General features: G+C 62.8%; 191 protein-coding genes, 1 tRNA gene, 5 pseudogenes and 2 riboswitches (2 of these 199 only partly in view). Of the genes and pseudogenes, 87 read left to right on the forward strand and 110 right to left on the reverse strand.

Annotated features, from left to right (window positions below; translation table 11 throughout):
- From fliD to HV670_RS02425, 5 genes are all read left to right on the forward strand, one after another.
- On the forward strand, positions 1 to 127 hold the end of the coding sequence (fliD, locus tag HV670_RS02405; protein ID WP_175103052.1) for a flagellar filament capping protein FliD. 2078 nt of this gene lie to the left of the window's left edge; only the last 127 of its 2205 coding nucleotides appear in the window; its start codon lies off the left edge, out of view; its stop codon occupies positions 125 to 127.
- Between the two features lie 95 nt (positions 128 to 222).
- A complete protein-coding gene (gene fliS / locus HV670_RS02410; RefSeq protein ID WP_175103053.1) occupies positions 223 to 651 on the forward strand; it encodes a flagellar export chaperone FliS in 429 nt (142 codons plus the stop codon).
- Complete coding sequence (locus tag HV670_RS02415; protein ID WP_175103054.1) at positions 648 to 989, forward strand: flagellar protein FliT; 342 nt, start codon at positions 648 to 650, stop codon at positions 987 to 989. The genes fliS and HV670_RS02415 overlap by 4 nt, the downstream gene beginning before the upstream one ends.
- Before the next feature lie 7 nt (positions 990 to 996).
- Complete coding sequence (fliK, locus tag HV670_RS02420) at positions 997 to 2487, forward strand: flagellar hook-length control protein FliK (RefSeq protein ID WP_175103055.1); 1491 nt, start codon at positions 997 to 999, stop codon at positions 2485 to 2487.
- Entirely contained in the window at positions 2484 to 2876 is a 393-nt protein-coding gene (locus HV670_RS02425) for an EscU/YscU/HrcU family type III secretion system export apparatus switch protein (protein ID WP_175103056.1), read from the forward strand. The genes fliK and HV670_RS02425 overlap by 4 nt, the downstream gene beginning before the upstream one ends.
- Before the next feature lie 68 nt (positions 2877 to 2944).
- Here the strand turns inward: HV670_RS02425 and fliE are convergent, their stop codons facing one another.
- A complete protein-coding gene (fliE, locus tag HV670_RS02430) occupies positions 2945 to 3283 on the reverse strand; it encodes a flagellar hook-basal body complex protein FliE (protein WP_175103057.1) in 339 nt (112 codons plus the stop codon).
- A 291-nt stretch (positions 3284 to 3574) separates the two neighbouring features.
- On the opposite strand from fliE, the gene fliF reads away from it, so the two are divergent.
- The 13 genes from fliF to fliR all read left to right on the forward strand — a co-directional run bounded on the left by fliF (position 3575) and on the right by fliR (position 15692).
- Positions 3575 to 5368, forward strand: a complete 1794-nt coding sequence (fliF, locus tag HV670_RS02435; RefSeq protein ID WP_246256927.1) for a flagellar basal-body MS-ring/collar protein FliF — start codon at positions 3575 to 3577, stop codon at positions 5366 to 5368.
- A complete protein-coding gene (gene fliG / locus HV670_RS02440; protein WP_175103058.1) occupies positions 5358 to 6353 on the forward strand; it encodes a flagellar motor switch protein FliG in 996 nt (331 codons plus the stop codon). Before fliF ends, fliG begins: the two co-directional genes overlap by 11 nt.
- Before the next feature lie 17 nt (positions 6354 to 6370).
- Positions 6371 to 7060: a flagellar assembly protein FliH gene (gene fliH, locus HV670_RS02445; protein ID WP_175103059.1), complete on the forward strand. Its 690-nt coding sequence runs from the start codon at positions 6371 to 6373 to the stop codon at positions 7058 to 7060.
- 193 nt (positions 7061 to 7253) lie between these two features.
- Positions 7254 to 8786, forward strand: coding sequence for a flagellar protein export ATPase FliI (gene fliI, locus HV670_RS02450; RefSeq protein ID WP_175103340.1), 1533 nt, complete (start codon positions 7254 to 7256; stop codon positions 8784 to 8786).
- Positions 8787 to 8894: 108 nt separating this feature from the next.
- Positions 8895 to 9353 carry a flagellar export protein FliJ gene (gene fliJ, locus HV670_RS02455; RefSeq protein ID WP_175103060.1) on the forward strand — a complete coding sequence of 153 codons (459 nt, stop codon included), beginning with the start codon at positions 8895 to 8897 and terminating at the stop codon, positions 9351 to 9353.
- A gap of 21 nt (positions 9354 to 9374) precedes the next feature.
- Entirely contained in the window at positions 9375 to 10892 is a 1518-nt protein-coding gene (locus tag HV670_RS02460) for a flagellar hook-length control protein FliK (RefSeq protein WP_175103061.1), read from the forward strand.
- 237 nt (positions 10893 to 11129) lie between these two features.
- The gene (gene fliL / locus HV670_RS02465) at positions 11130 to 11606 is read left to right on the forward strand and encodes a flagellar basal body-associated protein FliL (RefSeq protein ID WP_175103062.1); all 477 of its coding nucleotides are present in this window, start codon (positions 11130 to 11132) and stop codon (positions 11604 to 11606) included.
- Between the two features lie 13 nt (positions 11607 to 11619).
- Positions 11620 to 12624, forward strand: a complete 1005-nt coding sequence (gene fliM / locus HV670_RS02470; protein ID WP_175103063.1) for a flagellar motor switch protein FliM — start codon at positions 11620 to 11622, stop codon at positions 12622 to 12624.
- Positions 12617 to 13039 carry a flagellar motor switch protein FliN gene (fliN, locus tag HV670_RS02475; RefSeq protein WP_175103064.1) on the forward strand — a complete coding sequence of 141 codons (423 nt, stop codon included), beginning with the start codon at positions 12617 to 12619 and terminating at the stop codon, positions 13037 to 13039. The genes fliM and fliN overlap by 8 nt, the downstream gene beginning before the upstream one ends.
- Entirely contained in the window at positions 13036 to 13674 is a 639-nt protein-coding gene (gene fliO / locus HV670_RS02480; RefSeq protein ID WP_246256931.1) for a flagellar biosynthetic protein FliO, read from the forward strand. Before fliN ends, fliO begins: the two co-directional genes overlap by 4 nt.
- A 155-nt stretch (positions 13675 to 13829) precedes the next feature.
- A complete protein-coding gene (gene fliP, locus HV670_RS02485) occupies positions 13830 to 14543 on the forward strand; it encodes a flagellar type III secretion system pore protein FliP (protein ID WP_175103342.1) in 714 nt (237 codons plus the stop codon).
- A 47-nt stretch (positions 14544 to 14590) separates the two neighbouring features.
- Positions 14591 to 14860, forward strand: coding sequence for a flagellar biosynthesis protein FliQ (gene fliQ, locus HV670_RS02490; protein ID WP_175103065.1), 270 nt, complete (start codon positions 14591 to 14593; stop codon positions 14858 to 14860).
- Positions 14861 to 14909: 49 nt separating this feature from the next.
- Positions 14910 to 15692, forward strand: coding sequence for a flagellar biosynthetic protein FliR (fliR, locus tag HV670_RS02495; protein WP_175103066.1), 783 nt, complete (start codon positions 14910 to 14912; stop codon positions 15690 to 15692).
- Between the two features lie 194 nt (positions 15693 to 15886).
- Here fliR and flgL read toward each other — a convergent pair whose 3' ends face one another.
- From flgL to flgB, 11 genes are all read right to left on the reverse strand, one after another.
- The gene (gene flgL / locus HV670_RS02500) at positions 15887 to 17146 is read right to left on the reverse strand and encodes a flagellar hook-associated protein FlgL (RefSeq protein ID WP_175103067.1); all 1260 of its coding nucleotides are present in this window, start codon (positions 17144 to 17146) and stop codon (positions 15887 to 15889) included.
- Between the two features lie 49 nt (positions 17147 to 17195).
- Entirely contained in the window at positions 17196 to 19193 is a 1998-nt protein-coding gene (gene flgK / locus HV670_RS02505; RefSeq protein ID WP_175103068.1) for a flagellar hook-associated protein FlgK, read from the reverse strand.
- A gap of 234 nt (positions 19194 to 19427) precedes the next feature.
- Positions 19428 to 20414, reverse strand: a complete 987-nt coding sequence (flgJ, locus tag HV670_RS02510; protein ID WP_175103069.1) for a flagellar assembly peptidoglycan hydrolase FlgJ — start codon at positions 20412 to 20414, stop codon at positions 19428 to 19430.
- 18 nt (positions 20415 to 20432) lie between these two features.
- Complete coding sequence (locus HV670_RS02515; protein ID WP_246256962.1) at positions 20433 to 21527, reverse strand: flagellar basal body P-ring protein FlgI; 1095 nt, start codon at positions 21525 to 21527, stop codon at positions 20433 to 20435.
- A 68-nt stretch (positions 21528 to 21595) separates the two neighbouring features.
- Positions 21596 to 22294 (reverse strand): flagellar basal body L-ring protein FlgH, encoded by a 699-nt coding sequence (locus HV670_RS02520; protein WP_175103343.1) that lies wholly within the window; start codon positions 22292 to 22294, stop codon positions 21596 to 21598.
- A gap of 164 nt (positions 22295 to 22458) precedes the next feature.
- Positions 22459 to 23247 carry a flagellar basal-body rod protein FlgG gene (gene flgG / locus HV670_RS02525; RefSeq protein WP_175103071.1) on the reverse strand — a complete coding sequence of 263 codons (789 nt, stop codon included), beginning with the start codon at positions 23245 to 23247 and terminating at the stop codon, positions 22459 to 22461.
- A gap of 13 nt (positions 23248 to 23260) precedes the next feature.
- Positions 23261 to 24025 carry a flagellar basal body rod protein FlgF gene (locus HV670_RS02530; RefSeq protein ID WP_175103072.1) on the reverse strand — a complete coding sequence of 255 codons (765 nt, stop codon included), beginning with the start codon at positions 24023 to 24025 and terminating at the stop codon, positions 23261 to 23263.
- 91 nt (positions 24026 to 24116) lie between these two features.
- Positions 24117 to 25427: a flagellar hook protein FlgE gene (gene flgE, locus HV670_RS02535; protein WP_175103073.1), complete on the reverse strand. Its 1311-nt coding sequence runs from the start codon at positions 25425 to 25427 to the stop codon at positions 24117 to 24119.
- Positions 25428 to 25494: 67 nt separating this feature from the next.
- On the reverse strand, positions 25495 to 26205 hold the full coding sequence (locus HV670_RS02540; RefSeq protein ID WP_175103074.1) for a flagellar hook assembly protein FlgD: 711 nt from the start codon (positions 26203 to 26205) through the stop codon (positions 25495 to 25497).
- A gap of 11 nt (positions 26206 to 26216) precedes the next feature.
- Entirely contained in the window at positions 26217 to 26639 is a 423-nt protein-coding gene (gene flgC, locus HV670_RS02545) for a flagellar basal body rod protein FlgC (RefSeq protein ID WP_175103075.1), read from the reverse strand.
- Positions 26640 to 26721: 82 nt separating this feature from the next.
- Complete coding sequence (gene flgB, locus HV670_RS02550) at positions 26722 to 27159, reverse strand: flagellar basal body rod protein FlgB (protein WP_175103076.1); 438 nt, start codon at positions 27157 to 27159, stop codon at positions 26722 to 26724.
- Positions 27160 to 27449: 290 nt separating this feature from the next.
- Here flgB and flgA point away from each other — a divergent pair, with 290 nt between their 5' ends.
- From flgA to HV670_RS02565, 3 genes are all read left to right on the forward strand, one after another.
- Positions 27450 to 29114, forward strand: coding sequence for a flagellar basal body P-ring formation chaperone FlgA (flgA, locus tag HV670_RS02555; protein WP_175103077.1), 1665 nt, complete (start codon positions 27450 to 27452; stop codon positions 29112 to 29114).
- A 157-nt stretch (positions 29115 to 29271) separates the two neighbouring features.
- Positions 29272 to 29607: a flagellar biosynthesis anti-sigma factor FlgM gene (gene flgM, locus HV670_RS02560; protein ID WP_217478352.1), complete on the forward strand. Its 336-nt coding sequence runs from the start codon at positions 29272 to 29274 to the stop codon at positions 29605 to 29607.
- Positions 29608 to 29680: 73 nt separating this feature from the next.
- Entirely contained in the window at positions 29681 to 30127 is a 447-nt protein-coding gene (locus HV670_RS02565) for a flagella synthesis protein FlgN (RefSeq protein ID WP_175103079.1), read from the forward strand.
- 235 nt (positions 30128 to 30362) lie between these two features.
- Here the strand turns inward: HV670_RS02565 and HV670_RS02570 are convergent, their stop codons facing one another.
- From HV670_RS02570 to flhD, 18 genes and pseudogenes are all read right to left on the reverse strand, one after another.
- Complete coding sequence (locus HV670_RS02570) at positions 30363 to 31097, reverse strand: RNA polymerase sigma factor FliA (RefSeq protein ID WP_175103080.1); 735 nt, start codon at positions 31095 to 31097, stop codon at positions 30363 to 30365.
- Positions 31098 to 31112: 15 nt separating this feature from the next.
- The gene (locus tag HV670_RS02575; protein ID WP_175103081.1) at positions 31113 to 31958 is read right to left on the reverse strand and encodes a MinD/ParA family ATP-binding protein; all 846 of its coding nucleotides are present in this window, start codon (positions 31956 to 31958) and stop codon (positions 31113 to 31115) included.
- Positions 31951 to 34062 carry a flagellar biosynthesis GTPase FlhF gene (gene flhF / locus HV670_RS02580; RefSeq protein ID WP_175103082.1) on the reverse strand — a complete coding sequence of 704 codons (2112 nt, stop codon included), beginning with the start codon at positions 34060 to 34062 and terminating at the stop codon, positions 31951 to 31953. Before flhF ends, HV670_RS02575 begins: the two co-directional genes overlap by 8 nt.
- Complete coding sequence (gene flhA / locus HV670_RS02585) at positions 34059 to 36155, reverse strand: flagellar biosynthesis protein FlhA (protein ID WP_175103083.1); 2097 nt, start codon at positions 36153 to 36155, stop codon at positions 34059 to 34061. The genes flhF and flhA overlap by 4 nt, the downstream gene beginning before the upstream one ends.
- Positions 36152 to 37303 (reverse strand): flagellar biosynthesis protein FlhB, encoded by a 1152-nt coding sequence (gene flhB, locus HV670_RS02590; protein ID WP_246256933.1) that lies wholly within the window; start codon positions 37301 to 37303, stop codon positions 36152 to 36154. Before flhB ends, flhA begins: the two co-directional genes overlap by 4 nt.
- A 169-nt stretch (positions 37304 to 37472) precedes the next feature.
- Entirely contained in the window at positions 37473 to 38162 is a 690-nt protein-coding gene (cheZ, locus tag HV670_RS02595; protein WP_175103085.1) for a protein phosphatase CheZ, read from the reverse strand.
- Positions 38163 to 38169: 7 nt separating this feature from the next.
- Positions 38170 to 38568: a chemotaxis response regulator CheY gene (gene cheY, locus HV670_RS02600; protein WP_175103086.1), complete on the reverse strand. Its 399-nt coding sequence runs from the start codon at positions 38566 to 38568 to the stop codon at positions 38170 to 38172.
- A 36-nt stretch (positions 38569 to 38604) separates the two neighbouring features.
- Positions 38605 to 39693, reverse strand: a complete 1089-nt coding sequence (locus HV670_RS02605; RefSeq protein ID WP_175103087.1) for a protein-glutamate methylesterase/protein-glutamine glutaminase — start codon at positions 39691 to 39693, stop codon at positions 38605 to 38607.
- The gene (cheD, locus tag HV670_RS02610; protein WP_175103088.1) at positions 39690 to 40469 is read right to left on the reverse strand and encodes a chemoreceptor glutamine deamidase CheD; all 780 of its coding nucleotides are present in this window, start codon (positions 40467 to 40469) and stop codon (positions 39690 to 39692) included. The genes HV670_RS02605 and cheD overlap by 4 nt, the downstream gene beginning before the upstream one ends.
- On the reverse strand, positions 40466 to 41440 hold the full coding sequence (locus HV670_RS02615; protein WP_175103089.1) for a CheR family methyltransferase: 975 nt from the start codon (positions 41438 to 41440) through the stop codon (positions 40466 to 40468). Before HV670_RS02615 ends, cheD begins: the two co-directional genes overlap by 4 nt.
- Positions 41441 to 41504: 64 nt before the next feature.
- Positions 41505 to 42842 (reverse strand): annotated as a pseudogene (locus HV670_RS02620) (methyl-accepting chemotaxis protein); the annotation flags it as partial.
- A gap of 210 nt (positions 42843 to 43052) precedes the next feature.
- Positions 43053 to 43562 (reverse strand): chemotaxis protein CheW, encoded by a 510-nt coding sequence (locus tag HV670_RS02625; RefSeq protein WP_175103091.1) that lies wholly within the window; start codon positions 43560 to 43562, stop codon positions 43053 to 43055.
- A 23-nt stretch (positions 43563 to 43585) separates the two neighbouring features.
- The gene (gene cheA, locus HV670_RS02630; protein WP_175103092.1) at positions 43586 to 45799 is read right to left on the reverse strand and encodes a chemotaxis protein CheA; all 2214 of its coding nucleotides are present in this window, start codon (positions 45797 to 45799) and stop codon (positions 43586 to 43588) included.
- Positions 45800 to 45986: 187 nt separating this feature from the next.
- The gene (locus HV670_RS02635) at positions 45987 to 46364 is read right to left on the reverse strand and encodes a response regulator (RefSeq protein ID WP_175103093.1); all 378 of its coding nucleotides are present in this window, start codon (positions 46362 to 46364) and stop codon (positions 45987 to 45989) included.
- Positions 46365 to 46400: 36 nt separating this feature from the next.
- Positions 46401 to 47369, reverse strand: a complete 969-nt coding sequence (motB, locus tag HV670_RS02640) for a flagellar motor protein MotB (RefSeq protein ID WP_175103094.1) — start codon at positions 47367 to 47369, stop codon at positions 46401 to 46403.
- 11 nt (positions 47370 to 47380) lie between these two features.
- Positions 47381 to 48241 (reverse strand): flagellar motor stator protein MotA, encoded by an 861-nt coding sequence (gene motA, locus HV670_RS02645; protein ID WP_175103095.1) that lies wholly within the window; start codon positions 48239 to 48241, stop codon positions 47381 to 47383.
- Positions 48242 to 48527: 286 nt separating this feature from the next.
- Positions 48528 to 49094, reverse strand: coding sequence for a flagellar transcriptional regulator FlhC (flhC, locus tag HV670_RS02650; protein WP_175103096.1), 567 nt, complete (start codon positions 49092 to 49094; stop codon positions 48528 to 48530).
- A gap of 91 nt (positions 49095 to 49185) precedes the next feature.
- Positions 49186 to 49506 (reverse strand): flagellar transcriptional regulator FlhD, encoded by a 321-nt coding sequence (flhD, locus tag HV670_RS02655; protein ID WP_175103097.1) that lies wholly within the window; start codon positions 49504 to 49506, stop codon positions 49186 to 49188.
- 733 nt (positions 49507 to 50239) lie between these two features.
- On the opposite strand from flhD, the gene HV670_RS02660 reads away from it, so the two are divergent.
- The gene (locus HV670_RS02660) at positions 50240 to 51310 is read left to right on the forward strand and encodes a glycosyltransferase family 4 protein (protein ID WP_175103098.1); all 1071 of its coding nucleotides are present in this window, start codon (positions 50240 to 50242) and stop codon (positions 51308 to 51310) included.
- A gap of 133 nt (positions 51311 to 51443) precedes the next feature.
- Here the strand turns inward: HV670_RS02660 and HV670_RS02665 are convergent, their stop codons facing one another.
- Positions 51444 to 52259, reverse strand: a complete 816-nt coding sequence (locus HV670_RS02665) for a Cof-type HAD-IIB family hydrolase (RefSeq protein ID WP_175103099.1) — start codon at positions 52257 to 52259, stop codon at positions 51444 to 51446.
- A 29-nt stretch (positions 52260 to 52288) separates the two neighbouring features.
- A complete protein-coding gene (locus HV670_RS02670) occupies positions 52289 to 53227 on the reverse strand; it encodes a glucosamine kinase nucleotide-binding domain-containing protein (protein ID WP_175103100.1) in 939 nt (312 codons plus the stop codon).
- 249 nt (positions 53228 to 53476) lie between these two features.
- On the opposite strand from HV670_RS02670, the gene HV670_RS02675 reads away from it, so the two are divergent.
- Both HV670_RS02675 and HV670_RS02680 read left to right on the forward strand, forming a co-directional pair.
- A complete protein-coding gene (locus HV670_RS02675; protein WP_175103101.1) occupies positions 53477 to 53902 on the forward strand; it encodes a hypothetical protein in 426 nt (141 codons plus the stop codon).
- 537 nt (positions 53903 to 54439) lie between these two features.
- On the forward strand, positions 54440 to 54748 hold the full coding sequence (locus HV670_RS02680; protein WP_175103102.1) for a hypothetical protein: 309 nt from the start codon (positions 54440 to 54442) through the stop codon (positions 54746 to 54748).
- Here the strand turns inward: HV670_RS02680 and HV670_RS02685 are convergent.
- The 4 genes from HV670_RS02685 to HV670_RS02700 form a co-directional block, all read right to left on the reverse strand.
- Positions 54735 to 54989 carry a hypothetical protein gene (locus HV670_RS02685; RefSeq protein WP_175103103.1) on the reverse strand — a complete coding sequence of 85 codons (255 nt, stop codon included), beginning with the start codon at positions 54987 to 54989 and terminating at the stop codon, positions 54735 to 54737. The two genes, HV670_RS02680 and HV670_RS02685, sit on opposite strands and share 14 nt — an antisense overlap.
- A 344-nt stretch (positions 54990 to 55333) precedes the next feature.
- Positions 55334 to 56749, reverse strand: a complete 1416-nt coding sequence (locus HV670_RS02690; protein ID WP_175103344.1) for an autotransporter outer membrane beta-barrel domain-containing protein — start codon at positions 56747 to 56749, stop codon at positions 55334 to 55336.
- The gene (locus HV670_RS02695; RefSeq protein WP_175103104.1) at positions 56647 to 58431 is read right to left on the reverse strand and encodes an autotransporter-associated beta strand repeat-containing protein; all 1785 of its coding nucleotides are present in this window, start codon (positions 58429 to 58431) and stop codon (positions 56647 to 56649) included. The genes HV670_RS02690 and HV670_RS02695 overlap by 103 nt, the downstream gene beginning before the upstream one ends.
- A gap of 146 nt (positions 58432 to 58577) precedes the next feature.
- A complete protein-coding gene (locus HV670_RS02700) occupies positions 58578 to 60893 on the reverse strand; it encodes an Orn/Lys/Arg family decarboxylase (protein WP_175103105.1) in 2316 nt (771 codons plus the stop codon).
- A 480-nt stretch (positions 60894 to 61373) separates the two neighbouring features.
- Between HV670_RS02700 and HV670_RS02705 the strand changes: the two genes are divergently transcribed.
- The 3 genes from HV670_RS02705 to HV670_RS02715 all read left to right on the forward strand — a co-directional run bounded on the left by HV670_RS02705 (position 61374) and on the right by HV670_RS02715 (position 68587).
- Positions 61374 to 62546: a glycoside hydrolase family 191 protein gene (locus HV670_RS02705; protein WP_246256935.1), complete on the forward strand. Its 1173-nt coding sequence runs from the start codon at positions 61374 to 61376 to the stop codon at positions 62544 to 62546.
- A 447-nt stretch (positions 62547 to 62993) separates the two neighbouring features.
- On the forward strand, positions 62994 to 66320 hold the full coding sequence (locus HV670_RS02710; RefSeq protein ID WP_175103106.1) for a beta strand repeat-containing protein: 3327 nt from the start codon (positions 62994 to 62996) through the stop codon (positions 66318 to 66320).
- Between the two features lie 317 nt (positions 66321 to 66637).
- The gene (locus HV670_RS02715; protein ID WP_175103107.1) at positions 66638 to 68587 is read left to right on the forward strand and encodes an O-linked N-acetylglucosamine transferase, SPINDLY family protein; all 1950 of its coding nucleotides are present in this window, start codon (positions 66638 to 66640) and stop codon (positions 68585 to 68587) included.
- A 240-nt stretch (positions 68588 to 68827) separates the two neighbouring features.
- Here the strand turns inward: HV670_RS02715 and HV670_RS02720 are convergent, their stop codons facing one another.
- The 9 genes from HV670_RS02720 to HV670_RS02760 all read right to left on the reverse strand — a co-directional run bounded on the left by HV670_RS02720 (position 68828) and on the right by HV670_RS02760 (position 77042).
- A complete protein-coding gene (locus HV670_RS02720; protein ID WP_175103108.1) occupies positions 68828 to 69595 on the reverse strand; it encodes a c-type cytochrome in 768 nt (255 codons plus the stop codon).
- A gap of 157 nt (positions 69596 to 69752) precedes the next feature.
- Positions 69753 to 70487: an ABC transporter ATP-binding protein gene (locus tag HV670_RS02725; protein ID WP_175103109.1), complete on the reverse strand. Its 735-nt coding sequence runs from the start codon at positions 70485 to 70487 to the stop codon at positions 69753 to 69755.
- A complete protein-coding gene (locus HV670_RS02730; RefSeq protein ID WP_175103346.1) occupies positions 70480 to 71262 on the reverse strand; it encodes an ABC transporter ATP-binding protein in 783 nt (260 codons plus the stop codon). Before HV670_RS02730 ends, HV670_RS02725 begins: the two co-directional genes overlap by 8 nt.
- Positions 71262 to 72512: an ABC transporter substrate-binding protein gene (locus tag HV670_RS02735; RefSeq protein WP_175103110.1), complete on the reverse strand. Its 1251-nt coding sequence runs from the start codon at positions 72510 to 72512 to the stop codon at positions 71262 to 71264. The genes HV670_RS02730 and HV670_RS02735 overlap by 1 nt, the downstream gene beginning before the upstream one ends.
- A complete protein-coding gene (locus HV670_RS02740) occupies positions 72490 to 73548 on the reverse strand; it encodes a branched-chain amino acid ABC transporter permease (RefSeq protein ID WP_175103111.1) in 1059 nt (352 codons plus the stop codon). Before HV670_RS02740 ends, HV670_RS02735 begins: the two co-directional genes overlap by 23 nt.
- A gap of 88 nt (positions 73549 to 73636) precedes the next feature.
- Positions 73637 to 74500 (reverse strand): branched-chain amino acid ABC transporter permease, encoded by an 864-nt coding sequence (locus HV670_RS02745; RefSeq protein ID WP_175103012.1) that lies wholly within the window; start codon positions 74498 to 74500, stop codon positions 73637 to 73639.
- Positions 74497 to 74943 carry an SRPBCC family protein gene (locus HV670_RS02750; RefSeq protein ID WP_175103112.1) on the reverse strand — a complete coding sequence of 149 codons (447 nt, stop codon included), beginning with the start codon at positions 74941 to 74943 and terminating at the stop codon, positions 74497 to 74499. The genes HV670_RS02745 and HV670_RS02750 overlap by 4 nt, the downstream gene beginning before the upstream one ends.
- A 44-nt stretch (positions 74944 to 74987) precedes the next feature.
- Positions 74988 to 75818 carry a phosphoenolpyruvate hydrolase family protein gene (locus HV670_RS02755; protein WP_175103113.1) on the reverse strand — a complete coding sequence of 277 codons (831 nt, stop codon included), beginning with the start codon at positions 75816 to 75818 and terminating at the stop codon, positions 74988 to 74990.
- A 15-nt stretch (positions 75819 to 75833) separates the two neighbouring features.
- On the reverse strand, positions 75834 to 77042 hold the full coding sequence (locus tag HV670_RS02760; protein WP_175103114.1) for a Tm-1-like ATP-binding domain-containing protein: 1209 nt from the start codon (positions 77040 to 77042) through the stop codon (positions 75834 to 75836).
- A 214-nt stretch (positions 77043 to 77256) separates the two neighbouring features.
- Here HV670_RS02760 and HV670_RS02765 point away from each other — a divergent pair, with 214 nt between their 5' ends.
- Positions 77257 to 77826, forward strand: a complete 570-nt coding sequence (locus tag HV670_RS02765) for a TetR/AcrR family transcriptional regulator (RefSeq protein ID WP_175103347.1) — start codon at positions 77257 to 77259, stop codon at positions 77824 to 77826.
- A gap of 147 nt (positions 77827 to 77973) precedes the next feature.
- Here the strand turns inward: HV670_RS02765 and HV670_RS02770 are convergent, their stop codons facing one another.
- Complete coding sequence (locus HV670_RS02770; RefSeq protein WP_175103115.1) at positions 77974 to 78867, reverse strand: MBL fold metallo-hydrolase; 894 nt, start codon at positions 78865 to 78867, stop codon at positions 77974 to 77976.
- A 111-nt stretch (positions 78868 to 78978) separates the two neighbouring features.
- Here HV670_RS02770 and HV670_RS02775 point away from each other — a divergent pair, with 111 nt between their 5' ends.
- Positions 78979 to 79869 (forward strand): LysR family transcriptional regulator, encoded by an 891-nt coding sequence (locus HV670_RS02775; RefSeq protein WP_175103116.1) that lies wholly within the window; start codon positions 78979 to 78981, stop codon positions 79867 to 79869.
- 60 nt (positions 79870 to 79929) lie between these two features.
- Here HV670_RS02775 and HV670_RS02780 read toward each other — a convergent pair whose 3' ends face one another.
- Genes HV670_RS02780 through HV670_RS02790 form a run of 3 tightly spaced genes read right to left on the reverse strand, consistent with a single transcriptional unit; the run spans position 79930 to position 83358 of the window.
- Complete coding sequence (locus tag HV670_RS02780; RefSeq protein WP_175103117.1) at positions 79930 to 80736, reverse strand: sulfite exporter TauE/SafE family protein; 807 nt, start codon at positions 80734 to 80736, stop codon at positions 79930 to 79932.
- A gap of 33 nt (positions 80737 to 80769) precedes the next feature.
- Positions 80770 to 82431 (reverse strand): bifunctional protein tyrosine phosphatase family protein/NAD(P)/FAD-dependent oxidoreductase, encoded by a 1662-nt coding sequence (locus HV670_RS02785; RefSeq protein ID WP_175103118.1) that lies wholly within the window; start codon positions 82429 to 82431, stop codon positions 80770 to 80772.
- A 39-nt stretch (positions 82432 to 82470) separates the two neighbouring features.
- Positions 82471 to 83358, reverse strand: coding sequence for an MBL fold metallo-hydrolase (locus HV670_RS02790; protein WP_246256937.1), 888 nt, complete (start codon positions 83356 to 83358; stop codon positions 82471 to 82473).
- 383 nt (positions 83359 to 83741) lie between these two features.
- Here HV670_RS02790 and HV670_RS02795 point away from each other — a divergent pair, with 383 nt between their 5' ends.
- Positions 83742 to 85028, forward strand: a complete 1287-nt coding sequence (locus HV670_RS02795) for a sigma-54 interaction domain-containing protein (RefSeq protein WP_246256964.1) — start codon at positions 83742 to 83744, stop codon at positions 85026 to 85028.
- Between the two features lie 420 nt (positions 85029 to 85448).
- On the opposite strand, the gene HV670_RS02800 is transcribed toward HV670_RS02795, so the two are convergent.
- From HV670_RS02800 to HV670_RS02810, 3 genes are all read right to left on the reverse strand, one after another.
- A complete protein-coding gene (locus HV670_RS02800; RefSeq protein WP_175103119.1) occupies positions 85449 to 86054 on the reverse strand; it encodes a class I SAM-dependent methyltransferase in 606 nt (201 codons plus the stop codon).
- 34 nt (positions 86055 to 86088) lie between these two features.
- Positions 86089 to 86919, reverse strand: coding sequence for a CgeB family protein (locus tag HV670_RS02805; protein ID WP_175103120.1), 831 nt, complete (start codon positions 86917 to 86919; stop codon positions 86089 to 86091).
- 699 nt (positions 86920 to 87618) lie between these two features.
- Positions 87619 to 87694 (reverse strand) — tRNA-Arg (locus HV670_RS02810).
- Between the two features lie 234 nt (positions 87695 to 87928).
- Here HV670_RS02810 and HV670_RS02815 point away from each other — a divergent pair.
- Together HV670_RS02815 and HV670_RS02820 are read left to right on the forward strand one after the other, a co-directional pair.
- Positions 87929 to 88819, forward strand: a complete 891-nt coding sequence (locus tag HV670_RS02815) for a c-type cytochrome (protein ID WP_175103121.1) — start codon at positions 87929 to 87931, stop codon at positions 88817 to 88819.
- Positions 88820 to 89026: 207 nt separating this feature from the next.
- Entirely contained in the window at positions 89027 to 89215 is a 189-nt protein-coding gene (locus HV670_RS02820; protein ID WP_175103122.1) for a hypothetical protein, read from the forward strand.
- Between the two features lie 195 nt (positions 89216 to 89410).
- Here HV670_RS02820 and egtD read toward each other — a convergent pair whose 3' ends face one another.
- Together egtD and HV670_RS02830 are read right to left on the reverse strand one after the other, a co-directional pair.
- On the reverse strand, positions 89411 to 90382 hold the full coding sequence (egtD, locus tag HV670_RS02825; protein WP_175103123.1) for an L-histidine N(alpha)-methyltransferase: 972 nt from the start codon (positions 90380 to 90382) through the stop codon (positions 89411 to 89413).
- Between the two features lie 16 nt (positions 90383 to 90398).
- Positions 90399 to 91694, reverse strand: a complete 1296-nt coding sequence (locus HV670_RS02830; RefSeq protein ID WP_175103124.1) for an SUMF1/EgtB/PvdO family nonheme iron enzyme — start codon at positions 91692 to 91694, stop codon at positions 90399 to 90401.
- Between the two features lie 649 nt (positions 91695 to 92343).
- On the opposite strand from HV670_RS02830, the gene HV670_RS02835 reads away from it, so the two are divergent.
- From HV670_RS02835 to HV670_RS02875, 9 genes are all read left to right on the forward strand, one after another.
- Positions 92344 to 94569, forward strand: a complete 2226-nt coding sequence (locus tag HV670_RS02835) for a TonB-dependent receptor (RefSeq protein ID WP_175103125.1) — start codon at positions 92344 to 92346, stop codon at positions 94567 to 94569.
- Positions 94570 to 94573: 4 nt separating this feature from the next.
- The gene (locus HV670_RS02840; protein ID WP_175103126.1) at positions 94574 to 95260 is read left to right on the forward strand and encodes a Fe2+-dependent dioxygenase; all 687 of its coding nucleotides are present in this window, start codon (positions 94574 to 94576) and stop codon (positions 95258 to 95260) included.
- A complete protein-coding gene (locus tag HV670_RS02845) occupies positions 95245 to 95964 on the forward strand; it encodes a PepSY-associated TM helix domain-containing protein (RefSeq protein ID WP_175103127.1) in 720 nt (239 codons plus the stop codon). Before HV670_RS02840 ends, HV670_RS02845 begins: the two co-directional genes overlap by 16 nt.
- Before the next feature lie 129 nt (positions 95965 to 96093).
- The gene (locus HV670_RS02850; RefSeq protein ID WP_175103128.1) at positions 96094 to 96846 is read left to right on the forward strand and encodes an SDR family NAD(P)-dependent oxidoreductase; all 753 of its coding nucleotides are present in this window, start codon (positions 96094 to 96096) and stop codon (positions 96844 to 96846) included.
- 2 nt (positions 96847 to 96848) lie between these two features.
- The gene (gene rhmD, locus HV670_RS02855; RefSeq protein ID WP_175103129.1) at positions 96849 to 98027 is read left to right on the forward strand and encodes an L-rhamnonate dehydratase; all 1179 of its coding nucleotides are present in this window, start codon (positions 96849 to 96851) and stop codon (positions 98025 to 98027) included.
- Between the two features lie 49 nt (positions 98028 to 98076).
- Positions 98077 to 98859, forward strand: a complete 783-nt coding sequence (gene lra1 / locus HV670_RS02860; protein WP_175103130.1) for an L-rhamnose 1-dehydrogenase Lra1 — start codon at positions 98077 to 98079, stop codon at positions 98857 to 98859.
- Positions 98860 to 98909: 50 nt separating this feature from the next.
- Positions 98910 to 99653, forward strand: a complete 744-nt coding sequence (locus HV670_RS02865) for a (Fe-S)-binding protein (RefSeq protein WP_175103131.1) — start codon at positions 98910 to 98912, stop codon at positions 99651 to 99653.
- Positions 99650 to 101071 (forward strand): lactate utilization protein B, encoded by a 1422-nt coding sequence (locus HV670_RS02870; protein ID WP_175103132.1) that lies wholly within the window; start codon positions 99650 to 99652, stop codon positions 101069 to 101071. Before HV670_RS02865 ends, HV670_RS02870 begins: the two co-directional genes overlap by 4 nt.
- Positions 101072 to 101092: 21 nt before the next feature.
- On the forward strand, positions 101093 to 101686 hold the full coding sequence (locus HV670_RS02875; protein ID WP_175103133.1) for a LutC/YkgG family protein: 594 nt from the start codon (positions 101093 to 101095) through the stop codon (positions 101684 to 101686).
- Between the two features lie 72 nt (positions 101687 to 101758).
- On the opposite strand, the gene HV670_RS02880 is transcribed toward HV670_RS02875, so the two are convergent.
- Positions 101759 to 102730: a LysR family transcriptional regulator gene (locus HV670_RS02880; protein ID WP_175103134.1), complete on the reverse strand. Its 972-nt coding sequence runs from the start codon at positions 102728 to 102730 to the stop codon at positions 101759 to 101761.
- A gap of 292 nt (positions 102731 to 103022) precedes the next feature.
- Here HV670_RS02880 and rhaM point away from each other — a divergent pair.
- The 7 genes and pseudogenes from rhaM to HV670_RS02915 all read left to right on the forward strand — a co-directional run.
- Positions 103023 to 103334 (forward strand): annotated as a pseudogene (gene rhaM / locus HV670_RS02885) (L-rhamnose mutarotase); the annotation flags it as partial.
- Positions 103335 to 103547: 213 nt separating this feature from the next.
- On the forward strand, positions 103548 to 104450 hold the full coding sequence (locus HV670_RS02890; RefSeq protein WP_175103136.1) for an amidohydrolase family protein: 903 nt from the start codon (positions 103548 to 103550) through the stop codon (positions 104448 to 104450).
- 58 nt (positions 104451 to 104508) lie between these two features.
- Positions 104509 to 106029 (forward strand): sugar ABC transporter ATP-binding protein, encoded by a 1521-nt coding sequence (locus tag HV670_RS02895; RefSeq protein ID WP_175103137.1) that lies wholly within the window; start codon positions 104509 to 104511, stop codon positions 106027 to 106029.
- A 47-nt stretch (positions 106030 to 106076) separates the two neighbouring features.
- The gene (locus HV670_RS02900; RefSeq protein WP_175103350.1) at positions 106077 to 107180 is read left to right on the forward strand and encodes an ABC transporter permease; all 1104 of its coding nucleotides are present in this window, start codon (positions 106077 to 106079) and stop codon (positions 107178 to 107180) included.
- A 103-nt stretch (positions 107181 to 107283) separates the two neighbouring features.
- Positions 107284 to 108291: an ABC transporter permease gene (locus tag HV670_RS02905; protein ID WP_175103351.1), complete on the forward strand. Its 1008-nt coding sequence runs from the start codon at positions 107284 to 107286 to the stop codon at positions 108289 to 108291.
- Positions 108292 to 108459: 168 nt separating this feature from the next.
- Positions 108460 to 109467 carry a rhamnose ABC transporter substrate-binding protein gene (gene rhaS, locus HV670_RS02910; protein WP_175103138.1) on the forward strand — a complete coding sequence of 336 codons (1008 nt, stop codon included), beginning with the start codon at positions 108460 to 108462 and terminating at the stop codon, positions 109465 to 109467.
- Positions 109468 to 109923: 456 nt separating this feature from the next.
- The gene (locus HV670_RS02915; RefSeq protein WP_175103139.1) at positions 109924 to 111984 is read left to right on the forward strand and encodes a YadA-like family protein; all 2061 of its coding nucleotides are present in this window, start codon (positions 109924 to 109926) and stop codon (positions 111982 to 111984) included.
- A gap of 127 nt (positions 111985 to 112111) precedes the next feature.
- On the opposite strand, the gene mgrA is transcribed toward HV670_RS02915, so the two are convergent.
- A complete protein-coding gene (gene mgrA, locus HV670_RS02920; protein WP_175103140.1) occupies positions 112112 to 113164 on the reverse strand; it encodes an L-glyceraldehyde 3-phosphate reductase in 1053 nt (350 codons plus the stop codon).
- Between the two features lie 298 nt (positions 113165 to 113462).
- Between mgrA and HV670_RS02925 the strand changes: the two genes are divergently transcribed.
- Positions 113463 to 113666 carry a DUF3185 family protein gene (locus tag HV670_RS02925; protein WP_175103141.1) on the forward strand — a complete coding sequence of 68 codons (204 nt, stop codon included), beginning with the start codon at positions 113463 to 113465 and terminating at the stop codon, positions 113664 to 113666.
- Positions 113667 to 113684: 18 nt separating this feature from the next.
- Here the strand turns inward: HV670_RS02925 and HV670_RS02930 are convergent, their stop codons facing one another.
- From HV670_RS02930 to HV670_RS02940, 3 genes are all read right to left on the reverse strand, one after another.
- The gene (locus HV670_RS02930) at positions 113685 to 114452 is read right to left on the reverse strand and encodes a phytanoyl-CoA dioxygenase family protein (RefSeq protein WP_175103142.1); all 768 of its coding nucleotides are present in this window, start codon (positions 114450 to 114452) and stop codon (positions 113685 to 113687) included.
- Positions 114453 to 114573: 121 nt separating this feature from the next.
- Complete coding sequence (locus HV670_RS02935) at positions 114574 to 116112, reverse strand: AfsR/SARP family transcriptional regulator (protein WP_175103143.1); 1539 nt, start codon at positions 116110 to 116112, stop codon at positions 114574 to 114576.
- Positions 116113 to 116424: 312 nt separating this feature from the next.
- Positions 116425 to 118551, reverse strand: coding sequence for a UvrD-helicase domain-containing protein (locus HV670_RS02940; protein WP_175103144.1), 2127 nt, complete (start codon positions 118549 to 118551; stop codon positions 116425 to 116427).
- A gap of 210 nt (positions 118552 to 118761) precedes the next feature.
- Between HV670_RS02940 and HV670_RS02945 the strand changes: the two genes are divergently transcribed.
- From HV670_RS02945 to HV670_RS02995, 10 genes and pseudogenes are all read left to right on the forward strand, one after another.
- Positions 118762 to 119805, forward strand: coding sequence for an oxidoreductase (locus tag HV670_RS02945; RefSeq protein ID WP_425511375.1), 1044 nt, complete (start codon positions 118762 to 118764; stop codon positions 119803 to 119805).
- A gap of 116 nt (positions 119806 to 119921) precedes the next feature.
- A pseudogene (locus HV670_RS30810) lies at positions 119922 to 121700 on the forward strand (glycerol-3-phosphate dehydrogenase/oxidase); the annotation flags it as partial.
- Positions 121701 to 121923: 223 nt separating this feature from the next.
- Positions 121924 to 122018, forward strand: a riboswitch (glycine riboswitch).
- A 78-nt stretch (positions 122019 to 122096) separates the two neighbouring features.
- Positions 122097 to 122279: riboswitch (glycine riboswitch) on the forward strand.
- Between the two features lie 95 nt (positions 122280 to 122374).
- Positions 122375 to 123490: a glycine cleavage system aminomethyltransferase GcvT gene (gcvT, locus tag HV670_RS02960; protein WP_175103146.1), complete on the forward strand. Its 1116-nt coding sequence runs from the start codon at positions 122375 to 122377 to the stop codon at positions 123488 to 123490.
- A gap of 37 nt (positions 123491 to 123527) precedes the next feature.
- Positions 123528 to 123908: a glycine cleavage system protein GcvH gene (gene gcvH, locus HV670_RS02965; protein ID WP_175103147.1), complete on the forward strand. Its 381-nt coding sequence runs from the start codon at positions 123528 to 123530 to the stop codon at positions 123906 to 123908.
- A gap of 153 nt (positions 123909 to 124061) precedes the next feature.
- Positions 124062 to 127019: an aminomethyl-transferring glycine dehydrogenase gene (gene gcvP, locus HV670_RS02970; protein WP_175103148.1), complete on the forward strand. Its 2958-nt coding sequence runs from the start codon at positions 124062 to 124064 to the stop codon at positions 127017 to 127019.
- A 91-nt stretch (positions 127020 to 127110) separates the two neighbouring features.
- Positions 127111 to 128226 (forward strand): alginate lyase family protein, encoded by a 1116-nt coding sequence (locus tag HV670_RS02975; protein WP_425511378.1) that lies wholly within the window; start codon positions 127111 to 127113, stop codon positions 128224 to 128226.
- A gap of 18 nt (positions 128227 to 128244) precedes the next feature.
- Positions 128245 to 129633, forward strand: a complete 1389-nt coding sequence (locus tag HV670_RS02980; protein ID WP_175103150.1) for an L-serine ammonia-lyase — start codon at positions 128245 to 128247, stop codon at positions 129631 to 129633.
- Between the two features lie 134 nt (positions 129634 to 129767).
- Positions 129768 to 131186 carry an FAD/NAD(P)-binding protein gene (locus HV670_RS02985; protein ID WP_175103151.1) on the forward strand — a complete coding sequence of 473 codons (1419 nt, stop codon included), beginning with the start codon at positions 129768 to 129770 and terminating at the stop codon, positions 131184 to 131186.
- A gap of 227 nt (positions 131187 to 131413) precedes the next feature.
- Positions 131414 to 132046: pseudogene (gene cysC / locus HV670_RS02990) on the forward strand (adenylyl-sulfate kinase); the annotation flags it as partial.
- Between the two features lie 312 nt (positions 132047 to 132358).
- Positions 132359 to 134269 carry a sulfotransferase gene (locus HV670_RS02995; RefSeq protein WP_175103153.1) on the forward strand — a complete coding sequence of 637 codons (1911 nt, stop codon included), beginning with the start codon at positions 132359 to 132361 and terminating at the stop codon, positions 134267 to 134269.
- A 190-nt stretch (positions 134270 to 134459) separates the two neighbouring features.
- On the opposite strand, the gene HV670_RS03000 is transcribed toward HV670_RS02995, so the two are convergent.
- Complete coding sequence (locus HV670_RS03000; protein ID WP_175103154.1) at positions 134460 to 135245, reverse strand: SDR family oxidoreductase; 786 nt, start codon at positions 135243 to 135245, stop codon at positions 134460 to 134462.
- Positions 135246 to 135516: 271 nt separating this feature from the next.
- On the opposite strand from HV670_RS03000, the gene HV670_RS03005 reads away from it, so the two are divergent.
- The 3 genes from HV670_RS03005 to HV670_RS03015 all read left to right on the forward strand — a co-directional run bounded on the left by HV670_RS03005 (position 135517) and on the right by HV670_RS03015 (position 138616).
- On the forward strand, positions 135517 to 136557 hold the full coding sequence (locus tag HV670_RS03005) for a glycosyltransferase family 4 protein (protein WP_175103155.1): 1041 nt from the start codon (positions 135517 to 135519) through the stop codon (positions 136555 to 136557).
- A gap of 228 nt (positions 136558 to 136785) precedes the next feature.
- On the forward strand, positions 136786 to 137916 hold the full coding sequence (locus HV670_RS03010) for a DegT/DnrJ/EryC1/StrS family aminotransferase (protein ID WP_175103156.1): 1131 nt from the start codon (positions 136786 to 136788) through the stop codon (positions 137914 to 137916).
- Entirely contained in the window at positions 137906 to 138616 is a 711-nt protein-coding gene (locus tag HV670_RS03015) for a WbqC family protein (RefSeq protein WP_175103157.1), read from the forward strand. Before HV670_RS03010 ends, HV670_RS03015 begins: the two co-directional genes overlap by 11 nt.
- Positions 138617 to 138768: 152 nt before the next feature.
- On the opposite strand, the gene HV670_RS03020 is transcribed toward HV670_RS03015, so the two are convergent.
- The 5 genes from HV670_RS03020 to putA all read right to left on the reverse strand — a co-directional run bounded on the left by HV670_RS03020 (position 138769) and on the right by putA (position 148381).
- Complete coding sequence (locus HV670_RS03020; RefSeq protein WP_175103158.1) at positions 138769 to 139332, reverse strand: GNAT family N-acetyltransferase; 564 nt, start codon at positions 139330 to 139332, stop codon at positions 138769 to 138771.
- 147 nt (positions 139333 to 139479) lie between these two features.
- Positions 139480 to 141180: a methyltransferase domain-containing protein gene (locus HV670_RS03025; protein ID WP_175103159.1), complete on the reverse strand. Its 1701-nt coding sequence runs from the start codon at positions 141178 to 141180 to the stop codon at positions 139480 to 139482.
- A gap of 78 nt (positions 141181 to 141258) precedes the next feature.
- Positions 141259 to 142932, reverse strand: a complete 1674-nt coding sequence (locus HV670_RS03030; RefSeq protein ID WP_175103160.1) for a hypothetical protein — start codon at positions 142930 to 142932, stop codon at positions 141259 to 141261.
- A 223-nt stretch (positions 142933 to 143155) separates the two neighbouring features.
- Positions 143156 to 144301 (reverse strand): branched-chain amino acid ABC transporter substrate-binding protein, encoded by a 1146-nt coding sequence (locus HV670_RS03035; RefSeq protein ID WP_175103161.1) that lies wholly within the window; start codon positions 144299 to 144301, stop codon positions 143156 to 143158.
- Between the two features lie 90 nt (positions 144302 to 144391).
- The gene (gene putA / locus HV670_RS03040; RefSeq protein ID WP_175103162.1) at positions 144392 to 148381 is read right to left on the reverse strand and encodes a trifunctional transcriptional regulator/proline dehydrogenase/L-glutamate gamma-semialdehyde dehydrogenase; all 3990 of its coding nucleotides are present in this window, start codon (positions 148379 to 148381) and stop codon (positions 144392 to 144394) included.
- A gap of 263 nt (positions 148382 to 148644) precedes the next feature.
- Here putA and HV670_RS03045 point away from each other — a divergent pair, with 263 nt between their 5' ends.
- Positions 148645 to 148848 (forward strand): hypothetical protein, encoded by a 204-nt coding sequence (locus HV670_RS03045; protein WP_175103163.1) that lies wholly within the window; start codon positions 148645 to 148647, stop codon positions 148846 to 148848.
- 88 nt (positions 148849 to 148936) lie between these two features.
- Here HV670_RS03045 and HV670_RS03050 read toward each other — a convergent pair whose 3' ends face one another.
- Both HV670_RS03050 and hemE read right to left on the reverse strand, forming a co-directional pair.
- On the reverse strand, positions 148937 to 151183 hold the full coding sequence (locus HV670_RS03050) for a primosomal protein N' (protein WP_175103164.1): 2247 nt from the start codon (positions 151181 to 151183) through the stop codon (positions 148937 to 148939).
- 441 nt (positions 151184 to 151624) lie between these two features.
- Entirely contained in the window at positions 151625 to 152707 is a 1083-nt protein-coding gene (hemE, locus tag HV670_RS03055; protein WP_175103352.1) for a uroporphyrinogen decarboxylase, read from the reverse strand.
- A 297-nt stretch (positions 152708 to 153004) separates the two neighbouring features.
- Here hemE and HV670_RS03060 point away from each other — a divergent pair, with 297 nt between their 5' ends.
- Entirely contained in the window at positions 153005 to 153958 is a 954-nt protein-coding gene (locus HV670_RS03060) for a transporter substrate-binding domain-containing protein (RefSeq protein ID WP_246256943.1), read from the forward strand.
- A 78-nt stretch (positions 153959 to 154036) separates the two neighbouring features.
- Here the strand turns inward: HV670_RS03060 and HV670_RS03065 are convergent, their stop codons facing one another.
- Together HV670_RS03065 and HV670_RS03070 are read right to left on the reverse strand one after the other, a co-directional pair.
- On the reverse strand, positions 154037 to 154999 hold the full coding sequence (locus HV670_RS03065) for an alpha/beta hydrolase (protein ID WP_175103165.1): 963 nt from the start codon (positions 154997 to 154999) through the stop codon (positions 154037 to 154039).
- Between the two features lie 794 nt (positions 155000 to 155793).
- Complete coding sequence (locus HV670_RS03070) at positions 155794 to 157668, reverse strand: AMP-binding protein (protein WP_175103166.1); 1875 nt, start codon at positions 157666 to 157668, stop codon at positions 155794 to 155796.
- 326 nt (positions 157669 to 157994) lie between these two features.
- Here HV670_RS03070 and HV670_RS03075 point away from each other — a divergent pair, with 326 nt between their 5' ends.
- Positions 157995 to 160712: a DUF6600 domain-containing protein gene (locus HV670_RS03075; RefSeq protein ID WP_175103167.1), complete on the forward strand. Its 2718-nt coding sequence runs from the start codon at positions 157995 to 157997 to the stop codon at positions 160710 to 160712.
- A 345-nt stretch (positions 160713 to 161057) separates the two neighbouring features.
- Here HV670_RS03075 and HV670_RS03080 read toward each other — a convergent pair whose 3' ends face one another.
- From HV670_RS03080 to HV670_RS03185, 22 genes are all read right to left on the reverse strand, one after another.
- Complete coding sequence (locus HV670_RS03080) at positions 161058 to 161483, reverse strand: F0F1 ATP synthase subunit epsilon (protein ID WP_175103168.1); 426 nt, start codon at positions 161481 to 161483, stop codon at positions 161058 to 161060.
- A 75-nt stretch (positions 161484 to 161558) separates the two neighbouring features.
- Complete coding sequence (gene atpD, locus HV670_RS03085; protein WP_175103169.1) at positions 161559 to 162956, reverse strand: F0F1 ATP synthase subunit beta; 1398 nt, start codon at positions 162954 to 162956, stop codon at positions 161559 to 161561.
- Positions 162957 to 163016: 60 nt separating this feature from the next.
- Positions 163017 to 163925 carry a F0F1 ATP synthase subunit gamma gene (gene atpG, locus HV670_RS03090; protein WP_175103170.1) on the reverse strand — a complete coding sequence of 303 codons (909 nt, stop codon included), beginning with the start codon at positions 163923 to 163925 and terminating at the stop codon, positions 163017 to 163019.
- Positions 163926 to 163998: 73 nt separating this feature from the next.
- Entirely contained in the window at positions 163999 to 165540 is a 1542-nt protein-coding gene (gene atpA, locus HV670_RS03095; RefSeq protein WP_175103171.1) for a F0F1 ATP synthase subunit alpha, read from the reverse strand.
- A gap of 124 nt (positions 165541 to 165664) precedes the next feature.
- The gene (locus HV670_RS03100) at positions 165665 to 166207 is read right to left on the reverse strand and encodes a F0F1 ATP synthase subunit delta (protein WP_175103172.1); all 543 of its coding nucleotides are present in this window, start codon (positions 166205 to 166207) and stop codon (positions 165665 to 165667) included.
- 2 nt (positions 166208 to 166209) lie between these two features.
- On the reverse strand, positions 166210 to 166680 hold the full coding sequence (locus HV670_RS03105) for a F0F1 ATP synthase subunit B (RefSeq protein ID WP_175103173.1): 471 nt from the start codon (positions 166678 to 166680) through the stop codon (positions 166210 to 166212).
- A gap of 155 nt (positions 166681 to 166835) precedes the next feature.
- A complete protein-coding gene (gene atpE / locus HV670_RS03110; RefSeq protein WP_007180033.1) occupies positions 166836 to 167105 on the reverse strand; it encodes a F0F1 ATP synthase subunit C in 270 nt (89 codons plus the stop codon).
- A gap of 69 nt (positions 167106 to 167174) precedes the next feature.
- Positions 167175 to 168023, reverse strand: coding sequence for a F0F1 ATP synthase subunit A (gene atpB / locus HV670_RS03115; RefSeq protein WP_175103174.1), 849 nt, complete (start codon positions 168021 to 168023; stop codon positions 167175 to 167177).
- A 61-nt stretch (positions 168024 to 168084) separates the two neighbouring features.
- Entirely contained in the window at positions 168085 to 168660 is a 576-nt protein-coding gene (locus tag HV670_RS03120; protein ID WP_175103175.1) for an ATP synthase subunit I, read from the reverse strand.
- A gap of 257 nt (positions 168661 to 168917) precedes the next feature.
- Positions 168918 to 170081: an SLC13 family permease gene (locus HV670_RS03125; protein WP_175103176.1), complete on the reverse strand. Its 1164-nt coding sequence runs from the start codon at positions 170079 to 170081 to the stop codon at positions 168918 to 168920.
- Positions 170082 to 170091: 10 nt separating this feature from the next.
- The gene (locus HV670_RS03130; RefSeq protein WP_175103177.1) at positions 170092 to 170985 is read right to left on the reverse strand and encodes a ParB/RepB/Spo0J family partition protein; all 894 of its coding nucleotides are present in this window, start codon (positions 170983 to 170985) and stop codon (positions 170092 to 170094) included.
- A 60-nt stretch (positions 170986 to 171045) separates the two neighbouring features.
- Positions 171046 to 171813, reverse strand: a complete 768-nt coding sequence (locus HV670_RS03135) for a ParA family protein (protein WP_175103178.1) — start codon at positions 171811 to 171813, stop codon at positions 171046 to 171048.
- Between the two features lie 17 nt (positions 171814 to 171830).
- Positions 171831 to 172529 (reverse strand): 16S rRNA (guanine(527)-N(7))-methyltransferase RsmG, encoded by a 699-nt coding sequence (gene rsmG / locus HV670_RS03140; RefSeq protein WP_246256944.1) that lies wholly within the window; start codon positions 172527 to 172529, stop codon positions 171831 to 171833.
- Complete coding sequence (gene mnmG, locus HV670_RS03145; protein WP_175103179.1) at positions 172526 to 174520, reverse strand: tRNA uridine-5-carboxymethylaminomethyl(34) synthesis enzyme MnmG; 1995 nt, start codon at positions 174518 to 174520, stop codon at positions 172526 to 172528. The genes rsmG and mnmG overlap by 4 nt, the downstream gene beginning before the upstream one ends.
- A 1315-nt stretch (positions 174521 to 175835) precedes the next feature.
- Positions 175836 to 176999, reverse strand: a complete 1164-nt coding sequence (locus tag HV670_RS03150; protein WP_175103355.1) for an ABC transporter substrate-binding protein — start codon at positions 176997 to 176999, stop codon at positions 175836 to 175838.
- A gap of 658 nt (positions 177000 to 177657) precedes the next feature.
- Entirely contained in the window at positions 177658 to 178659 is a 1002-nt protein-coding gene (locus tag HV670_RS03155) for a branched-chain amino acid ABC transporter permease (protein WP_175103180.1), read from the reverse strand.
- Positions 178660 to 178666: 7 nt separating this feature from the next.
- Positions 178667 to 179551: a branched-chain amino acid ABC transporter permease gene (locus HV670_RS03160; RefSeq protein ID WP_175103181.1), complete on the reverse strand. Its 885-nt coding sequence runs from the start codon at positions 179549 to 179551 to the stop codon at positions 178667 to 178669.
- Between the two features lie 11 nt (positions 179552 to 179562).
- Positions 179563 to 180774, reverse strand: coding sequence for an ABC transporter substrate-binding protein (locus tag HV670_RS03165; RefSeq protein ID WP_175103182.1), 1212 nt, complete (start codon positions 180772 to 180774; stop codon positions 179563 to 179565).
- A gap of 115 nt (positions 180775 to 180889) precedes the next feature.
- Complete coding sequence (locus HV670_RS03170) at positions 180890 to 181720, reverse strand: ABC transporter ATP-binding protein (RefSeq protein WP_175103183.1); 831 nt, start codon at positions 181718 to 181720, stop codon at positions 180890 to 180892.
- Positions 181717 to 182496 carry an ABC transporter ATP-binding protein gene (locus tag HV670_RS03175; protein WP_175103184.1) on the reverse strand — a complete coding sequence of 260 codons (780 nt, stop codon included), beginning with the start codon at positions 182494 to 182496 and terminating at the stop codon, positions 181717 to 181719. Before HV670_RS03175 ends, HV670_RS03170 begins: the two co-directional genes overlap by 4 nt.
- 92 nt (positions 182497 to 182588) lie before the next feature.
- On the reverse strand, positions 182589 to 184463 hold the full coding sequence (locus HV670_RS03180; protein ID WP_175103185.1) for a GMC family oxidoreductase: 1875 nt from the start codon (positions 184461 to 184463) through the stop codon (positions 182589 to 182591).
- A 79-nt stretch (positions 184464 to 184542) separates the two neighbouring features.
- Positions 184543 to 185559, reverse strand: coding sequence for a hypothetical protein (locus HV670_RS03185; RefSeq protein ID WP_175103186.1), 1017 nt, complete (start codon positions 185557 to 185559; stop codon positions 184543 to 184545).
- Positions 185560 to 185738: 179 nt separating this feature from the next.
- On the opposite strand from HV670_RS03185, the gene HV670_RS03190 reads away from it, so the two are divergent.
- Complete coding sequence (locus HV670_RS03190; protein ID WP_175103187.1) at positions 185739 to 186320, forward strand: class IV adenylate cyclase; 582 nt, start codon at positions 185739 to 185741, stop codon at positions 186318 to 186320.
- A 73-nt stretch (positions 186321 to 186393) separates the two neighbouring features.
- On the opposite strand, the gene HV670_RS03195 is transcribed toward HV670_RS03190, so the two are convergent.
- Positions 186394 to 186906, reverse strand: coding sequence for an Lrp/AsnC family transcriptional regulator (locus tag HV670_RS03195; RefSeq protein ID WP_175103188.1), 513 nt, complete (start codon positions 186904 to 186906; stop codon positions 186394 to 186396).
- Positions 186907 to 187120: 214 nt separating this feature from the next.
- Between HV670_RS03195 and phhA the strand changes: the two genes are divergently transcribed.
- The 4 genes from phhA (at position 187121) to HV670_RS03215 (ending at position 190775) form a co-directional block, all read left to right on the forward strand.
- Positions 187121 to 188011 (forward strand): phenylalanine 4-monooxygenase, encoded by an 891-nt coding sequence (phhA, locus tag HV670_RS03200; protein ID WP_175103189.1) that lies wholly within the window; start codon positions 187121 to 187123, stop codon positions 188009 to 188011.
- 43 nt (positions 188012 to 188054) lie between these two features.
- Positions 188055 to 188399: a 4a-hydroxytetrahydrobiopterin dehydratase gene (locus HV670_RS03205; protein ID WP_281362351.1), complete on the forward strand. Its 345-nt coding sequence runs from the start codon at positions 188055 to 188057 to the stop codon at positions 188397 to 188399.
- A gap of 228 nt (positions 188400 to 188627) precedes the next feature.
- Positions 188628 to 189314, forward strand: coding sequence for a response regulator (locus HV670_RS03210; protein ID WP_175103191.1), 687 nt, complete (start codon positions 188628 to 188630; stop codon positions 189312 to 189314).
- A gap of 12 nt (positions 189315 to 189326) precedes the next feature.
- Positions 189327 to 190775: a sensor histidine kinase gene (locus HV670_RS03215; RefSeq protein WP_175103192.1), complete on the forward strand. Its 1449-nt coding sequence runs from the start codon at positions 189327 to 189329 to the stop codon at positions 190773 to 190775.
- A 39-nt stretch (positions 190776 to 190814) separates the two neighbouring features.
- On the opposite strand, the gene HV670_RS03220 is transcribed toward HV670_RS03215, so the two are convergent.
- The 5 genes from HV670_RS03220 to mnmC1 all read right to left on the reverse strand — a co-directional run bounded on the left by HV670_RS03220 (position 190815) and on the right by mnmC1 (position 197954).
- A complete protein-coding gene (locus HV670_RS03220) occupies positions 190815 to 191270 on the reverse strand; it encodes an SET domain-containing protein (protein WP_175103193.1) in 456 nt (151 codons plus the stop codon).
- Between the two features lie 613 nt (positions 191271 to 191883).
- Positions 191884 to 192630, reverse strand: coding sequence for a MarR family winged helix-turn-helix transcriptional regulator (locus tag HV670_RS03230; protein ID WP_175103356.1), 747 nt, complete (start codon positions 192628 to 192630; stop codon positions 191884 to 191886).
- Between the two features lie 370 nt (positions 192631 to 193000).
- Complete coding sequence (locus HV670_RS03235; protein ID WP_175103195.1) at positions 193001 to 194116, reverse strand: YbdK family carboxylate-amine ligase; 1116 nt, start codon at positions 194114 to 194116, stop codon at positions 193001 to 193003.
- A 3-nt stretch (positions 194117 to 194119) separates the two neighbouring features.
- Positions 194120 to 195322 carry a cation:proton antiporter gene (locus tag HV670_RS03240; RefSeq protein WP_175103196.1) on the reverse strand — a complete coding sequence of 401 codons (1203 nt, stop codon included), beginning with the start codon at positions 195320 to 195322 and terminating at the stop codon, positions 194120 to 194122.
- Between the two features lie 655 nt (positions 195323 to 195977).
- Positions 195978 to 197954, reverse strand: coding sequence for an FAD-dependent 5-carboxymethylaminomethyl-2-thiouridine(34) oxidoreductase MnmC1 (gene mnmC1, locus HV670_RS03245; RefSeq protein ID WP_175103197.1), 1977 nt, complete (start codon positions 197952 to 197954; stop codon positions 195978 to 195980).
- A 322-nt stretch (positions 197955 to 198276) separates the two neighbouring features.
- Here mnmC1 and HV670_RS03250 point away from each other — a divergent pair, with 322 nt between their 5' ends.
- Positions 198277 to 198558 carry an HU family DNA-binding protein gene (locus HV670_RS03250; RefSeq protein ID WP_175103198.1) on the forward strand — a complete coding sequence of 94 codons (282 nt, stop codon included), beginning with the start codon at positions 198277 to 198279 and terminating at the stop codon, positions 198556 to 198558.
- Between the two features lie 220 nt (positions 198559 to 198778).
- Here the strand turns inward: HV670_RS03250 and HV670_RS03255 are convergent, their stop codons facing one another.
- Complete coding sequence (locus tag HV670_RS03255; RefSeq protein ID WP_175103199.1) at positions 198779 to 200008, reverse strand: CobW family GTP-binding protein; 1230 nt, start codon at positions 200006 to 200008, stop codon at positions 198779 to 198781.
- Between the two features lie 184 nt (positions 200009 to 200192).
- Complete coding sequence (locus HV670_RS03260; protein ID WP_175103200.1) at positions 200193 to 200633, reverse strand: lytic transglycosylase domain-containing protein; 441 nt, start codon at positions 200631 to 200633, stop codon at positions 200193 to 200195.
- A 349-nt stretch (positions 200634 to 200982) separates the two neighbouring features.
- On the opposite strand from HV670_RS03260, the gene gspD reads away from it, so the two are divergent.
- From gspD to gspF, 3 genes are read left to right on the forward strand one after another with little or no spacing between them, the layout of a single operon-like run.
- On the forward strand, positions 200983 to 203370 hold the full coding sequence (gspD, locus tag HV670_RS03265; protein ID WP_175103201.1) for a type II secretion system secretin GspD: 2388 nt from the start codon (positions 200983 to 200985) through the stop codon (positions 203368 to 203370).
- A 21-nt stretch (positions 203371 to 203391) separates the two neighbouring features.
- Positions 203392 to 204927 carry a type II secretion system ATPase GspE gene (gene gspE / locus HV670_RS03270; protein WP_175103202.1) on the forward strand — a complete coding sequence of 512 codons (1536 nt, stop codon included), beginning with the start codon at positions 203392 to 203394 and terminating at the stop codon, positions 204925 to 204927.
- The gene (gene gspF / locus HV670_RS03275) at positions 204927 to 206144 is read left to right on the forward strand and encodes a type II secretion system inner membrane protein GspF (RefSeq protein ID WP_175103203.1); all 1218 of its coding nucleotides are present in this window, start codon (positions 204927 to 204929) and stop codon (positions 206142 to 206144) included. Before gspE ends, gspF begins: the two co-directional genes overlap by 1 nt.
- A gap of 114 nt (positions 206145 to 206258) precedes the next feature.
- Here gspF and HV670_RS03280 read toward each other — a convergent pair whose 3' ends face one another.
- The gene (locus HV670_RS03280; protein ID WP_175103204.1) at positions 206259 to 206669 is read right to left on the reverse strand and encodes a type II secretion system protein N; all 411 of its coding nucleotides are present in this window, start codon (positions 206667 to 206669) and stop codon (positions 206259 to 206261) included.
- A 227-nt stretch (positions 206670 to 206896) separates the two neighbouring features.
- On the opposite strand from HV670_RS03280, the gene gspG reads away from it, so the two are divergent.
- From gspG to HV670_RS03320, 8 genes are read left to right on the forward strand one after another with little or no spacing between them, the layout of a single operon-like run.
- The gene (gspG, locus tag HV670_RS03285; protein ID WP_175103357.1) at positions 206897 to 207340 is read left to right on the forward strand and encodes a type II secretion system major pseudopilin GspG; all 444 of its coding nucleotides are present in this window, start codon (positions 206897 to 206899) and stop codon (positions 207338 to 207340) included.
- A 27-nt stretch (positions 207341 to 207367) separates the two neighbouring features.
- Positions 207368 to 207877: a GspH/FimT family pseudopilin gene (locus HV670_RS03290; RefSeq protein ID WP_175103358.1), complete on the forward strand. Its 510-nt coding sequence runs from the start codon at positions 207368 to 207370 to the stop codon at positions 207875 to 207877.
- 16 nt (positions 207878 to 207893) lie between these two features.
- The gene (gene gspI / locus HV670_RS03295; protein ID WP_175103205.1) at positions 207894 to 208286 is read left to right on the forward strand and encodes a type II secretion system minor pseudopilin GspI; all 393 of its coding nucleotides are present in this window, start codon (positions 207894 to 207896) and stop codon (positions 208284 to 208286) included.
- Entirely contained in the window at positions 208264 to 208962 is a 699-nt protein-coding gene (locus HV670_RS03300) for a PulJ/GspJ family protein (RefSeq protein ID WP_175103206.1), read from the forward strand. The genes gspI and HV670_RS03300 overlap by 23 nt, the downstream gene beginning before the upstream one ends.
- Positions 208962 to 210179, forward strand: coding sequence for a type II secretion system minor pseudopilin GspK (gene gspK, locus HV670_RS03305; protein WP_246256947.1), 1218 nt, complete (start codon positions 208962 to 208964; stop codon positions 210177 to 210179). The genes HV670_RS03300 and gspK overlap by 1 nt, the downstream gene beginning before the upstream one ends.
- 27 nt (positions 210180 to 210206) lie before the next feature.
- Positions 210207 to 211712: a type II secretion system protein GspL gene (gene gspL, locus HV670_RS03310; protein WP_175103207.1), complete on the forward strand. Its 1506-nt coding sequence runs from the start codon at positions 210207 to 210209 to the stop codon at positions 211710 to 211712.
- Positions 211709 to 212236: a type II secretion system protein GspM gene (gene gspM, locus HV670_RS03315; protein WP_175103208.1), complete on the forward strand. Its 528-nt coding sequence runs from the start codon at positions 211709 to 211711 to the stop codon at positions 212234 to 212236. Before gspL ends, gspM begins: the two co-directional genes overlap by 4 nt.
- Before the next feature lie 13 nt (positions 212237 to 212249).
- On the forward strand, positions 212250 to 213029 hold the full coding sequence (locus HV670_RS03320; RefSeq protein WP_175103209.1) for a type II secretion system protein N: 780 nt from the start codon (positions 212250 to 212252) through the stop codon (positions 213027 to 213029).
- A gap of 10 nt (positions 213030 to 213039) precedes the next feature.
- On the opposite strand, the gene HV670_RS03325 is transcribed toward HV670_RS03320, so the two are convergent.
- Positions 213040 to 213531, reverse strand: coding sequence for a MarR family winged helix-turn-helix transcriptional regulator (locus HV670_RS03325; RefSeq protein ID WP_175103210.1), 492 nt, complete (start codon positions 213529 to 213531; stop codon positions 213040 to 213042).
- Positions 213532 to 213768: 237 nt separating this feature from the next.
- On the opposite strand from HV670_RS03325, the gene HV670_RS03330 reads away from it, so the two are divergent.
- Both HV670_RS03330 and HV670_RS03335 read left to right on the forward strand, forming a co-directional pair.
- A complete protein-coding gene (locus HV670_RS03330; protein ID WP_175103211.1) occupies positions 213769 to 214059 on the forward strand; it encodes a hypothetical protein in 291 nt (96 codons plus the stop codon).
- 150 nt (positions 214060 to 214209) lie between these two features.
- On the forward strand, positions 214210 to 215784 hold the full coding sequence (locus HV670_RS03335) for an efflux transporter outer membrane subunit (RefSeq protein WP_175103212.1): 1575 nt from the start codon (positions 214210 to 214212) through the stop codon (positions 215782 to 215784).
- A gap of 133 nt (positions 215785 to 215917) precedes the next feature.
- Here HV670_RS03335 and gshA read toward each other — a convergent pair whose 3' ends face one another.
- The 4 genes from gshA to HV670_RS03355 form a co-directional block, all read right to left on the reverse strand.
- Positions 215918 to 217543, reverse strand: coding sequence for a glutamate--cysteine ligase (gshA, locus tag HV670_RS03340; protein WP_175103360.1), 1626 nt, complete (start codon positions 217541 to 217543; stop codon positions 215918 to 215920).
- Between the two features lie 253 nt (positions 217544 to 217796).
- Positions 217797 to 219233: a trypsin-like serine protease gene (locus HV670_RS31815; protein WP_175103213.1), complete on the reverse strand. Its 1437-nt coding sequence runs from the start codon at positions 219231 to 219233 to the stop codon at positions 217797 to 217799.
- 856 nt (positions 219234 to 220089) lie between these two features.
- Complete coding sequence (locus HV670_RS03350) at positions 220090 to 220644, reverse strand: YaeQ family protein (RefSeq protein ID WP_175103214.1); 555 nt, start codon at positions 220642 to 220644, stop codon at positions 220090 to 220092.
- Positions 220645 to 220754: 110 nt separating this feature from the next.
- Complete coding sequence (locus HV670_RS03355) at positions 220755 to 222110, reverse strand: MATE family efflux transporter (RefSeq protein ID WP_175103215.1); 1356 nt, start codon at positions 222108 to 222110, stop codon at positions 220755 to 220757.
- Positions 222111 to 222407: 297 nt separating this feature from the next.
- On the opposite strand from HV670_RS03355, the gene HV670_RS03360 reads away from it, so the two are divergent.
- Positions 222408 to 222620 carry a hypothetical protein gene (locus HV670_RS03360; RefSeq protein WP_175103361.1) on the forward strand — a complete coding sequence of 71 codons (213 nt, stop codon included), beginning with the start codon at positions 222408 to 222410 and terminating at the stop codon, positions 222618 to 222620.
- Positions 222621 to 222669: 49 nt separating this feature from the next.
- Positions 222670 to 223683, forward strand: a complete 1014-nt coding sequence (locus tag HV670_RS03365; RefSeq protein ID WP_175103216.1) for a serine/threonine protein kinase — start codon at positions 222670 to 222672, stop codon at positions 223681 to 223683.
- A 28-nt stretch (positions 223684 to 223711) separates the two neighbouring features.
- Here HV670_RS03365 and HV670_RS03370 read toward each other — a convergent pair whose 3' ends face one another.
- The 4 genes from HV670_RS03370 to HV670_RS03385 all read right to left on the reverse strand — a co-directional run bounded on the left by HV670_RS03370 (position 223712) and on the right by HV670_RS03385 (position 228942).
- A complete protein-coding gene (locus HV670_RS03370; RefSeq protein ID WP_175103217.1) occupies positions 223712 to 223930 on the reverse strand; it encodes an FmdB family zinc ribbon protein in 219 nt (72 codons plus the stop codon).
- A 187-nt stretch (positions 223931 to 224117) separates the two neighbouring features.
- Complete coding sequence (locus tag HV670_RS03375) at positions 224118 to 224912, reverse strand: HD domain-containing protein (protein WP_175103218.1); 795 nt, start codon at positions 224910 to 224912, stop codon at positions 224118 to 224120.
- Positions 224913 to 225616: 704 nt separating this feature from the next.
- On the reverse strand, positions 225617 to 227053 hold the full coding sequence (locus tag HV670_RS03380) for an aldehyde dehydrogenase family protein (RefSeq protein ID WP_175103219.1): 1437 nt from the start codon (positions 227051 to 227053) through the stop codon (positions 225617 to 225619).
- 131 nt (positions 227054 to 227184) lie between these two features.
- On the reverse strand, positions 227185 to 228942 hold the full coding sequence (locus tag HV670_RS03385; RefSeq protein ID WP_175103220.1) for an IlvD/Edd family dehydratase: 1758 nt from the start codon (positions 228940 to 228942) through the stop codon (positions 227185 to 227187).
- Between the two features lie 249 nt (positions 228943 to 229191).
- Here HV670_RS03385 and HV670_RS03390 point away from each other — a divergent pair, with 249 nt between their 5' ends.
- Positions 229192 to 230145, forward strand: coding sequence for a LysR family transcriptional regulator (locus HV670_RS03390; protein WP_175103221.1), 954 nt, complete (start codon positions 229192 to 229194; stop codon positions 230143 to 230145).
- A 73-nt stretch (positions 230146 to 230218) separates the two neighbouring features.
- Here the strand turns inward: HV670_RS03390 and yjfF are convergent.
- Positions 230219 to 230686 (reverse strand): annotated as a pseudogene (gene yjfF, locus HV670_RS30830) (galactofuranose ABC transporter, permease protein YjfF) (its annotated part continues 540 nt past the right edge of the window); the annotation flags it as partial.

Genomic DNA, 230686 nt, shown 5'->3' on the forward strand with positions numbered 1-230686 from the left:
AAGCTATATCGATTCGGTCAGCGCGAATTACCAGACCCAGTTCACGCAGCTGGAAACGACGCTGGCCTCGATGCAGAGCATCCAGAGCTACCTGCAGCAGATCTTCAACCCGGCCACCAGCAGCTAAGCCGCCGGCCGGTAGCAACGGCCCGTGAATGAATGTTTTACCCGGGTGCGCTCCGACAGGAGCCGCCCGACATCAGGCAATACAGGAGATTCGCCATGTACTCGTCCGGACAGTCTGGCGCCAGCGCATATTCGCGTGTCGGTATGCAAACCAGCGTGGTCGATGCAAGCCCGCACCGCTTGATCGTGCTGTTGTATGAAGGGGCTCGCAAGGCGCTTGCCGTTGCGCGCATGGCCGCGCAGAGCGGGGACATCGCGACGAAGGGCCGGTCCATTGCGCACGCGATCGGCATCATCGGCGGCGGTCTCCAGCAAGCGCTCGACCTGAACGCGGGCGGCGAAATCGCCCAGCGGCTCAACCAGCTTTACGACTACATGACCCGCCGACTCACAGAAGCTTCGTTGAAGCTCGACGACACGCTGATCGTCGAGGTCGATGCGCTGCTCGCGACACTTGAAGACGCATGGCGCACCATCGGGCCTGAAGTTTCGGCGCCGCAGATGAGCGCGGAATTCCAAGCATGAACTCCCCGCTTGAATTGTTTTCCTATTACGAAGCCATTGCGGCGGTCACCGCGCGCATGCTCAATGCGGCACGCAGCGACGACTGGAACCAGTTGTTCAAGTTGCAGACCGAGTACGAGCGCCTGATCGACGAGATCCGCCCGATCGACGCGCGAGTCGTCCTCGACGAACCCGGGCGACAAACGAAGCACGATCTGATTCGCCGTATCCTCGACAATGACGCGGGCATCCGCGAGCTGGCGAGTCCCCGTATCGCACGTCTGTCCGCTCTGATTGCAAGCGACCGGCAAACGCGTGCGCTGCACGATATGTACGGCATGAAGCCGATACGCAACTGAGGCTCTTATGAGTGGGATCGACCCGGCTGTCGCGTCCGCGCTTAACAGCCGGATCGACATGCTGCTCAATGCGATATCCGGCACATCGGACGTCACTGCTGCTCGCCCAGCCGATGCGGCATCCAGCACCCAATGGGCCAATGCGCAGCCCGTCAGGGTCGCGCCGCCCAGCCCGCCACCCGCCTCGGCCCAGGCCGATCTGTCGGAAACGGCGCTCGCGCTCAATATGATTTCGCGCACCGGCGGCGACGAAGCCCCCCCTGTCGTCGGACGCCAGCCGCTCTGGTCGACCGCGCCCAACGCGGGTGCCGCGGGCGCCGCGAATCAGGCGTCGGGCGCGGCCCTTGTGACAGAGTCGGTGCCCGACGGTCTTGCCTCGTCGCTCGCCATGGCGCTCGAGCAGGCACTCGATACGAGCGGTCTCTTCTACGAATCACACCTCGTCCAGTGGCTCTCGGGCCAGCGCAGCAGCGCCTTGCTCAGTCAGGAACCGCAGTCCCGTCTGCCGCCCTCCGAGGGCGAGGCGGGCTGGCCTTTCGATCCCGAGCAGGCGGGGCAGGACGCGTCGAACACGCCGCCTCCATTCATGGGGCGGCCCGCGCCGGGCGCGTCCAATCCAGCGGCCACCATGACCGGCAGCGAGATGGTCGACGTCGAGATCGTCGAGGTCGAGATCGTCGAGGCGGACGGCCTCCCCACTCAGGTCGCGGGCGGCAAGGCCAAGGCCGCTCCCGTCAGTGACGACGGCCCTGACGGCGGCGTGTCGGCGGAATCGGCCGACATGGATATGCCCGGTACCTCACTGCTCGCCACCGCCTCGCGAAACGCGCTGCCAAACACGGCGACGCCGGGAGCCGCGTCTGCAAGTCCCAATGCTCAAGCGGGTGCTTCGGGTGCCTCGAGCAGCTCGGGCGGATCGGCTGCGCCCCAGCAAAGCGGCACGACGTTCTCGACCTCGGCAAACGCCGCCTATGCCGCGCAAGCCGCCACTTCGGCGCTCGACAGCACGGCGAGTCCCGCGACGACGGCGAATCATGCAGCGATGGCTCAGGTCAATCAGCAGCCGGCCAACGGCGCGCCATCCTTGTTGCCGATTCACCCCGATGCACTCTCGATCGTGCGCCAGCAACTCGAACTGCTGCAGAGCGTCGAGCCGCAGTTTCGCTGGTCGGGCGAGGCCTGGCCGAACACAAAGATGTACTGGGAGCTCGATTGGGATCCGGACGACATACACGCCGCCGACCAGCGCATCTGGCGCACGCGTATCTCGCTCGAATTGCCGACGCTCGGTTTCGTCGACGCCGAACTGACCCTGACGGGCCACCAGCTCAGTGCGCGCATCACGGCAGACGGACAGACGGTCGGCACACTCAAGGACGGCACTTCTCATTTCATGAGAGCGCTCGCTTCGGCAGGCCTCGATCTCCAGCAGTTGGCGATCCGCGATGCGCGCGGCAGCGTGCCGTCACAGCCGCAAGCGCTCGGAGCAGCGATATGAGCAGCACCGGACGCCGCCAGGCCGTCGCCCTGGCCTACGAACACGGCGACGACGCCGCGCCGCGCGTCGTCGCGAAGGGGTATGGGCAAATTGCGGACATGATCGTGCAACGCGCGCGCGAGACCGGACTCTATGTGCACGAGTCCTCGCAGATGGTGTCGCTGCTGATGAACGTGGACCTGGACAGCCACGTGCCGCCGCTGCTCTATCAGGCGGTCGCCGAATTGCTCGCGTGGCTCTACCGGCTCGAGCAGGGCGACCCCATGGCGGCGATGCCGGGCATGGCCGGCGAACCAACCGGTGAACGGGCCAAAAATCGGTCCACCGAGCAAGCCAAGGATCGAGCCGCTGACTGGCCTGACGAACGCGGCAGGGACGAGGCCGCATAAGCCGGCACGGATGCGGGCACAAACTCCGTGCGAACGGACAACCGCGGCGCCGTGCGCCGCGGTCCGCCTCAGACGGTCATCTGCATGATCGTCGAATACGCGGTAGCGAGCTTATTGCGGACTTCGACCGCTTCCTGGAAGGCGATATTGGCTTTCTGAAGGTCAACCATGACGTCGTTGAGCGCGACATTGGGTGCGCCGAGTTCGAACGCACGCGCCTCGGCGTTCCCATTGAACTGTCGCGCACTGACTTTCTTGAGCGAGTTTTGCAGAAGCGAGGCAAATTCGCCGGACGAGGCACCCGACTCGGCGATGGTGTTCATATCGGGCGTATCGTCGCCGGCGGCCTGGGTGGCCATCTGCTGGATCTGCTGCATGGCAGACGCTATCGGACTAATACCGCTCATTGGCTTCTCCCGTGCGCGCGCGGCGCAAGTCATCCTTCCATCGATGGCTTGCAGGTTAGCACCGGCCACGAGTGCCAAGCCCATCAATTGACGGGGAATCCCTGCTCTATTCACAGGATCAACCCTCGCAGGCGAAGCCAATAATCGGGAACGTGCAGAATTTGTCGTCGTCTGCCCGCCCTCGGGTTCCGTGAGGCGCCAGACGTCGCCGCACCATCGAATACTGGAGAGTTTCGCCGTGATGATGGTTTCATCCAGCCTGAACACGACTCGCATGCCGCGAGGCGCCGCATGAACGCCGCGACGACCCCGACGCCGTCGGCGATGACTGCGCCGGGCGCCGGCAATGCCGTCGCCGCGCCCGCACCGGCTCCGGCCCCCGTCGCATCGCCCGTGCCCTCGACGAATCCGACGATCGCCGCGCTCGAACAGCGCATGCCGTTCATCGGCCAGCTCCGCACCAATCCGCGCCTGCCTGTCATGCTGGTCGGCGCATTGTTGATCGCGGTGCTGGCGGCCCTCTATCTCTGGAGTCGCGCACCCGACTACAAGGTGCTTTACAGCAATCTCTCGGATCGCGACGGCGGCGCGATCATCACCGCGCTGCAGACGATGAACGTGCCCTACAAGTTCACCGATGCGGGCGGTGCGATCCTCGTACCTGCCGACCAGGTCCACGAGACGCGTCTGCGGCTTGCCCAACAAGGTCTGCCCAAGGGTGGGTCGGTCGGCTTCGAACTGATGGACAATGAGAAATTCGGTATCAGTCAGTTCGCCGAGCAGGTCAACTACCAGCGCGCGCTCGAAGGCGAACTCGAGCGCACGATCAATGCGCTGTCGGCCGTCAGCGATTCGCGCGTGCATCTCGCGATTCCGAAGCCGACCGTGTTCGTCAGCGAAAAGCAGAACCCGACCGCCTCGGTGATGATCAATCTGTGGCCGGGCCGCGTGCTCGACGAGGGCCAGGTCGCCGCGATCACGCATATGGTCTCGTCGGCCGTGCCCGACATGCCCGCGAAGAACGTCACGATCGTCGACCAGAACGGCAATCTGCTGACGGCACCCACCGTGGGCAACGGCCTCGATGCGACCCAGCTGAAATACGTCGCGCAGATCCAGGAGGACACACAGCGCCGTATCGATGCGATCCTCGCGCCGCTGTTCGGTGAAGGCAATGTGCACTCGCAAGTCGCCGCCGACATCGATTTCTCGAAGATCGAGCAGAGCAGCGAGCAGTACACGCCGAACGAAACGCCGAAGGACAGCGCGATCCGCAGCCAGCAGACCAGCGAGTCGAAGGAAATCGGCCAGACGCCGTCGGGCGGCGTACCCGGTGCGCTGTCCAACACGCCGCCGCAACCGGCCAGCGCGCCGCTCGTGAACCCCACCCCGGCGAGCGGTGCAACCGCGGCGGGCACCAACCTCGGACCGTCGAGCGAGCACAAGGACACGACGACCAACTATGAACTCGACAAGACCGTGCGTCACGTCGAGCAGCCGCAAGGCCAGGTCCGCCGCCTGACCGCCGCCGTGCTCGTCAACTACAAGCCGACCGTCGACGCGAAGGGCCATGTGACGATGCAGCCGCTCAGCGCGGCCCAGCTCGCCCAGGTCAAGCAGCTCGCGAGCGATGCGATGGGTTTTAACTCGCAGCGCGGCGATTCGCTGAATGTGGTCAACGGTGAATTCTCGACCGGCGTCAAGAGTCCGGACCTGCCGTTCTGGAAGCAGCCCGAAACCCTCAATCTCGCCACGACCGGCGGCAAGTACGTGCTGATGGCGATGGTCTTCCTGGTGCTGTTCTTCGGCGTGCTGCGCCCCTGGATGAAGGGCCGCCTCAACCCGGTGAACCCGGCGGACTCCGAAGCCGCCGCGGTCGCGGCCCTCGAAGGTCCGACCACGTCCGAAGGCAAGCTGGTCGACGCCGACGGCAATCTCGTCGCGGCAATCGGAGAAAACGCGGCACTCGGCGCGCCGGTCATGACTTCGTTCGAACGCAACCTGACGTATGCGCGCCAAGTCGCGAAGTCCGATCCGAAGGCGGTCGCAACCGTGATCAAGAACTGGGTGAACGATGAACGCTGAAGGCCTGAACAGAGCCGCGATCCTGCTGATGTCGATCGGCGAGGATGAAGCAGCTGAAGTCTTCAAGTACCTCGCGCCACGCGAAGTCCAGAAGATCGGCGCGACCATGGCGACCCTCAAGCACGTGACGCGCGACCAGATCGACGCGGTGCTCGAGGCATTCCGCCACGAGGCGGAACAGCTTTCGGCGCTCTCGCTCGACTCGGGCGAATACATCCGCGCGGTGCTCACCAAGGCGCTCGGCAACGACAAGGCATCGGGCCTCATCGAACGAATCCTGCAGGGCGGCGATACGAGCGGTATCGAAGGCCTCAAGTGGATGGACTCGGGCGCGGTCGCCGAACTGATCAAGAACGAACACCCGCAGATCGTCGCGACGATCCTCGTGCACCTCGACCGCGACCAGGCGTCCGAAGTGCTCGAGTTCTTCGCCGAACGGCTGCGCAACGACGTGGTGCTGCGCATCGCGACGCTCGACGGCATCCAGCCGACGGCATTGCGCGAACTCAACGACGTGCTGACCAAGCTGCTCTCTGGCTCCGACAACCTCAAGCGCAGCCCGATGGGCGGCGTGCGCGCGGCGGCCGAAATCCTCAACTTCATGGGCAGCGTGAACGAGGAGTCGGTCATCTCCACCGTACGCGGCTATGACGAGGAGCTCGCCCAGGCAATCGTCGATCAGATGTTCGTCTTCGACAACCTGCTCGATATCGAAGACCGCGGCATCCAGGTGATCCTCAAGGAAGTCGAGTCGGAATCGCTGATCATCGCGCTGAAGGGCGCACGGCCCGAGTTGCGCGAGAAGATTCTCAAGAACATGTCGTCACGCGCGGCCGAACTGCTGCGCGAAGACCTCGAGTCGCGGGGACCTGTACGGGTTTCCGAAGTCGAGACCGAGCAGAAGAACATTCTGCAGGTCGTGCGCCGTCTTGCCGACGAAGGCGAGATCGCACTCGGCAGCAAACCTGAAGACGCGTACATCTGACGCGAAGGAAGCAGTCCATGAGCCGCGGCCAAATCATCTCGAAGGAACGTCTCACCGCCTATCAGCGCTGGGAGATGGCGTCCTTCGATCCGCCGCCTCCGCCTCCTCCGGAGCCGGTCGTCGAGCCGGAGGAATTGCCCGATCCATCGATCGCGGAGCGCGCGCGGCTCGCCGAGGAAACCCGTGCGGCCGCCTACGCCGAGGGGCTCGCGGCCGGACAAGCGCAAGGGTACGAAGCCGGCTTTTCGGCCGGCCACCTCGATGGACTGAACCAGGGCCTCGCGGAAGCCCAACTCGTCGCGGCCCAGCTCAAGGCGCTCGCCGATTCGTTCATGACCGCGCTCAAGGCGGCCGATGCGGAAGTCGCCGACGGCATCGTCGCGCTCGCCTACGACGTGGCGCGGGAAGTCGTGCGCCAAAGCATCACGCTCGACCCGACCGTGCTGCTCGGCGCCGTGCGCGAAGTGCTCGCGGCCGATCCCGCGCTCGCCGGAACACCGCAGATCCTCGTGAACCCGGCCGACATGCCGGTGCTCGAGGCTTACCTAAAGGAAGAACTCGAGACGAGCGGCTGGGTGATGCGAGCCGACCCCAACGTCGAGCGGGGCGGCTGCCGCGCACGCGCGGCCACGGGCGAAGTCGACGCGACCCTCGCGACACGCTGGAAGCGCGTGCTGCTCGCGCTCGGCGAACACAGCGAATGGTAGAGCGCCCATGAACGCCCCGCTGCTGCCCCCGGATCTCGACGAACTCGACCGCGAACTCGCGGAGATGACGGCGTTGACGCAGGCGCCCGCAGTGACGTCCACCCTGACGTCCCCTCCGACGTCCACCCCGACGCCCCCCCCGCATCCAACCCATGCGCCGGCGCCGGTCTCCGAGCCCCACGATCTCGACGAGATGGACTGGACGCCGAGCAAGGTCCGCACGGTCGCCGAACTCGAAGCGGAACTCGACGCCGAACAGGAAGCCGCGGAGCAGCGCCAGCAACCGTTCCTGCAGCCCGATGCCGCGGCTCGCGCAGCGATCGTCGCGCCGCACGATCCCGCGCTCGCCTCGAACCCTCATCTTGCGGCATGGCGCCAGCGCATGGCGGAGGTCGGCCATGCCAGCGCGCTTGCGAGACCGCTGCTGCGTTGCGGCCGGCTCACGCGCGCGGCCGGCCTGGTGCTCGAGGCGATCGGCATTCGCATGCCGGTTGGCGCGGGTGCGCTGATCGAACTCCAGCCGGGCAATTCCAGCAAGATGGCCGAGGCCGAAGTCGTCGGCTTTTCGGGCGAGCGGCTCTTCCTGATGCCCACCACCGAAGTCGCCGGCCTGCTGCCGGGAGCACGCGTGTTCCCGCTCGAGCTCGCACCGGTCGAGGACCCGCATGCGGGCCAGAAACGTCTGCCCGTCGGCTTCGGCATGCTCGGCCGCGTGGTCGATTCGGCCGGCCGGCCGCTCGACAGTCTGGGCCCGCTCAAGACCGAAGCCGATGCCTCGCTGCACGGCACCCTGATCAACCCGCTGCTGCGCGACCCGATCCACGAGGTGCTCGACGTGGGCGTGCGCGCGATCAACGCGCTGCTCACGGTCGGACGCGGCCAGCGCATGGGCCTGTTCGCGGGCTCCGGGGTCGGCAAGTCGGTGCTGCTCGGGATGATGGCGCGCTATACGAGCGCCGAGGTGATCGTCGTCGGCCTGATCGGCGAACGCGGCCGCGAAGTCAAGGAATTCATCGAGCAGATCCTCGGCGCCGAAGGCCTCGCGCGCTCCGTCGTGGTCGCCGCGCCGGCCGACGTGACACCGCTGATGCGGCTACAGGGCGCGACCTATGCGACCACGCTCGCGGAGTATTTTCGCGACTGCGGCAAGAACGTGCTGCTGATCATGGACTCGCTGACCCGCTATGCAATGGCGCAGCGCGAGATCGCGCTGGCCATCGGCGAACCGCCGGCGACCAAGGGCTATCCGCCGTCTGTGTTCGCCAAGCTGCCTGCGCTGGTCGAGCGAACGGGCAACGGTCCGAAAGGCGGCGGTTCGATCACCGCGTTCTACACGGTACTGACCGAAGGCGACGACCAGCAGGATCCGATCGCCGATTCGGCGCGCGCGATTCTCGACGGCCACGTGGTGCTGTCGCGCTCGTTGGCCGAAAGCGGCCACTATCCGGCGATCGACATCGAGGCATCGATCAGCCGCGCGATGGCGGCGCTCGTGACTGAGCAGCAGTTCGACGATGTGCGCCGGTTCAAACAGTCCTTGTCGCGCTATCAGCGCAATCGCGACCTGATCGCCGTGGGCGCCTATGCAAGTGGTCGCGACCCGCTGATCGACCGCGCGATTGCGATGTACCCGCGACTCGAGGCCTTTCTCCAGCAGAAGATGCAGGAACGTGCCGACCATGGGACGAGCCTCGCCCAGCTCGGTGCGCTGTTCAGCACGGGTTGAGGCCGCACGGATGCCTGCAGTGCCTGTCATGTTGGTCGTGTCCGTGATGCGTGTACCTGTTCGTAGTGCTTGTACCTGGTGACGCGGATTTAGAGAAGGAGCCTTGTGATGAAGTCGAACGAGTTGCCGCTCACCACGCTGATCGAACTGGCGACCGACGAACTGGACGATGCGCAGCGCGCGCTGGGCCAGGCCCAGCAGGCGTGCAGCGAAGCCGAATCACAGACGGAATCGCTGATCCAGTACCGCGACGAATATCGTTCGCGGCTGACTTTGTCGGCCCAGGCAGGGCTGTCGGGAGCGAACTGGCGCAATTTCCAGACCTTCATCGACACGCTCGATGCAGCCATCGAACAACAGCGCCGCGTGCTCGCCGTGGCGCAACAAAAACTCGACGCCGCACGCGCAGCGTGGGCCGAGAAACGCCGTAAGGTGACCTCGTACGAAGCGCTCGCGGAACGCGCGCGCCAGCGCGAGCAGGTCGTCTTCGCGCGCCGCGAGCAGCGCGAATCCGACGAACACGCTGCGAAAGTCATGCGCCTGCGCAATGACCCTTCGCACGACTAGTCTCTTCATATTGAGAAAGAAATGTTGCCACTCTTGATCGCCGCAGCCAGCAGCGCGGTACAGGCCTTGACCGGCGCTTCCGATGCCGCGTCCCAAACGAACGCACCGGATGGTGCCTCCAGTTTCGGCAATGCGCTCCAGAATGCGCAAGACACCCTGCAGCCGCCGGCTCAGCAGGGCGGAAACAGCTCGGGCAACTCCGGCGGCCCGGCCCAGGGACAGAGCAGGCAGGCGTCCAACGACGGCACCGGCAATACCAGCGCGACGCATCCGAGCACATCGAACAACAAGGTCCCGACCACGCAGCACGCGGCACACGGCACGACCCACCAGGGGCACGACCGGGCTCAGCCGAACCAGGCGGCCCTCGCCGCCGCCGCGACGGCAGCGGCGGCCGCGGCCATGGCGGCGGCACAGACAGCCCAGCCCGGCACGGGCGCGGCGGGGCAGGCCGCAAACACCGCCGACGCACAAGCCAACGGCGTCACGAGCGAGGGGATAAGCGCTGCGCAAGACGCCGCCGCGGCAGCAGCGGCCACACTGGCAGCCCAGGCCAACGGGCAGTCCGCCGCGGGAGCGGCCGGCATGCAGAACGCCAATACCAACGCAGCACCCGCCATCGGCACGGCAAGCGGGGCATCCGCGCTGCAAGCCGCGCTCAGCATGCTCAGCCAGAATGGCGTCGCCCTGCCGAAGCTCGGTGCCGGTGCTGTAGCGACAGCCGCGGCCGCGACTCCCGTGAGCGCCTCGACTCTCAACGGCGCCGCGAAGACGGCTGCCGCGAATGGCGCCAACGTCAGCGCGGCCAACACCCAGGCGAGCGCCGGCGCGAATTCGAACGCCGCCACGGACACTGCCACGGCCTCCGCGACCAGTGCTGCAGCCAATACGAACGCTCAGGCGGCCGCCCTCGACAAGGCCGCACTGGCCGCAAACGCCGGCGACAAGAACAACAATGCCGCGGTCGGTGGCAATGCAGCGGACATCGCCGCATTGACCGCGCAGGCCGCGGCCAGCCCGGAGACGTCAGCGGTGGGCGCGCAGGCCGTGGCTCAGGCCGCCCCCCTTGTCGTTTCACCGCCCGTCGGCAACACGTCCGCCTGGGCCGACGCCTTTTCGCAGAAGGTTGTATTTCTGACCAGCGCACACGAGCAAACCGCGCAACTGAGCCTGAACCCGCCCGACCTCGGTCCGTTGCAGGTCGTGCTCAATGTGGCCGACAAGAACGCCACCGCGATGTTCACCTCGGAGCATCAGCAGGTGCGGGACGCTGTCGAGGCCGCCTTGCCGCAGCTGCGCGAGGCGCTCCAGCAAACCGGCATCGGCCTGGGTAGCACGACCGTCTCCGACGGCTCGGCCCAGCAACAGTTCGCCGCGTTCTCGCAGCAGAACGGCAGCGGTTCGGGCCGGGGCAATGGCAACGGCAATGGCAACCGCTCCGGCTCCTCGTCGCGCGACAACGACAGCGACGCGGATGCGCCGATCGCCCAGGTTGCCAACGTACGCGTCTCGAACCGCGCAGTGGACACGTTCGCCTGATCGCTCGTCCCGACCCGGGGACGTTCGCGCCCCGGGACTCTTCTTTCCGAAAGCTAAAGCCTGCGCGGTCATCCGCCGATATAAGAGATTGCGCGAAGGATTGCGCGGATCCCGCATGGCGCGCGCAGACACAAGCGCCGCAAATGTATGAGTTGGCCGGTTTTCGGGCTTCTGTTCCGCCGATCGGCGCAAGCCCGTTCCACGACAATTCATCCTGCAAGCACAAGGAATTTTCCCATGGCAACTACGACGACACCTGAACCGGCCCGCGCAAGCGGCAAGAACACGCTGATCATCATTCTCGCGGCCGTGCTGGTATTGGTCATCGGAGGGGGGGGCGTCGCGTTCTGGCTGCTGTCCAAACAGAAACAGGGTGCGCCGGCGGCACGGGTCATCCCCTCGCCGATATTCTTCACGCTCGAGCCGTTCACGGTGAACCTGTTGTCCGACGACGGCCAGCGCTATGTGCACGTGGGCCTTACCTTGCGTCTCTCGGATTCCGGCAGCGAGGGCCGCCTGACCGAACACATGCCCGAACTGCGCAGCCGCATCCTGCTGATGCTCTCGAACAAGCATCCGGAAGACTTGATCACGCTCGACGGCAAGCAGAAGCTCGCCGCGGAGATCAAGTCGTCCTGCGACCAGCCCTTCAGCCCCGGCGCACCGACGAACCATGTCGCCGAAGTGCTGTTCACCGAATTCGTGGTCCAGTGAGTGAACCAGAACCATGTCGCATGAAGAGTTCCTGTCACAAGAGGAGGTTGATGCCCTCCTGAAGGGCGTCAATGGCGACCAGGACGGGGCCGACGCCCGCTCGGGCTCCGAAGGGAGCTCGGTACGGCCCTACAACCTGGCCACGCAGGAACGGATCGTCCGCGGGCGGATGCCGACGCTCGAAATCATCAACGAGCGTTTTGCCCGGCTGATGCGCGCGTCGCTCTTCAACTTCATTCGCCGCAGCGCCGAAATCTCGATCGGCCCCGTGCGCGTGCAGAAGTACAGCGAGTTCATCCGCAACCTGCCCGTGCCGACCAACCTGAACCTGGTCCATATCAAGCCACTGCGCGGCACGGCGCTGTTCGTGTTCGATCCGAACCTCGTGTTCCTGATCGTCGACAACCTGTTCGGTGGCGACGGGCGTTTCCATACCCGCGTCGAAGGGCGGGACTTCACGCCGACTGAACAGCGGATCATCCTGCGCCTGCTGAACATCGTGTTCGAGAACTACGGCACGTCGTGGAAGCCGGTTTTCCCGGTCGAGTTCGAATACATCCGCGCCGAGGTTCAGACACAGTTCGCGAACGTCGCGACCCCCAACGAGGTGGTGGTCTCGACCGCGTTCACGGTGGAGCTCGGTTCGAGTGGCGGCCAGATGCACATCTGCATGCCGTATTCGATGATCGAGCCGGTGCGCGATACGCTCTCGAGCCCGCTTCAGGGCGAGGCGCTCGAGGTCGATCGGCGCTGGGTCAGGCTGCTCTCGCAACAGGTGCAGACCGCATTCGTCGACCTCAAGGTCGAACTCGGGGAAATCACGACGGATTTCCACCAGATCCTGAACATGCAGGTCGGGGACGTGCTGCCGCTCGCGATGCCCGAAGAGGTCACCGCGAAGGTCGACGGCGTGCCCGTGATGGATTGCAACTATGGGATCTTCAACGGTCAGTACGCGCTGCGCGTGAACAGGATGATCAGCTCGATGGATACCAACAAGGAAAGCGGATATGAGTGATACGACGACCCCGATGCCGGACGAAGAATCGAGTGTCGACGACTGGGCGAGCGCGTTGGCCGAGCAGCAGACCGCGGTCACCACACCCGCCGTCAGTTCGGCCGGCGCAAGCGTGTTCCAGCCGCTCGCGGGCGCGCCGCAGACGAATACGCGCAACGACATCGACATGATCCTCGATATCCCGGTCCAGCTGACCGTGGAACTCGGGCGTACAAAGATTGCGATCAAGAGCCTGCTGCAACTCGCGCAGGGCTCGGTCGTCGAGCTCGACGGCATGGCTGGCGAACCGATGGACGTACTCGTGAACGGCTGCCTGATCGCGCAGGGCGAAGTGGTCGTGGTCAACGACAAGTTCGGTATTCGCCTGACCGACATCATCACGCCGTCCGAGCGGATCCGGAAGCTGAATCGATGAAAGCAAGGGCATGGCGCCTGCAAGGGTGTCGCGGCGCCATCCGGGCAATGCGTGCAGCGGCGATGCTGCCAGCCGTGGGCGTGGTGGGGGCAGGCAGCTGGATCGGTACCGCGTATGCGGCCGGTGAACAGCAGTTGGGAAGCGGCTCGATCGTCGCCTCGGGTGTCGTCGGGGGAGGACTGAACACGGCCGCCTCCAGGGCCGCCGAGGTCGCGAGCCAGGCCGTCGTGAGCGGTTCGGCCGTCCCGTCGCTCGGCTTCGCCGCCATGTTCCAGGCAGTCTTCGGCCTGCTGCTGGTGGTCGGCCTGATACTCGGCTGCGCATGGATCGCGCGCCGTTTTGGCGTGAACCGGCCGGCACCCCGCCCCGGACTCGTGAAATTCGTGAGCAGCACAGCCCTCTCGCAGAAAGAGCGCGTGGTGGTGGTCGAGATCGAGGACACCTGGCTTGTGCTCGGCGTTGCCCCGGGCAGCGTCAGTCATCTGCATACCCTGCCCGCACGTGAATCCACGCATGCGTCTTCCTCACCCGCGGTGGCCCCGCACGTTTCGCAGTTCGCGATGGATTTCCGCCAACGCCTGAGCGAGAAGCTCGGCAAGTCGCCGCGTCGCGATGGCTCGGGGTCCGGCTCATGAAATCCCTCATGACGGTCCTCGTGAAGCCCGTCCCCGCCAACACGGCATCCGCCGCGTCCCCGGCATCGCCTGCCGCCCGTCTTGCGCGCCGCACCGGCGAGCAATGGCGCCGGCTCGCACGCCGCGTCGTGCTCGGCGCGACGCTCGCGCTGCCGATGCTCGCCTTCGCGCAAAGCGCGGGCACCGCGCCGGGCGGCCTGCCCGCATTCATCGCGATCCCGGGTGCGAACGGCGGCACGAGCTACTCGCTGCCGGTCCAGACGCTGCTGTTCCTCACGTCGCTGACCTTCCTGCCCGCCGTGCTGCTGCTGATGACCAGCTTCACGCGGATCATCATCGTGCTGTCGCTGCTGCGCCAGGCAATGGGCTTGTCGACCACGCCGCCGAACCAGGTGCTGACGGGACTCGCCTTGTTCCTCACGCTGTTCGTGATGTCGCCGGTGCTCGAGCGGGCCTACAATGACGCCTACAAGCCGTTTTCCGCGGGCACGATCCCTTTCGAGGAGGCCGTCACGCGCGGTGCCCAGCCGTTCAAGCAGTTCATGCTGCGCCAGACACGCGAGGCCGATCTCGCACTGTTCGCCAGGATTTCGCATGCGGCGCCCATGAATACGCCGGCTGACGTGCCGCTGTCGCTGCTCGTACCGGCGTTCGCGACCAGCGAACTCAAGACCGCATTCCAGATCGGATTCACGATCTTCATTCCGTTCCTGATTATCGATCTGGTCGTGGCCAGCGTCTTGATGTCGATGGGGATGATGATGGTGTCGCCGGCGACCATCTCGCTGCCGTTCAAGCTGATGTTGTTCGTGCTGGTCGACGGCTGGCAGTTGATCATCGGCTCGCTCGCCCAGAGCTTCTTCCAATGACCGTGCCGCGCATCCGCTGCGCGGCCTGATCCGCCAAGGAGGTCGGCATGACACCTGAATCCGTCATGGGCATCGCCCACCAGGCCATGGTGGTCGCCCTGTCGCTCGCGGGACCGCTGCTGCTTGTCTCGCTTGTGGTCGGGCTCGCCGTGAGCCTGTTCCAGGCCGCGACGCAGATCAACGAATCGACGCTGAGCTTCATCCCGAAACTGCTTGCCGTTTTCTGCGCGCTGGTGGTCGGCGGCCCGTGGATGCTGCACATGATGCTCGACTACATGCGGCAGGTGTTCACGAACATCCCCTCGCTGGTCAGCTGACGCTCGCCACCGGCGGCGGTGCGCGCCTCCTCATCAGTCTCTCCTCCCGATGATCACCTTCACCTACGCCCAGCTCCTCGCCTGGCTCGCTGCCTTCATCTGGCCGGCCACGCGCCTGCTCGCGCTGCTCGCGACCGCGCCGTTCTTCAACAATACGTCCATCTCGACCACGGTCAAGATCGGCATCGCCCTGCTGATTACCCTGATCATCGCTCCCGGCCTGCCCGCCTTGCCGGCGGTGAGCATCGCCTCCCCCACCGGCCTGTTCATCCTGGCCCAGCAGATCGTGATCGGCGCGGCGATCGGGTTAACGATGCAGATCGTGTTCGCGGCCATCGAGGCTGGCGCCGACATGGCCGGCATGCAGATGGGCCTGAGCTTCGCCCAGCTCCTGACAGGCAGCACCGATGGCTCGACCGACGTGCTTTCGCGCCTCATGAACATGGTCGCGTTGCTCGCCTTCCTGTCGATCGACGGCCACCTGCAAATCCTCGGCGTACTGATCGACAGCTTCTACCGGATCCCGATCAGCGATACGCCGATGGCGGCGGCCGGCCTGCGCACGCTCGTCGTCTGGGGCGAAACGATCTTTTCGGCCGGGCTGCTGCTCGCGCTGCCGATCATCATCGCGCTGCTGATCGTGAATCTCTCGCTCGGCGTACTGAACCGGGCTGCGCCGCAGATCGGTGTGTTCCAGGTCGGTTTCCCGCTCACGCTCTCGACCGGCTTCCTCATGCTTCAGTGGATGACACCCAATCTCATGCCCTTCTTCGCGCGGCTGTTCGGTGCGGGAATGGATGCGGTCGCGAGAGTGATCAGCGCACTGGGCTGAGCGCATACGAAAAAAAGCGGCCGCGAAATTCGCGGCCGCCGCACTCACGTCCCCCCGGCAGCTCTTCCTTCCGTGAAGACGCCCCCGTAGCGATTAATTTTTTTTACCGTCTTGCGCGGCTTTACCTGCTACGTACCCTTTCCCACCAAGCCCCTCCATCCGCAACGGCAACGTTCGCGCCGTCACGCCCGGCCTTACACAGTGATCGTCGAGAACAGCGACAAGCCCTGCACCGCCGTGTACGCCTTCTGGGTGGCGCTCAACTGCGTCTGAAGCGTCGACATCTGCGAATACACGCCCGCGAGCTGGTCGGTCGTCAGCCCGACGAGATTGCTGAGCTGGGTCGAGTACGAAAGATTGGTACTCGTACCCTGTGTAGTGAGCGTGTTGACTTGTGTTTCCCGCGCGCCGACCGAAGCGTTCACGGTCAGTACAGTCGTGGCGGTATTCGCTACCTGCGTGCTGTACGTCGCGAGCTGATTGGTAATGTTGGTCTGGCCACTCGCGCTTTGCTGAGGCGTTTGCAGCGTCGCGATCAGATTGTCGAGCGTCGTGAAGATGTTGCTTTGCGCGGCGGTCGGAGGCGCGACGTTGAACGAGTCGCCATCCGCGGGTGCGCCGTTGATCGTGATCGTCTGACCGCTGCCGAGGGCGATCGCGGAACCCGCTGTGTACGTCTGCGGACTGGTGGGTGGCTGCAAGGTCGGCGGCGTACCCGAAGGCGTCGTATCCTGGACGGTGTAGGTCGTGTTGCCGTTCGTGACCTGAAATGACACGGTGTACGAATCGGCATTGCCGGGCGCACCCGCCTGCGTCGTCGAGACCACGCCGATCGTGCCCGAACCCGTATTGTTGTTCGCCGCCGAGGGAATCGGCAGCGATGCACCCGGCGTCGCCGTCATGAAGATGTTGCTGCCCGGATCGTTTGTCGCAAGCTGAAGCTGTGCGCTGACCTGCGAATTGATCTGGCCCTGGTCGCCGACGTAAGTCGCGCCAATGCCGTTCGCATTGTTCACGAACGGCGGATTCGTGGTCTGGAAACCGCCGAAAATGTAATTGCCGGTTGCATCGGTCGTGTTCGCGAGCGCAAGCAACTGCGAACGGTCGCTCTGGAGTTCCGCCGCATACGAGGCGCGGTCCTGGTCCGTGAGCGAGCCGTTGCTGGCATTGGTGATAACGGTCTGGATGTTTCGCATGGTGCTCGAGATGCTGCCGAGCGTGGTGTCCTCGAGACCGAGCGACGTGGTCGCGGAACTCAGATTCGACGCATACTGCGTGCTCATCTGTACTGCAGTCTGAACACCGACCGACTGCGCGGCGGCGACACCGTTGTCCCCCGGGACGTTCACCGTACGGTTGCTCGAGATCTCCGTCAACAGCGTGACCAGTTGGTTTTGCTGGGTGTTCATCCCGTTGACGCCGATCGCGTCGATCGTGCTGGTTGCGATGCGCATGATTATCTGCCTTTCGAATTGAATTTGACGCTCCGGTGCCCGGTCGTCTTCAGGTCGTGATTCCGATAATCGAGTCGAAGATCGTGCCGGCCGCCTGGATCACCTTGCTGTTGGCCTGATACATCTGCTCATAGGTCAGCAAATTGGTCGCCTCCTCGTCGAGGTTCACCCCCGATACAGACTGCTGCGCGGCCGTGACCTGCGCAATCAGCGTGGTCTGCGCGGCGCTCGCGGTCGACGATGTCTGCGCCGCGTTGCCGATGGCGCCGACAAAGGACGAGTAGGCGCCCGAGAACGTCGTATTGCCCATCGTGTTCGCATTCATCAGCGCGGCCATCGCAAGCACGTTCGTGTTGTCTCCACTGCCGTTGTTCGCGACCAGCGAGAACGTATCGCCGTTGACCGGCGTGCCCGACAGGGTCATCGACACACCGCCGACCGTCATCGTCATCCCCGCGGTATAGGGAACGGGCGTGCCGGGCGGATACGTCGTCGTTACACCGGCCGTGGTGACCGTCACGCTCGGCGTGGGGTCACCCGCGGTGCCTTGAACAAACGTCAACGTCGGCGGCGGCGTGGCGTCACTGTAGGTGGCGGTCACGTTGCCAGTCAGCAGGGCACCCTGATAGTCGGTACCCGGCGGCGGATTGACCGTGATCGCACCGGTGCCGGTATTGGCCGAGCCTGCGGTCGCGCTGGCCGACGGCGATCCGGCGGCGATCGCCGACGGATCGGTCGTGGCCATCGTCATCGTCGTGCCGGCCTGCCGTGTATCGGCATTGATCTGAAACGAATCGCCGGCCTGCACACCGGCCAGCGAGGACATCGAGAGCGTCATGCCGTCGATGTTGGCCTGGCCGTTCGCATCGAAGGTCACCGGGACCGGTGCCCCACCGGTCGTGTTGTCCTGCAGCGAGAAGTTCGTGCCGTCATAGGACAGCGTATAGTCATCGCCGGTGAGCTGGCTCAGGGTCGGACCGCCGAACGTGGCGCTCAGCGAGCCCGTGCCGGTGTTGGTCGTCGCGGGCGTGATCACCGGCTGCGAGACGTTGAACAGCGGGCCGCCGGCTGCACCGGTCAGGGTGACGCCCGCTTCGTTCTGGGCGTTCATCGTCGTGCCGATCGTCGTCGCGATATTGCCGAGCGCGCGCTGCTGCGGGTCGAGGATCTGGCTGCGAAACTGGAGCAGGCCGCCGAGCGTGCCGCCCGAAAGATTGCTTTCCGCGATCGGAATATTCGTCGTCGTGCCGCCCGCGCCGGTCACCGCGTAGGCGATCGTGAGCTCGGAGGGATCCGTCGCTGAAGGCACCGTGGCAAGCTGGTACGACACGTTGCCGTTTACCAGAGACTGGCCATTGCCGATCGACACATTGATCGATCCGTTGGTGTTGGTCGTCGTGGTCGCACCGATAAGCTGGCTCAGGCTCGCGACCGCGGCATCGCGCTGGTCGAGCAACTGGTTCGGCGCATCGCCCGTCGTATTCTGCTGGGTGAGGATCTGGCCGTTGAGCGAGGCGATTTGCGAGGCGAGCTGGTTGACACTCGTCACCGCCCCCTGCAGTTGGGTATTCACGCCGGCGCTCACGCTATTGAACTGACTGGTCAGCGTGTTGAACTGCGACACGAGCGATTGCATATTACCGAGCGCCGCCGCCCGCGACGCCGGATCCGACGCATCGCTGCTGACGGTTTGCAGGCCCGTATAAAGCGTCGTGAGCTGCGTCGTCAGCCCTGCGGTCGGATCGCCGACGATCGTGCTCAACGACTCGGCCTGAGCGTTGTAACTGGTCAGGGTTCCACCTTGCGCGGTGGCCTGGTTCAGTTGCTGGGTAAGGTATTGGCTGTATTGTCGCGCAACCGTGGTGACACTGACGCCCCGACCCAGGAAGCCGGAGCCCGTGTCCTGGCCATTGACTTCGGCATACTCCGTGACCTCGCGCGTATAACCTGGCGTGGACGCATTGCTGATGTTGTTGCTGGTCGTCGACAGCCCGTATTGCGCGGCGTTCAGGCCGCTCAAGCCGATGTCTATTAGCGATTGTCCCATGCGTGATCCTCTAGTGCCGCGATGTGCCGGCGTACCCGGTACGGTGCGGCGGTCATTGGCTCATGCCAGTCAGTGACTGCATAACGGCCGTCGGTCAGAAAACTTAAGAGAGCCCACCCAACCGAGCCTGCGGTGTGTCGCGGCGCCTCGGCGCGGGGTGTTGTACGACCTCACACCGAGCTGGTTCCCGTCGTCGGCACTCCGCCACGCCCGGTGCATGCCCGCCCGGCCGCCTCAAACCATTTGCTGCATGATCTTCACGAGCTTCTTCGCATAGGCCGGATCGGTCGCGTAGCCCGCGCGCTGCAGCCCTGCGGCGAACCCGGCCGCATCGTGCGACGACGCCATCGTGCCGGCATAGCGCGGGTTGTTCTTGAGCAGGTTCGTATAGTCGACCATCGCGTCCTCATACGAGCCATAGGCGCGGAATTTCGCCTTGACGTGCTGCGCCACGCCGTCGACGTACTCGGTGGTCGTCGCGGTGACTGTCGGACCCGTCCAGTTCTTGCCGGCCTTGATGCCGAACACATTGTGCGAGGTCGTGCCGTCGGCGCCGCGGATTTCGTGACGTCCCCAGCCCGATTCGAGTGCGGCATGCGACAGGATGAATCGTGCGGGAATGCCCGATGCGGCGCTCGCCGTCTTCGCGGCATTGCCGAGCTTGTCGACGAAGGCACGTTGGCGGTCGTCACCATCGTAGTCGGCATCGCTGTCGTCGGGGTTGAAACTCTGCGAATTCTGCGCGAGCGGCGCGCCGGCGCCATGCTGCGAGGCATAGGCCTGTGTCGCGAGCATATTGAGCATCGCATTGGTGTTGATCGAACCCGGTGCGCTCGCCGTGCCGTTTGCATCGTGGTTGATCACCTGCCCGTCGGGACCGACCTTGATGCCCTGGTTGCGCAGCAGTTGACCGAGCATCTGGTCAGCCACGCCGATACCCTTGTTCGAGAGCTGCTGCGCGAGCTGCTGGTCGAGCATCGACATATACGTCTTGCTGGTTTCGCTATCGAGTATGCCGTTGGATGGCGTCGCGTCCTGCATGCTCTTGAGCATCATCTGCATGAAGACCGCGTCGAACTGACGCGCGGCCATCTTCGCGCCGGCGAGCGGCGAGTTCTTGACCGCCATGCGCATCGCATCGAATCCGCCCGTATCGAGCGCAAAGCGCTTCGAGACGTCGCTCGCGTCGGTCTGGTTCTGCAGTTTGCTATCGAGACTCATGCCCATGGTGCATCCGCCTTAGATGATTTCGAGGTCCGCGCGCAACGCGCCCGCGGCCTTGATCGACTGGAGGATCGAGATCAGGTCGGCCGGGGTCGCGCCGAGTGCGTTGAGGCCCTTGACGACGTCGGCGAGCGAGGCGCCGGCCGAGATCATCCTGAGTGAGCCGTTCTCCTGGCGAACCTGGATCTGCGACTGCTGGGTGACGGCCGTCTGGCCGTTCGAGAAGGGTCCGGGCTGGCTGACCTGCGGCGTGGTGTTGACGATCACGGACAGATTGCCGTGCGCCACCGCGCAGGCCTGGAGCTGGACCATCTGGTTCATCACGATCGAGCCGGTGCGCGCGTTCACGATGACCTTCGCGGCGTCCTTGGACGGCGTCACGTCGATGTTTTCGATCTGCGCGAGGAAGGCGACCTGCTGGCTCGGATCGGAGGGCGCACGGATCGCGATCGTGCGGCCGTCGACCGGAACGGCCGTGCCACTGCCGAAGGTCGCGTTGATCGCCGTGCTGACGCGTTGCGCGTTGTCGAAATCGGTCTGGTTCAGCGTGATCTGCAGCGTGCCGGCCTGGCCAAGCACGGTCGGCACCGCGCGTTCGACGAGCGCGCCGTTCGTGATGCGGCCCACGTCGAGCTGGTTGACCTGGACCCGGCTGCCATTGGCCGACGCGCCCGCACCGGCAACCAACACATTGCCCTGGGCGATCGCGTAGACCACGCCGTCGGCGCCCTTCATCGGCGCCATCAGCAAGGTGCCGCCCTTGAGGCTATTCGCATTGCCGAGCGACGAAACGGTCACGTCGATGGCTTCGCCAGGCCGCGCGAACGCGGGTAGCGACGCCGTGACCATGACGGCCGCGACGTTCTTGAGCTGCATATTCGTCGCCGCGGGAAGCGTGATGCCGAGCCGCGCGAGCATATTGGTCAGGCTCTGGATCGTGAACGGCGTCTGCGTGGTCTGGTCGCCCGTGCCGTCGAGACCGACCACGAGACCATAGCCGATCAGCGGGTTGTCGCGCACGCCCTGGACCGCCGCGAGGTCCTTCAGACGTTCGGCATGGGCCATGCGCGGGCTCGCGCCGAGCACTGTCACCAGCACCACCGCGAGCATCGACAGGGTGGCGAGCGCGGCCGATGCGCAGCGTCGGACCCCGCGATAAGTGAGGAGGCTTGGCATGATCAGAATGGCGCGATGTTGAGGAAGAAGCGCTGCAACCAGCCCATGGTCTCGGCCTCGTTGATATAGCCCTTCGCACTGTATTCAATCTTGGCGTCGGCGACTTGGGTCGACCGGACGGTCATGTCGCCCGCGACCGTGGTCGGATTGACGACCCCCGAGAAGCGCACGTATTCGTTGCCCTGGTTGATCAGCATCTGCTTTTCGCCGCTGACCTGGAGGTTGCCGTTCGCGAGCACATTGGTCACGGTGACGGTCAACGTACCCGTGAAACTGTTCTGCGCAGCGGCGCCGCCCGTCGCCTGGAACGCGTTATTGCCAGTGAGCGAGGTCGTCGAATGGCTCAAGAGGCCGCCGAGCAGGCCGGGGACTGAAGTCGGCGTGAAGGTCTCCGAGCCCGTGCGATTGGTCTGGGTGCCCGAGCTCTTGGTTGCGTTGATGTTTTCGGCGATCACGATGGTCAGGACGTCGCCGACGTTGCGCGGCCGACTGTCCTCGAACAGCGGATGGTCCGAATAGCCCGTGTAGATCGCGCCCGTCGCCTGCGCGATGATGGGCGCGGGCGGCGGCACGGCCGTCATCGGTTGCTGCACGAGCGGCTGCGGCGGAATCTGTGCGCAGGCGGCGAGCAGCGCGGCCGCGCACGCCGCCAGCGTGCGGCGTGTCGCGACCGCCGCTTGCGGCCGCCGAAGCCCGGTCATCATAGAGTCGAGAGATACCATCACTGCCACCATCGTGTTTGAAGCTCACGGCCGAATGCGCGCTGCCAGTCCGCGTCGTTGCTGCGTGCTCGTCTGTTCCTGCAGCATCGGGGCGGAGGTCCCGACCGTCTTGCCGTTGATCTCGCGAGCACGCTGCGTCTGGATCAGGTCGACATACCCGTCAGTTTCTGCAGCATCTGGTCAGAGGTTTCGACCGCCTTGCTGTTGATCTCGTACGCACGTTGTGTCTGGATCATGTTGACGAGTTCCTGGACCACGTTGACGTTCGAGGTCTCGACATAACCCTGGTTCAGCGTGCCGAGGCCGTTCAGGCCCGGATTGCCGACCTGCGGCGCACCGGATGTCGTGGTTTCCGCGAACAGGTTCTCGCCGAGCGCCTGCATACCGGCCGGGTTGATGAAGTTCGCGAGCTGCATCGTGCCGATCTGCGTCGTGTTGACATTGCCTGGCGTCGTGATCGTGACGGTCCCGTCTGTGCCGACCGTGAACGAGGTCGCGTTCGGCGGAATCGTGATCTGCGGCTGGACCGGATAACCCTCGGCCGTGACCATCACGCCGTTCTGGTCGGTCTGGAACGAACCGTCGCGCGTGTAAGCGGTCGTGCCATCGGGCATCAGCACCTGGAAAAAGCCGTTGCCCTGAATCGCGAGATCCTTCGAATTGCTCGTCTGCGTGAGCGCACCTTGCGAGAACAGGCGTTCGGTCGCGACGGGCTGCACGCCCGTGCCGAGCTGCAGGCCCGAAGGCAGCTGCGTCGTGCCGGTCGATGCGGCGCCCGGCTGACGTTCGGTCTGGTACAGCAAATCCTGGAACACCGCGCGCGAACCCTTGAAGCCGTTGGTGCTCACGTTGGCGAGGTTGTTCGAGATGACGTCCATTTCCATCTGCTGCGCGTTCATGCCGGTCGCGGCGATGTACAGGGAGCGATTCATGATGTTTTCCTAGCTAGCTGCTGAAGTTCAGGAGCGCATTCGCGCTTTGTTCGTTACTGTCCGCGGTCTGCAGCAGCTTCATCTGCATCTCGAACTGCCGCCCATTGGCGATCATCGACACCATCGCCTCGACCGGATTCACATTGCTGGTTTCCACCGCGCCGCCCACGACCTGCACGGTCGGATCCACGTCCGGTGTGCTGCCGTCGGTGGTCCGGAACAGACCGTCGTCGCTGCGCCCCATGAGCGAGTTGGCCGGATTGACGAGCTTGAGCCGGTCGACCACGGCGATCGTGTTCGGCGGATCGCCGGCGCCGAGCACCGAGACCGTGCCGTCGCTACCGATGTGGAGCGTGCCGCCCGGCGGTATCGAGATCGGTCCCTGGTTGCCCTCGACGACGAGATTCTGCGATGTCACCAGTTGGCCGTTCTCGTCGACGTGAAACGTGCCGTTGCGCGTATACCCTTCGCTGCCGTCGGCCGCCTGTACCGCGAACCAGCCCGAACCCTGGATCGCGACGTCGGTCGGGTTGCCGGTCTGGGTGATGATCCCCGACGAATAGTCGGCGACCGGCGTCGAGGTGAGCACGAAGGTGCGCGTCACGTCGTTGTTGTTGGTCGCGATCTGATCTTGCGTCTTCAGCGGCACCGCCCGATACGCGGAGAGCTGCGCCTTGAAGCCGGTCGTCGACGTATTCGCCAGATTGTTCGCGATGGTCGCCTGCTCCTCGAGCGCCTGTGAAGCGCCGGTCATCGCGGTGTAGATCAAACGGTCCATGGCGGTATGCGTTTAAGCCTGTGGAAGAAGGGGGCCCGGAGGGCCGGCGCCCTACGCGGGCAAACCCGCGCAGGGCATGGCGTCTTCAGCCTTACATCTGCAGCAGCGTCTGGTCGACCGTCTGCTGGGTCTTGATCGACTGCGCGTTCGCCTGATAGAAGCGTTGCGCGGTGATCAGGTCCACCAGCGAGTTGGTCAGGTCGACGTTCGAGTTTTCGAGCTGTCCCGAGGTCAGCGCGCCCAGCGTGCCCGATTCGGGCGCACCGACCGACGGCTGGCCCGACGCGGCCGTTTGAACCCACGCGTTGTTGCCCACCGGCGCCAGCCCGTTGTCGTTATTGAACGAGGCGAGCACGATCTGGCCGAGCGTCAGCGTCTGGCCGTTCGAATACGTACCTTGCACCGTGCCGTCCGCGGCAATGGCAACGCCGACGAAATTGCCGGCGGCATAGCCGTTAGGCTGGAGATTGGCCGAATCGCCCGTGCCGCCAAAGGCGGTAGCGCCCGTCAGATCGAAGGTGATGTTGGTCGGCGTGTTCGAGCCGGTCGCCGAGGTCAGCGACATCGTCACGGCCGCCGGATTGGCACCCGCCACGCCATACGGATCGGTAAAGCTCGTGAGCGTCCCGGTCGAGCTGAACGTCAGCGTGCCCACCGTCCCGGCGGCGGCGGCCGGCGTGGCCGCTGGCGGTGCCGGCGGCGTGATCATCGTGCCGTCTTCCTGCGCATAAACCGTGTAGGAGACGGTCGCAGGCGTCACCGGCGGAGTCGGCTGCGGATTGCGCACAAAGTAGGTATTGACGGTGTGCGCATCGCCGAGCGAGTCGTACGTCGTCATCTGTGTGGAGTAGTTGTAGCTCTGGCTGTTGGTCGGGTCGAACGGCGTGACCGTCGGCGTGGCCTCCGACGAATCCAGGTTCAACGACGTCGCGGTGATCGTCGTGCTCGCCTGCGGCGGGATGTTTCCGTCCGGCACCTGCAAGGGCTGCGGGTTGGTCGTCGCGATCACCCCGTTGGCGCCCGCCGGATAGCCGGTCAGGTTCGCGCCTTCGGCATTGATGATGAAGCCGTTTGAATCCGTGTGGAACTGACCGTTGCGCGAATACTCGACGGTGCCGTTCTGTTCGAGGCGGAAAAAACCATTGCCGTTGATCGCGACGTCATATTCGCCGCCCGTGGTCGTGAACGTGCCCTGTCCGAACTCCTGCGCGACACCTACGGTGCGCACACCCGTGCCCACCGGCGCCGTGACCGCCGTCGCCACGGTGTTGGCGTACATGTCGGCGAACTCGGCGGAGCCTTCCTTGAAACCGTAGGTCGACGAGTTCGCGATATTGTTGCCGACCACGTCCAGCTCGGTGGACGCAGCGCTCAGACCGCTCAAGGCTTGTGAGTAACCCATCAGAGACCTCCTGAATTTAATTGAGAGAGGGGGACGCACCGTTGGGCGCCGCACCCGGATTCATTGATCAGATAATTTCCGCAACGGCGGTCAGATCGGTCGTCTGGCCATTCGACAGACTCAGGTTCGTCGTGCCGTCCGCATTCGCGCCCACGGCGATAATGGTCGAATAGGCGAGCGGGTTGGCTGTCGCACTGGCCGTGCCGCTGACCGCCGTGACCTTGAACGTGTAGTTGCCATTCGCGACTGGCATGCCGGCCGAATTGTTGCCGTCCCATGCGACCGGTACCACGCCCGCGGACTGTGCGCCGAGGTCGAGCGTGCGCACGACATTGCCGTTCGCGTCGCTGATCGTGATGGTCGCGTCCGAGACCGCGCTCGGAAACTGCACCCCGATCGGCGTGGCGTACTGCGTCGCGGTGCCTGACGAACTCGTGCCGGCCTGCACCGACAGCGTATTGCCCGCGGTCAGAACACCCTGGCCGATCAGGTTGCCCGCCTGGAGTTGCTGCGACGCGTTGAGCTGGGCCGACAGCGAAGTCAGCGAGGTATTGAGCGTGCTGATGCCCGACACCGTACTGATCTGGGCGAGCTGCGAGGTCATCTGCGAGCTGTCCATCGGATTGGTCGGATCCTGGTTCTGCAATTGCGTCACCAGCAGCTTCAAGAACGTGGTCTGCAGATCCGACGCGCTCTCGGCGCCGGACAGGCTGCTGTTGGTGCTCGAGGGTGCGGGCGCGCCGACGTTCGAAGTCGAGTTGTTGATCGGGGAAGTCATGGTCAGGTCTCTCAGGTGCCGATCGTCAGGGTCTTCAACATCAGGGTCTTGGCCGTGTTCAGCGTCTCGACGTTGGCCTGATACGAGCGCGACGCCGAAATCATGTTGACCATCTCGTTAACCGGATTCACGTTCGGCTTGGTCACATAACCGTCGGCGTTGGCCGAAGGGTCGGTCGGGTCGTAGATCATCTTCATCGGGCTCGGATCGTCGATCACGTTGCGCACCGACACGCCGCCGACCTGCTGGCCGGAACTCGTGCGCCCGCCGATCGGCTTGACCTGGAAGACCACTTGCTTGGCCCGGTATGGCTGCCCGTCGGGGCCGGTCGTACTGTTGGCGTTCGCGAGGTTCGAGGCGGTGACGTTGAGGCGCTGCGATTCCGCGCTCAGCGCCGAACCGGCCACGTCGAAAATGCTCATCATCGAAGGCATGGATGCGCCCCTTGGTTAAATGTCCTGGATTGCGATGAACGGTGCCACGCGGCTGGCGGCGCCGGCTGCGGGTGCTGCTGGATCAGGTGCCCGGCGTGATCGCCGCGATCATGGTCTTGATCTGACCCGACAGCACCGTCATGCCTGTCTCGTAGTGCAGTGCGTTGTCCGCGAAATTCACGCGCTCCGTGTCGAGGTCGACCGTATTGCCGTCGAGGCTCGGCTGCAGCGGATTGCGATAGGCGAGCCTGCCGTACGCATCGGCGCCGCTGGTACCGGGTGCCTGCCCTGCGATATGGCCGGCATCGGTCGTCACGAGCTCGAGGCCGCTCTTGCCCGATTCATCGTGGCCGCCCTTCTTGAGCGCCGTCGTGAGCGTGGACGCGAAATCCAAATCGCGCGCCTCGTACCCGGGGGTATCCGCGTTCGCGATATTCGAGGACAGCACCTGCTGGCGGTAGCCGCGCAGGTTCAGTGCTTCCTGTCCGAATTTGAAAGCCGCATCGAGTTGGTCGATCATCCTGGTCTCCATCGCCTCGGCCCTCGCGGGCAATTGGCAACTGTGGGCAACTGTGTCGCGCGGTCTGCCCTCCCGAAAGGGGGCTTTCCGCATGACAGGCATCTTAGGTGCCGTGCGCAATGGTCAATCGGATGAACAGGCGGGAAAGCGGCCTTCAATTCCACGTATTCAGCGGCAGACGCGGTTCTAGAATCTGCCTCGTGGTCAAGTCAGCGGACCGGTGCGGGTTCCTCCAACCCGGAGCGGGCCCCGCCCAGTGGAGAACGGATATGTCCAGACGGAGCGAGTCGATGAGCAGCACCGCGGCGCGGTACGCCGGGGTGCTCGCGCGCGCCTTGCTGCTGCCGCTCTCGATGCTGCTGCCGCTGGCCGCCTCCGCACAGGCCGCGGCGGGACAAGATTCACCCGACGGGATGATCATGATTCCCGGCAATGGAGAGCCGGCCGCCGGCGCGCCTCACGGTGCCGCGCCGGGAAAGCTCCCGGGAACATCGCAAGGCATGTCATCGGCGGGATCACCACACGGCATGGCGGCGCCCGCGCGGGCGGTCGATGCCGATGCGGTCTTCGAGAACGCGGCACGCAATGCGCAGATCGTGATCCCCGGCAATGGCGAAGCTGGCGCGCAGGCGTCGGCCCTCAGTCAAGCACCCCGCCCGATTCAGAACAGTCGCGGCGACGTGAACGTCGCTACGATCAATCCGGCAGCGGATCGGCTTTCGAGCCAGTTCGCCAATTCCGCGCCGACTTCGGCTGTCGCTCCGGCAGCGAATGCCGCGACACGCGACACACGGCCGACAGCCCCCACCGAAGCGACCAGAACAGAGGGCGAGCCTCGCCTTCACCCGGCCGTCTCCGCACAGCTCGCAGAGCACAGTACCGAAGCTGCGGCGCCGCGCTCGGCACTTCTCCAGCTTCAGAAGCAGGCCGCGACGGAACTTGGGCAGGATGCCGCGGCGCCAGGCGCAGCGGCCGGGGCCGCGCCAAACCGCACCCTCTCACTCGCCGGTGCGCCGACCGCACGCTCGATGCCCGCTTTGCAGACCATTCCGGCCGGTCCGATCCTCGGCGCCGTGAAGCCGGCGGGTTCGCGCCTGGAATCAGTTGTCGTCAACACGCCGGCAACCGATCCCGCAGCGGGCGCACGCGATACGGTCCAGCCGGTGACAATCGCGAGCAACGTCGCACAAGCCCAGAGCAGGAGCGCGAGGAACATAGCGGTCAATGTCGCGACCACCGTGCCGGCCAATGCGCCACCGATCGCGCACTCCGTCACCGTCGCCGCGCCGCCTGCCGTGGTCGCGCTCGCCGCCGCGGCGTCGACCCAGCCGGGCAAGCAGGATCCAACGGTGATCATGAAGACCGCCGAAGATTTCCTGCGCCAGCAGGCCGCCGGCCTGCCGGGCCGCGTCACGCTCACGATCGCGCCGATCGCGCCACGCGGCCTCGCCGCCTGCGACAACCTCCAGGCTTTCATGGCGCCGGGTGCGCCGATGTGGGGCCGCACGACAGTAGGCGTGCGCTGCACGGGCGAGAAGCCGTGGACGATCTATGCGCTCGCACGCGTTTCGGTGCAGGCGACCTACTACGTCGCGGGCCGCTCGATCAGCCCCGGCGACGTGATCCAGATGGTTGATCTCGTGCCGCGCGAAGGCGACCTGTCGGTCATGCCACGTGCGATCGTGACCGACCCGTCGCAGGTTGTCGGCGCAGTCGCCGAAAACCGGATTTCGGCCGGCTTTCCGTTGCGCAGCGACCTGATCCGCTCGCCTCAGGCGATCCAGCTTGGCCAGACCGTCAAGGTCATCGCCCAAGGCGACGGCTTTTCGATCAGCGCGGATGGCAATGCGATGAACAATGCGAGCCCCGGGCAACAGGTGCGCGTCAAGATGAGCGGCGGACAAATGGTGGTCGGAACCGCCTCGGGTAAGGGCGTCGTTCAAATCCCGATGTGAGGCTACATCTGGTAACAAATTCACGGGTTCACAGGATAAGTCTTTGTCCAACAAGGACTTTCCTAAAAAGGGAGGCGCCTTCCCAAGCGGATTGAACCTCGGTGCAACCGGGTCGGACTCAAGTTCAAGACGGCACTGCCGTTAAAAAGAACAAGTCATGGAAACCTGGAAAAACATCGTGAAAATCGATTCCTCTGCCAGCAAGAATACAGCGGGTATCGGCAACGCCAAGGACAGCGCCGAACGTGCGCCAACCGCCACGGCACCGGCCCCGCAGGCTTCGGCGCCCGGCACCTCGTCGGGAGGCGACGAAGTGAACCTGTCGCCCCTGTCGTCGACGCTGCGCAGCGGCGGTACCGGTGTGGGCGACATCGATACGAATACGGTCAATCAGATCAAGGACGCGATCAGCAAGAACCAGTTGCCGATCGATACCGGCAAGATCGCCGACGGCCTGATCGATTCGGTCCGCAGTTTTTTGAAAACGTCGTAACCCGGCGGGTCATGTGATCCGCCGCGTGCGAGGTGCCCCTGAGGCCCTTTGCACCCATCACGGAGCACATTAAATGACCACTGCACTGCTGGACGCCCTGCAAGACGAGCTCGTTGCCGTCGAAGACTTCACCCAAGTTCTCGAGCAAGAAGAGGCTGCGTTGATCGACGGCAATCTGATGGCGATTCTGCCGGCCATCGTCGAACGCAAGACCGAACTGACCGAGAAACTGACCTCCTACGGCAAGCAGCGCGAAGCCGCGCTGGCCGACCTGGGTTTTCCGGCGAGCCGGGACGGCATGGTTGCCGCGATCGGTGCCGACAGTTCCCTCGCTGATGCGTGGAAGCGCCTGTTGACGCAAGCCGAACGTGCGCGTGCGCGCAACGTGACCAACGGCCTGCTGATCAAGACCCGGATGGACTATAACCATCAGGCGCTGATCGCCCTGCGCCTGGCGGCCGGCGCGCCGGCCATCTACGGCCCCGATGGCCGTCTGCCGATGTCGATGCAGTCGCGCTGAGCGGCCGCTGAACATTTCGCGACACCGCCTGTAGCGGGCTCTGCGCAAGCGAGCCCGCGAATGTATCTTTCCGTTCGCACCGCACCGGTAATCGACAACAAAAAGGCGTCACTGCTTTCGCAGCGACGCCTTTTGTCGGCTTGCCGAACTTGCAGCGGGCACCGGCCCACCCCCATTTGGAAGGCTTAGTACGAGCCCGCCCCGCTGCTGGGTCAGGCGGCCGGCTTATATCCGATCAGTTCGAAGGCGCGGTGGTCCAGGACTGCTCGCGCAACCGTGCGCGCAGCCGGGTGACCGCCTGCGAATGCAACTGGCACACGCGGGATTCGCTGACCTCCATGACCGCGCCGATCTCGCGCAGGTTCAGGCCCCGCTCGTAGTAGAGACTCATCAGCAGCTTCTCGCGATCCGGAAGCCGGTCGATCGCTTCGATCAGCGCGCTGCGCAGATTGTCGTCGAGCAGCGCCGACAACGGATCCGTGTGATCGACGCAATGGCGATCGAGAAACGGTTCGTCGTCACCGCCTCGATCGAAATCCTCGTAGTAGATCAACTGGCTGCCATGCAGATCCTGGAGCATGCCCTGGTAGTCGCCAAGTGGCATCGCCATATGCGCGGCGATCTCCGTTTCACTCGGTGCACGGCCGACCCGTTGCTCGACCTCATGCACGGCCTGCTCGACCTCGCGCGACGTCTTGCGCAGACTGCGCGGCAGCCAGTCGTTGCTGCGCAGCTCGTCGAGCATCGCACCGCGGATACGCTGACTCGCATACGTCTCGAACTGCGCGCCCTGGTCTTCCTTGTAGCGCCCCGCCGCATCGAGCAGGCCGATCATGCCGGCCTGGATCAGGTCGTCGAGATCGACGCTGGCGGGCAGCTTGGCGACCAGTTGCAACGCGAGCCGACGCACCAGCGGTGCGTACTGCGTGAGCACCTCGGATTGCGTGACCTTCCCTTGAGCGGTGTACATCTGTACCCCTCCGATTCAAACGGCTGACGCCACTGGCGCGGGGGCCGGACGGGTCGTCGTTCTGCGCGTCGCGGCCGGATCGGCCGGCCGCGACGGCCAATGCAGCAAGTCGACCGCGATACGCCGGAAATCCAGCGTGGCGGGTGCGGCCGGGAACGCTTCCACCACACTGCGTCCGAGCAGCGCCGCGCGTGCAAGACGCACGTCGAGCGACACCGCACCGGCAGGCGAGAACGACACCGCGAGATAGCGACTGCCGACGGCCGTCAGGTTCTGATACACGCCGTATGCATCGCTCGCACTCGTCACACCGTTGATCAGCACGCGGAACTGGTGGATCGCATGCGCGAAATGCAAGCGCTTCACGCACGCATACGCGCCCGTGATGGACTGCGCATTCGCGCGCATCACGACGACCACGTCGTGCGCCTGCATCGCAAGCGGCGAGAGCGCGCCATCGGCGTTCAGCCGTGCGTCGATGAGCACCACGTCGACCCCGTCGTTGAGCGCCTCGAGCAGATCGTCCGGACGCACCCCGACCATGGCGCTCGGCGGCGCGGCCAGCACCCGCACGCGCTCGTAGTAGCGCGCCGCCACCTCGTCGAGCGGCATACCCGCCGCGACATCCGCGATCGTGCGCGGCGTCTCGATGCCGACCGCTCGCGCAAGCGACTTCGCATCACAATGCTCGTCGATCACCAACACGTCCTTGCCCTGCCGCGCAAGCGCGGCCGCAAGGTTGATCACGGCACTGCTGGTGCCCGCCTGTTCGTCGCCCCCCACCAGCGCCACCAGTCGCGGTGCTTCGCGAGCCAGAAGACGACGCAGACCTTCTGCCTGATCCAGGACATGCTTATCCAAAGCGAACCTCACTCAATTCAGCAGTCGAACGTGCTTGAGTACCACTCATCACAACCGGGAAATCGTCGTCCATCGGCGTGAAAGGCGAGCTCTCACGGGGGATGCAAAACGCACTCTTCATCAGAAACGGCTTGCGCGCGACATACAGGTTCTCGGGGACCTTCTGCCCCGTCGACACGTAGTGCACCGGCAGCCGGTACCGGATCACGGTGTCGAGCACCGCGCCGATGTTGGTCGCCTCATCGAGCTTGGTCAGGATGCAGCCCGTCAGGTCCGGAAGACCGCCCGCCGAGTGACTACCGCCGCTGCTGCGATAGGCGTGGACCACCTCGTTCAGCGTATCTCCGTGACTCGTCGCATTGAGCAGCAGCAGCCGTTGCACCGGCCGCCCCGTGCCACAGAGCATCGCGACCTGTTCGGTCAGCGCGCGATCGCGCTGACTCATGCCGATCGTGTCGATCAGCACGATGTGTTTGTTGCGCAGCTCGTCGAGCGTGAGCTTGAGATCGGCTGCGTCCTTGACCGCATGAACCGAGACGCCGAGGATCTTGCCGTAGATGCGCAGCTGCTCATGCGCACCGATCCGGTAGCTGTCCGTCGTGAGCAGCGCGACACGCTCCGCACCGAAGCGCATCACACAGCGCGCCGCGAGCTTTGCCGTCGTCGTCGTCTTGCCCACGCCCGTCGGCCCCATGAGCGCGTAGACACCGCCGCGCTCCATCATCGCGTCCTCGTCGTCGAGCACCGGCAGATTGCGTTCGATCGCGGCCTTCGCCCAGTCGAGCGCCTGCGTATGCTCCTGCAGCGTGTTGGGGATGCGGTCGATCAGCAGATTGGTGAACTGCGCCGAGAACCCTGTGGACAGCAGCGTCTTCGCCATCTGGTTGCGCACCGGGTGGCGGCGCTGGCGGTCCGACCACTGGAGACTCGCGAGCTGTTCCTCGAGCGCACCCCGCATCGCATGAAGCTCGCCGAGCACCGACGTCGTCACACGCTCCAGCATCGCCTCCTGCAACTGCGAAGCCTGACCATCGGCTTCCGGCGTGTCCTTTCGGGTGTTGTCGCTCGCTTGCGCAGTCGCATCGTCAGCTGAATGAGCACGATGAATGAAAGGCGGATCTTCAGCCTGAACCGGTTCGAACGCGAACGAGGATGGCGCGCGCTCTACGGCTTCCTCTCGCGCAGCCACCGCACGGCCCAGCCCCTTGCTCGCCGCTTCGGAGGCCGTCAGCGGTACCACATGCTGATTCATGCTTGCGAGCGCCTTACGCGCGGCAAGTGCACGAGCAAGCGGATCCGCATGCTCGTCGTCTTCAGCCGTCGACGCATCCTCTTCGTACGCGGGACCCACCGTGCCCGCCGGTGCCGCCGACGACTCGGCCGGCTGACCGAAGGTCGCAGCAAAGGGATCGGGCAGTCCGCTCGGGTAACCGACCCCGTCATACGAAGTCGCCTGCTGCTGCGGCACCACTTGCGAAAGACGTTCGTCGAAGCTGCCAGGCAGCGGCGCTCCGCGACCGAGTGCCGCGCCGCCGAACACATCGCTCTGCTGCGGGTCCGTTCCCGGCGCAGTGTAGGCCGTGGCCGAAAGCGTGTCGTAGTTCTCACCCGCGAACAAAGCGCCACTGAGCTGCGCATTTTGCGCGGCAAGACCTTGCGGACTGTGCGCGCTCAGGTAGGCCGCCGGAGCCGCGGCCTGTTGCGCGGAGGCAGTCTGTTGCTGATGTGCGGGGCCAGCCGGCAGCACGCTCGGCGGCATGCCCGCGGCAATTCCCGGCGCGCCACCCTGAGCACCTGCGCCGCGCTGCTTCATGCCACCCGATGCCCCTGGGACGCCACCGGATGCAGCCGAGGCCGAGCCGGCAGGCATCGATCTCGGACCTGCGCCCAATCCCTGTTCGCGGCGTGCCGCACGCTGTGCACGGCGCTCACTGTCGTCCGTGGGCGAGGCGAGCGAGGCGAGTTCACCTTCGGCGAGTGCCACGAGTTCCACGCCCCCTTCGATCGCACGATTCGACAGGACGACGGCATCGTCGCCGAGTGCTTCGCGTACGAGACGGAGGGCTTCGCGGGACGAGCCGGCGATGAATTTGCGGATCTTCAAGCTTGACCTCCGATCAACGTCGTCACCTTGATGGTCCGCGTATCAGGAACCTCGGCGTACGACAGAACTTTCAGATGCGGCAAACTACGCCGCAGGAAGCGCGCGAGCATCGCGCGCAGCGCGTGTTGCACCAGCAGCACCGGAGGATTGCCCAGCGTCTGTTGGCGGTTGATGGCCGCTTCAGTCTGTTTCATCAACGTGCCCGCCAGACCCGGTTCGAGACCCGGGTTCGGGCTCGCCGCGAGCGCCTGCGACAGCAGGCGCTCGAGCGAACCCTCGAGGCCGATCACGTGCATTTCCCCGGTACCCGGGAACCATTGCTGAGTGATGGCGCGTCCCAGCGCCAGACGCACCATCGCCATCAGGTCGTTGGCATCCGACACGCGAGGCGCGTTGTCCGCAATCGCATCGAGAATCGTGCGCATGTCGCGGATCGGCACCCCTTCCTCGAGCAGACCCTGCAGCACCTTCTGCAGCGTCGTGAGGGGCAGCGTCTTCGGCACCAGGTCTTCGACGAGCTTCGGCGATTCCTTGCCGATGCGTTCGAGCAGTGCCGTCACTTCCTGACGTCCGAGCAGCTCGCCCGCATGCGTGACCACCAGATGGTTCAGGTGAGTCGCGACCACCGTGCTCGCGTCGACCACCGTGTAACCGTAGACCTGCGCCTGATCCCGCATATGCTGGTCGATCCAGACAGCCGGCAGGCCGAAGGCCGGATCGCGCGTCTGCGCACCCGGCAGCTGCGCCGAAACCTGCCCCGGATTGATCGCGAGCCACTGACCAGGATACGCATCGCCCGCGCCCATTTCGACACCATTGAGCGCGATCCGATAGCTGTTGGGACGCAACTCCAGGTTGTCGCGAATATGGACCACCGGCGGCAGAAAGCCGATTTCCTGCGCAAACTTCTTGCGAATGCCCTTGATACGCTTGAGCAACTCACCGTCCTGCGTGCGGTCGACCAGAGGAATCAGCCGATAGCCCACCTCCAGACCGAGCGAGTCCACCAGCGTCACATCGTCCCAGCTCGCTTCAGGCGCTTCAGCGCCTACGGGCGGCGCGATCGGCACCACGGCCGACGACTTCTTCAGCTGAGCCGCCGCACGCTGGCGAAGCGCGCGGGCACCGTAGATCAACCCTCCGCCGAGCGTCAGGAACACCAGATTCGGCATACCCGGAATCAGGCCCATGATCACCAGAATGCCGCCCGTGATCCCCAGCACCCGCGGATTTGTAAACAGCTGGTCGACCATCTGCGTGCCGACGTCTTCATCTGTCGCGACACGCGAAACAATCACACCCGCCGCCGTCGAAATGACCAGCGACGGAATCTGCGCGACGAGGCCGTCACCGATCGTCAGCAGCGTGTAGTTCTTTGCCGCGAGCGCAAGCGGCATGCCGTGCTGAAGCACACCGACGATCAGCCCGCCGATGATATTGATGACCATGATCAACAGACCGGCGATCGCATCGCCGCGCACGAACTTGCTCGCGCCGTCCATCGAACCGTAGAACTCCGCTTCCTGCGACACATCCGAACGCCGCTTGCGCGCCTGATCCTCATTGATCATGCCCGCGTTCAAGTCAGCGTCGATCGCCATCTGCTTGCCCGGCATCGCATCAAGCGTGAAGCGCGCCGAGACTTCCGCGATACGCCCCGCACCCTTCGTGATCACCATGAAGTTGATGACCATCAGAATCACGAACACCACAATCCCGACCGCGAAATTGCCACCGACGAGAAAGTGCCCGAACGATTCGATGACCCGGCCCGCCGCATCCGGACCCGTGTGCCCTTCGAGCAGCACGACCCGCGTGGAGGCCACGTTGAGCGAGAGCCGCAGCAGCGTCGAGAACAGCAGCACACTCGGAAACGAGGCAAAGTCGAGCGGCTGCCTCGTGTACATGCTGACCAACAGCACCATGATCGACAGCGCGATATTGAACGTGAACAGCAGGTCGAGCATGAACGCCGGCAGCGGCAAGATCATCATGCCGAGAATCATGACGATCAGCACCGGACCCGCGAGGGCCTTCGTGTTGGCGCCGATCATGGCTGACGGCAGCTTGATCGCGTTGCCCCGTGGCGTCATGCAACACTCCCATGCTTGTCGAGTTCAGCGGGCACGTCGAGGTCGACGGGCGCCGCGGGTGCGGGAGCGCCAATCGCTCCCTCTGCTGACCAGCGGCGCAACTGAAAGACCCAGGCGAGCACTTCCGCGACCGCGCCGTAGAGCGCGCCCGGAATCTCCCGATTCAGGTCGACGTGATAGAACAACGCCCGCGCGAGCGGCGGCGCCTCGAGCGTCGGAATATGGTGTTCCGCGCCGATTTCGCGAATACGGGCGGCGACCAGATCCATGCCCTTGGCGACGACTTTCGGCGCGCGCATCTCTCCATCCGAGTACTTGAGTGCGACCGCGAAGTGAGTCGGGTTCGTCACGATCACATCCGCCTGCGGCACATTGGCCATCATGCGGCGCCGGGCGATCGCGCGCTGCTGCGCGCGGATCTTGCCCTTGATGTGCGGGTCCCCTTCGCTTTCCTTGAACTCGCGCTTGACCTCTTCCTTGGTCATGCGGAGCTTCTTGGCGTGGCTGGAGAGTTGCCACGGCACGTCGGCGCAGACCAGCAGCAACATCGCGCCCACCACGAAGCCGATCGTCCCGATCACCAGCTTCGCGCCCTCGGTCATGGCAACGTGAAGCGGCTCCGAAAACAACTGCAGCACCGCCCCCTGGCTGCGCAGGATCGCCCAGAAGGCCACCCCGCCGACCAGCACGCACTTGGCCATCGACATCAGCAGCTGCACGAGACTGTTCATGGAAAACATCTTGCCGAGACCCGCGATCGGGTCCAGGCGCGCGAAATTGGGCGCGAGCGTCGTGGTCGTGAGCAGCCAACCGCCAAGCGCCATCGGCGAAAGAATCGCAGCGAGGTAGAGCGCGACGATCACCGGCGCGATCGCGATCGCGCCATTCGCCATCGCCACTCCCGCCTTGGGCAGCATGCGCGAGCTTTCGAACACAAAACTGCGATCGAAAGTCAGCGCATCGCGCAGGACAATCTGGAGATGATCGATAATCGAGCCGACATTCGCGTAGGTGACCCCGAAGCCCACCGCCAACAGGGCGAACGTCGAGAGTTCGCGCGAGCGCGCGATCTGGCCTTCTTCGCGGGCCTTTTCGAGGCGCCGCGAGGTAGCGGGTTCAGTTTTCTCGAGATCGCTTTCTTCAGCCACTTCCTTCTCCACGCCTTACGTTCAGAGGAACGTCAGTGGGAAGGATTATTACGAATAGGGTCAAGCCATGATCTGGCGAGCAAGAGGGGGAAACCGGCGTATTTCGTGCGATCGGGGCGAGTCTCGGGCTTAGAAAACAAGCCCCGAAGCAACAGACAAGAGCGCAGCCTCAGAAGCCCAGGCTCGTCAACAGATCATCCACCTGCCCCTGATCGGTCACCACGTCGCTGCGGCCCTCGGTGTTCACTTGCGGGCCGTTCATCAGGCTGTCCTGCCCCCCGATGCCCACGCCGGATACGACGGCGATCAGTTCGGCGCGGCGCTCGGGCGAGATGTTCTCGAGCAGGACGGCGAGGAGCTGCTGCTCGATGTTGTAGACCACGTCCATGATCTTCTTGATCACCTGGCCCGTCAGATCCTGGAAGTCCTGCGCGAGCATGATCTCCATGAGCTGGCTGCTGGTCGCCTCGGCATCGCCCGGCACTCGGGTGATAAAGGCCCGGGTGTCGACGACGAGCGCGCGCGCGTCGTCCAGCGACAGCGGGGCTTGGTACCAGTTCTCCCAACGGCCGTCGAGCCCAAGAGCCTCGGCGCGCATGCGTTCCTGCATCGGCTTGGCGACCTCGATCGCGTTCAACGCACGCTCCGCCGCCTGCTCCGTCATGTTAGCCACGTACTTGAGACGGTCTCGCGCGTCAGGAATCGCCTCGGCCGCCCGCTCCACCTGCTTGTCCAGACCGAGCTCCCGCATGCTGTCGCGCAGCATGCGGGTGAGCTGGCCAATGCGGCTTACGAGTTTGTCGTGCGAGTCCTCGGGCTCCGCAGCGACGATGGCTTCGATTTGGGAAGTCTTGTCCATATCCGCCTCACGTCCCTTCCTTGGCCATCTTGTCGAGAATCTTCTGCAGCTTCTCGTCGAGCGTGGCAGCCGTAAACGGCTTCACCACATAGCCATTGGCACCTGCCTGCGCAGCGGCAATGATGTTTTCCTTCTTCGCCTCGGCCGTCACCATCAGCACCGGCAGGCCCGCGAGTGCCGCGTCCGCGCGGATTTCCTTGAGCATCGTCAGGCCATCCATGTTCGGCATGTTCCAGTCGGACACGACGAACTCGAAACCGCCAGCCTTGAGCTTGGCCAGGCCCGCCGCGCCGTCCTCGGCCTCGTCGACATTCGAAAAGCCCAACTCTTTCAGGAGATTGCGCACAATCCGACGCATCGTCGGAAAGTCGTCAACCACCAGAATCCTCATGTTCTTGTCTACCATCTCTACTCCCATTTTTCCGTTGACGGAGCTTCTCGCCTAGACGCGATGCGCTCGCTCGCCCATTCCCGCGAGGCGTGTCATTACGCGCCCGCACATTTCGTTCAGCGGCACGACTTCGTCCGCCCCTCCTGCTGCTATTGCTTCCCGCGGCATGCCGAAGACGATGCAGCTCGCCTCGTCCTGGGCGAAAGTGTGGGCGCCCGCCCGACGCATTTCCACCAATCCCGCCGCACCGTCCTTGCCCATGCCCGTCAGGATCACCCCGATCGCATTCTTGCCCGCGTGCATCGCCGCAGACCGGAACAGCACGTCGACCGACGGACGATGCCGGTTCACCGGCGGCCCGTCGTCGAGCAGCGCCACATAGTTGGCACCACTGCGGCCAAGCGACAGGTGACGATCGCCAGGTGCGATATACGCGTGACCGGGCAACACGCGCTCGCCATGGTCGGCTTCCTTGACGGTGATCCGGCACAGGCCGTTGAGGCGCTGTGCGAACGACCGCGTAAACCCCGCCGGCATGTGCTGTGTGATCAGCACCCCCGGCGCGTCGGGCGGCAACGGCACCAGGACTTCGCGAATCGCCTCGGTCCCTCCCGTCGAGGCTCCGATGATGATGAGCTTCTCGGTCGAGATCAGCGGGTTGCGCACCATCGCGACCGGGCCCTGGGCCGCCGGCGCGGCACCGTGCGAATGCGCGGCAGCCTGCCGGACCCGCGCTCGCGAGGCGGCGCGGATCTTATCGGCGATCATCTCGGTGTACTCGAGCATGCCGTCACGGATGCCGACCCTCGGCTTGGTCACGAAGTCGACCGCGCCGAGTTCGAGCGCGCGCAGAGTGATTTCGGAACCGCGCTCGGTCAGCGAGGACACCATGAGCACGGGCATCGGACGCAAGCGCATGAGCTTCTCGAGGAAATCGAGACCGTCCATGCGCGGCATTTCAACGTCGAGTGTCAGGACGTCGGGATTGTGTTGTTTGATCAGGTCGCGCGCGACGAGCGGGTCCGGCGCGGTTGCGCAGACCATCATGTCGGGCTGGCTTTTGATGATTTCACTCATCAGGCTGCGGACCAGTGCGGAATCATCCACGCACAGAACCTTGATTTTGCTTTGGGCGCTCACGCCTCCTCCATCGTCTTGCCTTGCGTGGGCGTACCCTGCGCTTCTCCGCGGCCCATGCCGGCCGCGGTCCCAGTGCTCGCCGGCCGACCGAACAGTTCGACCTTCGGGCGGCCTGCGTCGGTCCGCACGGCTCCGGGTTCGGTCGAACCCGGACGGGCCGGTTTGGCGAACAGCTCGACGCGCTCGCGGCTGCGTTCGGCACGGCGTTCGCGCATCTCGCGCGCCAGCCGGTGTTCGAGTTCGCTCACTTGCGTCTCGTGTGCGGCGCGCAGTTTCTTGACCATCACCTGCCCGGTCGCGGGCATGAAACAGACTTTGCGCGGATGCTGGCCCTGCAAGTCTTCGGCGGTGATGCGCACTCTTTCGAGTGCGAGATAGCGGCGTACGAACTCGGAATTGCGGTCGCCGATATTGAGCGTGGTCATCGCCGCAAGCACGGCGGCGCCACCGAATACCTTCGCTTCGAGCCGTTCTCGCCGCGCACCGCCCTTGATCAGTTCGTTGAGCAAAACCTCCATCGCGTAGGCGCCATAGCGCATCGAGTCGGACGTCGCTCGCGAGGAGTCGGCGCCGTCGTCGGGCAGCATGAAGTGGTTCATGCCGCCGATGCCGGCGACCGGGTCCTGGATGCAGGCCGCCACGCATGAGCCGAGCACGGTTGCCAGCACCATGTCTTCGCGCGTGACGAAGAACTCATTGGGCAGCAGCTTGACGCCAGGACGCTGGAAGTTGTTGTCGAAGTAGCGGTTGTTCGCTATTGGAAGTCCGCCGCTCATGATGCCTCCTCACGTACCGGGCCGGCCGTTGTGTGGGAAGCGGCTTCGACCCCGGCTTCGCCCTTGCCCCGTGTCCCACGTGCGCCGGCGCGCGCCTCGCCGCCGCGGCTCGCCAGTTCGTACACGGTCTGTCCGCGCAGGCGGAACGATTGCGACACGTAGGTGAAATTCTCGGAGTGCCCGGCAAACAGTAGCGCGTCGGGCTTCATCAGCGAGACGAAACGCTCGAGGATCCGGCCCTGGGTAGGCTTGTCGAAATAGATCATGACATTGCGGCAGAAGATCACGTCGAACGGACCCTGCACCGGCCAGTTGTCGTCATGCAGATTGAGCCGCGCGAACTTCAGCATCTGCTTGAGCTCGGGCCGCACTTTCATGTGACCGGCGTGCGCGCCGGTGCCCTTGAGAAAAAAGCGGCGCAAGCGTTCCGGCGACAGGTTCTTGCCCTGCTCGAGCGAGTAGACGCCGGCATCGGCCTTCGCGAGCACCTGGGTATCGATGTCGGTCGCGAGGATCGTGGCGTTCCGCGCGCCGGCGCCAAGGGCTTCCTGCAAGGTCATCGCGATCGAATACGGCTCCTCGCCGGTCGAGGCGGCACAGCACCAGACCGACAGGGGCGATTTGCGCTGCGCGGCGAACTCGGCGAGGATCGGAAAATGATGGGCCTCGCGAAAGAACGAGGTCAGGTTGGTGGTCAGCGCATTGGTGAACGCTTCCCACTCGGCTTCGTCGCGGCTGCGTTCGAGATAGTCGAGGTATTCGCTGAACACGGTCATCGAGCGCGCGCGCAGACGCCGCGCGAGCCGGCTGTAGACCATGTCGCGCTTGTGGTCGGACAGGGAAATGCCGGCGACCTGGTGGATCAGGGCACGAATTCGCGAAAAGTCCTGATTCGTGAAGACGAAGTCGCGCTCGTGCTCGGGCAGGCCCGATTCCACTGGTTCATTGCGTTGCAACTGGCGCGCTTCCATATTGCTCTCCTGACTCGCGGTGCTTACCTGCGGACTTCATTGTGCGAGCCGACTTCGTCCTGCTTCAGAATGTTTCCCAGTCGCTATCGTTGCCGCTCGACACCGGGGCGGGCGCCGACCGGCGTGCGCGCGGCGCGTTCCCGGGGCTGGCTTCGGACAGCTGAGGCTCGTGTTTGGCTTCGCCCGCCGAGGACTGGGCGTGGCGTGCATCGGCTCCCGTCGGCAGTTGCAGTGCCGGCACGGGACGTTCCTTCCTGCCCGCGAGCTTCGGCTTGCCGAGCACCGGCGGACGGGCGGCGGCCGGTCGATCGGCCAGGCGGCGCGGCGCAGCCTGCGCGGGAAGCGTGGGCTTCACCGGCGCACGAGTCTGGGTGCCGATCGAAGTCGTTGCGCTCAGCGGGGCGAGCGCCGTTACGCGCGAGCTGCTCTCACCGCCTTCGATCCTCCAGGTCGCGAGCACATCCTTCAGTGCACGCGTATGGTCTTCGAGCGAACCTGCTGCCGCGGCGGACTGCTCGACGAGCGCGGCGTTCTGCTGAGTCACGTTGTCCATCTGCGTGACCGCGCGGTTGACCTGCTCGATGCCACCGCTCTGCTCTTCGGAGGCGGCGCTGATCTCACCCATGATGTCAGTCACGCGTTGCACGGCCTGCACGATGTCGGACATCGTGCGTCCGGCACGACCGACGAGTTCGGAACCGCTCGCGACCTTGTCGGCCGAATCGCCGATCAGGTCCTTGATTTCCTTCGCCGCCGCCGCGCTGCGCTGGGCGAGCGTACGGACTTCACCGGCGACCACGGCGAAGCCGCGGCCCTGTTCACCCGCGCGCGCCGCTTCGACGGCGGCGTTCAGCGCGAGGATATTGGTCTGGAAGGCAATGCCCTCGATCACGCCGATGATGTCGGCGACCTTGCGCGAGCTCGTGGAAATCGCTTCCATCGTGCTCACGACCTGACCGACGACTTCGCCACCCTGCGAGGCGATGCCCGATGCGCTCACGGCGAGCTGGCTCGCCTGGCGCGCATTGTCCGCGTTCTGACGCACGGTCGTGGTCAGCTGCTCCATGCTCGAGGCGGTTTCCTGCAGCGAAGCGGCCTGCTGTTCGGTGCGCGCTGACAAGTCGGTGTTGCCGCTCGCGATCTCGCGAGCGCCCAGATCGATCGAGTCGGCACCGGCACGCGCCGAGCGCATCGTGAGGGTCAGGCCGTCACGCAGCTTGCGGATCGCCCCGAGCAGGCGGCCGATCTCGTCCGTGCTGTTCGCTTCGACACGCAGGGTCAGGTCGCCCGACGCGATGCGTTCACAGAAGGCCGCACACGCTTCGAGCGGCTGCACGACCTTGCTTCTGAGGATCGCGTAGATCACGACCAGCACGATCAACGTGGCAACGGTCACGCCCGAGCTGAAATAGTTCTTGCCCACGCCATTGCCGCTGAGGGTCAGTGCGAGGTCCGCCCAGCCCCCCGCCACGGACAGCACGGCGATCACCGCCAGTGCGAGCGTGAGGCTCATTCGAATCGTCAGGTTTTTAAACATAGTACTTTCTCATGACCGCAAAGGTCGGTTCGAGCAGGGGTTGGGCTACGTCGCGGAGCTCGACCACGTGCGGGGTCAGGCAACGACGTTTTCCATCAACGCCATTTCTTCGCTGGTCATCAGTTTCTCGATGTCCATCAGGATCAGCATGCGGCCTTCGACCGTGCCGAGTCCCGTCAGGAATTCGGTGTTCAGCGTCGAACCGAATTCGGGCGCCGGCTTGATCTCGTCGTTGGTCAGCGTCAGCACGTCCGACACGCCGTCGACCACCATGCCGACCACGCGGCTGGCAACGTTCAGGATGATCACGACGGTCTGGTGGTCGTATTCGACCCGGCCCAGGTTGAACTTGATGCGCATGTCGACGATCGGCACGATGATGCCGCGCAGGTTGATCACGCCCTTGACGAACTCGGGCGCATTCGCGATCCGGGTCACGGTGTCGTAGCCGCGGATCTCCTGCACCTTGAGGATGTCGATCCCGTATTCTTCCGAGCCAAGCGCGAACACCAGGAATTCCTGTCCGGCTGCTTCGGCTTCCTGTGCACGCCCGCGGGCGGTGCTCATTGACTTGATGTCTGCCATGTCTGTCTCACTGTTTCAAAAGATCATGCCGCCGCATGCTGGGCGGAATTCGAATGTCCACGATGGAGATCGCGCGCGAGACGCGACAGCGCGGCGACATCGACGATCAACGCGACGCTGCCGTCACCGAGAATCGTCGCGGCCGAAATGCCGTGGATCTTTCGGTAGTTCGTCTCGAGGTTCTTCACCACGACCTGCTGCTGGCCGACGAGTTCGTCGACGAGCAATGCGAAGCGGCGGCCCTCGGCCTGCATGATGACCACGATGCCCTGGGTCGGATCAGTGCGGGCGTCGGCGACGGTGAAGGTCGCATGCAGCTCGACGAGCGGCAGGTATTCGCCGCGCACGCGCACGAGTCGCTCGTTGCCCGCCACGGTGTAGATGTCGCCGGCTTCGGGCTGCAGCGACTCCATCACGAAATTCAGCGGCAGGATGAAGATCTCGCTGCCGGTCTTGACCGACATGCCGTCGAGAATCGCCAGCGTGAGCGGCAACACGATCCGCGTGGTGGTGCCCTGGCCCGCGCGCGAGGTGATCTCGACGTGGCCGCCCATGTCCTGGATGTTGCGCTTGACGACGTCCATGCCGACGCCGCGGCCTGAGACGTCCGTGACCTGTTCGGCCGTCGAGAAGCCCGGTGCGAAGATCAGGTTCCAGACGTCTTCGTCAGGCATGTTTTCGGTCACGCCCGGCATGCCCTGCTTGAGCGCCTTGGCGAGAATCTTGTCGCGGCGCAGACCGGCGCCGTCGTCCGACACTTCAATCACGATGTTGCCGCCGGCGTGTTCGGCCGACAGGATCAGCTGACCCACCGGATCCTTGCCCGCCGCGACGCGCACCTCGGGTGTCTCGATGCCGTGATCGAGGCTGTTGCGCACGAGATGGGTCAACGGATCGGTGATGCGCTCGATCAGACTCTTGTCGAGCTCGGTCGCCTGACCGAACGTGATGAGTTCGATCTGCTTGCCGAGCTTGCTCGCGAGATCGCGAACCAGCCGCGGAAAGCGGCTGAACACATAGTCCATCGGCATCATGCGGATTGACATCACCGCTTCCTGCAGATCGCGCGCATTGCGTTCGAACTGCGCCATGCCGTTGAACAGGCGATCGTGGATCACGGGGTCGAACACGCTCGCGGTCTGCGCCAGCATCGCCTGGGTGATCACGAGTTCGCCGACGAGGTTGATCAACTGGTCGACCTTCTCGACACCGACGCGAATCGAGCTGCCCTCGCCGCCGCTCGGAGCGGCGGCCCGCGCCTTCTGACCCGGTGCGCCGGCCGCGGGTGCGGCCGGTGCCTGCTCGTCGAGCGCGGGACTCGCGACCGGTGCGGGCGATGTGCTTTGCGTGGGCGCGGCCGATGCAGTGTTTGCTACTGCGACCGCGGGGCTCGCGACCTCGACCACCGGCGCCGCCTCCACGACCGCGGCCGCGGCCACGGGCAGGGCGGTCTCTTCGACCTGCTCTGCGGGCGGCGTGCCCTTCGTGATCTCAATCTGGTCCATGTCGATCACGAAACAGCAGACGGCGATGATGTCGTCTTCGGAACAGTCGGTTTCGAGCCACAGCGTGAGCCTGTCTCCCGACTTGACCTGCGAGGCGACCTTGCCGAGATTGCCGAGTTCGTCGGTCAGCAGGTCCTGGTCCTTCTCGCCGACGCCCTTGAGCACGATCTTCAGGTGCGGGGTGCCAGGGGCTTCAGGTGCCGTGTCTTCGGCGGCCTTCTCGCCTGCGAGCTGCGTGAGCGTGTCGGTCACGTGCTCAGGTACGCCCGATGTATTCGGCGCGACTGCCTTTGCCGGCGCGGTCGCCGGCGCTGCCGCGGGGGCCTCGTCCTTGCCGGCCGCCTGCTCGGCGGCGAGCCGGTGGAGCTTCGCGCAGATCTCCGCGGCCTGGGCGGCATCGGGCTCGCTCGAGGCGCGGTAGGCATTGAGCTGGTCGGAGAGCACATCCTTGGTCTCGAGGAACAGGTCGACCATATCCGTGCGCAGGGTCATCTCGCCGGTGCGAGCACGGTCAAGCAGCGACTCGAGAATGTGCGTCGTCTCGGTGAGCGCGACGAAGCCGAACGTCGCGGCGCCACCCTTGATCGAATGGGCGCTCCGGAAGATCGCATTCATCTGCTCGGCGTCGGGATTCCCGACGTCGGTTTCGAGCAGCAGGCGCTCCATCTCGGCGAGCAACTCATCGGCTTCGTCGAAGAAGGTCTGATAGAACTGGGTAATGTCGAGTGTCATTCTCTTCTACCGCTTTCGGCTCGCCTCAATCAGGCGCGACCGGATATGCATCGTTATACAAGGAGCCCCGCGCATCGCATGCGCCAGGACAGGTTCACCGCGCATTCATTTTCGTACCGTGCTTCGTATTGCCTTGTCTGCTGTGTCTTGTCGTATTGCCCTGCCTCTGCCTGGACTTCCATCCACGTCATGCGCCTTCGTGCAGGACCAGTTCGGATACCACTTCGGTCAGCGTCTGCGGATCGAGCGGCTTGAGCAGCCAGCCGCTCGCTCCCGCTTCGCGCGCCGCGGTCTTGAACGATTCGCCGAACTCTGTGGTGAGCACGAGGATCGGCACCGCGTCGTACGCTTCCATCTGGCGCAACGACTGGATCAGCGTCAGGCCGTCCATGACCGGCATATGCTGGTCGGTCAGCACGAGGTCGAAGGTCTGTGAGAGCGCATGTCGGAGTGCATCCTGCCCGTCGCACGCTATCGTCACCAGATAGCCGGCCTCGCTCAAGGTCGCCAACAGGATTTCCCGCATCGCCGCCGAATCGTCGGCTGCCAGAATTCGTCTGCTCATCGCTTTTTGTCCCCTTGGGGTCGTCGCGCCCGTCATCTAGTGCGGCGGCGCCAGCTGAACCAGCCCCGTCGCTACTCCGTTCGCCCCACCCGTCTTGTTTTGGATCGACTCCGTCTTCATCTGCTCGTCTCGCCTGATGGCGGCTTCCGCGAGGCGGTTCAATACGATGATGCTGATGCGCCGGTTGACCGGATCCAGGGGATTGTCGCGATCGAGGTCCTGCGTCGAAGCCACCCCGACCACCCGCAGCACCTTGCCTTCATCCATGCCGCCCGCGATCAGTTCGCGACGCGAGGCGTTCGCGCGATCAGCCGACAGCTCCCAGTTGCTGTAGCCCTTATCGCCGCCCGAGTACTGCTGGGCATCGGTGTGTCCCGACAGCATCACGTGGTTCGGCAGGTCATTGAGCGACTTGCCGATCTCGCGCAGGATCTGTTGCATGTACGGTTCGACTATCGCGCTTGCTGTCGCGAACATCGGGCGGTTCTGTGTATCGACGATCTGGATCCGCAGCCCGTCTGGGGTGATCTCGATACGGATGTTCTGCTGGTATGGCGACAGTTGCGGGTTCGACGCGACCGCCGCCTCGAGCTTCGCCTTGAGTTCACGCAGCCGCTCCTGGTCGTCGGCATCCTTGGTCGGGTTGATCGACGTCTCGCTCGGCGTGCGCCGCCCCGCCGCGGTCGTGGCATCGCCATTCTGGCGCGACAGGTCAGTGCCGCCGCCGTTGATGATGCTCGAACCCTCGGACACCTTCTTGCCGCCGAGCAGCGCTTCTCTCAACGGCATCTTGAAGTAGTCGGCAATACCCGCGAGCTCGGCCGTATTCACCGAACTCAACAGCCAGAGCAGCAGGAAGAACGCCATCAAGGCGGTCATGAAGTCGGCATAGGCGAGTTTCCATGCCCCGCCGTGATGGGCGTGCTTCGGCGCGCCGCCGCGCTTGATCACGATGGGCCTTGCCGGTGCCGCGTCTTCCTTTGCTGCCTTGCCTTTCGCCGCCATGGTCGACCCCGTTATTTCGCCTTGACCTGGCGCACGTGTTCTTCGAGCTCGATGAACGACGGACGCTCAGTCGAGAACAGCACCTTCCGGCCGAACTCGACGGCAAGCGCCGGTGCATACCCATTCAGGTTGGCGAGGATCGTGACCTTGATGCACTGGAGCATCTTGGTCGACTCGTCGACGCGCTGTTCGAGCAGCGTGGCGAGCGGTCCGATGAACGCATAAGAAAGAAGAATGCCGAGGAAGGTGCCGACGAGCGCCTGCGCGATCAGCGCGCCGAGCTCCTGCGGCGGCAGGCCGGCATTGGCCATGGTGTGGACCACGCCCATCACGGCGGCGACGATCCCGAACGCGGGCATCGCGTCGCCGAGCTTGTGCAGGCAGCCAGCCGGCACATTGCCTTCGTGATGGTGCGTTTCGATCTCCTCATCCATGAGACTTTCGATTTCGAAAGCATTCATGTTGCCGCTGATCATGAGCCGCAGGTAGTCGGTCAGGAACTCGACGATGTGGTGGTCGTTGAGGATCTTGGGGTACTGGGAGAACAGCGGGCTGTCGGCCGGCGCGTCGATATCGGTCTCGAGCGCGAGCATGCCGTCCTTGCGAGCCTTGGCGAGCAGCATGTAGAGCAACGCCATGAGCTGCATATAGAGCGACTTGTTGTACCGCGATCCGCGCAACAGGCCCGGCAACGCCTTCAGCGTCGCCTTGATCGCCTTGGCGTTGTTGCCGACGATGAACGCGCCCACACCCGCCCCGCCGATCATCAGCAGTTCGATCGGTTGGACTAGTGCGCCCAGGTGGCCACCCTCCAGCGCGTAACCGCCGAAGACCGAGAGAAGCGTAACGATGTAACCAATGAAGACCAGCACTGCCTATATCCTCTTGAGATGGCGTCGAGGGCGCGGCTCAACTCGGGCCGCTGTTGTGCTTGATAACGGCAGAGCCGAAAGTAAACTTAAGCTGAGAGGGAAAGAATCGGCGGACGGGCGGGGCTTTCGGGATCAACGACCCACTGCGCCGCCCAAGTGCCGGATGGCCTGCGCGCCCGCATCGACTCGCGAGGGGGAGGCGACGGGGACGAATTTCCGGAAATGACCGAGTCCGATACGGGCAAAGTGCACGCGGCGTGATTCGCGAACAACCGGGCCGGCGGCGTCAGTCGACGAGTTCGGCGCCTTCGGAGATTGCCACTTCGCTCACCTCAGCGGTCTTGCGCGTCTTGCCGGCACGCGATGGCGGCTGGCACAGACCGCACACCACACCGTTCTTCGGATCGTGCGCATGCGCGACGAAGTGTCCACCGCAGCGGCTGCACGGCGTCATTTGCAACATGCCGCTGTCGAAGAAGCGCACGAGCGTCCAGGCGCGCGTCAGCCCGAGTACCGCTTCGCCGCCCTGGAGTTCGACATGTTCGAGATAGAGCCGGTAACTCTTGACCACTGCCTGGATCGTGTTGCAGTTGCCGTGGTCGACCATGAAACGGTAGGTGTTGTAAAACAGTGAAGAGTGGATGTTCGGCAGCCAGGTCATGAACCAGTCCGTCGAAAAGGGCAGCATGCCCTTGGGTGGCGAAACACCCCTGAGTTCCTTGTAAAGCTTGATCAGTCGGTCGCGGCTCAGATTAGTCTCGGCCTCGAGCAGTTGCAGTCGCGCACCGAGTTCAATCAACTCGATGGCGAGCGTGATTTCTTTCGCTTCAAGGACTACGCTTTTCGATGCCATGTTGCTTCTCCTCGCGACTCGCCTTGAGGCGTCCCGCTCCCGATATCCTGCTTCCGGGAGGCGGGCAGAATCGGGTGTCTGAATCGAAAACTCAACCGATGTGTTCGACGGGCTGACCCGCCAGCAGGATGGCCGCATGTGACGACGCGACGCTGGCGTTCTTGCCCGTATGCGTCAACGACGACAGCACCACGTGATCGTCGAAGCGGAACCGGCACAGCAGCTGGTTGGTTGCCGCCAGCTTGACGGTCTGGGACAGGGTCAGGTTCGCGAGCACGTCGGCGACGTGATCGGAGATCCCCATCCGATACATGCCCGTGGATTTGTCTTCTCGCAGCAAGCGCTGCGCGAGAAGCAAATAGGACAAGTTAACTTCCTTGATTTCATTGAGCATTTCGCTGTTGTAGCTCATGATGCCCCCGTTCTGGTTGACTGCCGCAGGTAAAAATTTGCCTGACCTGTTGATGGAGCGAATTCTGCGGGAGGCGCCCAGGAGTCGAAATCGGAAGAAGCGAAGTCAGCGAATAAAGTTTTTCTAAAAAACATGTAGGAAGAATTCCTACATTTGAGCCCGGACATCGGCCCGACAAGGGTTTTCAGCCTGTCAGGCGAAGTCCGGCAGATCCGAAGGTCTTACCTCACCTTCCGGTACTTCGGTTTTTTCGGCGTATTTCTTACCGCGAACACTTGGGAAGGGGCCAATCGGCCGATCGGTAACTTTTGTTGCGGCGAGTGACCCCGAACCGAGGCCAGGTGCAAACTAGCGAAGTTTTGCTGTTGCCGTCCCTCCTTCTGCGTTTACGGCACGACACAAGAATACTTTAGCGAAAGTGAGTACCAATTAACTCGCGTCTGAACTCGTGTCTGAATGCAAGCACGCGCTTACACGGGGGTATACCCCAAACGCTTGAATCGTGTGAGCAACACGACGTTTTCGATCGTGGGCAGTCGAGCCGGCAGGCTGGAAAGCGATAAGTGCGCGTCTATTTGCGGATCGATGCTTCTGGCATGATCATTTCCCGATGTAACAACGGCAAGTCTTTGAAAGGAAAGCTGAAAACGCAGGGGCGCACCAAGATAATGGGCTCACCAATCGCGACGGCTCCAACGGGCCGCTTCGAGATCCATCGATCCAGGAGAAGCCAATGCGTATCGCCCAAATCGCCCCGTTGCACGAGGCCGTCCCTCCCAAGTTCTACGGCGGCACCGAACGTGTCGTGTCGTATCTGACCGAAGCGCTGGTGGAACAGGGACACGACGTGACCCTGTTCGCCAGCGGCGATTCGGTTACCCGCGCGCAACACGAAGCCGCCTGGCCGCAGGCACTCCGGCTCGACCCGTCGATCCGCGATTGGGTTGCGCCGCACATGCTGTTGCTCGAACAGGTACGCCAGCGCGCTCATGAATTCGACGTGCTGCATTTCCACCTCGACTACCTGCCCTTCTCGCTCTTCTCGGGTCTCGACACGCCGTTCGTCACGACACTGCACGGCCGCCTCGACCTGCCTGAGTTGCAGCCGATATTTTCGGCTTTTCCCCAAGCACCGGTGGTTTCGATATCCGATTCGCAGCGCCAGCCGTTGCCCCAGGCGGGGTGGCTCAATACGATCTACCACGGCCTGCCGGCCGATCTGCTGTCGCCGCGCAAAGAGGTGAAGCCGGGCTATCTGGCGTTCCTCGGGCGAATCTGCCCCGAAAAGCGCGTTGATACCGCCATCGAAATCGCGGCGCGAGTCGGCTTGCCCCTCAAGATTGCGGCGAAGGTCGACAAGGTCGATCGCGAATACTTCGAACGCGATATCAAGCCCTTGCTGAGCAAGGCGGATGTCGAATTTGTAGGCGAGATCAACGAAGCGCAGAAACCCGCCTTCCTGTCGGGTGCCCAGGCATTGCTGTTCCCGATCGACTGGTGCGAGCCGTTCGGCCTCGTGATGATCGAAGCCATGGCGTGCGGAACGCCGGTCATCGCGTTTCGCCGCGGTTCCGTGCCGGAGGTCGTCGACCATGGCGTGACCGGCTACGTTGTAGACGATGTGGATGGCGCGGTCGAAGCAATCGGCCGGCTCGACGAACTTTCGCGCGATGAAATCCGGGCGCAATTTGAACGCCGCTTTACGTCGGACATCATGGCGGGGAATTATGTCGCCGCCTACGAGTCGCTGATCCACACGCGTCGTCCGACCCGTCGCGAGCTGCGCAGTGTGGCTGTGGGTTGACGGCCGTGGGTTGACGTGACGGCCGGGGTTGACGGTCACAGATTGACGGCTCGTAGGTTGATAACCGTCGATTGATGACGACAGGAGCGCGGGAGCGGTGGCATGCGCTCGCCGCGCTCCGCTCGCCCAGCGTTCAAGCGACCGACTGACTACCTTGCAGGTCGAACAAGCGGGCAAGTTCGAGCGCGACACCCGCATCGAAGTTGTTGCCGATCCGGGGAACCGCTGGCAGGCGCTGCATCAACAAGGGATTGGCATTGCCCATCATGAACGGCTGACCGGCTGTTTCGAGCATGTCGATATCGTTCATGTTGTCGCCGAACGCCACGGTATGCGTGGGCTCGATCCCAAGCCGGTCGAGCACGACGCGCAGCGCTCGCCCTTTCGAGACCGTCGGCGACATCACTTCGAGACAGTCCGCAAGCGAGTAGGTGACGTAGATCGAGTCGCCAAATTCGCGGATCAGATTGGCCTCGACCCGCGCGAGCGTATCCACGCCGCCGATGAACAGCACCTTCGCGATGTCGTCCCCCGTATGGGCGGTCAGATCCGTGACCTGATATGAGAAGCCCGAATCCTGGTGATACCGGAGCAGTTCCGGTGCATCGCGGTTGATCAGCCAGTCCTGATCGCCGAAGAGATTGACGGTCGCATCGTCGGCGATCTCACGCGTGACCAGGCGCCTCACGAATTCCGGCGGCACGTTCTCGGAGAACACTTCGCGGTCGTCGGGGTCATGCACGCGCGCGCCGTTCGAGGTGATCAGGTGTGCCCTGACACCCAGCGTATCGCGAATGCCCGAGACATCGGTGTAGTGGCGTCCGGTTGCGATCACGATCTCGATGCCTTGCTGTTCGAGCTGGCGCAGGATGTCGATCGTGAAAGGATCGACCTGGTGGTGGGCATTGAGTAGCGTGCCGTCAAGGTCAGTTGCGATGAGTCTGTACATGGCGGATTCGGAAGGGCAGCCCCGGTATTCTACGCGTGTGGCTTGTATCCCGACTCGCGCCGGTTCTCCGGGCTTGCCCCATCTGGAACATTTCCCATCTCGGCGAGCGCAAGGGCGAGCGCACCGCTGACCGAATCCTGGGACGGTGGCCGGAGCCTCGAAGCAAAGCGATGCGGCACGAAAGGCGCGAGCACTTGAGCCAGCCCGCCGCAGAGCGCGATCGGAACGGTCTCAATCGGATCGAGCGCATCGATCATGCGGCCGATTTCGTCCCCGGCCTGTTCGAGCAGGGCACGCGCAAATGGGTGCGCCGCACGTGCGTCGGTCGCGTAGGCAATGACGATCGGCGCAAGGCCCGCGCAGGCGGTCTGGTCCGCCGCGCACGACCATTCGACGAGTTCGTCGCGCGTCGCGGCACCGGTATGCGCACGCAGACTGGCCGAGAACGCATCGGCCGCACGCCGGCCGTCCATCACCTGCTGGAGATAAACCAAGGCGCGCAGACCCAGCCACGCACCGCTTGCCTCGTCGCCCGACGGAAACCCATAACCACCGACCATGTGCAATTCCTGCTTCGAGTCAAGCGTGGCCGCGATACTGCCGGTGCCAAGCGCCACGATGATGCCGGATTGACCCCGATGCGCGCCCCACAGCGTGGTGAACGCATCAGAATGCAGGAGCAACGCCACGCCGGCGGGCGCCGCCTGAACGAATGTTCGTCGCCATTCGGCATTGTTGACGCCGGACAAGCCGCAGCAAAGCGTGCATTCGCGCCAGTCCAATACGCGCGTCGCCGAAACGAAGGCCGCGCGCACTGCCTTCTGGATTTCCTGCCATGCCCGCCCCACGCCGAGACCGAGCGCCGACGGCCCGCCGTCTGCCCGCGCAAGCACCGTACCCCGTGCGTCCGCGAGCAGGACACGGGTTCCGGTGCCGCCGCCGTCCACGCCGATTGCAAAACGACTCATCCTCATCCTCCCTGCGCCAGGGCCGCTCGGACCCGGCCGCGTTCCAACAGTCGCCAACTCGCCGCCATTTTGCCGCATGTGGCCCGAAAGCAACATGGACACCCTTCACAACAAGATTTGATTGCGCATTGTGAACAAACCGCCAAAATTGCCACATCTAAGAAGCGCTGGCTCATATTTACCGCGCTTCCGTATGACATTGGGTGTGAAGACGATTGCGCACATCGTTAGCGCGACGGAGACCCTAGAATGAAAACCGTACACTTCCTCAGCCACCAACAGATTTTCGATACGGCGGCCGCGCACCTGTTCACGCAGGGTCGTGCCGCACTGCTGCCACGCGGGGGCGGCGCGTACCGGGGTTACTGCGGAGGATGTCCCGTCGGTAATTTCATCAAGCCGCGCGACTACATGACGGCGCTCGAAGGCATTCCTGTCCGCTATCTGAATAAGCCCGCAAACGAGGTTCCGCCCTACATGGACGCGGGTGTCGTCCAGCTTCGCAAGGCCTTGCTGCGTTCAAAAATCAACGTCTACGATCCGCTGACTGTCGAGCTGCTCAGTTGCCTGCAGAACGTACACGACGTGTTCGGTGTCTGGGAATGGCGTGACCGCCTCCTATCGATCGCTCGCCAGTTCAGCCTGAACAGCGGAATTACGAAATCCGCTGCCTAGACGGCCTGGGTTCTTCAGGCAAACAGAACTCACCTGGGGTTCCTCGCCGTCCAATCCGCTCTTTGCGCTACGCGGGGGCGAATGTCAGGTTATTTGTCTGCCAATTGACTAGCCTTCCGCCGCGTTGATCGAGTAGCGCAATCTGCCGAAGCTGCGAATGGCGAAAGAGGACAGAACTTGTGTACCGTTTTCGCGCGTATATTGCCTGGCGCATTAATCATTTCCGGCCTTAGGTCAGTAATATTTAAGCGCATAGGTCGTAAATCGTTTGCGCCATACTCTTCCGCCTGACTCCAAGATCATTTCTCGGCAGTAATAATACTTTCGCACAGGCGACCAAGCCCCCCGTGCGTCGTAGCATTTCCCATGAATCGGGCTGCATCTGATTCCTTTCATTTGCGCAAACACATTTATATCAAAATCGTCACAATCATTTCACCCCAAAAATCACCGAAATCGGTTAATGTTGGATATAAGGCAGCGCTGAAAATCATGAATATCCATTCTATCCGCTACTGTTAGGCCTATGAATAAAACATGAAAATCGCGAGACAGCCGAACCTCAAACCGGACAGGGCACTTGAAAAAGAGATCGCCCGGATTCGCGACGCATTGCCCGACATTGTTGCCCGCGAAGCGTCGGAAATCGCGAGCAAGCAGCATGACAACCGCGTAGCAGCGCTCGATGACATCCAGCGCCGCATTACGCAGGGCGAGCGAACGCCGTTTGCCCAGGCGTTTTTTGAATGCCTGCTCGAATGGCTCGCGCAGCGCGAACACTACGACACCGCACAGGCGGTGCGAACCTTCATCGACGAGCGCTTCGCGCCGACTAGAACGGGATGATTCCCTGCCGTTGCTCGTCCGCCTGCCGGTCGCGCTCCCGTTCCAGTACGAGCAAGGCACGATTGAGCTCGGAAATCAGCGCATGTACCTGGTCCGAGCTCAGCGCGTAGTGCTGGCAGTCGTCATCCGCGCGATACGCAAGCGCATCGCGCGAATATAGCGGAAAGGCAATACCCAGTTTCCCCTCTTGTGGCAGCGCCCGGATTTCCCAGGCGCCTTCCGTCCCTTCCCTTTCGTTCATTTTCTTTACCTGCAAAGACCTGCTTACCCCGAGGTCGGAATCATCGCTAGCTCAAGGTCCGATACTCCTTTTCCGGCCGGACACCTGCATTCAAGCGTGAGCGCACACATGAACGAACAACTACGCGAACCACCACCACGATCCGCCTTGCGCGATGCTCCCGCGCCGCCGGGCGCATTGAGTGCTGCGTCAGCGTGCACAGATTATTACCGAAGTAATACACGTCATAGACGACGAACTGAGGCCTCTTCCCCCGTGTACTCTGCCGCTCGCACGCACGCCGACCGATCGACATTCCTGCAGTCCACATGCGCGGTGGGCGAATTGCCGTCGCCCGCCGCCATTCAGAATACATACCGAAACGTACCGAGGATTTCATTACCCGTCGCGCTCGGCGCGCCGCGCCCCGACACATGCTCGAAGCTCACATACCCGCTCATGCGCTGCTGAAGTCGAACCGAAATCCCACAGCCATATTTGAGCGCATTGCCGCCGGTATCGTCGTAGAACACGACGCCGCCGACCGTCTCGTGATTGTGGCCGACCAGCGAGCGCACGTAGTCGACTGTCACGAACGGCGAGATCTCGCCGGCTCCGCGCGACGATTGAAACGCGAATGCATGACTGAGCCGCGTGCCGATCCTGGCCGCCAGACTCGACGCATTGCCGAGGTCGGTCTGCACGCCGTCGACGTCGGTGAACGGGCGAAAATGATCGGTCTGGTAAGCGAGCGCCGCGCGCGGCTCGATCGTCGCCCAGCGGCCGAGCACGAACGGCAGGCCGGCTTCGAGCGACGTGACGAAGCCGCTGCCCGAGGTGCTGCCGACCGAACCGCGCTCATCGGTCGAAAAGCCGACATTGGTAAAGAAAAGGCCCTGTGCGACAAGGTCCGCATAGGCGCCGCCGGCGCTCCGGTAGGTCGCGGTCAATCCGAATCCCGTCGCATCGAAGCGCGAGACCGAATGGTTGACGGCGACCGTGCTGCGCGAGCCACCCTGGCTCATCACGATATTGCCGTCGACGCGGTCGCCTTCGGCGAACACGCCCGGCCACGTCACCCCACCGCCAGCCTGGAGCATCCAGATTCGCTGGTGAAAATCAGGCTGCAAGCTGCCCGTGACTGTACCGGTCCAGCCCTTCACGCGGACGAATGCGTTCGGGGCGTAAGGGAAGCCGTTGGCAGCATCAAGCGCATTGAGCGTATCGAGCGGCGGCGGCGTCAGATCTCCGACGCGCTTATGCAGATCGTCGAGCAGCACACTTGCATAGTGCAGCGCGCCGGTCGGCAATGCGAGATAGGCCGGCACCTGGGGAACCACGAGTTCCTGCCCCGGGAGTTCGCCTTCGGGACCGATGCCGACCGGTTGACCGGGCAAGTTCCCATCGGGCGGCGTACCGGGCTGCAATACCTGTTCGGTTTGCAGCCGGAAGTCGTTGAACTGCGTGACACCGTGCGCTGCAAGCGCCGGATCGAGTTCGCCCGGCGCCGCCTGTGCCGGAGCGAAATGGACGAGGCGCATCTGATACGGACCCGCCGCCACGTAACCGCCGGACAAGGTGAAATTCTGCGGCGACGCCTCGCCGCCGACCTGCACGATGGATATGCCGCTGGTCGGCGTCACGCCGGTCAGCGCCGGTTGCGATCGACCGACGGAACTCACATGAATCGTCGTCGCACCGCTCGCCGCGCCCACGACCAGCAGACGATCGGTGAACTGGTTGCCGGGGCCGCCGTCATTGAGTTGGCTATCGAGCGCCAGTACACGCCCGTGCTCGCGTAGTCGCCACCGATTGTCATCGCGCCGATCGCCGTACCGATGCTGTTCGAGACATTGCCAAGCGCACCGTTCGCGGAGACAACCGGCACACTGAAAGCATGAGCGACGTTGCCGGGTGCGAGTTGCCCGGCATTCACAACGTTGCCGTTGATCGCGACGATGCCCGAGAGCGTCGTGCCCGAGCCGACATTCACAGACGAATCGAGTGAACCGTTCACCATGAGTTCGCCGGCCGCCACCGAAGTGCCGCCCTGGTAGGTATTGGCACCCGTCAGCACGAGGAGCGACGGACCGGTCTTGACGAGGCCACCCGTTCCCGCGATCGCACCGCTGAACAGCGAAGCCTGTCCATTGGCACCGACGCTCAGCGTCGCCGCGTCGAGCAGCACCGCACCGCTGCCGTCCGCACTGCCCGTGAGCGCGCCGATCGTCTGGTCGCCGTGCACCGCTAGTGTCGCGGCGGGTGCGAGCACGATCGTGCTGTGGGCCGACAGAGCGTTCACGACACGTGCACTCAACGTTCCGCCATCGACGAGGGTCGGGCCGCCATACGTGTTCGGGCCGCTGAGTTCGAGCTCGCCCGCCCCCTGCTTCTCGAGCGCACCGTTGCCCGAGAGCACGCCGGCATAGCTGAAGACCGCGCTGGTGGGTGCCGTACGCACCAGACCTTCCGACACGATCTGCCGCGGCAGGAACTCGCTCGGCGAATCCAGCAGGGCACCTGCGCCGACATGTGCGCTCGCGGCCGCCGCATCGGCTTCGAGCTGCAATTGGCCCGAGCGGACGTCGATCGTCCCCGGTGCACCGCTTGAAGGAGCGAAGCCCCATGCGCCCGCATCGATCTTGACCAGATGGCTCAGGCCGCTGACGGCATTCGTGAAGGTATCCTGCCCATTGCCCGCCAGCGTCAAGGTGTTCTCACCGCTACCGAGCGCAAGAGGACCCGCGATCCGCGAACCCGGATAAACCGTCACAAGATTGATTCCGCCGTCGAACTCGACCGCGCCATTGATCACACCGTAGTTGACCAGCGTCAACGAACTCGTGCCGAAGAACACTGAGCCGCCTTGTAGTGAAGTGATCACGCCGCTCGCACGATTCACGACAGTCGAGCTTGAGTTGAGCAACAGTCCCGCGTCGAGCCGACTCTCGATCAGGCCGCTGTTGTCGATCATGACGTGGCCTTCGCTCGCTTCGATACTCGACGAACTGAGTTGCGGGCCCGTGCCGATCAGGCGTGCACCCGCCGCGATCGTGATGCGTCCGCCCGACCTCAGGACAATGGTCTCGGCGCCTCCTCCGGCGAGGCCGCCTCCCGTCACCGCGGTGTTCTGCACAAGCGTATTCGGGCCGAGGGTGATCGTGGAGTCCGAGCCGAGCGCGATCGCATTGACGTCGCCGACCACGATCTGGGCGCCCTCGGTCAGGGTGACGGTCCAGTTGTTGCTCAAGGCGTAGCGTCCGATCGTGCTCGTCCAGGGATTCGGCGGCGACGCGTCGCAGTTGGCCGTGCGGCCCGCGATCACGCAATTCCCGTAGGCAGCCTCGATATCGAGGCCCTCGAGACCGAACAGCCAGATGCAGAGGGCAACAGGGAGCCAGGTCGTGCGCGGCGCGCCGCGCGCGCACCTGGATTTCGGGAAGGCCGCGTCGGGCTCGGGCATCGTCCTCCTCGTCGGAAGAAACGTGCCGTTCGTCGATCATCCGGCACGCGCGGCGCGAGGGCCGCACTTGCTCACGAGTGTAGAAAAGCGCAGGGAGGATTCAAGCCATTGCGCTTATGTTTCGCGCCCTCTTCGTTCGCTGTGTTTCAGCGCTTCGTGATGCATGCCACCCGGTAGACCCCATCCTCGACTTCGACACCATGCGTATCGTGTGTGAAACCCGGAAACCGCAGGTCGAACTGTTCAAGTGCCTTCAGATAGCCGAGCAGCGGGCCATCCGCCGGACCGGCGTTCTCCCCGGGCATCAACAGCGGAATACCGGGTGGATAGGGCACGACACCCGTCGCCACCGTGCGCCCCTCCATTTCCGAGAGTTCAAGCAACTCGATCTCGTTGTGGACGAGCAGTTCGTAGGCTTCCGTCGGACTGAAGTCGGGATACGGCAAGTTCGAGAAGCCGCGCGACATCATCTCCGTCGTCTTCAGGTCGCTCATCGCACGGAACATCAGGTCGCAGAACTCACGCAGGCCGACGCCGCGATAGCGCCCTGGATAGCTTGCGACGAGATCGGGCAAGACCTGATCGAGCTTCACATTCACGTCGTAGTCGCGCTTGAAATCGAGCAGGGTGTTGACGAGCGTCCCCCATTTGCCTTTGGTCACACCCACCGAAAACAGCACGAGGATCGTGAAGTCGGTGGTCTTTTCGACGACGATCCCCTGCCGGGCGAGATAGGCCGTGACGATGCAGGCAGGGATGCCGACCGGCATCAGGCCACCCGCCGGGGCGATACCCGGCGTGACGATCGATACCTTGATCGGGTCGAGCATGCAGTAGTCGTCTTCGATATCGCCGAAGCCGTGCCAGGCCTCATTGGGATGGAGAACCCAGCACGCGGGATCGGTCACGAGGAGTTCTTCGCCAGCTTCATGAAACGGTGTGCGGCGCCCGGTCTTGCGATCGGTCACGACGTCGGGCTGCCAACCCGTGAAGAACCAGTCGCTCTTGTCCTCGAACTCGGCATGCAGGCGGGAGAGCATCTGCCGAAACGCGACAGCCTCGCGGATCGCATCGGTCGTCAGGGCCTGGCCGCCCGGGCCGTCCATCATCGCCGCACTCACGTCGTTCGATGCGATGATCGCGTAATTCGGCGACGTCGACGCATGCATCATGAAGGCTTCGTTGAAACGGGGATGATCGATCGAGTTGCGGCCGTCGCGCACATGAATGAAGGAGGCCTGCGACAAGGCCGCGAGCAGCTTGTGGGTCGATTGCGTCGCGAAGACCGTCGGCTTTGACGCATCATGGGCGGCCGGGTCGCCGTGCATCGCATGACGGTCCTTGTAGATCGGGTTGAAGCGCGCATAGCCGTACCAGGCTTCGTCGAAATGCAGGCGATCGACGCTTTGTCCGAGCAGATCCTCGAGGCGCGTGACGTTGTAGCATAGACCGTCATAGGTCGAGTTCGTCACGAGTGCGTGGATGGGCGTCGTATCGATGCCCTCATGTTTCTTCACGAGGGGATTCTGTTCGATCGACAGCCGGATCGCCGCGGCCGTGAGTCGCTCAGGCCTGATCGGTCCGATGATGCCGTAGTGATTGCGCGAGGGTACGAGATACGTGGGAATCGCACCCGACATCGTCATCGAGTGCTCGGCCGATTTGTGACAGTTGCGGTCACACAAGGCGATCTGGTTGCGCGTGACGCTCGCCATCAGGATGACGCGATTCGAGGTCGAAGAACCGTTCGTCACATGATACGTCCGGTGCGAGCCGAATACGCGTGCCGCATACCGCTCGCTCTCGCCGATCGGGCCGCTGTGGTCGAGCAGCGAACCCAATTCGCCGACCGAGATCGACAGGTCGGAACGGAACAGCGCCTCGCCGAAGAATTCGAAGAATGCGCGCCCGACCGTCGATTTGAGAAACGCTGTGCCCCCCGTATGGCCGGGCGTGTGCCACGAGTATTCATAGACTTGCGAAAACCGGGCGAGCGCACCGAACATCGGCGGCAGCACGGTTTCGCGATACCGCTCGATCGACGCGACGATGCGCCCGCCGATGAACGCCGTCGTGTCCTCGAGCATCCAGATGAAGTCGTCGGCCTTCTGCATCGCGTCGACGGGGACCGTCGACACGCTCGTGCGAGTGGCGAGCAGGAAGATCGGCACCGTCGCGCTGCGCAGGCGTTGTGCGTCGAGCACGGTGCTCGCCTGCGCGTGCGTGGGGTCGTTGCCGAGTTCCCAGCTCAGCAGCAGGCACTGGATGGCGGGATCCGAATTGACCACCGCCTGCGCGTCCTCGAGCGATGAGGCGATCACAACCTCGACGAGACGTTGCTCGAGCTCGGTGACGAGCTTCTGTGCCGCGCGGCCGCTCGCCGTGCTTGCATCGATCTCGTGATGAACCAGCAATGCCTTCATGCCGAGGCGGCGGGACGCCTGTTGCGTCAGTGAAGCCATGGGTTGCTCCCTGGTGTGTCGCCACGAGGCCCGACCGGACTGCGGCGCGTGCGATGGATTCCTGCTTTCGCGACGACCGGCCGGGAGCCGGAGCTTCGCGAACTACTCGTCAATCCGTTAGAGCAAGACCACGCCGTCCACGGTAATCGGCCATCCGAAGATGGCAACTCCTCTCATGGCGTCACGATTTGCCGGTAGCATGGCATCCCTGCGCGCATTATTTTCTCGGCACCATCAAGGTTGCCGGAATCAGGCCGATCTTAGGAGCTCAAGAGACGCCGGAGAGCGGAGCGCAATGGTCCAGCGGCATTTCGATTAGACGGTAAAACCAATACTAGTAAGCGTTCGGACTTTGGCAAGAATATCAGCTTTCATTTCATAAAATTCCATCTCAAGCACGTTGAATTTCTCGCACGCTAATGCTTAGTGGGTGCGGAATAAATCGTTGCCGCGCTAATAACAAACCGTGGAAATGCACACATGCAGAAGCAACCATTCGGTCGCGGAGCGCGGCGTGACGAACCGCACGTTGGCGTGAAGAAGAGGGGTGGATTGAGCGGCTCGGATCTCGTCTGGCTACGGCCCATGGCGGAAACAATTGGGCACGCGACGAAGCGGCGCATGCAGATTCTGACGAAGGCGCTGCTTGGCGGTGTGCTTGCGTGCACGTTCGCGGCATGTGGCGGCGGGGGCGGAGGCAGCGATGCCTCAACGAACGGCCTGGACTCGAACAAGTCGACGACGGTGACACCGTTGCCGGCACCGGCGCCGGCAGCCGCTTCGACACCGGTGCTCGATGCCGCGCGCGACTTCGCTGGTGCGCCGTGGATGTCGTACTACAACGCCGAGTCAGGCATGGGCAGCGTGACACAAGCAGCCAGCACGTTTCGCGTGATGGATCTCGACCTCGACCCGGGCATTGGCAATTTCACGCCCGCCGACGTCGCCGCGCTCAAGGCGAACGGTCAGAACGTGGTGCTCAGCTATCTGAATGTCGGCTCATGCGAAAACTTCCGGACTTACTGGAGCAAAGTGCCGGCCGGCTTTGTGTCCTGTATGGCCAACACGGCAGCGCAGGCGGGTACTTATCAGGGATATCGAAACGAGACGTGGATGAATCTCTCGAATCCCGATTATCAGCATCTGATCGTCGACTATGTCGCGCCGCGACTGGTGGCGCAGGGTACCGATGGTTTTTATCTCGACAATATGGAAATCGTCGAGCACGGTACGGCGACGACGAATGGGCCCTGCGACGCGGCGTGCGCGCAGGGCGGCCTCGATCTCGTGCGCTTGCTGCGTGCGAAATATCCGTCGCTCGTGATCGTCATGCAAAACGCGACGAGCGATGTGACCCGACTCGGCCGGACGGGCGGCGTCGCATTCGCGAGCCTGCTCGACGGGATTGCGCATGAAGAAGTGTATGCGCCATCCTACGATGCGTCTGCGGAACGCGAGCTGCTCGCCTGGCAGTCAATGAAGCTCGCGCCGAATGGCCATGCGCTCTGGATCGCAACACTCGACTATGTCGGTGACTGCACTCAGACGGCGAAAGCGCAGGCGGTCTACAGGCGCAGCCGGGCGCACGGCTTCGTGCCGTATGCATCGGATGCGAGTGCGGGACAGAATGTGATTTGTTATTGGGGATTCTGAGTGGCAGCAGCCTTCGCGTGAACGCCTGGAAACTGTCGCCACGGCCTCCCCATTCACGCATGAGAATCGTTCAGACTCATTCCGACCACCACTCCTGACACTCTCTGGCGTTTAGTTCCTTCTTCATGAACGATCCAGGTCTGGATAAGCTCACCACTTACTAAACATTTACGGCGCCAATCCTTCGATAACTGCAAGGTTTTATAAACAGGGGTAATTCCTGCCATTCAAGAGCCGAAAACCCACTAAACATGAGCAACTCCATGTCGGCCGGCAGAACCGCCTAAACAAGCTTATTCCACAAGAACCGAAAAACTTTTTAAAGTTCGTCGGAGGCGTGCCGATAACGTGAGAGAACACGGCGTCGATTCAGAGACGATTTTGAGTCGCGGTAGATGAATGTTGTGGGGCGCCGCTTGAAAACTACTAATCTAAAAGAGTGAAGTCATGACATCCATCGTTTCCTCGTTGACTCCAGCTCAAATTGGCGCGCTGAGCACGACACAAATCAAGTCCCTGACGACGGCGGAAATTTCCAGCCTGACCACACTTCAGGTTGGCGCGCTGACGACGACACAGATCGGTGTGATGCCGTCATCGGACATCGTGAGCCTGAGCACCGCCGCGATTGCGATCCTGTCGAGCGCGCAACTCGGCGCGCTGACCACGAGCGATATCGCCGCGCTCAAGACATCACAGATCGCAGCGCTGGGAAGCGCTCAGCTGCAGAACCTGACGACCAGCCAGATCGCCGCCCTTACGTATGCGCAAATCGGCGCATTGACGAGCACGCAGGTCCTGAACGGGCTGACGACGACTCAGGTTGCCCAGTTGTCGACCGGTCAGATCGGCGCGTTGACGGCTACGGATGTGTCGGCGCTCAGCTCAGCTCAGATCACCGCGCTGACGACTGCCGATATCGCCGCGCTCAAGACCACCCAGATCGCTGCGTTGTCGTCCGCCCAGATAAGCGCGCTGACGACTGTCCAGATTGGCGCGCTGAAGACGGCCCAGATTGCCTCGCTGTCGACCACACAGATCGGTGCATTGTCCACCGCACAAATCGGGGCGTTGTCGACCACCGACATCGCCGCGCTCAAGACCACCCAGATCGCCGCTTTGTCGAGCGCCGATGTCGCCGCACTCAAGACCACCCAGGTCGCCGCGCTGACGGCAAGCCAGGTCGGCTCATTGAGCGCCACTCAGATCGGTGCATTGTCCACCGGACAAGTCGGCTCGCTGTCGATCGCCGATATCGCTGCACTGAAGCCCACCCAGATCGCCGCGCTGTCGACGGCCCAGATCGGTGCCCTGACGACCGCTCAGGTCGGCGCGCTGACGACCACTCAGGTCGGCTCGCTGAGCTCCGCCCAGATCGGCGCGCTGTCGACCGGTGACATCGCCGCACTCAAGACCACTCAGATCGCCGCGCTGAAGACCACACAGATCAGCGCATTGTCGACCGCTCAAATCGGCGCATTGACGACCGCTCAGGTCGGCTCGCTGAGCGCCACGCAGATCGGTGCCTTGTCCACCGGACAAGTCGGGGCGCTGTCGACCGCCGACATCACCGCGCTCAAGACCACCCAGGTCGCCGCGCTGACGTCCGCCGAAGTCGCTGCGCTGTCGACCGCTCAGGTCGGCGCGCTGACGACTACACAGATTGGCACATTGACGACCACGCAGGTCGCCGCCCTGAGCACCGCCCAGATCGGCGCGCTGTCGACCGGTGACATCGCCGCACTCAAGGCCACTCAGGTCGCCGCGCTGACCACCACCCAGGTCGCTGCGTTGTCGACCAGCCAGATCGGCGCGCTGACAACCACTCAAGTCGCCGCGTTGACGACTGCACAGGTGGGCGCATTGTCGACCGGACAAGTCGGCGCACTGTCGACCCACGACATCGCCGCGCTCAAGACCACCCAGGTCGCCGCCTTGACTACCAGTGAAGTCGGTGCGCTTACGACCGGTCAGATTGCCGCGCTTTCATACACGCAAATAGCGGCTCTGACGAGCAACCAGGTCCAGAACGGCCTGACGACCGCTCAGGTCGGTGCATTGACGACTGGCCAGGTTGCCGCGCTGTCGACTACCGATGTGGCAGCGCTTAGCACGAGCCAGGTTGGCGCGCTGACGACGGCCGATATCGCCGCGCTCAAGACCACCCAGATCGCCGCTTTGTCGAGCGCCGATGTCGCCGCACTCAAGACCACCCAGGTCGCCGCGCTGACGGTAAGCCAGGTCGGCTGGCTGAGTTCTGCTCAGATCGGTGCATTGTCCACCGGACAAGTCGGCTCGCTGTCGACCGCCGATATCGCTGCACTGAAGCCCACCCAGATCGCCGCGCTGTCGACGGCTCAGATCGGTGCCCTGACAACCGCTCAGGTCGGCGCGCTGACGACCACTCAGGTCGGCTCGCTGAGCTCCGCCCAGATCGGCGCGCTGTCGACCGGTGACATCGCCGCACTCAAGCCCACTCAGATCGCCGCGCTGAAGACCACACAGATCAGCGCATTGTCGACCGCTCAGATCGGCGCATTGACGACCGCTCAGGTCGGCTCGCTGAGCGCCACGCAGATCGGTGCCTTGTCCACCGGACAAGTCGGGGCGCTGTCGACCGCCGACATTACCGCGCTCAAGACCACCCAGGTCGCCGCGCTGACGTCCGCCGAAGTCGCTGCGCTGTCGACCGCTCAGGTCGGCGCGCTGACGACCACGCAGGTTGGCACATTGACGACCACGCAGGTCGCCGCCCTGAGCACCGCCCAGATCGGTACACTGTCGAGCACTGACATTGCCGCGCTCAAGGCCACTCAGGTCGCCGCGCTGACCACCACCCAGGTCGCTGCGTTGTCGACCAGCCAGATCGGCGCGCTGACAACCACTCAAGTCGCCGCGTTGACGACTGCACAGGTGGGCGCATTGTCCACCGCGCAAGTCGGCGCGTTGTCCACCACCGATGTCGCCGCGCTCAAGACCACCCAGGTCGCCGCCTTGACGACCGGTCAGGTCGCCGCACTGACGGGCTCCCAGGTCGGTTCGCTGTCAGCGACAGATGTGGCCGCGCTCAGCACGAGCCAGATCGGCGCAATCTCGACAACCAGCATCGCCTCGCTCAAGACAACCCAGATCGCAGCGTTGAAGACCGCTCAGATCGGCGCGTTGTCCACCAGCCAGGTCGGCGCACTGACGAGCACCCAGGTCGCCGCGCTGACGACCACGCAGATTGCTTCGTTGAGCAGCGCTCAGGTCGGCGTGCTGTCGACCATCGACGTCGCCGCGCTCAAGACCACCCAGGTCGCCGCGTTGACGACTTCGCAGGTGGGCGCATTGTCCACGGCACAAGTCGGCGCGTTGTCCACCAGCGATGTCGCCGCGCTCAAGACCACCCAGGTCGCCGCGCTGACGAGCAGCCAGGTGGGTGCGCTCACGACCGGCCAAGTAGCCGCTCTTGCGTACGCGCAGATTGCCGCCTTGACGACCACTCAAGTTCAGGGCCTGACAACCACCCAGATCGGTGGGTTGTCAACCGGCCAGGTCGGCGCGCTGACGAATGCGGATCTGGCGTCGCTCAGCACAGTCCAGCTCGGAGCACTGAAGACGACCGAGATCGCTGCGCTCAAGACCACCCAGATCGCAGCGCTGACGACCACCGAAATCGGTGCACTGACGACGACTCAGATCAGCGCACTGACGACAACGCAGGTCAACGCACTGTCGAGCACCCAGGTCGCTGCATTGACGACGACGCAGGTGCCCTACCTGAACCTGTAAGGTCTGCCATTGCAAAGGGCTTCTGGTCCGATCCGCCCGTACGAGGACACCTCGCCCGGGCGGATCGGGGTGGGACAACGCCGTCTTGCGGAGGCAGGAAAACGTCACAGGTGCTGGCGTTCATGCCGATGTATCTGTATGGTCTTGCCGGTACGCCACGCAGCAAGGTTGCGATAGCGTGCACTTGAAACTCCCGACTGCATGCCGCAGCCTGGGCTATCGAGGAACGAGCGCGACAAGCGGTAGCATGAGCGGGTCCGTTCATACCCGGATGTCGATGCGCACTTTTTACGACCAGTGGTAGGCTGGGATTGAACATGGTCACTGAAACGAACCTGACTGACGTATTGCTCGACCAGATCAATCACGGACAGTCGGCAAGTGCGCTGGAAAAAATCAACAAGCTTCTCGAACAGGAGCCGAATCAACCAGGGCTGTTGACGCTGAGAGCGGAAGCTTTGCGGCTTTCGGGACGCGCCGGCGAAGCAATCGAGGCGTTTCGTAGAGCCGGCGCGGTGGGGGGCGGACCGCGCAACTGGCTGGTCGCGGGCCTGATGCTCAGTGAGGCACGTCGTATCGATGAGGCGCTTTCATGCCTGATGAACGCCATCGCGGAAGATCCCAACAGCGAGGAAATACTGAACGTCCTCGTAACTACGCTGTTCAATGCGAATCGTCACAAGGAAGGCATCTTCTTTGCAAGGCGTCTGATTGCTTCGAGTCGCAATGAGAAGTATCTGTCGCACGCGGCGCTGCTTTTGCAAAGCAACGAACTCTATGACGAGGCCGTGGATGTATTCAAGAGAATTGCCGGGTCGACCGAAGACGATCCGGCTCTGCTGGGCGCGGCCCTGGTGCCGGCCCGGTTCACCTGCGAATGGGAATGGATCGAATCGATTCAGGAACGCATAAAAGCCCATTACGCAAGCGGCCAATACGGTGCCACTCAAGAGTATCCGCTCACGCATCTGACATGGTGTACCAATGAGTCGTACAACCTTGAAGTAACAAAGGCCTATGCGGGGCGAATGCTACCGGTCGTGTCGCCGCTCGTGAAAGCGACGCGTAAGGTCGATTCGCATGCGCGCATAAGAATTGGCTACCTGTCGTCCGACTTCTGCAATCACGCGACCATGCATTTGATGGTGGGTTTGTTTGAGCGCCACGACCGGGAGCGATTTGAAGTATTCGCCTATGACTACAGTCGTCCGGACGGTTCCGAATACAGGGAGCGGTTTCTTCGCGCGGTCGAGCACCATGTCGACATCACCGCGCTCACCGATGCCGATGCCGCCGCTCGCATTGCGAACGACGAGTTGGACCTGTTGTTCGATCTGAAGGGACACACCGGTTGGGGACGCCTCGGCATCATGGCGTACCGGCCCGCGCCGGTTCAGGTCGCTTACCTCGGTTTTCCCGGTTCCACGGCTACGTCGTTCATCGACTACCTGGTCTCGGATCGGTTCGTGACGCCTGAAAGCAGCGCAGCTTTCTTCACTGAAAAGCTGTGCCGCCTGCCGCATTCCTATCAATGCAATGACCGCAATCGCCCCGTCGCCGGAAACCCGGGCTCGCGCGCGATGTATGGCCTGCCCGAAGACGCGGTGGTCTTCTGTGCGTTCAATCAGTCGTACAAGATCGATCGAAACAGCTTCAACGTGTGGATGCGGGTGCTCAACGAAGTTCCGAACGGCGTGCTGTGGCTGCTGAATCAGGGGGAAGGCGCGGAGAAGAACCTGAGACACCACGCTGAACGTGCTGGCGTGCAACCGGGCAGACTGATCTTTGCCGGGTTTGCCGCCCCCGACCAGCACATCGCCCGGTTGCAGCTGGCCGACGTCGCGCTCGACGCACTTGTGTGTAACGGACACACGACCACTTCGGATACGTTGTGGGCCGGCATTCCGGTCATCACGGCCCAGGGCCGTCACTTTGCGTCCCGAGTCAGCGAAAGCCTGCTCAACGCAATGAACTTGCCCGAACTCGTCGCGCGCAACGCCGACGAAATGGTGCAGATTGCCGTGCGTGTCGGAAACGACGCCGATTTTCGCAAGGCCTTACGCGCGAAAGTAGCGGCAAATATCGTTGACGCTCCCCTGTTTGATACAGAGCGTTTTACCCGAAACTTCGAGACAGCGATCCGCATGATGGTCGATGCCAGCCGCGTGGCTGAGCCCTTCGTCCATCTCGACGTACCGGATTGCCTTGTAGAGAAACCGCAGCCAGCGCCTCGGCGGTCACGGCGGCGTCAGCGCGTTTCGAAATAGAGCTAAGTCGCTTGCGGCCTTCGTGACCGCGTGTCCGTCATGCGCTGATTCAGCTGAGCTGCGACACAGACAGGAGCGAGGAGAGGCACGGCCCGGCGACGACAGGCGCCGCAACTACACGCGAAGCTCGGATGGCCTGAGGTGCGGGCGGCTGCTTTGCGTCGTCTCCTGCGACCGGGATCAGCCACTGCCGCGGTCGCACGTCGCAAACGAAAACTCCCTGCCGTCGCTGCTACCCGATTAGCGCGGAAGCGTCGACAGATACGCGGCAGCGCCTTCAATCTGCGCATCCGTCATTTGTGCCGCAATCGCCGTCATCGATCCCGGCTTGGCGGCGCCGTTCTTTGCTCGGGCCTGGAACTCGTGCAAGCGCTCGACAGTGAAACTGGCCGGCTGCCCCGCGATGCTCGGGAATCGCGCGCCATTACCTTTTCCACCGGCCGCATGACAGCCGAAGCACGCCGCCAGATTGCTCCCGTCGCCGAGCTCCGCAAGTTTGCGCCCCGCTTCGATCTCTCCGGCCTGCGGCGCTTGTGCAGCCTGCGCGAGCGGCGGGTGCTGTGCAGCGAAGTACTCGGCGATTTCGCGCATGTCGCTGTCGGACAGGTTATGCGCGACCGACTGCATCACCGGACTGGCGCGCGTGCCGTCCTTGAACATCGATAAGGCATGGGCCAGATAGTCGGCGTTCTGCCCGGCGAGCCGAGGTATCGCGCCAGACGACGCACCTTCTCCGGCCGCGCCGTGGCATGCCGCGCAGGAGGACACGAGACCGCTGTGCGGATCCAGCGTGGAAGGCGAGGCGAAAGCGGACGGCGCGGACAGAAGAGAGGTCGTCAGCACCAACGCCAAGGCGGCGAACACCTTGCCGGCCCCGGTGGAGGCTCGGCTTGCCGGCGTCGTTTGCTGCTGGATGGCTCGTGAGAGGCTTTCGACTATCTGACGGGACGCGTCGCCCTGTCTGTCACGCCGAGGTGCGGACGACTCCGCTGTGGCGATGTAAAGCATGGGATCTGTTGCATTGTCGGTGGACGGGGTACTGATGATACAAGCGACCGCCGGCGGCTGCAGCGACGAATGTATTGAGCACCTATTGAGCAGTTCTATAGCGCTCCTAGTCTTGCGTTACGCCAGGCGAAGCATCGACGAAAAGACGGGGCGATGCCTACTGCGTAGCGGCTCCTACCCCCAAATATTGCTGCTGCAAGCCCTTGTCGGCTTTCAGCGCCGCTGCCGGCAACGTCAGCACGATGCGCCCGGCCATCATGATGGCAACCGCATCGGCCACCGCCAGAGCCATGCCGAGATTCTGCTCAACCAGCAGGATGCTGATGCCCTCGCCGTTGACTTTCCGCAGCAGCTCGACGAGATGAGCAACGATGGCGGGAGCAAGTCCCTCCGAGGGCTCATCGAGCACCAGTAGCCGCGGATTGCGCAGAAGTGCGCGGGCGATGGCCAACATCTGCCGCTCCCCGCCCGACAGTTCATTACCGCGGTTGCGGCGACGCTCGGCGAGACGCGGAAATGCATCGTAGGCCCTCTCGATGGTCCAGCCGCCCCCCTTTCCGCTTCGGGGTGCGAAGAGTCGCATGTGTTCATCCACGGTCAGCGAGCGGAATATCCTGCGCCCCTGCGGTACGAATCCGATGCCCTTGCCGCTGATATGGTGCGGACGGCGCCCGCGAAGCTCTTCGCCACACCATTGGATCGAGCCATCCGATGTGCCCTGCAAGCCGATGATGGCGTTGCACAAGGTGCTCTTGCCCATGCCGTTGCGTCCGACCAGGGCCAGCGGCGCACGCGTAACATCGAGATCCACCCCCTGCAGCACGTGACTCTTCCCGATGTGAACCTGCAGCCCTCGCACCTTCAGGCCGGGCGACACCGTCTCTTCATTCATGGCCTGCCCCCACTCCTTCACCGAAGTAAATACGCTGCACTTGTGCGTTCTCGCGGATGCTCGCCGGGTCGCCCTGAACCACGAGCCGTCCGTCCTTCATCACGGTGACCTGATGCGCCAGCCGTAAGGCTACGTCCATGTCGTGCTCGATCAGCACGATGGTCAGCGACGCCGGCAGACCTTCAATCAGTTCGATGAGCGACTGGCGCTCGGCCGGCGACAAGCCCGCCGCCGGCTCATCCAGAAGCAACAGACGCGGGTCGCCCGCCAACGCCATACCAATCTCCAGCTGGCGCTGCTGTCCGTGGGAGAGCGCGGCCACGTCGTCCGTGAACCGCTCGCCGAGGCCGACACGTGCTGCCAGTGTCTGTGCGCGCTGCCAATGCAATGAATCGGCGCGTTCACGTCGCAGGGAGAATCGGCCGCCAGCGCAACCCCGTAGTGCGACATACAGGTTCTCCTGCACCGTGAGTCCGCCGAACAACAGGGAACTCTGGTACGTGCGCGCCACACCGCGCCGCGCCCGTTGCCACGACGACAGGCCGGTGACGTTCTCGCCGAACAGACGAATCCTTCCCGAGGTGGCGTGCAGGTCGCCGGAAATCACGTTGAACAGCGTGGTTTTGCCCGCCCCATTGGTTCCCAGCAGCACATGACGCTCGCCCGTGCGCACCATCAACGACACATTGTCGATGGCGCGCACGGCGCCGAAGCGCACGCCGAGTTCGTGCACCTCCAGCGCCGCTACCGGTTTATATTGCGACTCGCTGGCCATCACGGGCAAGACGGATTGTCCCGCCCGGCTTCGCCCTTGGCGAGGTAGGCCTCGCGGGGTTGGCCCAGGGTCTGATTGACGTCCTTCGTCATTTTCACAAGCTTGTTGTAAAGCTGTCCCTGGGCGTTCTGCTCAACCTCGGTCAGGTAGATATCCACGATCCCCTGGCGATTCTCGTCCAGTTTGACTTCGCCGCTGGGCGACTTCACCGTGAGGTTCGAGAGCGCCTTGCGGAAGGCCGATTGATGGTCCGACATATCGCCCTTTACCTGATCGAGCGCGAGCGTCATCGCTTTGGTGGCGGTGTAGTAGTTGTTGGCGAACAGCGATGGCGATTGCAGGCCGTCCGGAAACTTCTTGCGGTAGGCCGCAACGAAGGCCTTCCATTCGGGCGCATCGTTATTGTCCGCGGTCGGACCGGCACTCAGCATGCCGACAATCTGTTTGCGGAACGGGCCACGTGCCGACAAGACACTCTGGTCGACGGTGATCGAGCCGCCCAGCATATGCGCCTGGCCGCCGGCCTGGTTGTACTGCGACATGAACGTCACGGCATCGGACCCGCCGAGCACGACGAACACGGCGTCTACGTTGGTCGGCAACTGAGCGATCACGCTGCTGTAGTCCTTGGTGCCCAATGGAACCCAAAGCTTGGCCGGTACCTTGCCGCCCTTCGCGCAGAATTCCTGCATGAAGCCATTGACCTGCGCATAGGGGAAGGAATAATCCTCGGAGACGATGGCCACGCGGTGGTACTTCTTGACGTCATACGCATAGGTGCCAAGACCGGCCATCCACTGCGTGCCATCGCCCATGAAGCGGAAGAAGTTCGGGGATGGATCGCGCAAGGTGGTGTTTTCGGCCGCTGACGATCCATTGATGAAGGTCACGCCTGGCACAGACTTCGAATAGTTCTTGATGGCAATGCCTTCGCTGCCGGAGAGCGGGCCAATGATCACGTCGACCTTGTCCTGCTCAACCAGTTTGCGGGCCTTGGCCACGACCACGTCGGGTTCCGCGTTCGTCCCTTCGACAATCGTCGTGATGGTTTTGCCGCCCGCACTTGATTTGACATCATCGAGCGCCAGCTGGACGCCTCGGACACTGTCCTGTCCAGGCGAGGCAAAAGGGCCTTCGAGCGTGGCCAGCACGCCGACCTTGAGTTGTGCCCACGCAGGGGTGGCGAGCAGCACACCCGACAGCGCGGCGACTGCCAATGCGCTGCGGCTATAAGCGGTTTTGTGGAACATTTTCATTTGTCTCCTGATTCTTGGTCTTGTTGAATGAAGGAATGCTTGATGATTGTTCCCCGGCCTTACGCGTTTGGATCGCGCGGCGCAGGCGGGGAACGAGGTCTGTCAGCCCCAATACTCCGGTCGGCAGAAAGAGCACGACCAACAGAAAGACAGCGCCGATGAGCGTGTTGTAGCGATCACGGTAAAACAGGTCCGTCGCGAAGGTTTGCAGCAAGACGAAGACGAGCGCACCCGCGAAGGCGCCTGCCGGGCGACGTAGTCCGCCCAGCACGGCAATCACCAGAATGTTGGTCGCCGCGGCCAAGCCCACGGAGCCGGGCGCGATCTGCCCCTGGTACCAGAGCATCAGGACACCGCCCACGGAAGCGATGAAACCTGCCAGCGCGAAGGCCGCGACTTTATGCAGCGTCACTTGGTAACCGAGCGCGGCGAGGCGCCGGTCGCTGTCACGCAGTCCCTGCAACGCGAGGCCGAAGGGTGTGCGCACGACATAGTTCACCAGGGCCAAAAGCAAGCACGCCAGCCCGACGCTCAGTCCATAAAGCGGAATAGGCGCGTTCAGTTTGAGGTGGCCAAGCGTGGGTGCCGCGACCCCATTGATGCCGTCGAAGGCATTGAACAACTCGTTGTTCTGCTGTGCGAACGCAAACACTCCCATACCGATCGCCAGCGTCAGCATAAGCAGGTACACACCGCGCGTGCGCGCCGCAATCCAGCCTGTCAGCGCACCAAACACGGTTCCGACGGTGAGTGCGGCGAGGAGTGCCAGGGGCCAGGGCAGCGGCACACCCAGGCCGCTGCCATTGATCGACGTGTACGCCATGGCGTAGGCGGCCAGTCCCGCCACGGCCATCTGGGCCATCGATACCATGCCGCCATAGGTGTTCAGGAAGCTCAGCGACAACGCGACGATGCCGAACACCGCAGCCTTTGCGAGAATGTTCTGCAGCCAGAACACCGGCAACACCAGCGGCGCGAGGGCCAGCGCCGCAAGCATGACCCAGCGAAGGGAGGGTGATGTCTTCTTCATCGATACTCCGCGGGCGCAGCGCGCCATTGTTCTGAGCGACAATTGCCCGGCCTCCGGCAGGCGGCGCCGTAGCCGGGCGGAAACGAACTCATGCCCGGCCGAGAAGCCCCCGCGGCCGTACGGCAAGGACGGCGATCATGATGACGAACGTGAGCAGAATCGCGTAATGCGGAAACAACACGAGACCGATCTGCTCGGCAAAGGCGACCAGGAGCGCCCCCAGCGCTGCGCCCCCCAGACTGCCCATGCCGCCGACAATGACCACGACCAGCGACGACATCAGATACCGTGCGTCCTCCCCGGGCGCGACCGACAGCGCCGAGCCGCCGATCACCCCTGCCAGTCCGGCCATCGCCGCGCCGAGCGCGAACACGAGGATGAACAGTCGGGGCACGTTGAAGCCCATCGCCGACAGCATCGCGCGATCATCCACGCCGGCCCGGATCGCCATGCCGAGCCGGGTCCGGTACATCAGAAGCCACAACGCGAGTCCGATCGCCAGTGCGACACCGATCAGGAACAGCCGGAAAGTCGGATAGCCGCCGAGGCCGGCCGGCAGCGGCACGCTGCCGTAGAGGGCATCGGGTGGCTCGAACTGGTAAGTGAGCCCGCCATAGCGGGCGAGCAGCAGATCGCCCAGAACGATCGAGAGCCCGATCGTCACCAGCGCCTGGCGAAGGTCCTGGCCTTGCATGCGGTCGAGCAGCCACTTCTGCATCGCGGCGCCAAGCAGGCCGACCGCGACGGCCGCGGCCAGCACGCCCCACCACCAGCCATGCGCCGCGGCAACGTCGTAACCGATATAAGCGCCCAGCAGGTAGAGCGCCCCATGCGCCATGTTGACCGTGCGCAGTAGCCCGAAAACAATTGAAAAGCCGCTCGCCACGATGAAATAAAGCGCGGCAAGGGTCAGCCCGTTGAGCGCCACGTTGACGAGCAGCCGGGCGGTCACGTTGCGCTCAGCTTGTTTGCGACGGCGGCAAAACCGGCGCCGAAAACGTTGTTGCCGATTTGACCGATCCAGTGCGCGCGGTCGGCGCTGCCGGCCATTTCGAAATCCGCCCACCATTCGGCGAAGGTGCGCGATCCAGCCGTTACGCGTGACAGACGCACACCAGCCACATAGTCACGCACCGGCAACGTGCCTTCTATGATCTTGTAGGTGAATGCATAAGCGTGGTCGTCGAGCATCAGCAACTGCTCGCGCACGAATGCATCGGGCCCGAGTGCGAGCCGCCGCACGCCGCCGATCGTATCGCCCTGTGCACCCGCCTCCATGTCACTGCTGATGATGCCGGGGTGATAGGCGGGCATCCCGTTGAAGTCGCGCATGATCGACCATACGGCTTCGATGGGCGCATTGATGACGTCGCTGATATAAACGGTGTTGGCCATGGATAACCTCAAAATGGTAAGTGGGCCGGACAAATGCCGGCGCTTCAGAAGCTCAACTGCTTGAACGCCTGCGTCTGCGCCGTCAATGCCTGTTCGGCGGGCAGGCGTTCCATGGAACTGGCGCCGTAGAAGCCATGGCAGACCTTGCAGGCCTGCAGTACGTACTGGGCGTCCTGCGGCGTCGCGATCGGGCCTCCGTGGCACAGCACGATGATGTCGTCGCGAACCTGGCGCGCGGCTTCGGCGATGCGGTCGATCGCGCTCACGCAATCATCCAGCGTCATGGCGGTCTCGGCACCGACCGTGCCCCCTGTCGTCAGTCCCATGTGGGCGACGAGGATGTCGGCGCCGGCCTTCGTCATCGCGACGGCCTGGTCCGGGTCGAATACATAGGGTGTCGTCAACAGTCCCTTGGCGTGCGCGAGCCGGATCATCTCCACCTCCAGCGCGTAGCCCATGCCGGTCTCTTCGAGGTTGGCGCGAAAGAGGCCGTCGATCAGGCCCACCGTCGGGAAGTTCTGCACACCGGAAAAACCCGTGCGCCGCACATCGTCAAGGAAGGCGTCAAAGTTGCAGAACGGATCCGTGCCGTTCACGCCGGCCAGCACGGGTGTGCTGCGGACCACCGGCAGCACTTCGCGCGCCATGTCCATCACGATCTCGTTCGCGTTGCCATAGGCCATCATGCCGGCCAGCGAGCCGCGGCCCGCCATGCGATAACGGCCCGAGTTATAGATCACGATCAGGTCGATGCCGCCGGCTTCCTCGCATTTGGCGGACAAGCCGGTACCGGCGCCTCCGCCGACGATAGGCTGGCGTGCGGACACCATCGACTGAAATTTCTGCAGCAGTTCGTTACGTTCAAAACGTGGCAAAGCTCGGTCCTCGGGTTAAGCCAGTTCGCGAAAGAGCTGGACAGCCAGCTCGGCGAACTTCGGGTCGTTGATGTGATAAGGCACGCGCAGCAGCTGGCGCCGCGCGGTCTGCTGTACGGTGCGCTCGAGGGCGTCAAACAGTGCGGCATCCGCCTCGGGATCGTGGAAGGGCTGACCGAGCGCGTCGAGTGCCGATACGCCCCCCTCTGGCAAAAGGAAGCGCACGTCGCCTTCGCAGCGGTTCAGCCGTTCGCCGATCCAGGCGCCGATGCGGGAATTCTCGTCGGCGCTCGTGCGCATCAGCGTGACCTGCGGGTTATGCGCATAAAGTGTGCGGCCGCGATAGTGCGGCGGGAGCGTCTCGGGCGCGCCGAAGTTCACCATGTCGAGCGCCCCGCAGGATCCGATATAGGGCGCCCGCGTGCGTGCGACGGCGCCGAAGCGGTCGTCCGTACAAGCCAACACGCCGCCTAGCAGGTGATCGCAGACCTCGGTCGTCGTGAGATCAAGCAGACCGGTCAGCAGCCCGGTATCGAGGAGCTTTTCCATCGACGCACCGCCGGTGCCGGTGGCGTGAAACACCAGGCAGTCATGGTCCTGCTCGAGCTCCGTACACACGTGGCGGATACAGGTCGTCGTGACGCCGAACATGGTAAGGCCCACCGCCGAACGCGCCTCGGATGGCTCTTCGTAGCCCTGCGCGAGGAGGAATGCGCCGGCGATCGCGCCGGCCGCGTTCGTGAGCACGCGCCGGGAGATACGGTTCAGGCCTGCGATGTCCGTGACGGAATGCATCATCGCGATATCGGTCGGGCCGACATAGGCCGACACATCGCCGGATGCCATGGTCGAGACCATGAGCTTGGGCAGGCCAATGGGCAGTGAACGCATCGCCGGTGTAATGAGCGCGGTACCGCCGGAGCCGCCAAGGCCGATCACGGCGCCCACGTCGTCGCGGCTCGAGAGGAAGCGCTCGAAGGCTTCAACCATCGCCGCCACGGCGCTGCCCCGGTCGCCCGTGAACACCGCGGCGGAACCCCCGGTGTGGGCCTCGGCGACAACCCGCGCGGGGATATCCGCACCTTCGCCGGTCGGCGTCGTCGAGACATCCACGGTGACGACTGGCGCGCCGGCAAGGCGTATCTGATCGCGCAGATAAATCGCCTCAGCCGCCTTTGTGTCGAACGTGCCGATCAAATAGATCCGTTTTTCGCGTGTTGTCATGTCATTTGCCCTGCCGGTAGACTCGTTGCCGAGCGCAGTTCCCAATTCAATACAGATGATTCGGAATGAGGCGATAGAATTATAATGAGACTCGCGTCTCTTTTATAGGGGTTTGGGGTAAACAATGAGCCGGGTCCGACACACCACCGTCCAGCCGACACGCCAGGTAGCGGACGAAAACGCCGACACGGCCCAACGAGGGCCGCGGGCCCGCATGCGGCGCACGTTGCTTGCAAAAGCGATGGAGATGATGGCTGGCGGCATGACGCCATCGGTGGCCGAACTCGCCGAGGCGGCCGAAGTCTCACGCGCCACCGCCTACCGTTATTTCCCGACTCAGAGCGCGCTCGTCGCGGCGGTCGTGGATGAGAGCCTCGGGCCGATCCTCCAATGGAAGTCCGAAACGAGCGACGCGGTCAGCCGCGTCGACGAACTGTTGCTTCACGCCTTTCCGCGTATGGAGGAATACGAAGTACAGCTGCGTGCGGCGATACTGGTCTCGCTACAGCAGGGTGCACAGGCTCGTGCGGGCAAAGTCAGCAATGAGGAACCGCTGGTGCGCGGGCATCGTATCGAGCTGCTCAGATCCGCTGCGGGCCCGCTGCGCGACCAGATCGGCGAGGAGCGATTCCGGCGTGTACTGCAGGCCCTGTCACTCGTCTACGGCACTGAAGTCTTTCTCGTGCTGAAGGACATCTGGCACCTCGAAATCGAGGAGATCCTGCAGACCGTGCGCTGGACTGCGAGGGCGATCCTGCGACAGGCAATTGCCGACGGTAAATAAGGCGATTTGATCCACGGACGGTGAAATACGGCCTCGCCGGGCGCGATGCCACCGCGTTGACCGGCGAGCTTCAGCCTTGGCTTGGCTTGGCTTGGCTTGACTTGACTTGACTTGGTTTGGCTAGGCTAGGCTTGGTTTGGCTTACGCCTACTGTGCCGGCCATTTCATTTCGCCCTTGATGACCTTGGCGCTCAGCTCGAGCGACGACACGCCTTCAAGCTTCGGGTATGCCGCCTTCATCGCGCCCACCAACGCGGCTGAGTCGCTCGCTTTTGCAGCCTCGATTTCGAAGGTCTTCAGGTAGTCGGCGGTAAAGCGCACCGCGTCCAATCCCTTCGGCATAGGGCCCACAAAGTGGCCCGGCACAACCGTCACGGGCTTGAGCGCTTCGATGTTGTCCAGCGTGGCAAGCCAGTTGACCCGTGACTCGCGCGTCTGGGTATCCGCGACCCACACGTGGACGCCGCTGTTCACCACGACGCCGCCCGCGACCGCTTTCAAAGACGGAATCCACAAGTATGTGCGAGCCGGATCCGAACCCTCGAGGCCCTTGATTTCGATCACATGCCCCTCGAGTGTCAGGTGCTCGCCTTGCAGCGGCGTGGGCAGCACCAGATGCTGCGGCGCGTTCTCCTTCAGGATCGGCCCCCAGTACGCGAACTTGTCGTCCATCGATGCCTTGATCGCGGCGACCGTCGCGGGCGTGGCGACGATCTTCGCACTCGGGAACGCCGCCTGGATGACGTCCAGTCCGAAGTAATAGTCCGGGTCGCTTTGACTGATGTAGACCGTGGTCAGCGTTTTGCCGCTGGCCTTGATTTTCTGCACCAGCGCTTGGGCGTCGGCACGCTGGAATTGTGCGTCGACGAGTATCGCTTCGTGACGACCGGAGATGATTTCGGACGACACCGGGAAGATGCCTTTGTCCCCTGGGTTGTATACCTCGAGGCTCAGCTCGGCGGCACTCGCCACCTGGCTGATCAGCCCGACCGCGACGGTACTGGTAGCAAGCAGAGTGCGAATCAAACGAAAACTCGACATGGCGTCCCTCTATCAACTGAAATTGACAATTCCGCCATGCTACGTTGCCTGGACTTGCGCAAATAGCCGCTATCATGGGCATCTTTGTTGCAGGATTCGGTCAGATCGAATATGGATCGCCTTGTTGCCGCGAAAGTGTTTATCGCCATTGTCGAAGGGGGCAGTCTCACCGCGGCTGCCGACGCGCTCGACATGTCGCGCGCGATGGTGACGCGCAATCTGGCGCAGATGGAAGAATGGGCGGCGGCCCGCCTTCTGCACCGGAGCACTCGCCGCCTGAGTCTCACGCCAGCCGGCGAGATCACGCTTGCCCGCTGTCACCAGCTGCTCGAAATCGCGGGGCAAATGACGGTTCTCGACGGGTCCGAAGCCGACACGCCGCGCGGGCTGATACGCGTAGCCTGTGCGCAGATCCTCGCGCAGCAGGTCCTGGGTGCGGCGCTCACCCAATATCTGCGGCAGTATCCGCAGACCGCCGTGGACCTTGTCGTGAACGGGCGCGCCGTGAACCTCGTGGAAGAGCGCATCGACCTCGCTGTGCGCATCACCAACGAGCTGGACCCGAACCTGATTTCACGTCCCCTCGGCGTCTGCGAATCAGTCGTATGCGCATCGCCGGCCTATCTGGCCGCACATGGCACCCCTCAGCGCGTGGAAGATCTGGCTCATCACAACTGCCTGACGTATTCGTATTTCGGCAAAAGCTTGTGGAAATTCACCGATGCGAAAACCGGCGAGCTGGCCAGCGTCCCGGTGAGCGGCAACCTGAGCGCGAACGAATCGATGGCGTTGCTCGCCGCAGCGCGCGAAGGTGCGGGCATCGCCTTGCAGCCGCTCTTCGCCGCCGCGCCCTTGATCAAGAGCGGCGAGCTAGTGCGCCTGTTGCCCCGCTACCTGCCGCAAACACTCGGCATTCATGGCATCTACAGTTCCCGCCGCCAGATGCCGCTCGCTTTGCGAGCCATGCTCGATTTCCTGGTCGACTGGTTCGCGACACGCTGAACCTCAAGCGACTTCGGATCAGGCTTTTTTCACGGCAAGCGCACGCTGACGGCTGCGCCCTCACCCACCCAGCGCGGCCTTCGCCATCATCCCGAGCGCCACGCAGATCAACACCCCGGCGAATCCCACCTGCACATGCCGCGCGGAGAGGCGATGCGAAATCAGGCGCCCGGTCACCATGCCGGCAGCCGTCGCCAGGCTGAACCATAGCGTCAGGTCGAGTGGCAGCGGCGCGCCACGCAGGACCGTGACGATCACACCGCCGCCGCCGACCAGCGCGATCACCATCAGCGAGGTGGCGACGATGCCATGCATCGACACGTCAGTCAGCTTGCGCAGCAGGGGGACGATGATGAAGCCGCCCCCCACACCGAGCAGCCCCGTCATCAGCCCGGTCAATGCCCCGATTGCTGCCAGGACCGCGCCTGTGGTCCACGACCAGATGAGCCGCCCGGTGTCGGGGTTGAGGCGGCCGACACAGAACCGTGAGTCCGTGCTGTCCGCCCGCCCGCGCCGCAAGGCCTGCGATAACAGCCGTGCGGCCACCACCAGCATGACGGTGGCGAACAATGCCAATAGTGCACGTTGCGGCAACGCGTGCGCAAGGCGCTCGCCCAATGAGGTCACCGGCACGCCTGATGCGGCCATGAAAAGCGCGGCGCGGTAACGGACAAGCCGCTTTCGGAATGCATCAAGCGCGCCGACCGCGGCGCTGCCCGCCACGGCAACCAGCGCGACCGGTGTCGCCTGCTGCATCGGCCAGCCCATGCCGGCCACCAGGGCCGGAACTGCCAGGATGCCGCCGCCCGCGCCGGTCAGGCCGAGCACCGCGCCAACGATGGCGCCGAGGATGAGTGAAGTTAGCATGAGAAATCCAACAGGTTGCGAGACACCGCTGCGTTAGCCCACGAGTTCAGGCCGCGACAGCCACTCGCGCCCCTTGAGCATCCCGTGCCAGTAAAGCGGCGGAAGGATGCGCTCTTTCAACAGCCACGCGAGGCGCGACGGACGCCTGCCGTCGATCAGCGGCAGAGTTGACACGACCTTTCCGCCATAGAGGAATTCCGCGAGCACGATCTTGCCGCGTTCGACGGTCAACGGGCAGGATCCGTAGCCGTCGTATGCCGCCTCGCCCTTGAGCTTCCCGAGGCTCGCGAGCACGTTATGGGCGACGACCGGTGCCTGCTTGCGCGCGGCGGCGGCGGTTTTCGCATTGGTCGTGTTCGCGGCGTCGCCGAGTGCAAAAACGTTTGAGTAGGTCTTGTGGCGCAGCGTCGCCGGGTCGACATCGACCCAGCCCGCCTTGTCGACCAGCGGGCTGACGCGGATGAAGTCCGGGGCCTTCTGTGGCGGCACCACGTGGATCATGTCGAACTCGCGGGTCACCGACTCCACGGTACCGTTCTCAAGCGTGCGCTTGAAAATCGCGCGCTTGCCGGGGCCGTCTATCGCACTCAGGTTGAAGCCGAAGTTCAGCGCGATGTCGTAACGCTTGACGTACTCCATCAAGGCCGGCACATAGTCGGCCACACCGAACAGCACCGCCCCGGCATTGAAGAACTCGACATCGATGTGATCGAGAAAGCCTGAACGCCGCCAGTGATCCGAGGACAGATACATCGCCTTTTGCGGCGCCCCGGCGCACTTGATCGGCATCGGCGGCTGGGTGAACAGCGCGCGACCGCCTCTGAGCTGGCGTACGAGCTGCCAGGTATAGGGAGCAAGATCGTAGCGATAGTTGGACGTCACGCCATTCTGGCCGAGGGTTTCCGGCAACCCCTCGATGGCATGCCAGTCCAGTTTCAGCCCCGGACAAACGATGAGCTGCTTGTAACTCACCACGCGGCATCCTTCGAGAACAACTGAGTTCTTCTCCGGCTCGAACGCAGCTACTGCGGCCTTGATCCAGTGCACCTCGCGAGGAAGCACGGCGGCCATCTCGCGGACGGTGGCACCGGGTTCGAACACACCGGCTCCGACCATGGTCCACCCTGGCTGGTAGTAGTGGACGTCAGCAGGGTCGATGATGGCGATGTCGAGGTTGCGGTCGCGCGCGAGCAGGCTCGAGGCTGCCGCTATGCCGGCGGCGCCCGCGCCGATGATCACGATGTCGTGACTGGCCACGGCTCGTTCGACAGGCACCTTGCCACCGTTGGCAATACGCCGCGCTAACGCGGACAGGTCATAGCCGGCTTCCTTGCCGGCGGCGATGATGTCCGGCAGCGACCGGCGGGGCGCTTCGGATAGCGCCCACAGCGTCGCGGATCGCGTCCCGGTGCGGCAGTAGGCGAGTACCGGCTTGGGTAGTGCATGCATCAGTTCGCCAAACTGAATACCCTCGGCATCGCCGACCTTGCCGGACTCGGTGGGCAGGTAATAGGCCTCGATGTCGTGTTTGCCGGCCGCCGCTTCAATCTCGCTAAAGTTGGGCTGGTCGGGACCCTCGCCGTCGGGGCGATTGCAGACGATGGCGCGAAAGCCAGCGGCCTTGATCGCAGGCAGGTCGGATGCGGCAATCTGCCGCGATACAGCCAGTTCGTCCGTCAGTTTCTTGATGTCCATCAACTTCTCCTGTTACTTCTATTCACTACGTGCAGGGGCTCAGATCGCGTTGAGGGGAATCTTGAGATAGAGCACTCCGTTATCTTCCGGATCGGGCATATGTCCGGCGCGCATGTTGACCTGCACCGACGGCAGCATCAGCACGGGCATGTTGAGTGTCGCGTCGCGCGCGGTGCGCATCGCCACGAAAGCTTCTTCGCCGATACCGTTGCGGATATGGACGTTGTGTTCGCGTTCCTCGGCTACCGTGCTGACGAACTGCAGGGGCCGCCCGCCTGGCTGGTAGTCGTGGCACATGTACAGCTTCGTGTCCGCCGGCAGGCTCAACACCTTGTTGATCGACCGGTAGAGCGTGCGGGCGTCGCCACCGGGAAAGTCGCAGCGCGCCGTACCGTAGTCGGGCATGAACAGGGTGTCCCCAACAAAAGCCACGGTCTGCGCGCCGTCGCTGACCACATAGGTCATGCAGGCCGGGGTATGGCCCGGGGTATGAATGGCACGCGCCTGCAACGCTCCCACAGCGAATGTTTCGCCGTCTGAGAGCAGCTGATCGAACTGGCTGCCATCGTGCGCGAATTTCGAGCCGGCGTTGAACAGCTTGCCGAACTCGTCTTGCACGCGCGTCACTTGCGCGCCAATCGCAATCTTTCCGCCGAGTCTCTCCTTGAGGTAGGGTGCGGCGGAAAGATGGTCGGCGTGCACGTGGGTTTCGAGAAGCCACTGGACCTTCACGCCAAGTTCCTCGACACGAGCCACGAGCTTGTCGGCGGTCGTCGTGCAGGTACGGCCTGACTTCGGGTCGTAGTCGAGGACGCTGTCAATCAGTGCACAGTCGCCCGTGCGCACATCCATCAACAGATAGCTGATCGTCGAGGTACCGGGGTCGAAGAAGTCTTCGATCAGCATGGGGCTCGTGGTATTCAACATCCTCTCCTCAAACGAATGAATCTTGCGAAGCTGCAAGGCCGGCCAATCAATACAAGAACCGTGCCATCGCGCTTTCATTTGATTTTCGTTTCGTAGAACTTTGATCTTTATAAATATTTCCATCCTGTCGGGTTGGGTCACCCACCCTGGAGCGGCCGCCCCGGCTTCAGGGCTGCCATTTGAGACTGACAGCTGGCAGTCAGATGGCAGAGAAGGCAGTCGTGGCGATGTCGACGTATAGTGGATGGCCTGCTGGAGTCGCCGCCGTGAAATCCCCGAAGCCGTCCATACCCATCACACCTCTCGTCACGACCTCGGCCGAGCGTCCTCAGGCGCCGGATGTCGGCGCTCTCGTGTCGTATCTGGAGCACGACGCACAACCCATGATCGTGCTCGATCCCGAGTACCGCATCCTTGCCGCCAACACGGCTTATCAACGTCAGTTCGGCGTAGCCAGCCAGCCTCACGTGGGCCGCAAGTGCTACCAGGTCTCGCACCACTACGACGTGCCGTGCGACCAGGCGGGCGAGCACTGTCCGATGAAGCGGGCGTTTGAGCTGCGCGGGCCCGATCGTGTGCTCCACATCCATCACACGCCTCGCGGACCTGAGCATGTCGATGTCGAGTTGAGGCCGGTATTCAATGCGCAGCGGGAGGTGGTGGCTTACGTCGAGCGGCTCTCCACGGTGCGCGGCGCGTCCGCCAAGCCGAGCGCGGAAGGTCTGGTCGGGCGTTCGGCAGCGTTCAACGCGGCGATCTCGGCGTTGCATCGCGTCGCGCCTTCGATGCTGCCGGTGCTGCTGCTTGGAGAATCCGGAACCGGCAAGGAACTGTTCGCGCGCGCCGTTCATGAGGCGAGCGAACGCGCGCAACGCCCTTTTGTCGTTGTCGATTGCTCCGGCATCACGGACGCCTTGTTCGAGAGCGAAATCTTTGGCTACGAGAAGGGAGCCTTCACCGGCGCAGCCGCGCGCAAGCCCGGTCTGGTCGAGACCGCGCAGGGCGGCACGCTGTTTCTCGACGAAATCGGCGATGTACCGCTTTCGATGCAGGTCAAGCTGCTACGCCTCATCGAATCCAGCACGTTCCGCCGCGTCGGCGGCATCGAGACCCTGCGCGCGGATTTCCGACTGGTTGCGGCGACGCACAAGCCCCTGCGGGAAATGATCGAGGACGGCCGATTCCGCCAGGATCTCTACTACCGCATCAGCGCATTTCCGATTCACTTGCCGACGGTGCGCGAGCGGCTTGACGACATCGCGCTCCTCGTCGACTCGATACTGCAGCGTATCGGTAGCGCACAGCGGGCGGGAGGCAGCAAGTTCAGCGTCGCGCCGGATGCGCTCGCAATGCTTCATGCCTATTCCTGGCCGGGAAATATCCGGGAACTGCGCAACGTGCTCGACCGGGCCTGCCTGCTGGCCGACGATGGGGTGATCCGGATTGAACATCTGCCGGGCGACATTGTTGCGGGAGAGTCGGCGGATTTGGGGAGCCATGCGAGCTCGCCCTCCCTTTCAACGCGCGGAGAACTCACTGATCGCGAGTTTGCTCAGCGTGTAGCGACGTTTTCGGGGACACGCAGTGCCCTTGCTGAGTCCCTCGGGATGAGCGAGCGCACGCTGTATCGTCGACTGAAGACGTTGGGGCACGTGGATTATCGACGGTAGCCATGGGCTTGGGTCCTGTTCGCCGTCCATTCGCCGCGAGCTGCGACGTTCGGCGGATGGCGTTCGATGAAACGTAAACGTTCTCGCGGTCCCTTCTACCGCCGAAAATAACGGCGCTCCTGTGCGGGCCCGATCATGACCTTAAAATTCGGAAAACTCGTCGTAGGTCACACCTTGAGTCGAGTGAACTGGCTTCTTGATAATAGGCGTTTGAAGTCGGCGTCAAAGCTGACGACGTGCTCACCTTGGTGAATGGCGGACTAAAACTGGGGTACGTTAACCTCGGCGAAGATGTTTCCGTCTAGCCCTGTCGGGATGGTGCGAAGAAAGGTTAGGGGTTCTTAAGCGTAGTCGCGCTAGTCGCGGCTACGCTTGCAATGATAGCTTCGCTTCAGGCTTCATCCGCCGAAGCAGCGACAATCAAGCGCCTCGGTTGAATGCTTGGTACTGCAGCTTCTCCTCGGCAGTAGTGACGCGTTTTCTCAGCTTGACGTGCAGGGCGTCCACCGCGCGCGGAAAACGGGCGACCTTGGTGATGTCGTTGTACTGCTGCATCAACTCGGTGCCGTATTCGTTAATGGTATAGCTTTGCTCAATCAGGTCGAACCGATGATCGGTCCAGCCGACGTACCAGCACCAATCCGTATAATAAAGCCAGCTTCGCTCATTGAACGCGCGAACATGGGTGGGATCTTGCCACGCGCCGTACGATAAATCATAAGGAACCATTGCTTCGAGTATCCCCCCCACCTCGAGGAGTTCGATGCAATTGGTCATTGCAGTGATCAGATCCGGAATGTGCTCAAGCACGTTGTCCGACAGGATATAGTCAAAGTGATTACGCTGAATTGACACCTCCCCAAACCTGCTGGTAAGAAGCGGCGTATCGAATGGGAAGGGATCGTTAAAATCGAAAAGCAGGTCCGGTCCGCGCTCGGGCAGGACGTCGACATTGAACATGTCCTCCTTCCAGCTCTTTCCAGATCCGAAATTCAGCTTCTTGGGTAGTGACAGCATGGTTTCCATGCATTCCTCTTCATCATTTAAACCGCGATCTATCTCACGACAAAGCCGCACGAAGATACTCAGCCACGGGGCGCGACCGCATAAGTTCAAAGCCGCAACGGGAAAGGCGCGCAAGCTCATCTGGCGATTCGATCAGTTCTTGGGCACGCCGCGGAAGTTCGTCGTAATCGGAAAAGGCGATCGCTTGGGCAAGTGCATCGTCTTCGGCTGCGTCGGAGCTGCGCTCGCTTAGTACCGTACAGTGATTCGCCAATAAGTAGGAGATGCGCACCATCTCCAATACCTTCGCCTCATAATAGTGAATATTGATGAGAAGCCTTGCGCGACTCACAAGAGCGTCACGCTGTTGTCCGTAGACGCCAAAGACCACTTCCACTTTAAGCCCGCGGGATCGCATCAGGTCGATGACGTGCTGCCGCCTGGGGCACATCGAGCCAATGAACAGCACGTCGATGTCCGGCTCGTTCGGCCGTTCGATTCGAGTAAGCTCGCTGGCGTAACCAATAGGCAAAATCCTGGAGACACGGACACCTAGGCTGGCTAGCGCAGCTGCATTCGTGCAACTATAGTCCCACAGCGTATGGCGCCGATAAATTTCAATCAGCGCAGGAGATATCCAGGACGAACCGCACTGAATCTGTTCGAGGTTGTAGAGAATGGCGTCGGGCGCAAGCGGTAGCGCGTAATTCGGCAGAAGATTCGCTCCCAGCACGATGTGCTGCCTGCCAGGTAACTGTCCCTCGCTCGTTAAGACGCTATCGTGACCAAGCATCGATAAGCCGTAGTGGAGGCTTTCAGCAATTTCGAAGAACGCCGCGGAATGGATGTATCCAGGCGGCGAAATCACAGTCACGGCGAATTTCATTCAGAATCTCAATGTCGGCCTAAAGAGGTTATTCAAGCGAACCGCGAAGCGTGGTGCAACCGCTGATCTGGCCGGAAGTCCTGACAATGCGTTACGTCTGGATGAGGAGGGTCCGAGCGTCCTGCTGGCATCCACCATCATGCGAACAGCCGTCTCGAAGTTCCGCGTGAAGCGCTCGATGTAAAAGCGCGGCGCAACGCCGAGACCGACCGAAACCTTCTCTCGCAGCACGTTGCGATATTCGACATCCCTCCCCATGCGCGCTGTCGGTCAAGCCCCGTCGACACGGCGCGAAGAGGGGCGCGGGTGCTCATGATCGGTGCGGTAGGCGTGCTTGCCGGCAGAAACGCCGACACAATGGGATTATCTGAGCAAATCGCCATCCCAAAGCATCAAGATAAGGCGCAAAGAGGTCCCAATTCCGTCGATCGGGAGGTGTCCTCGAATGAGGCGGCGTTACCCATAGGAGCAATTAACGGGCGAGTCGGTCGAAGTCGGGAAAGAGACGACGCGATACCGGAAGACCGCCGCCGGAATGCAAGGTATGCAAGGTATGCAAAGACGCAGACCCAGACCCAGACCGCCAACTCGTCTATTTCTGGAGGAAGGCTGCAGAAGACAACCAATTCGTGTCGTAAACGTCAATAATTGACGAACTCCACAGAGCAGCGACAACTTGCCTGATTTCGGGGAGAAATCTGGTGCGCCCGGCTGGGATCGAACCAGCGACCCTTGGCTTCGGAGGCCAATACTCTATCCACTGAGCTACGGGCGCACATCAAAATAAGGCGCTGGGTCCGAACGGACGCAGCGCCATTGCGAGAGCGCAAGCTTACCTGCTTCGGCCCGGGAAGTCCACCTTGCGGTGCGCACAAAAGTGCCTTCCCGGCATGCCGTGGCGGGATTGTGCTGATCGCGTGCGTAAAACCTTTAAGCCTATAATCACTTACAGATGGATCTTTGGTATAGCAAATCGCCCTGAACACAACCCTACGAGAGATAGACAGGCATGAGCGATGAACACCAGTCCCCAATCAAGACACCCGGACAGCTCATCGCCGTCGCGGTGGCAAGCTTCCTTCTGCCGATTGCCGCGATCGTGCTGGTTGTGCAATACGTGGAAAACACGAATCGGGTAGGCGCTGGCACCGACGCGTTCTCCCCGGAGCAGGTCAACCGACGCATCGCGCCATTCGCACAATTGACGGTCCGCGATGCCAGCGCCCCCCGCGTCTTCAAGAGCGGCGAAGAAGTCTTCAAGGCAGTCTGCACGACCTGCCATACGCCCGGCGCCGCCGGTGCACCGAAGTTCGGCGACTCCTCGGAGTGGGCGCCACGTATCGCACAAGGCTACGACACGATGCTGAAGATCGCGCTCGAGGGCAAGGGCGCGATGCCCCCGCGCGGCGGCGCCAGCCCCGACGACTACAGCGACTATGAAATCGGCCGGGCGATCGTCTATATGGCGAACCACTCGGGTGGCCAGCTTGCCGAACCGCAAGCTCCGGCAACCGGCGCGCCGGCTGCCCACGCCGCCTCGGATGCGGGCGCTTCCGACGCTCAAGCTGACGCAGCCTCCGCGGCCGCTGCCGCAATCGCCGCCCTGCCGGCCTCATCGGCCGCGCCCGCTGCGGTTGCCAACAGCGCGGATGCCGCACAGGCCGGTAAGGCACTCTACACCTCGGTTTGCGCGACCTGCCATGGCGTCGGCCTCCTCGGCGCGCCGAAGCTCGGCGATGCTGCGGCCTGGGCACCGCGGCTCAAGGAACCGATGGACACGGTCTACAACTACGCATTGCACGGCAAAGGTCAAATGCCGGCAAAGGGCGGCTCGAACGCATCGGACGAGGACGTCAAGGCCGCGGTCGACTATATGGTCAACGCGTCGAAAGGCAGTTGAGCCACCAGGCGCGACCGGCTAACGGCTCTGCGCCATCGCTTTAAAAGGCCCGCGACTTTCAAATGTCGCGGGCCATTCTTTTTCCCATCGTGCGCAAGCTTTCTATTGCTGCATCGCATGATCGATAGAGGTTCAACGAAGCTTCCCAACGGGGCCGGATTGCCTATACTCAATTCAGAGATTAACTAAAACGATGCGAGGTACGGTATGAACTTCGACCTCTTTACGATCAACGACTTCATCCTGTTGATCCCGATGGCGCTCGCGGGTGCCCTGTTTCTTGGCGCGGTGCCAATGCGAACGAAAATGCGGACCAACACCCTGCGCCTTGTCGGCGCGGTGATCGGCGCGATCTGCGGCATGGTGCTGGTGGAAGCACTACCGGCGATGCTCTGAAACCAGGCTGACCAGATTTTCGACAGGCTTCGACGAATTATTCTGATAGTTCGAGCCTCAGGGAGAGCAACAAAAAGGCGGACGATTGGGCATTGCCCGGTCGTCCGTCTTTTTCTTGTCCGGTTTGCTTCTGAGCGCGCACCGCATCACACACTGAGCTCGATAATCCTGCCCATCCCCACTCGCCTGTTGACCCTAACGTGCCGCAAACAGCGTGTCCGCAAAGGGCCACTCCGCATCCGTCCACTGAGCTGTCCACGAGAAGCCGGCAACATCTCCCATGTACGCGACATCCTCGAGCGTGTATTTGTGGCTCGCCTCGGTCCAGATCGTCTCGCCCTCGGCGAAATTGATCGTGCACCCGGCCGCTTCGATCCGCACGGCCTGATCGCGCTTGGAACGCAGATGCATTTCGATCGCACCCGCTACCGGGTCGAACCGCGCCTCGTGCGCAAACTGCCGCAGATCGAAGTTCGCACCGAGCTCGCGATTGAGCCGTCCCAACAGATTCAGGTTGAACGCTGCCGTCACACCCGCGGCATCGTCATACGCACCGACAAGCACGGGCTCGGGCTTGAGCAGATCCGCGCCAAGAATCAGCGCGTCACCGGGCCGCATCAGATGGCGGATGTCGCGCAGAAAGTGTGCGGCGGCAAGACGCCTGAAATTGCCGATGGTCGAACCGAGGAACATCACGAGCAGGCGCTCGCCGTCGCGCCGCCGTTCTTCGACGACCCGCTTGAGCCCGTCCAGATACTCGTACTGATACCCCGCGACGTCGACGCGCGCGAGATCGCCGAGCGCCTGCTCGCAATGAGCCAGTGCCGCAGGCGAGATTTCGATCGGGCAATACGTAATGCGCCGGCGTGCACTCAGCGCTTCGAGAATCCGACGTGTCTTGCGGCCGCTGCCACTGCCGAGTTCAGCGACCAGGGTGGTCTCGGGCACGAGGCGTGCAAGCTCGTTCGCATGCGTAGTGAGCACCCGCTCCTCAGCACGCGTAACGCCGTATTCGGGCAATACGGTGATCGCGTCGAACAGTGCTGAACCCAGGTCGTCATAGAGATACTTCGAGGGCAATTCCTTTTGCGGCGTACGGGTCAGGCCAAGCCTGACGTCTTCGGCAAAGGCCGACCGCTTGCGGTCGGCTAGTTTGGGGTAAGCCATGTCTTCTCCTCGTCGTTCAGGCGCGTACGCATCGGAAGCCTGCATAAACGTATTGATAGTGAGGCTGGAACCAGTTGCGGAAGGATGGGCGAATCATGCAGCTCGCGGTACGCGCGGAGCCACCTTTGAGCACGTAGTGCTGGCCATCGAAGAAATTGGCCGAATAGCCCGGATAGCATTCATAGGCACTGAAGCCCGGCAAAGGCGCGAATACTGAATCGGTCCACTCCCAGCCATTGCCCCACATGCCGACAGCGCCGGATTCACTGCGTTCATGAAGATCCGAATCGACCGAGACGGGATCGAAATACGCGAAATCGAAGTTGCCATGACGCGGCCGCCGCGTCCCCGCGGCGCGCTGCCATTGCGCCTCGCTCGGGAGCGCCTTGCCGGCCCAGCGCGCAAACGCGGACGCCTCCGCGTGACTGACATAGACGGGCCAGTCCGGCGGCAGCGCGATTTCGTCGAACATCGTGCGCTGGCGCCAGCCATCCGCGGCGCGGCGCCAGAACACGGGATGGTCGATACCGCCGGCTTCGCGCCAGGCCCAGCCGGCTGCGCTCCAATGGGCCGGGTCACGGTAGCCCCCCGCTTCGACGAAGGCGAGAAACTCGCCGTTGCTGACCATGTACTTGTCGATCTGGAACGCCGGAACCTCGACATCGAGTCCCGCATATTCATTGCACCAGCCGAACGATCCATTCGCGCTGTCGGGCATGCCCAGCCGCGCCGGGCCGCCCGTAACGGCGACGCACATGTTGGCCGCGCGCGTGCGTTCGACCGGGTGCGATGGCTGGCCCGCGACCTTGCGCTCGAGTGGCAACTGATGGAGCAGATAGGTAAGCGTCTCCGCATGCATGAGCCGATGTTCGATCGCGACGTTGAGCAAAAGGGCGCTCGACTGCCCTGAAGGCAACACGTCAACCCCATTGCGCTCGACCTGACGGAGTTCATGGTCGATCACGTCGCGAATCGACCAGCCATAGCGTTCGACCTCGGAACGCTGCGGCCAGTCGGAGACTTCGTCGGACGGCAGTTCGCCGTCCACCGGGTCGATGCCGAACGCAAACAGATGATCGAATTCGGGATTAAAAGAGGCGTGATCGAACAGCCTGCCATTCAGCAGATTCCAGTCGAATGCGTCGAGATGGCCGCGGTAGAAGCCGATCCGGTGACGCTCGCCGATCGAACGATCGTAGAACGCCTCGTCGATCAATAGCCCAAACAGGCTGTCGGTCGCCGCACGGGCGTGGTCGAGGCGCGCGAGCAATAGAGGCCAGGCGTCGCGCGCACTCGCTGCGGTAGTGGTCATCGTGCGTTCGCTCCTTTGAAGTGCCGGCGCATCGAATGCACCGATCAAAAACAGCTAAACGGGCTGCAAGTGTTACACGATCGCGGAAACCGGCGTATCCCCTACGACGCGGACTGGCTTGCCCCGGTCGCTCGCGATCCCGTGCTATTCGCCTCCTGCGTGTCGGCTCTGCATCGGCGGACGACACCCGCATCCTCCTGCTCGTCGCAGCGGGAGCCCCGCGCCAGCAACCCGTTTGTCGTGAGGATCGAGGCAGCACGTTTCGTACCGTGGTGCATGTCCATAAGGAGTCGATGCGACGACGGATACCTTACGCATGAACCAGAAATTTCTGAAAAACCATTAGGATAAAACGGGTATTTCGGTATGAAATATTTCTTTCGGTAATAATAATCGTTCTCAATTGAAATGATTGGGAAAGGGATTTGTAGTTTACCTCTGCTTGCGAGCCGATTCAGCCGACCACGCAGACTGGAACCTAAAACCCAAAACTCCAGCCAGCCCAGCGCCATCGCACCCCCGACTTCCGTCTCATCGAGCCGGAAGACGCGGCGGCCCGGTCGCCCAGCCAGCCATCCGATCCAGTACGCGCGTTTCCGACGCGCGCTACCGCGCGGGTGCGCGGTCATCCGACCCACCAGGTTAATTCATGACGCTTCGCAGGACGCCGCTCGCCGCGGCCCTTTTCTCGATCGGTACCGTCTCGCTCGCCGTATCCCTGCCCGCCTGGGCGCAGACCGCCGCGCCAAGCGGGACCGAAACAGCCCCGCAAAAGGCGCCGTCTGCAGCTCCGGCAACAGCATCGCAAGCCACGCCGCACGACACGGGTGCCCTGCCGACCGTACAGGTCAACGACGCCGTCGACAAAAATACCTTCCAGGTCGAAACTTCGACGGTCGGCGCCAAGGCGCCGACCGCCCTGCGCGATATTCCGCAGGCCGTGACGGTAATCGACCGGGCGCTCATCGATTCGCAGGGCGTAACCTCCTTCCAGGATGCGCTGCGCAATGCGCCCGGCGTGACGATCGGCGGCGCCGAGGGGGGCTCGATCGGCAACAACGTCAATCTGCGCGGCTTCTCGGCCCGCACCGACATCTATCTCGACGGCTTTCGCGACCGCGGCCAGTACTACCGCGACACCTTCGACCTCGAGGCGATTGAAGTCCTGTACGGCCCGTCGTCGATGCTGTTCGGCCGCGGATCGACGGGCGGCGTGATCAACCAGGTCAGCAAGCAGGCTCAACTTGCCCCGGTCTCCGAAGTCTCGGCGCAGGTGGGCACCAACGATCGCTACCGCACGACGGTCGATATCGACCGCGCGCTATCCGACACGGCGGCATTCCGGATCAACGCGTTCGGCCAGAGCGTCGGGTCCACGCGCGACGAAATGCGCAACAAGGACTATGGGGTCGCCCCGACGGTCAAATTCGGCATCGGCACGCCGACCACGGTCACGCTGTCCGCGCTGATCCAGCACAACCGCGACATGCCCGACTACGGGGTCCCGCCCGTCAACGGCCATCCGGCGCCGGTCGACAAGGGCACGTTCTACGGCCTGACCGACGACCGCACGATCCAGGATGTGCAGATCGTCTCCGCGCGGATCGACCACCGCTTCTCCGACAGTCTGCAGTTGCGCAATCAGACGCAATACTCGCACTACGTGACCGACGCGCGCGAAACCGGCCCGAGCGCGGTACTGACCGGCCCGCTCCCGACCAGCACGGCACTGACCCACGGCAACTTCACGACGCTGCCGCTCTCGTCGCTGTTCGTCCGGATCGGCTCACACGACCGTGTCATCAGTGATCAGTCGCTCTACAACAATACCGACCTGATCTCGAAGTTCGTGACCGGCCCGCTGCACCACGAGTTGATCACCGGCGTCGAACTCGGACATGATTCCTATTCGAACCAGGCGACATCGCGCTCCAATCTGCCGATCACGCCGCTGCTCGACCCGATCTACACGTCGACGCCGGCCAATTCGACCACGACCATCGGCAACTACGCGAACGCGGGTGCCAACAGCCTCGCTGCCTATGCAAACGACACGATCTCGATCGGCGAGCACTGGAAAGTCGTCGCCGGCCTGCGCTGGGACCGATACCAGGCCCATATCCTCAATACGATTTCATTACCGGGCTACGCCTCGCAGACCAACAACTACACGAGCGTGCGCACCGGTGTCATCTGGCAGCCGACCGAGGAGCAGTCTTACTACGCGTCGTACGGCACGTCGTTCAACCCTTCGCTTGAAACCCTGACGGTCACGAACGGCCAGCAGAATCTGCCACCCGAATCGAACCGCTCGTATGAAATCGGCGGCAAATGGGACGTGCTCGACGGCAACCTCTCGATCAACTCATCGCTGTTCCAGATCAACAAGACCAACGCGCGCACCGCGGTATCGACAGGTGTCTATGAGCTCGACGGAAACATCCGCGTGAACGGGTTTCAGACCGGCGCCAGCGGCCGGATCACGAAGAACTGGCTGGTCTTCGCGGGCTATACCTATCTCGACGCCGAGATCGTCGAGGCCGCCGACGGCACGCAGGGCAATACGCCGGCCAACGTGCCGCGCAATACCGTCACGCTCTGGACGACCTACCAGCCGCTCCAACACTGGGAAATCGGTGGCGGGGTGAACTACATGTCCTCGCGCTACGTGGCCAACAACAATCTCGTATCGGTCGGCGGTTTCGCACGTTGGGACGCAACCGTCGCCTATCTCCAGAAAAAATATGATCTGCGTCTCAATTTGCTCAATCTGACCAACAAGTACTATTACGACTCGCTCATCCCCTCGGACGGCGGACGTGCCGTCCCCGCGATCGGCCGTACAGTGCTGCTGACCGGGACATATCGCTTCTGACCCGATGATTCTGTCGATCCCGAACCTGCTCGACCGCGACACCGTCGCGGCCCTGCGCGCACGACTCGATGCGGCCGACGCCCCCTGGGTCGACGGCCGCGCGACGGCTGGCTATTCTGGGGCGCCGGTCAAGCACAACCAGCAGATCGACGAGCTGTCGCCGCTTGCGGCCGAGCTGGGCGACCGCGTGCTCGCCGCGCTCGAACGCAATGCGCTCTTCATCAGCTTCGCGTTGCCGAACCAGGTCTATCCGCCGCTGTTCAACCGGTACAGCGAAGGCATGGCCTTCGGCAACCACGTGGACGGCGCGGTGCGGATCTCCCCGAGCACCGGCCGCAAGATCCGCACGGATCTGTCGATCACACTGTTTCTCGCCGACCCCGCCGAGTATGACGGCGGCGAATTGCTGATCGAGGACACCTACGGCGTCCACGAGATCAAGCTACCCGCCGGCGACGCGATCGTCTACCCCGCCACGAGCCTGCACCGCGTCGCACCGATCACACGCGGCATGCGCGTGGCGAGTTTCTTCTGGGCTGAAAGCCTGGTCCGCGACGATGCACGCCGCACGATCCTGTTCGATATGGACAACTCGATCCAGCGCCTGCACGTAACCGATGCCGATGCGGGCGCACGCCGCACCCTGATCGGCTGTTACCACAACCTGCTACGCCAATGGAGCGAGACTTGAGCGATTCCTTTACGGCGCGATCCGCGTCTTCTCAGCCGGTTCAATGGCCCTTACCCAAGGGCGTATCGACTCCAGCACCTCGCACGCCGTCGCGGCGCGTAACGATGGTGCAATGGTTGCGTCGGGTACACGGCTGGCTCGGACTCTGGGGCGCGGTGCTCGGCTTGCTGTTCGGCACGACCGGCTTCCTGTTGAATCACCGCGGGGGACCGCTCAAGATCTCGACCGGCGCGCCCAGTGTCACGTCCGCGGAGCTGCCGCTGCCTTCGCCGGCGCCCGCCTCGCCCACCGACCTGCTGCGCGCGCTCCAGCAAAACCATGCGCTCGAGGGCAAGCCCGGCCGAATCCAGCGCGAACCCGCGCGTACCGTCGCCTGGGGCGACGGGCGGCTCCAGCAGCCCGAGCACTGGAGCGCAACGCTGGTCACGCCTCGCTCGAACACGCAGGTCGAATACTGGGTCGGCAATCGCTTTGTCTCGATCAAGCGCACGGACAACGGCCTGCTCGCGACCCTGTTGAATTTCCATAGGGGCACCGGCCTCGGCATCGGCTGGGTACTGCTCGTCGATACGCTCGCGGGCAGCATCATCCTGTTGTCGATCACCGGCGTGCTGCTCTGGATCGGGACGCACCGGCGCCGCGCGCTCGCGAGCCTGCTGGTCGGCGGATCAATCGTGGCGGGCATGATCGCCTTGCTGTCATAGCGGAACAACCGAATCTGAAGGCTCGCAAGGGATTCCGTTTCGCTATCGGCCGATCATCGAATGCGATTGGTCGGCTATCGGGTTTGCCGATATAGTCACCGCAATGACAACGAAAAAGTCGGAGACGCGGTGAATCAGATCGATTTGAAGGAGCGTGTGCTTGTCGTCACCGGCGGCGCACGCGGCCTCGGCTATGCGGTAGCCCAGCGCGCGCTGGAATCGGGCGCCTCGGTCGCGCTCTGGGATGTCGACGCGGCACGCCTCGAACAAAGCCGGGCCGAGCTTTCGAGGCTCGGCAAGGTCAGCGCGCATACCGTCGAGCTGACCGAGGAAGCCTCGGTCAATGCAGCCACTCAGGCAACAATCGATGCCCACGGCGCGATTCACGCTCTCATCAACAATGCGGGCATCACGGGCGGCAACGGCGTGCTTTGGGAACTCGAACCCGACGTCTGGCGCCGCGTGATCGACGTCAACCTGATCGGCCCCTACCTCACCTGCCGCGCGATCGTCCCGCAGATGCTCAAGCAGGGCTACGGCCGGATCGTCAATATCGCTTCGATCGCGGCCAAGGAAGGTAACCCGAACGCCTCGCACTACAGCGCTTCGAAAGCCGGCCTGATCGGGCTGACCAAATCGCTCGGCAAGGAACTCGCGACGAAGAACATTCTTGTCAATGCCGTGACGCCCGCCGCCGCGAAGACCGAGATCTTCGACTCGATGAAGCAGGAACACATCGACTACATGCTCCAGAAGATCCCGATGGGGCGCTTTCTGCAGCCGGCCGAAGCCGCGTCGATGATCGTCTGGCTCGCCTCCGAGGACTGCGCGTTCAGCACGGGCGCAGTGTTTGACCTGTCAGGCGGTCGAGCGACCTACTGACCATGTCCATGCCGACCATCCGGCACGTGCGCGCCTTCACCGTGCGCGGCGGCGGTGCCGATTATCACGATCAGGCCGAAGGCCACTGGATCGACGATCACGTATCGACGCCGCTCGCGCGCTATCCCGAGTACAGGCAAAGCCGGCGCTCGTTCGGCCTCGACGTGCTCGGCACGCTGGTCGTCGAGATCGAGGCGAGCGACGGCACGGTCGGCTTCGCGGTGACGACCGGCGGCGAGATCGGTGCATTCATCGTCGAAAAGCATCTGGTTCGCTTCCTCGAAGGCCAATGGGTCACCGACATCGAGAAGATGTGGGACTTGATGTACTTCGGCACGCAGTTCTACGGCCGCAAAGGCATCGTGCTCAATACGATCTCGTGCGTCGACCTCGCGCTCTGGGACCTGCTCGGCAAAGTCCGCAAGGAGCCGGTGTTCCAGTTGCTCGGCGGCCCGGTGCGCGATGAACTCCAGTTCTATGCGACGGGTGCGCGGCCTGATCTCGCCCAGAAAATGGGCTTCATCGGCGGCAAGATGCCGCTCCAGCACGGCCCGGCCGAAGGCGAGGAAGGCTTGCGCAAGAATCTCGACCGGCTCGCGGACATGCGTAACCGCGTCGGTGACGATTTCTGGCTGATGTATGACTGCTGGATGAGCCTCGATCTGCGCTATGCGACCCGTTTTGCTCATCTCGCGCAGGAAAGCGGCCTCAAATGGATCGAGGAAGCGCTGTCTCCCGACGACTACTGGGGCTACGCAGAGCTGCGCCGCAAGATGCCGCCCGCGATGTGGGTGACCACGGGCGAGCATGAGGCGACACGCTGGGGTTTCCGGATGCTGCTCGAAATGGGCTGTTGCGACATGATCCAGCCCGATGTCGGCTGGTGCGGCGGCATCACCGAACTCATCAAGATCTCGGCGCTCGCGGACGCGCATGATGCGCTCGTGGTACCGCACGGCTCATCGGTCTACAGCTATCACTTCGTCGTGACGCGTCACAACTCGCCGTTTGCAGAGTTCCTGATGATGGCGCCGAAGGCCGACGAAATCGTGCCGATGTTCACGCCCCTTCTGCTCGACGAACCGCTGCCGGTCAACGGCCGCATGAAAGTGCCCGACACGCCGGGCTTCGGGGTGCGCCTCAATCCTGCTTGCACCCTGCATCGTCCCTACGAACATTGAGTGAAGTGGGCGCAAGACGCGCGCGCGGAACCTTCCGGAGAGGCCGTTTATGTTGCTGCACAACAAAGTCGTGATCGTCACCGGCGGCTCGCGCGGTATTGGCCGCGCGATTGCCGTGGCCTGCGCGCGCGAAGGCGCCGATGTCGCGCTCAACTACTGGGGCGAGAATGACGCCTCGTACGAAAAGCGCTCGGCGGTCGACGAGGTACTCGACGAAATCAAGGCGCTCGGGCGCCGTGCCATCGCCGTCGAAGGCAATGTCGCGGAACCCGCGACCGGACCGGAACTCGTCGCCCGAACAGTCGAAGCCTTCGGGCGCGTCGACGTGCTCGCGAGCAATGCGGGCATCTGCCCGTTCCACGCCTTCCTCGACATGCCTTCCGCGATCTTCGAAACCACGCTTGCGGTCAACCTCGGGGGTGCCTTCTACGTGACGCAGGCCGCCGCGAACCAGATGAAACAGCAAGGCGACGGCGGCGCGATCGTCGCAACCAGCTCGATCAGTGCACTCGTCGGCGGTGGCATGCAAACCCACTACACGCCGACCAAGGCCGGTGTGCATTCCTTGATGCAATCCTGTGCAATCGCGCTCGGCCCCTATAAAATTCGGTGTAACTCGGTGATGCCGGGGACAATCGCGACGGACCTCAATGCCGACGATCTGTCCTCAGCCGAGAAGAAAGCCTATTTCGAACGACGGATTCCGCTTGGCCGCCTCGGCCGCCCCGACGACGTCGCCGATGTCGTGGTGTTCCTGGCCTCCGACATGGCGCGCTATGTGACAGGCGCCGCGTTGCTCGTCGACGGAGGCCTGTTCGTCAACCTTCAATAGCCGTCGCAGCAGCGCCGCAGAGCGCGCGACGGCCGATCCACGAGGCAAGCTTGAAAGTCGCGCTGTTCGTCCCCTGCTTCATCGATGCGTTCTACCCTGAAGTCGGCATCGCCTCGCTCGAGTTGCTCGAGCGCCTCGGTCTCGACGTCAGCTACCCTTCCACGCAGACCTGCTGCGGCCAGCCGATGGCCAACAACGGCAGCGAGGCGGATGCGGCCGGCTGTGAGGCCCTGTTCGCCAACAGCTTCGCGGGCTATGACTACATCGTCGGCCCCTCGGCGAGCTGTGTGCACCACGTACGCGCACACATGACGGCGATCGAGCAGACCGAATCGGTCCAGCAGGTGCGCTCGCGAACCTACGAACTCGTCGAATTCCTCCACGACGTGCTCGGTGTGCGTGAGTTCCCGTGGGCCGAGTTTCCGCACCGAGTCGGCCTGCATAACAGTTGCAGCGCATTGCGGCACTTGCACGAAGCCTCGATCAGCGAAGTCGACGGGCCGGTCTTCTCGAAGCCGCTCGCCTTGCTCTCGAACGTCCGGGGCATCGAATTCGTCAAGCCGCTGCGGCCCGACGAATGCTGCGGCTTCGGCGGCACGTTTTCGGTCGGCGAGGAAGCCGTGTCCGTCCGCATGGGCCAGGACAAGGTTCGCGACCACGGCAATGCCGGCGCCCAGTACATCGTCTCGGGCGACATGTCCTGCCTGATGCACCAGAAAGGCTGCGCCGACCGCGCCGGGCTCGGCATGCGTTTCATCCATATCGCGCAAATCCTCAATGGAGCTCGCGAATGAAAACCATCCACGGCGGCAAACCGGGCCGCATCGACCACGCGAAGGCGGCCGAGAAGTTCATCGCACGTTCTGAGCACATCGCCTTCCACGACAAGCGTCTCTGGGATATCCGCCAGAAACGCGACACGCTGATGCACGGCATTCCCGAATGGGAAGACTTGCGCGCGCTCGCCTCGGCGCTCAAGGAACACACGCTCTCGCACCTGTCCGAATACCTCACCCAGTTCGCCGACCAGGCGAGCGCGAATGGCGTGCAGGTCCATTGGGCGGCCGACGCGAACGAGCACAATGAGATCGTTCATCGCCTGCTGTCGGAGCGCAAGGTCACGACCCTGGTCAAGAGCAAGTCGATGCTGACCGAGGAATGCGGGATGCGTCCCTACCTCGAGCAGCGCGGCATCGAGATCATGGAGACCGACCTCGGCGAACGGATCCAGCAGCTCGATCACGAGGACCCGAGCCATATCGTGATGCCCGCCGTCCACAAGCTGCGGCAGGACGTCGCAGCCGTGTTCGCGAAGACGATCGGCAGCGATCCGGACAACAGCGATATTCCGTATCTTGCCGAGAGCCAGCGTCAGCACACACGACCGTATTTCCTCAGAGCCGGCGCGGGCATGACCGGCTGCAACTTCGCGGTCGCCGAAACCGGCACGGTCGTCGTCTGCACGAACGAGGGCAATGCCGACCTCAGCGCGAACGTGCCGCCGCTGCATCTCGTTTCGCTCGGCATCGAGAAACTGATTCCGCGTATGAGCGACCTCGGCGTGTTCATCCGCCTGCTCTCGCGCAGCGCGCTCGGTTCGCCGATCACGCAGTACACCTCGCATTTTCGCGCGCCGCGCGCCGGTGCCGAGATGCACTTCATCATCGTCGACAACGGCCGCAGCGAGCGGCTCGCGATGGCCGACTTCTGGGAGTCGCTCAAGTGCATCCGCTGCGGCGCCTGCATGAACACCTGCCCGGTCTACCGGCGCAGCGGCGGCCTCTCGTACGGCAGCACCTATGCGGGACCGATCGGCGCGATCATCAATCCCACCTTCGATCTCAAGAAGTTCAGCGCGCTGCCCTATGCATCGACGCTCAACGGCAGCTGTTCGAACGTCTGCCCGGTCAAGATCAATATCCACGACCAGCTCTACAAATGGCGGCAGGTCGTTGCAAGCCATCACGAGCTGCCTTTCGTCAAACAGAAGGCACTCCAGGTCGCTGGCAAGCTGCTTGCCAGCCCGAAACTCTATCGGACCACGGTCAAGTCGATGGCGACCGCGCTCGAACGGCTGCCGAACTTCATGCTCTACAACCCCCTGAACATCTGGGGCCGCCATCGCGATCTGCCCGATGCGCCAAAGCAGACCTTCCACGAATGGTATGCCGCGAACCGCGCCAAGAAAGCGGAGCCTGAAGATGTCGAATAACCGTTTGCAAGGAGCATCAACATGAGCTCACGTGACGAGTTTCTCGCGCGCGTGCGCGCGGCACAGCCGGCCGCAGTCGCGCTGCCCGATGTACCCCTGTTCGAGACGCCTGCCGGCGATCGCGCCGAACGTTTTATCGCGGGGCTCGCCCTCTATGGAGGTCTGTGCATACGCGTCGGCTCGGTCGAGCAAGCGAGGGCCGCGATCTACGAAAAATTCGGCGCGGATGTCGCGCTCTGCTCGGTCGTCGATGCCATTCCCGGCACACGTGCATTGCCCGCGGATACACCACCGGCTTCGCTGCACGACGTCGATGTCGCGGTCGTCGCCGCGCGTTTCGGTGTGGCCGAGACCGGCTCGGTCTGGTTCAGCGAAGCCGAATACCGCGTCAACGCGATCGGCTATCTCGCCCAGCATCTCGTCGTGCTGCTCGACGAAGCGCAAATCGTCGACGGTTTGCAGGATGCCTACCGGCGCAACGATTTCAGCGGCGCACATTATGCGGCGCTGGTGACCGGGCCGTCGGCGACGGCCGATATCGAAGGCGTGCTCGTGCGCGGCGCGCAAGGCGTGCGTTCGCTGACGGTCATGCTGATCGGCACCGGTGCGGCCTGACGTAAAACTCCACAATCGAGTCGCGGCGCTCAAGTCTCGGAAGTCCGATCACCGCGCTCGACTCCCGGCCCTTCATCTCTCGGCGGCAACCGGCTCCGCTTCGCGCGGTGCGACCGCCGAGTACTTGCGCAACAACATGGTGAAGCGCGCGGCGGGTTCGCTCAGCGGTTCGTGCTTGCGCACCAGGATGCCGAAACCCGGCAGGTTCTTGCCGATCTCGATGGGCAGCGCCACCAGAAGGCGGGCCTTCAGATAATCGCGTGCAACCGATTCGGACAGCATCGCGACCGCGTCGCTGCTTTGCAGCAGCTGAAGCGTCGCGAAAATCGATGCGCATTCGACGAGGTTCGCAGGTGAAGCGAGCCCCGCTGCCGCAAGCTCCTCTTCGAATAGTTGCCTTGCCGGGCTCGTGATCGGCTGCACCACCCAAGGCCACGCCACGAGATCGGCAAGTTGCGGATGCGCGTGTCCCGCAAGCGGGTGACGTGCGCGTGCAACGAGCTTCATCGTCTCGTTCGCGATCGGCTCGAAATCGAAGTGATTGTGCTGAAGCGGATTGGTGAACCGTCCGAGCGCGAGATCGATTTCCCGGCGCTCGAGCAGTTCGACGACCTGGTCGCTCGTTTCGCCGAGAATTCGCACATTGAGCAGCGGGCGCTCCGCCTTCAGATCGGCGACCGCGACCGCGACAAGATCGGGCGCCGCTCCCATGATCGCGCCGACCGTCAATTGTCCATGACCGCCCTTGCGCTTGACTTCGAGCGCCTCGGCAAAACGCGTCAGGTGCGCAAGCGACTGGCGCGCATACCCGAGAGCCTCGATACCGAGCGGCGTCGGCTCCATGCCGCGCGCGCGCCGCTCGAACAAGGCAAAGCCGAACGCTTCCTCGATATCGGCGAGCATGCGGCTCGCGCTCGGTTGCGCAACGTTGATGTCGGCAGCGGCATGATGCAGGTTCCGTGTATCGTCCAGCGCCACGAGCAATGACAGATGCCGGAACCGCAAACGGTTCACGAGCGTGACAAACGAGGCAGTGGAGTTCATTGCACCGATCCGCTTTTATGATCGCCCGATCGTAACATCGGATTGAATGGTTATCGCCGGGGCGCTTATAGTCGCTACACAAAAATAGAACGTTGAACGGAGACGCGCGGCCGGGCCAAACGAAACACCCTGAGGGTAAATGCCCAAGGGCATTCCCGAGGGGCATGCCTGAAGGGTTTGCCTGTGACCTGGGAAGCGAAGTACCAGCGCTCCCCGGGACTTTCCCGAGAGAACCCCCGAAAGGCATTCACGGGAGCATCCAAGGCGGGCCGCGCACAAGGAAGAAGCACCCATGGACACGATCGCTTTCCGGATGACGCTCAAGCCGGGCATGCGGGACGAATATCGACGGCGCCACGACGCGCTGTGGCCCGAGCTCGCGGATGCGCTGCGGGATGCCGGCATCCACGACTACTCGATCTTCCTCGACGAGACCTCCAATCATTTGTTCGCGGTGCTCAAGCGCCCGGCCGACCATCGCATGGATGCGCTGCCGCACCTGCCCGTGATGCGGCGCTGGTGGGACTACATGGCCGAGCTCATGGAAACCGAAGCCGATCACGCACCTGTCGTCACGCCGCTGACGCCGGTGTTTCATCTCGAAACCGGTCGGCGTGATGCGCCGCAAGGACGTCCTGGATCGACACGCGAGCCACGGCCGGCTCGCTGCCGATGTGCGGTAAGGAGAACGCAGTACAGCCGTCGCGGCGCGCGAAGTGCGGGCCGACGCGTTCGAACCTGTCGATCGACACTTTGAGCAATTCACCGAGCATTCACCGAGCGATTCAATGAGCGACTCACCAAGCGAAGCCTGCCAATGAAGATCGTCGATCCGCATTTCCATCTGTGGAACCTCGATACGCACCACTATCCGTGGCTGGCGAATCCGGGTATCTCGTTCGTCGGCGACGCGCGGGCGCTCAAGCACAACTATCTGATCGGCGACTACTTCGCGGATACGGACGACGCAGTCGACCTCGAAGTGATCAAAGCGGTGCATGTCGATGCGAATCACGATCCCGCGGACCCGGTCGCTGAAACACGCTGGCTCCAGGCGATCGCTGATTCGCCTGACGGCCGTGGCATGCCCAATGGGATCGTTGCCGGCGCTGACCTGTCCGCCGACAACGTCGAGGCCATACTTGCCGCGCACGCCGCGTTTCCGAACACACGCGGCATCCGTCAGATTCTCAATGTGCATCCGGATCCGCTCTACGACTACGTAGGCCGCCACTTCATGCGCGAAGCGGCCTGGCGCCGCAACTTCGGCTTGCTGCGCAAGTACCGGCTGTCGTTCGATCTGCAACTCTATCCATCGCAGATGCGCGAAGCCGCCGAGCTGGCGCGCGAAAACCCGCATACACCGTTCATCGTCAATCATGCGGGCATGTTCGTCGACCGCACTTCGGTTGTCGGCTGGCGGGCCTGGCGCGATGGTCTGCGCATGCTCGCCGCATGCGGCAATGTCGCCGTCAAGGTCAGCGGGCTCGTGATGTTCGATCACCAATGGACGGTCGAGAGTCTGCGCCCCTATGTGCTCGAAACCATCGATGCATTCGGCGTCGAGCGCGCGATGTTCGCATCGAATTTTCCGGTCGACCGGCTGTTTGGCGGCTACCGCGAACTCTGGTCCGCCTATGCGGCGATCGTCGCGGATGCCAGCGAATCTGAAAAAGAGGCTTTGTTCCGCGGCAACGCGGAGCGGATCTACCGGATCTGACCATGCGCGGCATCCTCAGACGCGCTGATGCAGGGATTTACGAGCAAGGAGTTTGCCCATGACCGACCAACCCGCTGCAAGGCCACGCCTCGTCCTGACCCGCGCGAGCAAGAGCTTCGGCCGCGTGCGCGCGCTCGAGGACGGCACGCTCACGCTCTGGCCGGGTGAAGTCCACGCGCTGCTCGGCGAGAATGGTGCCGGCAAGTCGACGCTCGTCAAGCTGCTCGCAGGCGTACACCAGCCCGACGGCGGCGAGATGCGGATCGACGGCGAACCGCGCACCTTCCCCTCGCCGGCCGACGCGCGCAATGCGGGCATCGCCGTGATCTACCAGGAACCGACGCTGTTCTTCGACCTGTCGATCGGCGAGAACATCTTCATGGGACGCCAGCCCTGCGACCGTGCGGGACGCATTCGCTACGACGCGATGAATGCCGAGGTCGATACGCTGCTCGCCTCGCTCGGCGTCAATCTGCGCGCCCAGCAATCGATCCGCGGCCTGTCGATCGCCGACCAGCAAGTCGTCGAAATCGCGAAGGCGCTCTCGCTCAATGCGAACATCCTGATCATGGATGAGCCGACTGCCGCCTTGTCGCTGCTCGAGGTCGACCGGCTGTTTGCGATCGCCGAGAGACTGCGCGCACGCGGCGTCGCGATCCTGTTCATCACGCATCGCCTCGATGAGGTCTTCAAGCTCTCGCAACGGATCACGATCATGCGCGACGGCCGCACGGTCCACTTCGCGATGACACATGAGATGACCACGGGCTCGATCGTCGCCAAGATGGTCGGCCGCGATCTCGACACCTTCTACCCGAAGGCGGAGGCGGCACCCGGTGAGGTCGCCCTGTCGGTACGCGGGCTTTCTCGCACCGGCGTTTTCCACGATATTTCGTTCGACGTCCGGCGCGGCGAGATCGTCGCGCTCGCGGGGCTCGTCGGCGCGGGGCGCAGCGAAGTCGCACGCGCGATCTTCGGCATCGACCCGGTCGAGAGCGGCGCGGTGCATGTACTCGGCAAACCGCTGCGGCTCGGCCGGCCATTCGATGCGGTTCGCGCGGGCCTCGCGCTGGTCCCCGAGGACCGGCGCGGCCAGGGCCTCGCGCTCGATCTGAGCATCGCGCGCAATGCGTCCCTGACGGTACTCGGCCGGCTCACACGCGGCGGCCTGATCTCCGCCCGCAGCGAAGAACAGCTCGCGCAGACCTGGGGCCAGCGCCTGCGGCTCAAGGCCGCAAACCTGCAGGCACCGGTCGGCACGCTCTCGGGCGGCAACCAGCAGAAGATCGTGATCGGCAAGTGGCTCGCGACCGATCCGAAGGTGCTGATCATCGACGAGCCGACACGCGGTATCGATGTCGGCGCGAAAGCCGAGGTCTATCGGACCCTGGCCGATCTCGTCAGCCAGGGCATGGCAGTCCTGATGATCTCGAGCGAGCTGCCCGAAGTGCTCGGCATGGCCGACCGCGTGCTCGTGATGCACGAAGGCCGCCTGAGCGCCGATCTCGCGCGCGCCGACGCCAGTGAGGAGCGCATCATGAGCGCCGCGCTCGGCCAGCACTGGGAGCGCGCCGCATGAGACACGCCACGCCGAATCCTTCTGATCCGCGCCGCGAATCGTCCACGATGCCCCTGTCCAGCGCTTCCTCGTCGCCGAGGCCTCCGCAACCGCCCGCTTCGCCCACGCCACCGGGTCGCCCGCCTGCGGGCCGGCCGGCGGACAACGGATCCGCCAGCACGGCCTCGCGCTTTGCGGATGGCCTCGCACGCAATCGCGAAAGCACGCTGCTCATCGTGCTCGTGCTCGTCGTGCTCGGCACCGCGCTGGCGCGGCCGGGCTTCCTCAACACGCAAAACCTGCGTGACGTGCTGCTCAATGTCGCGATCATCAGCCTGCTGAGCGCGGGCATGACGGTCGTGATGCTGATGCGGCATATCGACTTGTCGATCGGTTCCGTCGTCGGGCTCACGGCCTATCTTGTCGGCACGCTCTACGTCCAGCATCCGGGCATGCCGGTGGTGGTCGCCCTGTTCGCGGGCATTGCGATGGGACTCGTCGCGGGCCTCGTCAACGGCGTGCTCGTGACCTTCGGCCGCGTGCCCTCGCTGGTCGCGACGCTCTCGACGCTCTACATCATCCGGGGCGCCGACTACTGGTTCGTGCATGGCGGCCAGGTCAACGCCACAAGCCTGCCCGATGCGTACTCGCGGCTCGCGACAGGGGCGCTGCTCGGCGTACCGAACCTCGTGCTGATCGCCGCGCTCGTGCTCGCCGCGCTCGGCTTCTATCTCAAGTTCTATCGCGGCGGCCGCGAGTTCTACGCGATCGGCTCGAATCTCGAAGCGGCGCGGCTCGCGGGGATCGCTGTCGACCGGCGCGTGCTCGGAGGCTTTCTGCTCACAGGTGCCATCGCCGGGCTGGCGGGCGCACTCTGGCTCGCACGATTCGGCACGGTCGACGCGAGCACGGCCAAGGGTATCGAACTCCAGGTCGTCGCCGCGGCGGTGGTCGGCAGCGTGGCGATCACCGGCGGGGTCGGCACCATCTGGGGTGCGACGCTCGGTGCGCTGTTGCTCGGCGTGATCAATATCTCGCTGGTCGTACTGCGCGTCTCGCCGTTCTGGCAGCAGGCCATCCAGGGGGCGCTGATCGTCGCGGCGATCACGCTCGACACCTTGCTCGCGCGCTCGGTCGCGAAGCGGATGATGAGGAAACGCGAACATGTCTGAACCGAATTCGAAGTCCGAGGCAAAGCCGGAGCCGGCTGTCGGTGCTCACATCGCGACTGGGGCCGGCTCGAGCGGTAGCGGCGCCAACCCAAGCGCCTCCACCATGATGAACACCAGCAAGCGCGCATTCCACTGGCCCTGGGAAGCCTCGCTCACGATCCTGCTCATTGCCGCGCTCGTGCTCGGTCGCTCCTTGTCGTCCGACTTTCTCGGCGCGGCGAACCTCTCGAACATGCTCGCCGATTTCACCGAGATCGCTCTGATGGCACTGCCGATGACGCTGATCATCGTGGCCGCCGAGATCGACCTGTCGGTCGCCTCGGTGCTCGGCGCCTCGAGCGCGCTGATGGGCGTGCTCTGGCATATGGGTTTGCCGATGCCGCTCGTGATCGTCATCGTGCTCGTCGCAGGCACGCTTGCGGGTCTGCTCAACGGGCTCGTGATCGTGAGGCTGAGCCTGCCCTCGCTCGCCGTCACGATCGGCTCGCTCGCCTTTTTCCGGGGGCTCGCTTACGTGCTGCTCGGTGACCAGGCGATCGCCGATTTCCCCGCGGCCTATACCGCCTTCGGCATCAATACCGTCGGCAACAGCTTCCTGCCACAGCCCTTCGTGCTCGTGCTGATCGGGGCGATCGTGTTCTGCGTGCTGCTTCAGGCGACCGCGTTCGGCCGCAGCCTCTATGCGATCGGCGCGAATCCGACCGCCGCGGCGTTCTCGGGCCTCGACGTCGATCGCACCAAACTCAAGCTCTTCGTGCTGTCGGGCGCGATGAGCGCGCTGGCGGGCGTCGTCTACACGCTGCGCTTCACGAGTGCGCGCGGCGACAACGGCGAGGGTTTCGAACTGTCGGTAATCGCCGCCGTGCTGTTCGGCGGCGTGAGCATTTTCGGCGGCCGCGGTTCGATGATCGGCGTCTTGCTCTCGCTCGTGATCATCGGCGTGCTGCGCAATGCGCTGACCCTGATCGACGTTTCGAGCGAAGTGCTGACGATCATTACCGGCGCGCTGCTGCTGTCCTCGGTGCTGATCCCCAATCTGTTCAACCGCTGGCGCTCGATGCGCGAGCGGCGTGTGCTCGCGGCCCGCGCGGCGGCGATGGCAGCGCAATGATCCGATGCATTGCCGCCTGGATGAACGATGTGCGCGAACGGACCGTGGCATCCGTGGATCGAGATAGAAAGGCGATTGAAACAAAACAGCGTCTTAAAAAATGTCGTACCCACCCACGCACCGTCATCCGGCTCGCCGGCAGAAGAGTGCAACTCTAGGAGGCTTCACATGTTGCGAAACGTACGAGCGATCGCCATGCCGGCACTGTGTGCGGCACTGCTTGCGATCAGTAGCGCAGGCCATGCCGCCGGGCTCAAGGACGGGCTGAAGATCGCCTTCCTGCCCAAGCAGATCAACAACCCGTATGAAGTCATCGCCGACAACGGCGGGCTCGAAGCGATCAAGGAATTCAAGGGCGACGGCAAGGTGGTCGGGCCCTCGGATGCCGGCGCATCCTCGCAGGTCCAGTACATCAACACGCTGATCACGCAGCACGTCGATGCGATCGTGATCGCGGCCAACGATGCGAACGCGGTCGTCCCGTATTTGCAGAAGGCTCATGCGGCCGGCATCAAGGTCGTCACGTTCGATTCGGATACGGCACCCGCAGGGCGCCAGATCTTCGTGAACCAGGCAGTCAGCGAAGATATCGGGCGCGGGCAGATCCAGCTGACCTCCAAGCTGATCGGCGGCGAAGGTGAAATCGCGGTGCTCTCGGCCACGCCGAACGCGACGAATCAGAACACCTGGATCAAGTACATGCAGGACGAACTGAAGAAGCCTGAGTACGCGAAGATCAAGCTCGTCAAGGTGGCCTACGGCAACGACGACGACCAGAAGTCGTTTGTCGAGACGCAGGGCCTGCTGCAAGCCTATCCGAACCTGAAGGCCATCATTGCGCCGACCACGGTCGGCATCGCCGCTGCGGCGCGTTATCTGTCGACCTCGCCGAAGAAAGGCCAGCTCGTCGTCACGGGCCTCGGCACGCCGAACCAGATGCGCGCGTTCGTCAAGAACGGCACGGTCAAGGCGTTCCAGCTTTGGGATCCGAGCGCGCTCGGCTACCTCGCTGCCTATGCCGCGGCCAATCTGGCGTCGGGCACGATCACCGGCAAGGAAGGCGATTCGTTCGACGCCGGCAAGCTCGGCAAGCGCACGGTCGGCAAGGACGGCGAGGTCGTCCTCGGACCGCCGACGACGTTTGACTCGAGCAATATCGACAATTTCAATTTCTAGCCCTTCTCACGCCGCTCCGTGAATGACGGAGTGGTGAAAATGCCTGTTCAAGGCCCGGCGCATGTGCGCCGGGCTTTTTTATTTATATTCTGAACAAACAATCCATTTCATTCCCAATGGAGATTAATTCATATCGCAATGGCCTGTGTTTTGAATGAATACACCTTACACAATACGAGATAAAACACAGTAATTGCGAAACACCTCTTCAAGGCCGGACGCATGGTTCACCGAGCTTTTTTCATTCTCTCGTTAAGCAGGCAACCCGCTCATCTCCTTTGGAGATGCCTGAAAATATTAATACCCATTTCTTTGAATTTAATACCTCTATTTCCAACATAAGATGAATCCTACTAGTCAATAGGATTCAATCCGTTGTTGGAAATATCCGGCGAATTTCTAATTCAACTCGACGCGCATAGGGCTGCGTTATGACGACGATATGAAGGATTTTCGATGGCAAGATTCAACCACAGCCGTTTTCAGGCTCCCACTCAATCTCACAAACTCCAAGGCAAATGGCGCCGCCAGAAAACACTCGCGCACTTTGCAACCGCCGCTGTTCTCATCTACGCGGCGGACACCTCGGCGGAAACCCTTCGCCTGGGAGACGACACCTCTGCAAGTAAGGACACCGTCACGATCGGCGATAAATCGAGCACGAAAGGAGGCAACTCGGTCGCGCTGGGGATAGGCGCCAAGTCTGGCACTGACAAGACGATCGAGACGACCGCCATCGGTTCATTTTCAAGCGCCTTCGGGGAAGGATCGACGGCGCTCGGCGGACAATCGAATGCCAACGGTGACTTCACGGCTGCGGTCGGTGGTCACGCCAAGGCATTCGGAACCGGTTCGATTGCAGCCGGATACAGAGCCACCGCCGGTACCGATGAGAACGCCAACGCGACGGCAGTCGGCTCGCGTGCGGAAGCCACCGGTGCACGATCGACGGCTCTCGGTACAAGTGCCCAAGCTCGGGAAAGCAGTTCGGTGGCCATCGGCGACACTGCAGATGCGACTCGACAGGACTCGTTGGCGATCGGCACACGGGCCAAGGCGAGCGGCAGCAGCACCGTGGCGCTCGGCAAGTCCGCCTTGGCGGACGGAGACCAGGCCATCGCCGTAGGGGTGAATGCCAAGGCTGGCGACAGCGGCGTGAGCGATACGATCGCCGTTGGCGCAAGTGCGCAAGCCACGGGCAATCGGGCAACGGCCATCGGCTCGCAGGCGAAGGCAACAGGCTCAGGGTCATGGGCGGCCGGCTATCTTTCCATCGCTTCCGGTCAAAGCAGCGCGGCGATTGGCGCATCCTCCGAAGCAAGCGGCAAGCAATCGATTGCGATCGGGACGTCCTCGAAGGCCACGGCTGAAAACTCCGTGGCGCTGGGGTCCGGTTCCAAGGCGACGCGGGCGAACACAGTCGATATCGGCACGCGGACCCTCACCAGCATCCACGCAGGCACCGAGGATGGCGACGCGATCAACGTCAAGCAACTCGAAGGCGTGACGGCCGCTCTCGGCGGCAGTTCCACCGTCGACGCCAACGGCGCGATCGTCGCACCGTCCTACCTGGTCGGTGGCGTCACCCATTCGACGGTTGGCGGCGCATTGACGAACCTCGATACACGCGTCAGCGACAATACGAGTGACATTGAAAAGATCAACGAATCGCTCACGAGCAGCTCGGGTAGCGTGCTCGGGGTCTCCTACGACAGCGCCGAAAAAGACGTCGTGACATTCGGCGGCGCATCGGGCACGCGGCTCACGAACATCGCCGCCGGTCAACTCGCGCCAGGGAGCACCGATGCGATCAATGGCGCCCAGATCTTTGACCTGACTAGCCGCTTCAACGCGAAGATCGACGGCCTCGATGTACGCGTGACAAGCCTGGAATCGAACGAAGGCACGGGCGGCGGAACAAATACGGGCGGTCGCGGTGACGGTGGCGGTGGCGGTGGCGGAAGCGAAAGCGGAAGCGGAAGCGAAAGCGAAAGCGAAAGCGGCGGTAGCAGCGGCATCGGCCACACCAGCCACAGCAGTGTCGTCGACGGCCCGAACGGCGCAACCTCGATCGGCGTCGGTTCCGAACTGCCGACCGACCACGCACTGTCTGTCGGCGCGACCGGGTCCGAGCGGCGCATCGTCCACGTCGGTGCCGGCCAGGTCGGCACCGACGCGGTCAATCTCGATCAGTTGAACGCCGCGCGCAATTCCGCGGTCGGCGAGTCGCAGAGCTACACCGACCTGCGCTTCGGCCAGACCCGGTCGCGTATCGACGAAGTCGGCCGAACCGCCTACTCAGGCGTCGCGATGGCGATGGCGATGCCGAACATCGCACCCACCAAGGCGGGCAGCACGGTCGTGGCGGCCGGCAGTGCGGGCTTCCAGGGCTATGCGGCGCTCGGGCTCGGCGTGACTTACCGTTCGCCGAACGGCCAGATGCTGCTCAACGGTGCGTTCGCCTATTCGGACTCGGGCGGCGCGGCCGCACGCGTTCAAGTCGGCTACGAGTTCTGAACCCGCCATAAAAAAACGGTGAGCGTAAAGCGCTCACCGTCAGTCAATTAACATCCTCCTCGCCCTAGAAGGCACTGAAGGAGGATTGCCGCGCACTTGTTCAACTACGCGGCCGGCACTTCAATCCCTAGCGACCCAGCCTCTGATCAGTCGACGGCTTGACCCACAGGTTCACGCCGCCATCGCGTGCATACTGGTCGATCTCATCGAGTTCCTGCTGGCTGAACGACAGGTTCTTCAACGCTTCGACGTTCTCGACCAGTTGCTCGGGCCGGCTCGCCCCGATCAACGCCGAGGTCACGCGTGCGTCGCGCAGCGTCCACGCGAGGGCCATCTGCGCAAGACTCTGGCCACGACGCTGTGCGATCGCATTGAGCTTGCGCACATGATCGAGATTCTGCTCGCTCAGATGATCCTTCGACAACGACGCGCCACCAGGCTTGTTGACCCGCGCATCGGCCGGAATGCCGTTCAGGTACTTGTTGGTCAGCACGCCTTGCGCGAGCGGGGTAAACGCAATGCAACCGGTGCCCGTCTCACCAAGCGCATCGAGCAGCTCTTCCTCGATCCAGCGGTTCAGCATGTTGTAGGACGGTTGATGAATCAGCAACGGCACCTTGAGATCGTTGAGCAGCGCAACCATTTCGCGCGTCTTCGTGGCTGAGTACGACGAGATCCCGACGTAGAGCGCCTTGCCTTGCTGAACCGCGGTCGCGAGCGCGCCGGCCGTTTCCTCGAGCGGGGTATCCGGATCAAAACGATGCGAATAAAAGATGTCGACGTAGTCGAGACCCATGCGCTGCAGACTCTGGTCGAGGCTGGCGAGCACATACTTGCGCGATCCGCCGCCCTGGCCATACGGACCCGGCCACATATCGTAGCCGGCCTTCGACGAGATCAGCAACTCATCGCGATACGGACGGAAATCGTCCTTGAACAGACGGCCGAAGTTCGTCTCGGCGCTGCCGTACGGAGGACCGTAGTTGTTCGCGAGATCGAAATGGTTGATGCCGAGGTCGAACGCGGTACGCAGCAGCGCACGCTGCTGTTCGATCGGCGTCGTATCGCCGAAGTTGTGCCACAAGCCCAGTGAGAGCGCGGGCAGTTGCAGGCCGCTCTTGCCGCTGCGGCGATAGGGAACACGGCCGGAATACCGGTCCGCGGATGCAAGGTACGTCATTGTTTGTCCTCGAATGGATGGGTTGCACCCAGTGTCGTGCCGACCGGCACGAGCCGAAGCGCGTGCCGGGGTACGCCGGGGTGCCCACAACGCGGCGAATCTTGAAATACGCGGAGACCGACTATAGCAAAGCCTTCGGGGTGATGCCGGTGGCAAGTTCCACAAACCGCATTGCAATTTTTTGTGACCGTCATTGCCCGCTCTCGTGCAATCCGCGACGATAGCGGCATACTTCACCTATCCGGGATCGGGCCGTACCGCGGCCCGCCGGGTGGGTCACCCTTCCGGAGTGCATTTGATGACGCGAGCCGTTTCCCTCGCCCTGGTAATCGGGGGCGTGCTGTTATTGTATTTCGGCGGGCAGTCGCTCCACTCGTTCGGCAACGAGGTATCGAATCTGTTCACCGGTTCGCCGACCGACAAGACCATCTGGCTGCTCGTCGGCGGCGCGGTCGCCACGGTGGCCGGCCTGATCGGCCTTGCGGCATCGGGCCGTCAGTGACGTTGCGGCGTTCCCCGTTCAGCGAAGTTCGATCTCGGGCTTCGAGGTCGATCGCGTGCCTGCCTTCGGCGCATTGCTGCGGCCATGGTAGGTGTAGACCAATGAGAATTTCACCGCGTCGCTGAGATTTTTCCCAGCCGAGTGCAAGGTATTGCAGTGGAAGAACACCGCGTCGCCGGGCGCGAGCCGCGGCGATTCGGCCATGCGGATGATCTCCGAATTGTCAGCGCGATCGGCGCGGAAGAACTTCGCTTCATCGAAGCGATCGGCATCGAAGGCCATCCGGTGCGAACCCGGCACGAACCACAACGCGCCGTTATCGACCTCTTCTTCGCCAAGCGCGAACCACACCGAGACGAGATTCTCCTGCTCGAACGACCAGTAGCGGATATCGCGATGCCATCCAGTCAGGCTGCCATATAGCGGGTGCTTGGTCATCAGGCAGTTGTGATGCGCGCGCGACATCAGCGCCGGTTCGCCAAAGTAGGTTTCCATCCAGTCGCGCACGAGCGGCGAGGTGCCCCACTGCGCGAACACCGGATCGCGCGCATGGGCGTCGAGCAGGCGGCGCACCGTCTCGCCGCCGGCCGCGGCCCGCGAAGACGGTGCTCCCGGGTACTGGAGATCGGCTTCGAACTCCAGCGGCTCGGCGCGTGCGGCCAACTGCGCGCGTGCAACCTCGTTGAGTTTCGCGAGTGCATCAGCCGCCATGAACTGCGACACCACGACATATCCTTTTTCGCGCAGATGTGCGATCTGCTCGTTCACCGTCAACTGCCCTGCCATGACCTTTCAACCCCTTCTGTCCTGATGCCATGAAGGTATCACGTTCATCGTCCGCACAGAGGACCTGGCCTGTCCTCGCGAAAGAATCGAAGCGTGCACGAGCTTGCGCGCACGGCATCGCTCACGATGCAGGGCCTTGCAGCAGCGAGAGCAACAGGGTCTCGACAGTCCCCATCTGGACAGCGAGTGCGCGTGCCGCGGTCCGGGCGTCGTCGATGGCTTCGAGGTCGCCGAGCGCAGCCATCGCCCATCCTGAAAGCGCCGTCGCCGCGAGCTTCCAGGCAGGCATCGCGTTGTGCTCGGCAATGTCGAGTATCTCGGCGGTGTAATCGAGGGTCTGTTCGGAGGCGGCGCGCAACTGGCAGAGCACGCCCGCGCCGAGCAGCGCCTGCGCGAGCGTATGCGGATCGCCGACCCGGCGCGCGCGTTCGACGGCGAGTTCACCGGCCTCGAGCGCGGCCGTCTGATGGCCCGCCCGCCAGTGCGTGATCGACAACAGCGACCAGGCCATGGACCGCACATCGGCACCGAAGCTCAAGTCGACGATCTCGTCGGGCTGGGTCCGCAACGCGCCTTCGAAGGCACGCGTCGCGTGGCACAGGCGATCCTGGAGGAGATGCGCGACGCCCATCGCAAACCGCGCATAGGCACGCGGCACGGAAGCGTCCGTGTGCGCACGAGACTTGCGCACGGGCTGGGGCCTCCTGCCCGCTGGGCGCGTCGTATCGCCGGAGGACAGGGAAGACGGACGGGGCGCGACGGCCGAACGGCCGACCGGACTGGACACCTTCGAAGTCGCCGGAAGTCCCGAAGCGCTTTCCGTACGAGGTGTGGCCAAACCGGCTGCGTCAGCCGATCGGGCCGACTCGTTCGACAGGTCGAACAGCGCCAGCGTGGCCGGCTGCGGCTCGGCATCGAGTTCGCGCGCGAGGGCACGTCGGCACCGGTCGAGTTCATGAAGCGCCTCCTCGCGGCGGCCTGCCTGCATTAACAAGTCGATCAGCAACTGCCAGCCGGCCTCGTGATGCGGAGCGATATCGACCAGGCGCCGCGCATGCCCCAATGCATCGCCCAGTCTGCCGTGCTGCGCGCGCCCCCGTGCGAGCCGGCTCAGGGCGAGCACGAGACGCCGGACATAAGCTTCCCGCTGGCCATCGAGCCAGGCATCGAAGTCGGGCGCATCGTCAATCCGCAAACCTTGCAACAAGGGGCCGCGATAGAGATCAACCGCGCGCGCACACCGGTCGAGTGCATCGCGCCAGCCGCGCGCGACGCTCTCGGCTTCGACACCGACAGCAGGCGGAGGCGGCGGCGCGGGGAGCACCGGATCGGTATCGGCTTCGAATGCGAGCGCATCGACCCAGACCATCGACGAGGGCGCGAGCCGCACGACATGGCGATCGCCTTCGATGCAGCGATCGCCGAGCGCTTCGCGCAGTTCGAACAACATGCGCTTGAGTTTGTCGCGGCCCTGTGGAGTGTGCTCCTGAGGCCACAGCAAATCGGCCAGGCTGTCGCGCGTATGAAAGCCCGGTTCGAGTGCGAGATAGGCGAGCAGTGCACGCGCACGGTTGTACTTGAGTGCAGGCGCCGCTCCGGCCCGCTCGATACGAGGGGGTCCGAGCAGGAACAGCGACACGGTTGGCGCTGAGTGAGGCATGGATCGACACCGCGCGATCAGAGGGATGCGTAACGGGAACGGGAACTGCAAGAGTGGGCCACGGCGGAGTGCAGGCACCGTCAATCATTCTATGCAGCAATTATGATCGCGCGTAGAAATTTATCTGTCTCTAAAAAGCAGCAGAAGGTCCTTCGGGCACGCTGAACGCAATGGATCGTTCACGCAAATCGATTGCGCGGGGCGACATCCGCTCGACACAGCGCGGACATTGTGAAAAATTACACGAACGAGCGCGTGACTGCCGCTGTTACTTTTAGTTCTTTGGCTCTAAAGACGACTTGCGCGACAAGCCTAAGCGCCACCAAGCAACGCCTTGAGGCTCGCAAGTCTGTCTTTCGGGGTCATCGGTGCTTCGTCGGCCCCCGGCGGCGGCGCCTCGTCGAGCAGCATCTCCTTGATGAAGCGCGATGGCTCGCAGACGATGGTCTCCCTCGCACGCTTGCGCTTCTTGCAGTAAGTCAGATGCAGACTGCGTTGGGCTCGCGTGATCGCGACATACATGAGCCGTCGCTCTTCCTCGATGCGAGCATCGTCAACCGGTGCGTCATCATCGCTGCTCCCCCGGTGCGGCATGATGCCTTCCTCGCAGCCGACCAGGAAGACATGCGGATACTCGAGCCCCTTCGAAGCGTGCACCGTCGACAGCTTGACCGCATCGGGGTCTTCGTCGCGGCCTTCGAGCATCGACATCAACGCAACCGTCTGGATCAGGCCGAGCAGGTTTTTGCCCGTGTCGCCGAAGCCATCGGCGTTGTCATAGCCCGTGGCCTCTTCAGCCTCGACGGCACCCGTCTGAGCACCACCGCCCGCATCGATACCCGCGGCCTCGGGCTTCGTGCCCTTCTTCTTGAGCCACTGGAGGAACTCGAGCACATTGGTCCACTTGCCCTGCGCCTGCCGTTCGTCGAATGCGTCGTAGAGGTAGGCCTCATAGTGGATGCCGTCCATCATGTCGTCGAGCACGCTCGACGCCGGGTCATGTTCGGCGCGCGCGGTCAGGCGCTGGATGAAATCGCAGAACGCGCGCATCGGTTCGATCTGGCGGTCCGTCAGGCGCGCCGCGAGGCCGCCCATATAGACCGCTTCGAACAATGAGACCTTGGCCTGCCCTGCAAACGAACCCAAGGCCTCGAGCGTCACACTGCCAATACCCCGCTTCGGGGTCGTGATCGCCCGAATGAAAGCAGGATCGTCGTCGGGATTGGCGATCAGCCTCAGATACGCACAGAGGTCCTTGATCTCGGCCCGATCGAAGAACGAGGTGCCGCCCGAGAGAACATAGGGAATCCGTTCGCGCCGCAAGACCTGTTCGAAGATGCGCGCCTGAAAGTTGCCGCGATAGAGGATGGCATAGTCGCGAAACTGCGCGCGCCGCTCGAACTTGTGAGCGGAGAGCCGGAACACAACCGACTCGGCCTCGTGTTCCTCATCGTTGGCCGGCGTCACGCTGACCGAGTCGCCCATGCCGTGCTCGCTCCACAGCTTCTTCTCGAACAGCTTGGGGTTGTGCGCGATCACATTGTTCGCGGCGGTCAGGATGCGCAGCGTCGACCGGTAGTTCTGTTCGAGCTTGATCACGCGCAGGTTCGGAAAGTCCGTCTGCAACTGGCTCAGGTTTTCGAGCGTCGCACCACGCCAGCCGTAGATCGCTTGATCATCGTCGCCAACCGCGGTAAACGCCGCTCGCGGTCCGGCGAGCAGTTTGAGCAGTGAGTACTGACACGCATTAGTGTCCTGGTATTCGTCGATCAACAGATACCGGAGCCGGTTCTGCCAACGCTCGCGCACCGCCTCGTTCGCCGCGAAGAGTTCAGTCGGCAGCCGGATCAGGTCGTCGAAATCGACGGCCTGGTAGGCATGAAGCGTCGCGACATAGCTGCAATAGACGAGCGCGGCCATCTGCTCGTCTTCCGTCTGGGCGGCGGCGAGCGCCTGCTCGGGTACGACCAGGCCGTTCTTCCAGAGTGAGATCGCGTTCTGCACGCGGCGGATCAGTTGCTTGTCGGTCGTCGCGAGCTGCTCCTGGACCATCCCGAAGCAGTCATCCGAATCCATGATCGAAAACTGCGGCTTGAGGCCGACGTGTTCGGCTTCCTTGCGCAGGATCTGCACCCCGAGCGAGTGGAAGGTGCAGACCGTAATCTGTCCGACCGGCACCTTGCGGCCTTCCTTGCCCGGCGCCGACATCGTCTTGCCTTCGAGCAGCTTGCCGACGCGCTCGCGCATTTCCGCCGCGGCCTTGTTGGTGAATGTGACCGCCGCGATATGACGGGGCTCGAAACCCTTGTCGACGATCAGGTGCGCGATCTTCTGGGTGATCACGCGCGTCTTGCCGCTGCCCGCGCCGGCAAGCACGAGACAGGGGCCATCGAGATAACGCACACCCTCGTGCTGGGCAGGATTGAGACCGGCGGACATCGTTTAACAGGGATCGCGGCAAACGGGGCGTCGATGTTAACACGTGGCGCAAGCCAGCCGACCCGGTCCGTTCGGCCAGCATGCCGCCCCAAAAATCGCCGGCGAACCGATTTCACCCGCTAGTTCAACGAATTGACGACATGACGGATATGCCAGAATGGCAGCTAAGCTGCGAAGTTCCGCTAAAAAAATCACTCTTTTTTGATTCCCATGCTGAGAGTCGGTCTCGTCGGATACGGATTTGCCGGCGCCACGTTCCATGCGCCGCTGATCGAAGGTAGCGGGCGCGCGAGTGTCGCGGTCATTGTCACCTCGCAAGCCGTGCGCGCGCGCACGGACTGGCCGGGCGCGCGGATCACGGACTCTTTCGAGCACTTGCTCGCCGACGGGCAGGTTCCGCTCGTCGTGATTGCGACACCCAACGACACCCATTTCGACTATGCGCGCCGCGCGCTCGAGGCCGGCAAGCACGTCGTCGTCGACAAGCCCGTGACGCTGAGCGCGGCCGAAGCGCAGCAGCTCGCGACGCTGGCGGCCGCACGCGGCCTGCTGTTCGCGCCGTTCCACAACCGCCGCTGGGACGGCGACTTCCTGACCGTCAAGGCGCTGCTCGCCAGTGGCACGCTCGGGCGCATCACCTACTATGAGTCGCATTTCGACCGCTTCCGCCCGCTCGTGCGTCCGCGCTGGCGCGAGGAAGCGGCACGCGGCGGCGGTTTGCTCTATGACCTCGGGCCGCATCTGATCGACCAGGCGCTCGTGCTGTTCGGCACGCCGCAGACGGTCTATGCGAACGTGGCGACACGACGCGACGGCGGCACCGCCGACGATGTCGCCCATCTGCTGCTCGGTTATGCGCATCACGACGTCGTGCTCCATGCCAGCGTGCTGGCCGCCGCGCCGACCCCGCGCTACCTGATTCACGGTACGCGAGGCAGCTATACGAAGTTCGGCCTCGACGGCCAGGAAGATCAGCTGAGAGCTGGCCTGCGCCCGGGCGATGCGGGCTGGGGAAGCAATCCGCCGGGTCGACTGCGGACCGTCGACGGCGTGCTCGAATTCGAAGGTGAACTCACGACGCTCAACGGCGAGTACGCGTCGTACTACGCAGCCGTCGCCGACAGCATCGAACAGGGCGTGCCGTTTCCGGTCACGCCCGCCGAGGCGGTCGACGTCATGACCGTGATCGAACTCGCGCGCGCGAGCCATGAACAGGGGCGGCGCCTGCCGTTCGAACGGGCCGCCACATCATGACGACCGACTTCGATTTCGATCCTGCGTCGATGCGCGCGGGTGACCCTCGTTCGACGACCTCGCGCAAGGCGCTGCTCACGCGCCTGCGCCAATCGCAGTATTCAGAAGAAAAATACCTGCGCGCCCAGGAAAACGGCGATGCCCCGCCGCAGCGGCCGAGCGTCTCGCCGCGCGGCGAGCCGCCGCGCGACTGGGATGTGATCGTGATCGGCGGCGGGGCGACCGGGCTCGGCGTTGCAGTCGACGCGGTCAGCCGCGGCTTTCGGACCCTCCTGCTCGAACAGCGCGACTTCGCGAGCGGCACGTCGAGCAAGGCGACCAAACTCGTCCATGGTGGCGTGCGCTATCTCGCGCAACGCAATTTCCCGCTCGTCAAGGAAGCGCTTCACGAGCGCGGCCTACTGCTGAAGAACGCTCCGCATCTGGCCCAGCCGCTCGGTTTTGTCGTGCCCGCCTACCGGTTCCTCGAGAAACCGCTCTATCAGATCGGACTCAAGGTCTACGACTTCCTCGCCGGGCCGTTGAACCTCGGGCGAAGCCGGGGGCTGTCGCGCGACAAGACTCTGGAAGCGGCGCCCACGCTCGCCGGCGAGCATCTGCGCGGCGGCGTGCTCTATTACGATGCGCAGTTCGACGATGCACGGCTGGCGATTGCCCTCGCACGCACGGTGTTCGATCAGGGCGGCCTCGCGCTCAACTACATGCGCGTGTCGGGTTTTCTCAAGTACCAGGACCCGAACTTCCCGCTCTCTACTCAACGGATCTCGGGCGTCGAGACCGTCGACGTGGAAACCGGCGAGACGTTTCGCCTGACCGCGCATTGCGTCATCAATGCGACCGGCGTCTGGGTCGATGGCATGCGCGAACTCGACGACGCCAACGCCCATGCAATGGTCAAGCCGAGCCAGGGCACCCATCTCGTACTGTCGCGCGAGTTCCTGCCCGGCGATGCGGCGATCCTGGTGCCGCGCACCGAGGACGGCCGCGTGCTGTTCGTGGTGCCCTGGCTCGGCCACACGCTGATTGGTACGACCGACACGCCGCGCAGCGATCTCGCGCTCAAGAACCCCACCGACCCGGCACCGCTCGAAGACGAAATCGACTTCATTCTCGAGGCCGCCGCGCGCTACCTGACCCGCGCGCCGGGCCGCAGCGACGTGCTGTCGGCCTGGGCCGGGTTGCGCCCGCTCGTGAAGGAGGCCGAGGCCAGCAAGACGCCGACCTCCAAGTTATCGCGCGAGCATACGATTGCGGTCTCCCCCTCCGGGCTTCTGACTGTGACGGGCGGCAAGTGGAGCACCTATCGGAAGATGGCCGAGGACGTGCTCGATGCCGCGTTCGTCGCACACCTGCTCGAAGTGCGGCCGTGCGAGACCGAGGCGCTGCGGCTGCACGGCGCGCCGAAGCCGGACGCATCGCCCGGTGCGACACCGGGCCGTGCGGCGGCGAGCAGGCATGTGGCCGCGGGCATGTCTGCATTCGCCGCTCCGGCACCCGACATCGTGGACAAGGCGGACCGGCCGGACGACACAGACGCTGCGCCAGCCGACACTCCGGCGGCAGCTGCGGCCGAAGGCAGCCTGGTATCCGGCGATCCGGGCGGCGGCACGGCATCCTCCCGCGCACCGGCAAACCACCATCCGGACCTTGCTATCTACGGCACGGACGCCGCGCTGGTCGCCAGTCTCGAAGGTGCGGACGAGCCGATCGTGCCGCAATTCGATCTCACGATTGCGCAGGTTCGTTACGCGGCGCGCTGTGAATTTGCGCGCACCGTCGAAGACGTGCTCGCGCGCCGCCACCGCGGCCTGCTGCTCAATGCGCGCGCGGCGCTCGCGGCGGCCCCGCGCGTCGCGCTGACACTCGCCACCGAGCTCGGCCACTCGCCGGTCTGGATCGAGAAGCAGCTGAAGGAGTTTGCGAAAATCGCCGAACCCTATCGGGTGACACGGCGCGAAGGCGATCTGCCGCCGCCGTCGGGCCTTCCCTCTCAGCCGGCGCCGGATCGTCTGCCGGACACCCTGCCGGCCTCGCCGGTGCAGGTGCCGGCCGAGACCGATCTCGAACCGTCGATGCTGCGCTCCAATTGACACCAGCAGGGCCGCTGACATAAAGTCGCGTGGCGCGTCGGGAGAGCGCGGCGGATCGGACGATCCGCTGCCGCCGAAGGGGAACACCCGCAAACTCTCAGGCAAAAGGACCGTCGCGCCGAAAACCCGAAACGTCTCACTCGCCAGACCCGGATCGACTGAATCGATCCCGACGCTCGCGAAGCAAGCGTTTCACCCGGTTTTTGCATCTCTGGAGAGCGGCAGCGGCCAGCGCCCGCATGATCGACGCGCAGGCCGGCTGCCCACCGAAGGGGCAAGCGCAGCGGCGAACCGGATGGAACACCATCCGGCCAGCCAGGTCGAGTGAGCCGCCAGGCTCACGGGACCGCGCCATCTCTCAGGTAAAAGGACAGAGGGGATCATGCTTCGGCCGCATTGCGGCCGGGCACCCCTTTGAATTCCTTATGGGTGCCTATTTGCTTCCTTATAGGTACCGTATTGCCTGAGCCGCGACCCTGATGACCGATCTCAAACAGACTCCGCTGAACGCTCTGCATCGTGCCGCGAACGCCCGCATGGTCGATTTCGGCGGTTGGGAGATGCCCGTCAACTACGGCTCCCAGATCGACGAGCACCGGGCAGTGCGCACTGACGCCGGCATGTTCGATGTCTCGCACATGTGCGTCGTCGACCTCGTCGGACCCGCCGGTTCCGATACCGTGCGGCGCTTCCTCCGTACCGCCGTCGCCAACAACGTGGACAAACTCACGACCCCGGGCAAGGCGCTTTACTCGTGCATGCTGAACCCGCAAGGCGGCGTGATCGACGACCTGATCATCTATTTCTTCCGCGACGATTTCTTCCGTCTCGTCGTCAATGCCGCCACGGCGGACAAGGATCTTGAATGGCTCGGCCGCCTCAACGCCGAAGGCGACTTCGGCCTGACGCTGACGCCGCGCCGCGACTTCGCGCTGATCGCCGTCCAGGGCCCGAACGCGCGCGCCAGGGTCTGGCAGGCATTGCCCTCCGTACGGTCCGCGACTGAAAACCTCAAGCCCTTCAACGCCGCAGTCATCACCGATACCCCTTTCGGCGAGGCCATGGTCGCGCGCACCGGCTATACGGGTGAAGACGGCTTCGAGATCGCCCTGCCCGCGCGGCGCGCGGCGGAGTTCTGGCAAGCGCTGGCCGCCGCCGGCGTCCGCCCGTGCGGCCTCGGTGCGCGCGATACCCTGCGTCTCGAAGCGGGCATGAATCTCTACGGTCAGGATATGGATGACGCCGTCTCGCCGCTCGATGCGGGCCTCGCGTGGACGGTCGAACTCGCCTCGGCACGCGACTTCGTCGGCAAGGCCGCGCTGCGCCCCGACGCGGCACAGGGCTTTGTCGGTCTGATCCTGCGCGAGGCGGGCGGCGTGCTGCGCGCGCACCAGAAAGTCGAGACTGCGCATGGCGACGGCGAAATCACGAGCGGCACGTTCTCGCCTTCGCTTCAACAGTCGATCGCGTTTGCGCGCGTGCCGGCAGGCGTCCGGGCCGGCGACGAGGTCAAAGTACGAATTCGCGACAAGGCATTGTCCGCCAGCGTCGTTAAACTGCCATTCGTGCGCAATGGCAAGGCGCTCGTTTCCTGACAGCCGGTCTCCCCGAACAAACGATCAAGGAATCACCATGACCATCCCAGCAGATCTGAAATACACCGAATCCCATGAATGGGTGCGCCTCGAAAGCGACGGCAGCGTCACGATCGGCATTACCGACCACGCGCAGGAAGCCCTCGGAGACATCGTCTTCCTCGAACTGCCGGAGGCTGGCAAGACCGTCAGCGCGGGTGACGCGATCGCCGTCATCGAATCGGTCAAGGCCGCTTCGGATATCTACGCGCCGCTTTCGGGCGAGATCGTCGAGGCCAACGTCGCGCTGGCCGGCACGCCCGATCAGGTCAACAGCCAGCCCTATGGCTCGTGGCTCTTCAAGTTGAAGCCGACGGATGCCGCCGCACTGGACAAACTGCTGTCGGCCGAGGCCTACGGCGAATCGATCGGCGAATAAGCCCCCAAGCCCCGTAAGCGGTGCGCGGCCACCCGCCTCGCCCCGACGCCGCGCCGGGGCCGCCAATCCGGTGGCCTCCTCCTTACACATGCGGGGCGAATCGGCGGGCAAGCTCAACCCGATAAGGGGCCACCCAGCCATCAGGACCTTGCCATGAAGCTCGAAAACCCGAATCCGCACGACCACGACTCGGTGCCGGCGCACCTTTCCGGGCGCCCGTCGCTGCGCGCGCTCGAACGCCACGACGCATTCGCCGAACGCCATATCGGCCCCGATTCCGCCGAACAGCGCGAGATGCTCGCCGCGCTCGGCTTCTCATCGCGCGACGCGCTGATCGATGCGGTGATCCCCGCCGATATCCGCCGCGGCGATACGCTACCGCTCGGCCCGTTCACCGAGCCCAAGAGCGAAGCCGAGGCACTCGCCGCGCTGCGCCGGCTTGCTGACAAAAACGAGGTCTTCAAGACGTATATCGGCCAGGGCTACTACGGCACGCATACACCGGGCGTGATCCTGCGCAACGTTCTCGAGAACCCCGCCTGGTACACCGCCTACACGCCGTACCAGCCCGAGATTTCACAGGGCCGGCTCGAGGCCCTGCTCAATTACCAGCAAATGGTCACTGACCTGACCGGCCTGGCGATCGCCAACGCATCGATGCTCGACGAGGCGACCTCGGCCGCCGAGGCGATGACGCTGGTCCATCGCGTCGGCAAACCCAAGTCCAATGTGTTCTTCGTCGCCGACGACGTGCTGCCGCAGACGATCGAAGTCGTGCGCACTCGCGCCGAACCGCTCGAAATCGAAGTCAAGGTCGGACCCGCTTCGAATGCAGCCGCCTCGAACGCATTCGGCGTGCTGCTCCAGTATCCGGGCGTGAACGGCGATGTGCGCGACTATCGCGAGCTGGCGCTGGCCGTTCATGCGGCCGGCGGCCACGTGATCGTCGCCGCTGACCTGCTCGCGCTGACCTTGCTCACGCCACCCGGCGAGTGGGGCGCCGACGTCGCAATCGGCAACTCGCAACGCTTTGGCGTTCCGCTCGGCTTCGGCGGCCCGCATGCGGCCTATCTGGCGGTGCGCGACGAATTCAAGAGACAGATGCCAGGCCGTCTGGTCGGCGTGACGGTCGACGCGCAGGGCCGGCCGGCGCTGCGGCTCGCCTTGCAGACCCGCGAACAGCATATCCGCCGTGAGAAGGCGACCTCGAATATCTGCACGGCACAGGCGCTGCTCGCAATCATGGCCAGCATGTATGCGGTCTATCATGGTCCGGCAGGCTTGTGCGGTATCGCTACGCGCGTGGCGCGCATGACCGCGATTCTCGCCGCCGGCCTGCGCCAGCTCGGCTATCCGATCGTCAACGACAGCTTCTTCGACACGCTGACGCTCACGTCCGCCGCACACACGGACGCCCTGCACGCCGCCGCAGCAGCACGCCGGCTGAACCTGCGTGCGATCGACAGCCGCACGGTCGGCATCTCGCTCGACGAAACGACCACCCGTGCCGACCTGCTCGATCTCTGGGGCGCGTTCGCCGAAGCGGCGAATGTCAATCCCCTCCTGGCCGCCGATATCGACGCGTTGGACGCCACTGCGCAGGACGGTTTCGACGCCTCGCTGCGCCGCGCGACCCCGTTCCTCGCGCATCCGGTCTTCAACCGCCATCACAGCGAGCACGAGATGCTGCGCTACCTGCGCAGCCTCGCCGACAAGGACCTCGCGCTCGACCGCACGATGATTCCGCTCGGCTCGTGCACGATGAAGCTCAACGCGACCTCGGAAATGCTGCCGGTGACGTGGCCCGAATTTGCGAACATTCACCCGTTCGCGCCCGCTTCGCAGACCGTCGGTTATCGCGAGATGGTCTCGCAGTTGGAGGCGATGCTGGTCGCCGCCACGGGCTATGCCGCCGTCTCGCTGCAGCCCAATGCGGGCTCGCAAGGCGAATACGCGGGTCTGCTCGTGATCCGCAAATACCACGCCTCGCGCGGCGAAGGCCATCGCGATGTCTGCCTGATTCCAGCCTCGGCGCACGGCACCAATCCGGCCTCCGCACAGATGGCCGCGATGCGCGTGGTGGTGGTCGCCTGCGACGCGAACGGCAACGTCGACCTTGCCGACCTGCGCGCAAAGGCCGCCCAGCATGCGGACCGGCTCGCGGCGATCATGATCACCTACCCGTCCACGCACGGCGTGTTCGAGCAGAACGTGCGCGAGATCTGCGAGATCGTGCATGCGCACGGTGGCCAGGTCTACGTCGACGGCGCGAACATGAACGCAATGGTCGGCCTGTCGGCGCCGGGCCAGTTCGGCGGCGACGTGTCGCACCTGAACCTGCACAAGACCTTCTGCATTCCCCATGGCGGCGGCGGGCCCGGCGTCGGTCCGATCGGCGTGGGCGCACACCTCGCGCCCTTCCTGCCTAACCAGTTGTCGACCGGCTACGTGCGTGGCGAACAGGGCATTGGCGCGGTCTCGGCCGCGCCCTACGGTTCGGCGGCGATCCTGCCGATCTCGTGGATGTATATCGCGATGATGGGCGCGAGCGGCCTGAAGGCCGCCACCGAAAACGCGATTCTCAGTGCGAACTATCTCGCGAAGCGGCTTTCGCCCCACTTTCCCGTGTTGTATGCCGGCCCCGGCGGTCTCGTCGCACACGAATGCATCATCGACCTGCGGCCGATCAGGGACAGCAGCGGAATCACCGTCGATGACGTCGCCAAGCGTCTGATGGACTATGGCTTTCATGCGCCGACCATGAGCTTTCCGGTACCGGGTACCCTGATGATCGAGCCGACCGAGTCGGAACCGAAGATCGAGCTCGACCGCTTCATCGACGCAATGACCGCGATCCGCGAGGAAATTCGTGCCGTCGAAGCGGGCCAGGCCGATCGCGAGGACAATCCGCTGCGCCACGCGCCCCACACGGCCGCCGTGGTGAGCGCGGATGCCTGGCCGCATGCGTATTCGCGCGAAGCGGCGGCCTACCCCGTCGCCTCGCTGCATGCGAACAAGTATTGGCCGCCCGTCGGCCGCGCCGACAATGTCTATGGCGACCGCAACCTGTTCTGTTCGTGCATTCCCGTGTCCGACTACGCCCAGGGTTGATGAACACGCTGGCCGACGGCGACAAGCCGCCGGCCAGCGGTTAACATCACAGGCGTCGGACTATCCGGCAACGGGAGATAGGTGCATGGTGGTGGTCAGCAAGATCTTGGCGCGGCAGGTGCGCGCCATACGGCAACGATATTTCCGTATGACCCTGGGCGCCGCCTTCGCGGCGGGCGTCCTGCTGTCGACGGCCGCCCAGGCCGCGATGAATTTTTGTGCGGCCCCCGCCTTGCAGAACGGCGAACGCGAAGATGCGAACTCGAGCGTCCACGCGATGATCGTCGAGGCACAGACGCACATGAACGACGTGCCCCACCCGCTGCCGCGTCTGCATACCGAGGGCACCCTGCCGCACGAGGGCATCCACGACGAATCCGTGGTTGCCGAGCGGGAACTCGACTTGATGCGCGACACCGCGCTCGCATGGCGCGCGACCGCCGACCCGCGCTTCCTGAAGATGGTCGACCGCTTCCTGCTGGCGTGGGTCAAGACCTACACGCCGAGTTTCAATCCGATCGACGAAAGCCACTTCGATTCGCTGATCCTTGCCTATGACCTGACCGCGAGTGCGCTGAGCGCCTCGACGCGCAACGCGACGATCAATTTCCTGCAGACGCTGGGCAACGGCTATATCACCCGGATCGACAATGCCAAACGGCCGCTCGACAGCACGTTTTCGAACAACTGGCAAAGCCATCGCGTCAAGCTCATCGCGATGAGCGCCTTCGCGCTCGACGACCGCAAGATGATCGAAGCCGCGCGGCGACTGTTTGCATCGCAGTTGCAGAACAATATCGGCGGCGACGGCCAAGTGCTCGACTATGACGAGCGCGACGCGATCCACTATGTCGTCTACGACCTCGAGCCGCTGACCATGGCCGCCCTTGCCGCCCGACGCCATCGGATCGACTGGCTGACCCAGCGCGCGCCGAATGGAGCAACCCTGCAGGCGGCGCTGAACTGGCTGGTGCCCTATGCGACGGGCAAGCAGAGCCACGACGAATTCGTTCATTCGAAGGTGCCGTTCGACGGGGCGCGCCGCGACGCCGGCGTACCCGGCTTCGGCGGCCCCTGGGACCCCAAGAACGCGGCCACGCTGTTTTACCTCGCTTCGCGGCTCGACAAACGCTATCTGCCGGTCGCGCAGCATCTCGCGGCGAAGCCGCCGGCCTGGCTCGGTGTCTGTCTGCCGACACCCGAGTGAGCTCATAAAGGAGTGGTGATGGCCGTCAGTGTGTTCGACCTCTTCAAGATCGGTATCGGTCCTTCGAGCTCCCATACGGTTGGACCGATGCGGGCTGCGCTGCTGTTCGCCGAAGCGCTCGAACGCGAAGGCCTTGCCGCGCAGGTGGCCTCCCTTCGCGTCGAACTCTACGGATCGCTTGGTGCGACCGGCAAAGGTCACGGCACCGATCGGGGCGTGATGTTCGGCCTGTCCGGCGAGGCCCCCGACACCATCGATCCGGCGACGCTCGGGCCCCGTATCGCCGCCATCCGCGAGAGCGGCACGCTCTATCTGCTCGGCCGCTATCCGGTTCGGTTCAATGAACGCGAACACATCGTGTTCTACCGGCAAGCCCTGCCCGAACATCCGAACGGCCTGAAGCTCTACGCCCGCGACGCGGCCGGCGAACTCCTGCGCGCTTCGACCTACCTGTCGGTCGGCGGCGGCTTCGTGGTGACCGCGAGCGCACCTAACGTCAAAGTGCTCGCCGCCGCCGAACAGTTGCCCCATTCCTTTACAAGCGGCGACGAATTGCTTGCCCTCTGCGAGCACAAGCAACAGAGCATCGCGGAGCTCATGTGGGACAACGAACGTGTCTGGCGCAGCGACGCAGAGATTCGCGGCGGCTTGCTGAAGATCTGGGGCGTGATGCAGGCGTGCGTGTCACGCGGCTGCGGGATCGACAACCCCGATGCGGACAAGGAACTGCCGGGGCCTTTTCACGTGCGGCGGCGCGCGCCGCAACTCTACCGCGCACTGCGCGAGAACCCCGAGGCGGCGTTGCGCGATCCTTTGTCCATGGTCGACTGGATCAACCTCTATGCGATCGCCGTCAACGAGGAAAATGCCGCGGGCGGACGCGTCGTCACGGCACCGACCAATGGCGCGGCCGGCATCATCCCGTCCGTGCTTCACTACTACACGCGATGCGTGCCGAATGCGACCGATGACGGCGTGATTGATTTCCTGATGACGGCGGCCGCGATCGGCATCCTCTACAAGCTCAATGCCTCGATCTCCGGCGCCGAAGTCGGCTGCCAGGGCGAAGTGGGCGTTGCCTGCTCGATGGCCGCCGCCGGGCTCGCGGCCGTGCTCGGCGGCACGCCCAGGCAAGTCGAGAACGCTGCCGAAATCGGCATGGAACACAATCTCGGCCTCACATGCGACCCGGTCGGCGGACTTGTCCAGATTCCCTGCATCGAACGCAATGCAATGGGTGCGATGAAAGCCGTCAATGCCGCGCGCATGGCGATGCGCGGCGACGGCAGTCACTGCGTATCGCTCGATTCGGTGATCAAGACCATGCGCGAGACCGGCGCGGATATGAAGACGAAGTATAAGGAAACGTCGAGGGGCGGGTTGGCGGTGAATATCGTCGAGTGTTGAAGTCGCCGTCATGCAGGGCGTACCCAGCGTTGCCGCCATCCCTGTGCGAATAGGGGGCACTTTCGTTCACTGTTCGGCATTTGAATCCGCAGTTTTGCAAAACATAATCGCTTCGCATGGACCGGGAAGTGGATATGGTAAAAACAATAGTGATTGTCGGAGCGGGGTTCAGCGGTACGGCTTTGGCCGTCAACCTTTTGCGAAGCGGTCATGCAAAGACGCCGCGTGTGATTCTGATCAATCGCTCCGGACGTATGGCGCGAGGTGTTGCATACGGGACCAATGATAGCCGCCATCTACTCAATGTTCCCGCGGGAAATATGAGCCTGTTGCCCGATCAGCCGGACGGGTTCGTCGAATATTGCAGGCGCGTGGATCCGTCGATTACGCCAAAGTCATTCGTGTCGCGCGAAATTTACGGAAACTACCTGGAGCAATCTCTCACCGATGTCGAATGTCGGAACTCATCCGGTTCAGGGTTGACTCGCGTGGTCGGGGAGGTCGTACGCATCGAATCCATGGTGATGGCCGATTCACAACAGACGGCGGCCATCCACCTTCGCGATGGCAACACCCTTCATGCCGATCACGTTGTTTTGGCATGCGGCAATTTTGCGCCAGCCAGTCCGCCGCTTGAAGATTCCTCGTTTTATTCGAGCAAGCGCTATATTCGCGACCCGTGGCAGTCCGGTGCGCTTGCAACGATACCCACACACGAGAAGGTGCTGCTGATCGGTACAGGTCTGACCGCTGTTGATGTTGCGCTGAGGTTCGCAGGCGAAAACCCATCGCGCCTCTGTTACGCGGTTTCCCGCCGCGGCCTGATGCCGCAGGCGCACCGTTCGATGGACAAAGCGCCCGTGCAGTTCGATGCATCGCCACTGGTGAGGGAAATGGGAGTGCATGTACGAGGCTATGTCCGCGCACTGCGTCAGCAGATCGCGCTCCACGCACGCGACGGCCTCGACTGGCGTGACATCGTCGCAGCGCTACGGCCTCATACGTCTGCGCTATGGACACGACTTTCGGAAGCCGAACGCCGTCGCTTTCTGCGGCATGTCCAACCCCATTGGGATGTTCACCGACACCGTACGGCTCCAGAATCCCATCAAAACTTCAAAACGCTAGTCACGAATGGGACGCTACGGACGCTAGCCGGCAATCTCCTGCGGATCCGGGAGGAGGGCAACTCAATCCGCGTAGCAATTCGGCTGCGCGGGACAACCAACGAGACGTCGGTCGAAGTGGGCTATGTCGTCAATTGCACCGGTCCCAATTCCGATGTGAGGAGGGTCGACGATCCGCTGATCCGGCAATTGATAACGGACGGCGTCATGTCCGCGGATCCGAACGGAAGCGGAGTCGAGGTCACCGAGGACTATCAACTGGTCAGCTCGCAGGGGCAGTGCAACGACGTGATTCGATATGTGGGTCCCCTGTTGCGGGCTCGCTATTGGGAAGCCACGGCTGTGCCGGAGTTACGGCAACACGTACAACAGTTGGCGAATATCTTGTCCATCGCGCGGACCGGAGTGCGCGTGACAGCCGCTTGACGTTCCTGGGGGTGGCAACGGGCTGTCCGATAAAGTTGTGATTTTCCACACGCCAATTGGCACGCCAAACAAGAACGGTTTTACATCGCTGTTCGACATTTCAGCGATATATTCGACCGCGCATAATATCTCAAACTCAAGTGAGTGGGATCCGCATCGCAATTGAGATGGGTCTTAAGCACAGCCTGGAAAACCGTAGAATATTCTAGATGATGCAAGTACCAATCGACGACATCATGGGCCTGAATGCCACGCAACTCGGGCCGCAACGTCCGCCGGACGTTCACTGGCAGGCACTTGAGGTCACGGCACGTTCGCGCGCCGCGTTAAGCGGCAACCAGCCATGCGTCCTCTGGTTCACCGGCCTTTCCGGTGCAGGAAAGTCAACGATTGCCAATCTGGTCGAGAAACAGTTGCACGCTGCCGGACGACCGACTTATCTGCTCGATGGCGACGATTTGCGGCATGGGCTGAACAGTGATCTCGGCTTCTCGCATGCGGACCGATCGGAAAACATCCGGCGCGTCGCAGAGGTTGCGAAATTGATGGTCGATGCCGGCCTGATCGTGCTGGTATCGCTGATTTCACCGTTCCGCGCCGAGCGGCGTCGCGCACGCGAGTTGCTTGCGCCCGGCCAATTCATCGAAATCTTTGTTGACACGCCGCTGGCGTTAGCCGAGGAGCGCGATCCCAAAGGGCTGTACAAGAGAGCGCGGCGAGGTGAACTAAAAAACTTTACCGCCATCGATTCGCCCTACGAGCGACCGGAGAATCCGGAAATTGTCGTCGACACGACGCAATGCCATGCATCCGCGTCGGCACTCCAGGTGCTGTCTGTTCTTCGACGGGTGTGGGTTTGATGAGAACCCATCTAGCTTGAAGTGGCCTAGGCACCGTAGCGCTGACCGTCGTGGACAGATGCCCCGACGAGAGGGCCCTCGTTGTCGTCACCCTGGTCAATGGCAACCTGCCATAACGGTCCCAATGAATGCCATCGCGCGATTTGATATGACCCGGGTCAGAAATTGACCCCTAAAGTCCATCTTGTTCCCGCGATTGGGGCGTCACAGCCGCCGCTAAGCTCCCTGTCCATGGCAAGGTCCGCGTAGCGCGATCGCGCGCGGCATACGCATACATGCGCCGGCGGCAAATTTCACACAGGAACCGCTTCAATGGCTACAGTCAGTATTCTCATTCCCGCATTCAAGCCCGATTACCTCTCGAAAGCCCTGTCCAGCGCGTGTTGTCAGACCTTCAAGGACATTGAGATACTCGTCGCCGACGACACAGTCGATGGCAAGCTTCGCGACATCGTCACCGCCATCGACGACCCGCGCGTCCACTACTTTCATCATGGCTTTCAGGACGGTCTGCGTAATTCACACGAACTATGGGTTCGCGCGAACGGCGAATACGTCAAGTGGTTGTATGACGACGACTTCCTTTTACCGACTTCAGTCGAAGCGCTGATCGGGGCGCTTCGCAAGCATCCGGACTCGGCACTGGCTTTTCACGATCGTGTTTTCATCGACAGCAACGACAATGTCACTGAAGCCCCCCCTGCCTTGATCAGCGGGAGTGCAGGCGTCGGACTTCTCGAGCGCTCTTTCCTGACACAGCAGATGGTCGGGAAGATGCGCAACTTCATTGGAGAGCCTAGCAACATGATGCTGGTGCGGGACAAAGTCGACATGTCGTCGGTGATGACATACCGTTCACACGAGTTCAAGTTCTTGACCGACGCCGCAATGTTGTTGAATCTCGCCGAACGCGCGCCGCTTGTGGCAGTGCGCGGCTACCTGAGCCGTTTTCGGCGCCACGCCGCGCAGCAGTCCGGCCAGCAAAGCCCGATCATGAGCGCGAGCTTCTACGAATGGGAATTGCTCACGCGCGGCGAGGCTGCAACCGGCCATCTCGTTGGCGATGCGCTTGCCGAGGCAAGAGACCGCCTGAAACAGCTCTATGCTCATGCAATTGGGAATCTGCATCTCAGGGAGCTCGAACCGTTGCTGGCCAACCTCGATGAGTTGACCGAAAGCGCCCCGGCAATGTTGCTTGAATCGCCGCGCTTTCTGGCAGATCTTGCAAATGTGCAAGCCGTTGTGAAGGCGCGCATGCAGGCAGCGCCGGTGCCTGCTCCTGCCGTAAGCGAGTCCCACGCCATTTCCGCAACACCGGAACCGAGACTACGGACCCGTTCAAGCGGGCCACAACTCAATGGATTCATCATCGGCACAGGTCGATCTGGCACCACCATGTTGGCTTCGATTCTCAACGCCCATCCTCAACTCTGCGTGCCCCCGGAAATTCAAATTCTGTTTCAGTATGCGGGCAATGGTATGCGGCTGCATGAAGTGTTTGAAGCTGGATTGCATTTTGGGGCCGACGCCAATTTTTTTATTCAACTGGTTCAGCAGCGGTGCCCACATAATCTTCAAAACTACTTCGATTACCCAAGCTTCTTTCGGAATTTGAAGTATCCGGTACTCAGTTTGAAGGAGCTGATGGGCCAGTTTTACGCCGAAATTGCAAAATCAAACGGGAAGGCGATCTGCATCGAGCAGACGCCGTGGTATGGTCAGCGTATCGACATCCTGACTGAATTGTTTCCTCGTGCGAAATACATTCACATGGTTCGTGATGGCCGCGATGTGGCGATCTCGTTTTCCAGAACACCATGGTGGCACAAAAATATTGAACACAACCTGCTTCGTTGGGCCGCCGAGATAAATAAAATCAATTCTTCGTGTGCGCTCATGTTGAAACCTGAACAGGTTCTCGTCGTTCGCTACGAAGATTTTGTTGAACAAACCGAAAGTGAAGTAAAAAAAATATGCGAGTTTCTCGGTGTTCAATATGACAGATCAATGTTAGAGCCGCAGTCCAACATTGACTACAATCAGTTCGGGAAGTCAAGCGCCGCCAGTTTTTCGTCGGCTGCCATGACCAAATGGGCGGTATCGAAGTCCAGTGTCGTTTTCAAGGACAGTGCGCGGGCTTGGACTCGCTACCCCGACTATGATTTTTCGGTCATCCCCGAGCAAGTGACCACATGCTTGAACAATTTTGGCTACACCGATTGAATAGAATCGCCACCAAATCTCACTATGCAGTCGGGAGGCGACGTGGTTGGTGAGAATCAAGACGCATCACGCAGGTAGACGATAGACGCCGCACCCGAATTCGGGTCTGTACATCGAGCGAATGCGCCCCCTTCGCCGATCATTCGTGCGCGGCGCCTTCATCTCGAGGGTCAGCGCCTGTCCGATGCGGCTATGTCCTGGCCCCGGCCTGATCCCGATACAGATAGAGTACATCGCGATCGACGCGCCGAAGATGTTGCCCGCCGTCGACGGTGAAATCCACGCCGTTGTAGGCCGACCCGATCAGCAATTCGATCGCCTGCGCGAGGTCTTGCGGACCGGCAATTCGTGCAAGCGGTGTTGCGTGACGGCTTGCGTATTCGAAGTCTTCGATTGACTGATCATCGCTGGGCAGCGTCAGCCCCGGATAGATCGCATTGACTCTCAATATCGGATGGGCCGATAGCGCGAGCATCTTGGTCAAATTGCCGAGTGCAGCCTTGCCAACCGTATAGCTGAAATGATCCGCCTGGAAATTGTCGCGAACCTTCTGGTCGATCACGTTGATGACGACGCCCGTCGTTCCGGCAGATTGCGCACGGCGGTACAACGCGCGCGTCAATAGGAGCGGTGCACGACCATTGGTCGCCCAGGCGCGATCGAACGCGTCGACATCGAAATCCGCAAGGGAATCCTGCGTAAACACTGATGCACAATTGACCAGCACGTCCAGCCCGCCGAAATACTCAAATGCGCGCGTGACCAGCGAATCGGCCTGCGCCGCGACAGCGAGGTCTGCCTGCAATGCGCACGCCCGCTGTCCGCACGCGACGATTCCCGCGACCACTTCCTGCGCTTCGCGTGACGATGACTTGTAGTGCACGCAGACGTCGTAACCTCGCGCGCCGAACCATTCGGCGACGATACGCCCAATGCGTCTCGCAGCACCCGTAACGAGAATGACCTTACCGCCCATTTCCGACTATGCCCCCCTGTCGACCCCGACTAACGCCCCGGCTCAATGGGTGAGCGTACATGAAATGAACAGAATTTCGGCCGCTGTTCCGAAGAATGCTCTGACCCACACGCCGTAATATTGATACTCAAGAGCTTCTCCGGGCCAAATGGCCGCTGTCCGCATGCGGACAACTCATTGAGTCTCGTTGCGTAGCATATTGAGGAATTCGTGATCGAATTCCGATAGTTCGTGATGGTATCGCAACGAAGCGCATCGACAGATTTCCAACGTGAATATCCTCCTTTTAAACGACGAGTTCTATACCACTGGGGCGAGCAGCGCCCTTTACAACCTCGGTGTCCACCTCAAGAATGCGGGGCACACGGTCTCGGTCATGCCACGCGTTGACGGTGATGGCGAGATCCGCCTGCGGTTCCAGGAAGCCGGTATTCCCATCGTCACCAATTCGACGAATACTGAACTTGTCATAGCGAACACGATCTCGCAGGGCGAAACCGTCGGCCGCTTCGGCACCTCGTTGCCGATCATCTGGTGGCTACATGAAGCCGAGGTCGGACGCCATATGATCATGCAGAATCCGACACTCGCCGACGGATTCCGCAAGGCCGCCCATATCGTGCTGCAGACGGATTTCCAGCGAGAAGTCTATCGTTCCTTTCTGTTCGATACCCGGACCGAAGTCAGCGTCGTGCCGTTCTGGAGTGAAGCCGTCTATCGGGAGCGCCCGGTACGCAAGGCCTCCCGCAACGGTAAGCGGCGTATCGTCGCGATCGGCACGATCGAGCCGCGCAAGCGTATCGCCGACATCATGATGGCGGTGGAGAATCTGCACGACAAGAAGCTCATCGAGTGCACGTTCATCGGCAAGGACTACAACATGCTCCCGCCGTCTGCCGTCGCACTCGCCCAGAAAAACCCCGACCGATATCGTTTCGTGGGCGAGATGTCGGCCAAGGACACGCTCGAACAACTCGCATCCGCAGACGTCTTCGTGCTCGCAAGCGAAAGTGAATCACAACCGCTCTCGCTGTTCGAGGCGTTCGAGCTCGGCGTGCCCGTCTGTCTCTCATCACTGGAGACCTATCGACATGTCGGCATCATGCACGGCGTCCACGGGCTGATGCACCCCATGGGTAACATTCCCATGCTGACGGCCAATTTCAGGACCCTGCTCGGTGATTCGATCGTCCGCGGCCAGCTCATCCAGGCCGGCAAGAAGCTCATCGATGAAAAACGGCAGACTGACTGGAAGATTACTTTCGAGCGAGTCATCGAAAGCGTCTGGAATCGGCGCACGACTCGCGCTTGAACGCCGCCCCAACCAGCGACGACTCGAGGATCCGGCACCCTGAAAACCAAGATGAAAGTAGTGGACGGGTGCGATGGTCATTCAGCGGAATTGGCTGTCTTTCGGGCACCTTATTCATCGATCGGACACGAGCCCAAGGCATCACACTGTTTCGCAAATGGCCGCCGGTATGCACCCGGTCCAACAACGCTCCCTGACGGGCAGGCCGCCCTGAGATGAAAGGCCCATATGGACACGTTCATACCCGTAACGCAGCCGCACTTGCCACCGCTCGACGAATTTCTCCCCTATCTGGAGAAAATCTGGGAAAGCAAGCTGGTGACCAACGGGGGGCCGTTCCACGCACAGCTCGAGCAATCGCTTTGCGAATACCTCGGCGTGGAACACATCTCGCTCTTTTCCAATGGCACGCTCGCTCTCATCACCGCCTTGCAGGCGATGAAGATCACCGGCGAGGTCATCACCACACCCTTCAGTTTCGTCGCCACCACACACGCGCTGCACTGGAATGGCATCCGGCCCGTCTTCGCCGACATCGATCCGGTGAGCATGAACCTCGATCCGGAGAAGATCGAGGCGGCGATCACACCGCAGACCACCGCGATCCTTCCGGTTCATGTGTACGGTAATCCATGTGAGGTCGAGGCCATCGAACGGATCGCCGATACCTACGGCCTGCGCGTGCTGTACGACGCGGCCCACGCATTCGGTGTGCGCAAGAATGGGCGCTCGGTGCTGGAGTTCGGTGACATGTCGGTGCTGAGCTTTCACGGCACGAAGATCTTCAACACCTTCGAAGGGGGCGCGATCATCTGCCAGGACGCGAAGACGAAGCGTCGTATCGACAACCTGAAAAACTTCGGCTTTGTTGACGAAGTGACAGTGATCGGTCCGGGCATCAACGGCAAGATGAACGAAGTCCAGGCTGCGTTCGGGCTGCTGCAACTAAAGCACATGGAGCATATCGCCGCGTCTAGGGCGCGTATTGCCGAGCGCTACCGTGCGGCGCTGCAGAACGTCAGGGGCCTAATGCTGCACGATATACCGTCGCACAGCACCCGCAACCACTCGTACTTTCCGGTGCGCATCACGCAGGAGTTCCCGATTCCCCGCGACACACTGTATGACGAGTTCCGCGCCCAGAATATCTTGGCACGGCGTTATTTCTATCCACTGATCAGTGAGTTTCCGACGTACCGGGGACTGCAGTCCGCCGCGCGTTCCAACCTGCCGGTTGCCGTCGAAATCTCACGGCAGGTGCTGTGCCTGCCGATCTACCCCGCGCTCGACGCTCAGACGCAGGACCGGATCATCGATATCGTGTTGGCCACGGCCGGCCTGAAGCAGCATGCAAGCTGAACGCAGACTGGCGATCATGCAGCCGTACTTCTTTCCGTACCTCGGCTACTTTCAGCTGATGGCGAAAGTCAACGCATTCGTCCTATACGACGACGTCAACTTCATCAACCGCGGCTGGATCAACAGGAACCGGATCAACATCAACGGCGCGGCGCACATGCTGACGGTTCCGCTGCAGCACGCGAGCCAGAACCAGCTCATCTGCGATATCGCGATGAGCGACGACTCCGCCTGGCGCAACAGGATAGTCAAGTCGATCCAGCAGGCGTACGCGCGCTCGTCGCAGTTTCAGCGCGTCTTTCCCCTTGTCGAACGCATCGTCCATCACCCTGCGAATAGTCTTGCCGATTATCTGCTGCACGGCCTGACCTGTTTACGCGATCACCTCGGCCTGAAGACCGACATCGTCGCGACGTCGCGGCGCTATGGAAACGCCGATCTGAAAGCGCAAGCGAGAATTGTCGACATCTGCCTGCGCGAAAATGCCAACCTGTATATCAATTCCATTGGTGGCCTCGAACTGTACGACCGCACGCATTTCGAGCAACAGGGCCTCAAGTTGGCGTTTCTGACGCCGGCGTTGCAACCGCATTCCGACGCCGGCGCCGCATTCATCCCCGGCCTGTCGATCATCGATGTGCTAATGCACAATGATGCCGCGTCCGTCGGTGAGCATCTCCAGGGTGGAACACTGTCATGAGCAGTCACTATCAAGCGATCATTCGCCACTAGGAAAACTGCCCCGCACAGTTCGGCGATTCCCACGGTGGCGTCGACTGGCCGAACGCGACCGACGCGACGAAGCGCTAGAGGGTGATGCTCGATCTCGTGTGCAAGGTCTGCGCGCTCCCACTAGTCCAGGAGCCGCTGAGACGACTCGATACGGGCGTGCGGTGGGTCGCCCATTACAAACTCATCTCGCAAGATCGCCATCTGCACTATATCGCGATAGGCGCCGTTCTTGAATATTGCCTGTCGATAGCGGCCCTCGTCGACGAACCCGAGCTTGGCATAGAGGCGTATCGCTCGCTCATTGTCAGCCAGGACGGTTAGGTAGATTCGATGCAAATTGAGGTCATGAAACGCATGGTTCAAAATTGCCTTCGTAGCGATCGATCCCACGCCCTTGCTTCGCCAGTTTTCCGAACCAATTTGGATCGCGAATTCTGCCGATCGGTTTAGCCAATCGATGCCCAACAAATATACAACCCCAATGAGTTCATTGTGGCCCACAGTGATCGCAAGCCTTACATTGTTGGCGCGTGCGCCTAGATAAGTGGCGAACCATTGCCGGTCGACTTCGGGTGAGACATACCGATATGCGCCACAAAGGTGGTCGACGAGCGCACGGTCCGCTCGCCAGCGATTGATAGACTGTATGTCATCACCGTTAATCTCACGAAGTTGGACATGCATATTTGGCCCGCGAAAAGTCTCAGGTGTTCGAGTGGTCAAGTTGAGCGGCGTGCGAAGAACCGGCTCGGACCAGGACCAAAGATGAAAAGAGACACTTCAGCCTTGGTCAGATCGAGCGTGGTCTTCCACGTAGCCAACCTGCGAGGCTCAGCCGACAAGCACCGTCGTCAAGGGTTCTTTGGCGAACAGGAAGAACGGCTCTTTCCCGTTGCAGCCGTACACATCGGGATGGAAGTCGCCCAGCATGCTTTCGTGTGATAGCAGGTCGCCTTTCAGCCCCGCAGCATGAAAATAGTCCACGATGTCGGCGCCAAACAATCTGACATGATCGTCTTGACCGAAATATTCGACCGCAAACGGCGTCGGTATCGTGCCGATCAACTCCATCGTCCACCTGAGCTTAGGAGCGTAAGGAGTCTGTGCGACGAGGTGACCACCCGGCACCAGGCAACGGTGAAATTCAGCGAGCGCGGTCTCGGGCGATCCAACATGCTCAAGCACATGATTGCAGATGATCAGGTCGAAATAATCATTCGGGAAGTCAAGTGTTTCCACGTTGACTTTCCGGTGAGCAGGTACCCGGGGGAAGAGGTCACCGCCAATATATTCGAGCGGATTCAGTGCCCTGAGTCGAGGCTCCAGCGCAGTTTCTGGCGCGATATGCAGCACTCGCTTGCCGGTTAGGTCTTGCACGAGACCTGCGCGCGTGAGATACAGCCATACGTGCCTGTCGCGATCGTTGCATCGGCAACTCGGGCAAATATGCTTGTCGAGGATCGAACCGACACCTTCGACCTGTGTCAGGAAATGGAACGGCATTTGCCAATGCGGATGAGGCAACCATTGTGCAACGTGCCGCTCACACACCGGACAAAACGGTTGCTGGTCCGCTGGCGGCCGCAGCTTCGCTGCGACTCTCGCCTTGACCGCGGCCCTTGCATCATTCATGTCGGATTGAAATCGCGGTGATGCGAAGAGCTCCGTCTCGGGACACCGACCAATTTCGTCCAAATGGCTCTGAAGTCGCTGAATCTCCGGGAGCGATGCGCCGTTGTGCGCATACATCTGGCTCAAATTGTGTTTGGCCGCCATCAACGCGGCACCCGAGAGATTGCCGGCGGAAGCCTCACCACGAATGAACAACTCCCATTCGAACAGGCCTGCGCTAAACGCGGGTGCTGCCGCGTTGGAGTTTTGACCAGAGTGCTGCCTGAAACCACTGAGATATCCTCCCACAGCGACAATCGGCGCACGTTCGGAGGCGTACAGATACATAGCCACATCGACGAGGAACTGCAGTTCCCCTGACCTGTAGCGATGGATATGGTCAAGGTCGAGCAGACTCTTATTTAGTAGTGTATTGCTCGGCTCACCCACAAAATTCTTCAGCTTGCCTATCAGATGGGTGACGAGAAAAGGCCGATCGACGAGCGCCATCTGCCCTTCTGGCAATAGCGGCGGCGGCATGAACGTAACCGTCTCGTTGTGATCGATAAACACGCGTCCATGAAAAGCCAGCGCTGAATTCGGATGCGCGCGCAATGCCGCAACGAGTGCCTCGACGGAGGTCGGCATCAGGACGTCATCGTCGTACAGCCATTTGACGTACTGGCCTGTCGAATTGAGCCACAGTTGGCGACAATTCTTGATGCCATCTTGGAATCCGTGATGGAAGTACTTGATCCGAGGATCCTTGAACTGACCGACGATATCCCTGAGATCACCGTTTCGAGTATCGTCACCAACGAGGATCTCAATATCCTCGAATGTCTGATACGTCGCGGTGGACAGGGTTTTCGAAATGTACTCCGACTTGAACGCCGGAATCAAAATGCTGACGGTAGCCATCTAAGTCTCTTCATCTATTTCGCTGCTGGAAAGCCTAAGCGGTTAGAGTGCCTAACACACCTTGGTTGGCCTCTGAATTTACAACGGCAGCACGAACTCAGTGAGGACCGGTTGCAGGACCTCGTTCGACTGGCCGGTGAACTTCGCCCGCCAGTCGATGTGCTCATAGGCATTCGTGAGGTGATTGAGCAGCAGATAGCTGCCGAGCCGTTCCGCGCAAAGCACCCAGTTGTGCATGCGAGCGCTGTCGATTCTTTGCCCGTACCGCTGCAGGCAACCGCGCACGACTGTTTCGATCGAGGTGATCGCGCGAACCCAGAAATCAGTCAGGAACACGCCCATGCCTATGCCGCCTGGAACGAAGCGCTCCTCGGCAAAAAACGGCATGACCTCACCCTTATTCAATACGCGCTGCTCGACGGCCTCGGCAGTGAAGCGCAGTAAGTCTTCGGTAAAGTACGCATCTGCGCACTGGTCAATCCACGGACCGTTGCCTGCCGGCCTCTGGGACGAAAGCGCATCGCCAAACACAAAGTCGCGCGTGCCCGGCTCCATCGCATCGTCCAGCACGGCGGCGTCGAGCATCGCGGGCTCGAGCAGGTGAGCATGGCCGGCACCGACTCGGCCGCCGATCGCGTGATTCGTCACGAATTCGCTCGGCGTGCACAGACCGATGCGGCGAACCTGGAGCCGGGTCTTAACGAGATAGCCCTTAAGCGCAAAGCAGCCCGCGAGCGAGCCGAGTTGCGCCTGGTACGGTTCCCATTCGGGCGCCAGATCGCGCGTGTTGACCCTGCCGGCCGCCTGCTGGTTACCGATGTGAACGGTCGAAACGAAAGAGGGATATTTGAATCGCAGTGGCTTGTCGGCTAGACACACATACAACAACTCGGGCGCCACACGGCGCGGCGTCTGGATGAAACCGTCTTTGGTGGCGGCCGCGCCCTCGCCCATGACAGCTTTCAGAATTGCGCCGCGCAGCGCGAAGAAGCCCCCTAGCAGGCTCTTGTCGCCATTCCTCAGATAACTTGCCTTGAGAGTGTCGAGCATCACCATCTGTTCCCAGAACGGGGCGAAACTCGGGTGCGAGAGCGGCATCCTACGTACGTCGAACGGGCACACCTTGAGGTCGGGCGAAAGCGCGAGCACCAGCGACGCGATGCGTTCGGTGAGGAACACCTTCATGCCGACTGGCAGACGGTAGATCGTCAGCGAGTTGAGATGACTCGCAAGGGTCGTGTCGTTCTTCTCGCAAATGTCGAAGAGCTTCTCGGTCAGTGCGAACCACGTCTGCCAGAACGATGGCTTCGCGACGAAGTAATTGCAGTAGACGGTCGTGCGGAAGTCCATCACGAGCGTCTCCAGGTCAACATCGACGCCGATCTCCTTCAGGTAATCGTGCGCGACCTCGACGTGCCCCGGATGGAACATGTTGGCCTGTTCGAACACGTTCAGGTAGCACGCCGAGTCTTGAATGAACGGCGAGAACGTATAGATGTCATGACCCGGATGGCTATCGATATGGTGTTGGACGTCCCGCCCCGAAAGTCCGGTCTTCGCGCCAAAGCTAGGCGACAGGAACCCATACAGCTCGTCGCTGTTGAGCGTGTTGTTCAGAAAAAACTCGCGAATCGCCCAGTATTCTCGCCAGTCCGCGCGCGGATTCTCGATGTTGTCCAACGGTATGAAACCCGGGTCGACCTGATTGCGCGTCCGTTCGTCGTAGAAGATCTGGAAAATATTCGCTTTCATGGGACTGCCCGTTCCGTTTTCACGCTGCCATTGTTCGATCGCGGCACGTTGCACGCCTGTCGTCAGGCGCACCAGGGCGCACGTCTCTATGGTTTCGGAGTATCGGGGAGAACCGCAACGGGTGAGACTCCGAACTGATACCGGAATCCTGCCTAGTTTGAAGATTTGAAGTGCGGCACGGGCGGACGACGAGCGCCGCCACCCGTGTGAAACATCGGCTCGCTTACTTCCCGCCGACCGTCTGCAACGTCGTCCACTTCCCATCGACGACCTTGTACACCGTGATCCCGCCGTTCTTGAGATCACCCTTCGCGTCATAGCCCAGGTCCGAAGACGTGACCGCCGGCATGCTCGTCTTCGCAAGGAACGGCAGGTACTTTGCCGGGTCCGTCGAGTTCGCGGCCTTCATCGCCATGAACAACGCCATCGCGCCGTCATACCCGTACGGCGAATACGTCTGCGGATCGGCGTTGAAGCGTTTCTTGTATTCCTCGAGATACTTCTTGCCGCCCGGCATATTGTCCATCGGCAGGCCCGCGAGCGAAGCCACCACGCCATCGGCGGCCGGGCCGGCGATCTTCAGGAAGGTGTCGGACTTGACCATCTCGCCGCCCATCAGGGTCGACTTGATGTTGAGTTCGCGCATCTGCTTGGCCATCGGCGCAGCCTGCGCATCGGCACCGCCGTAGAACACGCCATCCGGATTCTTCGCCTTGATCTTGGTCAGCACAGCCTTGAAGTCGATCGCCTTGTCGTTCGTGTATTCACGATCGACGATGGTCGCGCCAGCCGCCTTGGCCGCCTTCTCGAACTGATCGGCCAAACCCTGGCCGTAGGCCGTGCGGTCGTCGATGATCGCGACCGTCTTGAAGCCGAGCCCCTTGACCGCATAGCTGCCGACCACCGAGCCCTGCTGGGTGTCGGAGGTCATCATGCGGAAGGTGGTCTTGTAGCCCTGCTGCGTGTACTCGGGGGCGGTCGCCATCGAGACCTGCGGAATACCTGCCGCTGCATAGATGCGCGAGGCGGGAATCGTCGTGCCCGAGTTGAAGTGGCCAATCATGCCCTTTATGCCATCGTCCACGAGTTTCTGTGCGACGGTCGTACCGACACGCGGGTCAGCCTGGTCGTCAGCCTTGTCCAGTACGATGCGCACTTGCTTGCCATCGATCACCGGCTTGGTCGCGTTGAAGTTTTCGACCGCCAGCGTGACGCCGTTCAGGAAGTCTTCACCGTAGTGCGCCTGGGCTCCGGTCAGCGGGGCGGCAAAGCCGACCTTCACATCCTCGACCGTCTGCGCGCTGGCCGTAGCGGCTACCGCGACGTAGGCGAATACCGCCACCATGCTTTGTTTCGTCGTGAGTTTCATTCACTGCTCCTTCCTGTGTCCCTGGTGTGGTAAAGCGGAACGGCCTTGTGGTAGCAAGACCGGCCCTCATTGATGCGATCGCCTCGGATATCAGCCGATCGTCATCAAACTTGCATTGCCGCCGGCCGCGGCAGTATTCACGCTGACCGACCGCTCGCTGAGCAGGCGCTCGAGTGCGTAGTCGTCCTGCCCATTGTCGAGCGCCCCGGCTGCTACGCCCTGGACGTTGACGATCGGACCTGCGCGGTCGGCGACCCGCCGGATCAGCGCATGCAGCTCGTCGCTGTCGCCTTCGAACAGCACCGCGTCATAGATGGCGCTTTGCTCGTCCTTCTCGACTCGCACGAAGTCCTTGAGCGCCGCGGGCAGTGCGCCCACCAGCTGGCCGCCGATGCCCGGCGTCAGCAAGGCACGGTTGCCCGTCGCGAGCGCGGCGACAACTTGCGCGCGCGCACCGCCGAGCGTCGACGCGACGCACAGCACGGTGCCACGCGGCCGCAGCGAGTACGTATTGCGCTCGCCAGTCGGGCCCGGCAGGATCGCGGTCGCACCCGCAAGCGGCTTGAGCAGGTGCGGATCGCAACGCGCGACATTGCGCTTGTCGTGCTGCGCATAGAGCCAGTCGCGATAGCTGCGCAAGGCGGCGATCGCATTGTCAGCGCCCGCACTGCTTGGGTCGGCGTGGGGACGAGCAGACACGAGCGCAGGGTCCGTCGCGCCACCGTCAATCGAGAGCCCACCGGCCAGCGAGGGCGGCAAGCCGGCCGGACGTGTCGCGAGCAGACGCGTGAGGTAAAGCGGTCCGCCCGCCTTGGGGCCGGTACCCGAAAGCCCCTCGCCGCCGAACGGCTGCACACCGACAACCGCGCCGATCACATTGCGGTTCACATAGATATTGCCGACATGCGCATGCTCGGTCACGAGCGCAATGGTCTCGTCAATCCGTGTGTGAATGCCGAGCGTGAGACCATAGCCGGTCGCCTTGATGCTGTCGAGCAAGGCCTTCATCCGGGTGCGCTTGAAGCGCAGTACGTGTAACACCGGCCCGAACACTTCGCGCTGCAGCTCGGCCAGCGAATCGAGTTCGATCAGCGTCGGTGGCACGAAAGTACCGTAGCGCGCAGCATCGCCGAGCGGCAATTGATGAACTGTGCGGCCCTTCGCGCGCATCACCTCGATATGCGAGTCGATATTGCGCTTCGCTTCCGCGTCGATGACGGGGCCGACATCGGTCGAGAGACGATCGGGATTGCCGATCGACAGCTCGTCCATCGCACCCTTGAGCATGGTCAGCAAGCGCGGCGCGACATCGTCCTGCACGCAGAGCACGCGCAGCGCCGAGCAGCGTTGACCCGCCGAGTCGAAGGCCGACTGCAGGACATCGAAGACGACCTGTTCGGCGAGTGCCGACGAGTCGACGATCATCGCGTTTTGGCCGCCGGTTTCCGCGATCAGCGGGATAGGCTTGCCGTCGGCGTCGAGGCGTTCGGCCAACGACTTCGCGATCAGCCGTGCAACCTCGGTCGAGCCCGTGAACATCACGCCGCGCGTACGCGCATCGGCCACGAGCGTCGCGCCGACGGTCGCACCATCGCCCGGCACGAGCTGGACGGCACCGAGCGGCACCCCCGCCTCGCGCAGGATGCGCACCGCCTGCGCGGCGATCAGCGGCGTCTGTTCAGCGGGCTTGGCGAGCACGGGATTGCCGGCCGCGAGCGCAGCCGCCATCTGGCCCATGAAGATCGCCAGCGGGAAATTCCACGGGCTGATACAGACGATCGGGCCGAGCGGACGATGGGTGTCGTTCTTGAAGTCGGTACGAATCTGCGCCGCGTAGTAGCGCAGGAAATCGGTCGCCTCGCGCACTTCGCTGATCGCGTTCGCGAGCGATTTGCCGGCTTCACGCACAATCAGACCCATCAACGACGGCATGCTGGCTTCGAGCAGATCGGCGGCACGGTCGAGACAGTCAGCGCGCGCACCGACCGGCGTCGATGCCCAGATCGGTGCGGCACCGACGGCGTTCGAGAGCGCGGTGGCAATCTGGGCATCGCTTGCATCGACGCTCAAGCCGACGATATCGCGCAGGTCGGCCGGGTTGCGCACTTCGCGCGCGGCCGCATTGCCGGCCTCGTCTGCCTCGACGAGCATCGGCGCCGCGTGCCAGCGCTGGTTCGCGCTCGCCAGCAAGGCGGAGGACAGCGAGGCGAGACGATGTTCGTTCGAGAGATCGAGACCCATCGAATTCGCACGCTCGTCGCCGTAGAGCTGGCGCGGCAGCGGGATCTTCGGGTGCGGCGCGCCGAGCGGAACAATCGTCGAGGCTTCATCCACGGGGTCGGCCACGAGTGCATCGAGGTCGACGTTCTCGTCGGCGATCCGGTTGACGAACGACGTGTTCGCACCGTTCTCGAGCAGGCGGCGCACGAGGTAGGCAAGCAAGGTCTCGTGCGTGCCCACCGGCGCATAGATCCGGCACGGGCGGTTCAGCTTGCCACGGCCCGTGACTTCCTCGTACAGGGGCTCACCCATGCCGTGCAGGCACTGGAACTCGTACTGCCCCGGATAGTAGTTCTGCCCCGCGAGCTGGTAGATCGCCGAGAGCGTATGCGCATTGTGCGTCGCGAATTGCGGATAGATGGCATCGGGTGCGCCGAGCAGCTTCTTCGCGCAGGCGAGGTAGGAGACGTCGGTGTAGATCTTGCGCGTGTAAACCGGATATCCTTCGAGCCCGTCGACCTGGGCGCGCTTGATTTCGGTGTCCCAGTAGGCGCCCTTGACGAGGCGGATCATCAGGCGATGGCGACTGCGGCGCGCGAGATCGATCAAATAATCGATCACGAAGGGGCAGCGCTTCTGGTAACCCTGCACGACGAAGCCGATGCCGTTCCATCCCGCGAGCTCCGGGTCGAAGCACAGCGCTTCAAGCAGATCGAGCGAGATCTCGAGGCGGTCCGCTTCCTCCGCATCGATGTTCAGGCCGATGTCGTAGCCACGCGCAAGCACGGCGAGCGAGCGCACGCGCGGCAGCACCTCGCTCATCACGCGATCCTGCTGCGCGCGCGAGTAGCGCGCGTGCAGCGCGGAGAGCTTGATCGAGATGCCCGGCCCCTCGTAGATTCCGCGGCCACCGGCCGCCTTGCCGATCGAATGGATCGCCTGCTCGTACGACGCGTAGTAACGTTGCGCGTCGGCCTCCGTGGTTGCCGCCTCACCGAGCATGTCATACGAGTAGCGGAAGCCCCGCGCCTCGAACTTGCGGCTATTGGCAAGCGCCTCTGAAATCGTCTCGCCCGTGACGAACTGTTCGCCCATCAGACGCATCGCCATGTCGACGCCCTTACGGATCAGCGGTTCGCCCCCGCGGCCGATCAGACGCGTCAGGGCGGATGACAGGCCCGTCTCGCTATTGGTCGTGACAAGCTTGCCCGTGATCATCAAACCCCAGGTCGCGGCATTGACGAACATCGACGGCGCATGGCCGACATGCGACTTCCAGTCGCCCTTGCTGATCTTGTCGCGGATCAGCGCATCGCGCGTCGCGCGATCGGGAATCCGCAGCAGCGCCTCGGCGAGGCACATCAGTGCGACGCCTTCCTGGCTCGACAAGGAAAATTCGTGGATCAGTCCTTCGACACCTCCACCCGTGCGCTTGCCGCGCAACGCAGTGACCAACGCCTTCGCAAGCTTGCGGGCCGCCTCGGCCTGCGGCGCGGGCAAACGCGCCTGTTCGATCAGCAACGGCAGGCACTCCTGCTCGGGACGGCGATAGGCCGCGGTGATCGCGGCGCGCAGCACGGATTGAGGTTGCACGCCCTGCGCGAATTCAAGGAAAGGGTGCGGCACTTCTTCAAGTGCCTGTGCGTTCATCGTGACGCCGCCATAACCATCGCTCGCGGTGGGCGTCATCGCCACGCCACTGAGTTCGGGCGGCAACTGGCCGCCCTCGATTTTTTCGAGGTAAGCGAAGATCGCCTGCTTGATGAGCCAGTGCGGCGTGCGCTCGATACGTTGCGCCGCATCGCGCAGGCGCGCGCGCAGCGGCTCGTCGACTTTGACGCCGAGGGTAGTGCTTGCCATGTTTCGATACTTCCGGGGGCCGACGGAATGCCGGCAAAAAATGCCAGGGTCGCACGGATCGTACGCTTGCCACCCCCGAGGTGCAACCCATTCCGTATAGGGGGTTGCACCTACCGTCAAACGTGCCAATCTAGGTGTTTTCCCTAGTAATACACTCTGCAAACTTTGCCGTTAATGCGTCCATGGCGGACATGTGACCGATTTCAGTCGACGACGTGATCCTCTCAACAAAGATCACATGAACGACGGAGCGGGCGATGGGGATGACGAACTGGATAGTCTGCGGCGGTATCTGGCTGGTCTGCGCATGCGGCGCCCTGTTGTTCATGCGCGGTGCCTCCATCGTCAATGCCCGCGCCGCGGAACTCGACGACGCAGCCGCGGGGTTCGATACGCGCCCGATGGCGCCGGGCTCGCGGCCGGCCTTGCATGCTTCGCGAAGCTCGCGGCCGCGTTCGGCGCATTGATTCCGTTCCCGGAATCTCGTCTTCTGAATTGACGCAGGATTGATTCGAGGGGCCAGGTCGTGTCCCTCCTGACTTCAATACCGCTGCGTCAGATATCGAGCGGGTCGACCTCGACCGACCACCTGAGCACACCCTTCAATTCCCGCAGCAACGGCTGCCAAGCGCGCAACGTGGCCTGCAGCGCCGCGCGCGAGCCGCTCTCGAGCAAGAGTTGCGCGCGGTGGACGTTCATGACCTTGACGATCGTCAGCGGCACCGCGTCGTAGCGCGTTACCTGATCGGCGCCTGGCAGGCCGTCGAGCGCCGCCGCGGCCTGGTCGAGAAAGGCAAGCGCCGCTTCGAGTGTACGGCCGTCGGCGCGCAGCAAAGCCTGGAATGCGAACGGCGGCAGGCGGGCCTCGCGCCGTTCCCCGAGCGCCGCGCGCGCAAAGCCCGGATAGTCATGGCGGACCAGCGCGCCATAGAGCGCATGGCCCGCATAGCGCGTCTGGATCATCACCTCGCCGGGCAGCCCGGCGCGCCCTGCCCGGCCGCTCACCTGCATGAGCTGAGCGAACAGCCGCTCGCTCGCGCGGAAGTCGTGCGAGAACAGCGCGGCATCGGCGTTCAGCACGCCAACCAGCGTCACACGTTGGAAGTCATGCCCCTTGGCGATCATCTGTGTGCCGATCAGGATGTCGACATCGCCCGCGTGGACATTGTCGAACAGCGCTTCCGCACTGCCCTTGCGGCGCGTGCTGTCGGCATCGATGCGCAGCACGCGCGCACCGGGCACCACGCCCGCAAGCGCCTCTTCGACACGTTGGGTGCCGCGCCCGAGCGGTGCCAGGTCGATATTGCCGCACTCGGGACAGGCACGCGGGATCCGCGATTCCCAGCCGCAGTGATGACAGCGCAGCGTCCGATCGACCTTGTGGAGCACCGTGTAGGCACTGCAGCGCGGGCAGCCCGCGAGCCAGCCGCATGCGTCGCAGGCCAGCACCGGTGCGTAGCCACGCCGGTTGACGAAGACCAGGCTTTGCTCGCCGCGCTCGAGCCGCGCGCGCAGCGCGGCGATCAGCGTCGCCGACATGCCCTCGACCGTTGCGACGCCACCGCGTTTCTCGGCGTCCTGATCGATCAGGCGGATGGCGGGCAATACGGCATCGGGCACCGCCCGTGTCGCAAGGGTCAGCCGACGGTAGCGCCCGTGTTCGGCCTGTTGCCAGCTTTCGAGCGAAGGCGTCGCCGATCCGAGCATGATCGGAATGTCGAGCTGCTTGGCCCGCCAGATGGCGAGATCGCGTGCGGAATAGCGCAAACCCTCCTGCTGCTTGTAAGCCGGATCGTGCTCTTCGTCGACCACGATCAGCGCAAGCCGCGGCAGCGAGGCGAGCACCGCGAGCCGTGTACCCAGCAGAATCCTCGCACGGCCGGTGTGAGCGGCAAGCCAGTTGCGCGTGCGCTCGCCTTCGGCAAGGCCGCTGTGCAGGCTGACGATCGAATCGGCCGGCAATGTCCCGAAGCGGGTGCGAAAGGTTCGTTCGAACTGCGGCGTCAAGTTGATTTCAGGTACCAACACGAGTGCCTGCGCATCGGGCTCACGCTCGAGCAGACGCGCGAGCGCGCGAAGGTAGACCTCGGTCTTGCCGCTGCCGGTCACGCCATACAGCAGGAAGGGCTTGAAGCCCGCTGCCCCCTCGATCTCGGCGAGCGCGGCGAGCTGGTCCGGAGTCGCCGCGGGAACAGGTACGTCAGCGGCACCCGAGGCACCGAACGAGCCAGGTACACCGCCCTCGTCACTGAGCCTCTCCGCCCAGCCGTTCGCCTGCCATTCATCGAGCGTGGCGATGGCCTTCGGGTGCAAAGCCCTCGCCTGCGCCGGCCCGAGACCGGCCGGAGCACGAAGCCCCTGCGCGAGCCGTCGCAAGGCGGCCGCGCGTGTCGGCAGCGCTTCCGGGAGCGCCTCGTCGCCAGCCTGGGTCAACCGGTAACGCCGCTCGCGCGCGAACAGCCGCTCCCAGCGCTCAGGTTCCCTCAGGGGTGTCGGCAAGGCCGGCATGGCGACTTCACCCAGTGCGCGCTGGTAATAGGAGGCGGCAAACGCAATCAGCTCACACCAGGCACGCGACAACGGGGGCATCGACGCGCACGCGATTTCCACATCGCGCAAACGCCCATCGCTCACCTCGGTCTGTGTCGCAATCTCGAACACGAGCCCGACCACACTGCGCTTGCCGAACGGCACGCTGACCAGACGCCCGACCTCCGGTGGCGCCTCACCTTGCCACCGATAGTCGTAGAGCGACGCGAGCGGATGGTCGAGCGCGACTCGGACGATCGGCGGTGGGTTCACAGCCTTGCTCCAGCCGACGTGCCAAAAAACGCATGCCTGGCCGAAAAGCAAGCTCTGAACTTAAAGTGAAACATCAGCTTCAACGCTAAGCTTTGGATTCGCCACGGGTTTTGTGCAGGCTCGCAGAGGCTGTGGATAACTCTGTTGAAAAGCTGGAGGAATACGCGGGAAAACGCGCGCGGGCCGGTCCCTGCAAGTTTCCACGCATTTTTTTGCACATGGACCTAGCCCTTATAAATCAATGGTTTGCAAAAAATATTGCGGGCTGCGAAAGCGCGGTCTGTAGCCTGCAACCCTTGACGCGGCGCAACGGCCCGAATGTGCATAAGTAGCATCTTGACAAAGCCGGAAGTCAACGCTGGCGCCACTTTTCAGCCCCCATTCAGCGACACCGGTAATACCAGTGGTCCGCAACGCAGCAACCCTTAGCGTCGTCGCGACTTATCGCCGCATCCCACGGCTATAACGATGAACCTCGTCCACCAGCGCGGCGACGCTGTCGATCGGCGTGAATTGATTGATTCCATGGCCGAGATTGAATACATGTCCCGGGTGATTGCCGTACGCATCGAGTGCCGCGCGGGCCTGCGCTCGTACGGCCTCGGGCGGCGCGAAAAGCGCGTTGGGATCCAGATTGCCTTGTAGCGCGACCCGGCCCCCGACCTGCTCGCGCGCCTTGCCGAGATTCACGGTCCAATCGACGCCGATCGCATCCGCCCCACTGTCTGCCAGCTCGTCGAGCCACAAACCGCCCCCCTTCGTGAACGCGATGACCGGTATCTGCTCGCCTTCGTGTTTACGCTTCAGCCCCTGGATCACTTTCTTGATGTAGCTCAGTGAGAACGACTGAAATGCGCCGTCGGCGAGGGCGCCGCCCCACGAATCGAAAATCATCACCGCTTGCGCACCGGCTTCGATTTGCGCATTCAGGTAGGCGGAAACCGCTTGTGCGTTGATGTCGAGAATCCGGTGCAGGAGGTCAGGACGGCCGTAGAGCATCGACTTGATCGTCCGAAAATCAGCCGAGCCACCGCCTTCGACCATATAGCAGGCGAGCGTCCAGGGGCTGCCCGAAAAACCGATCAGCGGCACGCGCTGGTTTCCCGCCGAATCGACGAGCGCGCGGCGAATCTGCGAAACGGCGTCGGTCACGTAGCATAGCGACGTCTCGATCGATGGCACGGCCAGCCGCGCGACGTCGGCTTCGGTGCGAACCGGATGGGCGAAACGCGGACCTTCGCCAGCCTCGAACGACAGGCCGAGTCCCATTGCGTCTGGAATCGTCAGAATGTCCGAAAAGAGGATCGCGGCGTCGAGCGGAAAGCGCTCGAGCGGCTGCAACGTGACTTCCGTTGCGAAATCGGGGTTCTGTGCGAGATCGAGAAAGCTGCCCGCGTCGGCGCGTGTCGCCTGGTATTCGGGGAGATAGCGGCCCGCCTGGCGCATCAGCCAGATCGGCGTGTAGTCGGTCGGCTGGCGGCGCAGCGCCCGCAGGAACGTATCGTTGGAGAGCTTCGAGATCACGGCGAGATCGGCAAGGGGCAAAACCGCATTCTACCGGAGCGGTCGCGCTTGCCACGGAATGGACAGGAGCAGGAGCGACTGGAAATAGCGAGCATGGTGTCGTGTGCGAGGCCCATACCAGCCTGGCTACGACGGCCTTGGCCGAACGGCGGAGTATTCGACGCCGGCCCGTGTCCCTATCATCCTTGCATGGATTGTCGATCCGCTTCCGCGGGTCCCAGGCCGACCTGCGGCGGCGTCCACCGATGCGCCGCATCGGTACGCCAATGCACTGCTTTTTGTTCTTTGGAGATCTGCATGATTCGACCGTTTTCGTGGCGTCTTCCCGCGTTGCCGCACTGGGTCGGCGCGCTTTGCATCATGGCCATGGCTTCGACCGGTGTGGCCCGTGCCGGCGCGGTACAGGCCGAGGGGGCTCAAGCTGGCCTATCCTCAGCCAGTGCAACCCAGGATGATGCGGCTGGGGTGGCCGGGGCATCTCAGGCCGCTGTGCAGGCATCCTCGACCGAGGTGCCGCAGGCTGTCCTGGGGCGGGCCGCTGCTGGGGTTACATCGCGGCTCGACGCCGTGCTGGAAAGCGGTGTGCTGCGTGCGTGCACGACCGGTGACTACGCGCCGTATTCGCTGTCACGCCCGGGCGGCACGTACGAAGGCATCGATATAGAACTCATGCAATCGCTCGCCAGATCGCTGGGCGTAAAGGTGCAGTTCACCAAGACGAGCTGGCCGACGCTGCTCGCCGATTTCGGCAGTCGATGCGATATCGCTGTCGGCGGTGTATCGACGTCACTCGAACGCCAGAAACATGCCGCGTTTTCGGAACCGTACCTCGTCGACGGCAAGGCACCCATCACACGCTGCGACGCCGTGGGCCGATACCAGACGATTGAAGATATCGACCGACCTTCCGTGCGAGTGATCGTCAACCCTGGTGGGACCAATGAGAAGTTCGCCCGCCAGTACCTGTCGCATGCCGCGCTGACCGTCTTTCCCGACAATGTGACGATATTCAGGCAAATCGCCGAGGGGAAGGCGGACGTCATGGTGACCGACGCGTCGGAGACCTTGCTGCAGCACAAGCTGAACCCCGCCTTGTGCCCGGTCAATCCCGACAAGCCGCTTCAATACGGCGAAAAGGCGTTCATGTTGCCGCGCGGGGACGTCGTGTTCCAGCAATACGTCGATCAATGGCTGCATCTCGCCCGGTCCAGCGGCGAGTTTCAAAAGATCGTCGATTCCTGGCTCAAGTAGTTCGTTGAGATGTCTTGTCCGAGTGTCCTGCGGTGTGCTGGATGTCCCGCACGAGATGCTCTGTTCGAAGCATTTCGCTCAGAGCATCTCGCGCAGCGCGGTGGCTGCGGAGCGCATCCAGTCGCGAGCCGCATCCGATACGTGCTGCAGGCGCGCGAACCCATGTGTCATATCGGAAGCTTCAATGAGCTCGACGTCGCCACCATGCAGCTCGAGAAACTTCGCGTATTCGACACCTTCGTCGTGCAGCGGGTCGATGCCGGCCACCATCACCACGGCATCGGCCGGTGCATAGTCGGGGATCGACGCCGTCAGCGTCACGCGAGGGTCCATGGTCCGTTGTTCGCTCGCGCCTGCGATCGTGACGGGCTCTTCGAGGAAGGCCCCCCAGAACCAGATCATGTCGTTGCGCGTGAGGACCGGCCCCTCGGCGAAACGGGTATAGCTCGTAGAATTGAAGCTTGGACGAACCACCGGGTAGAACAGGAGTTGTGCCTTCACGAGACCCGGCACTTTGAGATTGGCCGCTCGCTCCACATACGTTGCAAGATAGGCCCCCGCGCTGTCGCCCGCCACGGCGAGCGTGCGTAGCGACAGGTTCAGACGCACACGCTGCTCGGCAAACCACAGCAGTGCCTGTTCGGCATCGTCATTCGGGGCAGGAAACGGAAACTCGGGGGCGAGCCGGTATTCGATCGATGCAACAGCCACGCGCGCGTCGGCAGCCAGTTGGGCGGGCACTTGTTCATGCGTGTCGAGATCGCCGATGACCCATCCTCCGCCATGGAAATAGACAACAAGAGGCAATGCCTCGTCGATCTGCGAGGGCCGATAGAGGCGCGCCTTGAGTGTGCGCCCCTCGAGTGGAACGTCGATCTGCTGGATGGACACGTCGGGCACGGACGGCGGCGCGAACCGGTCGGCGACCCTCTTGTTGCGGCTGCGGCGGCTCAGCGCATCCAGCGCATCCGGTGCGCTCACGGGCGGGAACTCTGCGTCGACTTGTGAATAGTAGGCAGCGAGTTGGGGGTCAACGTTCAAGGCCATTCCTCAGGTTATCGACCGGGGCGGCGGAGCCACGGGCGAAGCGGGGGATTGAAATGCAGTGACCTGCATTTTATGCATTTGCCGGGAAATGTGTTTGCCGTCTAACGTCGAGTTCGTGCGTTGTCCCCGCGCGCCATCGCTCAACGACGGGCGACACGATGCATGTCTATTCCGTCACAGAATTGCTCGATTGCAGAAACTGGCTCAAACACCCGGCAGTAAGTCCGAAAGCGCATTAACGTACGGCAATTCTCTACAAATCACTTTACAGTTAATCTTTCGATTACCTGACACGTGTTCTAAATGCGCGTCTGTCTGCAAGTAAGTAACGGGTGAAAAACTATTCCAACCCCCGCTTGAATGAATGACCGAATTACCCGAAAGCCTTGCTGGGTAAGGGTTACAACCTGAAACACTTTGTTACGTCCACCTCCGGTGAATTGACCCACAATGCCTTCAACGGTATCTGCACGGATGTGCGTTGCTGGATGTGACGTGAGCGGACGTCGTATTCCTTCGCGCGGTCGGTTCGCCGAAGCCCTCGTGACCGAGGGGCATCCCTGCAGGGGCCGTTCATCGTGGCGTCAGTTCAGTATTTGTTTTATGCAGTCCATTACTGATGCACGGTACCCACAATTGGTCTCCTCGCGCTAACCCCGTAGCGTGTGGTTTTTAGCGGGCCCCAAGGCCCGCTTTTTTTCGTCCGCAGATTCCCGAGCTTTCCTCTTAATTACCCGATCATCTGCCGCCTCAACGCCCGAACTCTTGAGGGTCATGTTCTTCTTCGTTCATTCTGATTTGGGCTTCGCCGATTCCAGTTCCCGGATCATTTGCTCGCGCATGACGAACTTTTGCGCTTTGCCCGTTACCGTCATCGGTATGGAATCGACGAAGCGGACATAACGCGGCACTTTGAAGTGTGCGATCTGGCCGCGGCAAAAATCGCGGATATCTTCGACCGTGATGGCGTGCCCCGCCTTTGCGACAATCCAGGCACAGATTTCCTCGCCATACTTCTCATCGGGTACGCCGAATACCTGAACCGACTCGATGTCCGGATGCCGAAACAGAAACTCCTCGATTTCGCGCGGATACACATTTTCGCCGCCGCGAATCACCATGTCTTTCAGACGTCCGACGATCTTGCAATAGCCCTGTTCGTCGAGCGTCGCCAGGTCGCCGGTCTGCATCCACCCGTCGACAAGGGTCGTGCGCGTTTTTTCCTCGTCACCCCAATAGCCGAGCATCACCGAATAGCCTCTCGTCCAGAGCTCACCGGTCTCACCCACGGGCACAATCTGGCCCGCGGCATCGACGATCTTGACCTCCAGGTGCGGCTGGATCCGGCCAACCGTCGTGACGCGTTTGTCCAGCGGATCGGCCGTTGAACTCTGGAACGAGACCGGACTGGTCTCCGTCATTCCATAGGCGATCGTCACCTCACCCATATGCATCCTTGCGACGACCGATTTCATCGTTTCAATCGGACAGGGCGATCCCGCCATGATGCCCGTGCGCAGCGTGTGCAAATCGAAGCGGGCAAAATCTACAAGCGCGAGTTCAGCAATGAACATAGTCGGTACACCATGGAGTGCCGTGCACTCTTCGTCGCTGACCGCCTGCAAAGTCGCCGCGGGATCGAAAGCTTCCCCCGGAAACACCATTTGCGCGCCCACCGACACACAGGCCAGCACGCCGAGCACCATGCCGAAGCAGTGATAGAACGGCACGGGAATACAGAGCGAATCAACTTCGCTCAAGCGCATCGCCTTCGCGATAAACCGGCCGTTGTTGACGATGTTGCGATGCGTGAGCGTCGCGCCTTTCGGACTGCCCGTCGTCCCGCTCGTGAACTGGACATTGACGGGCTCGAAACAGTCGAGCCCTGCCTCGATGGCCGCAAGTTGCACAAGCGCATGGCGAGGCTCTTCAGTGGACACATCGGCAGGCGGTTTTGCCGACCTTTTGTCGCCTGACCCTTCGATGACACTTCCGACCGGCCTGTTACCGCCCCGTCCGAGAGGGCCTTCATCTCGCCCTTCGGCGGGACTGTTTGCCTGCATGGCGCGCGCTCCGAGTGCAACGATCTCGCGATAGCGGCGCATGCCGGATACTTCGTGTTCACCCATCTGAATCACATGCTCGAGATACGGCAGGCGTGCACTGCGCAGCGTCGTGCCGGTCGCCGTGCCGAGTTCGGGCACAAGCGTCTGCAGCATTTGCAGATAGTCGGACACCTTGAAGCGCTCGGCTGTGATGAGCGCCCTGCATCCGACTTTGTTCAGGGCATATTCGAGCTCGGTAAGTCGATATGCAGGATTGATGTTGACCAGAATCGCACCCAGACGCGCGGTGGCAAACTGCGTGACCAGCCATTCGACGCGATTGGGCGACCAGATGCCGACCCGGTCGCCTTTCTCGAGGCCGAGTGCGCGAAGCCCGAGTGCGAGCGTGTCGACGGCCGCATCGAACTCGCGCCAGGTCCAGCGAATCGATTGTTCACGAAACACCACGGCCGGGCGTTCGGCAAAGCGACGCGCCGTGTCGCGCAGCAGCCCGCCGACGGTCGCGTCGGACAACGGCTCATCGGTTGAGCCGCGAACATACGCCAGGCCGTCGCGAGGGGCGATCAGCGCTTCGACGCTCTCTATCGCTTCACTCATGGCGAATCCTCCGTCCTCCTCCATCTATCCGTGCGTCCATCGGTCCTTCCGGATCACAGACATACGCTCTGCTCGATTCTGGTCACTCGCCGGCTGCGGCGGTATTGCTTCAAACCCTGCATCGGCTGTCGGCGCACGACGGTTTCAGGTGTCCTGACAGCACGTTCGGTCTTGACTGGCGAGCGAAGTAAAGAAAGGAAGAAATTTCTTCATACTTAGTTACACGCGCGTCTAATCGGGTTACAAAACCCGTCATCTTGAAATGATCTTGCGGCGTTACCCTAGGCAGGTCCGGGATGCGGATCGCGACGACCAGGAGAGAGGGGATGAATCATCGAACACTTTGGCGGCGGGTAGCGGAAGTCATCGTGGCCTTGACGCTCGCCGTTCCTGCATTCAGTGCGACAGCGCAGCAGGGACCGGAATACGGAGACCAGGCGGAGCAGCCACCATCCGGCGATAGCACTGCCGATGTGCCGGGCCGTGTTGCACGGCTCAACTATTTCGACGGTACCGTGACGTTTGAGCCCGCGGGCGGCAACGAATGGGCCTACGCGGAACTGAACCGGCCGATGACGACGGGCGATCAGGTGTGGGTCGACAACGGCGGCCGCTCCGAACTGCATATCGGATCGACGGCATTGCGCCTAGGTCAGCAGAGCGCACTGAGCATCGTGAACCTCGACGACCAGAACGCACAGTTGAAACTGGCCCAGGGCACACTCCAGACGCGCCTGCGAAACCTGCCGGCAGGCCAGAGTTTTGAAATCGATACGCCCAACGTCGCGCTGCAGGCCGACGGCCCCGGCAGCTACCGGGTCGATGCCGCACCCGACGGCACCTCGAGCACGGTCACGGTCCGCGAAGGGAGCCTGACCGCTTATGGCGATTCGGGTTCAGTCCAGATCGGTCCGGGGCAGCAGCTTACGTTTTCGGGCACCAATCTGCAGGAAACGGACGGCGGTACCGCACCGCCTCCCGATGCACTCGAAGCGTGGGCGGTGTCCCGCGATCGCGCAGAGGACGCCTCGGTCTCCGCGCGCTATGTGTCGCGCGATGTGCCCGGATACCAGGACCTCGATGCGAACGGAACATGGGAAGAGTCGCCCGACTACGGCCAGGTTTGGGTGCCCCGCGTCGCCGCCGGCTGGGCGCCGTATCGCGAAGGCCACTGGGCCTGGGTCGCGCCGTGGGGCTGGACCTGGGTCGACGATGCGCCATGGGGCTTCGCGCCATTCCACTACGGCCGCTGGGCCTACTACCGCAATAACTGGGCATGGGTGCCGGGTCCGGTCATTGACAACGCGCCTCCGTGCTACTCGCCAGCTCTGGTCGCTTTCGTCGGTGGTGGTGGCCGTGGCCCAAGCTGGGGGGTTTCGTTGACGGTCGGCGCGGCGGCCGCCGGCGTTGCGTGGCTTCCGCTGGGTCCCGGCGAACCGTGGCGGCCGGCTTATCGCTACAGTCCGCGCTATTACGACCGCGTCAACTATGTGAACCACAGGGCCATCGCCAATAACGATCACAACATCTACGTCAATCGCGGCGCCCCGCGCGCCATCACCGGCATGCCGGCCAACCAGTTCATACGTGGGCAGGGCGCGGGGCGCCATGGCCAGACGCTGCGACCGCAGCAGATCGCGCACAATCCGATCGGCGCGGGTGCGCCCGCAATTGCGCCGGTACAGCAGAGCTTCGGCGGTGGATTGCGACGCGCGAACTTCCACCCGCCGCAGACGGCGGGAGCCCGGCCGGTGATCGCGACCCGCAATGCGCCGACACCGTTCGCCTATCGCGATTCGCTCGCGCGGAACTTCGCCCAATCTGGAGGGCGCGTACAGGGCGCAGGTCAGCCCGTCGTTCGAACCGCCCCACCCGCCAACTTCGCGCGGATCGCCAACGCGCCCGGCCAGCCCGGGCACGGTGCAAATCAATCCGCGTTCCGCGTGGTTCCGGCTGAACGCCGACCCCTGCCCGCTCAAGGCCAGGCGAACCGTGGCGCACCGGGAGGCACTCCGTTCAATGGGGCGGCTCGCGAGGGCCAGCAGAGGCAGGGTCAGCGTCAAGGGCAGATGCAACCTCAGGCAGGCCAGCCTCCGGGCGATCTGCGTCCGGGCCAGACACAGTTTCAGACGGGACAACGCCCGAGTCAGCCCGGAGCCGATCAGCGCCAGGGACAAGCGCAAATGCAGGGCGGCCCCCGGCCGGCTCAATCGCAAGTGCCAGGCGGGGAGCGACCGGGCCAGTTCCAAGCCAATCAGATTAATGGTGCACGCCCGTCGATGCAGGCCGGCCGTCCAGGTGAAGTGCCCGAGCAGGGTCAGGTATCGCGCGAGAACGGTGTGCCACATCCACCCGACAGGATGCAAGGAGGTCGTACCGGCGAGCAGCCGGGCAACGTTTCGCAGGGCCATCAACGCGGACAATCGCAAGCCGAGCAACTCCAAGCTCAGCAGCGGTTGGCACAGGAGCATGCCCAGCAGGCCGGGCAGCAACCTTTGCAACAGCAGACCCAGCAGCAAATGGAACATCAGCGCGCACAGCAAGACGTGCAGCAGCGTTCCCAGCAGCAGGCTCAACAGCAAATGCAACAGCAACGCGCACAGCAAGACGCGCAGCAGCGTTCTCAGGAGCAGCCTCAACAACAGATGGAACAGCAACGCGCAGGGCAAGCCGCGCAGCAACGTTCCCAGCAGCAGGCCCAACAGCAAATGCAACAGCAACGCGCACAGCAAGACGCGCAGCAGCGTTCCCAGCAGCAGGCCCAACAGCAAATGCAACAGCAACGCGCACAGCAAGCCGCGCAGCAACGTTCTCAGCAGCAGATGGAACAGCAACGTGCACAGCAAGCTGCGCAACGTCAGCAAGCCGCCGCACAACAACGCGAACAGCAGGTACAGAACCAGCAGCGTCAGCAGCAAATGCAGAACCAGCAGCGCCAACAGATGGAGCAGCAACGTCAGCAACAACAGCAGCAGCGCGCCGCCCCCCCGCACTCGGGGGCGAGTGCCCGCGAGCCGCGGCGCGACGAGCAGCACCACGGCTGAGGGTAGATAGCGCCCGGCAGGGCTGCGCGCTATCTACCTCAATGCGAAGCTCCTCGCTGTTCGTTCACCTTGCCATTCATCCGAAGGGGCAGCCCCTCTTCGTGGCAAGGAACGACAATTCGAAAGCGTGGCTCGCACCGCAAAGAGCCACGCGACGCCCCCACGAGACGAGCGATGCGCCGCGTCGGACCGCACAAAAAAAAATGCCGTTCAGCTCTTAACTGAACGGCATGACAGCCGAAGCTGCCTTTTTACTCGTCGCGAATACTCAATGCGGTTTCAGCGAGATCTTTCGTGACAGCCCCACTACGTCGCCACGACTCGCGTCATGCTTTGCCCCGCTACTCAGCCCTGTCCGCGCGCGCGGCGCAGACGCTGGATCGCCGCAAGCTGCGCGGTCGCGTACGAGAGTTCGGCCTGCGCCGTTGCATATTCGAGGTTGGCCCCCGTGTTCTGCAGCGCTTCTTCCGCCTGACGGCGCGCTTGCTCGGCCTTCGCCTCGTCGAGGTCCTTGCCGCGGATCGCGGTGTCGGCCAGCACGGTGACATTGGTCGGCTGCACTTCGAGAATCCCGCCGGCGACAAATACCAGCTCGATCGAGCCGTCCTCGGCTTCGATCTCGACCGTGCCCGGGCGGATCCGCGTGATCAGCGGCGCGTGCCCCGGCAGGATGCCCAGCTCGCCCGCTTCGCCAGGCAGGCTGACGAACTTCGCCTGCCCCGAGAAGATCTGCGCTTCCGCGCTGACGACGTCTACTTTGATGCTTGCCATATCGACTCCTGCTTGCGCCTGGGAACGGCGGCGAGTCCATTTAAGGCCCGCCGCGCATTCCTCAAGCCGCGGCCATTACTGGATCTTCTTGGCCTTCTCGAACGCTTCGTCGATCGTGCCGACCATGTAGAACGCCTGCTCGGGCAGGTGGTCGCATTCGCCGTCGACAATCATCTTGAAGCCACGAATCGTTTCCTTGAGCGGCACATACTTGCCCGGCGCGCCCGTGAACACTTCCGCAACGTGGAAGGGCTGCGACAGGAAACGCTGGATCCTCCGCGCACGCGCGACTGCCAGCTTGTCTTCAGGCGACAGTTCGTCCATGCCCAGAATCGCGATGATGTCGCGCAATTCCTTGTAGCGCTGCAGGGTCATCTGCACGCGGCGCGTCACGGTGTAGTGCTCTTCACCGATCACGTTCGGATCGATCTGGCGCGAGGTCGAGTCGAGCGGATCGACGGCCGGGTAGATCCCGAGCGAGGCGATGTCACGCGACAGCACGACGGTGGCGTCCAGGTGGCCAAAGGTGGTCGCAGGCGACGGGTCGGTCAAGTCATCCGCCGGAACGTACACGGCTTGCACCGAGGTGATCGAACCCGACTTCGTCGAGGTGATCCGTTCCTGCAGCTTGCCCATTTCTTCGGCCAGCGTCGGCTGATAGCCCACGGCTGACGGCATCCGGCCGAGCAGTGCCGACACTTCGGTACCGGCCAGCGTGAAACGGTAGATGTTGTCGACGAAGAACAGCACGTCACGGCCTTCATCGCGGAAGTGCTCGGCCATCGTCAGGCCGGTCAGCGCGACGCGCAGACGGTTGCCCGGCGGCTCGTTCATCTGGCCGTAGACCAGCGCGACCTTGTCGAGAACGTTCGAGTCCTTCATTTCGTGGTAGAAGTCGTTGCCCTCACGGGTACGCTCGCCCACGCCCGCGAACACGGAATAACCGCCGTGTTCTTTCGCGATGTTGTTGATCAGCTCCATCATGTTGACGGTCTTGCCGACACCGGCACCGCCGAACAGGCCGACCTTACCGCCCTTGGCGAACGGGCAGACCAGGTCGATGACCTTGATCCCCGTTTCGAGCAGTTCGGTCGAAGGCGACAGATCTTCAAACTTCGGTGCCTTCTGGTGAATGCCGCGAACGTTCTCGCTGCTGATCTCACCGGCTTCGTCGATCGGACGGCCAAGCACGTCCATGATACGGCCGAGCGTCGGGGTACCGACCGGCACCTGGATGCCATGGCCCAGATTCTTCACGTTCAGGCCGCGGCGCAGGCCGTCGGCCGCACCCAGACAGATGGTCCGGACCACGCCGTCGCCCAGCTGCTGCTGGACTTCGAGCGTGAGTTCCGTGCCTTCCAGAATGAGCGCGTCATAGATCTTCGGCATCGCATTGCGCGGAAATTCCACGTCGATCACCGCGCCGATGCACTGAACGATCTTGCCTTCTACCAAAGCAGTAGCAGTAGTCATCGCTTTTCCTTTCGATACTTGATTCATGTGTCGCGCGCGGCACGGCCGCGCAGCGAAGCGTTAAACCGCAGCGGCACCGCCGACGATCTCCGAAAGCTCTTTCGTGATCGCCGCCTGGCGGCTCTTGTTGTAGATCAGCTGCAATTCGTTGATGACCGTCTTCGCGTTGTCGGACGCAGCCTTCATCGCAACCATGCGCGCCGATTGCTCCGACGCCATGTTCTCAGCCACCGCCTGATAAACGAGTGCTTCGACGTACCGCACCAGCAGATCGTCGACTACGGTCTGCGCATCCGGCTCGTAGATGTAGTCCCACGAATGCTTGGCCGCGCCCTCGATACCCGAGGACGGACCCGCGCCGCCGGCCTGCTCGCGTTCGCCGAACCGCTCGTCGAGCGGCAGCAACTGCTCGATGACCGACTCCTGCTTCATCGTGTTCAGGAAGCGCGTGTACGCGATATACACCGCGTCGAGCTGACCCGCCGCATAGGCATCGAGCTGCACCTTGATCGCGCCGATCAGCTTTTCCAGATGCGGTGTGTCGCCGAGCTGGATCACCTGCGAGACCACCTTCGCCTTCAGACGCGTCAGAAAGCCCAGGCCCTTGCCGCCGATCGCCGTCGCCTCGACCTGCAGGCCTTGCTGTTCGAGTTCCTTGAGCTTGTTCAGCGAGGCACGCAGGATGTTGGTGTTCAGGCCGCCGCACAGTCCCTTGTCCGTCGTCACAAGGATCATGCCCGCCGTCTTCACCCCTTCATGCTTGATCATGAACGGGTGCCGATACTCGGGGTTCGCCTGTGCCATATGCGCGGCGATATCCCGAACCTTGTCCGCGTACGGACGCGCATGACGCATGCGTTCCTGTGCGCGGCGCATCTTCGACGCAGCGACCATCTCCATCGCCTTCGTGATCTTGCGCGTGTTTTGCACGCTCTTGATCTTGCCGCGGATTTCCTTCATTCCGGCCATTGCCTACTCCTTGTTCGCAGAGCGCGCGGCACGCCGCGCGCATTGCAGGATCATGATCAGTTTGCTGCGTCGATCAATAGGCGCCGGATTTCTTGAAGTCGGCAATCGCCGCGTTCAGCAGCGGCTCGTCGTCCTTCGTGAGTTCCTTCTTGTCCTCGATCCGACCGATCAGGTCTGCTTGCTTGCTCTTGAGCACATCGCGCAGGCCCTTTTCGAAGTCGAGCACCTTGTTGACTTCGATATCGTCGAGGAAGCCGTTGTTCGCGGCGAACAGCGCCACGGCCAACTCCCAGACCTGCAGCGGCTGATACTGCGGCTGCTTGAGCAGTTCGGTCACGCGACGGCCGCGTTCGAGCTGCTTGCGGGTTGCTTCGTCGAGGTCCGAGGCGAACTGCGAGAACGCCGCGAGTTCGCGATACTGCGCGAGGTCGGTACGAATCCCGCCCGACAGCTTCTTGACGACCTTCGTCTGTGCCGCACCACCGACCCGCGACACCGAGATACCGGCGTTGATCGCAGGGCGGATACCGGCGTTGAACAGGTCGGTCTCGAGGAAGATCTGGCCGTCGGTGATCGAGATCACGTTGGTCGGCACGAAGGCCGTCACGTCGCCTGCCTGGGTTTCGATGACCGGCAGCGCGGTCAGCGAACCGCTCTTGCCCTTCACTTCGCCCTTGGTGAACTTCTCGACGTAGTCTTCCGACACGCGCGCCGCACGCTCGAGCAGACGCGAATGCAGGTAGAACACATCACCCGGATACGCTTCGCGGCCCGGCGGACGGCGCAGCAGCAGCGAGATCTGACGATATGCCCAGGCTTGCTTGGTCAAGTCGTCATAGATGATCAGCGCGTCCTGGCCGCGATCGCGGAAGTATTCGCCCATCGTGCAGCCCGAGTACGGTGCGATGTACTGCATCGCGGCCGACTCCGACGCCGACGCGGTGACCACGATCGTGTATTCCATCGCGCCATGCTCTTCGAGCTTGCGCACCACGTTCATGATCGACGAAGCCTTCTGGCCGATCGCGACGTAGATACACGTGAGGTTCTTGCCTTTCTGGTTGATGATCGTGTCGACGGCGACGGCGGTCTTGCCCGTCTGGCGGTCGCCGATGATCAGCTCGCGCTGGCCGCGGCCGATCGGCACCATCGAGTCGATCGACTTCAGGCCCGTCTGCACCGGCTCCGACACGCCCTTGCGCCAGATCACGCCCGGGGCGATCTTTTCGATCGCATCGGTCATCTTCGCATTGACCGGACCCTTGCCGTCGATCGGCACACCCAGTGCGTCGACCACGCGGCCCAGCAGTTCGGGGCCGACCGGCACTTCGAGAATGCGGCCCGTGCACTTGACGGTGTCGCCTTCCGAAATGTGTTGGTATTCACCGAGAATCACCGCACCGACCGAGTCGCGCTCGAGGTTCAGCGCGAGACCGAACGTGTTGCCCGGAAACTCGAGCATTTCGCCCTGCATCACGTCGGACAGCCCGTGTACGCGGCAGATACCGTCGGTCACGGAGATCACCGTTCCCTGATTGCGAACGTCTGCGCCGGATTCGAGACCTTGAATCCGGCTCTTGATCAGCTCGCTGATTTCAGAGGGATTGAGTTGCATGTTCGCTCCTAATGTTCAATTCTGTTGCGTGCCTGCGGCTTCGCACGGGTCGCCTGGTCGCGGAGCCCATGCGGTGCGCACGGAGCACGCGGCGCGAGACTTCTCGCAGCCAAGATTCTTCGCGTCAGGCGGCCAGCGCGGTCTGCATTTCCGCAAGACGCGCACGGACCGACGTATCCAGTACTTCATCGCCCACCGTTACACACACGCCGCCGATCAACGATGGATCGACGTTCACATGCGGCTTCAGCTTGCGACCGAACTTGCGCTCCAGCTTCGCGACCAGTTCGTCCAGCGCCTTGCCATCAAGCGGGAACGCACTGTCGATCGTGACGTCGGCGGCACCTTCCTGCGCGTTCTTCAGCGTCTCGAACTGTTCGGCGATTTGCGGCAGCGCATCAAGGCGATGGTTGTCGACGATCATCCGAATAAAATTCTGCGCCCGTGATTCGCTTGCAGCCAGTGGCGACTTCGCCGCCGACACGATCAATTGATAGAGCTGGTCGCGGCTGACCTTCGGGTTGCCCGCAACCGAAAGCAGCTCGGGTTGCGCCGCGAACGCGGCAAGCTCGGCGACGAAGTCGGACCACTGCGACAGGTCGCCGCTCTTCGCGACGTCGAACAGCGCGTCGGCGTAGGGGCGGGCGATGGTGGCAAGTTCGGCCATGATCAGAGCTCGGCTTTCAGTTGGTTCAGCAGCTCGGCGTGGGCGTTCGCATCGATCTCGCGCTTGAGGATCTGCTCGGCACCGCGCACGGCCAGCGTCGCGACATCGCCGCGAAGCGATTCGCGGGCCTTGACGATCTGCTGTTCGGCATCGGCCTTCGCATTCGCGAGGATACGGGCGGCTTCGGCCTGTGCGTTGCGCTTGATCTCGTCGGCGACGAGCTGGGCACGCTGCTCCGCGTCCGCAATGCGTTGCTGCCCTTCGGTGCGGGCCTGGGCGAGTTCCTGGTCGACGCGCTTGTTCGCGGCGTCGAGCTCGGCCTTGCCCTTTTCGGCGGCTGCGAGCCCATCGGCGATTTTCTGCGAGCGATCGTCGAGTGCCTTGATCAGCGGCGGCCACACGAATTTCATCGTGAACCACGCGAGGATCAGGAACACGACCATTTGCGCTAGCAGGGTTGCGTTGAGATTCACGGTGTTTCCTTACTGTGTGCTAGGTCGGATGGTAGGCTCAATGCACAGAAAGCGCGGGCCGGCTCGGCGCATTCGCGAACCCGGTGTCCCGCGCGTTTTCCTGCTTCGCCACCCCGTTCTTCAAGTCAGAGCGGGGCGAGGACTTCCGAGCCCGTTCAGCCCGCCAGCTTCGACAGCAGCGGGTTCGCGAACGCGAACAGCATCGCCACGCCCACGCCGATCAGGAATGCAGCATCGATCAGACCCGCCAGCAGGAACATCTTCGTTTGCAACGGGTTCATCAGTTCCGGCTGGCGCGCGCAGGCTTCGATGTACTTGCCGCCCATCAGGCCGATACCGATACAGGCGCCAATTGCACCCAGGCCGATGATGATGCCGATACCGATGGCGGTCAGACCCTGGATGTTGGCGATAAAAGCTTGCATGATCACTCCTTTGTGAAAAGACTTAAGAACTTGAGAACTTGAAAAATCGGCAAAAAAACCGGAAAAAGCTTAGTGTTTATCGTGTGCCTGGCCGAGGTACACCAGCGTCAGCATCATGAAGATGAACGCTTGCAGCAACACGATCAGGATGTGGAAGATCGACCACACGGTGCCCGCGATCACATGACCGACGAAGCCGAGCACCGTCGTATCCGCGCCAAAGCCCCACATCGAGCCAAGCAACGCGATCAGCAGGAACAGCAGCTCGCCCGCATACATGTTGCCGAACAGCCGCATCCCGAGGGAGATGGTCTTGGCGAGATATTCGATGATGTTCAGCAGCAGGTTCGGCAGCCACAGCAGCGGATGCGAGCCGAACGGGGCCGAGATGAGTTCGTGGCCGAAACCCTTGGGACCCTTGATCTTCAGGCTGTAATAGATCATCAGGATGAACACGCCGAGCGCGATGCCGAGCGTGCCGTTGAGGTCGGCGGTCGGGACGATGCGGATATGGTCGATCGTGCCGGAGAGCCCGACCCAGCCGATCACGCGCGACGCGAGGTCGACCGGGATGAAGTCGAGCGAGTTCATCAGCGCGACCCAGACGAACACCGTCAGTGCGAGCGGGGCAATGAAGTGGCGGCTGCCATGGATCATCGACTTCGATTGATCCTCGACCATCTCGACGAGCATTTCGATCGCGCACTGGAAACGGCCCGGCACGCCAGGCGTCGCCTTGCGGGCGGCGAGATGAAGAACGAAGATCGTCACGAGGCCCATCAGCACCGACCAGAACAGCGTGTCCAAATTCCAGACCGAAAAATCGATGATTTTGGTCTGATGCTTGGTCGAGAAATTCGTCAGGTGGTGCGAGATGTACTCGGACGGATCCAGTTGATGCGGTTCGGCTGCGGCCATGTCTGTCAAACACCCAAAATGTAAAATTGTCGATCCTGCCCGGCCAGGCAGCCGGGGCGTTTCAGCGCAACGCCAGCGCGACCCAATAGGTCTTCAGCGCGACGAGATAAGTGATGAGCAATGGCAGCCAGCGAACATCGGGGACGTACTTTGCGATCGCCACGAACATGGCGACGGTCACCCCCATCTTGATCGCTTCTCCGACCATCCAGCCGAGCATCGACTGCTGATGGCCCACCCTTCTCAAGCGTAATGCGAACAACGCGCCCGGAACCCAGCAAATCGCCCCGCCCAATAGTGCCGATCGCGCGGCATCACCTGGCTGGCTCAAAAACTGCCAGCAGATCAGGGCCGCAACCAGGGACACAACCATTTGCGCCGCCACCACCCTGAAGGGCGTGACACGCGATGGACGACTCACGTTGGCGCCAAACAACTGCTCGGCTTCGGCACGTGTGAGCGGAACGATATTTGTCTCTTCTTGCTCGACATCCCAGTTTTCGGTGGCTCCGGCCGGCTGCCGGCCCTGGACAGTTGTGTCCGCAGCATGCACCTCGCCAGTACCGTAGGAAGACCTCGGTGCGGAGTGCTGATCGAACGCCTGTCTTGCCGTTCCGTTCGAATCGCCGCCAGCCATCCCTACTCCCAAAAACCCGCCACGCTTGCGCCTGACTTTCGATCGTGCCGAGCTATTAAATCGGGGCGATTGTAAGTGATTCTTACAGGCAATTCAAGCCTTTACGTGAGCCGAAAATATCCCGAAAACCGTTGTCCATGAAAGGTTTGCGCTGCTCTGCAACATGCCGTTCCCGGGCGACGAATACCGCCTGCTTCAGTGCGACGCCTTCGCGGCATGTGCGCCTTCCCCCACCCTCGAACCCCACCCGATCCGAATCAGATCCAGTTGATGAGCAAGCCACCCGTGAACAGCGCGAACACGAAAAACGGCACCGATAACAGATGAAAACGCCAGAAGATGCCTTTCACGGGCGCCAGCCGCATCGCGATCAGATTGGCGAGCGAGCCGACACAGAATCCAAAGCCTCCGACACTGGCCCCGTAGGCCAGGGCTTGCCAGTGGCGGCTAAACGATTCCAGCATAATCGCCGCCGGCACATTGCTGATGACCTGCGAGATCAAGGCACCGGCCATGAATGCGTGCAGGGGGTCCTGAAGATTCGCACCCGTTAGCAATCCATGAACCCAGGGCAACGCCGCCACTGTGCGCAGCACCATGAACATCAGCGCGAATACCGCGAGCAAAAGCCAGTCGATGCCCAGGACCGCCTTGCGCCGCCAGGCCCCGAAGCCCGCCAGCACGAGCGCGCAAGCGATAGTCGCGTGATGCGCATCGGCGAGGACGATGAACAGAACGAAGGCGACACTCGCAATCGCAAGCGTTCGACCGTCCAGACCGTCGTCCGCCTGCTCGCCCGGCAAGTCGAGCCGCGTGTCGCCGAAGATCAGCGCCGTCAGCCCGGCCAGAGCGATCATCAGCACCGCCGTCAACGGCGCCATGGTCGCGACGAACCCAGCGAACGATACCCCGCTCGCTCCCCACAGAAAGAGGTTCTGCGGATTGCCGAACGGCGTGAGAATCGAGCCCGCGTTGACCGCGAGCGCGATCACGATAACCAGCCGACGCATGGGAATCGACACGAGCTTGTCGAGCGAGATCACCACCGGGATTACGGCGAACAACGCGACGTCATTCGTCAGCACCGTCGACATCAGCGCGGCAAACAGGACCAGAACCAGCGCGAGACCCCGTTCCGTGCGCACCCGATGAAGCAAACGATGTGCAGCCCAGTTCATGGCACCCGACATATCGATGACCCGCGTCAGCACGAGCAGACCCGTGAGCGTCAGCATCGTGTCCCAGTCGATCATCTTTGCGAGCGCTGCGACCGGCTGCGCGTGAAAGACCTGCAGGAGAACCAGCGTCACCACCAGCACGACCAGCACCGCCTCGCGCTTGACGAAGGCGAGCAACCGCACCCGCGGCGAAACCACCGCCACAATCTCTGGCGTATCCGCCCGGCGCAATTCCGAGGTCATCGGCACGCCGTCAACCCGCCTCGCCGCCACGCAGACGGCCGAGAATCCCCTCGAGCGAATCGAGATCGCCGAAGTCGATCATCACCTGCCCGCCACCGCGCCGGCCCATCTTGATCTTCACCGCCGACGCCAGCAGGTCCGACAATTCCTCTTCAAGGCGCGCGACGTCGCGATCATTCGCTGCCGGCGACTTGTTGCGGCGCGCCGAATTCGGGCCCGGTTTCAATGCCACCGCGACCAGTTTCTCCGCGTCCCGTACCGACATCCGCTTGTTGACCACTTGATTGGCCAGCGTGATCTGCGAGGCCGCATCGACCGCGAGCAGCGCTCGCGCATGCCCCATGTCCAGATCACCGGCAAGCAGCATCGTCTGCACCGGCGCCGCGAGGTTCAGGAGACGCAGCAAATTCGAAACCGCGCTGCGCGAACGACCGACCGCCTCCGCAGCCTGCTCGTGCGTGAAGCTGAAATCGTCGAGCAGACGCTGAATCCCCTGCGCCTCCTCAAGCGGATTCAGATCTTCGCGTTGAATGTTCTCGATCAGCGCCATTGCCGCGGCCGCCTGATCCGACACATCCTTTACGAGCACCGGCACCTCGCTGAGCCCCGCGATACGCGCCGCCCGAAACCGCCGTTCCCCCGCGATGATCTCGAACTTCTCGTCACTTACCCCGCGCACCAGAATCGGCTGCATCAGACCTTGCGCTCGAATGCTCGCCGCGAGCTCCTGCAGCGCCCCTTCGTCCATGCGCGTTCGCGGCTGATACTTGCCCGCCTGCAGCCGGCTCAACGGCAACGTGGTCGGCACCCCATCCTGGCGAACCGCCTCCGTGATGTCGGCGCTACCGCCCAACAACGCTTCGAGACCCCGGCCGAGGCCCTTCTTCTTGACTGCTGCATTCATGGCGATTCGCTCGGAATATCGTTTATTACAAATATCTTTCGATGCAGACCCCACTCGACCCTAGAGCGTACGGATCCGGTTGATCATCTCCGTGCCGAACTGCAAGTACGCTTGTGCCCCACGCGACGACTTGTCGAAAACAATACCCGGCAAACCATAGCTCGGCGCCTCTGCGAGCCGCACATTGCGCGGGATCACCGCGTTGAAGACCTTGTCCCCGAAGTGCTGCTTCAACTGTTCCGACACCTGCTGTTGAAGCGTGACCCGGGGATCAAACATGACCCGCAGCAAGCCGATGACCTGCAGATCCCGGTTCAGATTCGCATGAACCTGCTTGATCGTATTGACCAGGTCAGAGAGACCCTCGAGCGCGAAGTACTCACATTGCATCGGGATGATCACCCCATTGGCCGCGCAAAGCCCGTTCAGCGTCAACAGCGACAGCGCCGGCGGGCAGTCGATCAATACAAAGTCATACCTGCCGTCGAGTTCCGCAAGCGACTGCTTGAGACGCTTTTCGCGTGAATCGAGCCCAACCAACTCGATCTCCGCACCCGCGAGCTCACGGTTCGACGGCAGCACGTCATAACCCGCCGCATCCGCCTTCACCGCCGCATCCGCAATCGAGGCCCCGTCGACCAGCACCTCATAGACCGTCGTTTCACACAGACTCTTGTCGATCCCGCTGCCCATCGTCGCATTCCCCTGCGGATCGAGATCGATCAGTAGGACACGCTGACCATGCGACGCAAGGCTCGCAGCGAGATTCACACTCGTAGTCGTCTTGCCAACCCCGCCCTTCTGGTTCGCGACGCAAAAAATCTTCATTCCGCTAGTCCGGTTGCTCAACGATGCGATTGAATTCGAATTTCGACCAGATGCCGCTCAGCATCGAGCGCCGGCACATTCAGCCTGATTACCTGAACCACCTCCGCGTCCGCCGGCAGGCGCGCGATCTCGTCCTCCGGGCGCACACCCTTCATCGCCCAGAGCCTACCTTCCGGAGCCAGCGCCCCACGCGCCAACGCGACGAAGTCCACCAGTTCCGCGAACGCACGAGAAACAATCAAATCGAAGCCCCGCGCCGCCCCGGTATCCGGCCACAACGACTCCACCCGTCCGTTGACCACCGAAAGATTCGCGAGCCCGAGTGATCCCTTCACCTGAGTCTGGAACGCACTCTTCTTTTGGACGATATCGTTTAGCGTGACCTGCCAGCGCGGCTCGACAATCGCAAGCACCGCCCCCGGCAGCCCACCGCCCGAGCCCACATCCAGAACATGAGCCCCGTCGCCCCCAACAAGATGCGGAACGATCGCCAGCGAGTCGAGAATGTGCTGTATCACCATCTGCCTCGGATCGCGGATCGCCGTCAAGTTGTAGACCGCGTTCCACTTACCGAGCAAGGCCACATAGTCCAGTAGCTGCTGGCGCTGCCTGGCGTTGAGCTCCAGCCCGAGAGCCGCAATTCCGTCCCCGAGCAAACCTGCCAGAACCCCGACATCACTGGTTGCCGCGCCATTCCGATGAGCCCCGCCCATCATTGAACCGATCGCCCACTAGCCGTCCCACCCTCCGCGGCCGCCAGATCCCCGGCCAGGGCATCGGCCGCCCCACGACGACCCAGCCCCTTCTTTAAATGCACCATCAACAAAGAGATCGCCGCAGGCGTAATGCCCGAAATACGCGAGGCCTGCCCTATCGTTTCCGGCTTGAACTGATTCAGCTTCTGACGCGCCTCGAACGACAGCCCCCGAACCTCCGCGTAATCGAGATCGACAGGGAGGCGCGTGCTCTCATGAGCCTCATTGCGCTCGATCTCCCCTGCCTGCCGATCGATATAGCCCTGGTACTTGATACCGATCTCGATCTGCTCCCGAATCTGCGCCTCGATCGCCGCATCCCCAACAAGCGATTCCGCGAGCGGCCCAGACGGCGCAAACTCCCCGCCACGCAAGGCCATGAGCGATGCGTAACTCACCCCGGGACGCTTCAACAAGTCCGCAAGATTGTGCTCATGCTCGATCGCCTTTCCCAGCAACCCCTCCGCATCTGCCACCGGCAACGTCTTCGGATTGACCCAGGTCGCACGAAGCCGCGCTGTTTCACGTGAAACAGCATCCCGCTTCGCCTCGAAAACGTTCCACCGACGATCATCGACACAACCCAGCTCGCGCCCGATCTCCGTCAATCGCATATCCGCATTGTCTTCACGCAGACTGAGCCGATACTCCGCCCGACTCGTGAACATCCGATACGGCTCCGACACCCCTCGCGTGACCAAGTCATCGACCAGCACCCCGAGATAAGCCTGATCCCGGCGCGGCACCCACGCATCCCCCCCCTGCGCATGAAGCGCACCATTCAGGCCTGCGAGCAGCCCTTGGGCGGCCGCCTCCTCATACCCCGTCGTTCCGTTGATCTGCCCGGCAAAAAACAGGCCATTGATCACCTTGGTTTCGAGCGAGGCCTTGAGCCCGCGCGGATCGAAATAGTCATATTCGATCGCGTAGCCCGGCCGCAGGATATGCGCGTGCTCCAACCCCACCATCGAATGAACCAGCTCTAGCTGGACATCAAAAGGCAGGCTCGTCGAAATTCCGTTCGGATAGAACTCATTCGTCGTGAGCCCTTCCGGCTCAAGGTAAATCTGATGCGACTCCTTGCCCGCAAAGCGGTGAATCTTGTCCTCAATCGAAGGGCAATACCGCGGCCCCACCCCTTCGATGACACCCGTGTACATCGGCGAGCGGTCCAGACCGCCTCGAATGATCTCGTGCGTCCGCGCATTCGTATGCGTGATCCAGCAAGGCAGCTGCTGCGGATGCTGCTCAGCCCGACCTGTGAAAGAGAAGACCGGCACCGGATCGAGATCTCCCGGTTGTTCCTCAAGCTTCGAAAAGTCGATTGTCCGCCCATCGATACGTGGCGGCGTGCCCGTTTTCAGCCGCCCTTGCGGCAGCTTGAGCTCCTTCAGACGAGCCGAAAGCGACACCGACGCAGGATCACCCGCACGGCCCCCCACATAGTTGTTGAGGCCCACATGAATCTTGCCATCGAGAAACGTGCCCGCCGTGAGCACCACCGCGCGCGCGCGAAAACTCACCCCGACCTGCGTCACCGCCCCCACCACCCGATCGCCCTCGACGATCAGATCATCGACCGCTTGCTGAAAAAGCCAGAGATTCGGCTGATTTTCGAGCCGCGTGCGAATCGCCTTCCGGTACAGAACACGGTCCGCCTGTGCGCGCGTCGCACGTACTGCCGGCCCCTTGGACGAATTCAAGATCCGGAACTGAATCCCCGCCTCATCCGTCGCCGCCGCCATTGCCCCGCCAAGCGCATCGACCTCTTTGACCAGATGACCCTTGCCAATACCGCCAATCGACGGATTGCAGCTCATCTGACCGAGCGTCTCGATGTTGTGCGTGAGCAGCAAAGTTTTGCTGCCCATCCGTGCCGAGGCAAGCGCCGCCTCGGTTCCAGCGTGGCCGCCGCCGACCACGATCACGTCAAATTCAGTGGGATAAAGCATGATGGCTCCGCGCAAGCGCCCGGACCGGTTGAAAAATGTAGGCGAATTATAACGGAGCAGTTCTGCGCAGTCGTTGGCGGTTACGACTTATGACCGTTTGGCCACGGTGTTTCACGTGAAACAGCGTCAATTTCCTTTATGGTTTACGCAATGAGCGCATCGCGACCCAAAGGATTTGACGCATGAGAAAACGTCAACGAACAACCGCAGTGTTCCACGTGAAACACACCCGAGACTCGTAAACCGCTTCCTACACATGGCGTTGACCAGCGCGGAATGCGGCCCCGCTCCGTCCACCTGGCTGGACTTTGGCGGGACAGCCAAGACCGTGACAAACCCACACCATGGACTTACCTATTCCACCAACGCGAACCACCAGGCATTGACCAGTGCGGAGTGGGGCCGAGTGGGTGGACGGAGCGGGGTCGGTCGCACGCAGTGTGTTCGACGAAGGGCACGCCGCCCCGCTCTGGCTGCCTGGCTGGACTTAGGCGGGGCAGCTAAGACCGCGACAAACCCACACCACCGACCACGTATTCCACCAACGCAAACCACGTGGCAATGACCAGCGCGGAATGGGGCTGAGTGGGCGGATGGAGCGGGGCCGGTCGCGCGCAGTGTGTTCCACGGAGGGCGAGCGGCCCCGCTCTGGCCGCCTGGCTGGACTCAGACGGGGCAGCGAAGTCCGACACAAACCCACACCGCCTACTCACCTATTCCACAACGCGAACCACCTGGCATTGACCAGCGCGGAATGGGACCGAGTAGGTGGACGGAGCGGGGCCGGTCGCACGCAGTGTGTTCCACGGAGGGCGAGCGGCCCCGCTCTGGCCACCTGGCTGGACTTAGGCGGGCCAGCGAAGACCATAGACAGGACAGCGAAGATGGCGACAAATCACCCTGCAGACTCCGCTATTCACCAACGCAAACTATGTGGCCTTGATCAGCGCGGAATGGGACCGAGTGGGTGGACGGAGCGGGGCCGGTCGCACGCAGTGTGTTCCATGGAGGGCGAGCGGCCCCGCTCTGGCCGCCTGGCTGGACTTTGGCGGGGCAGCGAAGACAATTAGACAGGACAGCGAAGATGGCGACAAATCACCCTGCAGACTCCGCTATACCACCAACAACGCGAACCTCGTGGCATTGACCGCCGCGAAATGGGGCCGAGTGGGTGGGCGGAGCGGGGCCGGTCGCACGTAGCGTGTTCCGCGGAGGGCGAGCAGCCCCGCTCTGACCACCTGGCTGGGCGCAAGCGGGGCAGCGAAGACCGTCCAAGGGACCACCAACGTCCCTATACAAAAATGCCCCCATCCACCTACTTATCCTGCAACAACACCCACTTCCCGTCCTTGATCTCAACCATCACCCGAGCACGGTTATCGAATCCATTGTGGTCAGTGGCCGTCATATTCATGACCCCTTGCGAAACCGCAAGATCCTTCTGACTAGCCAACGCATCCCTCAAAGCCACCCGAAACGCTTCAGTCCCCGGCTGTCCCTTCTTCAATGCCTCCGGTATCGAATGAGCAAGCAGTTGCCCCGCATCCCAGGCATGCCCCCCAAACGTAGAAATCGACCCCACCCCATAAGCCTTCTCGTAAGCCGCCTTATACCCCAGCGCCGCAGCCTTGACCGGATTCGAATCCGGCAGTTGATCCGCCACAAGCAACGGCCCCGCCGGCAACAACGTCCCATCACAATCCCGCCCGCAGACCCGCAGGAAATCGTTGTTCGCCACACCATGCGTCTGATACAGCTTCCCCTTGTAACCCCGCTCCTTGAGCGCCCGTTCAGGCAAAGCCGCCGGCGTCCCCGACGCCCCGATCAAGACAGCATCCGGATTCACACTCACGATCTTGAGCACCTGCCCCGTCACCGACGTATCCCCCCGCTGGTAACGCTCGCTCGCCACAACCTTGATGCCATGCCGAGCCGCCGCCCCCGTCAATTCCTTGAGCCAGCTCTCCCCATACGCATCCGCAAAACCAATAAACCCCACCGTGCGAACACCCTGCCCCGCCATATGCGCAGCAATCGCCTCCGCCATCAAACTATCGTTCTGAGGCGTCTTGAATGCCCAAGCCCGCTTGTCATCCATCGGCGCAATGATCCCTTCTGACGCCGCCATCGAAATCATCGGCGTATGCGCGCCCGCCGCAACATCCAGCATGGCCAGCGAGTTCGGCGTCACCGTCGACCCGATGATCGCGTCCACATGATCCTCACTGATCAGCTTGTGCGTGTCCTGAACCGCCTTCGTCACATCCGTCGCATCGTCCAGAACAATGTATTCCACCGACTTCCCAGCCACCTTCGCCGGCAAAAGCGCGATCGTATTCTTCTCCGGAATGCCCAGCGAGGCAGCCGGCCCCGTCGCCGATACCACTACCCCGATCTTCACCTGCGCAACCGCCAATCCGCTGCCGCAAAGCAACACACCCGCCACCCCCACCCCGTATACCCAATCGCGAACCCTCATCCCTTTCCCCATGTTCTGATCAGAATTTTTTCCAAAAACCATAAACCCCCCCACAAAAACTCAATCAATTAATTTATTTAATTAACAGCCACAACCAAGACAAAAACATATTTACCAGTTCACTCCCAGCTACCGCAACCCCTGCCAGAATCTACAGGCAATAAAAAAGCGCGAGCCATATCGGCTCACGCTTCGAAATTCCTTCAGGCTACCTAAACCACCGCCAGATCGCCTCACCAGACCCGCACACGTCCACATAGCGAGCACCTTGGCCATACCTTCCCATTGTGAAATCACGACCAACAAATAAAAAAGCGCTGTTGGAATCTCCAACAGCGCTTTTTTCGCGGGCTTAATACCCTATTTGTCTCCTCGTTCCCCACCTCAAAATGCAGTGCATCGAACTGGCTCGAAGATTAAACAAGCATCACACCCCCAGCAACCTAGCATTTACCCTAGGTGGTGCAATGCCGCGAAGAGCGCACCGCTTTGGCGCCGCCGTGCCCCGTGGGCAAACGTTTCCAGCACCCCACCCCCTCATTCGCCATCCACCCGCTAGGGTATGTCCCAAGCCCAAGCCCCAAGTCCCAGCGACCACAATCCACCCGGGCCACACACCCTGCCCCCAAACCCCGCCTGTAACCACCCCGCACACACATCACCCATGTTCCTTCGTCACACCCTGCACACCACTATCCAAAATCCTTACACGCGCCACCACCTCCCCCACGATCCCCCGCCGGAACGCCAGCACACAGACAATGAAGATCAAGCCCGTCACTGTCGTCACCGAGTCCCCCAGCGAACGAAAAGCATCGACTCCAGTAACCGATGCCAGCCCGTTACCGATATCCCCAAGCCTGTCCTCGAGCGCCACGATCACCAGCGCACCCACCAATGGTCCGAACAGCGTGCCCATGCCCCCCACAAGCGTCATCAGCACGACCAGACCCGACATCGTCCAGTGACCATCACCGAGCGTCTCGAAACCCAGCACGAGCGTCTTGAGCGCGCCTGCGAGCCCAGCCAGACCCGCCGACAAAACAAAAGCCAGCAACTTGAACGCATCACTGCGATAACCCAGCGATATCGCCCGCCCCTCGTTCTCCCGGATCGCTGTCAAAACCTGCCCGAATGGCGAATGCACAATACGTACGATCAGACCGAACGCCAGCGCGACCACCACCAGCACCACGTAGTAGAGCGTGAGATCCGAACCCAGATCCAACACGCCGAACAGACGGCCTCGCGGCACCCCCTGCAAACCGTCCTCGCCCCCCGTGAACGGCGCCTGGAGAAAAATGAAATACAACAACTGCGCAAGCGCCAGCGTGACCATCGCGAAATAGATGCCCTGCCGCCGGATCGCGAACACTCCCGCGACGAGCCCCAGCACCAGCGCCACCAGCGTGCCCGCGAGTACACCGAGTTCAGGCGTCAAGCCATACGTCTTGATCAAATAACCCGTCGTATAGCCTGCACTCGCCAGGAACGCCGCATGCCCGAACGACAACAGGCCCGTATACCCGATCAACAGATTGAAGGCCGACGCAAACAACGCGAAGCACAGCACCTTCATCACGAAGACCGGATAGACCCCCACGAACGGCGCCGCGACCAACACCACAAGCAGCAGCGCATACAAAGTCTTCTTGATCATCGCCTTCCTATCGCTCCTTGCCGAATAGCCCCGCGGGACGCACCAGCAACACCAGCGCCATGATCACGAACACCACCGTCGCCGACCCCTGCGGATAGAACACCCGCGTGAACCCCTCGATCACCCCGAGCCCGAGACCCGTCACGATCGCCCCGAAGATCGATCCCATCCCCCCGATCACCACCACCGCGAACACCGTGATGATCATGGGCTGACCCATCAAGGCCGACACCTGCATGACCGGCGCCGCGAGCACACCTGCGAACGCCGCCAGCGCGACCCCGAAGCCATAAGTCAACGTCACCATCAGCGGCACATTGATACCGAACGCCTCGACCAGCCGCGGATTCTCCGTACCCGCACGGAGATAGGCCCCGAGCCGCGTCCTTTCGATCAGATACCACGTCGCGAAACACACGCCCAGCGACGCGACCACCACCCACGCGCGATAGTTCGGCAGCATCATGAAGCCGAGATCCGTCGCGCCCGCCAGTAGCTCAGGCCCGCTGTAGGGCTGGCCCGACGAGCCGTAGATCGACTGAAATATCCCCTCGACCACCAGCGTGAGTCCGAACGTCAGTAGCAGCCCATAGAGATGATCGAGCCGGTAGATCCAGCGCAGCATCGTGCGCTCAAACACCATGCCGAGCAGCCCGACCACCACCGGCGCCACCACCAACATCACCCAGTAAGGCAGGCCGAAATAATTGAGCCCCATCCACGCACACATGGCGCCCAGCATGAACGTGGCGCCATGTGCGAAGTTGATGACATTCAAAAGGCCGAAGATCACCGCAAGCCCAAGACTCAGGATCGCGTAGAACGAGCCATTGACCAGCCCGAGCAGCAGCTGGCTCAACAGCGCAGAGAGCGGAATGCCGAGGATTTCCATCGCTCAGTGCATCATTTCCACAGCGCGCAACGCGTTTCCGCCTTGGTCCCGTAGGCCTGTTCGCCCGGAATCGTCTCGACCACGTTGTAGTAGTCCCACGGCGCCTTCGACTCGCTCGGCTTCTTGACCTGCATCAGATACATGTCATGGACCATGACACCGTCCTGGCGCACATAACCGCCGTGCGCATAGAAGTCGTCGATCTTCGTCTTCTTGAGCTGAGCCATCACCTTGTCGGCGTCCGTCGATCCCACCGCCTGCACCGCCTTCAGATACGTCGTCACCGCCGAGTAATCGGCGGCCTGGACACTCGTCGGCTCCTTGCGCGTCTTGTCGAAGAAGCGTTGCGAGAACTTGCGCGTCGCGTCGTCCTTGTTCCAGTACCAGCTGTCCGTCACATACATTCCCTGAGTCGCCTCGAGGCCGAGACTGTGCACATCCGAGATGAACATCAGCAGGCCCGCGAGCTGCATCGTCTTGTTGATGCCGAATTCCTTCGCCGCCTTGATCGCGTTGACCGTGTCCCCACCCGCGTTCGCAAGACCCAGGATTTGCGCCTTCGAAGATTGCGCCTGCAACAGGAATGATGAGAAATCCGAAGCATTGAGCGGATGGAGCACATCGCCGACCACCGTGCCACCCGCCGACTTGACAACCGCCGCGGTATTCTTCTCGAGCGACTTACCGAATGCATAGTCCGCCGTCAGGAAGAACCACGACTTGCCGCCGCGCTTGACCACCGCCGAACCCGTGCCGCGCGCAAGCGCCATCGTGTCGTAGGCATAGTGAATCGTATAAGGCGTGCACTGCTCGTTGGTCATCGTATCGGCACCCGCCCCGATGTTGATGTAGACCCTCTTCTTCTCACCCGCGACCGTATTCATCGAAAGACCCGCCGCCGAGTTCGTGCCGCCGATCAACAGCGTCACCCCGTCGCGGTCGAACCATTCTCGCGCCTTCGACGCCGCGATATCCGCCTTGTTCTGGTGATCGGCCGAAACGAACTCGATCGGCTTGCCCAGCACCTTACCGCCGAAGTCCGCGATCGCCATGCGGATCGCCTCCGCACCGCCGGCCCCGTCGATATCCGCATAGAGTCCTGACATGTCGGTGATCAATCCGACCTTGACGCTACCGTCGTCCGCATGCGCAGGCATCGCGGCGATCGTGCCGACCATCCCCACGACTGCGCCGAGAGCTGTTGCAAGTGCATTGCGTTTCATCACCGTGGTCTCCTCCAATCGGTCTATTGATCATTCTGGTGCTGGCCGAACAAGCCCGCTGCGATGCCCCATGCAGACAGACGTCGATGCATGGGCCGACATCGCCGCCGGCGTGTCAGACCCCCAACAATTCGTGCAGCACCGGCATTTTCGCGTCAAGATCGCGCGCCGGAAAATGTTCGACGATCCGGCCGTGCTCCATCACATAGAAGCGATCGGCAAGCGGCGCGGCGAACCGGAAATTCTGTTCGACCATCACGACCGTAAAGCCCCGTGCCTTGAGCGTCACGATCATCCGGGCCAATGCCTGGACGATTACCGGCGCAAGGCCTTCGGAAATCTCGTCGAGCAGCAGCAGGTTCGCACCGGTCCGCAGAATCCGGGCGACCGCCAGCATCTGCTGTTCGCCCCCTGACAGCCGCGTACCCTGGCTCGTGCGGCGCTCTTGCAGGTTCGGAAACATCGAATAGATTTCGTCGAGCGACATCGCATTACGCGCCGCCTCGCCCTTGACGAGCACGGGGGGCAACAGCAGATTTTCCTCGCACGAAAGACTCGAGAAAATACCGCGCTCCTCCGGACAATAGCCGACCCCAAGCGGGGCAATCCGATGCGTCGGTAAGCCAATCGTTTCCTGCCCGCTGATCCGGATCGATCCCTTGCGCCTGCCCGTGAGCCCCAGAATTGCGCGCAGCGTCGTCGTGCGGCCCGCCCCATTACGGCCGAGCAGCGTGACGACTTCACCGCGCCTCACGCTCAGATCGACTCCATGCAGGATATGCGATTCACCGTACCAGGCTTCGAGGCCGCGAAGTTCGAGCGATGCATCGGGTACACCGGCGCCTGAGGATGCATCCCGTCCACCCGCCCTGTCCCCCGCACGCCGCGATGGCGAAAGCGTGTCCCCTTGCCGCCCGGCATCGGCATGCGCCTCGACATGATTCATGCGTGCGCTCCCTGCAATGTCGCGTCGGTGCTGCCCATATAGGCCTCGATCACCTGCGGATTCTTCGATACCTCGGCATAGCTGCCTTCGGCGAGAATCTCGCCGCGCTGCAGGACCGTGATCGTGTCGGAGATTCCCGCGATCACATTCATATTGTGCTCGACCATGAGTACCGTGCGGCCGACTGCCACCTTGCGGATCAGCGTCGTGACGCGATCGACATCCTCGTGACCCATGCCCTGCGTCGGTTCGTCGAGCAGCATCAGTTCGGGTTCCATCGCGAGCGTCGTCGCGATCTCGAGCGCGCGCTTGCGGCCATATGGCAACTCGACTGCGCGCAGTTGCGCATAGTCCGTGAGTCCGACTTCATCGAGCAATTCAAGCGCACGCGCATCGAGCACCGCGAGCGAACGTTCGCTGCGCCAGAACTGAAACGCCGTGCCGAGCTGACGCTGCAGCCCGATGCGCACATTCTGCAGGACCGTCATATGGGGAAACACCGCGGAAATCTGGAACGAGCGTATGACCCCCCGCCGCGCGATCTGCGACGATCGCTCACGCGTGATGTCAACGTCGTTGAAGACGATCTGGCCGCGTGTGGGTACGAGAAACTTGGTAAGCAGATTGAAGCAAGTCGTCTTGCCCGCGCCGTTCGGCCCGATCAACGCGTGAATGCTGCCGCGGCGCACGCGCAGATCGACATCGCGAACCGCCGTGAAACCGCGAAATTCCTTGGTCAGACCCCGCGTCTCCAGGATCGTGTCGTTGTGCACCATGTGTCCTGCCGGATTGACGGATGGGTGGGCCAACCAGAGTGGCCGATTGTCGCGCACGAGACCGCGTGAGCCTCATCGGTATTTGCACTTAGTTAATTCGACGTAAGCGTCGAAGCAAGCGTCGACCCTGACGCCTCTGCAAGCGGCTCGACAGCTTCGGCCCGGGCGGGTGCGATGTCGCCCTCGAGGATCATCCGGGCCGCACGCTCGGCGATCATCAAGGTCGGTGAATTGGTGTTGCCCGACGTGATCGTCGGCATCACCGATGCATCGACGACGCGCAGCCCGTCGACGCCGAGCACGCGCAAGCGGCTGTCGACGACCGTGCCCGGATCGTCCGGGCGCCCCATGCGGCACGTGCCAACCGGATGAAAAATCGTCGTACCGATGGCCCCGGCCGCTTCGGCGAGTTCGGCATCGGTCTGATACTGCGGACCCGGCTTGTATTCCTCGGGCCGATACGGTGCGAGCGCTTCGCTTGCCGCGATACGCCGGGTCAGCTGGATCGCCTTCGCGGCGACCTGCCGGTCGTACTCCGTACTCAGGTAGTTCGGTGCGATCGCGGGCGCGATCAAAGGGTCGGCCGAAACGATGTGCACACTGCCCCGCGATGTCGGCCGCACATGGCAGACCGAGGCCGTGAAAGCATCGAAAGCATGCAGGGGCTCGCCGAAGCGATCGAGCGACAAGGGCTGTACGTGGTATTCAAGATCCGCCCGTCCCGACGAATCGAGGCCCGAACGCGCAAACGCACCGAGCTGCGACGGCGCCATCGACATCGGTCCGGAACGCAACAGCGCGTAGCGCATGCCGATCGCCAGCTTGCCCCACCAGCGGGCGCTCATCGTATTGAGCGTCGCGACATGGCTGACCTTGAAACTCATGCGTAGTTGAAGATGATCCTGGAGATTCTCCCCGACTCCAGACAAGGGCTGCATGACGGGAATACCCAGGCGGCCAAGCCGGTCGGCATCACCAATGCCCGATACTTCGAGCAATTGCGGCGAATTGATCGCACCGGCCGCCATCAGAACCTCACGGCGCGCACGGGCAAAACGCAGCTCGCCGCCTCCTAAGAATTCGACCCCGCAGCAACGCGTGGGCGCGCTGCCAGGCTTCGCCGTGCGCGCCGCATGACCCGTACCGGCTTTGGTGCGGGGAGCCCCTCCTGCTGTCGCCGCGCCGGACGAAGCGCTGGAACCGCCAGCGGTACTTCCTTTGATGCCGCCGCCTGCGCCGTGCTCATCGCATTCATCGACCTCAGCCGGCGCGAGCATGAGCCGGGTCGCATGCGCACCGGTGATGATCGTCAGGTTCGGTCGTTTGGACGCCGGACGCAGAAAGCCTTTGGCTGCACTCCAGCGCAGGCCGCCCTTCTGGTTCACGTCGAAATACGAGACCCCGAAATTGTCGCCGCGGTTGAAATCGTCGATCGCCGGAATGCCGGCCTGAGCGGCCGCACTCGAAAACGCGTCGAGAATCTTCCAGCGTAGCCGCTGCTTGCGCACGGCCCATTCCCCGCCCAACCCGTGCCACGCATTCGCACCGCCATGATGGTCCTCGCTGCGCTTGAACACCGGCAGCACCGCGTCCCACGACCAGGCGGCATCACCCGTCAGCCGTGCCCAAGCGTCATAGTCCTCGCGCTGACCGCGCATATAGATCATGCCGTTGATCGACGACGAACCGCCGAGTACGCGGCCGCGCGGGTAACCGAGCGAGCGCCCGTTGAGCCCCGGCTCGGCCAGGGTCTTGTACCGCCAGTCGGTGCGGGGATTGTCGATGCAATAAAGATAACCGACGGGGATGTGGATCCAGTGATAGTCGTCCTTGCCGCCCGCCTCGAGCAGCAGCACGCTGACCGAGGGGTCGGCGCTCAACCGGTTCGCCAGCACGCAGCCCGCCGTGCCCGCGCCAACGATTACATAGTCGAAGTCGCCTTCATGGTGTGCCACCGTCGTCTCCATTTTATCCGTTTGTCGTTACGACGATCTTAGTCGCTGGCGAGTCCGTTGGGGCATTTTCCAATGTGGCGGCCCGCTGTACTCACCGCAGGCCGGTCGCCATGAGCGCGTCCTCCAGTTCTCTCGCACGCGCCGAGGCGAGCTCGATCCTCGTGCGGTGCTGCTCGCGTAAGGTCTCGAGGCTGGCGGGGAAAAGGGAGGACTCGAACGAGTTCAACAGTGCTTCCACTTCTTCCTGCGGTGTGCCCCGGAGCTCCTCACACGACGGGGACATCAGCGCGGTGAGCACTGCCTCCAGATCCCGGCCACGCCGCCCCCCTTTGAGCGCCAGTTCGGCGGGCAAGGGCAGCAAATCAAACACCACGAGCATACGTAGCAGGCGTGCATGATCCAGGGAAGGCTCGCCCAGGGCGAGCGCCGAATAAAAATTACTGCGGCCCATCGCTCCGTAGCCCTTGTGAACGAGCAGGTCCCTGCGCACGTGCAACCTGACAGCGCGATCGCTGTCGTCCCGCTCGTTCTTGCAAATCGCGTGATCGACCATCTTCGCGAACGTAAAGGCGTGTCGTTCTGAAATCGTGGCAAGCGAAAGGACGTGGTGCGCATAAGCGGGGATCACCATCGGTACGTTGGTCCGTGCCCTCCCGGCCCGCCCCACCAGAAGATCCAGCACTTCTTGCGCCTGGAGGCAGTCATGCGAGAGCGCCATTCCCAGCGCGACAAGATAGGCTGTCTGGATGTCCTCGGCAAATCTACTGTACTCGACAGCCACCGGGCTGCTGGCGACCATCACGGCTTGCAGCAGGTGAGCTGAGCCGAGGAGGCGGCCGATTTCATACACGGGCCGCTCGCAGGCCGGGGTGCCGATCGCGCGAATCGCAGCACCCAGACACTCGGCAACGTCGATGCGATGGAATACGGGATCCGCTTCGGCACGATGTTCGATGATCTCGGTCCAGCGTGCAAGCGCGTCGGCGGCACCGCGTGCGGCACCCGCATCGGCTTGAGTCGGCGGCGCAGGATTCGAAGCGTCGGCGACGGGGCGCGTGGGCAGCGGACGATACTCGCGTGAAAAAAACGACTGAATTCTTGCAAGCATCGCAGGCACCTCCCTATTTGATGGACACTGCGACTATCGCCGATGTGCACCGCCCGGGCCATCAGCTTATACGTACGTACTGCTAATACGATCGATTTGAGCAAACCTGCATCGCGACGAACTTGCATTCGCGTCACAATCGATTCGGTACACTGTGTGCTCGCTGACTGGAGAACTTCATGGCACGTAATATCGAAATCAAAGCACATGCTCGGGACTACGACGGATTGCGCGACCGCGCCGCCGCGCTGGCCGAACACGACCCGATGCATTTCCGTCAGGAGGACACGTTCTTTCAGGTGGCATCCGGACGCCTCAAGCTGCGCCGCTTTGATGACGGCCAGCGCGCCGAGCTGATTTTCTATCAACGCGACGACCGCGACGGTCCGAAGGTTTCGTTCTACCAAAAAAGCCCGGTCAGCGATCCCGATGCGATGCAGGCCCTGCTCGCCGCGGCGCTCAAGGTGCGCAGCATCGTCTCGAAGGAACGCACCGTCTACCTGGTGGGCCGAACGCGAATTCATCTCGACCGGGTCGATTCGCTCGGCGCTTTCCTGGAACTCGAAGTCGTGCTCGAACAGAACGAAGACGAAGAATCGGGTCACCGCGAAGCGCGCGCGATGTTCGAGCAGCTCGGCGTGTCGGAGCGCGATCTGGTGTCGCTTTCCTATGTCGACCTGCTCGACCCGCACTACGACCGCGGCTCGGCCGTGGAGGAAACGGACGAAATCGAAGCCGCGGCTTGGCCGCCGGCCCGTTGACAGTTTTGAGCGGGTGGACAGGGCCGCAGGCTCGAGCCTGTCCGGTCGATTCCCTGCGGGCGGCCAGTCTCGTCTAGGTCCGGCGCTCGGGTCCGCCGTTGCCGCGCGCGCCGGCCGACAGATGTCCCAGCGGCAACGGACCGGAACGTTTGAACGTCGTCAACACGATATTCGAGCGGACACTGTCCACGCCCGGCACACGCATCAGCTTTTTCATCACAAAAGCCGACAACGCGTTGAGGTCGGGTGCGACGATCCGCAGCAGGTAGTCGGCATCGCCGACTACCGCATGGCACTCCAGCACCTCGGGCAGCACTTCGATCTGCTGTTGGAACTGCTCGATCACGGAGTCGCCGTGGTGCTTGAGCTTCAAGCTCGTGAACGCCGTCACCCCGAGTCCAAGCGTTTCGGGACGGAGTACGACGCGGTAGCCATCGATCACCCCGATCGCCTCGAGCCTTTGCAGCCGGCGACCGATCTGCGATGCCGAGAGAGGCACCTGTTCACCGAGTTGCTGATGAGTGGCCCGTCCGTAGCGCTGGAGCACCTCGAGCAGCGCGAGGTCGAAGTGGTCGAGATCAATCATGTGCATGCTCCGCATTTAACGACATTCCGATGCGGCAGTATCGCATAGTCTGACAAAAATCCACGTACTTTGCGCCAAAACCGCGTGGATGACGCTCTACACTGACAGACGTGACCGCAGCTCGCAACACGCTTGCGGCAACTCCGCGAGCACGTTGGAGAAATCCGATGGGAAACACGCGGAAACCCGAAGGGGCCCGTTTTGGGGAATCGCCATGTCTGCCCTCGTTACCGAAAAGCTTCACGAACAATTCGACGCCGGACTCGTCACGCGCGCCGACTTCACGATCGATCAGCCCTATGAGCGCTACTCGATTGCCGACCATACCGTCTGGCAGGAGCTCTACGCGCGTCAGACGACACTGCTGCGCGGACGCGTCTGCGAACCGTTCCTGCGAGGCATCGATCGCCTGGGCCTCGCGCCGGATCGGATTCCGAATTTCGATGCGCTCAGCGGCAAGCTGATGCCGGCGACGGGCTGGCAAATCGTGGCCGTGCCCGGTCTCGTGCCCGACGAGGTCTTCTTCGATCACCTTGCCAACCGCCGTTTCCCCGTGACATGGTGGATGCGCGGGCGCGACAAGCTCGATTACCTGCAAGAACCCGACTGTTTTCACGACTTGTACGGCCATGTGCCGCTGTTGTCCGATCCGGTCTTCGCCGACTATATGCAGCTCTATGGTCAGCAAGGCCTGGCTGCGGTGAAGCTTGGCGTGTTGCCGATGCTCGCCCGGCTCTACTGGTACACGGTCGAGTTCGGCTTGATTCGCGACGCATCGGCCGCGGCTGGCCTCAAGATCTATGGTGCGGGGATCGCATCGAGCCGGACCGAATCAATCTACAGCCTCGAATCCGACGCGCCGAACCGCCTGGCGTTCGACCTCTCACGAGTCGTCAACACCCGGTACCGAATCGACACCGTCCAGAAGACGTATTTCGTTATCGATAGCTTCGAACAGCTTTTCGAGGCAGTTCAGCAGGACTTGGGCGCCGTCTTCCAACAGGCCGCAACGCGTGAGCCCTACCGGGCAGGCGACGTACTGGTGAGCGATTGCGTGATCCAGCGCGGCACCGGGGAAGGCTGGCTCGACGACGGTGACGTTTGATGGGGGCTCGTGAAACAATGAGGCATATGCTGTCGTTGGCGAGATGCCTGACAGGACGTGCGAGCCAAAGGAGGTTCACCCGATGATCACCAAACTCACGGCGGAAGAACGTAAATCGACGCTGGCCGAACTGCCGGGATGGGAACCCACGGTCGGGCGCGATGCGCTGCACAAGTCGTTCAAGTTCGAAGACTTCAATGCGGCATTCGGGTTCATGACGCGCATCGCCATCAAGGCCCAGGAACTCAATCACCACCCGGAATGGTTCAACGTCTACAACCAGGTTGAAATCACCTTGTCGACCCATGAGGCAAGCGGGCTTACGCAGCGCGACATCGAACTCGCCCGATTCATCGAAAAAGTGTCGGCGGGCGCCACCAGGTCCTAGCCTCGGCTGCCCGTTCTCACAGGTTCGGATATCGTGTCCCCTCGCCGTGAAAGCGGTCTCCCGTGCGGTCAACGCCTCCTGAAAGCCCGACAGAAACCGTAAGCGGAATGAATTTTCAGGGCTGTACAATAAAACGCGTCAAATGCGCATATCGCCGGATCTGCCGGATTCACACGGCAGGGGCAACGGGTTCCCGGCTAACACCCGACACTGTACTGAGTGAATAACATGCGACTCCTGCTGATTGAAGACGACCGCCCGATCGCGCGGGGTATCCAAAGCAGCCTCGAACAGGCTGGCTTCACCGTCGACATGGTTCACGACGGCATTTTTGCCGAGCAAGCGCTGACGCAGAACCGACACGAACTGGTGATTCTCGATCTGGGCCTGCCCGGCATCGACGGCATGACGCTGCTCACGCGCTTCCGCCAGGGCAATCGGCATACCCCCGTGATCGTGCTGACTGCCCGCGACGAACTGCACGACCGCGTGCAGGGTCTCAACGGTGGCGCCGACGACTACATGATCAAGCCCTTCGAGCCTTCTGAACTCGAAGCACGGATTCGTGCCGTCATGCGCCGCAGCGGACCGCACAACGACGCGCCGCGTCCGGAAGTCACGCTCGGCGGGCTGCGTCTGTCCGGCGTCGATCGCCGCATCTTCAACGGCGAAAAGGCCCTCGAGCTGTCGCCGCGCGAGTTCGCGGTACTCGAACTGCTGCTCTTGCGCCATGGCCGCGTCGTCAGCAAGGCGCAGCTTCAGGACCATCTGACGCACTTTGGCGGCGATCTTGGCGATACCGCGATCGAAGTCTATGTGCACCGCGTGCGCCGCAAGCTAGAAAACTGCCGTGTTGAAATCGTCACGGTACGTGGCTTCGGTTATCTGCTCCAAGAAATTCGGCCGGCCTCCTAAGCACTGAACCGCATGCCTGCACGCAGCGGTCCGGCTCCCAGCCTGCGCCGCTCGCTGCTGCGCAGACTGGCGGTACCCTTTTCCCTGCTTGCGCTCGCCAGCGGGCTGATCGCGTTCGGCCTCGCACTTCAGTACACCGAGCGTGTGGTCGACCGCTCCTTGTCCGACCTCGCGACCGCAATCGCCCAGGAAGTCCATGTATCGGGCGACCGCGCCGACGAGACCGTTCCTTCGCTCGCCGAAGCAATGTTCTCGGATCCCGTCGAGCAACTCGTCTACCGCGTCTCGGACGGCCAGATCGAACTGGCCGGTAGCGCGGGCTTGCCGCTCGAAGGCACCGACGTGCGCAGGATGGACCGTGCCACGCTGTTCGATGCGACGTTCGAAGGCAACAGCGTGCGCGTCGCCCAGGTCCTGGCGCCACGTGTCAACGGAAGGCCGCTGATCATCGAGGTCGGCCAGCGTTTTGGGCGCCGCTATCGGCTGGCGGCCGAATTCCTCACGGCGATCATGATGCCGCTCGTGATCCTCCTGCTGGTTGGCTCGATCATTGTTTGGCGTGTCGTCAACCAGCAACTGGGGCCGCTTGGCGTGCTCGCCGACTCGCTGAACCAGCAAACCCACAATTCGCTCGAACAGGTCGATGAAACTTACGTGCCGAGCGAAATCCGGCCGCTGACCAGCGCGGTCAACGGCTTGCTCGAACGGTTGAATCTCGCACTCGATGCGCAGCGCAAGTTTATCGCCGATGCCGCGCATCAGCTGCGCACGCCCCTGACAGCGATCAAGCTGCACGCCGAACAGGCCTTCCACGCGCGCGACGACGTCGCGCAGCGAGCGGCCATCAACGAATTGCGCGCCTCGGCGGATCGGGCGGTACGGTTATCCAATCAATTGCTCTCTCTCGCCCGAGCGGAACCGGGAGAACAGACCGCGCGCTTTGTCAGTGTCGATCTGGTCGAGCTTGCGTTCGAGACAGGTGCGGAATGGGTGCCGCGCGCCATCGCGCGGCATATCGACCTCGGCTTCGCGGAAAGCAACGCGACGCACTCGCGCCCCGCGGGCGAACGCATGATCGTCAACGGCAATCCAGTACTGCTCAGCGAAGTCCTCGCGAACCTGATCGACAATGCGCTCAAATACGTGCCGCCCTATCGCGTCAACGACGGCCGTATCACGATCATGGTCTCACGCTATTTCGACGGTACGGATACGCCGCTTGCCGAGCTGGTCGTCGAAGACAACGGCCCCGGTGTCCCGCCCGCGATGCGGGCGGAATTGTTCAAGCGCTTTTTCCGCGGGGACGGACATGGCGAGTCCGACGGTGGAGCCGGACTCGGACTCGCGATCGTTCGCGACATCGTTGTCCTCCACGGCGGGACGATCCACTATGAAGATGGCTCGGGCGGTGGCTCGCGCTTCGTGATTCATCTGCCGCTCGCCCCGGATCAAAAGAGCTAGGGGCGTTGCGCCCCACGCGTTTCGCTACGGCGACGTCCCTCAGCGGCCCTTCTTCGGCGCGAGCATGGTGTGGCGGCAATTCGCCGAACCGCACCGGCATTCATATTCACGCTGCAGCTTTTTCGTATAGCGTGCATTCACGACCAGCCCGTAGTCGTAGAAGAGCTCCTCACCCTTCTTGAGGGTCCGTCCAGCGAGAATGAATACGCGTCCATCGATCTCTTCGGCTTCGCAATTCGGCGAGCAGGAGTGATTGATCCAGCGCGAACTGTTGCCGCCGACCTTGCCATCGAGCACATCGCCGCCGTCAAGCGCGAAATAAAAGGTGTGGTGAGGGTCGTCGGGATCATGCGGATGACGCCGCAGCGCTTCCTTCCACGAAATCCGTTCGCCCTTGTACTCGAGCAGCCGTTCACCCGCCGCGATGCGCGAAGCGGCAAACACGCCCTTGCCATGCACACCTGAGCGACGCACGACAATCCTGCGTGAAGTCATCGACCCATTCCTTTTGAGACTACGAATAGAGAAAGTGCGCAGTCAGACCGCGCGCATGCAGCGGCATCCTACCGTTGTGCGCGCGCAAGTTCAACGCGTGCCTGCAATCTGCTCGCTGAATCGATGAATAGCAACATGCGGCGGCGGCCGCCGAGATCATCGGGCGCCGTATACGAATGCCTACCGGATGGTGCGAAGGCACGGCGGGACGCAACGCATCGGCCATCACCGGCATCGACGCGCCCGACACCCCCAAGTGGATCCGATGCCAGCCGGTCGTCTCGCCCGGCCCGGCCGGGTGTTGACGCATGGGTGCGGTGATCACGCGATTTGCCGATGGCAAATCACGCAGCTTCAATCAGGGCGACAGCGTGCTCGTCGATTCGACTTCGCCTGAAGATTAGCGATCGGGAATAGCACGCTTGAATTGCTCTCGCCGACACGGTCGCGCGGAAATTCAAAGCTTCAGAGAGCGATCTTTCATCTTTGAAATATCGCTTTCTGCAATCTTAATGTCCGACTTGATTATTGGTATTCGACATGTGGATTCGGTTATACCAATTAGCAGGCGGGATCGAAATTCCAATACGCGACGATCGGGTCGGGAGACCGGCTACACCTGCTTGAGGAGCTTCCAGTTGCGAGCCTGGGTTGCCGCATCCGCCGCCTCATAGGCCAGGCACTCAAGCCGCAGCGTGTTGCGGTTCAGGACCTGTTCGAGCGTCACGCATTGAAAACTGTCGGACTTCGCCGCAGCCTTGGATGCCCCCACCGCGCCACTGGCCTTCGTCACCTTGATGGTCCGGCTGCGCTTGGCCGCGGTGCCCTCCTGGGCATCGGTCGGCTCGAACCAGCGGCATGTTCCGCACATGCGGTGCGCAGGCATCGTGCCACGGATCTCGAGTTCCCGGATCAGCTTGAACAAGCCGCTGTAAAGCGCGGCCTGCTCCTCGTCACGCAAGGTCGTGAGCGCGCCGGACATGAAACCGGGCCACTGCGCCGCACGTTTGGCCGCCGTCCGTCCACGAGGCGTGAGTTTGACCGCCAGGGCCCGGCGATCATCCGCGGCACGGCGCTTCTCGATCAGCCCCTTTTCCTCGAGCGTACTGACAGCATCGCTCGTGGTTGCGGCCGTCAAGGCCGTGTCACGAGCGATATCGTTCAGACGCAGTGGCTTTCGGCGCTGCATCAGCAATACCAGGATTTCGCCCTGGGTCGGCGTAAGGCCCGCCCCTTCAGCCCAGTTCCACGCCCGATTGCGCATCGCGGTATTCAAACGAAGCAATCCTTGCGTAATCCGCTCTGTAGGGTGGTCCCCGTATATAGCCACTTCATCCAACACTTGCGCTACTTTGGTCATTTGCGTCGAACCCGCTTCTGATTTTTTCAACATTCTATGCGACTCTTAAAAACATTTCAGTGTCTTTATACACTCGCCCTGTGAATAAACGGGGGATAAGTCCGGCGAAACAGGTGGATAGTTTCTGAATAATTCACAGACGACACCGTAAGCCTAAAAGATGTCCACCCTCGCAGGCCTTGTATCCCATCCTTATACGTACAGTTCTACGTTACGGAAGACTTTGATTTTGAAAGAGAAAATCGAGTTACCCACAGAATCCGGTCAAGCTTGTTAACTACTATCATGTATACATAGAGTAAACCTATGAACCGTGTAAGTCTCTCGCTTCCTGGCAGAAATGTTTATTTTGCCCTCGTGCCTTGGCTGCTCAGGTACGCCACTGGATGCATTGCTGACGCACGACCTCGGGCAGCGAGTCGCCGTGGCGATACGTCTCGCGCAACCACGTTGCATCGTTGATCTGACTGCGAGCGACCGACGCGATCTCCTCGAGGGCTTCGGTCGAGCCCAAAGCCTCTGCATGTGGTGCAAGCTTGTCGAGCGTCGCGAGTACATCGTCGGCAATCGTCCGACGCTCACCCGTCTCCGGCGCGACGAGGGTTCCCGCGAGTCCGAAGCGGCATGCTTCGAAACGGTTGAACGTGTACACGAGATAGTCGTCTTCGTGCAGCGTCAACGGCCGGTCGAGCAAGAGGTAACGGGCAAGCGTCTGGATGTAGGCCGCGAGTACCGCGGCGCGATCGACGGACAATGGGGTATCGAGTACCCGGACCTCGATCGTGCCAAACTCCGGCTTGGGCCGGATATCCCAATAGAAATCCTTCATTCCCCCGATGACCCCGGTGTTGACCATCTTCGAAAAATAGTCTTCGAAGTTTTCCCAGTTCAGCACATAGGGGGCTCGGCCGGACATCGGGAATGCAAACACTGAGTTGAGCCGGGCCGAATGAAAGCCCGTGTCGACACCCTGCACATAGGGCGACGACGCCGACAACGCGATGAAGTGTGGAATGAAACGTGACATCGAATGCAGCAGGAAGAGCGCACTGTCAGCACTCGGGCAGCCGATATGCACATGCTGGCCGAACACGGTGAACTGTTTGGCCAGGTAGCCGTAGAGTTCAGAGAGGTACTGGAAGCGCGGCGTATCGAAGATCTGTCGCTCGTTCCATTGTTGAAAAGTGTGTGTTCCGCCGCCGCACAGGCCGACATTGAGCTTGTCGGCTGCGGAAACGAGCGCATCGCGCAGCACGCGCAGTTCGTCGCGCGCCTGCGTGTAGGTCGTGCAGACGCCTGTCGCGATCTCGATCATGCTTTCTGTAATCTCGGGCTTGATATCGCCCGCGACCTTACGCTCGCGAATCAACCGCATCAGGTCCGACGACGCATTGGTCAGATCATAGTCGTGCAGATTGACAATCTGGAGTTCGAGCTCGACACCGAAAGTGAACGATTCCGATCGGTTGAATGCTTCAAGTACCATGCCTCATTGCCCTCGTTCGTTGATGGCCGCCAGGGCGCGATAGACGATGACCGGTGCGATCAGTTGCAGCGCGGCGATCGAACACATGACGATCGCACGCAGCGCGGGGTCGAAATCAGGATAGAGCGTGTAAGTATCGGAGCAAAGCAGGAAGGCGAGCGCCGACATCGGCGATAGCGACACCCCGAGCGCCGCGCCCTGTTTCCAGTCGAGCCCGCTTGGCCTCGCGAACACCAGCGACCCCGCGAGCTTCGCGACAAACCGCGCGCCGATCAACGCCAGCGCCGCCACGCCGCCGAGCGGTATGTATTTCCATTCGAACGACAGCAAGGTCACGCCGAACAACACGACCGTCAATAGCCACCCGGCCGTGCCGAAATGGGTCGGCCAAAGCAGCGGACGCGGATCGAGATTCTTGAAAATGATGCCGGCTGCCAGCAAGGCCATGATGGTCGACAACTTCAGCACGTGTGCAACCGCGATTGCCAGCAGAATCAATCCGAACAGCGTGACGAATGAATGCTCGTCGGCAATGCTCACGCGCCTGAAGAAGAAGTTGCAGCTAATGGCGAGCAACCAGGCCAGCAGGAACGAACCGATGATGAAAAACGGGGGCTGAATCAGCGTGGCCCAGACATTTCCATAGAACTCCTGGTGAAGCCAGCCGGACAGGAGTTTGAGGACCACCACCGCGTACATGCTGTTCAATGCGCTCAGGGTCATGAGCCGTTCTGTCACCTGCCCCTGACTCTTGAGCTCCGCTCTGAGCTGGATCACCATCGCTGGAGAAGTCGCCATCGCGATCGAGGCCGCGACGGCCGACGTCATCGGCGCAACATGAAGCAGATGCAAGGCGAACCACACCGCGACAAACGTCAGTGCCGCTTCGCCGACGCTCATGACGACAAGCCAGGGATTCATCCGGATCCAGCGCAAGCTCACGCGGCTGCCGAGTTCGAACAGCAGGAGGCCGAGCGCAATATCCATCAACAGACGCGCATCCTCGGCCAGTGCGCTGTCGATCAAGCCAAGTCCGGCCGGCCCCGCGACCAGCCCGATCACGCCGTACCCAATCAGGCGCGGTACACGCCAAGCGCGCCAGCACAGTTCTCCGCATAGTCCGGCGGCTACCAGGGTCAAGCCGACCCAGAGCGCGATGTCCGCGGTGAACGGCCACTCGGGCAAAAAAGCGAATGCGGACTTCATTATCAGTACTTCTCCTGTCTGGAATGCATTGCCGGATCAATTCGGCAACGAGGTGCATGGCACGCAGCGCGCATGCCTGCCCGATCGCCCGATGCAATAAAGACCGGCACGACCTGAGAACACGGCTCGGAGTGACCTTGCCCGGAAGCAAGACCCTCACGTGATTGGACTTGCCATATGCGTCTGGCTTGCCGCCGGATGCCTGGCTATTTGACGTACGCATGTGAACGCATGAGCACATGCATTCGTAATGCTCGTGAAAGCGACTTCACAGAAATCGCTGGGGCATTGTGCCATAGCTTCCGAGGCGATTTGTGCGGGGAAACGTAAGCCGACCGCGCGGGCTTTAGGTCTGTTAACGCTTTCTTTGTATACACATAGTAGAAGTTAACAAGGGCCTGCCCTTTCTGTGGATAACTACCTTTTTCTTTTGAAGATCAAATGCTTGCAGAACGAATAAGGCGGTGCGCGGAGGGTGGAACGAACGCCGGAGCCCGGGAGAACTCGCAGGCTCGCCGAGCAGGCCGCTCAGTTGTGCCCAAACGGTCCACAGCGAGTCCAGGGGGTTTGCCCCCTGCTTATCAACAAGCTATTGTGGACAACATAGGGGTGTTACGTGAGCGCAGGAGCGCTATTGAAGTCCGGCCCGAACTGTTCAATGCACGGCGCGCTGCCGCAAGGCACGTTGAAGAAAACGTGCGGGATCGAAGCCGTCGGCAATGTCACGCGTAACGGGCAAGGGCTCGCCGAGAATCTGGGAGGCAATGATTTCCGCGCCAAGCGCGGCCCAGGTCAGGCCGCGCGAGCCGTAGCCATAGGCGCCATAAAGTCCCCCCTTGCGAGGCAGGTCGAGCGGCCATGCGCCGCTGAGGCGTCCGGCTTGCTGACGCGCGGTTTCCTCGTCGGCAAGCTGCCCGATCATCGGCATCCGGTCGCTCGTTACGCAACGGAACGCAACGCGACCCGCCATCGCGCGATCCGCGGCTTGAGCACGCAGCGTTTGCGCAACCGCAGGTATCAGCCGGCTCAGTCGGTCGAGGTTGTCTTGTTGGCTGTCCTCACGCAAGTGCTCATCGGGGTCGTCAAGTTCATAACTTGCCCCGATCAGCTGACGGCCGCGATGCGCTGAGTCCGGAAGGACATATCCGTCGCCGATCAGGGGGTGCCTGAGCGCGGCGACCGGGCTTGGATCGAGCCAGGTGAGCTGGCCGCGTATCGAGCGCACGGGCGCATGCTCGAGCGAGGCGAGCCGCGAGGCGTCGGCCGCGTTCGCCACGATCGCGACCGGTGCCGATGCGAGGCGATTGCCGGTCGAATCCATCGCATGCCAGAGTCCGTCGCTGTGCACGAGCGTCGCGACTGCGCGATTGAAATGCCGTGTCAATGTCGTGCGCGAACTCGCGGCGGCAAGTTGCGCATGGCAGAGCGAAGCGGGATCGAGCATACCGCCACGAGAAAAATACAAGCCGCCATGAGCCGGTTTCACACCCAGAATTGCATATGCGTCGTCGGCAGACACATATCGAACCAATTCGTCTGGAAAACCGAGCGTGGAGAGGGCATCGCGATAGGCGGCTTCTTCCTCGGCTGTCGTTGCGACCTGTACCAGTCCGTCGGCACGCCAGTCGAATTTGAATCCCTGTGCGTCGAGGGCTTGCCATCGCCGTAGCGCGTAGAGGAAACCGGCGCGCGTAGCACGTGCCGCGAGACTGTCGTCAGCCGAGATCACCGGATGAAAAACCCCTGCCGGATTGCCCGAGGCGCGTGTCGCGGGTCCGGCGGCGGTATCGATCAGCGCGAGGTCCAGACCGCGCTCGGCGAGCCGCTCGGCGAGCGCGCATCCGGCAAGACCGGCACCGATGATCATCGCATCGGAATAAGTCCGGCTTCCCGAGTAGACCGGTGCGGCTGGGCTTTGGTGGGGTTCGCCGGTTTGCTGCCCTTTCAGATGGCCTGTGTTGATTGAAGGTTCGGGCAGCGGGGGGTCATGGCGGCGCACGCGCCACTTCGGCGCGAAGTGTCCTCTCGTGAGGGAAGGCATAAACGCCCTGCTATCCGCGCTATCCAGGTCGTCGAATACGAAGCCCGTGGATTTGAGACTCACGCCCAGCGCATCGGTCAGGTCCTCGCAGGCCACGGTTGCAGACTCTCCGGCCAGACGAGCGATGCCCTTGGACAGCTCGGCCGTGCCGATGCGTCCTTGCGCGACAGCATCAGGATCGTTCAGATGGAAGGCATCCGCACGCAGCCAGAGTGCGGCGAGCGATGCATCAAGTGCGTCGAACGCGAGTGTAAGCACCACCCGGCCCTGCGCGAACTCGAGTCGATGGACACCGCGGACAGCAAGTGGCCACTGGGTTGCAAGCTCGCGTGCAAGCGCATCGAATGCGGGTGCCGAGGAGACTTCCGCCATGTCGAGCTTTTCGATCGCGAACCGCCAGTTGGCCGGTTGGCTTTCAATCGAAACCACATGCAGTCTTTCGCAACGTTGCGAGGGATCATCGCTCTGCCATGCATGCCATGCGGCCAAAAAACGCCGACCCGAATCGAAGCGGGTCTCCATGATCGTGAACAGCTTTTGACCCTGCCAGCGAGCACTCAAGTTACTCGAGTCGATCTGCACAGACTCCATGCGAACGCGCCTTCGCACCCGCTCCGGGACCGGCCCATCGGCCGCCGAGGCAGGTGGGACAAGGCCCTCGGGCGGGTCACCGGATGCCGATGCAGGCTGTCTGTGCATTGTTGAATTTTGTAAAAATCCCGCAAACCCCCGTGTTTACTGGCTTTGCGATGGGGTATCATGGCCGCGCGACGAGTGTTCGCGTGGTTGTGCAAGTCGGGTCGTAACCCCAGACGCCTTTACTGGCGGGGCTGACCACTCGACGGCATGAGCGGCGCACGTATAATCGGCGCGTTCGTGCTGTTGGTTTAAACCTAACTCATAAAGGACTTCCATGAACAAACAGGAACTGATCGACGCCGTCGCCGCCCAGACCGGCGCCAGCAAGGCACAAACCGGCGAGACGCTGGACACGCTTCTCGACGTCGTCAAGAAGGCGGTTTCGAAAGGCGACGCTGTGCAACTGATCGGCTTCGGCAGCTTCGGCTCGGGCAAGCGTGCGGCACGCACCGGCCGTAACCCGAAGACGGGCGAGACCATCAAGATTCCGGCGGCGAAGACGGTCAAGTTTACCGCCGGCAAGGCATTCAAGGACGCGGTCAATAACAAGAAGTAAGCAGCCCCAAGGCGCAAGCGTCCGCGCGGTCGAGCGGTTCACGCTCGAGCGGTCAGCCCTGACTGGGTATCGAAGCCCGCCCGTACTATCGGCGGGTTTTTTTTGGGAGCCCGGTCAGGACTGGTGTTAGTCGCCGAGACCTGCGTCGCATTGTCCCGGTCCGCATTGTTTCGATCGGCTCCGATCGATCACGCCCGTCACCGATCGCGCGATGCGACGCTTACCGATGACCGTGATCGTGGGGAGCGTTTCCGGCTCCCGCTGCGGTTCTCTCATCCTCATCTTCTTCCCCGTGCTCATGATCGTCGTCCCACTGCGGAAACGGATCATCGAACTGACGCCAGCCTTCCTTTCCCAGCGCGAACTCCGAATCGCTCAGCAGGCACGCATCCAGTCTGCGCTGCCACGCGTCGTGGTCGAGATCCATGCCGATCATCACGAGTTCCTGCCGCCGGTCGCCGACCGTCTCGCGTCCCTCGGCGTCGGGTGAAGCAAACCAGTCGTGCGCGATCTCGGCCTTGAATGCTTCATCTTCAGGCCATTCGTCGGCGGGCTGGGCGGCCCACCAGAATCCGGCAGGGCCATGACGGCAGGTGCCGCCGACCTGTGACAGGGTGCCCGCCATGTCGTTGCGTGTGGCAATCCAGAACAAGCCCTTGCTGCGCAGCACCCCTGCCCATTCCTGGTGAAGAAGTGCAAACAGGCGCTCGGGATGAAAAGGCCGGCGTGCGCGATACACGAATGGGGCCACGCCAGAAGAACGACCATCCAGACTCTTGCCGGGGCCATCGGTCGGATCGATGGCCGAACCCGTCGCGTCGCTCTGGCCTAGCGCGCCGAGCCATCCCGCTGCCGACGCCGTGGCTTCGAAGTCGAAACGGCCCGCGCCGACCAGCGCTTCGATGGGGACATCGCCGGCTCGCGCGACAAGCTGAACGGCTCGCGGGTTGATCTTCGCAAGGACCTGCTGGAGACGCGCGAGCATCGCTTCTTCGACCGGGCGGGTCTGGTCGATCACCAGCACGTCGCAGAATTCGACCTGTTCGATCGACAGTTCGCCGACCGTTCGATCGTCTTCATCGGGGACCAGTCCGCGTTCAGCCAGACCCTCGGCCGAGAGCAGTTCGTCGAGGAAATGGGCGGCATCGATCACAGTCGCCATCGTGTCGATCGTGATGAGCGTCTCAAGGGTTTGGCCTTCGTCATCCTCGAGCACGAGCGATTCGGCAATCGAAAGCGGCTCGGCGCTGGCAGGCGATTCGACCACGATCGCGTCGACATTGCCGACTTCGGCGATACGAACGACTTCCGCGCGCAGATCGCCGGTGTTTTCGCGAATCACCGCGAGGCGGCGCGTGCCGGCATTCGCCAGCAGATGATCGAGCAGTGCGGCTTTACCGGCGCGGGCAAGGCCGGATACCACCGTGACAGGCAGGGGATGGACGGTCATTGAATTGATACTTGAAATAGAAACGCCACCATACAGTGGTACTGTGCCGCGGTCGAGACGGCAACAGGGCGAATCCGTGGCAACCCTTACGGGAAACCCTTAGGAACAGCGGGGTATCCGTGCCAGTGCCGGCCGGACCGGCTGCGGCCTTGGCTAAGTCAGCATCCTGGCTGGCCGGCAACGTTCAACGCGTGAGCGTCACGATTTTCCATTTGACAAGGATCGCGATGATCTGTTTCGCATAGGCGTTGCGCAGGGACGGCGTCGCTGAATGATAGGCGCCGACCGCCTGCCAGGTGTTGCCGTACTTGTTCATCTGACGCCGCAGATGCCAGGCCGCGATATAGACGTTCTTGCACGGCTCCATCAGCGTGTCCGAAGAAATGCCGTATTGGGAGAGTGTTGGAAGATGGACCGAATTGATCTGCATAAGCCCGTAGTCCGTCGAGCCATTATCGTTCTTATGAATCGCGTTCCCACGGTTATGGGACTCCTGCCAGGCGATGGCGCGCAGCACATAGGGATTGACATGCTGATAGGAGGCGGCCGCGTCGAAACAGTCCGCCTGCGCGGGCAAGGCATTGGACAGACACAGGACGGCAGCGGTGGCGATCAGGGTTTTCATGGACGGCGATTCAGTCGCGGTAGGGCCACCACCGCCGCTGTATCGAGCATTGGTTGCGGGCCGTCGTCATCATACCTGCGCTGTTTGACAGGAAATGGACGGCAGCGCACACAGCGTTGCATTTCTGTTTTTTTGTCATGCGCGTGAAGTAATCTTCTGAACGCTTTTCATCCCCGTCGTGTAAATAGGTAACAAAGGACTTTACACATGCTCTCGAACGCTCGACAGCGAGCGATTTCGTCCCAAAAAGCTGCTAATGTTCGGGTTTCACGCCAGGCGGAAACGGCAGGATCGCCTTACCGCGCTGAACCCGGCAGAAGTATGAAAGACCGCAATTCCCAGATGATCCATGACTAGAAAATTCTTCGCCGCGAATCGGATAGTTCGCTCGCTTCTGCTTACGGGGTTATTGACGGCGAGCGTTGCGCGCGCCGCGGTTACGCTGAATTTCGTCAACGCCGATATTGACCAGGTCGCCAAGGCCATCGGCGCGGCGACTGGCCAGACCATCCTTGTCGACCCGCGCGTCAAAGGGCAAATCAATGTGGTCTCCGAACAAAGTGTGCCGGAGGACCAGGCCATCAAGATCCTGACGGCCGCGCTGCGCATGCAGGGTTTTGCGATGGTCACCGATCATGGCGTGCTCAAGGTGGTGCCGGAAGCCGATGCGAAACTCCAGGGCGTACCAACTTACGTCGGCAACACGCCTGTTGCCCGCGGCGACTCGGTGATCACCCAGGTGTTCCAGCTTCATCGCGAGTCGGCCAACAACCTGCTGCCGGTTTTGCGACCGCTCATTACGCCGAACAACACGGTCGCCGCCTATCCGGCGAACAACACGATCGTCGTGACCGACTACGCGGACAATGTGCGCCGGATCGCCGCGATCATCGCGGGCATCGATGGCGTATCGAGCGGGCCCGACATGGCGGTCGTGCAGCTCAAGAATGCGAATTCCATCGAGCTCGCGGCGGAACTGATCAAGCTTCTGGATCCGGGCTCGGTCGGCAATACCGATGCGACGCTCAAGGTCTCGGTGCTCGCCGACCCGCGGACCAATTCGCTGATGCTGCGCACAAGCAACAGCGCGCGCATGGATACCGCCAAGCACCTGATCGCCGAACTCGATTCGGCAAGCAAGGAACCCGGCAATATGCACGTGGTGCCGCTACGTAACGCCGACGCCACGCAACTTGCGAAGACGCTGCACGGCATGATGGGCGAGAGCGGCGGCGGTGCGTCGTCTTCATCCGGCTCGGGCAGCAAGGACAGCTTCAACCAGAACAACGGCGGCCTGTCGAGCAGCAGCAGTTCGTCCTCGAGCAGCGGCGCGGGCGGCATGGCCCCGTTGCCGACCGGCATGGGCACGTCGGGCTCGGGCGGCGGTTATGGCGGTAGCAGTGCGGGCGGCGGTTCGGGCGGTCTGCTCGGCGGCAGCAAGGATGGTTCCTCCGACGAGAACCAGCCGGGTGGCATGATCCAGCCCGATGTGGCGACCAACTCGCTGATCATCACGGCATCCGATGCGGTCTACCGGAACCTGCGCAATGTCATCGATCAGCTCGATCAACGCCGCGCACAAGTCTATATCGAGGCGCTGATCGTGGAAATGTCGGCGACCTCGAGTGCCGCGCTCGGCATCCAGTGGCAGGGCCTCATCAGTTCGAGCAGCGGTAACAACGCCCTATTCGCGGGGACCAACTTCGGCTCGGGCGGTTCGAACATCATCGACCTCACCACGGGCGCCATTCTCGGCAAGACCAATCCCGCAGCGCTGGTTCCGCCCGCGCAAGGCCTGAACGTCGGCTTGCTGCACAGCTTCGGCGGCACGCTCGCACTCGGCGCATTGCTGCAGGCGCTCGACAACATCGGCAATATCAACGTGCTGTCGACGCCGAACATGATCACACTGGACAACGAAGAAGCGAAGATCGTTGTCGGCCAAAATATTCCGATCGTGACCGGTTCGTATGCGCAGACGGGCACCACGGCATCCGTGACGCCGTTTCAGACCTTCGATCGCGAGGATGTGGGCATCACGCTGCACGTCAAACCGCAGATCACCGAGAACGGCGTGATCAAGCTTCAGCTCTATACAGAAAGTTCGAGCGTCGAGCAGAACACGCTGACCTCGACGTCAGGGCCGACCATCGACAAGCGCTCGATTCAATCGACCGTATTATCGGACGACGGGCAGATCATCGTGCTCGGCGGCCTGATCCAGGACAACTATACGGACGGCGATAGCAAGATTCCGTTTCTGGGCGACATTCCCGTGCTCGGCGCGCTGTTCCGCTCGGAAAACAAGTCGCGCTCGAAGACTAACCTGATGGTTTTCCTGCGCCCCGTGATTGTTCACGACGCCCACCAGAGCCAGGCAATCTCGCTGAACCGCTACGACTACATCCGGGCCCAGACCACCCAGTTCAAGTCCGACAACTTCATGACGGTCGATCACAACACGCCGACGGCGCCGCCGCTGGGCCCGAACGGAAGTGGCTCGCTGGCTCCGGTTGATCGCGATCCGAACGCGCCGGCGATTCCGCAGTCTCAGGGACAGGCGGGTTCGGCGAATCTGCAACCAAGCGGGCAACAAAACGGGCTTCAAAACGGATTTCAGAACGGACTGCCAAATGGCTTGCCCGCGATGCCGCAACAGCCGCCCGTTTCGAATCCGGTGCCGGGAACGGCGCCGCAGGCCGTACCGCTCGCGCCCAACAACGCGGTCGGGCAGTAAGGTGCTTCGGAGAATGACAGCATGACGTCAACTGCGCCTGTCAGGCCGGATTCGCCGGCCCGCATCAACCCTCCCCCGCCTGATCGCGCGGTGCCGCCGACGGCCGCGCGCAGCATCGAGCCGCCCTCGCCGCTCGCCGCTCGCACGCTGCCCTATGGTTTCTCGCGTAACAGCCAGATCCTCGTTGCGCAACAGCATGCCGACGGGCTCGAGGTCTGGATCAGCGAGCGCACCCCGGCGGCGGCGATTGCCGAGGTCGCGCGCAATTTCGGCGCGCTGCGACTGGTGCGCATCGATGCGGCCGAACTCGCACTTGCCATCAGCAGCGCCTATGCACGCCAGGACGGCAGCGCCGCCCAAGTGGTCGGCGAGGTCGAGGGTGAAGTGGACCTGTCGCTGCTGATGCAGGACATCCCCGAGATCGAGGATTTGCTCGAATCGGAAGACGATGCGCCGATCATCCGGATGATTAATGCGCTGCTGACCCAGGCCGCGCGCGAAGGGGCATCCGATATCCATATCGAGCCGTTTGAAAATGCGTCCGTCGTGCGTTTTCGGGTCGACGGCACGCTACGCGACGTGGTGCGTCCTAAAAAGGCCTTGCATGGCGCGCTGATCTCGCGGATCAAGATCATGGCGCAGCTCGATATCGCCGAAAAGCGCCTGCCGCAGGACGGCCGGATCACACTTCGCGTTGGTGGCCGCCCGGTCGACGTCCGCGTTTCGACGCTGCCGACCGGCCATGGCGAACGCGCGGTGCTGCGGATGCTCGAAAAGGATTCGCAGCGCCTCAATCTCGAGGCGCTCGGCATGGGCACCGATACCCAGGTGCGCTTCGACAAGCTGATTTCGCGTCCGCACGGCATCGTTCTCGTGACCGGGCCGACCGGCTCGGGCAAGACGACCACGCTCTATGCGGCGCTTTCGCGCCTCGAGACCGAGACGAGCAACATCATGACCGTCGAGGATCCGATCGAATACGACCTGACCGGCATCGGCCAGACACAGGTCAACGACCGGATCGGCATGTCGTTCGCGCGCGCCCTGCGCTCGATTCTGCGGCAGGATCCGGACATCATCATGATCGGTGAAATCCGCGATCTCGAAACTGCGCAGATCGCCGTGCAGGCATCGCTGACGGGCCACCTCGTGCTGGCTACGTTGCACACGAACGATGCGGCGTCGGCCGTCACGCGTCTGACCGATATGGGTGTCGAGCCCTACCTGCTCGCCTCGAGCCTGCTCGGCGTGCTCGCGCAGCGGCTCGTGCGGCGCCTGTGCCCGGCCTGCAAGGTCGAGCGCGACGGCAGCTGGCATCCGGTCGGCTGCGATGCCTGCGGCCGCTCAGGCTATGCGGGCCGGCGCGGCGTCTATGAATTGCTGACGGTCGACGATGCCATCCGCACGCAGATCCATACCCAGGCATCGGATGCCGAGATCCTGGCGGCCGCTCGGGCGACCGGCGGCATGCGGACCCTGCGCGAGGATGCTGACCGCTGGATCTCGCAGGGCTTTACCTCGCTTGAAGAAGTGATTCGCGTAACCGGCGGCGACTGATGCCAGCATTCCGTTTTGAAGCACTCGATACCGCCGGCAAGTCGCAGCGCGGTGTCATCGAAGCCGACACCGCGCGCAGCGCGCGCGGTCAGTTGCGCACCCAGGGCCTCACGCCCGTGCTTGTCGAACCCGCGGGCCAGCGAGCGCGAGGGGCGCGCAGTGAGAAGCTGTCGTTCGGCCGCAGCTTGTCGCAACGTGAACAGGCGCTGTTCACGCGCCAGCTGGCGAGCCTGATGGTCGCCGGGTTGCCGGTCGACGAAGCGCTCGGTGTACTGTCCGACCAGGCCGAACGCGAATATGTCCGCGAGCTCGTCGCGGCGATCCGCGCGGAAGTGCTCGGTGGCCAGTCGCTGGCGGGCGCGTTGCAGCGGCACCCGCGCGACTTCCCGGAAATCTACCGCGCGCTCGTCTCGGCCGGGGAGCACACGGGCAAGCTCGGCATCGTGCTCACGCGGCTTGCCGACTATATTGAGCAGCGTAATGCGCTCAAGCAAAAGATCGTGCTGGCGTTCACCTATCCGGGCATCGTCACGCTCGTGGCCTTCGGCATCGTCTCGTTTCTGCTCAGCTATGTGGTGCCGCAGGTCGTCAGCGTGTTCGCGACGACCAAGCAGTCATTGCCGCTGATCACCGTGGTGATGATGGCGCTCTCGGACTATGTGCGTCACGACTGGTGGATCGGCCTGATCGTGCTGGTCGCGCTCGGCTGGCTCACGCGCCGCGTGCTCGCGCAGCGCGGACCGAAGCTCGCCTTTCACCGCTGGCTGCTGACAGCGCCGCTCGTCGGCAAGCTCGTGCGCGGCTATAACACGGTGCGCTTCGCAAGCACGCTTGCGATCCTGACCGCGGCGGGCGTGCCGATCCTGCGGGCATTGCAGGCGGCCGGCGAGACATTGAGCAACGCGGCGATGCGCGAGAACGTCGACGATGCGATCGTCCGCGTGCGCGAGGGGACGTCGCTCTCACGTGCGCTTGCGGGCACGCGGACCTTTCCGCCCGTGCTGGTTCACCTGATCCGTTCGGGTGAAGCGACCGGCGACGTGACCACCATGCTCGATCGGGCGGCCAATGGCGAAGCGATGGAACTCGAGCGACGCACGATGTTCCTGACGAGCCTGCTCGAACCGCTGCTGATTCTCGCGATGGGCGGCATGGTTCTGGTGATCGTGCTCGCGGTCATGTTGCCGATCATCGAACTCAACCAGTTGGTGCAATGAGGCCAGCGGGTTCTGCGGCACGCGCCTGAACGGTAAAGACCGTGAGCGGGGCGTTTTCTGAGCGGCCGATGCGAGGCCGGGCGGGTTGTGGAGTCCCGCTCCGGCTCAGTGAGACTAGTGGACCCAGATCGTTGGGCCGGCACCGTTGGCGGGCATCGTCACTTCGCTTTTCACGCCGTTGCGCTCGACGATGATCGAGCGGGAGCGCACCTCGCTGAGGGTCGCACCGCCGCCGGCGGCCTGACCGAGCGCGATGGCATGGGGCGGTTCGCCCGCGTAGCTGACGATCGCGGCCGCATCGTGAGCGTTGAGCGCGAGCACGCCGATGAGCTGGATTTGCGAGACGCGCGTCGGCTGGCTGCCGAAGAGCTGGGCGGCTTCGCTGGCGCTGGGCTCGGTCTGCGCGAGCGCGGCCGGCGACGGGGCGGCCGGTCGCTGGCCCAGCGTAATGACCCAGTAGGTCACGGTCGCGCAGAGCAGTGCGAACAGTGCAAGCGAGACGAGGCGGAAGTAGAGGCGGTTCATGCGCATGATTGTACGGCGGGTGCACGGCACGAAGATGACGAATCTAGACCGGCGGCCGGGGAAGTGATGGCCCGTGCAGCGTGCAGAATAAAGGGCGCCGCACGATTAAACGTCATCATCTCGCTCTACAATGCGGCGGCGCGTTTTACTTTGAAAGAGAGAGGCAGCAAGTCATGCAAATGTTATCGAAGCGTGTTGTGTCGGCGCAATTCGCCGGCTCGTCGCCGATGTCAGCCGCGCCGCGTGCACGCACGCGCAGGCAACGGGGTTTCACGCTGATCGAAGTGATGGTGGTGATCGCGATCCTGGGCATTCTCGCCGCGTTGATCGTGCCGAAGATCATGAGCCGCCCCGATGAAGCACGCCGGGTCGCGGCGAGACAGGACATCGCGACCATCATGCAGGCCCTCAAGCTGTACCGGCTCGACAACGGCCGTTACCCGGGGCAGGACCAGGGCCTGACCGCGCTCGTCAAGAAGCCCGATACCGATCCCGTGCCCAACAACTGGAAGGATGGCGGCTATCTCGAGCGGCTGCCCAATGACCCCTGGGGTGCGCCCTATCAGTATCTGATCCCCGGCGCGCATGACGAGATCGACGTCTTCAGCTTCGGCGCGGACGGCAAGCCGGGCGGCGAAGGCAACAATGCCGATATCGGCTCCTGGCAATAGTGCGGGCATGACGTGAAAGCTTTGCGCATGGGCGCGACGGGACAGACCGCGCGCACGCCGCGGACCACGCCGACCGCGCGGGGTTTCACGCTGATCGAAATGCTGGTCGTGCTCGTGATCGCGGGCATTCTCGTCGCGGCCGCCTCACTGACGCTGACGCGCAATCCGCGTACGGACCTGGCCGAGGAAGCGCAACGCCTCGCGCTTGCGTTTGAAACGGCGAGTGACGATGCGCAACTGCGTTCGGCGCCGCTCGCGTGGGAGCCGGAGTCCGGCGGCTACCGCTTCCTCGCACGCGAGCGCGACGGCAGCTGGCGCACGCTCGGCGACGATCAACTGCTGCTGCCGCGCAAGTGGTCCACTGAGGTCTCGAAGGTCGGCATCCGCTACCCAGGCGTGCAGAATTCGCAAGGCGATGCCGATCGTGTCGTGTTCGGTATCGAAGCGATCGATCTGCCTGTGGTGGTCACGCTGTATGGGCCGTCCGCTGAAGTCAGGGTGGTCGGCACGGGCAATGGCCGCTATGCCGTCCAGTAATTCCGGAGTTTCTTCCATGTCGCTGCGCCGTGTGCGCCGGTCGGCCGGCTTCACGATGATCGAGGTGCTGGTCGCGCTGGCGATCATCGCCATCGCACTGGGTGCGTCGTTGCGCGCGGTCGGCAGCCTCGCGACAAATTCAACGCGGCTGCACGAGCGGATGCTCGCCGGGTGGAGCGCCGACAATGTGCTCGCGACGATGCGGCTCGAGCGACGCTGGCCCGAAATCGGCAGCACCGTAACGGCGTGTTCCCAGGCCGACCTCGACCTGCGCTGCACCGTGACGGTCCGCGCGACGCCCAATCCCCTGTTCCGCCAGGTCGAGGTCGTGGTCCGCCTCGTCAACGGCAACGATTCCCTGGCAAGCATCTCGACGGTGGTACCGAATGAATCGCGACGCTCGTTATAGCTATCCAACCGGATATCCGAGCGGGCGCCCCTTTGGCCGCCAGTCCGGCTTCACGCTGATCGAGATGCTCGTCGCGATCGCGCTGCTCGCGGTCGTCGCGGTCCTCTCGTATCGCGGGCTCGACGCCATGGTGCGCAGCCGCGCGACGCTCACGGCCCATATGTCGAGCGAACGCGCGATGTCACAGTTGTTCGCGCAGATGAGCGTCGACGTGCGCAACGCTGCGAGCGACGATGAACTCGGCCAGCCGCCGGTACGCGTGGGCGGTGGCATGCTCCAGATCGTGCGGCACCTGCGCCTGGCAGGTGGGGCGCCGCGCTTGCAGGTCGTCCGGTATCGCGCCGTCGATCGGCGCGTAATCCGCGAGATCTCCCCGACGATCTCAACGATCGGCCAACTGCGCACGGCACTGAACGGTCCTGCCGGGGACAACTGGTATTCGCTTGCGCTGGCCGACCAGGTCGAGGGTTTCAGCTCACAGGCCTGGGTTCCCGAACATGGCTTTACATCGGACATGGGCATCGCGCGCGACGAACTGAACGCCGACGCCAAGGCCCCGACGATTCTGCCGGACGGCAACGGCCCGCTGCCGCGCAGTGTCACGGGCGTCGCCGTCGAGGTCCGGCTGCATGGCGCCCCTGCGCCGATTCGGCGCGTGCTGCTGGTGGGTGAGTGATGCGCAAACGGATCTCCTCTTCGTCTCCGCTCGTGCCCAGTGCGCAGCCGTCGCGCGCGCTGCGAGCCCTCGCATCCTGGACCGGGATGCGGCCCGGCGGGCTTCGGGTTCGCGAGCTGTCGCCTTCCCGTCGTGAGCGGCAGCGCGGTGTCGCGATCATCAGCGCATTGCTGGTGGTCGCGCTGTCGGCGATTCTGGTGGCGGGCATTCTCTGGCGTCAGCAAGTACAGATCCGACGGATCGAGAACCAGCGCCTGATCAACCAGTCGGAATGGGTGGTGCACGGCACGATCGACTGGGCCCGTCTCGTGTTGCGCTCGGCCGCCGACACCTCGCCCATCGACTACCTCGGTGGGGTCTGGGCGGTGCCGATTGCCGAGACGCGGCTGTCCGACCTGCTCGGCAAGTTCGGCGGCGCGGCGGGTGGCGACCTGGAAGTTGCGAGCGACACCTGGGTCGCGGGCTCGATCGAGGATGCACAGGCCAAGTTCAACCTGCGCAATCTCGCGAATGCCAGTGCGACGGGCGCTGACCAGATCGACCCGACGCAGGTCCAGGCTTTCCAGAAACTCCTTGCCGAGCTCGGCCTCAGCAGCCAGCTCGCGGGGCCGGCCGCGCAGTATGTGCGATCCTCGCTTCAGTACTCGCTGGGGCGCACGCGGCAAAGCGCGGTGAGCAGCCCGATCGGCGCCAGCGGCGTGCCGAATGTGCCGGTACCGCAACAGGGCGGGACCAACGGCCCGTTCACCTCGAACCCCGGTCTCGACGACGGCGACGACAATTCGGCAAGCCGGCCGCTGCCGATCGACTCCGTGGGGGCGCTGCTCGATATTCCCGGTTTCACGCCGGACGTCGTCGCGCGGCTCGCGCCGTTCGTGACCGTGCTACCGACCGTGACGCCGATCAATGTGAATACCGCGAGTGCCGTGGTGATCGCGGCAGTCGTGCCGGGCCTGTCGCTTTCGAGCGCACAGGGCCTGGTTTCGACGCGGGATCAGATATTCTTTGTCACGATATCCGATTTCGTGAACCGTGCGCAGGCCATGGTCGGGCCGGGGCTCCAGGTCGCGTCCACCGATGTCGACGTGAGAACCAGTTACTTCATCCTGCATGGCCGGATCCGGCGCGGTCGCGCGCAATTGCATCGCGACGCGCTGATCTACCGTGACGCGATGACACACAGTACCCGTATCGTCAGTGTCGAAGATGCGCCTTAAGATCAATCAACCAGGAACGCGGAAGTCTTGACTACGCTGATCGTTCAATTGCCCCCGCGCGATCCTGCGGTGCCTGCCCAGGAATGGCGCCTGCCTGCCTTGCCCTTCGTGCTGCTCGACAAGCGTGGCCGCACGATGCGTTCGGGTACCGCGAGTGTGGCGCTGCTGCCCAAGGCGAGCATGGTCGTCGCGCTGCTCGCCGCGCGCGACAGCCTGCTGCTTCGTGCGAAGCTGCCACCGGTCAAGGGCCTCAAGCTGCGCCAGATCCTGCCCAATGTGATCGAAGATCAGATCATCCAGGATCCGCAGACCTGCCATATCGCCGTCGATCCTGATCCCGCCGTCAACGATGTGAAGATGCTTGCCGTCATCGATCGCGGCTGGTTCCGCTTTCTGACTGAGGCGTTTGCGCAAGCCGGGCACCGCAGTGTGCGGATGGTGCCGCTGACGGCCGGCCTGCCGGTGGCGGACGACGCCGCGCTCAGCGGCATTCCTTCAGTGGACGTGGTCGTGCCCGGCGACGGTGAGGATCACGCGGCAGTCGAAGCGCCGTTCGCGGCGAGCAACCGGAGTCCGAAAGCTGCCGCGCGTGCCGAGCGCGCCGGGGCGGAGCAGCTGGCGGCGAGCGCGGCACTCGAAAGCACGGTACCGGTCGTCGCACTGCTGCTCGGCACGGTGGTGTCGACCGACCCGGTGCTCGCGGCCGAAGCGACTTTCACGCCGAGCCTCGTGCAGGCGCCTCGTATCGAACTCGCGATCGCACGCGGGCGTCTCGGCGAGGGGATGGCCGTGCCGGCCAATGCACTGGACGCGACACTCGAAGCGGTGGCGGCCGGCGCGCCGTTGACGGTTTACCGGCTGACCGCTGTGCCCGGAGGCGAGCCCGACTTTGACCCGGGTGGGTTCATGCAGGGTTCGGGCGTGGCGCCTGCGGGTGCAGGGGGGATGCCCTCCCCGGCCCAACGCGCATTGCCGCTGCCGTTCGAAACCCTCGCGCGCACGGCGCTCACGAGCCGTTTCGATCTCTGCCAGTTCGAGTTCTCGTCGCAAGGCTGGCGGCTCGGGCGCCGTGCGTGGCGCGAGTGGCGGCTGCCGGTGCTGCTGCTCGCGGCGACGGCGGTCGTCACGATGATCGGCATGAATATCCAGTGGCTGATGCTCGCACACGAGCGTGATGTGATCGTCAGTCAGCAGACCGAGACGCTGCTGACCGCCTTTCCGCGGACCACGGTGGTCCTCGATCCGCCTTCCCAAATGACGCGCCAACTCGATCAGTTGCGGCTGGCCGCGGGTGAACTGTCGCCGGGCGACTTCGAATCGCTGGCCGCGGGGCTGTCGCGCTCGCTTGGCACCATCCCGTCGAATGCGATTGCCTCGCTCGGCTATCGCGAGCGGGTGCTGACGCTGGCTTTCAAACCGGGCGCTCGGGTCGACAAGGAATTTGTGAACCGGCTTAATGCAAACGGTCTCGACGCCACGGCATCCGATGGCAAGTGGACGATCAAGAGCGCGGTCGCGCGGGGCAATCGATGAAAGGCGTGTTTGGGGCAACGGCATTCGGGGCGGTCGGCACCGCGCTCGGCGAATTCTGGAACGCACGCGAGGCGCGCGAGAAGCGGCTGCTGACGATCGGCGGTGCGGTGCTCGCCCTGGTGATCGTCTATAGTCTGTTCTGGGAACCGGCGTTCGAGGGTCGCCAGAGCCTGCGCGAGGAACTCCCGCAACAGCGCGCCCAACTTGCGCAAATGCAGGCGGAAGCACGTCAGGCACGCGAGCTCACAAGCGCGGCCGCCGGTGTCGCACCGACCGGTGATACGCTGCGCCAGGCGCTCGTCGACTCGCTCGCGGCGCATGGCTTCGCGAACATCGAGGTCACCGCGCTCGGCAATTCGATGCAGATCCGCGGCAAGAATATCGCGTTCGCGGACTGGATCGGCTGGGTCGACGATATGCGCAAGCAGAACAAGGTGCAGATTTCCGAAGCGAACGTGAAGGCGCTCGACAAGGACGGCCAGGTCGATCTCGACGCCACGCTCGCGCCGGCGGTAGCGCACTGACCGGTACGAGACGATGACACGCTTTGGATACCGGCTGCGGCAGGCACTGCCGTGGTTGATCATCGCCCTGCTTGCCAGCTCGCTGACGCTATTTGCGATGCTGCCCGCAGCCTGGATCGCCCCCCAGTTTGAACAGCGCAGTGGCGGCCGCGTCGTGCTCGCGGACCCGGCCGGATCGCTCTGGCACGGCAGCGCGACGCTGCGGCTCGCGGCGGGCGCCGATGCGGGCGAACCGACTGAGTTGCCCGGCCGGCTCGAATGGCATACGGCATTCTGGCCACTGTTCGCGGGACAGGTCCGGATGACCCTGAACCAGACCGAAGCGATGCCCGCGCCAGTCGAACTGCTCGTCACGCCGCGCGAGATCACCCTCGGCAGTGGCAGCCTGGCGGTACCAGCCAGCCTGCTCGACGGCCTGGGCGCGCCGTTCAATACGCTCGCGCTGCGTGGCGCAGTGCGGCTCGACTGGACCGACTGGCGGGTGTTCGGCCAGCGTTCGTTCGGACGGCTGACGGTGACGCTCGCGGATATCGCTTCGCGCATTTCGCGGGTCAAGCCGCTTGGCGCCTATCGCATGGTGTTCGAAGCCCAGGGGGAGAATGCTTCGCTTGTGCTGAGCACGCAGAAGGGACCGCTATTGCTTGAAGGTCAGGGCGGCGTGCGCGACCAGCGCTTCACCTTCCAGGGCGCCGCGCGCGCCGCACCCGAGTCGGCCGAAAACCTGCGCTCCCTGCTGGATCTGCTCGGCCGCCGAAGTCCCGATGGAAGCTATGCACTGACCTTCGACCGCTGAAACCGTTGTATCAGACCACTTCGTCGTCCGAACTCGCGAGACTGCACTGGATCGCGACGTCCTGCATCGCGATGCGCTTCAGCAGTTCGATCAGCTGATCGATTTCCGTCTTCGAGAAAGGCGCGAGCACGTCGTCCATTACCGCACCGCAGACATTCGGCAATTGCCCCGCGATCGCCCGGCCGGCATCGGTGAGATTGACCTCGACGACACGGCGGTCCTGTTCGCTGCGCGTGCGCGCGATAAAGCCCTTTTTTTCGAGCCGATCGAGCATGCGTGTCATCGAACCACTGTCATAGGCTAGCGCGCGCGACAACTCCTGCGGAGTGCGTGCAAGCCCGAGGCTCAACTGGAACATCACGCCGATCTGCTGGGGTGTGAGCCCGAGCGGCCCGACGGCCGTGTCCATCCGGTGCAGCAGCACGTTACGCGCGCGGCCCAGGTAGTAGCCGACACTACCTTCCAGGGCGGATTGCCGGGGAGGCTGCGTATCCTCATTCATGATTGCGGCCTTGAAAGTCCAGCATGGGTGTCCGACGAGCGGGCCAGGATTTGAATGCTAATTGCCTAGGCAGAAAAGTCAAGCGTTGTAGAAAAGCAAATAGCCACGGTTGCTTAAGGGCTGTCGCTTGAGATTTATTTGCATAGGCAATAAGATATGTTTATCGAAACATACAAGCCATAGTTAAAACGCTATATCGTCAGTCCGGGCAGACCCTGGACGCGCCCAGGACCGAAAATGAACACGCTCAAGACCGCCGCCTCCCGCTTCACCCGCCTCGCTCCGAAAGGGCAGATGCGTTGGTTGAAACTCGCGGTCTATGGACTCGTGTTCCTGCTGCCGTTCGGGATGGCGATTCTCGCGCTACTCGTCTATTTCGACCGGCGTCACCGCGCAGCCGCGGTCCTGGCTCCAGCCCCCGCGGCCCTGCCGGCTCCTTGCGCGGTGAAGGGCACTCCGATCGTCGTCAAAAGCGCGCAAATCGTGCCCTCCACTTCCCTGTCTACTTATTGTAGTAACCCGCATTGAATGGCGGAGCAGTAACAGTCAGTAACCAATCTGATTCGGGCGCAACCGACACGTTGTGGCCCCGGTGCCAATCTTCTGCTTCGAATGGGCATGGCTCACGCATTAAGATGTGCGCTGGCTATCCGTTCCATCCCGTTGCAGGAATTCTTGATGCCCGTTCGCCGATCATTGCGTTTTCGTTCTTCCGTTCTCGCGTGGAAGGCTCTTCCGGCGACCGTCCCGCGCGCCGCATCGGACGTCACCACCCAGACGGTGGCGGCGCTGATGCTGATCGGCCTCTTCGGCGGTTGTGCGGTCGGCCCCGACTATAGCCGGCCGGCGGTTGCCATACCGGCGGCCTACAAGGAAGCCGCACCGGGCTGGAAAGTCGCCGAGCCGTCGGATCGCACCGACCGGGGTGAGTGGTGGACTGTGTTCGGCGACGCCTCGCTCAATCAACTCGAAACGAAGGTCAACGTCTCGAACCAGACCATCGCAACCTTCGAAGCGGCCTACCGGCAGGCACGGGCCCTGGTCAGCCAGGCACGTTCGGCTTATTTCCCGATAGTCGGAATCAGTGCGGTGGGCTCACGTTCGGGCTCCGGGGGCAGCGCCCTGCTCAACAGTGGCGGCGCGGTGTCTTCGGTCAACACGGGCGGGATCTCCAGCCACTACACGCTCCAGGGTGACGCGAGCTGGGAGCCCGACATCTGGGGCAGGGTCAGGCGTGAGGTTGCTTCGGAGAAAGCGGGCCAGCAGGCCGCCGAAGCGGATCTCGCCAATGCGCGGCTGTCCGCGCAGGCGACCCTCGCACAGGACTATTTCCAACTGCGCGCGCTCGATGCGACCCAGAAGCTGCTCGACAACACGGTCGTCGCCTATCAGAAGTCGCTCGAACTGACCCAGAACCGGTACCGTCAAGGTGTCGCCGCACGTTCCGATGTGTTGCAGGCACAGACACAGTTACAGTCGGCGCAGGCCAGCGCGGTCAACAACGGCATCGCGCGCGCGCAGTTCGAGCATGCCATCGCGGTGCTCGTCGGCGAACCGCCCTCGACTTTCTCGATTCCGGTCATGCCCCTGGCCGAGCAACCGCCGCCCTTGCCGGTGCAGTTGCCGACGGTGCTGCTCGAACGTCGCCCCGATGTTGCGGCGGCGGAGCGGCGTGCGGCGGCCGCGAACGAACAGATCGGCGTGGCCATCGCCGCGTATTTTCCGACTGTCAGCCTGTCGGCAACCGGTGGTTACCAGAGTTCGCTGTTGTCGGATCTGCTGACCACCCCCGCCCGTTTCTGGACGGTGGGCCCGCAATTCGCGGCCACGTTGTTCGACGCGGGACTGCGCGGCGCGCAGACCGATGCGGCGCGTGCCATCTATGACCAGCAGGTCGCGACCTATCGCCAGACCGTGCTGAGCGCCTTCCAGGAAGTCGAGGACAATCTCGTTTCGCTGCGTGTACTCGAAAACGAGATCGGCATCCAGGAGCAGGCCGTGCAATCGGCACAACAGGCGCTCGAGATCGTGATTAACCAATACAAGGCGGGCACTACGACGTATTTGACGGTCATCACATCGCAAACGGCCGCTTATACGGCCGAACAGACGCTGACCAATATCGCCGGCCAGCGAATGGTCTCCGCGGTGGGACTGGTCAAGGCGCTGGGCGGCGGCTGGGATGTCCAAGAGATGAACGGCGAACCGCCCGCGGCAGGTGCGGCAAAAGCTGTGGCGGCGCCAGCATCCTGAAGCGGTTCTTGAGCGGAGCCCCGAGGTTCAAGCGGCTCAAGCCGCTTGAACACATTACCGCTGGAGCAAAGGCAGGCGCCGGCCCGAACCTCTTTCGGACGAGGCCCGAACAGCTCTCTACGCGAGCGATGGCCTAGTTCGAGAACCGATTCAAAGTAAATGCACGATAGGCGGCAACGAAGGTATCAAAGTCGCCGACCTCGTCGCGTTCGATTGTCGCCTGGCGGTCGAGCGACTCATGCGCCATCGCTTCGAAACGCGCGCGCTCTTCGGCCGGAAGCGGCCGGGCACGGAAGCCTTCGGCGATATGCCGGCTCTGCGCAAGATTGAAGTCAGCGAACGACTGGCCGCTGGCAAGAAGTGCCGCGAGCGCCCGTGCGGAAGGGGTCAACGACACGTCGTCGAGCTTGGCGCGCTGGGCCTCGAGCGTCAGGCGATGGGCACCGTCGTCACGCAGCGAGTCGAGCAGCGCCGCGGCCGGCAACATCCGGTCGAGCAGTTCATGTCCCCACTCGAGCAGGCTGATCGGCACGCCCTCGCGTTGCAGGTTCAGGCCGGGGCTGCGCCCTTCGCGCGAGACCCGCCCGAAGTTGCCCGAACTCTCCGTGAGTCCCGCCGGACTGAGCCGCGGACTGTCGTCGAGCGCGCAACTCAGGAGGAACACATCGAGAAAACGCGCGGTCGATTCGGCGATGCCGATCGGCTCGAACGGGTCGATGTCGAGACACCGGATTTCGACATACTGGACGCCGCGGCCGGCAAGTGCCGTCAGCGCGCGTTCGCCGGGCCGCGCGACGCGCTTGGGCCGGATCGACGAGTAAAACTCGTTTTCGATCTGCAGGACGTTCGTATTGATCTGCACCCACTCGCCGTCGCGTTGCGTCCCGATTGCCTCGTAGGCGGGATAAGGCTGGCTGACGGCGCGCGCGAGGCTCGCGACATAACTGTCGAGATCGTCGTAGTTCGGCAGCAGTGCAGCCTGGGCCGAGGCGTTGTGATAGCCGAGATCGCTCATGCGCAGACTCGTCGCATGAGGCAGGTAGAGCGTATGGTCGCCGATCGACTCGAGCGAGTGCGACGCGCCTCGCACGAAACCGGCGTCGAGCGCGGGCGAGGCGCCGAACAGATACATCAGCAGCCAGCTATAGCGGCGGAAATTCCGGATCAGCGCGAAGTAGCGTGCCGATTGGAAGTCCTGCGCCGAGTCGAGCCGCGCGTTTGCCGGCTCGGCCTCCCGTAACACATGCCAGACGTCTTCATGAAGCGACCAGTTGAAATGGACGCCGGCGATGCATTGCATGGTCTTGCCGTAGCGGACCGCGAGACCCTGGCGATAGACGTGCTTGAGCCGGCCGATGTTCGAAATGCCGAAATTCGCAATGGGGATCTCGGCCTCCGACGGCAGCCGACAGGGCATCGACTGATTCCAGATCAGTTCGTCGCCGATCGCCGAGTAGACAAAGCGATGCAGGGTGTCGAGGTGCTCGAGCGAAGTGGCGACGTCGGCGTCGGCCGGCGTGATGAATTCGAGCAGGGCTTCCGAATAGTCGGTCGTCAGCAGCGGATGCGTGAGCGCCGAGCCCAGCGCGGCAGGATGAGCCGTGAGCGCGAGCGTGCCCGCCGGGGTCACGCGCAGGCTTTCCTTCTCGATTCCATGCAGACCTTGCGTGAGCAAGGCGCGGTTCGGTGCTTGGCCGAGCAAGGCGAGACCCTCGGCGAGACGATCGGGGATCGCGAGATTCATCGTCGTGTCGGGCATCGTTGGAAGATGCGCCGGCAAAGCGTGCGGCGAAGAATTTGACATGCTCGTCGGTGGATCGGATCGTTGAGTGACGGGCACTTTAACACTTCGCCCGTTTGCTTGCCGACGGTGGCACAGGCCCTCTGGGCAACAGGGATTTAGGCGCGATAGCCGGCGAAACGGCCGTCTCGGCGAAGCCATTCCGGCCGTCTGGATGACATGGCGATTGAGAGCGTTGGTCGCTGCGCCAATCCGCGGCGCCCGTTTCAAATCAATATTGAATGACCCTCATCGAGAACGGGTGTGAAAAATCCAGGTCTTCGCCGTTCTGCGCACGAACATGTTTCAAATCTTCGTGTTCGACGACGCCACTGAAAGTCGCTACCCGGCTATAGGAGAGGTTGTCCCAATCCGAAAGCATGACCGCCACACCGTGATCGGCCTGCACAAATACGTCGTGTCCCTTGATCCAGTTGGGCAGTTCGTATCCGGACCGGTCTTCCGCCGGCAAACAATATTTTTCCGCGGAGATCAGACTGACAATGCAACCTAACGGTCTGGTATTGAGTACCACACGCATCGAGCGTGGCATCGAAAAATCCAGATATTCACCGTTATCCGCTTTCACATGCTTGAGTTTGCTGTTTTCCGTCGTGCCGTAAAACAATGCCGTCCGGGCATATGACAAGTTATCCCAGTCTGACAGCATGACAGAAACACCGCTGTCCGCCTGGACATATACGTTTTGCGAATATATCCAGTCTGGCAAGCTATATCCGCTGCGCGCCCCCGCTTTGAGACAGTACTTCGCGCCACTACGAAGACTGACGATACAGCCCCGGGGTGGCGTGTCTGACAGGAATCGCGCATCCGGATAGACGGATTTAATCCAGTCAACATACTTCGATACGCGCGCACCGGTCGACGCAGTCGAATGGCCGCCGTTTGTGGTAGCGATGATGACGGGCGAATTCTTACGGACCTGCCACCACGACGAACCACTATCACCGGCAGCTACCCGTGCCCAGCGAGGAGACGGGCCAACGGGTTGATAGTTTGAACCGATCCCGTATTCCGCCTCAAAAATGCTGTCCACCTTACTTCGCCCGTACAACCTGCGATCCCCGTCCTGGGGCGAGTAGCCGCCACTCTGATCGAGTCCAACTCCCCAGGTGCCATACCCGACGAAAATGACGTCGCGATCCTTCTCGTCGAATGAATCATTGAGAATCGGTCGCTCCAGCGGATTGCCAGCCTTGTCCACAATAACCCTTCGACGAGGTAATTTCGCTATCGCAATATCGGTGGATGCGCCTCCCAGGCTGGGGCGCCTATTCACTCGCTCCTTCGGCACATAGACCGTTCCTTTCCCGTCCGCAACCACGCTGCCATCCCAGGCAACGAATTTCGCCGATGCGGGTGTCTCGGTGCCTTGATAAGGGACACAATGCGCTGCCGTCAGGATGTAGCTCCAATCGTCCTTGTCGCCGAGCCACGTTGCTGTACAGCCTCCCAAGTTACCAACGCTCAACCACGCCGTCGAGTAACTAAGCAACCTCAGCTTTTCATTGGCGGTTTTGATTCCTTGCGGGACATTCGAAACGTCGCCGCCATTTTTTCTGAACGTATCCTCGTTAATCACGACGGCATTGGCGGTGGTGGACGCCACCAGGAAGGAGATTGCAATTTGGCTAAACCAGAATTTCATATGCAGGTTCTGCAGGATCTGCTAACAAACTTGTTATTGGGAAACCCAGAAGCCTATTTGCTTGAGGCGCGCCGTGACAGCAGGCTCGGTAAATTGGCCTGGGAATAAAATTACAATCCGAAAAATAATGCGCCAAACATCGTACCAAGGAAATGGTGGTTATTATTTTGGGATTAATTGCGCCGAGTCTCTTTCTGCGTAAGCGGAACTATGACGGAGTAGCAGACTAGAGCTCGAGAAAATGGTGTAAGGATGGCATCGGGGCCATGTTGACGGCGCAGCATGGGCTACGTGTTTGTTGTCAGGTGCAGATTCAGGGCGCCACGAAGAGTGGCGTCTTCCGCCGCGAAGCTGTCTTGCGCGGCACACGTATCAACCGACTAGCGGACGATCTGCTCGATCTAGAACGACGTGCCCCGTTCGATACCGTCTTCAAATAGCTGCTTGGATATAGATGCGGGGGGCTTTTGCGATTCCCGGCCCCGCCCCTCAAGAGCGGGATAGCCCTGCAGAACGCGCTGCTACCATAGAAAAATTTGTGTTTCAACGTTTCAAAAAACTTACTGTTGTCAAATTGTGACGTTGCTCGGAAACCCCACTTGCGTATTGCGGCGCAGCAGGGTTTCGGATAACATTCGTCCTGTCTCCTCCATGTCTCCTCCTGATATGGATTCAGCCCGCCTCTTCGGCGGGCTTTTTTTCGTCCATCGGAATGACGCACGGATTCCGGCGCCCGCCCCGCCCCGTCTGCCCGCTCCTTCCGCTCCGCCCGCTACGCGACGTGCGACGTGCGACGTGCGCATACGCGCATACGCGTCGCGGCAAAGGTTTCCTCGAAGGGAGGCCTGACGCGGTGTCAGCGTGCCACGGGCTCGCGCCAGCGATCCCATTCGACCAGGACGGGGTCGGCCACGCCGTTGCCAAGCCAGAGCTGGCCTTCCTGGATCGTGCATTGCAGCCGCATCGAACGTTGCGCGAGTGTGGCAAGCGCGGCGGCACAGCCCTCGTAAAGATTGAGCATGGTCAGGTTGCGCACGCGCGCGACGCGCGACTCGAGCGGCTTCCACCACACTTCCGACGCACGGCCCCCGTATGAGATCACGCGCACCTGTTCCGCGCGGCCGGCGGCCTTCAGGATGCGGCGCTCGTCGGGCTGCCCGACATCGACCCATTGGACAATCGCACCGGTCAGGTCGGTCTCCCAGAGGTCCGGCTCGTCGACGTCCGAGAGGCCCTTGCAGAACTCGAGCCGTTCACTCGCGAACATTGCGAAGGCGACGAGCCGTACCATCATCCGCTCGTCGGTTTCGGAGGGGTGCCGCGCGATCGTCAGTGCATGGTCGGCATAGTAGTGCCGGTCCATATCGGCAATCTGCAGGTCGGCCTTGTAAATAGTCGATTTGAGGGCCATCGGCGGCATCTGTCCAAGTGAAAAGGCGAGGCCGGATGATAACTGGCCCCGCAGTTGAACGGTGGATCCGGCGGCGTTCCACCTTCGGGTCTGCTTCTGGTTTCCGGGCCTCAACGCGCGGATGCGATCAGCTTCGGCAAGCGCACGCCGAGCATCGTCGCGCGCATGACCATGAAAACCATCAGCGCCGCCCAGAGTCCGTGATTGCCGAACAGCGGTTGCAGGACGAGCGCGAGGACGATGAACACGGCCATCGCCAGCGCCATCGAGACCATCATGTCGTGTGTGCGCGTCGCCCCGATGAACATGCCGTCAAGCGCGAAGCTCCACGCTGAGAGCAGCGGCGAGGCCGCGGCCCAGAGCAGGAACACGCGTGCGGTCGCACGGACCTCGGCCTGGTCGGTCAGCTGGTCGATGACCCAGGGCCCGATCGCGAAATAGCAGAGGCTGAACAGTGCGGCCCCGGCTGCCGTCCAGACGAGTGTCACGCGCACGGCCTGCTGTAGCGCGACGCGATTGCGCGCGCCGAGCGCCGCACCGACCAGCGCCTCGGCCGTGTTTGCGAAGCCGTCGAGCGCATAAGCCATGAAAGACTGGAAATTCAGCAGCAGCGCATTCGCCGCCAGCACCGCATCGCCGAGCTTCGCCCCTGCATGGGCGAACCAGCCGAAGCTCAACAGCAGGCATGCCGTGCGCACGAAGATGTCGCGATTGATGCCGATCATATGGATCACCGCCTCGCGCTCGAAGACGGCCCGCCATTTCACGGGCGGCAGTCCGCGCGGCCGCAGCCAGGCGAGCAGCGCGATGCCGAGCACAAAGCCGGCGACATCGGCGCTCGCGGTCGCCGCACCGATGCCCGCGATGCCCCAGTGCAATCCATAGACATATGCAAGCACGGCAAGCACATTTACGATGTTGACGACGATCTGCACGAGCAGGGCGAGCCGCGCGTGCTGGGCACCGAGCAGGAAACCGAGCACGACGAAGTTGGCGAGCACGAGTGGCGCGGACCAGATGCGCGCCGTGCAATAGAGCAGCGCATTGGCCCGCACGGCCGGGCTGCCGCCGAGCAGTGCGATCACCCATTCGATGAGCGGTAGCCGGATCGCGAGCAGCGCGAGTCCGATCGACAGCGCGAGTGCGAACGCTCGTAGCACGATGGCCCTCAGGCGCTCGCCGCCGCCCGCACCGTAGGCCTGTGCGACGAGTCCCGTGGTGCCCATGCGCAGAAAGCCGAACCCCCAGAACACGAACGAGAAGAACAGGCCACCGAGCGCGACACCGCCGAGCATCGCGACATCGGCCATATGGCCCGCGATGGCGGTATCGACCGCCGAGACGATCGGCTGCGCGAGATTGGCGAGCACGATCGGCACGGATAGGCCGATCACCTTGCGATGCCATTCGCGCGGCGTGGTCGGGAATTCGGTGACTGCAAGGGAAACGTCGGCCGGCTCGCTCATGGCGGGTCTGAATGATGACGTGGGGTTGAGATGAGATTGAGCAACGACGCGATCAAACCCATGGTTCGATCCGGTGTCGGGGTTCTCAAACTGTATGGCTTTTCGACGTGGTGCGGGGCCGCGTCTCCTGAAAAACGCATTCAAGATAAGTCGCAGCCACACCCACTACCAAAGCTTACACATTGCCGACGCTTTTTTCATGATTTGGATATGCGCAGACAGGCATAGAATGTTCGCAACCGGGCACGTCCTTTCCTCGACCCGGTTTCCGCCACTTGAAACGGAACTATCATGCAGATCGAGATCGGCTCCATCGTTCAGTCCACACATATTGCAGTACCGGCAGGCGCGTTGGGCATCGTCACGCGCATCCTCGGCAATATGGCGATGGTGACCTGGTACGAGGGCCAGCCAGGCGCTTCACGCAAACTCAATACCGAACCCTTTTTCATCGAGGACCTGATCGATACGGGCGAGCAGCTGCCCTCGCCGAGTCGCTCGGTCCACTAAACGCGGTACGAGATCCGCACGCGCGGGCCGGCTCGGGCAGAATGGGGGGATGAATTCGATTCCACCGGTCACCGCAGCGTCCCCGTCCGAGATTCCCTTCGACGGCCTGACACCTGAGTGCGTCCTCGATGCGCTCGAAAGCATCGGTCTCTGGGCGGATGGGCGACTGCTCGCGCTCAACAGCTACGAGAATCGCGTCTACCAGGTCGGCATCGACGGCGAGGCACCGGTCGTCGCGAAGTTCTACCGGCCTGGTCGCTGGAGCGATGCCGCAATCCTCGAGGAACATGCGTTCGTCGCGGAACTCGTCGAGCTCGAGATTCCCGCTGTGCCCGCGCGATCGATCGGTGGCCGGACCTTGCATGAACATGCGGGCTTCCGCTTCTCGGTGTTCGAGCGGCGCGGGGGCCGCGCGCCCGAACTCGAAGACCCGGATGTGCTGATCTGGCTCGGCCGCTTCCTTGGCCGCATTCATGCGGTCGGCGCACTGCGTCCCTACCAGTCGCGTCCGACTCTGGACATCGAGAGCTTCGGCCGCGAGCCGAGCGCGTTTGTATTGAGCCATGAGTTTGTGCCGCCCGATGTGCGCGCGGCCTACCAGACCGTCGTCGGACTGGCGCTCGAGGCAATCGAGCAGGCATTCGAGCGCGCCGGCAATGTGCGTTCGATCCGGTTGCATGGCGACTGCCACGGTGGGAACGTGCTGTGGACCGATGCGGGCCCGCACTTCGTGGATTTCGACGACAGCCGCAGCGGTCCGGCAATCCAGGATCTATGGATGCTGTTGCCCGCCGGGCGCAACGAGCAATCGCGCGCGCTGGCGGAACTGCTCGCGGGGTATGAGGATTTCTGCGAATTCGATCCGCGTGAACTCTATCTGATCGAGGCTTTGCGGACGCTGCGCCTGATTCATTATTCGGCCTGGCTCGCACGACGCTGGGACGACCCGGCCTTCCCCGCCGCCTTTCCGTGGTTCAACTCGCAGCGCTACTGGGAAGATCGGATTCTCGAGCTGCGCGAGCAGGTTGCCGTGCTCGCGGAACCGCCGCTTTGGCCGGTCTGACCGCTTCCGGACGCGCTCGCCGGAACGTTCAAGGGCAGCAAGCGCAGAAACCGCGATGTCGGAACCCATACGAACCCGCACTCTCTGTCGAGTCACCGCCTCCAGTCACAAGCGTCGCAGAGACAGTTTGGATGCGCTCGCTAACATTCTCGCACTGTGGGCAGGCAACTGAAACGTTGCGTTCTGTCAGGCGGCGCATCACTTCGAATACGCCGCAAGTCCCGCACTGGTAGTCATAGAATGGCATTCAATTTCCCGTCAGTTCGCTATGCTGCCTTGTTCATCCGAAGCACTCTTCTGTGGATTAATCGGGTGCACAGTATTCCGATAAGCGCTACGTGAAGCTGCCAGGCAATCGGGCATCACACCGGCAGTCCCACCCAATCGGAACGTCGCAAAAAACCGCGACGTTCAGACATACACTAATTCTCTTATCAAGAATTTGGAAACGGTGAATTTGTGACTTGATCGTAGAAATTGCTGTGCCGGTAGCCCCGAATGAAATGCGAGCAAATGTCTTCGTTACAGGTGTAGACGGTTGATTCGGGCTTATGGCTGAACCCATCAAAAAACGCCTTTGCAATGTCCTCTTTAAAGTTGACGCGCGGATATTGAGCGACGACCTTGTCACGGACATCGGCAGGGAAAGTCTCATACCCGATGCCGAGTGAATCCAGCGCCACGCCGTTATAGAGGAGTTCCACTTCTATGGGCTTGTATGCCGCAATCCCCGGTGTCGTGTGCAAAGAGATGGCGTCCCACGCAGTCTGTATGCGCATATTCGGCACCCCATGGTGCTCGAGAAACTGACGTACTGCATTTGCGCTATCGACCTCGAAGCGGTCGCTCTCGCTACTGAATTTCTTGGTCAGGCCCAAATCATGAAAGGCGGCACAAATAAACAGAAGCTCGACGTCGAATTTTTCCCCGGATTGGCGCCCAAACTCATTGGCCCAGAAAAACGCGCGATGCGAGTGGTTGAACAGCAAAGGCGTGCTGAACTCGCGGAGCAGCCCCGTCGCCTCGCGAGTCAGTTTGCTTTCGGGAACTCCGGGTTGCACATGCTGAGTCTGCAGCGAGGGGGTCGGTACAGGCAGGATGACTTTGGGGCGCCTGAAGGTGGGTTCGGCATCCGGCACTTGCCCGAATGCACTTTGGCTCAACTGACTACCGACCGCAATTGCACCGGCAGCAGTCGTGGAATTCTTTATAAAGAGGCGACGATTCATCTATCTAATCTCCAAACGATTCAAATGCGGGTCGCCGAGCATGGGTCGACAACAAATCCGAACACAATGCTATCGGAATGTGATGGGCAAAACTGTTTTGCCGACGCCCATGGCCGCATTCAACGTGTTCTTGGCAGGGATGCTGCCAAAAATCTTGGCCGAAAAATGAATCGTCGAATTTGAATCAGTCCCGATGCGTCTGAAGCACGCCGGGTGTTCGTTTGCCCCCTAAGTAACTCAGTTCTTTGTCGCCGCCCACTGCGATTTAAAAAGAGCACATCCTATCAAGATGGTCTGCTCTGAAATCGGCGCCGATTGGCAGAAAATATAGTCAAGTTGGCAGATAAGCAGCGCTTCGCGCGATTGCCGTAAATACTCGATTTGGCTACGGCTCGTTCCGACTGAAGAATCGGGCCAGTGGGCCGCCGCTTTCCGCCTGATGTAATGGGTGTGGCTGTATTGTCGTTTTCCGCTCAGCCTGCGCATGAGCGAGGAACTGCAGGCCGCACGCGGGTATGGATTCGGCCCGGTAGGATCCGCAGGCCTGAGCAGTCGCGGGTCCGAGCGGCGAGGGATCTGCCGTGGGGTCACGCCTCCGAGGTCGTGCCCCACATCTCGCTCCACCGTCGCTCGATCGCGCTACATGGTCGCGCTTAACCCGCGCTCACATTCCACCGCCGCTTGATCGCGCTACGTGGTCACACTCAACCCGCGTTCACATACGCGGTCTTTACCGTCGTATAGAACTCGCGCGCATACGAACCCTGCTCGCGCGGACCGTAACTCGAGCCTTTGCGTCCGCCGAACGGCACGTGATAGTCGACGCCCGCGGTCGCTGCATTGACCATCACCATGCCGGCCTGCGCGTGCCGCCTGAAGTGCGTTGCGTACTTGAGCGACGTCGTGCAGATGCCGGTCGACAGCCCGAATTCGGTATCGTTGGCCGTGGCGAGTGCTTCGTCGTAGTCCTTCACTCGAATCACCGAGGCGACCGGGCCGAACACTTCCTCGCGGTTGATCCGCATCGTGTTGCTCGTGCCCGTGACGAGCGCCGGCGCGAGGAAGAAGCCTTCCGTGTCGCGCTTGAGTTCTTCGCCGCCGAGCACGGTGCCGCCTTCCTCGCGTGCGATGCCGATATAGTCGAGATCCTGCTTGAGCTGCTTTGCGTCGACGACCGGCCCGATCTGCGTATCGGCGCCGAGCGCATGGCCCACGCGCAGCGCGCGCATCTTTTCGCCGAGGGTCGCGACGAATTTGTCGTGAATCCCTGCCGTCACGATCAACCGGCTCGACGCCGTGCAACGCTGCCCGGTCGAGAAGAAAGCGCCGTTCAGGCAGGCATCGACCGCGAGATTGAGGTCCGCATCGTCGATCACGACCATCGGGTTCTTGCCGCCCATTTCGAGCTGCACCTTCTGACCGGCTGCAAAACATTTGGCGCCGATTGAACGGCCTGTCGCGACCGAGCCGGTGAAGCTGATCGCATCGACGTCGGGCGCGCCGACGAGCGCGTCGCCGATCACCGAGCCGCGGCCCATCACGAGATTGAGTACACCGGCGGGCAGACCCGCTTCGACGAGGATGTCGACGAGCGCCCAGGTACTGCCGGGCACGAGGTCGGCCGGCTTGATCACGACCGTGTTGCCGTAGGCGAGCGCGGGGGCGATCTTCCAGGCGGGAATCGCAATCGGGAAGTTCCACGGGGTGATCATGCCGATCACGCCGACCGGTTCGCGTGTCATCTCGACACTGAGGCCAGGCCGTACCGAAGGCACGGTCTCGCCGCCGAGCCGCAATGCCTCGCCGGCGAAGAACTTGAAGATCTGCCCTGCGCGACCGGCTTCGCCGATCGCCTCGGGCAGGGTCTTGCCCTCTTCGCGCGCGAGCAACCTGCCGAGTTCTTCCTTGCGCGCGAGGATCGCCGTGCCCGCGCGATCGAGCAGATCGAAGCGCTGTTGCGGGCCCGACAGCGACCAGGTCTTGAATGCCTGGCGTGCGGCCTGCACGGCCGTGCGTGCCTGCGCGGCATCGGCCTGTGCATATTCGCCGACGACGTCGGCAATGTCCGACGGGTTGATATTGCGGCTGACGTTCGCGCCGTCGACCCATTCGCCGTTGATGAGATTCTTGAACTGAGACATCGTGCGGGATCCTTATTCAAGCTTTGCCGGCAAGCCGTGCAAAGAAAAACGCGCGCATCTCCCTGGAGACGAGATGCGCGCGCCAAATACCCCCTGCCAGGGGTGAGCCAAAAATGATCAATGTGCCAGCATCAGTGCGAGTCACGCGGGACGGCAGCACCCGAGCCCCCGACAAGGAAATCGAAGTCCGCGCCCTGGTCGGCCTGCTGAACATGCTCGACATAGAGCTTGTAGTAGCCACGCGCGGGCGATTCGGGCTTGACCCATGCCTTGCGCCGGCGCTCGAGTTCTTCGTCCGACACTTCGAGATGCAGCTTGCGGGCGGCCACATCCAGTTCGATCATGTCGCCTGTCTGCACGAGCGCGAGCGGGCCACCGGCCGCAGCCTCGGGCGACACGTGCAACACGACCGCGCCATAGGCTGTTCCGCTCATGCGGCCGTCGGAGATCCGCACCATGTCCGTGATGCCCTTGCGCAGGACCTTCGCGGGCAGCGGCATATTGCCGACCTCGGCAAAGCCCGGATAACCCCTCGGCCCCGCCCCCTTGAGTACCATCACGCAGGTTTCGTCGATCTCGAGCGACTCGTCGTCGACCTTCTCGTGCAGTTCCTCGACCGTCTCGAACACGACCGCGCGGCCGCGATGCTTGAGCAGGCTCGCGGTCGCGGCCGACGGCTTGATCACCGCGCCGTTTGGCGCCAGGTTGCCCTTGAGCACGGCGATGCCCGCCTTCGCCTTGAACGGCGCGTCGAAGTTCGTGATGACCTTCTCGTCGTAATTCGGCGCATCCTTGACGTTGTCCCAGATCGCCTTGCCGTTGACCGTCAGTGCCTCCTTGTGGAGCAGGCCGCGTTCGCCGAGTTGGCGCAGCACGGCCGGCAGGCCGCCCGCGTAATAGAGATCCTCCATCAGATATTCGCCCGAGGGCTGAAGGTTCACGAGACAGGGTACGTCCGAACCGAGCTCCCAGTCCTCGAGCGACAGCTCGACGCCAATGCGCCGTGCAAGCGCGATCAAGTGGACCACGGCATTGGTCGAACCGCCGATCGCCGCATTCGTGCGGATCGCGTTTTCGAAGGCTTCGCGCGTGAGGATCTTGTCCATCGTCAGGTCTTCGCGAACCATCTCGACGATCCGCCGGCCGGCCATGTGCGCGAGCACCTGACGCCGCGCATCGACCGCTGGAATCGCCGCGTTGTGCGGCAGGCCCATGCCAATGGATTCCACCATCGAGGCCATCGTCGACGCGGTGCCCATCGTCATGCAATGCCCGCGCGAACGGTTCATGCACGACTCGGCTTCGGTGAACTCTTCCTGGCTCATCGTGCCTGCGCGCACTTCTTCCGACATTTGCCAGACGCCCGTGCCCGAACCGATATGCTTGCCGCGGAAACGGCCGTTGAGCATCGGGCCGCCCGACACGGCGAGCGCCGGCAGGTTGCACGAGGCGGCGCCCATCAGCAAGGCCGGCGTGGTCTTGTCGCAGCCGACCATGAGGATCACGCCGTCCATCGGGTTTGCGCGGATCGACTCCTCGACGTCCATCGAGGCGAGGTTGCGGAACATCATCGCGGTCGGGCGCAGATTGGTCTCGCCGAGCGACATCACCGGGAATTCGAGCGGCAGGCCGCCCGCTTCACGCACGCCGCGCTTCACGTATTCCGCGAGTTCGCGGAAATGTGCGTTGCAGGGGGTCAGTTCCGACCAGGTATTGCAGATGCCGATGACCGGCCGGCCATCGAAGTTGTCGTGCGGAATGCCCTGGTTTTTCATCCAGGACCGGTGCAGGAAACCGTCCTTTCCTTGAATTCCGAACCATGCGGCACTGCGCAAAGGTTTCTTGCCGTTCTTGTCATTCTTGTCGTCGTTCGAATTGTCGCTGCTCATTACGCTGTCTCCGTGTCCTGCCGCAGGTTCTGCTGTGATGTTGCAATTCGACGCCGGCGCGTGTCGATTTGGCACGGCGCCGGACTGGAGTCGAAAGGGTGGGCGACTAATATTTCAGTTGCACCAGAGCCACTGAGCGTAGTCCCCCGCGGCGGCCTGCGTCTAATGAATTGTCGGCCGCAAGCCATACAAATATTGGTATAGTTCGCGCGTCTTCCTCGTTCCCGCTGCCAGAAGCCCACCATCGCGATGGATCCCGCCCCTCAGAGGACGCCGCAGCGGCGCTTGCGCCTGCAGCAACTCCGCCTGCTCGTCAGCCTCGACGAGACGCACAACATGGCTCGCTCGGCCGAGATTCTCGGCATGTCGCAGCCCGCCGCCTCGCGCGTGTTGCGCGAACTCGAGGAGCTGGTGGGCATCCCCTTGTTCGACCGGCTGCCGCGCGGCCTGCAGCCGACCTGGTTCGGCGACAGCATGATCCGGCATGCGCGCACCGCCCTTTCCGCGGTCGACCATGCGTTCTCCGAGGTCGCCGCGATGAAGTCGGGGCTGACCGGCGTGGTTCGCATCGGCACGATCATGTCGCCTGCCACCGCACTGATTCCCGATGCGGTCGTGCGCGTGAAGCAGCGTTTTCCCGATGTGCGCCTGATCGTCCGGATGGAATCGAGCGACACCCTGTTTCCCATGCTGCGCCAGGGCGAGCTCGACATCGTGATCGCCCGTCCGCTCGAAGAAGCCGACAACGCCGACATCGCGTTCGAGCCGATCGGCGGCGAGGATGTCTGCGCGATGGTTCGCGTGGGCCATCCGCTTGCCAACGCCGCCAACGTCACGCTTGCCGACCTGGCACGCTGGCCCTGGGTGGTGCCCGAGGTCGGTTCGGTGTTGCGCCGCCGCTTCGATCAGCTGTTCCGCGTGAGCCGTGTGAACCCACCCGCTGATTTCGTCGAGACCGGTGCGCAACTGATGATCACGAGTCTCGTCGACCGTTCCGACATGGTCGCCCTGCTGCCTCGCGAGGTGACCGAGTATTACGTGGGCCACGGTATCGGAGCCCAGGTGCCGATCATGCTCGATTGCCGGATGGATCCCTTCGGGATCGCGACCCTGCGCGAAGCGCCGTTGTCGCCGGCGGCGTTCGCGGTGCTGGAGACGATTCGCGAGCGCGCTTCGGAGCTATATGCCGCAGCTCCGGGCTGAACGCATCGGCTGACCGGACCGCGGGAGCTTTCGTGGCCGTCCGCTCGACATGCTGCGCGCGTCCGCCTTGCGCGGTGCCACCCGTGCGGCGGTCGGCGCGCGCATGGCGTTCGATCACGCGCTGCAGCAGGCAGAAGATGCAGAGCAGCGCGCCGATGAAGATGCGTGTCCACCACGAACTCAGGGTGCCATCGAAGGTAATCAGCGTCTGGATCGTGCCGAGGATGCCCACGCCGAACAGCGTGCCGACCACATACCCGACCCCGCCGGTGAGCAGCGTGCCACCGATCACGCTGGCCGCGATCGCGTCGAGTTCCATGCCCTGTGCCTGCAATCCATAGCCGGACAGCACATAGAATGTGAAGGCGACGCCACCGAGCGCGGAGCAGAATCCCGACAAGGCGTAGACCCCGACCTTCGTCGAGGCGACCGGCAAGCCCATCAGCAAGGCCGAGCGTTCGTTGCCGCCGACCGCATAGACATTGCGGCCAAAGCGCGAGAAATGCGCGACATAGATGGCAACCAGCAGGGTCACGAGCGC

This window comes from Pararobbsia alpina (assembly GCF_902859895.1).
Lineage (GTDB): Bacteria > Pseudomonadota > Gammaproteobacteria > Burkholderiales > Burkholderiaceae > Pararobbsia > Pararobbsia alpina.

What these genes read in the sequence shown, in the direction of transcription:
- HV670_RS03035 (WP_175103161.1), bottom strand. Translation starts at nt 144,301, where the DNA reads ATGAAACTCACGACGAAACAAAGCATGGTGGCGGTATTCGCCTACGTC.
- fliJ (WP_175103060.1), top strand. Translation starts at nt 8,895, where the DNA reads ATGAAGTCGAACGAGTTGCCGCTCACCACGCTGATCGAACTGGCGACC.
- HV670_RS02735 (WP_175103110.1), bottom strand. Translation starts at nt 72,512, where the DNA reads ATGTTCCACAAAACCGCTTATAGCCGCAGCGCATTGGCAGTCGCCGCG.
- flgA (WP_175103077.1), top strand. Translation starts at nt 27,450, where the DNA reads ATGAGCAGCACCGCGGCGCGGTACGCCGGGGTGCTCGCGCGCGCCTTG.
- HV670_RS02780 (WP_175103117.1), bottom strand. Translation starts at nt 80,736, where the DNA reads ATGCTAACTTCACTCATCCTCGGCGCCATCGTTGGCGCGGTGCTCGGC.
- fliL (WP_175103062.1), top strand. Translation starts at nt 11,130, where the DNA reads ATGGCAACTACGACGACACCTGAACCGGCCCGCGCAAGCGGCAAGAAC.
- HV670_RS03380 (WP_175103219.1), bottom strand. Translation starts at nt 227,053, where the DNA reads ATGTCTCAGTTCAAGAATCTCATCAACGGCGAATGGGTCGACGGCGCG.
- HV670_RS02925 (WP_175103141.1), top strand. Translation starts at nt 113,463, where the DNA reads ATGACGCGAGCCGTTTCCCTCGCCCTGGTAATCGGGGGCGTGCTGTTA.
- HV670_RS02895 (WP_175103137.1), top strand. Translation starts at nt 104,509, where the DNA reads ATGACCGACCAACCCGCTGCAAGGCCACGCCTCGTCCTGACCCGCGCG.
- HV670_RS02890 (WP_175103136.1), top strand. Translation starts at nt 103,548, where the DNA reads ATGAAGATCGTCGATCCGCATTTCCATCTGTGGAACCTCGATACGCAC.
- gcvT (WP_175103146.1), top strand. Translation starts at nt 122,375, where the DNA reads ATGACCGATCTCAAACAGACTCCGCTGAACGCTCTGCATCGTGCCGCG.
- HV670_RS02540 (WP_175103074.1), bottom strand. Translation starts at nt 26,205, where the DNA reads ATGACTTCCCCGATCAACAACTCGACTTCGAACGTCGGCGCGCCCGCA.
- HV670_RS03350 (WP_175103214.1), bottom strand. Translation starts at nt 220,644, where the DNA reads ATGGCCCTCAAATCGACTATTTACAAGGCCGACCTGCAGATTGCCGAT.
- atpG (WP_175103170.1), bottom strand. Translation starts at nt 163,925, where the DNA reads ATGGCCGGAATGAAGGAAATCCGCGGCAAGATCAAGAGCGTGCAAAAC.
- HV670_RS03030 (WP_175103160.1), bottom strand. Translation starts at nt 142,932, where the DNA reads ATGAAAGCGAATATTTTCCAGATCTTCTACGACGAACGGACGCGCAAT.
- HV670_RS03220 (WP_175103193.1), bottom strand. Translation starts at nt 191,270, where the DNA reads ATGACTTCACGCAGGATTGTCGTGCGTCGCTCAGGTGTGCATGGCAAG.
- HV670_RS02880 (WP_175103134.1), bottom strand. Translation starts at nt 102,730, where the DNA reads ATGAACTCCACTGCCTCGTTTGTCACGCTCGTGAACCGTTTGCGGTTC.
- HV670_RS02705 (WP_246256935.1), top strand. Translation starts at nt 61,374, where the DNA reads ATGCAGAAGCAACCATTCGGTCGCGGAGCGCGGCGTGACGAACCGCAC.
- HV670_RS03080 (WP_175103168.1), bottom strand. Translation starts at nt 161,483, where the DNA reads ATGGCAAGCATCAAAGTAGACGTCGTCAGCGCGGAAGCGCAGATCTTC.
- HV670_RS03185 (WP_175103186.1), bottom strand. Translation starts at nt 185,559, where the DNA reads ATGCTTGCAAGAATTCAGTCGTTTTTTTCACGCGAGTATCGTCCGCTG.
- HV670_RS02530 (WP_175103072.1), bottom strand. Translation starts at nt 24,025, where the DNA reads ATGGACCGTTTGATCTACACCGCGATGACCGGCGCTTCACAGGCGCTC.
- HV670_RS02725 (WP_175103109.1), bottom strand. Translation starts at nt 70,487, where the DNA reads ATGAATGAAGAGACGGTGTCGCCCGGCCTGAAGGTGCGAGGGCTGCAG.
- HV670_RS02720 (WP_175103108.1), bottom strand. Translation starts at nt 69,595, where the DNA reads ATGCTTTACATCGCCACAGCGGAGTCGTCCGCACCTCGGCGTGACAGA.
- HV670_RS02875 (WP_175103133.1), top strand. Translation starts at nt 101,093, where the DNA reads ATGAGCTCACGTGACGAGTTTCTCGCGCGCGTGCGCGCGGCACAGCCG.
- HV670_RS02905 (WP_175103351.1), top strand. Translation starts at nt 107,284, where the DNA reads ATGATGAACACCAGCAAGCGCGCATTCCACTGGCCCTGGGAAGCCTCG.
- HV670_RS03155 (WP_175103180.1), bottom strand. Translation starts at nt 178,659, where the DNA reads ATGATCAAGAAGACTTTGTATGCGCTGCTGCTTGTGGTGTTGGTCGCG.
- fliI (WP_175103340.1), top strand. Translation starts at nt 7,254, where the DNA reads ATGGACTGGACGCCGAGCAAGGTCCGCACGGTCGCCGAACTCGAAGCG.
- HV670_RS03215 (WP_175103192.1), top strand. Translation starts at nt 189,327, where the DNA reads ATGCCTGCACGCAGCGGTCCGGCTCCCAGCCTGCGCCGCTCGCTGCTG.
- cheD (WP_175103088.1), bottom strand. Translation starts at nt 40,469, where the DNA reads ATGAGCGGCGGACTTCCAATAGCGAACAACCGCTACTTCGACAACAAC.
- atpB (WP_175103174.1), bottom strand. Translation starts at nt 168,023, where the DNA reads ATGGCCGCAGCCGAACCGCATCAACTGGATCCGTCCGAGTACATCTCG.
- HV670_RS03390 (WP_175103221.1), top strand. Translation starts at nt 229,192, where the DNA reads ATGGATCCCGCCCCTCAGAGGACGCCGCAGCGGCGCTTGCGCCTGCAG.
- rsmG (WP_246256944.1), bottom strand. Translation starts at nt 172,529, where the DNA reads ATGATGGGCGGGGCTCATCGGAATGGCGCGGCAACCAGTGATGTCGGG.
- HV670_RS03020 (WP_175103158.1), bottom strand. Translation starts at nt 139,332, where the DNA reads ATGCATGTCCAACTTCGTGAGATTAACGGTGATGACATACAGTCTATC.
- HV670_RS03365 (WP_175103216.1), top strand. Translation starts at nt 222,670, where the DNA reads ATGAATTCGATTCCACCGGTCACCGCAGCGTCCCCGTCCGAGATTCCC.
- HV670_RS02685 (WP_175103103.1), bottom strand. Translation starts at nt 54,989, where the DNA reads ATGAACGAAAGGGAAGGGACGGAAGGCGCCTGGGAAATCCGGGCGCTG.
- HV670_RS02985 (WP_175103151.1), top strand. Translation starts at nt 129,768, where the DNA reads ATGGTAAAAACAATAGTGATTGTCGGAGCGGGGTTCAGCGGTACGGCT.
- flhD (WP_175103097.1), bottom strand. Translation starts at nt 49,506, where the DNA reads ATGAGCTACAACAGCGAAATGCTCAATGAAATCAAGGAAGTTAACTTG.
- flgL (WP_175103067.1), bottom strand. Translation starts at nt 17,146, where the DNA reads ATGCGCATCGCAACCAGCACGATCGACGCGATCGGCGTCAACGGGATG.
- HV670_RS03075 (WP_175103167.1), top strand. Translation starts at nt 157,995, where the DNA reads ATGAATCATCGAACACTTTGGCGGCGGGTAGCGGAAGTCATCGTGGCC.
- HV670_RS03355 (WP_175103215.1), bottom strand. Translation starts at nt 222,110, where the DNA reads ATGAGCGAGCCGGCCGACGTTTCCCTTGCAGTCACCGAATTCCCGACC.
- HV670_RS03255 (WP_175103199.1), bottom strand. Translation starts at nt 200,008, where the DNA reads ATGACCGTCCATCCCCTGCCTGTCACGGTGGTATCCGGCCTTGCCCGC.
- rhaS (WP_175103138.1), top strand. Translation starts at nt 108,460, where the DNA reads ATGTTGCGAAACGTACGAGCGATCGCCATGCCGGCACTGTGTGCGGCA.
- fliG (WP_175103058.1), top strand. Translation starts at nt 5,358, where the DNA reads ATGAACGCTGAAGGCCTGAACAGAGCCGCGATCCTGCTGATGTCGATC.
- HV670_RS03335 (WP_175103212.1), top strand. Translation starts at nt 214,210, where the DNA reads ATGCCCGTTCGCCGATCATTGCGTTTTCGTTCTTCCGTTCTCGCGTGG.
- atpE (WP_007180033.1), bottom strand. Translation starts at nt 167,105, where the DNA reads ATGCAAGCTTTTATCGCCAACATCCAGGGTCTGACCGCCATCGGTATC.
- lra1 (WP_175103130.1), top strand. Translation starts at nt 98,077, where the DNA reads ATGTTGCTGCACAACAAAGTCGTGATCGTCACCGGCGGCTCGCGCGGT.
- HV670_RS02795 (WP_246256964.1), top strand. Translation starts at nt 83,742, where the DNA reads ATGATCGTGCTCGATCCCGAGTACCGCATCCTTGCCGCCAACACGGCT.
- cheY (WP_175103086.1), bottom strand. Translation starts at nt 38,568, where the DNA reads ATGGTAGACAAGAACATGAGGATTCTGGTGGTTGACGACTTTCCGACG.
- HV670_RS03210 (WP_175103191.1), top strand. Translation starts at nt 188,628, where the DNA reads ATGCGACTCCTGCTGATTGAAGACGACCGCCCGATCGCGCGGGGTATC.
- putA (WP_175103162.1), bottom strand. Translation starts at nt 148,381, where the DNA reads ATGGCAAGCACTACCCTCGGCGTCAAAGTCGACGAGCCGCTGCGCGCG.
- HV670_RS03300 (WP_175103206.1), top strand. Translation starts at nt 208,264, where the DNA reads ATGAATCGCGACGCTCGTTATAGCTATCCAACCGGATATCCGAGCGGG.
- HV670_RS02565 (WP_175103079.1), top strand. Translation starts at nt 29,681, where the DNA reads ATGACCACTGCACTGCTGGACGCCCTGCAAGACGAGCTCGTTGCCGTC.
- HV670_RS02785 (WP_175103118.1), bottom strand. Translation starts at nt 82,431, where the DNA reads ATGGACATCAAGAAACTGACGGACGAACTGGCTGTATCGCGGCAGATT.
- HV670_RS02750 (WP_175103112.1), bottom strand. Translation starts at nt 74,943, where the DNA reads ATGGCCAACACCGTTTATATCAGCGACGTCATCAATGCGCCCATCGAA.
- fliN (WP_175103064.1), top strand. Translation starts at nt 12,617, where the DNA reads ATGAGTGATACGACGACCCCGATGCCGGACGAAGAATCGAGTGTCGAC.
- HV670_RS03230 (WP_175103356.1), bottom strand. Translation starts at nt 192,630, where the DNA reads ATGACCAAAGTAGCGCAAGTGTTGGATGAAGTGGCTATATACGGGGAC.
- fliP (WP_175103342.1), top strand. Translation starts at nt 13,830, where the DNA reads ATGCTCGCCTTCGCGCAAAGCGCGGGCACCGCGCCGGGCGGCCTGCCC.
- HV670_RS03060 (WP_246256943.1), top strand. Translation starts at nt 153,005, where the DNA reads ATGATTCGACCGTTTTCGTGGCGTCTTCCCGCGTTGCCGCACTGGGTC.
- HV670_RS02870 (WP_175103132.1), top strand. Translation starts at nt 99,650, where the DNA reads ATGAAAACCATCCACGGCGGCAAACCGGGCCGCATCGACCACGCGAAG.
- HV670_RS02930 (WP_175103142.1), bottom strand. Translation starts at nt 114,452, where the DNA reads ATGGCAGGGCAGTTGACGGTGAACGAGCAGATCGCACATCTGCGCGAA.
- HV670_RS03100 (WP_175103172.1), bottom strand. Translation starts at nt 166,207, where the DNA reads ATGGCCGAACTTGCCACCATCGCCCGCCCCTACGCCGACGCGCTGTTC.
- HV670_RS02980 (WP_175103150.1), top strand. Translation starts at nt 128,245, where the DNA reads ATGGCCGTCAGTGTGTTCGACCTCTTCAAGATCGGTATCGGTCCTTCG.
- phhA (WP_175103189.1), top strand. Translation starts at nt 187,121, where the DNA reads ATGTCTGCCCTCGTTACCGAAAAGCTTCACGAACAATTCGACGCCGGA.
- HV670_RS03280 (WP_175103204.1), bottom strand. Translation starts at nt 206,669, where the DNA reads ATGAACCGCCTCTACTTCCGCCTCGTCTCGCTTGCACTGTTCGCACTG.
- HV670_RS02670 (WP_175103100.1), bottom strand. Translation starts at nt 53,227, where the DNA reads ATGAGTCGTTTTGCAATCGGCGTGGACGGCGGCGGCACCGGAACCCGT.
- mgrA (WP_175103140.1), bottom strand. Translation starts at nt 113,164, where the DNA reads ATGACGTACCTTGCATCCGCGGACCGGTATTCCGGCCGTGTTCCCTAT.
- HV670_RS03235 (WP_175103195.1), bottom strand. Translation starts at nt 194,116, where the DNA reads ATGGTACTTGAAGCATTCAACCGATCGGAATCGTTCACTTTCGGTGTC.
- fliF (WP_246256927.1), top strand. Translation starts at nt 3,575, where the DNA reads ATGAACGCCGCGACGACCCCGACGCCGTCGGCGATGACTGCGCCGGGC.
- gspG (WP_175103357.1), top strand. Translation starts at nt 206,897, where the DNA reads ATGTCAGCCGCGCCGCGTGCACGCACGCGCAGGCAACGGGGTTTCACG.
- gspF (WP_175103203.1), top strand. Translation starts at nt 204,927, where the DNA reads ATGCCAGCATTCCGTTTTGAAGCACTCGATACCGCCGGCAAGTCGCAG.
- HV670_RS03010 (WP_175103156.1), top strand. Translation starts at nt 136,786, where the DNA reads ATGGACACGTTCATACCCGTAACGCAGCCGCACTTGCCACCGCTCGAC.
- atpD (WP_175103169.1), bottom strand. Translation starts at nt 162,956, where the DNA reads ATGACTACTGCTACTGCTTTGGTAGAAGGCAAGATCGTTCAGTGCATC.
- fliS (WP_175103053.1), top strand. Translation starts at nt 223, where the DNA reads ATGTACTCGTCCGGACAGTCTGGCGCCAGCGCATATTCGCGTGTCGGT.
- HV670_RS03070 (WP_175103166.1), bottom strand. Translation starts at nt 157,668, where the DNA reads ATGAGTGAAGCGATAGAGAGCGTCGAAGCGCTGATCGCCCCTCGCGAC.
- gcvH (WP_175103147.1), top strand. Translation starts at nt 123,528, where the DNA reads ATGACCATCCCAGCAGATCTGAAATACACCGAATCCCATGAATGGGTG.
- HV670_RS02660 (WP_175103098.1), top strand. Translation starts at nt 50,240, where the DNA reads ATGCGTATCGCCCAAATCGCCCCGTTGCACGAGGCCGTCCCTCCCAAG.
- HV670_RS03375 (WP_175103218.1), bottom strand. Translation starts at nt 224,912, where the DNA reads ATGAATCGTCGCCTCTTTATAAAGAATTCCACGACTGCTGCCGGTGCA.
- flgM (WP_217478352.1), top strand. Translation starts at nt 29,272, where the DNA reads ATGGAAACCTGGAAAAACATCGTGAAAATCGATTCCTCTGCCAGCAAG.
- HV670_RS02715 (WP_175103107.1), top strand. Translation starts at nt 66,638, where the DNA reads ATGGTCACTGAAACGAACCTGACTGACGTATTGCTCGACCAGATCAAT.
- HV670_RS02790 (WP_246256937.1), bottom strand. Translation starts at nt 83,358, where the DNA reads ATGTTGAATACCACGAGCCCCATGCTGATCGAAGACTTCTTCGACCCC.
- HV670_RS02765 (WP_175103347.1), top strand. Translation starts at nt 77,257, where the DNA reads ATGCGGCGCACGTTGCTTGCAAAAGCGATGGAGATGATGGCTGGCGGC.
- fliE (WP_175103057.1), bottom strand. Translation starts at nt 3,283, where the DNA reads ATGAGCGGTATTAGTCCGATAGCGTCTGCCATGCAGCAGATCCAGCAG.
- HV670_RS02915 (WP_175103139.1), top strand. Translation starts at nt 109,924, where the DNA reads ATGGCAAGATTCAACCACAGCCGTTTTCAGGCTCCCACTCAATCTCAC.
- mnmC1 (WP_175103197.1), bottom strand. Translation starts at nt 197,954, where the DNA reads ATGGAGTCTGTGCAGATCGACTCGAGTAACTTGAGTGCTCGCTGGCAG.
- cheA (WP_175103092.1), bottom strand. Translation starts at nt 45,799, where the DNA reads ATGACACTCGACATTACCCAGTTCTATCAGACCTTCTTCGACGAAGCC.
- flgJ (WP_175103069.1), bottom strand. Translation starts at nt 20,414, where the DNA reads ATGAGTCTCGATAGCAAACTGCAGAACCAGACCGACGCGAGCGACGTC.
- HV670_RS03195 (WP_175103188.1), bottom strand. Translation starts at nt 186,906, where the DNA reads ATGATTGATCTCGACCACTTCGACCTCGCGCTGCTCGAGGTGCTCCAG.
- HV670_RS02945 (WP_425511375.1), top strand. Translation starts at nt 118,762, where the DNA reads ATGCTGAGAGTCGGTCTCGTCGGATACGGATTTGCCGGCGCCACGTTC.
- HV670_RS02675 (WP_175103101.1), top strand. Translation starts at nt 53,477, where the DNA reads ATGAAAACCGTACACTTCCTCAGCCACCAACAGATTTTCGATACGGCG.
- motB (WP_175103094.1), bottom strand. Translation starts at nt 47,369, where the DNA reads ATGGCGGCGAAAGGCAAGGCAGCAAAGGAAGACGCGGCACCGGCAAGG.
- HV670_RS02625 (WP_175103091.1), bottom strand. Translation starts at nt 43,562, where the DNA reads ATGGCAGACATCAAGTCAATGAGCACCGCCCGCGGGCGTGCACAGGAA.
- HV670_RS03130 (WP_175103177.1), bottom strand. Translation starts at nt 170,985, where the DNA reads ATGAATGCAGCAGTCAAGAAGAAGGGCCTCGGCCGGGGTCTCGAAGCG.
- HV670_RS02830 (WP_175103124.1), bottom strand. Translation starts at nt 91,694, where the DNA reads ATGACCACTACCGCAGCGAGTGCGCGCGACGCCTGGCCTCTATTGCTC.
- HV670_RS02635 (WP_175103093.1), bottom strand. Translation starts at nt 46,364, where the DNA reads ATGAGCAGACGAATTCTGGCAGCCGACGATTCGGCGGCGATGCGGGAA.
- HV670_RS02770 (WP_175103115.1), bottom strand. Translation starts at nt 78,867, where the DNA reads ATGTCGAGTTTTCGTTTGATTCGCACTCTGCTTGCTACCAGTACCGTC.
- HV670_RS03205 (WP_281362351.1), top strand. Translation starts at nt 188,055, where the DNA reads ATGCCTGACAGGACGTGCGAGCCAAAGGAGGTTCACCCGATGATCACC.
- HV670_RS03190 (WP_175103187.1), top strand. Translation starts at nt 185,739, where the DNA reads ATGGCACGTAATATCGAAATCAAAGCACATGCTCGGGACTACGACGGA.
- HV670_RS02700 (WP_175103105.1), bottom strand. Translation starts at nt 60,893, where the DNA reads ATGGCTTCACTGACGCAACAGGCGTCCCGCCGCCTCGGCATGAAGGCA.
- cheZ (WP_175103085.1), bottom strand. Translation starts at nt 38,162, where the DNA reads ATGGACAAGACTTCCCAAATCGAAGCCATCGTCGCTGCGGAGCCCGAG.
- HV670_RS02815 (WP_175103121.1), top strand. Translation starts at nt 87,929, where the DNA reads ATGAGCGATGAACACCAGTCCCCAATCAAGACACCCGGACAGCTCATC.
- HV670_RS02680 (WP_175103102.1), top strand. Translation starts at nt 54,440, where the DNA reads ATGAAAATCGCGAGACAGCCGAACCTCAAACCGGACAGGGCACTTGAA.
- mnmG (WP_175103179.1), bottom strand. Translation starts at nt 174,520, where the DNA reads ATGCTTTATCCCACTGAATTTGACGTGATCGTGGTCGGCGGCGGCCAC.
- HV670_RS02665 (WP_175103099.1), bottom strand. Translation starts at nt 52,259, where the DNA reads ATGTACAGACTCATCGCAACTGACCTTGACGGCACGCTACTCAATGCC.
- fliM (WP_175103063.1), top strand. Translation starts at nt 11,620, where the DNA reads ATGTCGCATGAAGAGTTCCTGTCACAAGAGGAGGTTGATGCCCTCCTG.
- fliK (WP_175103055.1), top strand. Translation starts at nt 997, where the DNA reads ATGAGTGGGATCGACCCGGCTGTCGCGTCCGCGCTTAACAGCCGGATC.
- HV670_RS02730 (WP_175103346.1), bottom strand. Translation starts at nt 71,262, where the DNA reads ATGGCCAGCGAGTCGCAATATAAACCGGTAGCGGCGCTGGAGGTGCAC.
- gspD (WP_175103201.1), top strand. Translation starts at nt 200,983, where the DNA reads ATGACTAGAAAATTCTTCGCCGCGAATCGGATAGTTCGCTCGCTTCTG.
- HV670_RS02425 (WP_175103056.1), top strand. Translation starts at nt 2,484, where the DNA reads ATGAGCAGCACCGGACGCCGCCAGGCCGTCGCCCTGGCCTACGAACAC.
- HV670_RS02845 (WP_175103127.1), top strand. Translation starts at nt 95,245, where the DNA reads ATGGAGCGAGACTTGAGCGATTCCTTTACGGCGCGATCCGCGTCTTCT.
- egtD (WP_175103123.1), bottom strand. Translation starts at nt 90,382, where the DNA reads ATGGCTTACCCCAAACTAGCCGACCGCAAGCGGTCGGCCTTTGCCGAA.
- HV670_RS02900 (WP_175103350.1), top strand. Translation starts at nt 106,077, where the DNA reads ATGCCCCTGTCCAGCGCTTCCTCGTCGCCGAGGCCTCCGCAACCGCCC.
- HV670_RS31815 (WP_175103213.1), bottom strand. Translation starts at nt 219,233, where the DNA reads ATGAAATTCTGGTTTAGCCAAATTGCAATCTCCTTCCTGGTGGCGTCC.
- fliQ (WP_175103065.1), top strand. Translation starts at nt 14,591, where the DNA reads ATGACACCTGAATCCGTCATGGGCATCGCCCACCAGGCCATGGTGGTC.
- flgC (WP_175103075.1), bottom strand. Translation starts at nt 26,639, where the DNA reads ATGCCTTCGATGATGAGCATTTTCGACGTGGCCGGTTCGGCGCTGAGC.
- HV670_RS02695 (WP_175103104.1), bottom strand. Translation starts at nt 58,431, where the DNA reads ATGCCCGAGCCCGACGCGGCCTTCCCGAAATCCAGGTGCGCGCGCGGC.
- HV670_RS03240 (WP_175103196.1), bottom strand. Translation starts at nt 195,322, where the DNA reads ATGAAGTCCGCATTCGCTTTTTTGCCCGAGTGGCCGTTCACCGCGGAC.
- HV670_RS02710 (WP_175103106.1), top strand. Translation starts at nt 62,994, where the DNA reads ATGACATCCATCGTTTCCTCGTTGACTCCAGCTCAAATTGGCGCGCTG.
- fliH (WP_175103059.1), top strand. Translation starts at nt 6,371, where the DNA reads ATGAGCCGCGGCCAAATCATCTCGAAGGAACGTCTCACCGCCTATCAG.
- fliO (WP_246256931.1), top strand. Translation starts at nt 13,036, where the DNA reads ATGAAAGCAAGGGCATGGCGCCTGCAAGGGTGTCGCGGCGCCATCCGG.
- gspI (WP_175103205.1), top strand. Translation starts at nt 207,894, where the DNA reads ATGTCGCTGCGCCGTGTGCGCCGGTCGGCCGGCTTCACGATGATCGAG.
- flgE (WP_175103073.1), bottom strand. Translation starts at nt 25,427, where the DNA reads ATGGGTTACTCACAAGCCTTGAGCGGTCTGAGCGCTGCGTCCACCGAG.
- fliR (WP_175103066.1), top strand. Translation starts at nt 14,910, where the DNA reads ATGATCACCTTCACCTACGCCCAGCTCCTCGCCTGGCTCGCTGCCTTC.
- HV670_RS03045 (WP_175103163.1), top strand. Translation starts at nt 148,645, where the DNA reads ATGACGAACTGGATAGTCTGCGGCGGTATCTGGCTGGTCTGCGCATGC.
- flhC (WP_175103096.1), bottom strand. Translation starts at nt 49,094, where the DNA reads ATGGCATCGAAAAGCGTAGTCCTTGAAGCGAAAGAAATCACGCTCGCC.
- HV670_RS03160 (WP_175103181.1), bottom strand. Translation starts at nt 179,551, where the DNA reads ATGGAAATCCTCGGCATTCCGCTCTCTGCGCTGTTGAGCCAGCTGCTG.
- HV670_RS02460 (WP_175103061.1), top strand. Translation starts at nt 9,375, where the DNA reads ATGTTGCCACTCTTGATCGCCGCAGCCAGCAGCGCGGTACAGGCCTTG.
- flgB (WP_175103076.1), bottom strand. Translation starts at nt 27,159, where the DNA reads ATGATCGACCAACTCGATGCGGCTTTCAAATTCGGACAGGAAGCACTG.
- HV670_RS02995 (WP_175103153.1), top strand. Translation starts at nt 132,359, where the DNA reads ATGGCTACAGTCAGTATTCTCATTCCCGCATTCAAGCCCGATTACCTC.
- HV670_RS03135 (WP_175103178.1), bottom strand. Translation starts at nt 171,813, where the DNA reads ATGAAGATTTTTTGCGTCGCGAACCAGAAGGGCGGGGTTGGCAAGACG.
- gcvP (WP_175103148.1), top strand. Translation starts at nt 124,062, where the DNA reads ATGAAGCTCGAAAACCCGAATCCGCACGACCACGACTCGGTGCCGGCG.
- HV670_RS03250 (WP_175103198.1), top strand. Translation starts at nt 198,277, where the DNA reads ATGAACAAACAGGAACTGATCGACGCCGTCGCCGCCCAGACCGGCGCC.
- gshA (WP_175103360.1), bottom strand. Translation starts at nt 217,543, where the DNA reads ATGCCCGACACGACGATGAATCTCGCGATCCCCGATCGTCTCGCCGAG.
- HV670_RS03165 (WP_175103182.1), bottom strand. Translation starts at nt 180,774, where the DNA reads ATGAAACGCAATGCACTTGCAACAGCTCTCGGCGCAGTCGTGGGGATG.
- HV670_RS03325 (WP_175103210.1), bottom strand. Translation starts at nt 213,531, where the DNA reads ATGAATGAGGATACGCAGCCTCCCCGGCAATCCGCCCTGGAAGGTAGT.
- flgK (WP_175103068.1), bottom strand. Translation starts at nt 19,193, where the DNA reads ATGGGACAATCGCTAATAGACATCGGCTTGAGCGGCCTGAACGCCGCG.
- HV670_RS03385 (WP_175103220.1), bottom strand. Translation starts at nt 228,942, where the DNA reads ATGAGCAGCGACAATTCGAACGACGACAAGAATGACAAGAACGGCAAG.
- HV670_RS03260 (WP_175103200.1), bottom strand. Translation starts at nt 200,633, where the DNA reads ATGAAAACCCTGATCGCCACCGCTGCCGTCCTGTGTCTGTCCAATGCC.
- HV670_RS03175 (WP_175103184.1), bottom strand. Translation starts at nt 182,496, where the DNA reads ATGGTGCACAACGACACGATCCTGGAGACGCGGGGTCTGACCAAGGAA.
- HV670_RS02520 (WP_175103343.1), bottom strand. Translation starts at nt 22,294, where the DNA reads ATGACCGGGCTTCGGCGGCCGCAAGCGGCGGTCGCGACACGCCGCACG.
- HV670_RS03330 (WP_175103211.1), top strand. Translation starts at nt 213,769, where the DNA reads ATGAACACGCTCAAGACCGCCGCCTCCCGCTTCACCCGCCTCGCTCCG.
- HV670_RS02805 (WP_175103120.1), bottom strand. Translation starts at nt 86,919, where the DNA reads ATGAAATTCGCCGTGACTGTGATTTCGCCGCCTGGATACATCCATTCC.
- flgG (WP_175103071.1), bottom strand. Translation starts at nt 23,247, where the DNA reads ATGAATCGCTCCCTGTACATCGCCGCGACCGGCATGAACGCGCAGCAG.
- HV670_RS03170 (WP_175103183.1), bottom strand. Translation starts at nt 181,720, where the DNA reads ATGAATCATGTCGAGGCGCATGCCGATGCCGGGCGGCAAGGGGACACG.
- HV670_RS02415 (WP_175103054.1), top strand. Translation starts at nt 648, where the DNA reads ATGAACTCCCCGCTTGAATTGTTTTCCTATTACGAAGCCATTGCGGCG.
- HV670_RS02800 (WP_175103119.1), bottom strand. Translation starts at nt 86,054, where the DNA reads ATGGAAACCATGCTGTCACTACCCAAGAAGCTGAATTTCGGATCTGGA.
- HV670_RS03125 (WP_175103176.1), bottom strand. Translation starts at nt 170,081, where the DNA reads ATGACCTCGGAATTGCGCCGGGCGGATACGCCAGAGATTGTGGCGGTG.
- HV670_RS03120 (WP_175103175.1), bottom strand. Translation starts at nt 168,660, where the DNA reads ATGGCTGGCGGCGATTCGAACGGAACGGCAAGACAGGCGTTCGATCAG.
- gspM (WP_175103208.1), top strand. Translation starts at nt 211,709, where the DNA reads ATGAAAGGCGTGTTTGGGGCAACGGCATTCGGGGCGGTCGGCACCGCG.
- HV670_RS03025 (WP_175103159.1), bottom strand. Translation starts at nt 141,180, where the DNA reads ATGGCTACCGTCAGCATTTTGATTCCGGCGTTCAAGTCGGAGTACATT.
- HV670_RS02760 (WP_175103114.1), bottom strand. Translation starts at nt 77,042, where the DNA reads ATGACAACACGCGAAAAACGGATCTATTTGATCGGCACGTTCGACACA.
- HV670_RS02820 (WP_175103122.1), top strand. Translation starts at nt 89,027, where the DNA reads ATGAACTTCGACCTCTTTACGATCAACGACTTCATCCTGTTGATCCCG.
- HV670_RS02775 (WP_175103116.1), top strand. Translation starts at nt 78,979, where the DNA reads ATGGATCGCCTTGTTGCCGCGAAAGTGTTTATCGCCATTGTCGAAGGG.
- flhA (WP_175103083.1), bottom strand. Translation starts at nt 36,155, where the DNA reads ATGACGCCACGGGGCAACGCGATCAAGCTGCCGTCAGCCATGATCGGC.
- HV670_RS02740 (WP_175103111.1), bottom strand. Translation starts at nt 73,548, where the DNA reads ATGAAGAAGACATCACCCTCCCTTCGCTGGGTCATGCTTGCGGCGCTG.
- gspE (WP_175103202.1), top strand. Translation starts at nt 203,392, where the DNA reads ATGACGTCAACTGCGCCTGTCAGGCCGGATTCGCCGGCCCGCATCAAC.
- HV670_RS03290 (WP_175103358.1), top strand. Translation starts at nt 207,368, where the DNA reads ATGGGCGCGACGGGACAGACCGCGCGCACGCCGCGGACCACGCCGACC.
- HV670_RS03000 (WP_175103154.1), bottom strand. Translation starts at nt 135,245, where the DNA reads ATGGGCGGTAAGGTCATTCTCGTTACGGGTGCTGCGAGACGCATTGGG.
- HV670_RS03320 (WP_175103209.1), top strand. Translation starts at nt 212,250, where the DNA reads ATGACACGCTTTGGATACCGGCTGCGGCAGGCACTGCCGTGGTTGATC.
- HV670_RS02940 (WP_175103144.1), bottom strand. Translation starts at nt 118,551, where the DNA reads ATGTCCGCCGGTCTCAATCCTGCCCAGCACGAGGGTGTGCGTTATCTC.
- HV670_RS02515 (WP_246256962.1), bottom strand. Translation starts at nt 21,527, where the DNA reads ATGCTCGCGGTGGTGCTGGTGACAGTGCTCGGCGCGAGCCCGCGCATG.
- HV670_RS02935 (WP_175103143.1), bottom strand. Translation starts at nt 116,112, where the DNA reads ATGCCTCACTCAGCGCCAACCGTGTCGCTGTTCCTGCTCGGACCCCCT.
- HV670_RS03370 (WP_175103217.1), bottom strand. Translation starts at nt 223,930, where the DNA reads ATGCCATTCTATGACTACCAGTGCGGGACTTGCGGCGTATTCGAAGTG.
- HV670_RS03150 (WP_175103355.1), bottom strand. Translation starts at nt 176,999, where the DNA reads ATGAGGGTTCGCGATTGGGTATACGGGGTGGGGGTGGCGGGTGTGTTG.
- rhmD (WP_175103129.1), top strand. Translation starts at nt 96,849, where the DNA reads ATGTCCATGCCGACCATCCGGCACGTGCGCGCCTTCACCGTGCGCGGC.
- HV670_RS02570 (WP_175103080.1), bottom strand. Translation starts at nt 31,097, where the DNA reads ATGTACACCGCTCAAGGGAAGGTCACGCAATCCGAGGTGCTCACGCAG.
- HV670_RS02615 (WP_175103089.1), bottom strand. Translation starts at nt 41,440, where the DNA reads ATGGAAGCGCGCCAGTTGCAACGCAATGAACCAGTGGAATCGGGCCTG.
- HV670_RS03180 (WP_175103185.1), bottom strand. Translation starts at nt 184,463, where the DNA reads ATGGAGACGACGGTGGCACACCATGAAGGCGACTTCGACTATGTAATC.
- HV670_RS02840 (WP_175103126.1), top strand. Translation starts at nt 94,574, where the DNA reads ATGATTCTGTCGATCCCGAACCTGCTCGACCGCGACACCGTCGCGGCC.
- HV670_RS02835 (WP_175103125.1), top strand. Translation starts at nt 92,344, where the DNA reads ATGACGCTTCGCAGGACGCCGCTCGCCGCGGCCCTTTTCTCGATCGGT.
- atpA (WP_175103171.1), bottom strand. Translation starts at nt 165,540, where the DNA reads ATGCAACTCAATCCCTCTGAAATCAGCGAGCTGATCAAGAGCCGGATT.
- gspK (WP_246256947.1), top strand. Translation starts at nt 208,962, where the DNA reads ATGCGCAAACGGATCTCCTCTTCGTCTCCGCTCGTGCCCAGTGCGCAG.
- HV670_RS03015 (WP_175103157.1), top strand. Translation starts at nt 137,906, where the DNA reads ATGCAAGCTGAACGCAGACTGGCGATCATGCAGCCGTACTTCTTTCCG.